General features: G+C 69.0%; 212 protein-coding genes, 5 tRNA genes, 5 pseudogenes and 2 riboswitches (2 of these 224 cut by a window edge). Of the genes and pseudogenes, 111 read left to right on the forward strand and 111 right to left on the reverse strand.

All coding sequences use genetic code 11. From position 1 onward, the window contains the following. From ABEU20_RS12210 to ABEU20_RS12220, 3 genes are all read left to right on the forward strand, one after another. A protein-coding gene (locus ABEU20_RS12210; protein ID WP_420164692.1) for a DNA alkylation repair protein crosses the window boundary here: on the forward strand, positions 1-696 show its 3' portion. 66 nt of this gene lie to the left of the window's left edge; 696 of the gene's 762 nt are visible here — the last part of the coding sequence; its start codon lies beyond the left edge, outside the window; its stop codon occupies positions 694-696. 166 nt (positions 697-862) lie between these two features. Next, a complete protein-coding gene (locus ABEU20_RS12215) occupies positions 863-2,776 on the forward strand; it encodes a propionyl-CoA synthetase (protein WP_420164693.1) in 1,914 nt (637 codons plus the stop codon). A gap of 237 nt (positions 2,777-3,013) precedes the next feature. Further along, positions 3,014-3,853 (forward strand): hypothetical protein, encoded by an 840-nt coding sequence (locus ABEU20_RS12220; RefSeq protein ID WP_420164694.1) that lies wholly within the window; start codon positions 3,014-3,016, stop codon positions 3,851-3,853. 36 nt (positions 3,854-3,889) lie between these two features. Here the strand turns inward: ABEU20_RS12220 and ABEU20_RS12225 are convergent, their stop codons facing one another. The 3 genes from ABEU20_RS12225 to ABEU20_RS12235 all read right to left on the reverse strand — a co-directional run bounded on the left by ABEU20_RS12225 (position 3,890) and on the right by ABEU20_RS12235 (position 6,016). After that, a complete protein-coding gene (locus tag ABEU20_RS12225) occupies positions 3,890-5,089 on the reverse strand; it encodes an NADH:flavin oxidoreductase (RefSeq protein WP_292039858.1) in 1,200 nt (399 codons plus the stop codon). Positions 5,090-5,203: 114 nt separating this feature from the next. After that, positions 5,204-5,620 carry a hypothetical protein gene (locus ABEU20_RS12230; protein WP_420164695.1) on the reverse strand — a complete coding sequence of 139 codons (417 nt, stop codon included), beginning with the start codon at positions 5,618-5,620 and terminating at the stop codon, positions 5,204-5,206. A gap of 39 nt (positions 5,621-5,659) precedes the next feature. Further along, positions 5,660-6,016, reverse strand: a complete 357-nt coding sequence (locus tag ABEU20_RS12235) for a hypothetical protein (protein WP_420164696.1) — start codon at positions 6,014-6,016, stop codon at positions 5,660-5,662. A 150-nt stretch (positions 6,017-6,166) separates the two neighbouring features. Here ABEU20_RS12235 and ABEU20_RS12240 point away from each other — a divergent pair, with 150 nt between their 5' ends. Continuing rightward, a complete protein-coding gene (locus ABEU20_RS12240) occupies positions 6,167-7,564 on the forward strand; it encodes a DUF1254 domain-containing protein (protein ID WP_292039853.1) in 1,398 nt (465 codons plus the stop codon). Here the strand turns inward: ABEU20_RS12240 and ABEU20_RS12245 are convergent. Together ABEU20_RS12245 and ABEU20_RS12250 are read right to left on the reverse strand one after the other, a co-directional pair. After that, positions 7,557-8,888, reverse strand: coding sequence for a cryptochrome/photolyase family protein (locus ABEU20_RS12245; protein WP_420164697.1), 1,332 nt, complete (start codon positions 8,886-8,888; stop codon positions 7,557-7,559). The two genes, ABEU20_RS12240 and ABEU20_RS12245, sit on opposite strands and share 8 nt — an antisense overlap. Continuing rightward, positions 8,881-9,555, reverse strand: a complete 675-nt coding sequence (locus ABEU20_RS12250) for a GntR family transcriptional regulator (protein ID WP_420164698.1) — start codon at positions 9,553-9,555, stop codon at positions 8,881-8,883. The genes ABEU20_RS12245 and ABEU20_RS12250 overlap by 8 nt, the downstream gene beginning before the upstream one ends. A 141-nt stretch (positions 9,556-9,696) precedes the next feature. Here ABEU20_RS12250 and ABEU20_RS12255 point away from each other — a divergent pair, with 141 nt between their 5' ends. From ABEU20_RS12255 to ABEU20_RS12285, 7 genes are all read left to right on the forward strand, one after another. Then, positions 9,697-10,545, forward strand: coding sequence for a fumarylacetoacetate hydrolase family protein (locus ABEU20_RS12255; protein ID WP_420164699.1), 849 nt, complete (start codon positions 9,697-9,699; stop codon positions 10,543-10,545). An 82-nt stretch (positions 10,546-10,627) separates the two neighbouring features. Beyond that, on the forward strand, positions 10,628-11,092 hold the full coding sequence (locus ABEU20_RS12260) for a MarR family winged helix-turn-helix transcriptional regulator (RefSeq protein WP_420164700.1): 465 nt from the start codon (positions 10,628-10,630) through the stop codon (positions 11,090-11,092). Positions 11,093-11,097: 5 nt separating this feature from the next. After that, positions 11,098-11,838, forward strand: a complete 741-nt coding sequence (locus ABEU20_RS12265; RefSeq protein WP_420164701.1) for a response regulator transcription factor — start codon at positions 11,098-11,100, stop codon at positions 11,836-11,838. Further along, entirely contained in the window at positions 11,835-13,139 is a 1,305-nt protein-coding gene (locus ABEU20_RS12270) for a sensor histidine kinase (protein WP_420164702.1), read from the forward strand. The genes ABEU20_RS12265 and ABEU20_RS12270 overlap by 4 nt, the downstream gene beginning before the upstream one ends. Further along, complete coding sequence (locus ABEU20_RS12275) at positions 13,129-15,519, forward strand: flippase-like domain-containing protein (RefSeq protein WP_420164703.1); 2,391 nt, start codon at positions 13,129-13,131, stop codon at positions 15,517-15,519. Before ABEU20_RS12270 ends, ABEU20_RS12275 begins: the two co-directional genes overlap by 11 nt. 152 nt (positions 15,520-15,671) lie before the next feature. Further along, on the forward strand, positions 15,672-16,751 hold the full coding sequence (locus ABEU20_RS12280; RefSeq protein WP_420164704.1) for an alpha/beta hydrolase: 1,080 nt from the start codon (positions 15,672-15,674) through the stop codon (positions 16,749-16,751). A 141-nt stretch (positions 16,752-16,892) separates the two neighbouring features. Further along, the gene (locus tag ABEU20_RS12285; RefSeq protein ID WP_420164705.1) at positions 16,893-17,348 is read left to right on the forward strand and encodes a nitroreductase/quinone reductase family protein; all 456 of its coding nucleotides are present in this window, start codon (positions 16,893-16,895) and stop codon (positions 17,346-17,348) included. 88 nt (positions 17,349-17,436) lie between these two features. Here the strand turns inward: ABEU20_RS12285 and ABEU20_RS12290 are convergent, their stop codons facing one another. The 6 genes and pseudogenes from ABEU20_RS12290 to pdxH form a co-directional block, all read right to left on the reverse strand. Continuing rightward, positions 17,437-17,802: an FKBP-type peptidyl-prolyl cis-trans isomerase gene (locus ABEU20_RS12290; protein ID WP_420165121.1), complete on the reverse strand. Its 366-nt coding sequence runs from the start codon at positions 17,800-17,802 to the stop codon at positions 17,437-17,439. Positions 17,803-17,811: 9 nt separating this feature from the next. Continuing rightward, positions 17,812-18,162: pseudogene (locus tag ABEU20_RS12295) on the reverse strand (FKBP-type peptidyl-prolyl cis-trans isomerase); the annotation flags it as partial. A 36-nt stretch (positions 18,163-18,198) separates the two neighbouring features. Next, entirely contained in the window at positions 18,199-19,497 is a 1,299-nt protein-coding gene (locus tag ABEU20_RS12300; protein ID WP_420164706.1) for a citrate synthase, read from the reverse strand. A 57-nt stretch (positions 19,498-19,554) separates the two neighbouring features. Continuing rightward, the gene (locus ABEU20_RS12305) at positions 19,555-20,475 is read right to left on the reverse strand and encodes a PfkB family carbohydrate kinase (RefSeq protein ID WP_420164707.1); all 921 of its coding nucleotides are present in this window, start codon (positions 20,473-20,475) and stop codon (positions 19,555-19,557) included. Beyond that, positions 20,468-21,748: an MFS transporter gene (locus tag ABEU20_RS12310; RefSeq protein ID WP_420164708.1), complete on the reverse strand. Its 1,281-nt coding sequence runs from the start codon at positions 21,746-21,748 to the stop codon at positions 20,468-20,470. The genes ABEU20_RS12305 and ABEU20_RS12310 overlap by 8 nt, the downstream gene beginning before the upstream one ends. Next, positions 21,745-22,395, reverse strand: a complete 651-nt coding sequence (pdxH, locus tag ABEU20_RS12315; RefSeq protein ID WP_420164709.1) for a pyridoxamine 5'-phosphate oxidase — start codon at positions 22,393-22,395, stop codon at positions 21,745-21,747. The genes ABEU20_RS12310 and pdxH overlap by 4 nt, the downstream gene beginning before the upstream one ends. A gap of 226 nt (positions 22,396-22,621) precedes the next feature. Here pdxH and ABEU20_RS12320 point away from each other — a divergent pair, with 226 nt between their 5' ends. The 4 genes from ABEU20_RS12320 (at position 22,622) to ABEU20_RS12335 (ending at position 26,825) form a co-directional block, all read left to right on the forward strand. Continuing rightward, positions 22,622-23,749 (forward strand): citrate synthase 2, encoded by a 1,128-nt coding sequence (locus ABEU20_RS12320; protein ID WP_420164710.1) that lies wholly within the window; start codon positions 22,622-22,624, stop codon positions 23,747-23,749. 44 nt (positions 23,750-23,793) lie between these two features. After that, positions 23,794-24,912: a phosphoserine transaminase gene (gene serC / locus ABEU20_RS12325; RefSeq protein ID WP_420164711.1), complete on the forward strand. Its 1,119-nt coding sequence runs from the start codon at positions 23,794-23,796 to the stop codon at positions 24,910-24,912. 291 nt (positions 24,913-25,203) lie between these two features. Further along, positions 25,204-26,064 (forward strand): septation protein SepH, encoded by an 861-nt coding sequence (sepH, locus tag ABEU20_RS12330; protein ID WP_420165122.1) that lies wholly within the window; start codon positions 25,204-25,206, stop codon positions 26,062-26,064. Continuing rightward, a complete protein-coding gene (locus ABEU20_RS12335) occupies positions 26,019-26,825 on the forward strand; it encodes a DUF6928 family protein (protein WP_420164712.1) in 807 nt (268 codons plus the stop codon). Before sepH ends, ABEU20_RS12335 begins: the two co-directional genes overlap by 46 nt. 6 nt (positions 26,826-26,831) lie before the next feature. Here the strand turns inward: ABEU20_RS12335 and ABEU20_RS12340 are convergent, their stop codons facing one another. From ABEU20_RS12340 to ABEU20_RS12350, 3 genes are read right to left on the reverse strand one after another with little or no spacing between them, the layout of a single operon-like run. Next, positions 26,832-27,104: a DUF2537 domain-containing protein gene (locus ABEU20_RS12340; RefSeq protein ID WP_420164713.1), complete on the reverse strand. Its 273-nt coding sequence runs from the start codon at positions 27,102-27,104 to the stop codon at positions 26,832-26,834. Further along, positions 27,101-27,907, reverse strand: coding sequence for a TrmH family RNA methyltransferase (locus ABEU20_RS12345; RefSeq protein WP_420164714.1), 807 nt, complete (start codon positions 27,905-27,907; stop codon positions 27,101-27,103). The genes ABEU20_RS12340 and ABEU20_RS12345 overlap by 4 nt, the downstream gene beginning before the upstream one ends. A gap of 34 nt (positions 27,908-27,941) precedes the next feature. Continuing rightward, positions 27,942-28,547, reverse strand: a complete 606-nt coding sequence (locus tag ABEU20_RS12350; RefSeq protein WP_420164715.1) for a TetR/AcrR family transcriptional regulator — start codon at positions 28,545-28,547, stop codon at positions 27,942-27,944. Between the two features lie 70 nt (positions 28,548-28,617). Here ABEU20_RS12350 and ABEU20_RS12355 point away from each other — a divergent pair, with 70 nt between their 5' ends. Then, the gene (locus tag ABEU20_RS12355) at positions 28,618-29,169 is read left to right on the forward strand and encodes a hypothetical protein (protein WP_420164716.1); all 552 of its coding nucleotides are present in this window, start codon (positions 28,618-28,620) and stop codon (positions 29,167-29,169) included. Here ABEU20_RS12355 and ABEU20_RS12360 read toward each other — a convergent pair. The 3 genes from ABEU20_RS12360 to ABEU20_RS12370 form a co-directional block, all read right to left on the reverse strand. Then, a complete protein-coding gene (locus ABEU20_RS12360) occupies positions 29,121-30,338 on the reverse strand; it encodes an MFS transporter (protein ID WP_420165123.1) in 1,218 nt (405 codons plus the stop codon). The genes ABEU20_RS12355 and ABEU20_RS12360 overlap by 49 nt on opposite strands. Before the next feature lie 95 nt (positions 30,339-30,433). Beyond that, complete coding sequence (locus ABEU20_RS12365) at positions 30,434-30,865, reverse strand: Rv0880 family HTH-type transcriptional regulator (protein WP_420164717.1); 432 nt, start codon at positions 30,863-30,865, stop codon at positions 30,434-30,436. 35 nt (positions 30,866-30,900) lie between these two features. Then, a complete protein-coding gene (locus ABEU20_RS12370; RefSeq protein ID WP_420164718.1) occupies positions 30,901-32,391 on the reverse strand; it encodes an NCS2 family permease in 1,491 nt (496 codons plus the stop codon). An 81-nt stretch (positions 32,392-32,472) separates the two neighbouring features. On the opposite strand from ABEU20_RS12370, the gene ABEU20_RS12375 reads away from it, so the two are divergent. Beyond that, entirely contained in the window at positions 32,473-32,721 is a 249-nt protein-coding gene (locus tag ABEU20_RS12375; RefSeq protein WP_420164719.1) for a DUF2530 domain-containing protein, read from the forward strand. Positions 32,722-32,767: 46 nt separating this feature from the next. On the opposite strand, the gene ABEU20_RS12380 is transcribed toward ABEU20_RS12375, so the two are convergent. Genes ABEU20_RS12380 through ABEU20_RS12390 form a run of 3 tightly spaced genes read right to left on the reverse strand, consistent with a single transcriptional unit; the run spans position 32,768 to position 36,902 of the window. Then, entirely contained in the window at positions 32,768-33,325 is a 558-nt protein-coding gene (locus tag ABEU20_RS12380; protein ID WP_420164720.1) for a phosphatase PAP2 family protein, read from the reverse strand. Then, a complete protein-coding gene (locus ABEU20_RS12385) occupies positions 33,322-36,075 on the reverse strand; it encodes a sacsin N-terminal ATP-binding-like domain-containing protein (RefSeq protein ID WP_420164721.1) in 2,754 nt (917 codons plus the stop codon). Before ABEU20_RS12385 ends, ABEU20_RS12380 begins: the two co-directional genes overlap by 4 nt. After that, on the reverse strand, positions 36,072-36,902 hold the full coding sequence (locus ABEU20_RS12390; RefSeq protein WP_420165124.1) for a DUF3027 domain-containing protein: 831 nt from the start codon (positions 36,900-36,902) through the stop codon (positions 36,072-36,074). The genes ABEU20_RS12385 and ABEU20_RS12390 overlap by 4 nt, the downstream gene beginning before the upstream one ends. Before the next feature lie 51 nt (positions 36,903-36,953). Between ABEU20_RS12390 and ABEU20_RS12395 the strand changes: the two genes are divergently transcribed. The 3 genes from ABEU20_RS12395 (at position 36,954) to ABEU20_RS12405 (ending at position 40,115) form a co-directional block, all read left to right on the forward strand. Further along, positions 36,954-37,763, forward strand: coding sequence for a glutaminyl-peptide cyclotransferase (locus ABEU20_RS12395; protein WP_420164722.1), 810 nt, complete (start codon positions 36,954-36,956; stop codon positions 37,761-37,763). A gap of 90 nt (positions 37,764-37,853) precedes the next feature. After that, positions 37,854-39,590, forward strand: a complete 1,737-nt coding sequence (locus ABEU20_RS12400) for an MFS transporter (protein WP_420164723.1) — start codon at positions 37,854-37,856, stop codon at positions 39,588-39,590. A gap of 15 nt (positions 39,591-39,605) precedes the next feature. Continuing rightward, the gene (locus ABEU20_RS12405) at positions 39,606-40,115 is read left to right on the forward strand and encodes a DUF2771 family protein (protein WP_420164724.1); all 510 of its coding nucleotides are present in this window, start codon (positions 39,606-39,608) and stop codon (positions 40,113-40,115) included. Positions 40,116-40,189: 74 nt separating this feature from the next. Here the strand turns inward: ABEU20_RS12405 and ABEU20_RS12410 are convergent, their stop codons facing one another. Beyond that, positions 40,190-40,603, reverse strand: coding sequence for a cold-shock protein (locus ABEU20_RS12410; RefSeq protein WP_420164725.1), 414 nt, complete (start codon positions 40,601-40,603; stop codon positions 40,190-40,192). Positions 40,604-40,869: 266 nt separating this feature from the next. Between ABEU20_RS12410 and metA the strand changes: the two genes are divergently transcribed. The 3 genes from metA to ABEU20_RS12425 all read left to right on the forward strand — a co-directional run bounded on the left by metA (position 40,870) and on the right by ABEU20_RS12425 (position 44,124). Next, positions 40,870-41,784 (forward strand): homoserine O-acetyltransferase MetA, encoded by a 915-nt coding sequence (gene metA / locus ABEU20_RS12415; RefSeq protein WP_420164726.1) that lies wholly within the window; start codon positions 40,870-40,872, stop codon positions 41,782-41,784. 127 nt (positions 41,785-41,911) lie between these two features. Beyond that, complete coding sequence (locus ABEU20_RS12420) at positions 41,912-42,688, forward strand: cyclase family protein (RefSeq protein ID WP_420164727.1); 777 nt, start codon at positions 41,912-41,914, stop codon at positions 42,686-42,688. Beyond that, positions 42,685-44,124 (forward strand): thiamine pyrophosphate-binding protein, encoded by a 1,440-nt coding sequence (locus ABEU20_RS12425; RefSeq protein ID WP_420164728.1) that lies wholly within the window; start codon positions 42,685-42,687, stop codon positions 44,122-44,124. The genes ABEU20_RS12420 and ABEU20_RS12425 overlap by 4 nt, the downstream gene beginning before the upstream one ends. Before the next feature lie 146 nt (positions 44,125-44,270). Here ABEU20_RS12425 and ABEU20_RS12430 read toward each other — a convergent pair whose 3' ends face one another. The 6 genes from ABEU20_RS12430 to ABEU20_RS12455 form a co-directional block, all read right to left on the reverse strand. Further along, positions 44,271-44,750 (reverse strand): hypothetical protein, encoded by a 480-nt coding sequence (locus tag ABEU20_RS12430; RefSeq protein WP_420164729.1) that lies wholly within the window; start codon positions 44,748-44,750, stop codon positions 44,271-44,273. A gap of 619 nt (positions 44,751-45,369) precedes the next feature. Beyond that, entirely contained in the window at positions 45,370-45,969 is a 600-nt protein-coding gene (locus tag ABEU20_RS12435; RefSeq protein WP_420164730.1) for a signal peptidase I, read from the reverse strand. A gap of 8 nt (positions 45,970-45,977) precedes the next feature. Further along, positions 45,978-46,535, reverse strand: coding sequence for a SipW-dependent-type signal peptide-containing protein (locus tag ABEU20_RS12440; protein WP_420164731.1), 558 nt, complete (start codon positions 46,533-46,535; stop codon positions 45,978-45,980). Positions 46,536-46,580: 45 nt separating this feature from the next. Further along, positions 46,581-47,273 (reverse strand): signal peptidase I, encoded by a 693-nt coding sequence (locus ABEU20_RS12445; protein ID WP_420164732.1) that lies wholly within the window; start codon positions 47,271-47,273, stop codon positions 46,581-46,583. Continuing rightward, positions 47,270-47,818, reverse strand: coding sequence for a hypothetical protein (locus tag ABEU20_RS12450; RefSeq protein WP_420164733.1), 549 nt, complete (start codon positions 47,816-47,818; stop codon positions 47,270-47,272). The genes ABEU20_RS12445 and ABEU20_RS12450 overlap by 4 nt, the downstream gene beginning before the upstream one ends. A 9-nt stretch (positions 47,819-47,827) precedes the next feature. Then, positions 47,828-48,355: an alternate-type signal peptide domain-containing protein gene (locus tag ABEU20_RS12455; RefSeq protein ID WP_420164734.1), complete on the reverse strand. Its 528-nt coding sequence runs from the start codon at positions 48,353-48,355 to the stop codon at positions 47,828-47,830. 846 nt (positions 48,356-49,201) lie between these two features. Between ABEU20_RS12455 and ABEU20_RS12460 the strand changes: the two genes are divergently transcribed. Beyond that, on the forward strand, positions 49,202-49,795 hold the full coding sequence (locus tag ABEU20_RS12460) for an alternate-type signal peptide domain-containing protein (RefSeq protein WP_420164735.1): 594 nt from the start codon (positions 49,202-49,204) through the stop codon (positions 49,793-49,795). Between the two features lie 323 nt (positions 49,796-50,118). On the opposite strand, the gene ABEU20_RS12465 is transcribed toward ABEU20_RS12460, so the two are convergent. After that, positions 50,119-50,748 carry a hypothetical protein gene (locus tag ABEU20_RS12465; RefSeq protein ID WP_420164736.1) on the reverse strand — a complete coding sequence of 210 codons (630 nt, stop codon included), beginning with the start codon at positions 50,746-50,748 and terminating at the stop codon, positions 50,119-50,121. Between the two features lie 115 nt (positions 50,749-50,863). On the opposite strand from ABEU20_RS12465, the gene ABEU20_RS12470 reads away from it, so the two are divergent. From ABEU20_RS12470 to ABEU20_RS12480, 3 genes are all read left to right on the forward strand, one after another. After that, positions 50,864-51,103, forward strand: a complete 240-nt coding sequence (locus tag ABEU20_RS12470) for a hypothetical protein (protein WP_420164737.1) — start codon at positions 50,864-50,866, stop codon at positions 51,101-51,103. A gap of 11 nt (positions 51,104-51,114) precedes the next feature. Beyond that, positions 51,115-51,519: a YccF domain-containing protein gene (locus ABEU20_RS12475; protein ID WP_420164738.1), complete on the forward strand. Its 405-nt coding sequence runs from the start codon at positions 51,115-51,117 to the stop codon at positions 51,517-51,519. Between the two features lie 509 nt (positions 51,520-52,028). Next, complete coding sequence (locus ABEU20_RS12480; RefSeq protein ID WP_420164739.1) at positions 52,029-52,661, forward strand: resuscitation-promoting factor Rpf1 domain-containing protein; 633 nt, start codon at positions 52,029-52,031, stop codon at positions 52,659-52,661. 67 nt (positions 52,662-52,728) lie between these two features. Here the strand turns inward: ABEU20_RS12480 and ABEU20_RS12485 are convergent, their stop codons facing one another. Further along, positions 52,729-52,917, reverse strand: coding sequence for a hypothetical protein (locus ABEU20_RS12485; RefSeq protein WP_031937314.1), 189 nt, complete (start codon positions 52,915-52,917; stop codon positions 52,729-52,731). A 60-nt stretch (positions 52,918-52,977) separates the two neighbouring features. Between ABEU20_RS12485 and ABEU20_RS12490 the strand changes: the two genes are divergently transcribed. From ABEU20_RS12490 to ABEU20_RS12515, 6 genes are all read left to right on the forward strand, one after another. Next, a complete protein-coding gene (locus ABEU20_RS12490) occupies positions 52,978-55,278 on the forward strand; it encodes a helicase-associated domain-containing protein (RefSeq protein ID WP_420164740.1) in 2,301 nt (766 codons plus the stop codon). A 102-nt stretch (positions 55,279-55,380) separates the two neighbouring features. Continuing rightward, positions 55,381-55,506: a hypothetical protein gene (locus tag ABEU20_RS12495; protein ID WP_261340521.1), complete on the forward strand. Its 126-nt coding sequence runs from the start codon at positions 55,381-55,383 to the stop codon at positions 55,504-55,506. A gap of 11 nt (positions 55,507-55,517) precedes the next feature. After that, positions 55,518-55,730: a hypothetical protein gene (locus ABEU20_RS12500; RefSeq protein ID WP_420164741.1), complete on the forward strand. Its 213-nt coding sequence runs from the start codon at positions 55,518-55,520 to the stop codon at positions 55,728-55,730. Between the two features lies 1 nt (position 55,731). Next, complete coding sequence (locus ABEU20_RS12505; RefSeq protein ID WP_420164742.1) at positions 55,732-55,896, forward strand: hypothetical protein; 165 nt, start codon at positions 55,732-55,734, stop codon at positions 55,894-55,896. 136 nt (positions 55,897-56,032) lie between these two features. After that, on the forward strand, positions 56,033-57,691 hold the full coding sequence (locus ABEU20_RS12510) for a DNA repair helicase XPB (RefSeq protein WP_420164743.1): 1,659 nt from the start codon (positions 56,033-56,035) through the stop codon (positions 57,689-57,691). 12 nt (positions 57,692-57,703) lie between these two features. Next, positions 57,704-58,372: a DUF3239 domain-containing protein gene (locus ABEU20_RS12515; protein WP_420164744.1), complete on the forward strand. Its 669-nt coding sequence runs from the start codon at positions 57,704-57,706 to the stop codon at positions 58,370-58,372. Between the two features lie 62 nt (positions 58,373-58,434). On the opposite strand, the gene ABEU20_RS12520 is transcribed toward ABEU20_RS12515, so the two are convergent. Continuing rightward, positions 58,435-58,611: a hypothetical protein gene (locus tag ABEU20_RS12520; protein ID WP_420164745.1), complete on the reverse strand. Its 177-nt coding sequence runs from the start codon at positions 58,609-58,611 to the stop codon at positions 58,435-58,437. Between the two features lie 500 nt (positions 58,612-59,111). Here ABEU20_RS12520 and ABEU20_RS12525 point away from each other — a divergent pair, with 500 nt between their 5' ends. Beyond that, complete coding sequence (locus ABEU20_RS12525) at positions 59,112-60,668, forward strand: alpha,alpha-trehalose-phosphate synthase (UDP-forming) (protein WP_420164746.1); 1,557 nt, start codon at positions 59,112-59,114, stop codon at positions 60,666-60,668. Position 60,669: 1 nt separating this feature from the next. Here the strand turns inward: ABEU20_RS12525 and ABEU20_RS12530 are convergent, their stop codons facing one another. After that, the gene (locus ABEU20_RS12530) at positions 60,670-61,926 is read right to left on the reverse strand and encodes an MCE family protein (RefSeq protein WP_420164747.1); all 1,257 of its coding nucleotides are present in this window, start codon (positions 61,924-61,926) and stop codon (positions 60,670-60,672) included. A 250-nt stretch (positions 61,927-62,176) separates the two neighbouring features. Here ABEU20_RS12530 and ABEU20_RS12535 point away from each other — a divergent pair, with 250 nt between their 5' ends. The 3 genes from ABEU20_RS12535 to ABEU20_RS12545 all read left to right on the forward strand — a co-directional run bounded on the left by ABEU20_RS12535 (position 62,177) and on the right by ABEU20_RS12545 (position 64,713). After that, the gene (locus ABEU20_RS12535; protein ID WP_420164748.1) at positions 62,177-62,797 is read left to right on the forward strand and encodes a TetR/AcrR family transcriptional regulator; all 621 of its coding nucleotides are present in this window, start codon (positions 62,177-62,179) and stop codon (positions 62,795-62,797) included. Positions 62,798-62,948: 151 nt separating this feature from the next. Beyond that, positions 62,949-63,716, forward strand: a complete 768-nt coding sequence (locus tag ABEU20_RS12540; RefSeq protein ID WP_420164749.1) for a thioesterase family protein — start codon at positions 62,949-62,951, stop codon at positions 63,714-63,716. 25 nt (positions 63,717-63,741) lie between these two features. Then, entirely contained in the window at positions 63,742-64,713 is a 972-nt protein-coding gene (locus ABEU20_RS12545; protein WP_420164750.1) for a sigma-70 family RNA polymerase sigma factor, read from the forward strand. Here ABEU20_RS12545 and ABEU20_RS12550 read toward each other — a convergent pair. Continuing rightward, on the reverse strand, positions 64,640-65,242 hold the full coding sequence (locus ABEU20_RS12550) for a carboxymuconolactone decarboxylase family protein (protein WP_420164751.1): 603 nt from the start codon (positions 65,240-65,242) through the stop codon (positions 64,640-64,642). The two genes, ABEU20_RS12545 and ABEU20_RS12550, sit on opposite strands and share 74 nt — an antisense overlap. Before the next feature lie 129 nt (positions 65,243-65,371). On the opposite strand from ABEU20_RS12550, the gene ABEU20_RS12555 reads away from it, so the two are divergent. Both ABEU20_RS12555 and ABEU20_RS12560 read left to right on the forward strand, forming a co-directional pair. Continuing rightward, complete coding sequence (locus ABEU20_RS12555) at positions 65,372-66,556, forward strand: pyridoxal phosphate-dependent aminotransferase (RefSeq protein ID WP_420164752.1); 1,185 nt, start codon at positions 65,372-65,374, stop codon at positions 66,554-66,556. After that, entirely contained in the window at positions 66,553-67,569 is a 1,017-nt protein-coding gene (locus tag ABEU20_RS12560; protein ID WP_420164753.1) for an AraC family transcriptional regulator, read from the forward strand. Before ABEU20_RS12555 ends, ABEU20_RS12560 begins: the two co-directional genes overlap by 4 nt. Positions 67,570-67,699: 130 nt before the next feature. Here the strand turns inward: ABEU20_RS12560 and ABEU20_RS12565 are convergent, their stop codons facing one another. Continuing rightward, on the reverse strand, positions 67,700-67,981 hold the full coding sequence (locus ABEU20_RS12565; protein WP_420164754.1) for a WhiB family transcriptional regulator: 282 nt from the start codon (positions 67,979-67,981) through the stop codon (positions 67,700-67,702). An 83-nt stretch (positions 67,982-68,064) separates the two neighbouring features. After that, the gene (locus ABEU20_RS12570) at positions 68,065-68,370 is read right to left on the reverse strand and encodes a hypothetical protein (protein WP_420164755.1); all 306 of its coding nucleotides are present in this window, start codon (positions 68,368-68,370) and stop codon (positions 68,065-68,067) included. Between the two features lie 237 nt (positions 68,371-68,607). Between ABEU20_RS12570 and ABEU20_RS12575 the strand changes: the two genes are divergently transcribed. Genes ABEU20_RS12575 through ABEU20_RS12595 form a run of 5 tightly spaced genes read left to right on the forward strand, consistent with a single transcriptional unit; the run spans position 68,608 to position 70,883 of the window. After that, positions 68,608-68,757 carry a hypothetical protein gene (locus ABEU20_RS12575; RefSeq protein WP_420164756.1) on the forward strand — a complete coding sequence of 50 codons (150 nt, stop codon included), beginning with the start codon at positions 68,608-68,610 and terminating at the stop codon, positions 68,755-68,757. 9 nt (positions 68,758-68,766) lie between these two features. Next, positions 68,767-69,159, forward strand: coding sequence for an anti-sigma factor antagonist (locus ABEU20_RS12580; RefSeq protein WP_420164757.1), 393 nt, complete (start codon positions 68,767-68,769; stop codon positions 69,157-69,159). 5 nt (positions 69,160-69,164) lie between these two features. Then, positions 69,165-69,656, forward strand: a complete 492-nt coding sequence (locus tag ABEU20_RS12585) for an ATP-binding protein (RefSeq protein ID WP_420164758.1) — start codon at positions 69,165-69,167, stop codon at positions 69,654-69,656. 6 nt (positions 69,657-69,662) lie between these two features. After that, entirely contained in the window at positions 69,663-70,094 is a 432-nt protein-coding gene (locus ABEU20_RS12590) for an ATP-binding protein (RefSeq protein ID WP_420164759.1), read from the forward strand. Positions 70,095-70,097: 3 nt separating this feature from the next. After that, complete coding sequence (locus ABEU20_RS12595; RefSeq protein WP_420164760.1) at positions 70,098-70,883, forward strand: SigB/SigF/SigG family RNA polymerase sigma factor; 786 nt, start codon at positions 70,098-70,100, stop codon at positions 70,881-70,883. A gap of 61 nt (positions 70,884-70,944) precedes the next feature. On the opposite strand, the gene ABEU20_RS12600 is transcribed toward ABEU20_RS12595, so the two are convergent. The 4 genes from ABEU20_RS12600 to ABEU20_RS12615 form a co-directional block, all read right to left on the reverse strand. Next, on the reverse strand, positions 70,945-71,388 hold the full coding sequence (locus ABEU20_RS12600) for a response regulator (protein ID WP_420164761.1): 444 nt from the start codon (positions 71,386-71,388) through the stop codon (positions 70,945-70,947). After that, a complete protein-coding gene (locus ABEU20_RS12605) occupies positions 71,385-73,004 on the reverse strand; it encodes a sensor histidine kinase (protein WP_420164762.1) in 1,620 nt (539 codons plus the stop codon). Before ABEU20_RS12605 ends, ABEU20_RS12600 begins: the two co-directional genes overlap by 4 nt. Further along, on the reverse strand, positions 73,001-74,212 hold the full coding sequence (locus ABEU20_RS12610) for a PP2C family protein-serine/threonine phosphatase (RefSeq protein WP_420164763.1): 1,212 nt from the start codon (positions 74,210-74,212) through the stop codon (positions 73,001-73,003). Before ABEU20_RS12610 ends, ABEU20_RS12605 begins: the two co-directional genes overlap by 4 nt. 139 nt (positions 74,213-74,351) lie before the next feature. Continuing rightward, the gene (locus tag ABEU20_RS12615) at positions 74,352-74,963 is read right to left on the reverse strand and encodes a TetR/AcrR family transcriptional regulator (protein WP_420164764.1); all 612 of its coding nucleotides are present in this window, start codon (positions 74,961-74,963) and stop codon (positions 74,352-74,354) included. A 199-nt stretch (positions 74,964-75,162) separates the two neighbouring features. Here ABEU20_RS12615 and ABEU20_RS12620 point away from each other — a divergent pair, with 199 nt between their 5' ends. Beyond that, the gene (locus ABEU20_RS12620) at positions 75,163-76,266 is read left to right on the forward strand and encodes an alpha/beta hydrolase (protein WP_420164765.1); all 1,104 of its coding nucleotides are present in this window, start codon (positions 75,163-75,165) and stop codon (positions 76,264-76,266) included. A gap of 4 nt (positions 76,267-76,270) precedes the next feature. Here the strand turns inward: ABEU20_RS12620 and ABEU20_RS12625 are convergent, their stop codons facing one another. Next, positions 76,271-76,696: a VOC family protein gene (locus ABEU20_RS12625; RefSeq protein ID WP_420164766.1), complete on the reverse strand. Its 426-nt coding sequence runs from the start codon at positions 76,694-76,696 to the stop codon at positions 76,271-76,273. Between the two features lie 252 nt (positions 76,697-76,948). Then, complete coding sequence (locus tag ABEU20_RS12630; RefSeq protein ID WP_420164767.1) at positions 76,949-78,025, reverse strand: 3-deoxy-7-phosphoheptulonate synthase; 1,077 nt, start codon at positions 78,023-78,025, stop codon at positions 76,949-76,951. A gap of 301 nt (positions 78,026-78,326) precedes the next feature. Between ABEU20_RS12630 and ABEU20_RS12635 the strand changes: the two genes are divergently transcribed. The 4 genes and pseudogenes from ABEU20_RS12635 to ABEU20_RS12650 form a co-directional block, all read left to right on the forward strand. Next, on the forward strand, positions 78,327-78,668 hold the full coding sequence (locus ABEU20_RS12635) for an ArsR/SmtB family transcription factor (protein ID WP_420164768.1): 342 nt from the start codon (positions 78,327-78,329) through the stop codon (positions 78,666-78,668). Positions 78,669-78,671: 3 nt separating this feature from the next. Further along, entirely contained in the window at positions 78,672-79,157 is a 486-nt protein-coding gene (locus ABEU20_RS12640) for an SRPBCC family protein (protein ID WP_420164769.1), read from the forward strand. Between the two features lie 128 nt (positions 79,158-79,285). Further along, positions 79,286-79,969: a nitroreductase gene (locus tag ABEU20_RS12645; RefSeq protein WP_420164770.1), complete on the forward strand. Its 684-nt coding sequence runs from the start codon at positions 79,286-79,288 to the stop codon at positions 79,967-79,969. A gap of 10 nt (positions 79,970-79,979) precedes the next feature. Next, positions 79,980-80,072: pseudogene (locus ABEU20_RS12650) on the forward strand (DNA-binding response regulator); the annotation flags it as partial. A 105-nt stretch (positions 80,073-80,177) separates the two neighbouring features. Here ABEU20_RS12650 and ABEU20_RS12660 read toward each other — a convergent pair. Continuing rightward, positions 80,178-80,816, reverse strand: a complete 639-nt coding sequence (locus ABEU20_RS12660) for a TetR/AcrR family transcriptional regulator (RefSeq protein ID WP_420164771.1) — start codon at positions 80,814-80,816, stop codon at positions 80,178-80,180. 165 nt (positions 80,817-80,981) lie between these two features. Between ABEU20_RS12660 and ABEU20_RS12665 the strand changes: the two genes are divergently transcribed. From ABEU20_RS12665 to ABEU20_RS12700, 8 genes are all read left to right on the forward strand, one after another. Next, positions 80,982-82,217, forward strand: a complete 1,236-nt coding sequence (locus ABEU20_RS12665; RefSeq protein WP_420164772.1) for a cytochrome P450 — start codon at positions 80,982-80,984, stop codon at positions 82,215-82,217. A 68-nt stretch (positions 82,218-82,285) separates the two neighbouring features. Next, on the forward strand, positions 82,286-83,431 hold the full coding sequence (locus ABEU20_RS12670) for a phosphotransferase family protein (protein WP_420164773.1): 1,146 nt from the start codon (positions 82,286-82,288) through the stop codon (positions 83,429-83,431). After that, complete coding sequence (locus tag ABEU20_RS12675; protein ID WP_420164774.1) at positions 83,416-84,528, forward strand: DUF7064 domain-containing protein; 1,113 nt, start codon at positions 83,416-83,418, stop codon at positions 84,526-84,528. The genes ABEU20_RS12670 and ABEU20_RS12675 overlap by 16 nt, the downstream gene beginning before the upstream one ends. 45 nt (positions 84,529-84,573) lie before the next feature. Beyond that, on the forward strand, positions 84,574-86,187 hold the full coding sequence (locus tag ABEU20_RS12680) for an ABC transporter substrate-binding protein (RefSeq protein ID WP_420164775.1): 1,614 nt from the start codon (positions 84,574-84,576) through the stop codon (positions 86,185-86,187). A 160-nt stretch (positions 86,188-86,347) separates the two neighbouring features. After that, positions 86,348-86,525: riboswitch (cobalamin riboswitch) on the forward strand. Positions 86,526-86,689: 164 nt separating this feature from the next. Then, positions 86,690-88,951, forward strand: coding sequence for a 5-methyltetrahydropteroyltriglutamate--homocysteine S-methyltransferase (metE, locus tag ABEU20_RS12685; RefSeq protein WP_420164776.1), 2,262 nt, complete (start codon positions 86,690-86,692; stop codon positions 88,949-88,951). 198 nt (positions 88,952-89,149) lie between these two features. Continuing rightward, a complete protein-coding gene (locus tag ABEU20_RS12690; RefSeq protein WP_420164777.1) occupies positions 89,150-90,583 on the forward strand; it encodes an Ig-like domain repeat protein in 1,434 nt (477 codons plus the stop codon). A gap of 162 nt (positions 90,584-90,745) precedes the next feature. Further along, complete coding sequence (locus ABEU20_RS12695; protein WP_420164778.1) at positions 90,746-91,597, forward strand: siderophore-interacting protein; 852 nt, start codon at positions 90,746-90,748, stop codon at positions 91,595-91,597. 49 nt (positions 91,598-91,646) lie between these two features. Then, the gene (locus ABEU20_RS12700; RefSeq protein ID WP_420164779.1) at positions 91,647-92,021 is read left to right on the forward strand and encodes a hypothetical protein; all 375 of its coding nucleotides are present in this window, start codon (positions 91,647-91,649) and stop codon (positions 92,019-92,021) included. Here ABEU20_RS12700 and ABEU20_RS12705 read toward each other — a convergent pair. From ABEU20_RS12705 to ABEU20_RS12720, 4 genes are all read right to left on the reverse strand, one after another. Then, entirely contained in the window at positions 92,018-92,884 is an 867-nt protein-coding gene (locus ABEU20_RS12705; RefSeq protein WP_420164780.1) for an NAD(P)-dependent oxidoreductase, read from the reverse strand. The two genes, ABEU20_RS12700 and ABEU20_RS12705, sit on opposite strands and share 4 nt — an antisense overlap. 28 nt (positions 92,885-92,912) lie before the next feature. Next, a complete protein-coding gene (locus ABEU20_RS12710) occupies positions 92,913-94,367 on the reverse strand; it encodes an MFS transporter (protein ID WP_420164781.1) in 1,455 nt (484 codons plus the stop codon). A 120-nt stretch (positions 94,368-94,487) separates the two neighbouring features. Then, positions 94,488-95,210, reverse strand: a complete 723-nt coding sequence (locus ABEU20_RS12715) for a hypothetical protein (RefSeq protein WP_420164782.1) — start codon at positions 95,208-95,210, stop codon at positions 94,488-94,490. A gap of 41 nt (positions 95,211-95,251) precedes the next feature. Beyond that, entirely contained in the window at positions 95,252-96,676 is a 1,425-nt protein-coding gene (locus ABEU20_RS12720; RefSeq protein WP_420164783.1) for a short-chain fatty acyl-CoA regulator family protein, read from the reverse strand. A 169-nt stretch (positions 96,677-96,845) separates the two neighbouring features. Here ABEU20_RS12720 and prpD point away from each other — a divergent pair, with 169 nt between their 5' ends. From prpD to ABEU20_RS12735, 3 genes are read left to right on the forward strand one after another with little or no spacing between them, the layout of a single operon-like run. After that, the gene (gene prpD, locus ABEU20_RS12725) at positions 96,846-98,348 is read left to right on the forward strand and encodes a 2-methylcitrate dehydratase PrpD (RefSeq protein WP_420164784.1); all 1,503 of its coding nucleotides are present in this window, start codon (positions 96,846-96,848) and stop codon (positions 98,346-98,348) included. Position 98,349: 1 nt separating this feature from the next. Then, complete coding sequence (gene prpB, locus ABEU20_RS12730) at positions 98,350-99,264, forward strand: methylisocitrate lyase (protein WP_420164785.1); 915 nt, start codon at positions 98,350-98,352, stop codon at positions 99,262-99,264. Continuing rightward, complete coding sequence (locus ABEU20_RS12735; RefSeq protein ID WP_169619770.1) at positions 99,261-100,382, forward strand: bifunctional 2-methylcitrate synthase/citrate synthase; 1,122 nt, start codon at positions 99,261-99,263, stop codon at positions 100,380-100,382. The genes prpB and ABEU20_RS12735 overlap by 4 nt, the downstream gene beginning before the upstream one ends. 73 nt (positions 100,383-100,455) lie before the next feature. On the opposite strand, the gene ABEU20_RS12740 is transcribed toward ABEU20_RS12735, so the two are convergent. Further along, entirely contained in the window at positions 100,456-101,901 is a 1,446-nt protein-coding gene (locus ABEU20_RS12740) for an MFS transporter (protein WP_420164786.1), read from the reverse strand. Between the two features lie 484 nt (positions 101,902-102,385). On the opposite strand from ABEU20_RS12740, the gene ABEU20_RS12745 reads away from it, so the two are divergent. Beyond that, entirely contained in the window at positions 102,386-103,156 is a 771-nt protein-coding gene (locus ABEU20_RS12745; protein ID WP_420164787.1) for an IclR family transcriptional regulator, read from the forward strand. 66 nt (positions 103,157-103,222) lie between these two features. On the opposite strand, the gene ABEU20_RS12750 is transcribed toward ABEU20_RS12745, so the two are convergent. The 3 genes from ABEU20_RS12750 to ABEU20_RS12760 all read right to left on the reverse strand — a co-directional run bounded on the left by ABEU20_RS12750 (position 103,223) and on the right by ABEU20_RS12760 (position 105,602). After that, entirely contained in the window at positions 103,223-104,383 is a 1,161-nt protein-coding gene (locus tag ABEU20_RS12750) for a Rieske 2Fe-2S domain-containing protein (RefSeq protein ID WP_420164788.1), read from the reverse strand. Between the two features lie 91 nt (positions 104,384-104,474). Next, on the reverse strand, positions 104,475-104,744 hold the full coding sequence (locus ABEU20_RS12755; RefSeq protein ID WP_420164789.1) for a hypothetical protein: 270 nt from the start codon (positions 104,742-104,744) through the stop codon (positions 104,475-104,477). 102 nt (positions 104,745-104,846) lie between these two features. Next, positions 104,847-105,602 carry an SDR family NAD(P)-dependent oxidoreductase gene (locus tag ABEU20_RS12760; RefSeq protein ID WP_420164790.1) on the reverse strand — a complete coding sequence of 252 codons (756 nt, stop codon included), beginning with the start codon at positions 105,600-105,602 and terminating at the stop codon, positions 104,847-104,849. 171 nt (positions 105,603-105,773) lie between these two features. Between ABEU20_RS12760 and ABEU20_RS12765 the strand changes: the two genes are divergently transcribed. Then, complete coding sequence (locus ABEU20_RS12765) at positions 105,774-106,355, forward strand: TetR/AcrR family transcriptional regulator (RefSeq protein WP_420164791.1); 582 nt, start codon at positions 105,774-105,776, stop codon at positions 106,353-106,355. A gap of 63 nt (positions 106,356-106,418) precedes the next feature. Here the strand turns inward: ABEU20_RS12765 and ABEU20_RS12770 are convergent, their stop codons facing one another. After that, a complete protein-coding gene (locus ABEU20_RS12770; RefSeq protein ID WP_420164792.1) occupies positions 106,419-108,851 on the reverse strand; it encodes an ATP-dependent Clp protease ATP-binding subunit in 2,433 nt (810 codons plus the stop codon). Between the two features lie 253 nt (positions 108,852-109,104). On the opposite strand from ABEU20_RS12770, the gene ABEU20_RS12775 reads away from it, so the two are divergent. Then, a complete protein-coding gene (locus ABEU20_RS12775) occupies positions 109,105-110,541 on the forward strand; it encodes an MFS transporter (RefSeq protein WP_420164793.1) in 1,437 nt (478 codons plus the stop codon). Position 110,542: 1 nt separating this feature from the next. Here the strand turns inward: ABEU20_RS12775 and ABEU20_RS12780 are convergent, their stop codons facing one another. Genes ABEU20_RS12780 through ABEU20_RS12790 form a run of 3 tightly spaced genes read right to left on the reverse strand, consistent with a single transcriptional unit; the run spans position 110,543 to position 113,012 of the window. Then, entirely contained in the window at positions 110,543-111,082 is a 540-nt protein-coding gene (locus tag ABEU20_RS12780; RefSeq protein ID WP_420164794.1) for a VOC family protein, read from the reverse strand. 5 nt (positions 111,083-111,087) lie between these two features. Next, positions 111,088-111,969 (reverse strand): oxidoreductase, encoded by an 882-nt coding sequence (locus ABEU20_RS12785; protein ID WP_420164795.1) that lies wholly within the window; start codon positions 111,967-111,969, stop codon positions 111,088-111,090. Between the two features lie 53 nt (positions 111,970-112,022). Continuing rightward, the gene (locus ABEU20_RS12790) at positions 112,023-113,012 is read right to left on the reverse strand and encodes an alpha/beta hydrolase (protein WP_420164796.1); all 990 of its coding nucleotides are present in this window, start codon (positions 113,010-113,012) and stop codon (positions 112,023-112,025) included. 501 nt (positions 113,013-113,513) lie between these two features. Here ABEU20_RS12790 and ABEU20_RS12795 point away from each other — a divergent pair. Then, a complete protein-coding gene (locus ABEU20_RS12795) occupies positions 113,514-114,407 on the forward strand; it encodes a pseudouridine synthase (RefSeq protein WP_420164797.1) in 894 nt (297 codons plus the stop codon). A gap of 111 nt (positions 114,408-114,518) precedes the next feature. Further along, positions 114,519-115,295, forward strand: a complete 777-nt coding sequence (locus ABEU20_RS12800) for an SDR family NAD(P)-dependent oxidoreductase (protein ID WP_420164798.1) — start codon at positions 114,519-114,521, stop codon at positions 115,293-115,295. A gap of 22 nt (positions 115,296-115,317) precedes the next feature. On the opposite strand, the gene ABEU20_RS12805 is transcribed toward ABEU20_RS12800, so the two are convergent. The 4 genes from ABEU20_RS12805 to ABEU20_RS12820 form a co-directional block, all read right to left on the reverse strand. Next, entirely contained in the window at positions 115,318-115,884 is a 567-nt protein-coding gene (locus ABEU20_RS12805) for a TetR/AcrR family transcriptional regulator (protein ID WP_420164799.1), read from the reverse strand. Between the two features lie 11 nt (positions 115,885-115,895). Beyond that, positions 115,896-117,518, reverse strand: a complete 1,623-nt coding sequence (locus tag ABEU20_RS12810; RefSeq protein ID WP_420164800.1) for an FAD-binding protein — start codon at positions 117,516-117,518, stop codon at positions 115,896-115,898. 35 nt (positions 117,519-117,553) lie between these two features. Next, the gene (hsaA, locus tag ABEU20_RS12815) at positions 117,554-118,729 is read right to left on the reverse strand and encodes a 3-hydroxy-9,10-secoandrosta-1,3,5(10)-triene-9,17-dione monooxygenase oxygenase subunit (RefSeq protein WP_420164801.1); all 1,176 of its coding nucleotides are present in this window, start codon (positions 118,727-118,729) and stop codon (positions 117,554-117,556) included. 200 nt (positions 118,730-118,929) lie between these two features. After that, positions 118,930-119,532, reverse strand: coding sequence for a TetR family transcriptional regulator (locus ABEU20_RS12820; protein WP_420164802.1), 603 nt, complete (start codon positions 119,530-119,532; stop codon positions 118,930-118,932). A 235-nt stretch (positions 119,533-119,767) separates the two neighbouring features. Here ABEU20_RS12820 and ABEU20_RS12825 point away from each other — a divergent pair, with 235 nt between their 5' ends. After that, entirely contained in the window at positions 119,768-120,526 is a 759-nt protein-coding gene (locus ABEU20_RS12825) for an IclR family transcriptional regulator (RefSeq protein WP_420164803.1), read from the forward strand. 112 nt (positions 120,527-120,638) lie between these two features. Here ABEU20_RS12825 and ABEU20_RS12830 read toward each other — a convergent pair. The 12 genes and pseudogenes from ABEU20_RS12830 to ABEU20_RS12885 form a co-directional block, all read right to left on the reverse strand. Next, positions 120,639-120,712, reverse strand: a tRNA-Asp gene (locus tag ABEU20_RS12830). Between the two features lie 57 nt (positions 120,713-120,769). Continuing rightward, positions 120,770-120,846 (reverse strand) — tRNA-Phe (locus ABEU20_RS12835). Positions 120,847-120,900: 54 nt separating this feature from the next. Continuing rightward, positions 120,901-120,974: transfer RNA gene (locus tag ABEU20_RS12840), tRNA-Asp, on the reverse strand. Between the two features lie 49 nt (positions 120,975-121,023). Beyond that, positions 121,024-121,096, reverse strand: a tRNA-Glu gene (locus ABEU20_RS12845). Between the two features lie 117 nt (positions 121,097-121,213). Beyond that, complete coding sequence (locus tag ABEU20_RS12850; protein ID WP_420164804.1) at positions 121,214-121,870, reverse strand: TetR family transcriptional regulator; 657 nt, start codon at positions 121,868-121,870, stop codon at positions 121,214-121,216. A gap of 206 nt (positions 121,871-122,076) precedes the next feature. After that, positions 122,077-123,129, reverse strand: coding sequence for a magnesium transporter CorA family protein (locus tag ABEU20_RS12855; RefSeq protein WP_420164805.1), 1,053 nt, complete (start codon positions 123,127-123,129; stop codon positions 122,077-122,079). A gap of 415 nt (positions 123,130-123,544) precedes the next feature. Then, a complete protein-coding gene (locus tag ABEU20_RS12860; RefSeq protein WP_420164806.1) occupies positions 123,545-123,685 on the reverse strand; it encodes a hypothetical protein in 141 nt (46 codons plus the stop codon). A gap of 333 nt (positions 123,686-124,018) precedes the next feature. Further along, positions 124,019-124,091 (reverse strand) — tRNA-Lys (locus ABEU20_RS12865). Between the two features lie 383 nt (positions 124,092-124,474). Next, entirely contained in the window at positions 124,475-125,203 is a 729-nt protein-coding gene (locus tag ABEU20_RS12870) for an oxygen-binding di-iron domain-containing protein (RefSeq protein ID WP_420164807.1), read from the reverse strand. Between the two features lie 89 nt (positions 125,204-125,292). Then, on the reverse strand, positions 125,293-125,874 hold the full coding sequence (locus tag ABEU20_RS12875; protein ID WP_420164808.1) for a hypothetical protein: 582 nt from the start codon (positions 125,872-125,874) through the stop codon (positions 125,293-125,295). Continuing rightward, positions 125,871-126,263, reverse strand: a complete 393-nt coding sequence (locus tag ABEU20_RS12880) for an MmcQ/YjbR family DNA-binding protein (protein WP_420164809.1) — start codon at positions 126,261-126,263, stop codon at positions 125,871-125,873. The genes ABEU20_RS12875 and ABEU20_RS12880 overlap by 4 nt, the downstream gene beginning before the upstream one ends. A gap of 638 nt (positions 126,264-126,901) precedes the next feature. Continuing rightward, positions 126,902-128,137 (reverse strand): annotated as a pseudogene (locus tag ABEU20_RS12885) (MFS transporter); the annotation flags it as partial. A 96-nt stretch (positions 128,138-128,233) separates the two neighbouring features. On the opposite strand from ABEU20_RS12885, the gene ABEU20_RS12890 reads away from it, so the two are divergent. The 8 genes from ABEU20_RS12890 (at position 128,234) to ABEU20_RS12925 (ending at position 137,914) form a co-directional block, all read left to right on the forward strand. Then, complete coding sequence (locus ABEU20_RS12890) at positions 128,234-129,151, forward strand: LysR family transcriptional regulator (RefSeq protein WP_420164810.1); 918 nt, start codon at positions 128,234-128,236, stop codon at positions 129,149-129,151. 205 nt (positions 129,152-129,356) lie between these two features. Further along, the gene (locus ABEU20_RS12895; RefSeq protein WP_420164811.1) at positions 129,357-130,310 is read left to right on the forward strand and encodes an acyl-ACP desaturase; all 954 of its coding nucleotides are present in this window, start codon (positions 129,357-129,359) and stop codon (positions 130,308-130,310) included. Positions 130,311-130,407: 97 nt separating this feature from the next. Then, positions 130,408-131,550, forward strand: a complete 1,143-nt coding sequence (gene dusB, locus ABEU20_RS12900; protein WP_420164812.1) for a tRNA dihydrouridine synthase DusB — start codon at positions 130,408-130,410, stop codon at positions 131,548-131,550. Positions 131,551-131,708: 158 nt separating this feature from the next. Next, complete coding sequence (locus tag ABEU20_RS12905; protein WP_420165125.1) at positions 131,709-132,569, forward strand: DUF5996 family protein; 861 nt, start codon at positions 131,709-131,711, stop codon at positions 132,567-132,569. A 128-nt stretch (positions 132,570-132,697) separates the two neighbouring features. Continuing rightward, complete coding sequence (locus ABEU20_RS12910) at positions 132,698-134,671, forward strand: LCP family protein (protein WP_420164813.1); 1,974 nt, start codon at positions 132,698-132,700, stop codon at positions 134,669-134,671. An 82-nt stretch (positions 134,672-134,753) separates the two neighbouring features. Beyond that, a complete protein-coding gene (gene phoU / locus ABEU20_RS12915) occupies positions 134,754-135,443 on the forward strand; it encodes a phosphate signaling complex protein PhoU (protein ID WP_420164814.1) in 690 nt (229 codons plus the stop codon). A gap of 73 nt (positions 135,444-135,516) precedes the next feature. Further along, positions 135,517-136,503: an endonuclease/exonuclease/phosphatase family protein gene (locus ABEU20_RS12920; protein WP_420164815.1), complete on the forward strand. Its 987-nt coding sequence runs from the start codon at positions 135,517-135,519 to the stop codon at positions 136,501-136,503. A gap of 280 nt (positions 136,504-136,783) precedes the next feature. Next, entirely contained in the window at positions 136,784-137,914 is a 1,131-nt protein-coding gene (locus ABEU20_RS12925) for an NDMA-dependent alcohol dehydrogenase (protein ID WP_420164816.1), read from the forward strand. Between the two features lie 85 nt (positions 137,915-137,999). Here ABEU20_RS12925 and pstB read toward each other — a convergent pair whose 3' ends face one another. From pstB to ABEU20_RS12955, 6 genes are all read right to left on the reverse strand, one after another. Next, a complete protein-coding gene (gene pstB / locus ABEU20_RS12930) occupies positions 138,000-138,776 on the reverse strand; it encodes a phosphate ABC transporter ATP-binding protein PstB (RefSeq protein ID WP_225016779.1) in 777 nt (258 codons plus the stop codon). 94 nt (positions 138,777-138,870) lie between these two features. Further along, positions 138,871-139,776 (reverse strand): phosphate ABC transporter permease PstA, encoded by a 906-nt coding sequence (gene pstA, locus ABEU20_RS12935; RefSeq protein ID WP_420164817.1) that lies wholly within the window; start codon positions 139,774-139,776, stop codon positions 138,871-138,873. Positions 139,777-139,779: 3 nt separating this feature from the next. Then, entirely contained in the window at positions 139,780-140,832 is a 1,053-nt protein-coding gene (gene pstC / locus ABEU20_RS12940) for a phosphate ABC transporter permease subunit PstC (protein ID WP_420164818.1), read from the reverse strand. 58 nt (positions 140,833-140,890) lie between these two features. After that, the gene (gene pstS, locus ABEU20_RS12945; protein ID WP_420164819.1) at positions 140,891-142,018 is read right to left on the reverse strand and encodes a phosphate ABC transporter substrate-binding protein PstS; all 1,128 of its coding nucleotides are present in this window, start codon (positions 142,016-142,018) and stop codon (positions 140,891-140,893) included. A 208-nt stretch (positions 142,019-142,226) separates the two neighbouring features. Next, a complete protein-coding gene (gene mshD / locus ABEU20_RS12950; protein ID WP_420164820.1) occupies positions 142,227-143,135 on the reverse strand; it encodes a mycothiol synthase in 909 nt (302 codons plus the stop codon). Then, positions 143,136-143,897, reverse strand: a complete 762-nt coding sequence (locus tag ABEU20_RS12955; protein WP_420164821.1) for a winged helix-turn-helix transcriptional regulator — start codon at positions 143,895-143,897, stop codon at positions 143,136-143,138. It lies immediately after the preceding gene. A gap of 141 nt (positions 143,898-144,038) precedes the next feature. Between ABEU20_RS12955 and ABEU20_RS12960 the strand changes: the two genes are divergently transcribed. From ABEU20_RS12960 to ABEU20_RS12985, 6 genes are all read left to right on the forward strand, one after another. Continuing rightward, complete coding sequence (locus ABEU20_RS12960; protein ID WP_420165126.1) at positions 144,039-144,824, forward strand: LmeA family phospholipid-binding protein; 786 nt, start codon at positions 144,039-144,041, stop codon at positions 144,822-144,824. Further along, positions 144,821-145,294, forward strand: a complete 474-nt coding sequence (locus tag ABEU20_RS12965) for a TlpA family protein disulfide reductase (protein WP_420164822.1) — start codon at positions 144,821-144,823, stop codon at positions 145,292-145,294. The genes ABEU20_RS12960 and ABEU20_RS12965 overlap by 4 nt, the downstream gene beginning before the upstream one ends. A gap of 22 nt (positions 145,295-145,316) precedes the next feature. Beyond that, on the forward strand, positions 145,317-145,403 hold the full coding sequence (locus ABEU20_RS12970; RefSeq protein ID WP_350317252.1) for a putative leader peptide: 87 nt from the start codon (positions 145,317-145,319) through the stop codon (positions 145,401-145,403). Between the two features lie 145 nt (positions 145,404-145,548). Next, entirely contained in the window at positions 145,549-146,025 is a 477-nt protein-coding gene (locus tag ABEU20_RS12975) for a DUF4395 domain-containing protein (protein ID WP_420164823.1), read from the forward strand. A gap of 103 nt (positions 146,026-146,128) precedes the next feature. Further along, the gene (locus ABEU20_RS12980; RefSeq protein ID WP_420164824.1) at positions 146,129-146,962 is read left to right on the forward strand and encodes a sulfurtransferase; all 834 of its coding nucleotides are present in this window, start codon (positions 146,129-146,131) and stop codon (positions 146,960-146,962) included. Between the two features lie 4 nt (positions 146,963-146,966). Continuing rightward, complete coding sequence (locus tag ABEU20_RS12985; RefSeq protein WP_127918071.1) at positions 146,967-147,272, forward strand: DUF1416 domain-containing protein; 306 nt, start codon at positions 146,967-146,969, stop codon at positions 147,270-147,272. Between the two features lie 58 nt (positions 147,273-147,330). Here the strand turns inward: ABEU20_RS12985 and ABEU20_RS12990 are convergent, their stop codons facing one another. After that, a complete protein-coding gene (locus ABEU20_RS12990) occupies positions 147,331-148,557 on the reverse strand; it encodes a cutinase family protein (RefSeq protein ID WP_420165127.1) in 1,227 nt (408 codons plus the stop codon). 265 nt (positions 148,558-148,822) lie between these two features. On the opposite strand from ABEU20_RS12990, the gene ABEU20_RS12995 reads away from it, so the two are divergent. Then, on the forward strand, positions 148,823-149,518 hold the full coding sequence (locus ABEU20_RS12995) for an FABP family protein (RefSeq protein ID WP_420164825.1): 696 nt from the start codon (positions 148,823-148,825) through the stop codon (positions 149,516-149,518). Positions 149,519-149,930: 412 nt separating this feature from the next. On the opposite strand, the gene ABEU20_RS13000 is transcribed toward ABEU20_RS12995, so the two are convergent. From ABEU20_RS13000 to ABEU20_RS13025, 6 genes are all read right to left on the reverse strand, one after another. Then, positions 149,931-150,665 carry a hypothetical protein gene (locus tag ABEU20_RS13000; RefSeq protein WP_420164826.1) on the reverse strand — a complete coding sequence of 245 codons (735 nt, stop codon included), beginning with the start codon at positions 150,663-150,665 and terminating at the stop codon, positions 149,931-149,933. A gap of 282 nt (positions 150,666-150,947) precedes the next feature. Continuing rightward, positions 150,948-152,675: a thiol reductant ABC exporter subunit CydC gene (gene cydC / locus ABEU20_RS13005; RefSeq protein WP_420164827.1), complete on the reverse strand. Its 1,728-nt coding sequence runs from the start codon at positions 152,673-152,675 to the stop codon at positions 150,948-150,950. Further along, entirely contained in the window at positions 152,665-154,404 is a 1,740-nt protein-coding gene (cydD, locus tag ABEU20_RS13010) for a thiol reductant ABC exporter subunit CydD (protein ID WP_420164828.1), read from the reverse strand. The genes cydC and cydD overlap by 11 nt, the downstream gene beginning before the upstream one ends. Next, a complete protein-coding gene (gene cydB / locus ABEU20_RS13015; protein WP_420164829.1) occupies positions 154,401-155,423 on the reverse strand; it encodes a cytochrome d ubiquinol oxidase subunit II in 1,023 nt (340 codons plus the stop codon). Before cydB ends, cydD begins: the two co-directional genes overlap by 4 nt. 9 nt (positions 155,424-155,432) lie before the next feature. Then, positions 155,433-156,941 carry a cytochrome ubiquinol oxidase subunit I gene (locus ABEU20_RS13020; protein ID WP_420164830.1) on the reverse strand — a complete coding sequence of 503 codons (1,509 nt, stop codon included), beginning with the start codon at positions 156,939-156,941 and terminating at the stop codon, positions 155,433-155,435. Positions 156,942-157,097: 156 nt separating this feature from the next. After that, positions 157,098-157,958 carry an aminodeoxychorismate lyase gene (locus ABEU20_RS13025; RefSeq protein WP_420164831.1) on the reverse strand — a complete coding sequence of 287 codons (861 nt, stop codon included), beginning with the start codon at positions 157,956-157,958 and terminating at the stop codon, positions 157,098-157,100. An 88-nt stretch (positions 157,959-158,046) separates the two neighbouring features. Here ABEU20_RS13025 and ygfZ point away from each other — a divergent pair, with 88 nt between their 5' ends. The 4 genes from ygfZ (at position 158,047) to ABEU20_RS13045 (ending at position 161,175) form a co-directional block, all read left to right on the forward strand. Beyond that, on the forward strand, positions 158,047-159,177 hold the full coding sequence (gene ygfZ, locus ABEU20_RS13030) for a CAF17-like 4Fe-4S cluster assembly/insertion protein YgfZ (RefSeq protein WP_420164832.1): 1,131 nt from the start codon (positions 158,047-158,049) through the stop codon (positions 159,175-159,177). After that, the gene (locus tag ABEU20_RS13035; protein WP_420164833.1) at positions 159,174-159,824 is read left to right on the forward strand and encodes an MOSC domain-containing protein; all 651 of its coding nucleotides are present in this window, start codon (positions 159,174-159,176) and stop codon (positions 159,822-159,824) included. Before ygfZ ends, ABEU20_RS13035 begins: the two co-directional genes overlap by 4 nt. Continuing rightward, the gene (locus ABEU20_RS13040) at positions 159,821-160,774 is read left to right on the forward strand and encodes an asparaginase (protein ID WP_420164834.1); all 954 of its coding nucleotides are present in this window, start codon (positions 159,821-159,823) and stop codon (positions 160,772-160,774) included. The genes ABEU20_RS13035 and ABEU20_RS13040 overlap by 4 nt, the downstream gene beginning before the upstream one ends. A 185-nt stretch (positions 160,775-160,959) precedes the next feature. Continuing rightward, positions 160,960-161,175 (forward strand): DUF3073 domain-containing protein, encoded by a 216-nt coding sequence (locus ABEU20_RS13045; protein ID WP_420164835.1) that lies wholly within the window; start codon positions 160,960-160,962, stop codon positions 161,173-161,175. Positions 161,176-161,345: 170 nt separating this feature from the next. On the opposite strand, the gene purM is transcribed toward ABEU20_RS13045, so the two are convergent. From purM to ABEU20_RS13060, 3 genes are all read right to left on the reverse strand, one after another. Next, the gene (gene purM / locus ABEU20_RS13050) at positions 161,346-162,425 is read right to left on the reverse strand and encodes a phosphoribosylformylglycinamidine cyclo-ligase (protein WP_022594223.1); all 1,080 of its coding nucleotides are present in this window, start codon (positions 162,423-162,425) and stop codon (positions 161,346-161,348) included. Between the two features lie 142 nt (positions 162,426-162,567). Further along, entirely contained in the window at positions 162,568-164,148 is a 1,581-nt protein-coding gene (gene purF, locus ABEU20_RS13055; protein ID WP_420164836.1) for an amidophosphoribosyltransferase, read from the reverse strand. Between the two features lie 108 nt (positions 164,149-164,256). Beyond that, complete coding sequence (locus ABEU20_RS13060) at positions 164,257-164,643, reverse strand: sterol carrier family protein (protein WP_420164837.1); 387 nt, start codon at positions 164,641-164,643, stop codon at positions 164,257-164,259. Positions 164,644-164,702: 59 nt separating this feature from the next. On the opposite strand from ABEU20_RS13060, the gene ABEU20_RS13065 reads away from it, so the two are divergent. Next, positions 164,703-165,155, forward strand: a complete 453-nt coding sequence (locus tag ABEU20_RS13065) for a PPOX class F420-dependent oxidoreductase (protein WP_420164838.1) — start codon at positions 164,703-164,705, stop codon at positions 165,153-165,155. A 7-nt stretch (positions 165,156-165,162) separates the two neighbouring features. On the opposite strand, the gene ABEU20_RS13070 is transcribed toward ABEU20_RS13065, so the two are convergent. The 9 genes from ABEU20_RS13070 to ABEU20_RS13110 all read right to left on the reverse strand — a co-directional run bounded on the left by ABEU20_RS13070 (position 165,163) and on the right by ABEU20_RS13110 (position 175,808). Continuing rightward, positions 165,163-165,828 (reverse strand): CPBP family intramembrane glutamic endopeptidase, encoded by a 666-nt coding sequence (locus ABEU20_RS13070; RefSeq protein WP_420164839.1) that lies wholly within the window; start codon positions 165,826-165,828, stop codon positions 165,163-165,165. After that, positions 165,825-167,606, reverse strand: coding sequence for an alpha/beta hydrolase (locus ABEU20_RS13075; RefSeq protein ID WP_420164840.1), 1,782 nt, complete (start codon positions 167,604-167,606; stop codon positions 165,825-165,827). Before ABEU20_RS13075 ends, ABEU20_RS13070 begins: the two co-directional genes overlap by 4 nt. A gap of 3 nt (positions 167,607-167,609) precedes the next feature. Further along, positions 167,610-169,889: a phosphoribosylformylglycinamidine synthase subunit PurL gene (purL, locus tag ABEU20_RS13080; protein ID WP_420164841.1), complete on the reverse strand. Its 2,280-nt coding sequence runs from the start codon at positions 169,887-169,889 to the stop codon at positions 167,610-167,612. Positions 169,890-170,109: 220 nt separating this feature from the next. Further along, positions 170,110-170,844 (reverse strand): hypothetical protein, encoded by a 735-nt coding sequence (locus ABEU20_RS13085; protein ID WP_420164842.1) that lies wholly within the window; start codon positions 170,842-170,844, stop codon positions 170,110-170,112. A 163-nt stretch (positions 170,845-171,007) separates the two neighbouring features. Then, the gene (locus tag ABEU20_RS13090) at positions 171,008-172,300 is read right to left on the reverse strand and encodes a M18 family aminopeptidase (RefSeq protein ID WP_420164843.1); all 1,293 of its coding nucleotides are present in this window, start codon (positions 172,298-172,300) and stop codon (positions 171,008-171,010) included. Positions 172,301-172,341: 41 nt separating this feature from the next. Beyond that, positions 172,342-172,692: a VOC family protein gene (locus ABEU20_RS13095; protein ID WP_420164844.1), complete on the reverse strand. Its 351-nt coding sequence runs from the start codon at positions 172,690-172,692 to the stop codon at positions 172,342-172,344. A 32-nt stretch (positions 172,693-172,724) separates the two neighbouring features. Beyond that, positions 172,725-173,204, reverse strand: coding sequence for a carboxymuconolactone decarboxylase family protein (locus ABEU20_RS13100; protein ID WP_420164845.1), 480 nt, complete (start codon positions 173,202-173,204; stop codon positions 172,725-172,727). Next, positions 173,201-174,328: an NAD(P)H-dependent amine dehydrogenase family protein gene (locus ABEU20_RS13105; protein WP_420164846.1), complete on the reverse strand. Its 1,128-nt coding sequence runs from the start codon at positions 174,326-174,328 to the stop codon at positions 173,201-173,203. The genes ABEU20_RS13100 and ABEU20_RS13105 overlap by 4 nt, the downstream gene beginning before the upstream one ends. 52 nt (positions 174,329-174,380) lie before the next feature. Continuing rightward, the gene (locus tag ABEU20_RS13110; RefSeq protein WP_420164847.1) at positions 174,381-175,808 is read right to left on the reverse strand and encodes a cation:dicarboxylate symporter family transporter; all 1,428 of its coding nucleotides are present in this window, start codon (positions 175,806-175,808) and stop codon (positions 174,381-174,383) included. A gap of 174 nt (positions 175,809-175,982) precedes the next feature. Between ABEU20_RS13110 and ABEU20_RS13115 the strand changes: the two genes are divergently transcribed. Together ABEU20_RS13115 and ABEU20_RS13120 are read left to right on the forward strand one after the other, a co-directional pair. After that, positions 175,983-177,602, forward strand: a complete 1,620-nt coding sequence (locus tag ABEU20_RS13115) for a sensor histidine kinase (protein ID WP_420165128.1) — start codon at positions 175,983-175,985, stop codon at positions 177,600-177,602. Continuing rightward, positions 177,599-178,309: a response regulator gene (locus ABEU20_RS13120; RefSeq protein ID WP_420164848.1), complete on the forward strand. Its 711-nt coding sequence runs from the start codon at positions 177,599-177,601 to the stop codon at positions 178,307-178,309. Before ABEU20_RS13115 ends, ABEU20_RS13120 begins: the two co-directional genes overlap by 4 nt. Before the next feature lie 114 nt (positions 178,310-178,423). Here the strand turns inward: ABEU20_RS13120 and purQ are convergent, their stop codons facing one another. Together purQ and purS are read right to left on the reverse strand one after the other, a co-directional pair. Then, positions 178,424-179,125: a phosphoribosylformylglycinamidine synthase subunit PurQ gene (gene purQ, locus ABEU20_RS13125; protein ID WP_420164849.1), complete on the reverse strand. Its 702-nt coding sequence runs from the start codon at positions 179,123-179,125 to the stop codon at positions 178,424-178,426. 2 nt (positions 179,126-179,127) lie between these two features. Continuing rightward, positions 179,128-179,364: a phosphoribosylformylglycinamidine synthase subunit PurS gene (purS, locus tag ABEU20_RS13130; RefSeq protein ID WP_013414946.1), complete on the reverse strand. Its 237-nt coding sequence runs from the start codon at positions 179,362-179,364 to the stop codon at positions 179,128-179,130. Positions 179,365-179,505: 141 nt separating this feature from the next. On the opposite strand from purS, the gene ABEU20_RS13135 reads away from it, so the two are divergent. Continuing rightward, a complete protein-coding gene (locus ABEU20_RS13135; protein ID WP_225016861.1) occupies positions 179,506-180,153 on the forward strand; it encodes an MBL fold metallo-hydrolase in 648 nt (215 codons plus the stop codon). Between the two features lie 13 nt (positions 180,154-180,166). Here the strand turns inward: ABEU20_RS13135 and ABEU20_RS13140 are convergent, their stop codons facing one another. Then, a complete protein-coding gene (locus tag ABEU20_RS13140) occupies positions 180,167-180,544 on the reverse strand; it encodes a VOC family protein (protein WP_420165129.1) in 378 nt (125 codons plus the stop codon). A gap of 86 nt (positions 180,545-180,630) precedes the next feature. Between ABEU20_RS13140 and ABEU20_RS13145 the strand changes: the two genes are divergently transcribed. Beyond that, positions 180,631-181,377, forward strand: a complete 747-nt coding sequence (locus ABEU20_RS13145; protein WP_420164850.1) for a TetR/AcrR family transcriptional regulator — start codon at positions 180,631-180,633, stop codon at positions 181,375-181,377. Between the two features lie 10 nt (positions 181,378-181,387). Here the strand turns inward: ABEU20_RS13145 and ABEU20_RS13150 are convergent, their stop codons facing one another. Together ABEU20_RS13150 and ABEU20_RS13155 are read right to left on the reverse strand one after the other, a co-directional pair. Then, entirely contained in the window at positions 181,388-182,092 is a 705-nt protein-coding gene (locus tag ABEU20_RS13150; RefSeq protein ID WP_420164851.1) for a DUF2334 domain-containing protein, read from the reverse strand. 100 nt (positions 182,093-182,192) lie between these two features. Then, positions 182,193-182,687, reverse strand: coding sequence for a glutathione peroxidase (locus ABEU20_RS13155; RefSeq protein WP_420164852.1), 495 nt, complete (start codon positions 182,685-182,687; stop codon positions 182,193-182,195). 191 nt (positions 182,688-182,878) lie between these two features. On the opposite strand from ABEU20_RS13155, the gene ABEU20_RS13160 reads away from it, so the two are divergent. Next, a complete protein-coding gene (locus ABEU20_RS13160) occupies positions 182,879-184,231 on the forward strand; it encodes an MFS transporter (protein ID WP_420164853.1) in 1,353 nt (450 codons plus the stop codon). Positions 184,232-184,314: 83 nt separating this feature from the next. Here ABEU20_RS13160 and ABEU20_RS13165 read toward each other — a convergent pair whose 3' ends face one another. The 6 genes from ABEU20_RS13165 to ABEU20_RS13190 all read right to left on the reverse strand — a co-directional run bounded on the left by ABEU20_RS13165 (position 184,315) and on the right by ABEU20_RS13190 (position 205,834). Next, positions 184,315-186,138 (reverse strand): SIP domain-containing protein, encoded by a 1,824-nt coding sequence (locus ABEU20_RS13165; RefSeq protein ID WP_420164854.1) that lies wholly within the window; start codon positions 186,136-186,138, stop codon positions 184,315-184,317. Further along, positions 186,119-187,429, reverse strand: coding sequence for an enterobactin transporter EntS (entS, locus tag ABEU20_RS13170; protein ID WP_420164855.1), 1,311 nt, complete (start codon positions 187,427-187,429; stop codon positions 186,119-186,121). The genes ABEU20_RS13165 and entS overlap by 20 nt, the downstream gene beginning before the upstream one ends. Positions 187,430-187,436: 7 nt before the next feature. After that, complete coding sequence (locus ABEU20_RS13175) at positions 187,437-187,661, reverse strand: phosphopantetheine-binding protein (RefSeq protein ID WP_420164856.1); 225 nt, start codon at positions 187,659-187,661, stop codon at positions 187,437-187,439. 41 nt (positions 187,662-187,702) lie between these two features. Then, positions 187,703-196,864 (reverse strand): amino acid adenylation domain-containing protein, encoded by a 9,162-nt coding sequence (locus tag ABEU20_RS13180; protein WP_420164857.1) that lies wholly within the window; start codon positions 196,862-196,864, stop codon positions 187,703-187,705. A gap of 92 nt (positions 196,865-196,956) precedes the next feature. After that, the gene (locus ABEU20_RS13185; protein WP_420164858.1) at positions 196,957-197,976 is read right to left on the reverse strand and encodes an ABC transporter substrate-binding protein; all 1,020 of its coding nucleotides are present in this window, start codon (positions 197,974-197,976) and stop codon (positions 196,957-196,959) included. Between the two features lie 109 nt (positions 197,977-198,085). Beyond that, positions 198,086-205,834 (reverse strand): amino acid adenylation domain-containing protein, encoded by a 7,749-nt coding sequence (locus tag ABEU20_RS13190; RefSeq protein WP_420164859.1) that lies wholly within the window; start codon positions 205,832-205,834, stop codon positions 198,086-198,088. A 177-nt stretch (positions 205,835-206,011) separates the two neighbouring features. Between ABEU20_RS13190 and ABEU20_RS13195 the strand changes: the two genes are divergently transcribed. The 4 genes from ABEU20_RS13195 to ABEU20_RS13210 all read left to right on the forward strand — a co-directional run bounded on the left by ABEU20_RS13195 (position 206,012) and on the right by ABEU20_RS13210 (position 210,343). Next, positions 206,012-207,157, forward strand: a complete 1,146-nt coding sequence (locus ABEU20_RS13195) for an isochorismate synthase (protein WP_420164860.1) — start codon at positions 206,012-206,014, stop codon at positions 207,155-207,157. Further along, the gene (locus ABEU20_RS13200; protein WP_420164861.1) at positions 207,154-207,927 is read left to right on the forward strand and encodes an SDR family oxidoreductase; all 774 of its coding nucleotides are present in this window, start codon (positions 207,154-207,156) and stop codon (positions 207,925-207,927) included. The genes ABEU20_RS13195 and ABEU20_RS13200 overlap by 4 nt, the downstream gene beginning before the upstream one ends. Before the next feature lie 75 nt (positions 207,928-208,002). Then, positions 208,003-209,685: a (2,3-dihydroxybenzoyl)adenylate synthase gene (locus ABEU20_RS13205; protein WP_420164862.1), complete on the forward strand. Its 1,683-nt coding sequence runs from the start codon at positions 208,003-208,005 to the stop codon at positions 209,683-209,685. A gap of 7 nt (positions 209,686-209,692) precedes the next feature. Next, positions 209,693-210,343: an isochorismatase family protein gene (locus ABEU20_RS13210; protein ID WP_420164863.1), complete on the forward strand. Its 651-nt coding sequence runs from the start codon at positions 209,693-209,695 to the stop codon at positions 210,341-210,343. Positions 210,344-210,356: 13 nt separating this feature from the next. Here the strand turns inward: ABEU20_RS13210 and ABEU20_RS13215 are convergent. After that, positions 210,357-211,472, reverse strand: a pseudogene (locus ABEU20_RS13215) (MFS transporter); the annotation flags it as partial. 89 nt (positions 211,473-211,561) lie between these two features. Between ABEU20_RS13215 and ABEU20_RS13220 the strand changes: the two are divergent. Then, positions 211,562-212,014, forward strand: coding sequence for a winged helix-turn-helix transcriptional regulator (locus ABEU20_RS13220; protein WP_420164864.1), 453 nt, complete (start codon positions 211,562-211,564; stop codon positions 212,012-212,014). Between the two features lie 37 nt (positions 212,015-212,051). On the opposite strand, the gene ABEU20_RS13225 is transcribed toward ABEU20_RS13220, so the two are convergent. Continuing rightward, the gene (locus ABEU20_RS13225) at positions 212,052-214,181 is read right to left on the reverse strand and encodes a S9 family peptidase (protein ID WP_420164865.1); all 2,130 of its coding nucleotides are present in this window, start codon (positions 214,179-214,181) and stop codon (positions 212,052-212,054) included. Between the two features lies 1 nt (position 214,182). Beyond that, positions 214,183-215,067, reverse strand: coding sequence for a phosphoribosylaminoimidazolesuccinocarboxamide synthase (locus ABEU20_RS13230; RefSeq protein WP_420164866.1), 885 nt, complete (start codon positions 215,065-215,067; stop codon positions 214,183-214,185). A 273-nt stretch (positions 215,068-215,340) separates the two neighbouring features. On the opposite strand from ABEU20_RS13230, the gene ABEU20_RS13235 reads away from it, so the two are divergent. The 8 genes and pseudogenes from ABEU20_RS13235 to ABEU20_RS13270 all read left to right on the forward strand — a co-directional run bounded on the left by ABEU20_RS13235 (position 215,341) and on the right by ABEU20_RS13270 (position 222,162). Further along, positions 215,341-216,759 (forward strand): MDR family MFS transporter, encoded by a 1,419-nt coding sequence (locus ABEU20_RS13235; protein ID WP_420164867.1) that lies wholly within the window; start codon positions 215,341-215,343, stop codon positions 216,757-216,759. 146 nt (positions 216,760-216,905) lie between these two features. After that, positions 216,906-217,067 (forward strand): annotated as a pseudogene (locus tag ABEU20_RS13240) (ABC transporter substrate-binding protein); the annotation flags it as partial. Between the two features lie 26 nt (positions 217,068-217,093). Further along, positions 217,094-217,963, forward strand: coding sequence for an ABC transporter substrate-binding protein (locus tag ABEU20_RS13245; protein ID WP_420164868.1), 870 nt, complete (start codon positions 217,094-217,096; stop codon positions 217,961-217,963). Positions 217,964-218,031: 68 nt separating this feature from the next. Next, positions 218,032-218,244, forward strand: a riboswitch (cobalamin riboswitch). A 31-nt stretch (positions 218,245-218,275) separates the two neighbouring features. Then, on the forward strand, positions 218,276-219,262 hold the full coding sequence (locus tag ABEU20_RS13250) for an ABC transporter substrate-binding protein (protein WP_456300335.1): 987 nt from the start codon (positions 218,276-218,278) through the stop codon (positions 219,260-219,262). Continuing rightward, positions 219,259-220,317 carry a FecCD family ABC transporter permease gene (locus tag ABEU20_RS13255; protein WP_420164869.1) on the forward strand — a complete coding sequence of 353 codons (1,059 nt, stop codon included), beginning with the start codon at positions 219,259-219,261 and terminating at the stop codon, positions 220,315-220,317. Before ABEU20_RS13250 ends, ABEU20_RS13255 begins: the two co-directional genes overlap by 4 nt. Then, complete coding sequence (locus ABEU20_RS13260; protein WP_420164870.1) at positions 220,314-221,126, forward strand: ABC transporter ATP-binding protein; 813 nt, start codon at positions 220,314-220,316, stop codon at positions 221,124-221,126. Before ABEU20_RS13255 ends, ABEU20_RS13260 begins: the two co-directional genes overlap by 4 nt. After that, the gene (locus ABEU20_RS13265; protein ID WP_420164871.1) at positions 221,123-221,875 is read left to right on the forward strand and encodes a (2Fe-2S) ferredoxin domain-containing protein; all 753 of its coding nucleotides are present in this window, start codon (positions 221,123-221,125) and stop codon (positions 221,873-221,875) included. The genes ABEU20_RS13260 and ABEU20_RS13265 overlap by 4 nt, the downstream gene beginning before the upstream one ends. After that, on the forward strand, positions 221,872-222,162 hold the full coding sequence (locus tag ABEU20_RS13270; protein WP_420164872.1) for a SelT/SelW/SelH family protein: 291 nt from the start codon (positions 221,872-221,874) through the stop codon (positions 222,160-222,162). Before ABEU20_RS13265 ends, ABEU20_RS13270 begins: the two co-directional genes overlap by 4 nt. Before the next feature lie 76 nt (positions 222,163-222,238). Here ABEU20_RS13270 and ABEU20_RS13275 read toward each other — a convergent pair whose 3' ends face one another. The 3 genes from ABEU20_RS13275 to ABEU20_RS13285 form a co-directional block, all read right to left on the reverse strand. Then, positions 222,239-223,030 (reverse strand): phosphatidylethanolamine N-methyltransferase family domain-containing protein, encoded by a 792-nt coding sequence (locus ABEU20_RS13275; RefSeq protein ID WP_420164873.1) that lies wholly within the window; start codon positions 223,028-223,030, stop codon positions 222,239-222,241. Between the two features lie 159 nt (positions 223,031-223,189). Further along, positions 223,190-223,519: a DMT family transporter gene (locus ABEU20_RS13280; protein WP_420164874.1), complete on the reverse strand. Its 330-nt coding sequence runs from the start codon at positions 223,517-223,519 to the stop codon at positions 223,190-223,192. Next, positions 223,516-223,881 carry a DMT family transporter gene (locus tag ABEU20_RS13285; RefSeq protein WP_420164875.1) on the reverse strand — a complete coding sequence of 122 codons (366 nt, stop codon included), beginning with the start codon at positions 223,879-223,881 and terminating at the stop codon, positions 223,516-223,518. The genes ABEU20_RS13280 and ABEU20_RS13285 overlap by 4 nt, the downstream gene beginning before the upstream one ends. 203 nt (positions 223,882-224,084) lie before the next feature. On the opposite strand from ABEU20_RS13285, the gene ABEU20_RS13290 reads away from it, so the two are divergent. From ABEU20_RS13290 to ABEU20_RS13320, 7 genes are all read left to right on the forward strand, one after another. Beyond that, complete coding sequence (locus tag ABEU20_RS13290; protein WP_420164876.1) at positions 224,085-225,185, forward strand: aromatic ring-hydroxylating oxygenase subunit alpha; 1,101 nt, start codon at positions 224,085-224,087, stop codon at positions 225,183-225,185. 22 nt (positions 225,186-225,207) lie between these two features. Beyond that, a complete protein-coding gene (locus ABEU20_RS13295; protein WP_420164877.1) occupies positions 225,208-225,402 on the forward strand; it encodes a ferredoxin in 195 nt (64 codons plus the stop codon). 5 nt (positions 225,403-225,407) lie between these two features. Continuing rightward, the gene (locus ABEU20_RS13300) at positions 225,408-226,592 is read left to right on the forward strand and encodes an NAD(P)/FAD-dependent oxidoreductase (protein ID WP_420164878.1); all 1,185 of its coding nucleotides are present in this window, start codon (positions 225,408-225,410) and stop codon (positions 226,590-226,592) included. 143 nt (positions 226,593-226,735) lie between these two features. Next, a complete protein-coding gene (locus ABEU20_RS13305; protein WP_420164879.1) occupies positions 226,736-228,223 on the forward strand; it encodes an APC family permease in 1,488 nt (495 codons plus the stop codon). A gap of 1 nt (position 228,224) precedes the next feature. Further along, a complete protein-coding gene (locus ABEU20_RS13310; RefSeq protein ID WP_420164880.1) occupies positions 228,225-229,274 on the forward strand; it encodes an NAD(P)-dependent alcohol dehydrogenase in 1,050 nt (349 codons plus the stop codon). Between the two features lie 74 nt (positions 229,275-229,348). Then, complete coding sequence (locus ABEU20_RS13315) at positions 229,349-229,849, forward strand: Lrp/AsnC family transcriptional regulator (protein ID WP_420165131.1); 501 nt, start codon at positions 229,349-229,351, stop codon at positions 229,847-229,849. A 152-nt stretch (positions 229,850-230,001) separates the two neighbouring features. Continuing rightward, on the forward strand, positions 230,002-230,101 hold the beginning of the coding sequence (locus ABEU20_RS13320; RefSeq protein ID WP_420164881.1) for a putative quinol monooxygenase. 227 nt of this gene lie beyond the right edge of the window; the window shows 100 of its 327 coding nt (coding positions 1-100); the start codon lies at positions 230,002-230,004; its stop codon lies off the right edge, out of view.

A 230,101-nucleotide genomic window follows, 5' to 3' on the forward strand; every position in this document is an offset into this window, starting at 1 on the left:
GCCCGGCAGCTGCAGCGGTTCTTCAAGACCGGCCCGGGCGAGTACGGCGAGGGCGACGTGTTCGTCGGCGTGCGGGTGCCCGCGACCCGCACGATCGCCAAGCGGTTCGCATCGTTGCCGGCCGACGAGGTCGACACGTTGCTCGACAGCCCGGTGCACGAACACCGGCTCGCCGGCCTGCTGATCCTCGTCGCGCAGTTCGCCGCGGCCGGCCGGCCCCGCGGACGCGACGACGCCGCCCGCGAGCGCATCGCCGACCACTATCTCGCAGCCGTCCTCCGGGGGCGGGTAAACAACTGGGACCTCGTGGACCTGTCCGCTCTGTACATCCTCGGCGACTGGTTGTACGACCGGCCCCGCGATCTCGTGTTCGAACTCGGCGCCGACGACGATCTGTGGCGGCGGCGCGTCGCACTGCTCACGACGTTCGGCTTCATCCGGCGCGGGGACGCGTCCACGACGCTGGATCTGGCGGCCCGCGTCCTCGGTGACCGGCGGGATCTGACGCAGAAGGCGACCGGCTGGATGCTGCGCGAGGTCGGCAAGCGGGTGGACCGCGCCCTGTTGCTCGGCTTTCTCGACCGCCACACCGCCGAGATGGGCGCGACCGCGCTGAGCTATGCCACCGAACACCTCGACGCGGACACCCGCGCGCACTATCGGCTACTCCGCGGTAACCGGGCCGCGAGCCGCTGACCGCCGCTCATCGACCGTCCGACGCCGTCCGTCGCACGGACGCGCGGCGACCGGTCGGCTGCCGCGGCGATCGTCCGGCCGTCCAATAGGGTGTTGTGTGCATCACAGATGCACAGTCACGCGTGCGTCTCCGACGCAGTGTCAGGACCCGAGAGGACACGAATCGATGAGCACCGCCGAGCACGCAACCGGCGCATACGCCGACGCCTTCCGCACGAGCGTGGAGGACCCGGACGGCTTCTGGCTCGCGGCCGCCGAGGCCGTCGAGTGGGACACCGCGCCGACACGCGCGCTGGACGACTCGAACGCCCCGATGTACCGCTGGTTCCCCGACGCCACCCTCAACACGTGTTTCAACGCGCTCGACCGGCACGTGCGCGACGGCCGAGGCGACCAGGCCGCCCTCGTCTGGGACTCGGCGATGGTGCCCGCACAGCGGACGTACACGTACACCGAGCTGCTCGCCGAGGTCGCCCGCTTCGCGGGTGTGCTGTCCGATCAGGGCGTGGTCGCCGGAGACCGCGTGATCATCTACATGCCGATGATCCCGGAGGCCGCGATCGCGATGCTCGCGTGCGCCCGCATCGGCGCCGTGCACTCGGTGGTGTTCGGCGGCTTCGCCGCGAAGGAACTGGCCACCCGCATCGACGACGCCCAGCCGGTGGTCCTGGTCACCGCGTCCGGCGGTCTCGAGCCCGGCCGCACCATCGAGTACCTGCCGATGGTCGACCAGGCGCTCGACATGTCGGCGCACCCGCCGCACACCGTGATCGTCAAGGACCGCAAGACCGTCCCGGGGTCCGCGGCCGATTACCGCGACCGCGGCGCCGCATGGTTCGACTGGGACGAACTGGCGGCCGACGCGAAGGACGCCGCCCCGGTATCGGTGGCCGCGACCGATCCGCTGTACATCCTCTACACGTCGGGCACCACCGGGAAGCCGAAGGGCGTGGTGCGTGACAACGGCGGTCACGCCGTTGCACTGACGTGGTCGATGCGCAACATCTACGACGTGGGCCCCGGGCAGGTCATGTGGACCGCATCGGACGTCGGCTGGGTCGTGGGCCACTCCTACATCGTGTACGCACCGCTGCTCGCGGGCGCGACCACCGTGATGTACGAGGGCAAGCCGGTGGGCACGCCCGATGCGGGCGCGTTCTGGCGAGTGATCCAGGAGCACAACGTCTCCGCGCTGTTCACCGCGCCGACCGCGATTCGCGCGATCCGCAAGGCCGACCCGGAGGCCGCCGAACTCGCCAGGTACGACATCTCGTCGATGACGACGCTGTTCGCCGCGGGCGAGCGCCTCGATCCCGACACCTACGTGTGGGCCACCGAGAAGCTCGGTGTCCCGGTGATCGATCACTGGTGGCAGACCGAGACCGGCTGGGCCATCTGCGCGAATCTTCGTGGGCTGGAACCGATGCCGATCAAGGCGGGCTCCCCCACCGTCCCCGTGCCCGGCTACCGGGTCGGCATCGTCGACGGCGAGGGCGCGCCCGTCGGGGCGGGCACCGAGGGCAACATCGTGATCGCGCTGCCGTTGCCGCCCGGCACGCTGACGGGGCTGTGGCGCGACGAGGATCGCTACACCAGGTCGTACCTGTCGACGTTCGACGGCTACTACCTCACCGGGGACTCCGGCTACATCGACGAGGACGGCTACGTGTTCGTCCTGGGCCGCAGCGACGACGTCATCAACGTTGCCGGTCATCGCCTTTCGACCGGGAGCATGGAGGCGGTCGTGGCGTCGCACCCCGCGGTGGCCGAGTGCGCGGTGATCGGCATCCACGACGAACTCAAGGGTCAGCGCCCGAGCGGCTACGTGGTACTCAAGGCCGGCGTCGAGATCGAGGACGAGATCCTGCGCACCGAACTGATCGCGATGGTGCGCGAGCAGATCGGCGCGGTCGCCACCTTCCGTGACGTCACCGTGGTGCAGGCCCTCCCGAAGACGCGCTCGGGCAAGATCCTGCGCAAGACGATGCGTCAGATCGCCGACAACGACGAGTACACCGTGCCGTCGACCATCGAGGATCCGTCCGTCATCGACGCGCTCGAGAAACTGCTGCGCGGATAGCGCGGCAGCCCGCCGGAAAGGCCTCGCCCCACGCAGGGGCGGGGCCTTTCTTTTCGGATAAATCGGATATTCGGCACCAATTAGTACCAAACGACAATTTAGCTTAAACATCAAAACTGGCAGGTCAGAACCCCATAAGGCTTGACCATCACGGTTCGATCACGGTATGTTCACGAACAGGATCCAAGCGATCATCGGATTCGACATCATCAATTCGCCATCGCCCGAGGGGGAGAATTGTCCGTAGTCGCCACGCCCTCAGTCCACGCTCTGCTGCGCGATCTCGTCGCGAACTGCACGCGACGCCATTTCCTGCACGACCCCGAGGGCATCGAACTCTCGAATCAGGCCGCCCTCATGCGCGAGGTCGTCGTCACCGTGCAGGCCTGCCTGTCGCCCGACCTGGACGCGACCCGGGACGCCGAGCGCCGCGATGCCGCGGCGGACCCGTTCTGGTCCGACAGCCCCGGGCTGCGCCTGATCGCCGCCATCGCGCAGTACGAGGAGATCCTGTCGACGCTGCTCGACGCGGCGTCCCTGATCGAATCGGGGCGGATGAGCACCGCCTGGACCCTGCTCGGCTCGGCGGCGGACCGCCTCCGGATCCTGGGAGCCCTCGAATCACCGGCCGGCGACGACGTCGCCCGGCAGTTGGCCGCCACGTCGGCACACGCCCGCGCGCGGTTCACCGCCGCGGCCGAAGCCGACGGCGTCCACCTCGGCCTGCCCGCGCCGTTCGAATCGGCGACCACCGTGGTGACCGCGCCCGCTCCGCTCGCGCTGCCCGAGCCCACGCGGGCGATCGCCCGGGTGGTCGAACTCGCCACCTCGGGCGCCGCGACCAGCCGCGACGGCGGCCCGCTGGGAGTCGCGTCGCTGCAGGGTTCGCCGCAACAGACCGACTACGGCCACCTCGCGACGGTCGGCGGCTACCAGTTCCATCTCGTACTCGACATCGTCCGCGCCGCAACGGATTCCCTGTGCGGCGTCGCCGGTCTCCTCACCGCCGAGCAGGTCTGGGCGGAGTGGGCCGACGACGTCCGCGAGGCTGTCGAGTTCGCGTGGGACTGTATCTAGGACGCGAACGCGTCAGCCGTCGAGAACGCGTGCGCGTCAGCCGCCGATGCGCACCGGCCCCGGGTCGACCAGTACACAGCGGGCGCCCGAGAAGATCGTCGGCATGCACTTGTTGCAGTGGATGCACAGCGACCTGGTGCGGGACTCGGCCTCGATCCGGTTGACCAGATCGGGTTCCCGCAGCAGCGCCCGCGCCATCGCGACGAACTCGAACCCCTCCTCCATCGCGGTGTCCATGCCGGCCCTGTCGGTCACGCCGCCGAGCAGCACCAGCGGCATCTTCACGGCCGCACGGATCTGCCGGGCCTCCTCGAGCATGAACAGCGGCTCGTACGGGTAGGCCTTGATGAACGCCTTGCCCACCAGTTGCACGCCGAGCTTGACCGGCTGCGGCATCGCGTTGGCGAAGTCGCGGACGGGGGCGTCGCCCTTGAAGAGGTACATCGGATTGAGCAGCGAGCTGCCCATCGTCAGCTCCAGCGCGTCGAGGCTTCCGTCGGCCTCGAGCCACTGCGCCACCTGGATCGCCTCGTCCACCCAGAAACCGCCGGGCACACCGTCGTCCATGTTCAGCTTGGCGAGGATCGCGATCCGGTCGCCCACCGCCTCGCGGACGGCGCGGGCCGTCTCCCGCACGATCCGCGCGCGATTCTCGAGCGATCCGCCGTAGTCGTCCTTGCGCTTGTTCAGCTTGGGACTCAGGAAGGAGCTCGCGAAGTAGTTGTGGCCGAAGTGGATCTCGACGGCGTCGAAGCCGCCCTCGATCGCGAATCCGGCGGCGTCGGCGTGCGCCTGGGTGATCCGCGCGATGTCCGACGCGCTGGCCGCGTGAATCCTCTTCATGCTGAGCGGGCTGAACGACGTCGACGGAGCCAGGGCCGGCAGTCCGTTCGACTTCTCGTTCGCGACGGGGCCGGCGTGACCGATCTGCGCGGACGCCGCCGCACCCTCCGCATGGATCGCGTCGGTGAGCTTGCGGAGCCCGGGCACCACCTCGGGACGCATCCACAGCTGGCCGCGCTCGGTGCGCCCCTCGGGCTGCACGGCGCAGTACGCAACGGTGGTCATACCGACGCCGCCGGCCGCGGGCTGACGGTGGAACTCGATCAACTCGTCCGTGACCAGCGCCTGGGGGGTTCGCCCCTCGAACGTCGCGGATTTGATGATCCGATTGCGCAACGTGATCGGGCCGAGCTTGGCCGGCGCGAACACATCGGGGGCAGTGATCTGGGACACCGCGAGTCCTTCCGTCGGGAGCGGCCCGAGGCTATACCGATGCCAGCGGTCTCGAAAGTGGGGGTGTCCACTGGGTGGGACACGCGCGCGGGTGGGCCACGCGCAGGTCCGCGATCAAGGGCAGACGGTCGCCACGAGTCCGTAGATCTCGCGGGACTGTTCAGCCGTCGGCGTCCGGCCGGCGTGCCCGGCACGGGCGACGATCCGCGAACTCACCGCGTCCGCGTCGACGTGGTTCCCGAGATCCTCGCACGATTCGGTGGCGATCTCTGCGATATCCCCGTCGTCGCGGTCGACGGTCAGTTGGGGGTACTGGGCTCGGAACGACGCGACGAAAGCGGCCACCCGAGCCGGGTCGTACGCGCGGATCGTGGGCTGAACGTGATGGTGGTCCGAGTGCGAGGGCATCACGTCGGTGGTGGCGGCAGGCCCTTCCGGGCCTTTGTGTTCGACGTGCTCGCCATCGTCGCCGCAGGAGGCGGTGAGCAGCACGACCCCGACCGCGATTCCGGCGATCACTGCTCTGGTCATGCTCAGGAGGTTCCCCGGCCACCACGTTTCGAAACGCGCTCAGCCAGTCAGGCTGCGCACCGCAATGCCCAGGTACATGAGCATCAGGACGAACAGAAACCAGCCCGCCGCCTGCCAGATCGGCCACGTCCCGTTGCGACGCCACACGCGGTACGTCTGGACGAAAGCGGCGATACCGCCGAGCAGCAGCAGAGCCGACGGCACCACCACCACGACGATGCGTGCGGTGTCGGTGCACAGTCGCCCCTCGTCGGGAGCGCAGTCCCCGGCCCCGGACCCCACCGAGATCGTGACGGCCATCGCGATCAGGGCGAGGACGATCGTGGCCGCGTCGAAGAGCGCCGCCCGCCGAAAGGTCTGCGGGTCCGACCACCGCTTCTCCACGTCGCGTGTCATGGGCCTCCTTCCACGTGACTTCCTCCGGTCACCTACCCGAACCCGAGAGGAACGAAACCGACGCTCACCCCCCACGGATGAGGCCGACGGCGCGACGGTGCGGTTCATTCGTGGGACAGGACCGAACGGCCCGCCGACGGAGGACATGCGATGACGACACCGGACCCGAACGATGCCCCGTACGAGCTGCCCGGTGGGTACCCGACGGCGGCGTCCGCGTCCCGTGCGCGCGACGACGCCGACTACCAGCGAGCGGTGACGGCCTACCGGTTCTGGTACCCGACCGTCTCGGTCGAGGGAATCTTCAACGGCAACCGGGAGATCGGCATCGCGGACAACGTGGCCGTGGGGATCGCGTCGACCGGGCCGCTCCAGGTCGGATTCACGCTCAACTCCGACACCCCGTACGGCGCGGCCGCCCTCGACCTGACGGACGGGCCGATGGTGATCGAACTTCCCGCGGGCCCCTACATCGGTCTGGTCGACGATCACCACCAACGGTGGATCATGGACATGGGCATTCCCGGCCCCGACGAGGGCAAGGGCGGACGGCACGTCGTGCTGCCACCGGGATACGACGGCGACGTCCCGTCGGGCCATCACATCGGCCGGTCGAATTCGTTCACGGTGTTGATGGCGCTGCGCGCGCTACCCGTCGGCGGGGACATCGTCGGCGCACTGAAGGCGTTGCGCGAGGTCAAGATCCACCGCCTGGGCGCCGACACCGAGTGCCTCGACTTCGTCGACTTCACCGACAAGGCCCTCGACAGCACGTGCCTGCGCTGGGAGGACGACATCGAGTTCTGGAAGGTGCTGCACGGCATCCTCGACCGCGAACCGGTGGTGGACGAGTTCCGGCCCATGTACGGACTGCTGGCCGGACTCGGGATCCGCAAGGGCGAACCGTTCGCACCCGACGCGCGCACCACCCGAATCCTCGAACGCGCCGCCCGGGCAGGGCGGGATCAGATGCTGGTGTCCGCCTTCGCCGGAACCCGCCCCGACCGGATCGCGTGGCCGGATCGCGCATGGGAATGGGTGGGGTTGGTGCCGGACAACGCCGACTTCGAGACCCCCGCCGGGCTCGATCTCGAGGCTCGCGACCGCTGGTTCGCGCAGGCGATCGTCGCGTCCCCGGCGATGTTCCGGAGGCAGGTCGGTGGCGGTTCCCTGTACTGGCTCGGGACACGGGACGCGCAAGGCGACTACCTCGACGGCAGCATCGACTACACGCTGACGGTGCCCACACCCGTTCCGGCCGGCCTGTTCTGGTCACTCACCGTCTACGACGCCCAGACCCGGTCGCAGGTCCAGACTCCGCTGGGCAGGGCAGCCGTACGCTCGCTCTTCGAACTGCCACAGGACGACGCGGACTCGATCGACCTGTACTTCGGCCCGAACGCACCGGTCGGCGTGGAGAACCTGTGGGTCGAGACGCTCCCCGGCCGGTCCTGGTTCGCGTACCTGCGGATCTACGGTCCGCAGGAGAGCGCGTTCGACGGCACGTGGCGGCCGGGAGATTTCGTCCGGGTGCCCCCGCTCAGCTGAGCTCGCCGTACCGCGCCAGCGCCTCGCGACGTTCCTCGGCGTGGTCGACGATCTGCTCCGGATAATTCTCCGGCCGAGCATCCTTCAGCGTGTGCACCGCCTTGCCGCCGATGCCCCGCAGTTCCGGCACCCAGCGCCGCACGTAGTCGCCGGTGGGATCGAACTTCTCGCCCTGCCCGGTGGGGTTGAACACCCGGAAGTACGGTGAGGCGTCGGTGCCGGACCCGGCCGTCCACTGCCAGCCGTGCTGGTTCGACGCCAGATCGCCGTCGACCAGGTGCTGCATGAAGAAACGCGCCCCACGCCACCAGGGCAGGTGCAGGTCCTTCACCAGGAACGACGCGACGATCATCCGCACCCGGTTGTGCATCCAGCCCTCGGCGACCAGTTGCCGCATGCCGGCGTCGACGATCGGGTAACCGGTGCGACCCTCGCACCACGCCGCGAACAGCGCGTCGGCGTCGCGTCCGGCGTCGTGGCGGATCGCGTCGAACTTGGTGTCGTAGTTGCGACGTGCACTGTCCGGACGCTGGAACAGGATGTCGGCATAGAAGTCTCGCCACGCCACCTGACGCCGGTACTGCTCGGCGCCGCGACTGCGCCGACGGGCCAGATCGGCGAGCATCGTGCGCGGGTGGATGTTCCCGAACTTGAGGTACACCGACATCCGGCTGGTGGTGTCGAGGTCGGGGCGGTCGCGTTCGTCGTCGTAGCGGAGCAGGTCGTCGTCGCAGAACTCGCGCCAACGCTCGTGCGCCGCAACCTCACCCGCTTCCGGACCGGGTGCGTCGGGCGCCGGGATCCGCACCCGTCGGCCCCGGCCCCCCACGTCGTCGGGGTCGATCCAGTCGAGCGTGTCCGCGCCGGTGCCCGCCGGTCCGCGCCAGCCGTGGTCGAGCCAGCGCTTGAACCACGGCGTGAACACCTTGTACGGGCTGCCGTCGTCTTTCGTCACCCGGCCGGGCGCGACGGCGTACGGCGACCCGGTGGCCACCAGGTCCACGTGCTCGGCGACGGCCGCGTCCCGCTCCCGCCCGTACGGGCCGTAGTCGGCACTGACGTGCACCTCCTGCGCGCCAACCGCTTTCGCGATCATCGGCACCACCTCGACCGGGTCCCCGCGCACCACCAGCAGGCGTCCACCGAGTTGCTGGTCGAGCGCGGACAGGCTGCGATAGAGGAAATCGCGTCGCGGGCCGCCGGACGGGCCGAGCAGCCGGTCGTCGAGCACGAACAGCCCCAGCGCGCGTTCCCCTGCCGCGCTCAGCGTGGGCAGATCCCCCACCCGCAGGTCGCGGCGGAACCAGACCAGTGACTCAGACATCGTGTGCCGCCCGCTGCCCGGCGACCAGGAGGTCGGTCGTGAGTTCTATGTGGCGCCGCAGCTCGTCCACCGCACGGTCGGCATCCCGGTCGACGGCGGCCGCCGCGATGCGGTCGTGCTCGGCGTCGACGTCGCGGGCCGCGGACTCGGGGCTTCGCACGCTCCAGCAGCGGTACACCTCCGAGACGTCGCGCAGCGATCGGACGATGTGCACGAGCCGGGTGTTGGGACACGCCTGCATGAGGGCGCCGTGGAAGGCGCTGTGCGCCGCGAGCCACGCCTCGGAGACCCGGCCGCCGGCGTCCACCGGCGCGGTCCGTGACAGCCGGTGGCGCGCGGCGAGGACGGCCGACTCCCATTCGACGTCACCGTGCGCGATCGACCGACGCAGCGCCTCCGATTCGACGAACACGCGAGCGTCGGTCAACTCCACCAGATCCGGCACCGATACCGGGACCACGCGGAAGCCCAGCTGCGCCTCCGACACCGCGAGCCCCTGCTCGACCAGCCGGGGCAACACCTCGCGCAGCACGCCGGTGCTGACGTCGTAGCGGGTCTGCAGTTGCCCGAAGGCGAGCTTCTCTCCCGGTGCGAGGACGCCGCCGAGGATGTCGGCGCGCAGCCGCGCATGGATCTCGTCCGCGCGGGTACCGGTCGCTCTGGCCATCCCGCCAGTACAGGACGTTCCGAATCACGAGTCAAGTTTCGAAATTATATTGCTTTTCCGATATTTCTCGGGTCTACTGGGCGCCACACTCCCCGGCGTCCGCGCCGGAAGCGCTCACCGACACAGACAGGAACGATCGCCATGCGCGTGGCCAACCTCTCCGGACGCACCGTTCTGGTCGACGGCGACCGCGCCGTCGACGTCCACACGGCCAGCGCCGGCCGCTTCGGCCCCGACCCCGCCGCGGTCTACGCCGAGTGGCCGGCCTTCGCCGACTGGGCGCGCACCGTCTCCGGCACCGCCGCCGGCGAGGCGTTCGACAGCCGCGACCTCGGTGCACCGTCCCCGGCACCCAGCCAGGTGTTCGCGATCGGTCTCAACTACCGCGACCACGCCGCCGAGACCGGGCTGGACGCGCCCGACGCTCCGCCGACCTTCACGAAGTTCGCGAGCTGCCTCACCGGCCCCGACACCGATCTGGCGCTGCCGACCGACACCGTCGACTGGGAGGTGGAACTGGTCGCCGTCATCGGCCGCGAGGCGACCGGCGTGGCGGCCGACGATGCGTGGGCGTACGTCGCGGGACTGACCGTGGGGCAGGACTTCTCGGAGCGGACCTCGCAGATGGCCGGGCCGGCCCCGCAGTTCTCGCTCGCCAAGTCGTTCCCCGGCTTCGGCGCGACCGGGCCCTGGCTGGTGACCCCCGACGAGTTCACCGACCGGGACGACCTCGCGATCGCGTGCGAGATCGACGGCGAGACGGTCCAGTCCGGCCGCACCGCCCAGATGATGTTCCCCGTCGCGGAGCTGGTCGCCCACCTGTCGGCGGTGTGCACACTGCGCCCGGGCGACCTGATCTTCACCGGCACCCCGGCCGGGGTCGGCGTCGGCCGCACTCCGCAGCGATTCCTCGTTCCCGGCAACGTCGTCACCAGCCGCATCGAGGGCATCGGATCGCTCGTCCAGCGCTGCGTGCCCGGGCCGAGGTAGGCGGTTCGCGCGCCTCTCCCCCACCCGCACCGGCGCCGTCCGATTCAGTGAACAGCATTCACAATGAACTAACATCACCGCCGTGCCCGAGGATCCCGACCACCACCACGACGCCGACGCCGCACTCGGTCGCGCCTACGTGCTCACCGAGCACCTGTCGATGTCGCTGCAGTCGGGCACCCGCGATTTCGGCCTGACGACCGCACGGACCCGGGCACTGCAGTGCGTCCTCGAGAATCCGCCGATGACGCAGCGCGATCTCGCGGGCGCGCTGCGCTGCAGCACCCGCCAGGTGACCGCACTGGTCGACGCTCTCGAGAAGTCCGGGCACGTGCGCCGGGACCCGCACCCGACCGATCGGCGCGCCCACATCGTCGCGCTCACCGAGCGCGGTCACCGCGACGCCGACCGGGTCCGGCACCTGCGCGCGAGCACCGCGCAACGTCTGTTCGACGGCGTCGATCCGCACGACCTCGACGCGTTCGTCCGGGTCGCCGACACGCTCATCGCACGATCCGACCGAGTGCGTCCGCGGCCGGAGGAGTGACGAAGATGAGGGGAAACGTCGCGGTCGCCGGGCACAATGCTCAGGTGACCGCCACCGCAACCGTCCTGGTCGTGGACGACGACCCGGACGTGCTCGCCTCGCTCGAGCGCGGGCTCCGTCTGTCCGGCTTCACGGTCCTCACCGCGTCGGACGGGGCGCTCGCCCTGCAGGTCGTCGCAGATGCGGCACCCGACGCCGTCGTGCTCGACATGAACATGCCCGTGCTCGACGGCACCGGGGTGGTGACCGCCCTGCGCAAGGAGGGCAACGAGGTCCCGATCTGTGTTCTCAGCGCCCGCAGCTCGGTCGACGACCGCATCGCCGGCCTCGAGTCCGGCGCCGACGACTACCTGGTCAAGCCCTTCGTGCTCGCCGAACTCGTCGCCCGGATCCGCGCGATGCTGCGCCGTCGCTCGGTGTCCGTCGCCGCGGCCGACACCGATCCCCCGATCACCGTCGGCCCGTTGGCGGTGGACGTCGCCGGCCGACGCGTCTGGCTGAACGACGCCGAGATCACCCTCACCAAAAGAGAATTCGAGCTGATCGAGGTCCTGGCCCGCAACGCCGGGGTGGTGCTGAGCCGCGAGCGACTGCTGGATCTGGTGTGGGGCTACGACTTCGTCGCCGACACCAACGTGGTCGACGTGTTCGTCGGCTACCTGCGGCGCAAGTTCGAGGTCGACGGCATTCCGCGGCTGGTACACACGGTGCGCGGCGTAGGTTTCGTGCTGCGGGAACCGACGTGAGGCCGCAGTCGCTGCGAGCGCGCGTCGCCGCGGCCACCGCGCTGGGGGCGACGATCGTCGTCGCCGCCGTCGGCGTGTACCTGGCCCTCGCGATCGCGCGCAACAATCTGCAGCAACTCGACCGACGGCTCGAGACCGCGTCGCGGGTTCTCGTCGTCAACGCCGGTGCCGCGGCGCCGTTCCTGAACGTCCTCGGTGACGGCGGTGCGTTCGCGGTGACGATCCGGTCGAGCGACAAGGTGGTCTCGAGCACGTCCAGCCGCCTGCCCGAACTCGAGCCCGGGTCACACACCGTGGACGTCGCCGGCACCCCGTTCCGCACGTTCACCGCCCCGCTGGGCCCCGACTCCACGGCGCTGCTGTCGGTGGCCGTCCCGCTCGCCGAGGCGAAGGACCCCACCACCGACCAACAGCAGCAGGTCGCGCTCGTCGGCATCGGCGCGATCGTCGCCGCCACCGGACTCGGCTGGATCTTCGGCGGCCGCGCGGTCCGCCCTCTCGTCGAACTCACCCAGCGCGTCGGCCGCCGCGATCGCGACCTCGCCACCGCGGCGTCCGGTGTCCGTGAGGCCGACGAACTCGCCGCAGCGGCCGGCGCGATGCTGCAGGACGTCTCCGACGCGCAGCAGCGCACCGCGGCCGCCCTCGACACGGCCCGCGACTTCGCGGCGGCGTCCGCGCACGAGCTGCGCACCCCGCTCACCGCGATGCGCACCGACCTCGAGGTCCTCACGACGCTCGACCTGTCCGACGAGCAGCGCGCCGAGATCCTCGCCGACCTCGCCCGCACCCAGGGCCGGCTCGAGGCCACCCTCACCGCGCTCGAACGACTCGCGTCGGGTGAACTGTCCAGCGAGAGGGACCATGTCGACCTCGACCTGACGGAACTGTGCGACCTCGCCGCCGAGGACGCGCAGCGCCTGCACCCGGGGCTCACGGTCACCGTCGACGCCCCGCCCGGGCTCGTCGTGCGCGGGCTGCCGGTGGGCCTGCGACTGGCGATCGACAACGCGATCACCAACGCCGTCCGGCACGGCGGCGCCCGGCACGTGTCGATCGGTGCGCACCGCGCCCACGACGGCGCCGTCACGGTCACCGTCGACGACGACGGAGCCGGCATCCCACACGAGGAGAGGGTCGAGGTGTTCGAGCGCTTCCGGCGTGGCAGCAGTGCCGCCAAGGGCGGCTCCGGGCTGGGGCTGGCGCTCGTGGCGCAGCAGGCCGGACTGCACGGGGGCACGGCGCACCTCGCGGACAGCCCCCTCGGCGGCGCGCGACTGGTGGTGACCCTTGAAAGTTGACGGACGGGAGATACCGGTCAGCGGCAGCCTGCTGCCGCCGCTGATCCGACGCACCAGCGACATTTTGCGGGTCGTGTTCGCGCTGGTCCTCCTCGGCGCGGTCATCGCCGGCTCGGTGATCACCCGCAGCGAGTGGGACGCCCTCGAGACGTCGGTGTCCGACATCGTCGGCATCCTGTCGCCGGGGGTGTCGGACACGGTCTACCTGCTGTACGGCGTCGCGATCCTCGCGCTGCCGTTCGCGATCCTGATCCAGCTGATCGTGGGCCGCCGCTGGAAGCTGCTCGCCGGGTACGCGGCCGCGGGCCTCATCGCGGGCGTCGCGCTGTCGTTCACCGGTTCCGGGCTCGCGGCCCCGCGCTGGCACCTCGACGTCTCGGACCGCCTCAACACGTTCCTGTCGCAGTTCCTCGACGACCCCCGCTGGATTGCGATGCTCGCCGCCGTCCTGACCGTGTCGGGGCCGTGGCTGCCCAAGCGCTGGCGACGCCTGTGGTGGGCGCTGCTGCTGCTGTTCGCACCGATCCACCTGATCGTCAGCTCGATCGTCCCGGCCCGTTCGATGCTCGGCCTGGCCGTCGGCTACCTCGTCGGTGCGGTCATCGTGCTCGTCGTGGGCACCCCGGCGCTGGAGGTGCCGCTCGAGTCGGCGGTCGAGGCGCTGCAGCGGCTGGGTCACCGCATCACCGCGTTCCGCGTCATCACCACCGCGGGCAGCGGGCCGCTGGTCCTCGGCGCGTCCCGCGACGGCGAACCCGAGATGGTCGTCGAACTGTACGGACAGAATCAGCGAAGCAGCGGCGCGATCCGGCAGGTGTCGAAGTGGCTCACGCTGCGCAGCAGCGAGAGCGCCCCCGCACACGCCTCGCTGGCGCGGGCCGTCGAGCACCGGGCGCTCATGGGCATCGCCGTCGCCGACCTGGGTCTCGCGGCGTCCAAGCCGATGGCGGTCACCGCCCTCGACCGCGGGTGGCAGCTCTACGCCCGGCCGCTCTCGCACGGCGCGCCCGTCGCGACGCTGCGGACCGACAACCCGCATCCCCGCGACACGCTGCTCGAGATGTTGTGGGCCTCGCTCGGCGAACTGCACGCCCGGCAGATCACCCACGGCGATCTCCGCGCGTCCGAGATCCGGATCGACGACGGCCAAGCGATGTTCGATGGCTTCACCTACGCCGAACTCGGATCGTCCGAGGCGCAGATCCAGTCCGACACCGCGCAGCTCCTACTGACGACCGCGACGCTGTTCGGCGTGGAACCCGCCGTCCGCGCGGCGCTCGCCGCGCGCGGCCGCGACCGGATCCTCGCCGCGTCGGGCCGGCTCACCAAGTCGGCCATGCCGTCACGGCTGCGCAAACAGGCGCCCGACTCGTCCGCGCTGCTCGGCGCGATCCGCGACGAGGTGAGCAATCAGACCGACATCGAGAAGATCGCGCCCGAACAGGTCACCCGGTTCACCCGGAACCAGATCATCCAGCTGGTGCTGCTGATCGGCCTGGTCTACGTGGCCTACCCGTTCATCAGCCAGGTCCCCACGTTCCTCACCGAGCTGAAGACCGCGAACTGGTGGTGGGCGCTGGCCGGCCTGACCGTCTCCGCGCTCACCTATGTCGGGGCCGCGGCCTCGCTGTGGGCGTGCGCCTCCGAGCTGGTGCGCTACCGGCACCTGCTGATCATGCAGATCGCCAACACGTTCGCCGCCACCACGACACCGGCCGGCGTCGGCGGTCTCGCGCTGAGCGTGCGGTTCCTCCAGAAGGGCGGACTCGGCACCGTCCGCGCGACGGCCGCGGTGGCCCTGCAGCAGAGCGTCCAGGTGGTGACCCACGTGGCGCTGCTCATCTTCTTCAGCGTCGCGGCCGGACGCGACGCCGACCTGTCGCACTTCGTCCCGAAGGGCACGACGCTCTATCTCATCGCGGGCATCGCGTTGGGTGCGATCGGCACCTTCACGTTCATTCCCAAGGCGCGGCGCTGGCTGCGCAACGAGGTCCGGCCGCAGCTGACCGAGGTCCTCGGGTCCCTCACCCAGCTGGCCCGCAACCCGGGCCGCTTCATGTTGATCGTCCTCGGCAGCGCCGGCACCACCCTCGGCGCCGCTCTGGCCCTGTGGGCGAGCATCGAGGCGTTCGGTGGTGGCACCACGTTCGTCACGGTCACGATCGTGACGATGATCGGCGGCACCCTCGCCTCGGCCGCCCCCACCCCCGGTGGTGTCGGCGCCGTGGAGGCTGCCCTCATCGGTGGGCTGACCGCGTTCGGGCTGCCGGTGGGCATCGCGGTACCGTCAGTGCTGCTGTACCGCGTCCTGACCTGCTGGCTGCCGGTGTTCTGCGGCTGGCCGACATTGCGCTGGTTGCAGAAAAACGACATGGTCTGATGGTTTGTGACCGATAATTCTGGAACGCCGGAAGAATTTTCCGGCAACCAGTAGCAAATCGAGACGTAGTCCCGATAGCGAAAGTGATATACACCTGTTCAGAACCGCGGAGCCGATCCTCGCTCCCGGCCGACCACCGAAGCGGAGAAAGCATGCGCGTAACCCAGAAGTCCCGCCGGCTCAAAGCACTGATCGGCGCCACGACTGCGGCAGTCGCCGCACTGCCCGTCTTCGTCGGAGCCGGAGTAGCCACGGCCGCAGCACCCAACACGGACGCTGCCAAGGTGCAGGCTGCCGCGGTGCCGAACGGTGGCACCAAGCTCGTGTCGGCGACGCAGGGCGTCGGGAACAAGATGTCGCTTCGCGTCTACTCCGCGTCGATGGGCCGCGAGATTCCGCTCGAGGTCATCCGCCCGTCTGATACCTCGAGGCCCGCTCCCACCCTGTACCTGCTCAACGGTGCAGGCGGCGGCGAAGATTCGGCGTCGTGGCAGAAGCAGGCCGACATCGGCACCTTCTTCCAGGGCAAGCACGTCAACGTCGTCACCCCGATGCAGGGCGCGTTCACCTACTACACCGACTGGCAGAAGGCCGACGACGCCCTGCACGGCGTCAACAAGTGGGAGACGTTCCTCACGCAGGAGCTGCCGCCGGTCATCGACTCCGCGCTCGGCACCACCAAGGTCAACAGCCTGGCCGGCATCTCGACGTCCGGCACCTCGGTGTTCAACCTCGCGCTCAAGGATCCGCAGCTGTACAAGGCGGTCGGCGCCTACAGCGGTTGCGCGGACACCGTGACCCCGATGGGCCAGACCTACATCCAGATCGTCATCGCGGCCCGTGGTTCGGCCGACGTCGAGAACATGTGGGGCCCGGTCGGCAGCCCCGACTGGCAGGCACATGACCCGATCTACAACATCGGGAAGCTCAAGGGCGGCCCGAAGCTGTACGTCGCCAACGCGTCCGGTCTGCCGGGCCCGCACGACACGCTCGACAGCCAGGGCATCAACGGTAACGTCTCGACGCTGGCCAACCAGATCATCGTCGGCGGCATCATCGAGGCAGCCACCAACGAGTGCACCCACCGTCTGTTCGACGCCGTCAACTTCAACGGCATGGGCGACCAGGCGCGCTTCGACTTCAAGCCGGCGGGCACGCACTCGTGGGGCTACTGGCGCGACGACCTCGAGAACTCGTGGCCGATGCTGGCCGAGTCCATGGGCACCGCGTAACAGCCCTCAGCCACAAGCAGCAACACACTGACGAGAAGGCGTCCTGGCTTCGGCCGGGGCGCCTTTTCTCGTACCGGAAACCCCCGCCGTCGGCTCATACTGGTGTCGTCGGAAGCTCGCCCGGAACGAGGAGGCGCGACAGTGACGTTCAGCCATCCCCGCGGTACCCGCGGCGCGAGACCCCCGCACGGACGCTTGGTGCGCTGGGCCAACAAGTTCGCGATGAGCCGAGTGCGCCATGGCCGCAAGTTCATGGGCATGGACACCCTCGTACTCACCACCGTCGGCCGCAAGAGTGGAGAGCCCCGCTCGACCCCGGTCGGCTGGTTCGCGGGGCGGGACGGCTCGTGGTTCATCGTGGCGTCGGCGGCCGGCGCCCGCTCCAACCCTGCCTGGTACCTGAACCTGGCCGCGCACCCCGACGAGGTGACGATCGAGGTGGGCGGCGAGTCGATTCCGGTGACGGCACGCGAACTCCACGATGCCGAGCGCGCCGAGGCCTGGGCGGCGATCACGGCGGCGGCGCCGCAGTTCGCCAAGTACGAACAGAAGACCGACCGGGAGCTGCCAGTGATCGAACTGACGCGGCGGTCCTGATCCGCCCACCGACACCACCGCGCCCGAGAGACGACTCAGGCCCCGCACCGTCGAACGGTACGGGGCCTGAATCCGTTGTTCTACAGGACTACTGGGTGCCCAGCAGGTCGATGATGAACACCAGCGTCTTGCCCGACAGCTGGTGACCGCCACCGGCCGGACCGTACGCGAGCTCCGGCGGAACCGTGAGCTTGCGGCGGCCGCCGACCTTCATGCCGGGGATGCCTTCCTGCCAGCCCGGGATCAACCGGTTGAGAGGGAAGGCGACCGACTCGCCACGCAGGAACGAGGAGTCGAACACCTCGTTGGAGTCGTACTCGACACCGTGGTAGTGCACGTCCACGACACCGCCCGGCTGGGCCTCCGCGCCGTCACCGACCGTGATGTCCTCGATCACGAGCTCGGCCGGGGCCGGACCCTCGGCGGGCTCGATGACCGGCGGCTTCGGCGGCACGACGACGTCGAGCAGGTCGATCACGAACACGAGGGTCTTGCCGGACAGCTGATGACCGCTACCGGCCGGACCGTACGCGAGCTCCGGCGGGATGGTCAGCTGACGCCGGCCGCCCACCTTCATACCCGGGATCCCCTCCTGCCAACCGGCGATGAGGCCGGCGAGCGGGAAGGTGATGGACTCGCCGCGGCCCCACGAGGAGTCGAACTCCTCGCCGGAGTCGAACTCGACACCCACGTAGTGGACCTCGACCTTCGCGCCGGGGGTGGCCTCGGGGCCGTCACCGACGACGATGTCCTTGATGACGAGTTCGGTGGGCGCGGGGCCTTCCTGGAACTCGATCTCGGGCTTGGTGCTCATGATGTGTCCGATCAGTAGAAGTCGGGCAGAAACAGATCAGCGTGCGGACAGGTCCACGTAGCCGCGCTGCGTGTAGCCGGTGTAGATCTGACGCGGGCGGCCGATCTTGGTGGCCGGATCCTCGTGCATCTCACGCCAGTGCGCGATCCAGCCGGGCAGGCGGCCGAGCGCGAACAGGACCGTGAACATGCGCGTCGGGAAGCCCATGGCGCGGTAGATCAGGCCCGTGTAGAAGTCCACGTTCGGGTACAGCTTGCGCTCGATGAAGTACTCGTCGGTGAGCGCCGTCTCCTCGAGCGCCATGGCGATCTCGAGCATCTTGTCGTCGCCGCCGAGCTTGCCGAGCACCGTGTGCGCGGTCTGCTTGACGAGGGCGGCACGCGGGTCGTAGTTGCGGTAGACGCGGTGACCGAAGCCCATGAGCTTCACGCCGTCTTCCTTGTTCTTGACCTTGCGGACGAACTCCTTGACGTCGCCACCGTTCGCGGTGATCTCGTCGAGCATCTCGAGCACGGCCTGGTTGGCGCCACCGTGCAGCGGGCCCCACAGCGCGTTGATGCCGGCGGAGACCGACGTGAACAGGTTCGCGTCCGACGAGCCGACCATGCGGACGGTCGACGTCGAGCAGTTCTGCTCGTGATCGGCGTGCAGGATCAGCAGCATGTCGAGGGCCTTGGCGACCTCGGGGTCGACCTCGTACGGCTCGGCCGGGAAGCCGAACGTCATGCGCAGGAAGTTCTCGACCAGGCTCAACGAGTTGTCCGGGTAGAGGAACGGCTGGCCGACCGACTTCTTGTACGCGTACGCGGCGATCGTCGGCAGCTTCGCGAGCAGACGGATCGTCGACAGCTCGACCTGCTCCGGGTCGTCCGGATCCAGGGCGTCCTGGTAGTACGCGGACAGCGCGTTGACGGCGCTCGACAGCACCGGCATCGGGTGCGCGTTGCGCGGGAAGCCGTCGAAGAACCGCTTGAGGTCCTCGTGCAGCAGGGTGTGGCGACGGATCTTGTCGGTGAACACCTCGAGCTGGGTTTCGGTGGGCAGCTCGCCGTAGATCAGCAGGTAGCTGACCTCGATGAACGTGGAGCGCTGTGCGAGCTCCTCGATCGGGTACCCGCGGTAGCGCAGGATGCCCTTGTCGCCGTCGATGTAAGTAATAGCGGAACTGGTGGACGCGGTGTTCACGAAGCCCGGGTCGAGCGTCGTGTAACCCGTATCGGCAAGGAGCTTGCCCAGCTCGATGCCGTCGTTGCCTTCAGTCGCCTTGGCGATGGACATCGTGTGCTCGCCACCGGGGTAGCTGAGTGTGGGTTTGTTGTCATTCTCAGCGGGCACGGAAGGATCCCTCTCAAACTCAGACCAGTGAGTAACTTCGTAACATTCAAGTAGAAACTAGCCGCCCGTGAGGTCCACTGCCCACGGAGGGTCCGCCCCGGGCCGCGAAATGGTGATTGCCGCCGCGCGTGCTGCGAATTCCAGGGCGTCCTGCCATTGTCCCCCGTCGAGCCCCGATACCGAACTCCGACGGAGGAGTTCGCGACGCTCGAGCCGGTGCAGAAGCGCCGCCTGAACCGTGTCACCTGCCCCGATGGTGTCGGCGACGAGCACCGAGACGCCCGGGACGTGCACCTCCAGCGACCGCGTCCGCACGCTCAGCCCGTCCGCCCCGTGGGTGGTGACGACGGCGGCCACACCGCACTCGAGCCACTGCTCCGGCGTCGTACCGTCCACTCCGTGTCCCAGCCACTGGACGTCGTCGTCGGAGACCTTGACCACATCGACCCACGGCAGCAGGTCCGCGAAGCGCCGGCGGTAGGCGTCGGGGAACAGGGCCGGGCGGACGTTGGGATCGAGGACGGTCACCCGGCCCTCGTCGTGACACCGGCGGAGCAGGCCGGCGTAGACGCCGGCGCCGGGCTCGAGGACCAGCGACAGCGTCCCGAACGACACCGCGGCCACCGAGCCGGGAAGCGGTCCGGGGTCGGTGACGAGCCGGTCGGCGGTGCCGTCGGCGTAGAAGGTGTAGCGGGCGCCGCCGTCGGACCCGATGCCCGCGACCGCGAGGGTGGTGGGCTCGGCCCCGCGCTGGACGGTCCGGGTGCCGACGCCCGACGCGGACAGCTCGGCGAGCAGCCGTTCACCGAACCCGTCGGAGGAGATCCGCGAACAGAACGCCACCGGACTGCCGAGCCGCCCGAGCGCGACGGCGACATTGAACGGCCCGCCGCCCAGGCGCGCGTCGAACGACTCGCCACCGGAGGGGACGAGATCGACGAGGGCCTCGCCGCACACCACGATTCGCGGGTCAGACACGTTCGGGCTCCCCGGTCCGGCTGACTCGGTAGTGCATGAATGCCGGGAAGGCCAGGATCGAGACGACGACCCCGACCACCACCAGGACGCCTCCGCCGGCCGACGCGACGGCCGTGCCGAACGCGAACGCCGCGGCGCCGTGCAGGACGTCGCCGATCCGTGGGCCGCCCGCGACGACGACGGTGAACACGCCCTGGAGGCGTCCGCGCATGTCGTCGGTGGCCACCTGCTGCAGCATCGTGCTGCGCAGCGCCGCCGAGACCATGTCGACGGCGCCGCCGAACGCGAGGAACGCGAGCGCGAGCCACAACAGGAACGCCGGACTGTCCGGGCCCGCGATCCCGATCACCACGCCGAACCCGACCATCGCCAGACCCCACAGGACGATGCAGATCACGACGGCCCGGCCCTGGAAGCGGATCCGGGGCAGCCACCCGGAGAAGACGCCGCCGAGCACGGCGCCCGCCGACATCGCGGCGAACAGCAACCCGAGGGCGACACCGCCGTCGAGAGGATCGCCGAACGACTCGTGGGCGATCTCGGGGAACAGCGCCCTCGGCATGCCGAACACCATCGCGACGATGTCGACGACGAACGACGCCAGCAGCACTTTCTGGGTGGCGAGGTAGGCGAAGCCCTCCCCCACGATGCGCAGGCCGGCGCGGCGGGCCGGGCCGGTCGGCGGCAGCGCCGGCAGTTTGATCACCGCCCACAGCGTCGCGAGCAGCGCGATCGAGTCGAGCAGGTACACCGTGGACAGCCCTGCCACGGGGATCAGGACACCGGCGAGCAGCGGACCGGCGATGGCACCGAACTGCATCACCGTCATGTTCAGCGAGTTCGCGGCCGGCAGGTCCTCGAGCGGCAGCAGTCGCGGGATGATCGCGCTGCGGGTGGGCGAGTTCACCGCGAAGAACACCTGCTGCAGCGAGAACAGGCACAGCAGCAGCCACACGTTGTTCGTGTTCGCGGCGGCCTGCAGCCACAGCAGGATCGACGTGCCGATCAGGCCGAGCGTCGTGATCACGATCAGTTTGCGGCGGTCCATGACGTCGGCGAGCGCCCCGCCCCACAGCCCGAACACGACCAGCGGCACGAGCCCGAAGATCCCGGCCAGTCCGACGTAGGCCGAGTTCTGGGTGATCGCGAAGATCTGCAGCGGCACCGCGACGACGGTGAGCTGTCCCCCGATGACGGTGACGATGCCGCTCGTCCACAGCCTGCGGTAGTCGGGGTTGCGGAGCGGGGTGACGTCGGCGAGCAGTCCTCTCACGGCTGCAACCGCTCGACGATCCAGACGCCGTCGACCAGCCGGGTGCGGACGCGGTTGTGCATGCGGTTGGGTCGGCCCTGCCAGAACTCGACCCACTCGGGCCGGATCCGGAAGCCACCCCAGTGCGTCGGAACCGGGATGTCGCCGTCCACGCCGAAACGCCTGCCGGCGTCGACGAGTCGGTCCTCGAGGTCCGCGCGCGTGGCGATCGGGCGGGACTGGTCCGACGCCCACGCCCCGAGCCGGGAGCCGCGCGGGCGGCTGTTCCAGTATTCGGATGTCGTGTTTTCGCTTGTTCTTTCCACGGGACCGCGGACGGTGAGCTGGTGCGCCAGCTGAATCCACGTGAACGTCACCGACGCGTACGGCGTGGCGGTGAGCTGGCGGCCCTTGTCGGAGTCGTAGTTGGTGAAGAACTGCACGCCGTCGGCGTCGAATCCCTTGCACAGCACCGTCCGGGTGCACGGGTGCCCGTCCGCGTCGACGGTGCCGAGCACCATCGCGTTCGGTTCGGGCAGCCCGGCCTCGACGGCCTCCTCGACCCATCGGCGCGCCAGGGCGACCCATCCGTCGTCGAGCCAGGACGGCTCCAGATCGGGTTCGACGACGGGCCGCTGCGGCCCGATTTCGCCGTAGCTCACCCTCATCGTGGAGAGATCGGAATTCCGGGAACCCCGGCGGCGGGAATCTGACGACACAGCCCCTGACGCTACCCCTGGGTAGGCGCCGCCCAGCTGAGCGGTGACACCGGCTAGAGTTTGGATAGCACCAGGCCCGACGGAGTATCTCGACCCCCGTAACGCAGTCGTCGAAGGCTGAGGCAGGCAGTGCAGCTCGCACGGGCGGCACTCGGATGAGGAGAGTCCAGGAGCAATGGCACCCAGCGCTGTAGTACCCGAGGATTTCGTCAGCGGCCTCGAAGGCGTCGTCGCCTTCACCACCGACATCGCCGAGCCCGACAAGGACGGCGGCGCCCTGCGCTACCGCGGTGTCGACATCGAGGACCTGGTGGGCCGCCGCGTCACGTTCGGCAACGTGTGGGCCCTGCTGGTCGACGGCGAGTTCGGCCGCGGTCTGCCCCCGGCGGAGCCGTTCCCGCTGCCCATCCACACCGGCGACGTCCGCGTCGACGTGCAGGCCGGCCTCGCGATGCTCGCCCCGATCTGGGGTTACCAGCCGCTGCTCGACATCGACGACGAGACCGCCCGCGAGAACCTCGCGCGTGCCTCGGTGATGGCGCTGTCGTACGTCGCGCAGTCCGCGCGCGGCATCTACCAGCCGGCCGTGCCGCAGAAGCTGATCGACGAATGTCCCACCGTCACCGCCCGTTTCATGACGCGCTGGAAGGGTGACCCGGATCCGGCGCACGTCGAGGCCATCGACGCGTACTGGGTGTCGGCCGCCGAGCACGGCATGAACGCCTCCACCTTCACCGCCCGCGTCATCGCCTCCACCGGCGCCGACGTCGCGGCGTCGCTGTCGGGCGCGATCGGCGCGATGTCCGGCCCGCTGCACGGCGGCGCCCCCGCGCGCGTGCTGCCGATGATCGAGGAGACCGAGCGCACCGGCGACGCCCGCGCACTGGTCAAGGGCATCCTCGACCGCAAGGAGAAGCTCATGGGCTTCGGCCACCGGGTGTACCGGGCCGAGGATCCCCGGGCCCGGGTGCTGCGGGATACCGCCAAGCGCCTGAACGCGCCCCGCTACGAGGTGGCCGCGGCGCTCGAGCAGGCCGCGCTCGCCGAGCTCCGCGAGCGTCGCCCCGATCGTGCGATCGAGACGAACGTCGAGTTCTGGGCGGCGGTGATCCTCGACTTCGCCGAGGTACCCGCGCACATGATGCCCGCAATGTTCACGTGCGGCCGTACCGCCGGCTGGTGCGCGCACATCATGGAGCAGAAGCGTCTGGGCAAGCTGGTCCGCCCCGCCGCCATCTACACCGGCCCCGAGCCCCGCACCCCCGACTCGGTCGAGGGCTGGGACCAGATTTCGCACAGCTAGTAAAAGCTGGACATCACCACAACCGAGAAGGACAACTCGCACCGATGAGCACACCGATCATCCCCGCCGACCTCAAGCCCGTCGACGGCCGCTTCGGTTGCGGACCCTCGAAGGTTCGCCCCGAGCAGCTGCAGTCCCTGGTCGACGTCGGCGCCTCGGTGTTCGGCACCAGCCACCGGCAGAAGCCCGTCAAGGACGTCGTCGGCCGGGTGCGCTCGGGTCTGCGCGACCTGTTCTCGCTGCCCGAGGGCTACGAGGTCGTCCTCGGCAACGGCGGTTCCACCGCGTTCTGGGATGCGGCCGCGTTCGGTCTGATCCGTGAGCGCTCGCAGCACTTCACGTACGGCGAGTTCTCCTCGAAGTTCGCGTCGGTCGCCAAGGGCAACCCGTTCATCGGCGACCCGATCGTCGTGTCGAGCGACCCGGGCACCGCGCCGGAGATCGTCGCCGACAGCTCCGTCGACCTCATCGGCTGGGCACACAACGAGACCTCGACGGGTGTCGCCGTGCCGGTGAGCCGTCCGGCGGGTTCGGAGAACGCGCTCATCGCGATCGACGCCACCTCGGGTGCGGGCGGCCTGCCGGTCGACGTCGCCGACGCCGACGTCTACTACTTCGCGCCGCAGAAGTGCTTCGCCGCAGACGGTGGCCTGTGGATCGCGCTGATGAGCCCGGCCGCGCTCGAGCGCGTCGCCGAGATCAAGGCGTCGGGCCGCTGGACCCCGGAGTTCCTGTCGCTGCCCATCGCGGTCGACAACTCCACCAAGGACCAGACGTACAACACCCCGGCGCTCGCGACGCTGCTGATGTTCGAGAACCAGATCGCGTGGATGAACTCGGGCGGCGGCCTGGACTGGACCACCGCGCGCACCAAGGATTCGTCGGATCGCCTGTACTCGTGGGCCGAGGCCTCGGAGTACGCGACGCCGTTCGTCGCCGACCCGGCCTACCGCTCGCAGGTCGTCGGCACCATCGACTTCGCCGACACGGTCGACGCGGCCGCGGTTGCGAAGATCCTGCGCGCCAACGGCATCGTCGACACCGAGCCGTACCGCAAGCTGGGCCGCAACCAGCTGCGCATCGGCATGTTCCCGGCGATCGATCCCGAGGACATCTCGCAGCTCACCAAGAGCATCGACTGGGTCGTCTCGCAGCTCGGCTGATTTCCGCCGAGTCGTAACGGTTTCCGCTGAGAGGGCGGGCGCGCGCACGCGTGCCCGCCCTCTTCGCATCTTCCCGCTCCCCGCGTTTTGCGCACTTGTCGCGCCCGGTCCACCCCCCTTCCCGCGTTCTGCGCACTTGTCGCGCTCATCACACCGGTGAGGCGACGATAAGTGCGCAAAACGCCCGGGGGGAGTGATATATGGCGCGCGTGTCTTTCCTGCGCGCGGGTCACGGATGAATTACAGTCGACCTCGACGTGATCGCGAGTCGGCGCGATGAGGAGGACGAACGTGCGGGAGCTGCGAGTAATCGGTCTCGAGCCTGGCGGCGCGCACGTGGTGTGTTCTGATCCAGACACCGGCGAAAAGTTCCGGCTTCCAGCCGATGACAAGCTCCGCGCGGCCTCCCGCGGGGACATCGCTCGACTCGGCCAGATTGAGATCGAAATGGACAGTCAGCTCCGCCCCCGGGAAATCCAGGCCCGCATCCGCGCCGGCGCTTCCGTCGAACAGGTCGCCGAGCAGGCGGGCATCCCGCACGCCAAGGTCGAACGATTCGCGTACCCCGTGCTGCTCGAGCGCGCGCGGGCGGCGGAGATGGCGCAGGCCGGACACCCGGTGCGCCCGGACGGGCCCGACGTGCACACCCTCTCGGAGATCGTGACGCTCGCGTTCAAGGCCCGCGGCCACGACGGTGACACCGTCACGTGGGATGCGTGGAAGGACGAGGACGGCTACTGGGTGGCCCAGCTGCAGTGGCAGGCCGGCCGCACCACCAACGCCGCGCACTGGCGGTACCAGCCGGACGCGCACGGCGGCACCATCACCGCACTCGACGACACGGCCACACAGCTCGTCGACCCCGATTTCGGGCGCCGCGGTCTCGCGCCGGTGCCCACCAACCCCATCTACGGGCCGGCGGACTTCGAGCAGGATCACGAACACGAGCCCACCGAGCAGTCCCCCGAGCCTCCGATCGTATTGGCGGACAACGAGCCCGAGGATGCTCCGGCGAACGCCACGGACGCGGCCGACGACGATCACCCCAAGGTTGCGCCGCAGCAGACGCCGGGTAAGGACAAGCGCGGCAAGCCCGCCCTGCCGTCGTGGGACGACGTGCTGCTGGGCGTGCGGAGCAACGGGCGCGGCTGACGCCGGTGCTGGGGGTCACCTCATCGACGATCTGGTACGTCGACGCCACCGAACCCCTCACGGTTCTGCAGGGGACGCCACCCGATCGGGAGGCCGCCCGAGAGCTCGCCGCGGCGCTCCATCCCGGCCTCGATGTCGCGTATCTCGGTGACGAGCAACTGTCCGATGCCGTGAAGCCCGAGCCCGGCGAGGTGGTCGTCGGCTGCTATCCGGGTGTCGCCGTGGTTCGCACGGGTGAGGGCCTGCCGCCGACGCCGTCGACGCTCGTCGAGCACTGGATCCGACCGACGGGAGCCGCGGACACGTACCTGAGTTCGTCGACCACGCACACGGCCGCCGGTTCGTGGGGCGCGTTCGCGCACTGGGAGAACGACGAACTGAAGCGCTCCTTCAGTGCGACACCCGTGCACATCATCGAGGATCTCGGTCTGCCTCAGGTGTGGGAGCGACCGTACTGGGCGGGCGAGCATCCGGCCCCACCGGTGATGGACGTACTGCCGGACCCGCAGACGCTGCCGTTCGATCCGGGCGCCTTCGCCGAGGCAGCACCCGCCGCATGGCTGGGCGACTCCCTCGATCCGTCGTCGATCACGGTGTGCCGCTTCGCCGTTCACGCTCCCGGTCAGGTACCGGAGTCGGTGCGGCGGGCGCAGGAGAAGCTGCGCGCCGAGCAGGCACGGGCAGAGCAGGTGCAGACCGCGCCGGCCGCCCGGCCGCCGCGGCGATCGCTGTTCGCGCGACTGTTCCGGCGCGAGAGCTGACGCGACCTACAGGGCGCCGAACAGCAATGTGATCCAACCGGATACGACGCCTGCCGCCACTCCGTACACCACCCAGCGCCACACCGGCAGGTTCCGCCACCGCCACACGGTGGGTGCGGCTCCGCCGACGGCGACGAGGTTGAAGCCCACCGTGAGCAGCGGATGAATGTGCGCGAGGGTCACGCCGAACGCCACCACCGCGACCAGTGTCACGACGGCAGCGAAGGTGCTGACCAGCAGGCCCGTCGCCCACGGGGTGGGGTCCGCGGACGCCGTCACGATGCGGTCCGGATTCGCTCGTAGAACGCCATCGCCGCCGCGGTCGCCACGTTGAGCGAGTCGGTGCCCGGCGCCATCGGGATCCGGGCGCGAACGTCGCTGGCGCGCATGGCGTGTTCGGTGAGACCGGGTCCTTCGGAGCCGAGCAGCACCGCGACCTTCTCGCCGGTCATCGCCTCCGCGAGCGGCACTGCGGACGGATGCGGGGTCAACGAGATCAACTGGAAGCCCCTGTCGCGCAAAAGGTTCAGCCCGCGCGGCCATTCCGGGATCTGCGCGAACGGCACCCGCAGCACGTACCCCATCGACACCCGCACCGCGCGCCGGTACAGCGGGTCCGCGACGGATGCCCCGAAGACGATCGCGTCCACGCCGAGGCCGGCGGCGTTGCGGAACATCGAGCCGATGTTCTCGTGGTCGTTGACGCCCTCGAGCACCGCGACGGTGCGCGCGCCGCGCAGGACGTCCTCGACGTCCAGCTCGGGCGGGCGGTGGGCGGCCGCGAGCACGCCCCGGTTGAGGTGGAAGCCCACGACCTGCGCCATGACGTCGGCGGTGGTCCGGTAGAACGGGACGTCCACGCCCTCGAGGTCCGCGGACAGTTCGACGAGGCGGCGGTCGACGCCCAGCAGACTGTTCGGCGCGAAGCGGGAGCCGAGCATGCGCTGGACCACCAGCACGCCCTCCGCGATGACGAGCCCCTTGCCTCCGGGGAGGTCGGGGCGGCGATCCGACGAGTTCAGATCGCGGTACTCGTCCAGCCGGGGGTCGGCGGGGTCTGCAATGTCGATGACGTGAACCACGGATCCATCGTGCCGTACCGGACTCGACGTTCGGCTACACGGTGCCCTCGCCCGCGAACAGCGTCCCGAAATGGGCGTCGAGTACGGCGTGGATGCGTGCCGCGTTCATCCGGCGGGGGTGGTTGACGCCGTGGGCGGCGAGCCCGTCGACCAGCGCGTGCAACCGCATCGCCTCCACTTCTGCCGACGCGCCTGGCACGAGCAGTCCCGCGTCCGTCAACGGCTCGACCATCCGCAGGAACCCCTCGTACATCTCCCGGTCGGTGCGATCGCGCACCTCGGCGAGCGCCGGATCCGTCCGCGCGGCGACCACGAACGCCTGCCAGACGTCCATCTCGCCACGCCGGTCGTCGTCGAGCGGGACGAACTGTTCGGCCAGCAGGCGGGCGTCGGCGCGCAGGTCACCGGTGAACCCGATCGCCGCGATGCGTTCGTACACCCGTTTGGTGACCAGTTCCATCGCGAACAGCAGCAGCTCGGACTGGGTTCCGAAGAAGTGCCGCAGCGAACCGGTGGACAGACCTGCCTCGTCGGCGATCGAGCGCACGCTCGCGGCGCCGATGCCGTCGCGCCGGATCACCCGCAGGACCGCGTCGGCGATCTCTTCGCGCCGGGCCTCGGTACTGGTTCGCTTCACCACGTCGCCAAACTAACACAGTCGTGCTAGTTTCGATCGCGACTAACACAGTCGTACTAGAAATGGGGCGGACATGATCGTGCAGCTGATCGTCGCGTGCGAGATCCTCTTCTGGGTGTTCCTCGGCGCCGGGCTGGCGGCCCGGTATCTCCTGCGCCGCCCCACTCTCGGCGCGGCCCTACTCGTGGGCGCTCCCCTCGTGGACGTGGTGCTACTGGTGGCCACCACGATCGATCTGCGCGGCGGCGCGGAGGCGACGGCGAGTCACGGCCTGGCCGCCGCGTACATCGGATTCTCGGTTGCGTTCGGGCACAGCATCATCCGCTGGGCCGACGCACGCTTCGCCCATCGCTTCGCGGGCGGACCGGCGCCGGTGAGGCCGCCCCGCCACGGGTCGGCGCGGGCGATTCGTGAGTGGCGCGAGTTCGGCAAGGCCGCGGTTGCATGGGGCATCGCGTGCGGTCTGCTGCTCGCCGCGATCGCAATGGTGGGCGATCCGGCCCGCACCGCGGCGCTGTCCGACTGGATCCGCACGCTCACCGTCGTGCTCGGCATCTGGGGTGTGATCGCCCTGAGCTACACACTGTTCCCCGCGCGCCCGAAGGCGGCGGAGCGGCGCACGTAAGCCGCCGCGGCCAGTCCGGCGACCAGGGAGACGGCCCCGCCGATCACCAGCGGGGCCCGGGGGTCGACGGCGTCGGCGAGCCAGCCCAGCAGCGGGCTGCCCAGCGGGGTGCCGCCCAGGAACGCGAGCATGTACATGCCCATCACCCGTCCGCGCATCTCGGCCGGCACCGACATCTGCAGGATGCTCATCGCGGCCGTCGAGAACGTGAGAACGAGGGCGCCGGTGGGCACGAGCAGCACGATGACCGCAAGGTACGACGGCACGAGCCCGATGGCGGTCTCGAGGACGCCGAATCCGACGGCGGCACCGAGACACCAGCCGACGGTGGGGGTCGACGCCCGCCGCGCGGCCAGGGTGGCGCCGAACAGCATGCCGACCGCCAGCATGGTCGAGAGCAGGCCGAAGGCGTCGGCGCCCTTGTCGAAGGTGTTGCGGGCCAGGACGGCCAGGGTGAGCGAGAAGTTCAAACCGAAGGTGGAGACCACGAACACGGTGAGCAGGATGACGGTGAGGTCGGCTCTGCCGCGCACGTACCGGAAGCCCTCACGCACCTGCCCTTTCGCTCGCGGCGCGGGGGTGGACCGGGTGAGTTCGTCCACCCGCATCCACAGCAGCGACGCGAACACGGCAACGAAGGACACCGAGTTCACGAGGAACACCGGGCCGGTGCCGATCAGCGTGATGAGCACGCCTGCCACCGCGGGTCCGACGATGCGGGCGGCGTTGAACATCATGGAGTTCAGGGCGATTGCGTTGGCCAGCCGGTCGGGTCCGACCATCTCGATGGTGAACGACTGGCGCACCGGGGTCTCGAGCGCTGTGACGCAACCGAGAGCGAAGGCGAGGACGTACACGTGCCACAACTGCACCACGCCGCCGACGTCGAGGAGTCCGAGGATCATTCCGAACGACGCCATCGCGACGAGCGAGATCATCAGGATCCGCCGCTTGTCGTACCGATCGGCCAGCACTCCGCCGTACATCGACAGGAAGAGCGTCGGCCCGAACTGCAGCGCCATCACGACACCCACCGCGAAACCGTCTCCGCCGGAGAGAGTCAGGACCAGCCAGTCCTGCGCGATCCGCTGCATCCACGTCCCGACGAGGGACACGATCTGACCGGCTGTCCAGTACCGGTAGTTGCGGGAGCGCAGCGCGGCGAACATCGACGGCGCGAGATCGGTTGACACCTCGTGATCTTGCACACGCGGAACCGGTCAGCGGGCATCACATCCCGCTGACCGGTTTCGGGTGGAAAGGTTCAGTCGTTCTCGGAGACCAGGGAACTGATGATCGTGACGGCCTCGCGCAGGGTGGAGAGCTGGGTGGCGTCGAGGCCGGCGAGCTTCTCCGTCATCCACGCCTCACGCGCCTGGGTCTCCCCCTCGATGAGGGCGTGGCCGGCCTCGGAGAGCGACACGATGATCTGACGGCCGTCGGTGGGATGCGGTGCGCGGTCGACGAGTCCGACGTCCGCGAGGGAGGCGATGACCCGAGTCATCGACGGCGGCTGGACCCGCTCCCGTGCCGCGAGCGCACCCGGGGTCATGGGGCCCTCGGCGGCGAGGGTGACGAGCGCGGACAGCTGCGTCAGCGTCACCTGTGAATCCGCCCGCCGTCCCCGCAGGTGGCGCGTAAGGCGCACCACCGCGAGGGAAAGGTCGCTGGCAAGGGCGCGAGTATCCGTTGTCACAACTTCGAACAATACGGGAACTCGCGCCCCGCCCATCACGTAACGGCGTCAGTGATCGGGCCGACCGCGAAGTATGCGACGAACAGTGCGGCGACGATCCACAGCAGCGGATGGATCTTCTTGGCGTTGCCACCCGCGGCCGCGAGGACGACGTAGGAGATGAAGCCGATGCCGATGCCGTTGGCGATCGAGTAGGTGAACGGCATCGTGACCACGGTCAGGAACGCCGGCAGCGCGATCGAGAACTTGCCGAAGTCGATCTCGCGCAGCTGACCGATCATCAACGCGCCCACCACGACCAGGGCCGGTGCGGCCGCCTCGATCGGGACCACCGAGTACAGCGGCGTCAGGAACATCGCAGCCAGGAACAGCGTGCCGGTGACGACGTTGGCGAGGCCGGTGCGGGCGCCCTCGGCGATGCCGGACGCGGACTCGACGAACACGGTGTTGGACGACGCGGACGCGCCACCGCCGACGACGGCGCCGGCACCCTCGACGATCAGGGCCTTGCCGATGCCGGGCAGGTTGCCGTCCTTGTCGGCGAGCTCGGCCTCCTTGCCGAGGCCGGTCATGGTGCCCATGGCGTCGAAGAAGTTGGCGAGCACCAGCGTGAAGACGAGCAGGCTGGCGGCGATGACGCCGATGCGGGTGAACGCGCCGAAGATGCTGACGTCGCCGACCAGGCTCAGATCGGGCAGCTGTGCGAACACGTCGGGCATCGTGGGGACGCTGAGGTTCCAGCCCTTGGGGTCGACACCCTTCGAGGCACCGATATCGAAGACGGCCTCGAGGATCGCGGCGAGGACGGTGGTGACGACGATGCCGATCAGCAGACCGCCGCGGACCTTGCGCACGACGAGGATGCCCATCAGCAGGACACCGAAGATGAACACGACCGTCGGCCATGCCGAGATGGAACCGTTGATGCCGAGGCCGACCGGGACCGTGGTGCCGGCGGCGTCGGGGATGCGGCGGACGAAACCGGCGTCGACGAGGCCGATGAAGGCGATGAACATGCCGATACCGGCGGCGATCGCGGCCTTCAGTTCGCGCGGGATGGCGTTGAACACGGCGGTGCGGAAGCCGGTCGCGGCGAGCGCGACGATGATGATGCCGTCGATGACGACCAGACCCATCGCCTCGGGCCACGTCACCTGCGGGGCGATGGTGACGGCGAGCAGGCTGTTGATGCCCAGGCCCGCGGCGATACCGAACGGATAGTTCGCGATGATGCCGAACGCGATGCTCATCAGGCCCGCGACGAGCGCGGTGACGGCGGCGACCTGGCTGACCGGGAGGATGTTGCCGAGCACGTCGGTCTTGGCGACGGCGTCGTCGGCGGAGAAGCTACCGAGGATCAGCGGGTTGAGGACCACGATGTACGCCATGGCCACGAACGTGACCAGGCCGCCGCGGACCTCGGTGCTGATGGTCGAGCCCCGCTCGGAGATCTTGAAATAGGTGTCGAGCATCCGTGAGGGTGCCGACGGCCGCGTGGGCTCGGTGGTCTTGTCGGTAACCGCCATGTCGTGTTTCGGTCCAATCGCCGGGAAGTGGGGTTTCGCACCTGGCAGATTAGGGCACCGACGCGCGGGTAACTTAATCGTGTGACCGAAATCCATAGCACGCCGACGCTCGTGGAGCGCCTGTCCGACCCACGCCCGGTACTGGCGGTGGGAACCCTCGCATGGATGGTGGCGACCGCCGTGGTGCTCCTCGCCGGGGACCGTTGGAGCACAGCGCTTCCGGTCTGTTACGCCGGAATCGCCCTGGGCCTCCTCGGATTCGGTTTGTTCCTCGTTCAGCGCGGCGCAGCGCGGCGCGGCCGTCGCGGCGCGCAGCAGGGACTGGTCTGACCGACCGGGACCGCGCGGCCGCAACCCATCCGCCCGGTGACTGATCTCACAGGGTTTTCGCGCGTGTCCGTCCGCGGCTCCGGCGGCTGATCGCCCAGATCCACAACGCTGCCCACGCGATGCCGAACGCCCACCCGGCGAGGACGTCGGTGAGCCAGTGCGCGGCCAGATACACCCGGGAGAGTCCGACCGCGAGCGTGTAGCAACCGAGCAGCACGAGCAGCGCGATCCGCCGGATCCCGGGAGCGACCAGACGCACGACGACGGCCCCGAGCACGCACGCGAGGATCGCCGACATCATCGCGTGCCCCGACGGGAACGAGTAGCTGTCGAGCACGACCAGACGCTCGGGCACCGGCGGCCGCTGGCGCCCGAACAAAAGTTTGAGCAGGCTCATCGCGGCCCAGCCGGACAGCATCGCGCCCGCGACGGTCACCGCCTCCGCGGTGTGCCGGCGGACCAGCAACGCCACCGTGACGACCGTCGAGATCACGAACGCGGCGACCGTGCCGCCGCTGTGCGTGATCACGGTGACCACGTCGGTGAGGACGGGGGTGCGGATGTCGAGCATCCAGTTCAAGACCGACTGGTCCATGTCCGTCATCGCTGCTCCCCCACCGGCCGGCGTCGGCAGTGCGCGCGGCCGTCCTCGTCGATCCAGAACGGCACCGCGACGTCGCCGTCGAGCGCGCCACCCAGTCGCACCACGAGATCGTCGTGCACCACGACCCCGCCGACGGGCAGCGGCAAGCCCAGCACCGTGCACGCGAGCACCGCGCCCGGCTCCCGGTCCCACGTGCTCGCCTCGCCGTCGCCGACCACCCGGGCGTCGATCGCGGCCGACGCGAGCGGCAGGTCCAGCAGATCGGCGAGGGCGGCGGCGGTGTCGAGCGTGCCGAGCACCAGACGGTCCGGCGGGACGGCCGCCGCGAGGTGGACGCGGTCGAGCACCAGCGCGACGTCGGGGTCGACGACGGCGCCGGTGAGGCTGCGCACCTTCGCGGGCAGGTCGAGATCGCCGAGGTCGAGCACGCCGCGCCGGGCGGCGTCGGCGAGCAGGCGGTGGGCGCGGGTCACGACGTCGGGGGTCGGAGTGCGCGCGGGGTCGGCGAGCCGGTCGAGCAGGACCGCGGCCAGCGTGTTGGCGTCGACGGTCCGCGGGGCCAGCGCCGCCGCGAGCGCCGGGGCATCAGGATGGTCGAGGACGTCGAGCAGGCCGGCGAAGGTGTCGTCGTCGGCGGCGCGGAGCAGCCCCAGCGGGCGGCCGTCGATCTCGGCGTGGGTGCGCAGCCACCACGCGGTGTAGCCGCTGCGATCGGTGAGCGCGGCCGCGGTGTCCGGCTCCTCGGCGAGGAGCGTCAGCGCCTCGGGCCAGCGGTCGGGGTCGACCAGGTCGAGGTCGCGGACCGCGACGAGGGTCTCCGGGTCGTCGCCGAGGGTGTCCCACCACGCGTCCTCGTCGTCGAGGTCGTGTTCGGGTCCGGTGGGCAGCTCGGCACGCAGCACCGTGAATCCCCAGCCGACGCCGACGGCGCGCAGCGCCTCCTCGCCCGCCCGGTCGACCAGCGCGGCGTCGACCGTCCCGAACGGCGAGTCGTCGTCCAACACGTCGGCCAACGGTGCACCGGGCAGCAGCAACTGGTCGGCGGGCACCAGTTCGCCGTCGGCGTCCGGCAGCGGCAGTTCCCCCAGCCACGGTGGCCGGACGTCGGGCGCAGAGAGCGTGACGAGCGCGAGAACGGCCGACGCGAGTTCGGTTGCCGCACTGGGGTCGTCGTAATCGAGGTCCTCGATCCGCGCCCGCAGCGCGGGGTCCGACAGCAGGTCGCCGGCGGTGGCGCGCTGGGCGCCCAGCCGGTTCAGCAGCGGGTGCGCGGCGTCCGGATGGACCAGGCGCACCCAGTCCAGGGCGGAGGTGGCGTCCCCCAGCGCGTGTCCCAGATCGGCGCCGGTGACGACGGTGCGCGGGCCGGTGACGGTGCGCCCGTCCGCGAGCGGAACCGGAACGGCGGCAAGTTCTTCCACCGCCAGCGCGTCCACCACCAGCGGTTCGAGCGCGGCGTATACGGACTGCCACCACGACGGCTCGCGGCTCTGCCCGCCGAGCAGTTCCGCGATGCGCGCCAACCCGAAGCGGTGCACGTCCACCGCGGCCAGCGCCGCGGCGTGCCGCGGGCCGGACAGGTCCGGATCCACCAGGCCGGGCACGACGTCGGCGAGCGCGTCGGCCAGATCCCGGGTGAGCCCGGACAGCACGCTCGCCCGGGTGGGCACGAGGTCCTGTGCATCGGAACCAGTTTCGGCGGGCGGAATCCACGGATGGGTCCGCAGGTCGGCCAGCACCGCCTCCCGCAGGAGCGCGTCGGCCTCGCTGCGGGCGAACCCGGGCAGCGGCACCAGGTCGAGGCGCTGGTCGCGGGGCAGCGCGGCGACGAATTGCGCGTAGCCGTGCGCGACACCGGTGAGCGGCGCACCGGGCAGCAGCCGGCGGCGGTCCGGCTGCATCGGGACGTCGGCGATCAGCAACGCGGGCAGCGACAGCTCCTCGTCGGACCGGGTGGGGGCGCGCAGCACGTCCTCGGCGACGGGGCGGACGCGGCCGTCGACCACCGGGACCAGCCAGCGCGCGGTGTCGGTGGTGTACTGCCACCACGTGCTCTCGCCGACGGTGATCTCGGTGAGACCGCCGTCGAGATCGCGGGTGGTGCGGTGCAGCGTGCGCTCACCGACCGTGATCGTCTCCAGCGCAGGCAGTTCCAGGAGCAGGTCGACGGCCTCGTCGGCGAATCCGGACAGCAGCGCGGCGCCGTCGACGTCGGGCCGCAGGTGCAGCACCACCTCGGAGTCGAACCCGGCCGCCGGGGGCTCGTCGGTGGCCCACACCAGGCGCAGCACCGGAATGCCCGACGTCGGCGCCTCCAGGCCGGACTCGGCGATCTGCGCGCGGGTGCGGGCGGCGGAGAACTGCAGTGATCCGCTGGTGGACCGGAGTTCGATCTCGTCACTCACCGAGCGGACGGCGGTGAACCCGACGCCGAATCGCCCCACCCCGGTGGACTTCCCGGAGGCCCGCAGCGCGGCGAGCGCCTGCACGCCCGCGACGTCGAGGGGGGCGCCGGTGTTCGCGATCCGCAGCACGTCGCCGTTGAGCTCGACGCGCAACGTCCCGGGCACACCGCCCCGGGCAGCGGCGTCGGCGGCGTTCTGCGCGAGTTCGGTCAGCAGCCGGTCGCGGTACCCGGCGCGGACGAGGTCGGCTTCCGCCGCGGCGTCCTCACGCAGTCGCGTCGGGGAGTTGCGCCACGCGAGGAGCGTGCCCTCGCGCAGCGCGTCGGTGCCGAAGGGGTCGGTCAATCGGCCGATGTCGTGTCCGGCTCGGAAGCCTCGACGACCACCACGTTCACGGCGGCCGGTTCGGCGCGCTCGATCTGCACCGCCTCGATGGCGCCGTCGTCGTAGGCGTCGTAGCGCGCGCTGCCGGCGCCGGTGGGCAGCGTGGTATCGGAGTGCGCGCCGCAGCCGTGCGCGGCGTGCACGACGTGCCCGTCGGCGGCCATCTCGTTGCCGCACACGCCGAACGCGGCGTGCAGCGAACCGGACAGCGGCAGGTAGAAGCCGCACAGGTCGCACGTCGACGGCGCAGCCTTGGCCATCTCGGAGTCGGGGCCGAAGTCGCCGTCGTGCCAGCGGGCGGCGCAGTCGAGGCGACCCTCGCGGCTCATGACCTGCTTGCGTCCCAGACCGACCTCGAAGGCGACGTCGTCGATCTCGGGGTCGCCGGTGGCGACGTAGCCGGGCACCAGACGCGGATCGTTCTCCCGCGGCGCCAGCAGGTCGCCGGGCGAGAGGTCGCCGGGGCGCACCCGCTGGTCCCACGGCAGCCAGTCGGGGGCGACGAGCGCGTCCGGGCCGGGCAGCAGCGCGAGTTCGCTGACGGTGACATGCTCGGAGCCCGGCACGGCGGCCACCACGACCGCCCACTGCCAGCCGCGATAACCGGGAAGCTCGGTGTCGAAGCGGTGAGTGGCGGCGCAGTCGTCCTCGGCGGTCACGCCGAGATATCTGCCCACTCCTCCCTCTCCGAGGTCGACCAGTGCCGTTCGAGCAAGCTCGACGGCATCGGCGAGGACGGGGCGCACGACGGCGCTCTCGGGAGACGACGTAACACTCACGGTGTCCATCTTGCCGCACTCGGTCCCGTCTGCGCTCGTGCGGGCTGCCATGCTGGGCGGGTGAATCTGCGCAGCACCCCCGTCCGGGCCGCGATCGCGGTGTCCGCGGCGGCCGCCGCTCTGCTCACCGGATGCTCGGGCAGCACCCCGCCGGCGGGCGCGACGATCGCCGAACGGATGCACCCGGAGATCGTCCGCGAGCTCCCGCACGACCCGTCCGCGTTCACGCAGGGCCTGGAGATCTCCGACGGCACGCTGTTCGAGAGCACCGGCCGGGTGGGGCAGTCGTGGGTGCGGGCGACCGCGCTCGACTCGGGCACCGAGCTGGCCCGCGCCGACCTCGCGCGGCCGATGTTCGGCGAGGGCATCACCGTCGTCGACGACACCGTGTGGCAGATCACATGGAAGGACGGGGTAGCGATCGAGCGCGACCGGGACACCCTCGCGCAGCGCCGCACCGTCGACTACGACGGCGAGGGCTGGGGGTTGTGCACGCAGCCCGACCGCCTGGTGATGAGCAACGGCTCCGACACACTCACGTTCCGGGACCGCGAGACGTTCGCGGAGACCGGGACGGTCGACGTCACGCTCGACGGCCGCCCGATCGACAAGCTCAACGAACTCGAGTGTGCGAGCGACGGTTCGGTGTACGCGAACGTGTGGACCACCGACACCATCGTGCGGATCGACCCGGCCACCGGCATCGTGACGGGCCGGATCGACGCCGCGGCGCTGAAGGACGCGCTGCCGTCCGGCGAGCGGGGCGGCATCGACGTCCTCAACGGCATCGCCCAGATCCCGGGCACCGACCGGTTCCTGGTGACGGGGAAGCTGTGGCCCCGCATGTTCGAGGTCCGGTTCGTCGCCTGAGCGCGACTCGTCGGGTCCCGACACGTCCGAGCGAGCAGGAACGGACCGCCCGTGTCGTGCATTGTCCGGGGACTAGGACAGAATTGAGGAGTGACCGGACCTCGCGACCCCCACAACGCCTCTCGGCGTGGGCCCCACCCGCAGGATCCTGCGCCGCGACGCCATCCCGGTTTCCAGAACTATCCGCCGTCACAGCGGGTCAACGGGCGTAAGGCGCCGTTGCCGCCGCTGCACCCGGTGGACCGGGCGGCGCGCACCGAACGGATCGAGCAGCCCACCGAACGGATCGCGCCGCAGCCGGCGAGGGCGGACGAGACCCCCCGGGCGGACGACACCCTCCGGATGGACGCCCGGACGGAGGGTCCGGCCCCCGAGGCTCCGGAGTCGGACGCCCCCAAGCCGCGCCCGATGCCCCGCAAGCTGACGGTGACCCGCGTCGCCGCGATGCGCGGACGCGAACTCACCAACAAGGGCATCGCCACGTTCCGGCGGGCCGCGACGGCCGACGGCGCCGACAAGTCGGGGCTGACCGCGCTCACCTACGCGGTGATGGCGAACTTCGCGACCGATGCGACGGTCGCGGTGGCGCTCGCGAACACCCTCTTCTTCTCCGCCGCGACCGGCGAGGACAAGACCAAGGTCGCGCTGTACCTGCTGATCACGATCGCGCCGTTCGCCGTGATCGCGCCGCTCATCGGCCCTGCGCTCGACCGTCTGCAGCGGGGTCGCCGGATCGCGCTGGCGTCGTCGTTCGCGTTGCGGACCCTGCTGGCGATCGTGCTGGTCTTCAACTTCGACAGCTGGGCGCTGTACCCGTGTGCGCTGGGCATGATGGTGCTCAGCAAGTCGTTCGCGGTGCTCAAGAGCGCCGTGACACCACGCGTTCTGCCACCGGAGATAGACCTGGTGCGGGTCAATTCACGGCTGACGGTGTTCGGTCTGATCGGCGGCACCATCGGCGCGGGCGCGCTGGCGGGCGCCCTCGCGTTCCTCACCGGGTCGACGGGCGCACTGTGGCTGACCGTTTTGATCACCGCGTTCGGCGCCTATCTGAGCATGCGGATCCCGGCGTGGGTGGAGGTCACCGAGGGCGAGGTCCCGGCCAAGCTCGCGTTCCACGGCGACGACTCCCCCACCGAACGGATCGACACCACCGCGGTCGCGGGCGTCGCGCCCGACAAGCGCCGCCAACCGCTCGGCCGCACGGTCGTCACCGGGCTGTGGGGCAACGGCACCATCCGGGTGCTCACCGGCTTCCTCACCCTCTACATCGCGTTCGTCGCGAAGGCCAACACCGAACACGCGGCGATCATGCAGGCCGCGATGCTCGGCCTGGTCGGCGCCGCCGCCGGCATCGGCAACTTCGCCGGGAACGCCACCGGCGCCCGCCTCGAACTCGGCCGTCCGGCGGTCATGGTGTTGCGATGCACCATCGCCGTCACCGTCGTCGCGATCCTCGCCGCGATCACCGGCAACCTGCTCACCGCGGCCCTGGCCGCGCTGGTGGCGTCCGCGGCCAGCGCGCTCGCGAAGGTGTCGCTCGACGCGTCGCTGCAGCAGGACCTCCCCGAGGAGTCCATCGCCTCCGGCTTCGGCCGGTCCGAGACCGTCCTGCAGCTCAGCTGGGTCATCGGCGGCGCGATGGGCGTCATGCTCCCCACCGAACTGTGGATCGGTTTCACCGTCGTCTCGGTGGTGCTTACGATCGGGCTGGTACAGACGGTGCTCACGTATCGCGGCGGCTCGCTGCTGCCCGGTCTCGGCGGCAAGCGTCCCGAGCACGTCAACCAGGAGACCACCGTCGGCCACAGCCCTCGTGCCGACTGATCCACCGAACGAGAAATGGACTCAATGATGCAGGACCGGACGAAGAAGATTCTTGCGCTGATCGCCGCGGTGGTGATCGTGGCGGCTGCCGGTCTGGCCGGAGTTGTGGCATATCTCGTCGGGCAGTCGGAGGAGAAGCTGCCGACCATCACGGCGTACTCCAAGCAGGAGACGGCCACCGTCGTCCCCGGTTTCTGCGACCCGTCGCTGCAGTGCGAGGGACTCGAGATCGTCGAGCTGCACGTGCCGGAGGGCTACCCGCTGCAGCTGTCGCTGCCCAAGGAGATCGCCGACTCGGATTGGCGTCTGAACGTGCAGATCGGCAACCCGAAGACCGGGGAGATCTACGAGGGCTACCGCGACTACAAGCCGGGCGACGCCTGGGCCGTGACCGTTCCCGGCGCCCCCGGCGAGCAGCTGATCAGCGCAATCATCCAGCTTCCCGCGCAGGGCGGACTGGCGCCGGTGTGGGCGCTGCAGACGATGCCGCTGCCCGGCGGCGGTGTGGTCGCTCCCGCCTCCTGATTCGACGCCGCAACCGAAACGGGCGCCCTCCGGTGATCTTCACCGGAGGGCGCCCGTCTCTCGTCGTGGCCGAATCAGCTGTCGAGCTCGCGCGCGACGGCGCGCACCACCTCGGAGATCCGCTGCGCGGTCTTGCGGTCCGGGTACTTGCCCTTGCGCAGATCCGGCTGGATCTTGGCCTCGAGCAGCGTGATCATGTCCTCGACCATGCCGTGCAGCTCGTCGGGCGAATGCTTGCGGGCCACGGCCTCCTTGCGCGCGCCACCGTTCTGGCGCAGCGTCGGGGCCGGCTCGAGCAGCTGCACCTTGAGCGCCTGCGGGCCGCGGCGACCGGCGGCCATGTCGAACTCGACGCGCTGGCCGGCCTTGAGGCCCTCGACGTCTCCGGGCAGCGCGGATGCGCGGACGTAGACGTCCTCCCCCTCCTCCTGGGACAGGAAGCCGAAGCCCTTCTCGACGTCGTACCACTTCACCTTGCCGGTAGGCACCGTGTTCACCTGCTCATCTGCCTGCCGCACTCCTCGTTGAGCGCGCGCGTGTTTCTATGCAAAACAACGCGCCCCACTCGGAATGCGGGACGCGTGAATGCCCGAGTGTACCCGTCGGCCCAGGTGACCGGCATCCACGTTTCCCGCTGGATGACGCGTGGGCGATGTGGGTTTCGGAAGTCGCCTGCACCTTCCCCTGCCCGGCAGGTGGGTGTTCGAAGCTCCGGTCCCTGCCACCGACTGGAGGCGGGCTAAGCTGCTGGACGATGCCTGTCACCGTGCCGCGCGATCTTCCCGCCAGGGCCATCCTGGAGGCGGAGCGAGTCTTCGTCATGTCCGACGACCGTGCCGGACATCAGGATATTCGCCCCATGCGGATCGCCATCCTGAATCTGATGCCGTTGAAGGTCAGCACCGAGACGCAGCTGCTGCGATTGCTCAGCAACAATCCACTGCAGATCGAGATCACCCTGCTGCACATGGCCAGCCATGTCTCGCGTACCACCTCTGCAGAGCATCTCGAATCGTTCTACTCGACGTTCGACGACGTGGCCCACATGCACTTCGACGGCCTCATCATCACCGGGGCACCGATCGAGAAACTCGACTTCGAGGACGTCGACTACTGGCCGGAGATGACGAAGATCCTCGACTGGGCCCGCAGCGCAGTGCAGTCGACTCTGCACATCTGCTGGGGTGCGCAGGCGGCCCTCTACCACCACTACGGTGTCCGCAAACACGAAGTGCCACAGAAAATTTCCGGCGTGTTCTCCCATCGGGTCACCGGCGCGGGGTCGCCGATCGTCACCGGATTCGACGACGAGTTCCTGGCGCCGCACTCCCGGCACACCGACGTCCACGCCGCCGACATCGAGGCCACCGGTGAGGTCGACGTGCTGGCGGTGAGCGACGAGGCCGGGGTCTACCTGGCGGCCACCGCGGACGGCCGCCAGGTCTTCGTGACCGGACACCCGGAATACGATGCCGACACCCTGGCAGGTGAATACCGCCGCGACAGCGAGCAGGGACTGTCGATCCCCGCTCCCGCGCACTACTTCCCCGGCGACGATCCCACCGCCGTCCCGCTCAACCGATGGCGCGGCCACGGGCACCTGCTGTACTCCAACTGGTTGAACTACTGCGTCTACCAGGAGACACCGTTCACTCCAGGCGAGGCCTGACCGGCTGAGCCGGTCCCCTGGACAAGGACGCGGTCGCAGCCGTGGTTCCGGTGACCAGGCGGTCGGTCCGCGTGCGCTGTGCCCGATACTGTCCGCACGGACTTTCGACGACAGTGAGGACCACGCCGTGACGACGCTCGACGACCTGCTCACCAAGATCGGCTCCAAGAGCATCGAGGTCCTCGACCTCACCGCGCCACTGAGCTCGGAGACGCCCGTCCTGCATCTGCCGGAGCCGTTCGCGAACACCATCCCGGCACGGCTGGAGACGGTCAGCAACTTCGACGACGACGGCCCGGCGTGGGCGTGGAACAACCTGCACACCGGCGAGCACACCGGCACCCACCTGGACGCGCCGACGCACTGGATCACCGGACGCGACGGCGCCAGCGTGGACCAGATTCCGCCGCAGCGGCTCATCGGCCCGGTCGCAGTCGTCGACGGCGCCGCCGAGGTGGAGCAGAACCCGGACTTCGTGCTCGAGGTGGAGCACCTCGAGGCGTGGCAGGCGGAGAACGGCCCGCTGCCCGACGGCGCGTGGCTGATCCTGCGCACCGGGTGGGCCGAGCGCGCCAGCGACCCGGCGCGATTCGCGAATGCCGACGCCGACGGCCCGCACACGCCCGGCATCTCGGTGGCCGCCGCGAAGTGGCTGGCCGAGCAGAGCCCCATCACCGGTCTGGGGGTGGAGACGGTGGGCATCGACGCGGGCATCGCGGCCGGCTTCGAGCCGATGTTCCCGGCGCACTACTACCTGCTCGGCAACGACAAGTACGGGCTGACGCAGCTGCGCAATGTCGACAAGCTGCCGACGCTCGGCGCGCTGCTGGTGGCGTCGCCGCTGCCGATCGTCGGCGGCACCGGCAGCCCGGCTCGCGTGTTCGCGCTGGTCGAACAGGCATGAGTTCCACCGTCGCGCAGTTGGTCGGCGCCACCCTCGCCGAGCTCGGTGTGGGGCACGCGTTCGGGGTGGTGGGCAGCGGCAACTTCGCGGTCACCAACGCGCTGATCGCGGCGGGCGTGCCGTTCGTCGCGGCCCGGCACGAGGGCGGGGCGGCGACCATGGCCGACGCCTACTCGCGGCTGTCGGCGTTGCCGGCGGTGGCCGACACCGTCCGCGCCTACCGCACCGCGGTCCGCGAGCGGCGCACGGTGGTTCTGAGTCTGCCGTTGGACGTCCAGGAGCAGGCCGCGCCGGACTGGTGGGTGGTGCCACTGTTACCGCCGATCCAGCGGGTGCGCCCGGACGCGGGTGCGCTCACCTCGCTGGTGGAACTGCTCGAGCGGGCCGAGCGGCCGGTGTTCGTGGCCGGGCGCGGCGCCCGGGACGCGGGGCCGCAGATCGCGACGCTGGCCGAGCGCACCGGCGCGTTGGTGGCGACGTCGGCGGTGGCCAACGGTTTGTTCGAGGGAAACCCGTTCTCGCTGGGCATCTCCGGCGGATTCTCGTGCCCGCTGACGGCGGAGCTGATCGCCGGCGCCGACCTCATCGTCGGCTGGGGCTGCGCGCTGAACATGTGGACGATGCGGCACGGCTCGCTGATCGGCGCCGACGCGACGGTCGTGCAGGTGGACGTCGAGGACGAGGCGCTGGGCGCGAACCGGCCGATCGATCTGGGGGTACTGGGCGACTGCCGCGAGACCGCGGCCGCGGCGCTGGGCGCCGTCGGCCCGGCCCGGGTCGGCTACCGCAGCGACACGGTGCGGGAGCGTATTGCGGCGCAGGGCCGTTGGACCGACGTGGAGTTCGACGACCTGTCGACCGCGACGACGATCGACCCGCGGCTGCTCTCGCGCGAGCTGGACGCCATCCTGCCGCGGGAGCGCACGGTGTCGGTGGACTCCGGCAACTTCATGGGCTACCCCAGCGCGTACCTGGCCGTGCCCGACGAGTTCGGTTTCAACTTCACGCAGGCGTTCCAGTCGATCGGGCTAGGCCTGGCGACGGCGATCGGAACGGCGCTGGCGCAACCGGATCGGCTGCCGGTCGCGGCGCTGGGCGACGGCGGCTTCCTCATGGGAATCTCGGAGCTGGAGACCGTGGTGCGGCTGGGACTGCCGATGGTGCTGGTGGTCTACAACGACAGTGCCTACGGCGCCGAGGTGCACCACTTCGACGCGCCCGGCACCGACCATTCGGCAGTCACGTTCCCGGACACCGACATTGCGACGATCGCCCGGGGGTATGGAGCGGAGGCCGTCACGGTACGGTCGGTCGCCGATCTCGACGCCGTGCGCGAGTGGGTCGCGGGTCCGCGGAATCGGCCGCTGCTCATCGATGCAAAGGTCAGCTCCGACGGCGGTGCGTGGTGGCTGGCCGAGGCGTTCAAGGGGCACTGACTTCCTTCTTGTTCTCGGCTGAAAGAATGCGCAACGGCGAGACAAGCAGCATTGGCTGACCTGCTCGACTTCCACCCCAGCCGAAACAGATTCGGGCGGATTCCAGTGACCGTGAGGTGCACCGGAATCCGCCCGAAAACGTTTGGTCAGCTGATCGCGCAGTTGGCGGAGTCGACGTAGTGGACCTTGCCGTCGCTGTCGGTGACCGCAAGTTTCCCGTCGCCGCGGTCCGCGATGTTCGCGGCACCGGCAACGCTCGCGCTACATTGCTCCGCCCCGTCGTCGAAGACTACGACTTTGTCGTCGACGAGCTTCGCCGACAGCCCGTCGCCCAAATCGATCTGGCCGGCCGCCTTATGGGAGGCCGTGGTCGTGGTCGTCGGAATGGACCCCGTCGTCGTCTGCGCCGTTGTCGGCGCCGTTGTCGGCGCCGTTGTGGACTCGGTCGTGGTCGGAATTGTCTCCGGCGTAGTCGTAGCCGGCGGGGTGAGCGTGGTCGACGTCGGCGAAGTGCTGGAGGGAACCTCGGTCGCGGTCGTCGGAGCCTCCGTGGTCGAGGTCGGGGCCTCGGACGTCGTGGTCTCGTTGGCCTTGGCCTCGTCGGTCACGTCCATTTGTGGTGCCATCCGCTGGGCCTGGAATTCACCGCCCCCACTTGCCTGGGAATTACCGACAGGAGCTGGCGTGGACGGGTCCCAAGTGCTGGTGTTCTCCCACGCTTGGTTTGCTAGTTCCGGACCAGTTCCCCCTTGGCACTCTGTTCTGTTCGACGTTAGGTCCTTGTGCGTGATTTCCACAGATGTTTTGTATCCCGATGAGACCGCGGCTCCATTTACGGTGTGAACCCGGGCATACATCACGTTTCGGCTGCCGTGCGTGATACCGGAGATCGAAGTCTGATTCGCGGGGAGATCATCTACTCGGACAACGAAATTGGGGTCAGACTTCCTGACGAATACAACCTTGTATCCGGTGGCACCGGAGACTGCCGGCCACGAAATAGAGACACGGCGCCCCGTAACAGAGTCGTACCAAGGCGCCTCGTACCAACATTCGACCGGACCAGCCGTCACCGGCGTCGGATAGAAGTTGCCCGTCGCCACCTGGGACCCTGTCGTAGTGACGGCATCACTCGGGTTGGCCATCGTGCCCGTGGCTTGAGCCAGGCCGAAGGTCGCCGCAGCGACGCCGGCGACGGCGATCATCGACCGCATCGATAGCTTGCGGGTGCGAGAACGTCGCAGATCAATCATTGTGAGCCTCCTGAAGGTCCCCGCGTGTGTCGTGAGGGTCGACGGGGGCGTCGTTCGTAGTGCCGGCACCGGAGGGGGCCAAGCGTCGGTCTTGGGACTTTCCGAATGCGATGACGACCACTGCGCCTACTAAGCCGCCGCCGAGGAAGATGGCGAGCGGGCTGGACAGCCAGGCCACGACGTAGCCGAGGCCGCCGACGTGAAAGAACACACGGTCGGCTTCGGTGATCATGTAAGGCAGACGGTCGGGCGCGTTGTTGTCGTCGCCCTTGAGGGTGGCGACAACCGATTCCCCGCCAGTCGGCTCGAGGGCGTACACCCGGTGCGTGATCCGCACGCCCTGGTCGTTGTCCACGCTGATCACATCGCCGACGGCCACTTCGGTCGCGGGGACAGTCTTGGCCAGCGCAAGCGCGCCGGTGGAGATCTGCGGCGACATCGAACCCGAGCGGAATACCAGGGGCTTGATGCCGAACAGCACCGAGGCAAGCGTGGCGATGATGCAGATCAGACCAGCGGTCGCGGCAACATTGAGCCCGATCTCCTTGCCTCTGCTGCGTACCGGCGTTGCCGACTCATCAGTGACTGTCATCGGACTCGTCACTGACCTACGGCGGTGAAGCTGAAGCTAAGGTCAGCGATCTTGAATCGCTCATTCATGCCGGCGCTCGAATCAACCGTGACCTGGATGCACACGATGTCTTCCGCTCCGGCGGCCAGCGCGCGACCCGAAACCAGCGTCGGATTTGCTGAAACGGTCTGCACAGAGCCGATCATCGGACCGGAGCAGGTGCTCCCGTTGTTGGCTACCGTCTGATGCAGGCTCACCTTGAGCTTGCCGAGCAGCGCCGCCGATCCAGTCCCAGACGCAGACACGGCCCACTTGTAGCCGACCGTGCCGGTGTTCTGAACCTTGATGTCACCCGCCACACTGTTGCCCAGCATCATGCTGCTCTTCTTGAGCTTGGCGAACGTCGCCATAGGCCGCTGGCCGTCGACCTTCATCTGAATCGAGGTCGTGCTGAACACACCTGTAGTCGTCGTCGCGCTGTCCGACCATGCCGCCAGCGTCCCAACTGCTCCGAGACCGAAAACCATGCCGAGGGACAGCACAGCGCGCGTGCGAGTCCACGCGGGCTTCCCCATCCGCAGACTCATCCGCACTCCCCTCCGGTTGTCCTGTTGTCGAGACATCGTGTTGCCCTATTTCGTTTCTGTGGCTGGTATCTGACGGGAGTCTTCGGGAGCGTCGGCCCCCGGGCTGTCGTCACCGCCGCTGGTGTCATCGCCGTCCGTCGCGCGGCCCTTCCGCTCCCGGAATGCGCTGGCGAACATCCAAATCGCGTAGCCGGCCAGTGCCACCCCGCCCACCGTGATCAGCACCGAGCGGGACTCCCCGCTCAGGAGCGAGTTCACTCGGCCGAGTTGCGGGACCGAATACCAGACTCGGCCACGAACCTGCTCGGGCACGAGCGCCCAATCGTCGGCGACATTGTTGGCATCGCCCTTGGTATAGATCCGCATCTGGTTTTGTGAGTCGTAGAAGATTCCGTCGATGCGGTGGGTGACCACTTCCGGGTTGCCGGAGTACGGCTGGAAGGTAATGACATCGCCGGCTCTCAAATCCGTTGCCGACGTCGGCTTGACTACGATCAGCGTGCCCGGCGGCAGGTCAGGCTCCATCGAGCCGGTGAGCACCGTGTACGGGGTTGCCCCCGTCAGTCGCGGCACGACCACTATCGCCAGCAGCACGCCCACCACCGCCAGCAGCAGCATCCATGAGACGACGTTGCGTACCCACCACCACACCGAGGTCGGGTCCGAATCTCCGGACACGGTCTTTTCGGGGCGATGGCGGGCACCGTCCGAGGTGGCAGCTGCGTCAGGGGACATCATCGGTCTACGACTGCTCCGAACGTGAACTTGGCGGTGGCGCTCTGGCCGGGGGAGGCTGTCGTGCCCAGAGTGGCTCGCAGACAAAGCACTTCGGACGCACCCGACGCCACCTGCCGCTGCGGTGTTGTGGCAGCGCCCATCGCCCCGGTCTCGTAGAGCGTGGTACCGGTGAGTGCTCCCGCACCGCAGTCAGCTGTCGATACGACCTTGACGATCTTCAGATCGATCGGAGGCGCGGTCTTCCCTGGTGACGGCGTGACGACCACCGACAGCAACCGGTAGCCCATAGGCACGTTGCCGGTGTTAAACACCTGGAGCGGCTTCGTAGCGAAGTCGCCAGGCTGCTTCTCCTCGAGCTTCAAGTCGGAAAGATCGAACGCCTTGTCGTTGATCTGACCGGCCGAGATGTCGAGCCTGCCGGTGTGGATCGTGGTGGGCGCAGTTGTCTTGGAATCACTCCAGGCGGCGGCGGTCACTTGCACCGAGGCGAACCCCAGAGCAAGGACCGACGCCGCCGCGAGCGCCCACTTGTAGTGAGACTTCACAGGGTTCCTTTACGGAGTAGCAGCCGCCGGAGCCGTCTGCTTCAGGGTGACCGCAACGTCGCTGATATCGACGGTCTGGTCCATCGAGCCGGTCGCGGTCCCAGCGAACGTCAGCGTTCCGGTGACGGTGACCTCATTGCCGTTGTTGGACTCGTTGAGGTCGGTCAGGCTCGAGGAGGAGCCAGAAGTGCTGAAGGAAAGACCAGCGGGCAGGGCGCCGCCGTCCAGGGTTCCGACCGTGAGATCCGCCTTCAGGTTCGTACCCTTGATACCGAGGACGTACGTACCCGTGTAGGTCACGGAATCACCGGGGACCAGGGTCTCCGATGCGGGGTTGAAGGTGCCGCTCTTACCGGGTGTGCTCCACGACCATCCAGCGGTCGTTCCGGACTTCTGGGTGACGGTCAGGTGACCGGACTTGATGTCGCCACCCGTCACAGACTGCGACGAGGTCCACGCCGCCATCGTTCCCGCACCACCGGCAAGGAGCACGGCGGCAGCACCGGCGGCGATTGCGCCCTTGGTCTTCTTGTTCATGTCGTACGTTCTTTCTGTCGAGACACCGCCCCGCCGCGTGTCAGGTTGTCGCACCGCCACAAAGTGGCTGTTCGTAGCCGGCTGTTGTTTTTGCACAGCCGAATTGGCACGCAGAGGCACACCCCCTGCCGTAACCGAGTGTCGAACTTCGGCACCCACCCCCACACTCATCCGACCAAGCCAGGTCAGAGAGAACACTGCGAGCAGAACTGGTGGACCCCGCATTTCCACGGCACCCCGACACCAACCGACGAGTCGGACGTCCGTTCAGGAAGGAAGATATGGCACCGACTGCACCCCTGTCCAAGGATTGGCCAAATCACCGTTAATTCTTCAACCGGACGGTCGTCGCTTCGCCACATGACCTCCATCCACCCGCCGCCCACCCAGTTGCCGAACCGAGCAACGCCCGCCCCGTAGTTCGAGGCCGATCACGCCGGCGAAGCTGAACAGCCACGCGCCGAAGTAGATTCGCCACTCCGGGCCCAACCACCCTCTACCAGCCTGAGGGTTCATCCGAATATGGACGATTGACCAGTTCTCGTTACAGATGGGCCGCTCGGATGCTAGAAATAGCTCCGCGAGAACCGGAGGGTTCAGACAGCGGTCGGCTTGGCGCACCAACCGAAGCGACCACAGCATGCGCCACGGACGACACACCGTGTCGTACATCATCGACAGCAATTGGCCACGATCGCCCTGTGGCGTGAGCCGCAATGTTGATCGATGCCAAGGGGGAGCGACAGGCGACGCGAGCGCCAGTGAGCAGGCCAAGCTCTCAGCGAGAACCACCCGATCCAATCGAATCAACACCGAGCGCCTGAACCGAGACAACTGAGAGAACCGATGCAGACATACAAGAAGGCCCTCGTTGCCGGTGTTGCGATCAGCGCCGCACTGTTGACCGCCGCGTGCGATCCGACCGGCAGCCTCGGCAGTGGAAGTGCCGGCGGCGCAACCACCACCACGCCGGCGGCACCGACAACGACGGCACCGCCCACCACCATCGGCGGCGGCGGCAACGGATCGGGCTCGCTGTCGATCACTCAGGTCACCGCACCCACATGGAACGACCAGAACGGCCCGATCAATATCTCGACGTTCCGCATCGTCCCCGGTGACGTCCTCACCTACAGGGGTAGCTACCGGATCAACCTCGCCGGGACCGATCTGAAGGCTCGCCTCACCGCGGACAACATCACCTTCACCGGCAACGGACAGCTCACGGGCAAGCTGCAGCCTCAGGTGACCGCAACCATCGGCGGCACCGTCGTCCCGGGTGGACCCACGGGCATAGTCGTCACTCCCACCCAGAACAATGCGATCGTCGACGTGGCAGCCAAGTTCACGTTCGATCCGCAGACGTCCGGCCTTGTCGGACAGTCGGACTCGGCGAACTTCGCGGACTTCCGCGTACGCCTCGAGCAGGTCATCTCCTAGTTCCCGAACAGACTCGAGGCCACCGGCGGACCCCCTCCCAGCCGGTGGCCTCAATTCTCATTGCCGCGCCCTCCCGATCCGACACCGGAGTCGGGTGAACGACGCCGCGCGGGAATGGGCCGCGTGCGCGCCCCTGCCGCACGCCACGCAGCGCCGGTTCACCACCCCCCGATGAACCGGCGCTGCGTCATATCAGCCCTACCGAGATGCCGAACAGGCCTCGCCGTTCATGCGCCCCAAACGAAACGACGAACGGGCGGCTGTCCGACTATCGGCCGAGGGCCGTGCCGAACAACCGCCCGTTCAGGGTCGGTAGAGCGAAATCAGGACGCGAGACTCCCCGAGCTACCCGCGCCGGCGAGGAGGCAGGACAGCGAGCCGAGGGATCCGCTCGGGACGCAGCCCGGGTCGGGGAGCTCGCCCGGGGTGAAGCCGACCGCCCAGGCCGGGTTGACGTGACCGTTCTGGGTGCCGTTGTTGGCATCGGCCGGCATACCGCTCACCAGATCGATGGCCACGACCGCACCGGGTTCGAGGTGAACCGAACGGACCTCCGTGCCCGGCGCCACGGCGCCACCGTCGGTCAGCGTCACCGGCGTTCCGGTCTGGCCGTCGACGTCCACGCGCACGCTGGCGATCATGTCGGGCGACACCTCGTACTGGCCCACCGCGAAGCCGACCCAGCCCGGTGCACCGGAGGCGTTGCGCACCTTGAAGCTGGTCTTCAGCTCCTGGTCGGGCACCAGCAGGCCGTTGTTCCACGCGATCTTCTCGGTGCCACCCCACGTGCCGCCGCCGTCGGACGAGTACTCGACCGTCGCGGGCTCGTCGGCGCGCGCGACGGACGGCACGACAATCACGGCGAGGGCCGAAAGGAACAGGGCGAGGAGCACGGCGCCCAGGATCTTGCCCGGCACCGACAGGCCTCCGGACACACGGGTGATAGCGGTCATTTCGCGGAGCCTAGGGCAGCGAACCTGGCCAAGCGTCCAATTCGGCGATATTGGATGGATCACCCGAGTGGAACTGCCGTGCACCGCGGCGCCGCCGGTGGCCTACCGTTGTGATGTGACGAAAGAATCGAACCGCAACGAGACCGGCGCCCCCACCGAGTCCGGCAAGGGACTGTTCTACGCGGCAGTCGTCAGCTTCCTGATCGGCATCGCGGCCATCGTCGCCATCTTCTTCGTCCACTCTCTCTCCGAGGGCGATCCCGGTCTGGTTCTCTACTTCCTGACACTGGCGTGCCCGCTCGGCTTCGTGCTCGCCATCGCCTCCGCCCTCCGCTCCGGCCGCCGGAGCCGCTGAAAGGAACGATCATGAGGATCCTGCTGAACATCATCTGGCTGATCTTCGGCGGGCTGTGGCTCGCGCTGGGCTACTTCCTGGCGGGCGTCGTCATGTGCATCCTCATCATCACGATCCCGTTCGGCATCGCATCGTTCCGGATCGGCGTCTACGCGCTGTGGCCGTTCGGCAAGACGGTCGTCGACAAGCCCACCGCCGGCGTGGGCTCGCTCATCGGCAACGTCATCTGGCTCATCCTCGCGGGCGTCTGGCTCGCGATCGGCCACATCGCGACCGCGATCGCGATGGCCATCACGATCATCGGCATCCCGCTGGCGATCGCGAATCTCAAGATGATTCCCATCTCGCTGATGCCGCTCGGCAAGGAGATCGTCGACGTCGGCTCCCGCGATCAGGCGCAGTGGGCGCCCGCCTGATCGGTCCACTCCCCTTCCGCTCCGTTCCGGATTCTGAGACGGAGCGCTCGGTATACCTGTGATCTCGCTCACATTACGCATCGATAACGGAGCGGTGTCGGGCCGTGACCATCCGCCTCTCGGCGCGACTACCTGGGGCTGAGCCGCCTTAGTCGAATACCGCACGCGAACAACACAAGACGCGCCGCGTTATCAACCGGTGACGTTCGGCGGCGGATTCTCGTACCGTCGTTTTCGGCCGCAACCTCGGCCACACCGGGCCCGCCGCGCCAAACCCCGTCCAGTGGGCCCGGAAGCACCCACGAACCATCCATGGACGGGGACGGGGGACCCAAGGTCCTCCGGGGAAGCAAGTCCCGAACGAGGGACGACCCCGCAGGCATCGGGAGAGCAATCTCCCTGGGGGTGAAGCCAGACCCGCTCCATCCAAGAGCGGCGAGGCCGGGCGACCTCTCAGTCCGAACCCGACAGCTGACCTCGCAGGCGCGTGCGGAGAGGAAACGACCGACATGAGCGGACGCCATCGCAAGCCGACCACCACCGGCCGCACCGTCGCCAAGGTCGCCGTCACCGGCGCCATCATGGGCGTGGGCGGCGTCGCCTTCGCCGGCACCGCCAACGCGGCGCCCGATTCCGACTGGGATCGCCTGGCGCAGTGCGAGGCCAGCGGCAACTGGGGCATCAACACCGGCAACGGCTACCAGGGCGGGCTGCAGTTCTCGCCCAGCACGTGGACCGGCCACGGCGGCGGCCAGTTCGCCGCCACCGCGGACAAGGCCACCCGTGAGCAGCAGATCGTCGTCGCCGAGCGTGTGCTCGCGTCGCAGGGCTGGGGCGCCTGGCCGTCCTGCTCCTCCAAGCTCGGGCTGAGCAGCGCGCCGTCGCAGCGCACCGTCCCGGCCACCCCCGCGCCGGCCCCGGTCACCCCGGCTCCCGTCGCCACCACCCCCGCGGCCCCGGCCGCGCCCTCGGCCGTGCAGGCCGCCTTCGCCGGCATCGATGCGCTCATCGACGCCGCAGCGAACAACGGCATCGTCATCCACCAGGACGTGCTCAACGCCTACGACGCCGCCAAGTCGTTCGACTTCAACCAGGTGGCCATGCAGAACATCGCCGGCGTCGCGAACCAGTCGCAGAGCTGATCGCTTCACCCGGAACAGCAAACGGGCCCCTCGCCGATGGCGAGGGGCCCGTTTCTTTGTGTGTGCGTCAGCGGTTGATCACGGTGTGCGGGTGCACGTAAGGCAGAGAATCCACCGGAAGGGGGAACTCCGTCTCCTCGCCGAACGGCGAGAGATTGCCTGCACGGCTGGAAGACAACTCGGTCACCGCGTGATCTCCATCCGCAGTTTCCGGCCACCCTGGATCGACATAGCGCTTCTTCGAATTGTTAGCCACGCGCCCATTTTGACAGGAGTGCGAAGCGCGGTACAGCCCAGGTCACTAATCTCATACTTGATGACCCCCACGCCAGGCACCGAGGGCGCCGCCCAGACCGCGTCGACCGCACCGACACCGACCCTGACCAGCTGGTTGGCCGACCGTAAGGACGCCGCGCTCACCGAGCTGCTGCGGCTGCGTCCCGACCTCGCCGTGCCCCCGCCCGCCACTTCCGCCGTCCTCGCCGCCCGCGCCGAGCAGCGCGCGTCGGTGGTGCGGGCCGCCGACCTGCTCGATTCCCTCGAGTTCACGGTCCTCGAGATCCTGGCGCTGGAACAGGCCGACCAGATGCCGGTGTCCCGCCGACATGTCGACGAGGCCCTGGCGGGCCGGGTGCCGCAGCGCACGCTGGACAGGGCGCTGACCCGGCTGCGCGCGCTGGCGCTGGTGTGGGGCGACGACGAGCACCTGCGGATCGTCCGCACCGCGGTGGAGGCCATCCCGTGGCGGGTGGGCCGGATCAACGCCGAACCCGACGACCTCACCGAGGACGAGATCCGCGCCGCGCTCGATGCGAGCGAGCCGAACGAGCGCGAGCTGCTGACCACCCTGGCCCGGTCGTCGCCGATCGGGCGCACCCGCGACGCCGCCCCCGGCACCTCCCCGGACCGGCCGGTGCAGCGGTTGCTGGCCCGGGGGCTGCTGCGCTGGATCGACGACGAGACCGTGGAACTACCGGCCCGGGTGGGTCAGGTGCTGCGCGGCGAGGCGGTGTTCGACCCGTCCTCCCCCACCCCACCGCCGCTGTCCGGCCGCAAACAGAAGCCCGCCGACGTCAATGCCGCCGCGGCCGGCGAAGCCCTCGAGCTCGTCCGGCACTGCGAGGACCTGATCGGCGCGCTCGGCGCCGCGCCCGCACCCGCGCTCAAGGCGGGCGGCGTGGGCGTACGCGAGGTGCGCCGGCTGGCCAAGGCCACCGGTGTGGACGAGGCGCGTGTCGGGCTGCTGCTGGAACTGCTCGCCGCGGCCGGCCTGATCGCGCGCGGCATCCCCGATCCGGCTCCGCTGACCGATGTCGACGACTACTGGGCGCCCACCGTCGCGGTCGACGGCTGGCTCACCTCCGGCACCGCCCGCCGCTGGGCCACCGTCGCCGGAGCGTGGCTGGCGCTGCCGCGGCGGCCGTGGATCATCGGCAGCCGGGATGCCACCGACAAGCCGATCTCGGCGCTGTCGGACGAGGTGCGCGCCCCCGGCGCCGCGTACGAGCGCCGTCTGCTGCTCGAGTTGCTCGCCGAGACCGGCGGCAAGGAGGTCTCCGCGACCGAGGCCGCGCGGCTGCTCGCGTGGCGGCGCCCCCGCTGGGCGGGACGGCTGGGCCCGCACGTCGTCGAGCGCACGCTCGGCGAGGCGCAGACACTGGGACTGGTCGCGCACGGCGCCCTCAGCTCGCCCGGCAAGGCGCTGCTGCACGGCGGCGACCCGGAGGCCGAGATGGACGCGGCCCTGCCCGCGCCCATCGACTACGTGCTGGTGCAGGCCGACCTCACCGTCGTCGCCCCCGGCCCGCTCATCCCGGAACTGCTCGACCAGATCACGCTCGTCGCCGACATCGAATCGGCCGGGGCCGCGTCGATGTACCGGATCAGCGAGACCACCATCCGCCGGGCGCTCGACGCCGGGCTCACCGCGTCGGAGTTGCAGACGCTGTTCGCGACCCGGTCCAAGACCCCGGTGCCGCAGTCGCTGACCTACCTGATCGACGACGTCGCCCGGCGGCACGGCCGTCTCCGCGCCGGGGTCGCGGCGTCGTTCATCCGCTGCGAGGACCCGGCGCTGCTCGCGGAGGTGTTGTCGTCCCCGGTGGCCGAGCACCTGGCACTGCGCGCGCTCGCGCCCACCGTCGTGATCTCGCAGGCACCGCTCAAGGAGGTGCTCACCGAACTGCGCGGGGCCGGGTTCGCCCCGGCCGGCGAGGATTCCAGCGGGGCGATCGTCGACCTGCGCCCGCGCGGGTCCCGTGTCTCCGCCGCGCGGGCACCGCGCACGCGCGTCCCGGCGGTACCCACCGACGAGCAGCTCGGGGCGCTGGTGCGGTCGCTGCGGTCCGGGGACAAGGCGGCCGCGTCGTCCGGCGCGGGTCTGCGCAGCGACGGCAGCCGCGCGTCCACCGCCGCGACGATGACGCTGCTGCAGACCGCCGCGCAGGTGCGGCGGTCGGTCACCATCGGCTACGTCGACGCGCAGGGCGTCGCGTCGCACCGCATCGTGCAGCCCGTCAGCGTCGGCGGCGGCCAACTGGACGCGCTCGATCAGGCGTCCGGCGAGGTGCGCCGGTTCACGCTGCACCGGATCACGTCCGTCGCGTTCGCCGACTAGAAATTCCGACCGGAGAACGCCGCAAGCTGCACGACTGGCTTTTTTCCGGAAATGGGCTATGGTCTCGGTCAAGTGATTGCCACTTCGAATTCAGGAGCGACAATGGCCGACCGGAAACCCGGCAAGAGTCTGAAAAAGTCCGCACAGTCCATCAAGGAAAAGCGCGCGGAAAAGCGGGAACGTGCCGCTGATGCCGGTGAGTTGATCAAAAAGCGGAAGCGCCACTGACGGACCTCGCCATGACTCGCGAGGCCCCGGCGCCCGACGCGCCGAACGTCCTTGACCACCTGCACCGCAAACTCGACCTGCTGCTGGGCGACGCCGCGCCCGGGCAGCCACGCCCGGCCGGCTTCCGGTCCGCGATCGTGTCGGCGAAATTGTTCGTCCTCGACGAACGCGCCCAGAACTCCGGTTTTCACAAATTTGCCGACGCCGAAAAAAGGAAATCCTGACGTGAAGCGGACCCTGCTCGCCCTGGACAGAATTCAAGCGCGACTGGAAAACGAGCTCGACACCGCCGAAGTTCGCTCCGAACGGGACGTCGGATACCGCGCCGGAATTTCCGAGGCGCTGGTGCAGGTGATGGAGACGAGAAAAACGCTCACGGCCGAACGCTGACCCGTTCGTGCGGGATTTCCGGCGGCAGCCGACGGGAATCCCGCACGATCACCGCAGCATGGGCACCACCACGTGGCGGGACGACGCTCTCGTCTGGACAATGGTCTGGTTACCGTTCCGCTGCTAGGAGGCGCACGTGACCGACGGCCCGCTGATCGTCCAGTCCGACAAGACCCTGTTGCTCGAGGTCGATCACGAGCGCGCCAACGATGCACGGCAGGCGATCGCGCCGTTCGCCGAGCTGGAGCGCGCCCCCGAACACGTCCACACGTATCGGATCACCCCGCTCGCGCTGTGGAACGCGCGCGCCGCCGGGCACGACGCCGAGCAGGTCGTCGACGCGCTCGTGAACTTCTCCCGGTTCGCGGTGCCGCAGCCGCTGCTGGTCGACATCGTCGACACCATGGCCCGCTACGGCCGGCTGCAGCTGGTGAAGAGCCCGGTGCACGGCCTCACGCTGGTGAGCCTCGATCGTGCGGTGCTCACCGAGGTGATGCGACACAAGAAGATCGCCCCCATGCTGGGCGCGAAGATCGACGACGACACCGTGATCGTGCACCCCAGCGAGCGTGGACACCTCAAGCAGATGCTGCTCAAGATCGGCTGGCCTGCCGAGGACCTCGCCGGGTACGTCGACGGCGAGGCCCATCCCATCGACCTCGCGTTCGAGGAGGGCCACTGGCACCTGCGCGACTACCAGGAGATGGCGGCCGACTCGTTCTGGGCCGGCGGCTCCGGCGTCGTCGTGCTCCCGTGTGGCGCCGGCAAGACGATGGTGGGCGCCGCCGCGATGGCCAAGGCCAAGGCGACGACGCTGATCCTGGTCACCAACACGGTCGCCGGACGACAGTGGAAGCGGGAGTTGATCGCGCGCACGTCGCTCACCGAGGAGGAGATCGGCGAGTACTCGGGCGAGAAGAAGGAGATCCGCCCGGTCACCATCGCCACCTACCAGGTGATCACCCGCAAGTCGAAGGGCGAGTACAAGCATCTCGAGCTGTTCGACTCCCGCGACTGGGGCCTGGTGATCTACGACGAGGTGCACCTGCTGCCCGCGCCCGTGTTCCGGATGACCGCGGACCTGCAGTCCCGGCGCCGGCTCGGACTCACCGCGACGCTGGTCCGCGAGGACGGCCGCGAGGGCGACGTGTTCTCGCTGATCGGCCCCAAGCGCTACGACGCGCCGTGGAAGGACATCGAGGCCCAGGGCTGGATCGCCCCGGCCGACTGCGTCGAGGTGCGGGTGACGCTCACCGACGCCGAACGGATGGCGTACGCGACGGCCGAACCGGAGGAGCGCTACAAGCTGTGCTCGACCGCCCGGACCAAGCACGCCGTCGTGAAGTCGATCCTGGACCGGCACCCCGGCGCGCCGACGCTGGTGATCGGCGCGTACCTGGACCAGCTCGAGGAACTCGGTGAGGAACTCGGCGCCCCCGTCATCCAGGGTTCCACGCGAAACAAGGAACGCGAGGCCCTGTTCGACCGGTTCCGGGCCGGCGAGATCCAGACCCTCGTGGTCAGTAAGGTCGCGAACTTCTCGATCGACCTGCCGGAGGCGTCGGTGGCGGTGCAGGTGTCGGGCACCTTCGGCTCCCGGCAGGAGGAGGCGCAGCGGCTGGGCCGACTCCTGCGTCCCAAGCACGACGGCGGTCAGGCACACTTCTACTCGGTGGTCGCTCGGGACACGCTCGACGCCGAGTACGCCGCCCACCGTCAACGCTTCCTCGCGGAGCAGGGCTACGCGTACCGGATCACGGACGCCGACGACCTGCTCGGCCCGGCCATCGGATAGGACCCCTCACCCGTGCGACGCTTCGAGTTCCCGGTCGACAGACTTCACGCCAAGGCCGTCAACGAGACCCTGGGCGACCTGCGCCGGCTGCAGTGGTCGGCCGCGCTGATGGCGGTTCTCCTCGGGGGCGGCGCGGCCTGGATGTTCGTGCTGGGGCACCCGTGGTCGTACATCCTCGGCGTGGTGCTCGCGATCTGTGCGTTGACGTCGCTGTTCATGGTCGTGTGGACGCCCCGGAAGGTCGGCAGCATCGAGGATCTGTACGCGAAGGGCGACCTGGTGCCGGCGGTGGTGTCCGAGGTGCATCCGCGCGGCTACACACTGTTGTCGCTGGTCGACGTCGCCAAGCCTGAAGCGACGAAGCCGCACTACGCGCTGGCCGCCCGCACCGTGCGCGCCCTTCCCGGCAAGAGCTACGCGGTGGGCGCCAAGCTACCGTCGGTCTCGGTGCTGGGCGACCGCGGATCGCGCTCGGGCGGCGAGACGTGGCAGATGGTCAGCTTCATGCCGGTCTCGTGGGGCACCCGCGACAGCAAGGTGCTCACCAAGGCGTCGGCCGCCATTGACGACGTCGAGTGGAAGCTGCTGAGCAAGAGCATCGCGAGGTCGGAGAAGGTGCGCGGGTCGGACGGGCAGTTCGTGCTGCTCGACCCGACGGAACTGCCCGACGAGCTGCGCTGACCTGCTGCGCCGCAACGAATTACAGCGATGTGATTCGCCCGGCCCCGGTCGGGCACCGGCGGTCAGATCATCAGGGCCGCGAGGCCGACGCCGCCGACCGCGACGAGCGCGATCGTGAGCGCCAGGGTCACCGACCCCATCAGCACGACCGTCGCCAGAGCCGGCACGGCCGCGACCATGATCAGCAGGGCGACCCACCACAGCGCCGTCCCGACAGAGTTGGACCTACCAAGTTCCAAGTCTTGCAACATGTTCGGCCGGACAGTGTCGGTCATCGGCCGGGGAAAGGACCCGTTGGTTCGGAGTTCCATAGAGGTGACCTCCTTCAGGGGGTCAGCTCAGTCTCTCGCACTTCGACCGTTTTCGCAGCCGTGTCGCCGGACCCGATCGACATTGACCGCCGTGTCCGTTCATTCGGACTCCGAATCCCATCGAACGCTGAACGTTTCCCACATGAACGTCAATTGAACTGGGGTACAGCAGTTTCGATCGAGAGGACGACGCGGGCATGAACAACAGGGAAGGCGCGCACCGGCTTTGCCGCCGACGCGCCTCGGGCCCGGCCGGTGAGGTGTGGGTCGGACGCCCGATCGGTTGCCGTGCACGCGCAACACTGATACAACAAAATCTATTCCGACTGCTATAGATTTTGTCGTCTCGTCGGAGGGCGTGGTTCCGCGAGTCCGTGTACCGCGCGGCCCTCGCCGCCTGCGGGACGCGTACCCACGGGAGCCGCTCGATGCCATTGGACATTTCCGACGAGACAACCACCCACGACCGGTCCGACTTCGTCGTGGTCGCCAATCGCCTTCCGGTCGACCTCGACGAGCGCCCCGACGGGTCCACCGCGTGGCGGCGCTCCCCGGGCGGACTGGTGACCGCGCTGGAGCCGGTCCTGCGCAGCCGGAACGGATGCTGGGTGGGCTGGCCCGGGGTCGCGGACCGGGAGATCGCCCCCTTCACCCACGACGGACTGCGAATCCACCCGGTGCGCCTCGGTGAGACCGACATCGAAGGGTTCTACGAGGGGTTCTCCAACAGCACGCTGTGGCCGCTCTACCACGACGTCGTCGTCAAGCCCACGTTCGACCGCGAGTGGTGGACGGCCTACCGGGACGTCAATCGCCGCTACGCGCAGGCGGCGGCCGCCGCGGCCGCGCCCGGCGCGACCGTGTGGGTGCACGACTACCAACTGCAGCTCGTCCCCCGCATGCTCCGGGAACTGCGTCCGGACGTGACGATCGGGTTCTTCCTGCACATCCCCTTCCCGCCCGTGGAACTGTTCGCCCAACTGCCGTGGCGGCGCAGCGTCATGGAGGGGATGCTGGGCGCCGACCTCGTCGGCTTCCACCTGCCCGGTGGGGCGGAGAACTTCGTGGTGCTCGCCCGCCGGCTGCTCGAACTCGAAACCCGGCCGGTGACCGGCGGTGGCGGCGAGATCCGATTCGACGGGCGGATCGTTCGCGTGGGCGCGTTCCCGATCTCCATCGACTCGGCGGACATGGCCACCCGCGCCCGCAGCGAATCGGTGCGGCGCCGGGCCCGCGAGATTCGCGAAGACCTCGGCAACCCCGAACAAATCCTGCTCGGCGTCGATCGGCTGGACTACACCAAGGGCATCGACCTGCGGCTCGACGCGCTGGGTGAGCTCTACGACGAGGGCCGACTGGACCCGAGCCGGACCGTGATGGTGCAACTCGCGACACCGAGCCGCGAGCAGGTGGAGCAGTACGCGCTCATGCGCACGTCGATCGAGACGCAGGTGGGCCGGATCAACGGCGACCACGGTCAGCTCGGGCGGCCTCCGGTGCACTACCTGTACCAGCCGGTGGCCCGCGACGAACTGATCGCGCTCTACGTGGCCGCCGACGTCATGCTCGTGACGCCGCTGCGCGACGGGATGAATCTCGTCGCCAAGGAGTACGTGGCGTGCCGTTCGGAGCATTCGGGAGCCCTCGTCCTGAGCGAGTTCACCGGGGCCGCTTCCGAGCTGGAGCAGGCATACCTCGTGAACCCGCACGATCTCGACTTCGTGAAGGACACGATCGTCGCGGCCCTCGAGCAGTCGCCCGAGCAGCGGCGCGCCCGGATGGCCGCGCTCCACGCCCAGGTCATGGCCAACGACGTCCACCATTGGGCCCGAACGTTTCTCGACACCCTGGCCGTGTCGGGGCACGCCACGGACGAACCCCCGCACGAGATCGCGATGGACTGGCGGTTGCCCTCGACGGGCCCGTTCTCCCCCACCGTGTCGCCCGTCCTCGACCCGGCCGGGGCACCGTCCGTGACGCCCTGAGTCAGCGCGCCGGCAGCAGCCCCATCACCGCCGCCAGCTGCGTCGCGATCGGGTTGAGATCCAACGCATCCGGGGCCACCTTCGGCTTGCCGTCCCACGGCTGCGGGACGCTCGGGTCGGCCAGGGCGGCACGCTCGGCGCTGCGCACGCCGGTGACGCTGCCCTGCGGCGTGAGGCACCGGACGTCGGAGGCGAACGGGAAGTCGTCGCGGGTGTCGTCGAAGTCGGGGTCGCGCCGCTTCATCTCCGCCAGGGTCTCGTGCGTGCTCTCGTAGCCGACGGTGCACGCGGGCGGGTTGTTGGTCTCGAGGATGATGCCGAAGTGGATGGTCCCGTCGCCCGGCGCGACGGCCCGCGCCGCCACCGGTAGCGCCGGCAGCAACTGCAACGCCGTGCGCAGATAAGGCTCGCGGCCGGGCGCCAGCGAGGTGATCTGCTGCGTGTTCGAGAGCACCTCGGTGAGATCGGCACCGCTCTCCCGGACCAGCGCCCCCACCTGGTCGCTGGTGGCGGTGCCCGTGCCGATCAGCTTCCGCACATCCGGGTCGCTGGACCGCAACTGGGCGGCGAGCGCGTCGAGGTCGGCGCTGAACGAGCGGATCGACGACGCCTGGTCGGCCTGGCTGTCGAGCACCGTGCGGCCGTCTCCGATCAGGTCGAGCGTCTGCGGCAGCGCGGCGGAGGCCTCCCGGGTGAAAGCGCCCAGCGAGTCGACGACCGCCTGCAGGTTGTCGCCCTGGCCGTCGAAGGCCTTGCCCAGCTCGGTCGCGACGGTGTGCAGGCCGTCGGCGGGCACGGACCGGGCGAACGCGTCGACCGAGGCCACGAGATCCTCGACCGGGGTCGGGACGGTCGTGTCGCGGCGGTCGATGACGGAGCCCTCCGCGAGGTACGGCCCGTCGTTGCCGCTGGGCTGCAGGTCGACGTATTGCTCGCCGATCGCCGACCGGTTGGCCACGACGGCGGCCGCGGACTCCGGCACCTGCGGGCCACCGTCGTCGAGGCGCAGCTCCACGCGGACGCCGTCGGCGGTGAGCTTCAGGTCCCCCACCCGGCCCACCGGGACACCGCGGTAGGTGACCTCGGCGTTGGTGAAGATGCCGCCGGAGGTCGGGAGGTCGACGAACACGGAGTACTGACCGAAGCCGAGCAGGTTGTCGAGACGGGCGTACTTGCCGCCGACGAAGACGATGCTCAGCACCGCCAGGATCAGGAATGCCGCGATCTGGCCCTTCGCCAGCTTGGACACCATGTTCATAGCCGCCGGCCCTCCATGCTCGCCCCGAAGAGGATGTCGGCGAGATCACTCGAACCGCCCCACTGTTACGCCGACAACACGCTACCGCTATCCGTTACTCGGGGTCACATTCATGTGACTGGCGTTACAAAGTGGACAAATGTCCGGCGCGGCGCGTGCCCCGTCCGCCGCCGGCCCGCTGACTATGCTGACTCGGCGACAGAGACCGATCGACGACGGCCGGCAACCATCCGGCGTGCACGGAGGATGGATGAACGCCACGCGGCAGGGTCAGACCGCCGGATCCGGTCGGGTCGCGCGGCGCCGGGACCGTCGCAAGAGCGAGATCGTCGCGACCGCGATCGGCATCCTGTCCACCAACGGTTACCAGGGGATGAACCTCGAGGACGTCGCGGAACGGACGGACATCGCCAAAGCGACTCTGTACCACTACTTCCGATCCAAGGACGAGCTCGTCGGCGCGGCCCTCGACGTCCTGACCGAGGACGTCCTGACGCGTCTCGCGGCGCGTGCGGCGGAGACCGGCGACGCATCACCCACCGCACTCCTCGGCGCGCTAGTCGACGAACAGGTGCGCATCCTGACCGAGAGTGCACCCGAGGTCGCGACGGTCTTCTCGTGGCCGCGCCCGTGGCCGCCGGCCATCCAGGACGCGATGAAGGAGATGCGCCGCCGGCACGACACCGTCTTCCGGCAGGTGGTCGAGCGCGGCGTCGCCGACCGCGAGTTCACGTGCCCCGACATCGACGTGGCGATGCAGTGCCTGCACGGCATCCTCAACCAGTCGGCGGTGTGGATACGGCCCGAGGGCGAGGACCGGGCCGCCGCGCGCGCCGCCGTCGTCGCCTGCGCGCTGCGCCTGTTCGTCTGACCCCGACCGCCGCGAGACTCCTCCACCACCGCGGATCGGCCGCGAGCCAAAGTTCGACCCATCGGTCGAACAATCGTTTCGGTGGTCGATTTTCCGTGTTAACGTCCGACCGGGACGCGCACACCGTCCCGGGAACCGAGCAGGAGGCGCCGTGGCCTACTTCAAGCGGGAGAGCGATCACGCCTTCCACCCGACGCAGCACGTGAGCGGCGCCTGGAACGCCGACGAACAGCACATCGCCCCGGCCATCGGCCTGCTCACGCACGTCGTCGAAGTCGACCGCGACCGACGGCGCGACGACGGCCTGGTCATCGCGCGGCTGTCCTACGACATCCTCGGCACCCTCCCGATGGACCGGGTCGAGACCTCGGTGACCGTCCTGCGGCCGGGCCGCACGATCGAACTCGTCGAGGCCACACTCACGCACGACGGCCGACCGGCGGTGCGGATGCGCGCGTGGCTGATGCGCGAGGGCGACACCGCGAACCTCGCGGGCTCGGCCTTCCCGAAGATTCCGGGGCCCGACCAGATGCCGAGCTGGGATCCGACCACCGTCTGGGGCGGTGGGTTCATCGCCACCGCCGACGTCCGCCGGGTCCACACCGACACGGGACGGGCCTCGTACTGGGTGCGCACGCCACACGATCTGGTCGAGGGCGAGGCGGTGAGCTCGCTCGCCCGGGCGGCCAACCTGTTCGACATCGCCAACGGAATGGCGGCGCGAGCGCGGCCCGAGGACGTCGCCTTCCCCAACGTCGACCTGACCGCGCACCTGTTCACGCTCCCCCGAGGCGAATGGGTCGGCTTCGACACGACCGTCTCGTTCGGGCCGACCGGCCTCGGACTGACCAGCAGCGTGATCCACGACCTGCACGGACCGGTGGGCACCCTCAATCAGATCCTCACCGTCCGCCCCTGAGCCCACGCCGCCGTAGGATCGCGGCATGAGCGCTCCGACCCTCGCGGACTCGTTCGAATCCCATCGCGGCCATCTGCTGTCGGCGGCGTACCGCCTCACCGGCAGCGTCAGCGACGCCGAGGACGCCGTGCAGGAGGCGTGGCTGCGCCTGGACGGCACGGATGCCACCCGGATCGACGACCTGCGGGCCTGGCTCACGACCGTCGTCGGACGCATCTGCCTCGACCGCCTGCGCTCGGCGACGGCCCGACGCGAGCGCTACGTCGGCCAGTGGCTGCCCGAGCCGATCGTCACGGACCTGACGCCGTCGGCCATGCCCGATCCGCTGGACTCCGTGGTCCGGCAGGAGGACAACCGCCTGGCCGCGCTCGTCGTGCTGGACACACTCACCCCCGACCAGCGGGTGGCGTTCGTGCTGCACGACGGCTTCGGGGTGCCGTTCGGTGAGATCGCCGACGTACTGTCGGTGAGCGTCGCGTCCGCCCGACAACTCGCCTCCCGTGCCCGACGCGCCGTCGCCGACGCCCCACCGCCGGTGCCCGACGCCGAGCACGCCGAGGCAGTCACCCGTCTGATGACCGCGATGGCCCGCGGCGACCTCGATGCCGTGCTCGACGCGCTGCACCCGGACGCGATCACGATCGGCGACGCCAACGGCACCACCCGCACCGCCGTCAACGTCATCACCGGCGCCGATCGCACCGCGCGCTTCTTCCTCGGGCTCGCACACAAGTACGGTCTCGAGGCGTTCCTGGCCGCCGCGACGCCCGCGCTGGTCAACGGTCAGCTCGGTTTCGTCAGCCGCGGTTCCTCGGGCGACGACACCCACCCGGGCTTCCCGGGGCGGGTCACCGGCTTCACGGTGCGCGACGGCCGGGTGTGGGCCGCCTACGACATCGCGAACCCCGAGAAGCACGGTGGGATCAGGCTTTCCGCTCCTCCTGTGTCGCCGAGGCCTCCGTCGCCCACGGCACCCGGCACGCGTCGCCCGAGTTGAAACCCTGGTCGTGGATGCCCAGCGCCGAGTTCATCCGCGACCGCATGTTCTCGAGGCCGATCTGGTAGGTGAGTTCGACGACGCCGTCGCGGCCGAACCGCCGCTCGAGATCGGCCACCTGCTCGTCGGTCGCGGTCGTCGGCGTCTCGGTCATCGCGTCCGCATACGCGATCGCGGCCCGCTCGTCGTCGCTGTAGAGCGGTGAGGTGTCGTACTCGCCGATGTGCTGCAGGCGGTCGATGTCGAGGCCCTCGAGCCGCTGGAGCATCGTGCCGAAGTCGACGCACCACGAGCACCCGACGGTCCACGCGACCCGGTAGACGGCGATGTCGCGGACGTTCGGCGGCAGCACCGTCGACGCCTTCTGCACACCCATCTCGTGCCGCGCCGAGACCGTGAAGAGCTTGCGGTGGTTGGCCAGCACCGCGAACGGTTCGGGGACCTCACCGAAGCGCCGACCGGCGTACCAGTAGGCGACCTTCACCATCGGACCGGCCTCCTGCGGTGTCACTGCGTGAATGCGAGCCATGACGTCCTCCTGCTTCCGAGATCTGCGCCGGGCGCCGGTTGCGCCCGTTCGTCCTGTGGACGAGGCAGCACCCGAAAACGTGACACGGCCGGGTTCGGCCGGCGGTGTCCCCGCCGCTACGCTGGACAAATGCCCGCAGCGCCCCGCTCCCGCACCGTCTCGCGACTGCAACCGTTCGCGTCCACGATCTTCGCCGAGATGACGGCGCTCGCCACCGAGCACGACGCGATCAACCTGGGCCAGGGCTTCCCCGACACCGACGGCCCCGTGTCGATGCTCGAGGTCGCGCGACAGGCGATCGCCGACGGCCTCAACCAGTACCCGCCGGGACCGGGCATGCCCGTGCTCCGGCAGGCGATCGTGGCCGATCGCGCCGCCCGCTACGGGATCTCGCACGATCCCAACTCGGAGGTGCTGGTCACCGTCGGGGCGACCGAGGCGATCAGCGCAGCCGTCCTCGGCCTCGTCGAGCCCGGCGAGGAGGTGGTGCTGATCGAGCCGTACTACGACTCCTACGCCGCCGCCGTCGCGCTGGCCGGCGCCGTCCGGCGGGCGGTTCCACTGGTGCGCGACGGCGAACGGTACGCCCTGGACGTCGACGGGCTGCGGGCCGCGATCACCCCGAACACGAAGATGCTCGTGGTCAACTCGCCGCACAACCCCACCGGCACGGTGTTCACCGAGGCCGAACTACTGGCGGTCGCCGAGTTGGCGTGCGAGCACGATCTGCTGGTGCTCAGCGACGAGGTGTACGAGCATCTGGTGTTCGACGGCCTCACCCACACCCCGCTCGCGGCGCTGCCCGGCATGTACGAGCGCACGGTCACGGTGTCGAGCGCGGCCAAGACGTTCAACGTCACCGGGTGGAAGACCGGATGGGCGTGCGGGCCGGCGGAACTGATCGACGGCGTCCGTTCCGCGAAGCAGTTCATGTCGTTCGTGGCCGGTGGCCCGTTCCAGCCCGCCGTCGCGCACGCGCTCGAACACGAGCAGCGATGGGTGCAGCAGATGCGGAACGAGTTGCAGGGCAAGCGGGATCTACTGGCGTCGGCGCTGCGGGGCGCCGGATTCGGCGTCTACTCGGGCGGCGGCACCTACTTCCTCCTGGCCGACATCAGCGCGCTCGGCACCCGGGACGGCATCGAGTTCTGCCGTCGCCTGCCCCGGGAGGTCGGGGTCGCGGGCGTACCGGTGAGTGTCTTCACCGACCACCCCCAGCAGTGGAATCACCTGGTGCGCTTCGCCTTCTGCAAGCGTGACGAGGTTCTCGCCGAGGCGGTGTCCCGACTGGGCCGGCTGGGGGTACCCGGGTGAGCCTGGCGACCGTCCCCGCCGACTTCCTCAAGCGGGCGCTGAGTCTCGCCGGGACCGCCGGGGCCGACCTGGCGTCGACGCTCGAGGCGTCGGGGATCGACGTGGAGTCGCTCGACGACCCGCGCGCCCGGCTCACCCCCGAGCAGGTCACCGCGTTCACGCAGGCCACGTGGCAGCTCACCGACGACGAACTGTTCGGCATCGGCGCGTCTCCGGTTCCGCGCGGGACGTTCCGGCTGATCTGCCTGTCGCTGATCCACCGCCCGGATCTCGGCAGCGCGCTCGAGCGGATGGCCGACGTGACTCGCGCACTGCCGGTTCCACCGATCACGCTGATCCCGGATGAGCAGTCGACGCGACTCGAGGTCCGGGTCGACGTCCGCGACGACGCGTTCTCCCCCGAGTTCGTCGACGAGGCGTTCCGGCTCGTCACCGATTTCGAGTTGATCCTGTTGCACCGCTTCGCGGCCTGGCTCGTCGGCCGCCGGGTGAGGTTGCAGGCGGTACTCATCCCCTACCCGGAGCCCGAGGCCCGGTTCGCCAAGCACTACGACGCCATCTTCGGGGTCCCGGTCACGTTCGGGTCGAGCGTCGCGACGCTCGAGTTCGACAACGCGATCCTGCGGGCACCGATCATCCAGGACGAGGACACCCTCGCCGAGTACCTGCGTGAGTCACCGAATCTGCTTCTCTCCGAACGCGACTACGACAGCACCGCCTCGGCCCAGGTGCGCCGGGTGCTCGAGATGGGGGCGCGCGGACGCACCTGCACCGCCGACGAGATCGCCGAGATGCTCTCGATCAGCGTGCCGCACCTGCGCCGGTTGCTGCGGCAGGAGGGCACCTCGCTCAACGCGCTGCGTGAGGAGGTGCTGCGCGACGCGGCGGTCGCTGCCCTCCGCCGCGGCGAACCGGTGGACGAACTGTCCTCCCGGCTGGGCTTCTCCGAGGCGAGCGCCTTCCGCCGCGCGTTCAAACGGTGGACCGGCGCGACACCCGGGGCGTATCGCTAGACGTCGTGGGCCGCTCGGATGATGGATCTCGATCACGAACCCGGGTGCGAACACCCGTGCGACAGCCGTCGAGCTTCTCCGGGACGCGCACGAGGCGGCGCGGCGGAAACGATGACGGCCCGTCGCCGGGTCAGGCGACAACCGTCCTGCAGGTTCCCGTCGTCGATCGGGGGCGCCCACGTGAACGCTTGCGCGCGACGACCACGCCGCGGTGCAGGATCTCGCCGCCCCACACACCCCACGGCTCGCCCCGCTCGAGTGCACCGGACAGGCAGCCCGACCGGATCGGGCATCCCCCACACCGCCGTTTGGCGCGTTCGAGGTCGGCCGGGACCGGGGAGAACCACAGATCAGGATCGCCCGCGCGGCACGGCGTCGTCTGTTCCTCGATGAGCCTCACGCTGCCCGACATCCCGATGGTCCCCTCGTCTCCCCACGGCCGGGCGATTCCCGCGCCATGGATACAGACCGGCCGCGGACCGAAAACTCATCGCGTCAGGAGAGAGCGGCGTCGAACACGAGGTCGAAAGCATCGACCAGCCATTCGTCGGTGGCTTCGGCGAGCACGCCCGCCGACGGGTCACGCTCGTCGTGGACGGTCACCGTCCAGTCACCGCTGGCGTCGGGATCGGAGGTGGCACCGGCGTCGTTCTTCGCGAGGAGGTACCGCCCGAGCTCGAAGTCGACGCGGACGACCCGGCGGCCCTGGTGCAGCACGACACGGACGGGGCGGTGGGTCGCCGTGGCCAGCACCGTGATGGCATCGGAGTAGCGAAGATCCGGCGTGTCCAGCCATCCCATGCTGAGGTCCTTTCCCGACAACTTCTCCGCCGGCGGCAGCTGCCGGCAACGCACTATCCGCTCTTACCCGGCGCCGAGACCGGCTATACCTCCGATGTCACTTTTTTCTCTCCGAGTTTTCCGAGCGGATCCGGATGACACCGATCCCAGGTTTTTCGAGACCGGAGGTATAGGGCGACTGTGTGGTGGGTACAGACGTGGAGATCGCATCGAAATCTCTCACCGGGAGTTGCCCTCATGTCGTTGTTCTCGAGGACCGCCGTACGCGTCGCCTGCGTCAAGAGCGTCTACTCGTGGTGCGGCGTGCCGTACTTCGGTACCCGCAGTGACCGCACGGCGAGCATGTCCGCGACCCCGTTGTCCGTGCTGTCCGCGGCGCGGGCGTAGGCCGGCCGAGTGAGCACCGAACGTATATTTACGCGTATGGAGATGCCCGGATCTGCCGCCGAATCCCCCCTGTCACTCGACGTCGACGTGATCGAGGGAGTTGTCGTCCTCCGCGCCCGCGGCGAGATCGACGTCCTCACCGCGCAGATGTTCGAGGAGGCGCTCGACCGCGCCGCATCCCGCCTGCCCGGCTCGGTGTTGATCGCCGATCTGTCCGAGGTCGCCTTCCTCGCGTCGGCCGGCCTGGCAGTGCTGGTCCGGTGCAGCGACGACATTCCCGACGGCAACAGGTTCATCGTCGTCGCTCACGGCCCCACCACCGTCCGCCCACTCGAGCTGACCGGACTGACCGAGGTGCTCGAGGTGCACCCGTCCGTCGAAGCGGCTCTATCGACGGTGTGATCCTCATGGCTGACAGAACGGTGATGCCGACGTCCGCGGCAACGGAACCGATCGGAGACATGACGCGGGAGGGCGGCCGACTGTCGCTGATCGAGCTCCGCGCCGAGCCTGCGGTTCTGGCCCCGGCTCGCCGCGCGCTCGCGGAGTTCGTGCGGCAGGCCGGCGTCTCCGACGACCGGGCGCAGGATGTGCTGCTGGCGTGCTACGAGGCGATGGCGAACATCGTCGAACACGCGTACCCGGCCGAAAGCGACGGCACCTTCGACCTGTCGGCGAACTACGACCGTTCCGGGACCCTCACGGTGACGCTCACCGATCGGGGCATGTGGAAGAGCGACGGTCCGGATCCCGCATCGCGGCGGGGCCGCGGACTGCAGCTGGTGCGCGCGTGCGCCGACCGGTCCGACGTCGTCTCGGGCGAGACCGGGACCCGGGTACACCTCCAGTGGCACGGCGCGTCGACCAGCGCCGCGCCGTACGACGAACAGGGTGGTTAGAAAACGATGCAGGCCGACCCCACTTCCGAGGTCTCTCACCGACAGACCGCCGCCGCCCCGGCCGTGACGGTGTCCGTGGGCGCGCGGCACGACCAGCTACCCATCCTACGGATGCTGACCGAGGTCGTGGCGATGCGCAACAACTGCACGCTCGACCAGTCTGCCGACCTCAAGCTGGCGGTCGACCAGATCTGCACCCTGCTGATCTCCTCCGCCGCACCGGACACCGAGGTGACCTGCCGCTACGGAACGGTGGACGACACGTTCCGAATCGAGCTGACCGCCCGGACGGTGGCCGAGTGGTACCCCGAGCCCGGCAGTCTCGAGTGGCGCATCCTCAGCGCACTGGCGGATTCGATCGCGATCGACCAAGAGCCGGACACCTCCGGGCACGCCACCACGTCGACCGTGACGATCTGCACCCGAAAGCTGGTGTGACGGGTGGTTGCTCAGGCCGACTCCCCGTCGGCGCAGTCCTCGGGCGACCTCGACGAGGTGTCCGAACTGTTCGCCGAACTGGCGAGCCTCGACCCCGGCGACCACCGGAGCAACGCGCTGCGCGACCGGATCGTCGCGAAATCTCTTCCCTTGGCCCGCAACATCGCTCGACGGTTCGCCAGCCGCGGAGAGGAGATGGACGACCTCTACCAGGTGGCGTGTGTCGGACTCATCAAGGCGGTCGACCGCTTCGATCCTGCGCAGGGCAGTTTCACCGCCTTCGCCGTTCCGACGATCATGGGCGAGGTGCGACGCTACTTCCGCGATCACGCGTGGGCGGCGCGAGTGCCCCGTCGCGTCAAGGATCTGACGCTCGACGTCGGCAAGGCCACCGAGGAACTGTCGCAGCGCCTCGGACGCTCCCCCACCGCGACCGAACTGGCCGTGGAACTCGGAACGGACGCGGACTCCATCATCGAGGCGATCGCCGCCGCCGGTGCGTACCAGACGCATTCGCTCGACACCCCGCTGAGCCGCGACGGCGAGAGCGCCACGCTCGCGGACACCCTCGCGACCGACGACGTGGAGCTCGAGCAGACCGAACTGCACCTGGCGCTACAGCCCCTGATCGACCGACTCGAGCCGCGCGAGAAGCGCATCGTCGTCATGCGTTTCTTCGAGGAGAAGACGCAGACCGAGATCGCACGCGAGATCGGCGTCTCGCAGGTCCAGATCTCCCGGTTGCTCTCGAAGATCCTCACCCGGATCCGCACGAACCTGGACGAGTGATCCCGCAGCCGGTGATGCCGCGGCCTGGAGCCTGCGGCTCTGCGACTACCAGGCCTGCGGCTCAGTGCCGACCGGGAAGACGAACGACCTGCACGAAGAAGTCGTCGATCTGGCGAACGGCAGCAATGAACTGGTCCAGATCCACCGGCTTGGTGACGTACGCATTCGCGTGCAACTTGTAACTGCGCACGATGTCCTCCTCGGCGCCCGAGGTCGTCAGTATCACCACGGGGATGTCGGCCAGATCGTGATCCGACTTGATGTGCTCCAGCACCTGGCGGCCGTCGTACTTGGGCAGGTTGAGATCGAGCAGGATCAGGTCGGGCCGGATCGCGTCCGTGTACTCCCCGCGCCGGTACAGGAAGTCCAGCGCCTGCTCGCCGTCCCGGACGACGTGCAGATTGTTGCCGACCTTGTTGAACTCGAACGCTTCCCGCGTCATCAGTTCGTCGCCGGGATCGTCCTCGACGAGGAGAACGTCGATCGCCTTGCCTGTAGCGGTCATGCGAGGGCTCCTTCTCTGCTGTCGGCGCCGGCACCGGCGCCCCTGTTCGTTTCACCGATCACGGGCACGGTGAAGCTGAAGCGTGCCCCGCCGGCGTAGGTCGTGTCGAGCCAGATCTGCCCGCCGTGGTACTCGACGATCTTCTTGCACAGCGCGAGCCCGATCCCAGTACCGGTGTACTCGTCGCGGGCGTGGAGCCGCTGGAAGATCACGAAGATCTTCTCCGCAAACTCCTCCCCGATGCCGATCCCGTTGTCCTGGACACACACGTGCCACATACCGTCGGGACGGTGCTGCACGGAGATCGACACCTCGGGAACGGTGTCGGCTCGGGCGAACTTGATGGCGTTGCCGATCAGGTTCTGCCACAACATCGTCAGCAGGGTCGCATCGCCCTCGACCTCCGGCAGCCGGTCCGGACGGTCGATCCGCACACCTGATTCGTCGATCGACGCCGCCAGATTCGACAGGGCCTTGTCGAACGCGTCGTCCAGCGACACCGGACCGAAGCCGCTCATCCGACCGACACGGGAGAACGTGAGCAGGTCGTTGATCAGCACCTGCATCCGCTTCGCGCCGTCGACGGCGAAATCGATGTACTGGTGCCCACGCTCGTCGAGGACGTCGCCGTACCGCTTCTCGAGGAGCTGGCAGAACGAGGCGACCTTGCGCAGGGGCTCCTGCAGATCGTGCGAGGTGACATAGGCGAACTGTTCGAGTTCGGCATTGGAGCGCCGCAACTCGACCGTCTGGGCGTCGAGCTTGGCGGTCTGCACCTCGAGGCGCGACTGCCGGTCCTGGACGATCTCCAGTTCCGCGACGATCCGACGCCGCATCCCCTCGATGTCCTCCGCGAGGGCCCGGATGTCCGCGGGCCCGTTACCGGCGTCGACCCGATGTCCGAAGTTGCCCAGTGCCACGCGCCGCGACGACTCCGACAGCCGCCGCAGCGGACTGGTGATCGCCTTGCGGATCAGCACCGCGATGACGACACACGCCGCCAGCAACACCACGAACAGCGAGGCGAAGACGATCGAACGCGTCATCCGCGCCTGCGCGAGGGTGTCGCGCGCGTCGGCACCGGCCTGGGCGAGGTGCAGGTCCAGCTCGCCGAGGCCGGCACGCAGCTCGTCGAAGGTGTTCTTGCCGCGATCGAAGACGACCGGGTCCAGGGGGCGGCCTCCGGTGTCGGGTGTGACGGCGAGAATCGGCTCGACGAAGGCACTGCGCCAGGCGGCGGCGCCCTGCTCGATGCCGTCGAGGTCCGCGATCAGCTCGGATCGCGGGCTGATCAGCCCGCGCAGCTCCGCCGTGGCCTCCTCCTGCAGTCGCAGGCCCGCGGTGTACGGCTCGAGGGCCGCGTCGTCGCCGCTGAGTGCGTAACCGCGAACGCCGGTCTCCTGGTTCAGGAATGCGGCCCGGAGCTGGGACGCCGCCGCGTCGGCCGGGGAGAGCCGGTTGATCAGTTCGTCGGTGGCGGTCTGGGTCCGGTGCAACGACACGGCAGCGGTCACCGCACCGGCACAGATCAGGACCACCAGGACGGCCAGGATCACGTTGAACCAGGCCTGGACCGTCAGGCCCTTCCCAACAATTCGTCGGGACTGCGAACTCATCGACCGAAACCTTCCTTCGTCATCTGTACGTGCACGACGGCGATGTCGTCGGTCAGTCCGCCGTAGTCGAGCGCGAGGCTTTCCGCATGGGCGATCAGCGCGTCGACGAAGTCGTCCGCCGACGCGTCGCCGCGCGTGCGCGCGTAGTCCAGCAGTCGGTCCTCGCCCAACCGTTCCGTCGGGCCGATACGACTCTCGAACAGGCCGTCGGTGAACAGGACGATCGACGTGTGGTCGTCGACGGACAGTTCCTGGACGGGCCACTGCCCCGGTTCGCGGCGCAGACCCAGTGCGGGGCCGCCCGGCACCTCGAGCCACTGCACCCCCGTACCGGTGCGGAGCATCATGCCGGGATGTCCGGCACGGATCACCCGCATCGTGGAGCGGTCCGGCGAGAGCACGACGCACGTCATCGTCGCGAAGATGTGGCGCCTGGGCCGTTCGGCGATCAGGATCTCCTCGAGGATCCGCATCGCCGACTCGGTGGGTACACCGCCGACCACCAAGGTGCGCCACGCGATTCTCAGGCTCACTCCGAGGGCGGCCTCGTCCGGGCCGTGACCGCAGATGTCGCCGATGAGAATGTGCACCGTGCCGTCGGAAGCCTCCACGACGTCGTAGAAGTCGCCTCCGAGCAAGCCGTGTTCTCGTCCGGCGCGGTAGCGCGACACGACCTCGACGCGGTCACTGCGCAGCAGCGGAACCGGCAGCAGTCCGCGTTCGAGCCGGGCGTTCTCGCGTGAACGCTGCTCACTGGCCTGCAGCGCCGCGGCATTGTTCTCCGCCCGCTTGCGTTCGATCGCGTACCGCACAGAGCGGGCGAGCAGGTCTGCGTCGACGCGCCCCTTGACCAGATAGTCCTGAGCACCCGCCGCCACCGCGGCCAGGCCGGTCCGATCCTCGGCGAGTCCGGTCATCACCACGACAGGCGCGCCGTTCGCAGAGCGCTGCACGGATGCGAGCGCATCGAGGCCCTGGGCATCGGGCAGGTGCAGATCCAGCAGAATGCAATCCGGCCTGTCGGTTTCGAGCAGCGCCTGCGCCTGACTGAGCGACTTGGTCCAGACGAGTTCGAAGTCGGACGTCGAGTCGAAGGCCATCTCCTCCACGAGGAGGGCGTCGCCGGGGTCGTCTTCGATCAGAAGGATGGACACCCTGGCGCCGCCCGCAACACCCGCACCACCGGGACCGGGTTCGATGCCACTCACGCTGAGGAAACCGGTGGCTCTGTCGACAGGATCATGGCGCGCTCCCATCAGGTCAGGCCGGAAAATCTGCGAACACCACCCTAACGGACGCTTGGACGACACCTCGCCCCGCTGTGATCACACCCACGTGGGACTTCTCTTACGCCGCGACCACCGGAACGACGACAGCCAGACCCGCGAACACCTTTGCGAACGACCCGAGGGACGCCTCCACCTCGTCGGCCCGCCCGTCGGCGAGCCAACCGAGAATCAGGCCGTCGATGGCCGTCGTGACCATGCGGCTGAGCACGGGTATCGGCACGGTCCATTCGATTCCGGCCGTTTCGGCCAGCCGGGTCAGGAACTGGCCGGTGGAGGCGTAGTACTCGCGGTACTGCCACTCGGCGATGTCGCCGCGCCCGGGGGCACGCAATGCGCCGACCGTCAGCTCGTAGAAGACCAACTGCTTGTCGGGCTGGACGCGGACGGTCTCCCAGAGGCTCATGAGCCCCTTGAAGATCGACTGCTCGACATCGACGCCCGGGTCCAGACTCGCCACCGCGGTCTCGACCATCCCCGCGACCACCTCGCGGGTGAGTTCGCGCAACAGTTCTTCCTTGGAACTGAAGCAGTAGTGGAACACGCTCTGCTGCACACCGGCCTCGGCGCAGATCGCGCGGGTACTCGCGGCCGCGAGTCCCACCTCCGCGCTCACGCGGATCGCCGCGTCGATCAGGTCCCTGCGTCGTTGTTCCACCGAAACGTAAGGCATCGCAACCTTTCCCCGAACATCGCACCCAGTGTTGTCGGCAGCGTAGTGGTCGGACGGTCCGGTGGCCAGGATTGAACGCAATGAATGTACCGAGGCACGCGATGTCCGAATTCACCCTTGTTTCCAAGCTGGTCGGTTGACAGACTTCGGGGACCCGGCGGTGCGATGCGCGGGTCCCGCGGCGAGAGGACGAGAACCCATGAGCACACTGGAATCGATGCTCGAGCCGGTGGTACGGACCGCCGCCACGATTGCCGGGTCGCTGCCGACCCCGATCCAGCGCGCCCTCGCCGGCAGACCGATCCGCGTCGACGGGCAGGAGCTGAACACCGAGATCCAGTTGATGCTGCGCATGCTGGCACTGCTGCCGGATTCCGACTTCGAGCAACTCCCGATCGAGAAGTCGCGCGCACAGATCGACATGGAGTCGCGCCTGGTCAGTGGACGGCCGATTCCGATGGCATCGATGGAGTCCCTGTCGATTCCGGGATCCGCCGGCCCGATCCCGGCGCGACTGTTCCGCCCCGAGGGCCTGCCGGCGGCCGCGCCGTTGCTCGTCTACTTCCACGGCGGCGGTTTCGTGCTCGGCAGCCTCGCGAGCCACGACTCGCTGTGCCGGTTCCTCGCTCGGCATGCCGAGGTGGCGGTACTGGCCGTGGACTACCGACTGGCGCCCGAGCACGCGTTCCCCGCCGCGGCGGACGACGCCGTGGCCGCGTTCCGCTACGCCGTCGCGAACGCGGCGTCGCTCGGCGTCGACCCCGACCGGGTGGCCGTTGCCGGGGACAGCGCCGGCGGCAACCTCGCCGCGGTCGTCTCCCAGCTCACCCGGGACTGCGGCCCGCGTCCGGCATTCCAGATGCTGTTCTTCCCGTGGCTCGACATGACGGCGAAACGCCGCTCGTACCAACTGTTCAGCGACGGCTTCTTCCTCACCGAGGCCCAGATGGACTGGTACACGAACCATTACGTGCCGACTGCCGGCGATCGCAGCGACCCGCGGGCGTCGCCGATCCTCACGGAGGATCTCACCGGGCTGCCGCCGGCCTACGTCGCGATCTCCGGATTCGACGTGCTGCGCGACGAGGGCATCGAGTACGCCGAACGTCTGCGGGCCGCGGGCGTCCCGACCACACTCCGCGTCCACGACGACCTGGTGCACGCGTTCGTGAACCTCACCGGCTACGGTCGGGCCGGTGTCGATGCGCTCCTCGAGGCCGCAGGAGCACTGCGCGTGGGGCTTTCGTTCGCGCCCCACCGCGAGTCCGAGCTCGATGCCGGGGCCGTCGAACTGGCGGAGTGACCGCTCAGCCCACGCAGAACTCGTTGCCCTCGGGGTCGGTCATCGTGATCCAGATGCTCGGGCCCACCTGCCCTCGATGCATCACCGTCGCCCCGGTCGCGACGAGTTCTGCGGCCACCTCCTCGCGCCGATCCCCCACCCGAATGTCCAAGTGCAGACGGTTCTTCACCGACTTCCCCTCGGGCACCGACTGGAAGAGCATGCGCGGTCGTTGCGGGTGCTCCGGGTCGCTGATCGCGGCGCCTTCCCTCCAGACGAGCACGCCCTCGAAAACGGTCGTGTCCGACTCCTGCGCATGACCTGCCGCGACCATACGCCGGATGAACTCCTCGTCACTGGGCTCGACGCGCCAGCCCAGCGTCTGCGCCCACCATTTGGCCTGGCGGTGAGGGTCCTTGGAGTCGACGGTGATCTGAATTTCGTATCCCATGTCGCGACGCTACTGCGGGCCACCGACAGGTTGGGGTAGGACGGAGACGAATGCGCCCCGACGACTACGCGGTGAGCGTGAAGTCCACATCGGGAACGTCGCCGTTGCTTCAGATCGACCGTCCGGGTCACCGGATCGCCGGTACAGCCAGCCGGTGGCACCACCTTCGACGACGTACCGACGTGCATGTGCGGCGCCGACGGGGCGCGCCCCCCGGGAGGTGGCGGCGCGCCCCGTCTGCCGACGACGGCCTCAGCCGCGGCGAGCGGCGACCGCGGCGGCGAGACGATCGAGCGTTGCGGCGGTGGTGCTCCAGTCGATGCACGCGTCGGTGATGGACTGGCCGTAGGTCAGCTCGTCCGCGTGGCCCAGCGTCAGGTCCTGGCGTCCGGCCTCGATGAAGCTCTCGAGCATGATGCCGACGACGCCCTTCTCGCCGGCCTCGATGCGCTCGGCGATGTCGGTGACCACGTCGACCTGCTTGTTGTGGTCCTTGCGGCTGTTGCCGTGACTCGCATCGACGACGACCCGCTCCGGCAGGCCCGACTTCGCAAGCCGCGCAAGGGTGTCGGCGACGGTCTCGGCGTCGTAGTTCGGCCCGTCGGTGCCGCCGCGCAGGATCACGTGGCAGTCCGGGTTGCCGACGGTGTGGATCAGCGCCGCCTGGCCCTCGAGGTCGGTTCCGGGGAACACGTGACTGGCCGCGGCAGCGCGCGTGCCGTCGACGGCCACCTGGACGTCGCCCTCGGTGGAGTTCTTGATGCCGACCGGCATGGACAGCGCACTGCACAGCTGACGGTGGACCTGGCTGGCGGCGGTGCGGGCGCCGATTGCGCCGTACGTGACGAGGTCGGCGATGTACTGCGGGATGATCGGATCGAGGAACTCGCAACCGACCGGCAGACCGAGACGGGAGATGTCGAGCAGCAGCTTGCGACCCATCCGCAGTCCGGTGTTGATGTCGTAGGTGCCGTCCAGGTGCGGATCGTTGAGCAGCCCCTTCCAACCCAACGTCGTGCGCGGCTTCTCGAAGTAGACACGCATGACGATCTGCAGGTCGTCGCGCAGTTCCTCGGCCTTGGCGGCCAAACGGCGCGCGTAGTCCATCGCGGCCTCGGGGTCGTGCACCGAGCACGGTCCGACCACGACGACCAGACGGTCGTCGTCGCCATTGAGAATGTTGACGGTGTCGGCACGCCCCGAACGCACGGTGGCAGCGGCCACGTCGTCGGGTGTGTGTTCCGCACGCACGACGGACGGCGCCACCAACGGGCTGATGCTGACGGTGCGCTGATCGTCGAGGCGCTGATCGTTCGCGATAACAGTCATGGGGTTCGGTTTCCTGTTCTCAGGCCGACCCTCGAAGACTGAAGAATCCCAGTGAGCCGGTCTGTCATCCGGCTCTGGGGTGGATTGTCAGCGCGTGGTTACGCCGACCGACCCACCCGGGGCCGGCCTGCTAAACCAGAAATAGGTCGCTGACACGCCGACCAGAGTAGCGCGGGCTGCACGCTCACGCAGCAGCGCCCCTCCGAACGAGACCACCGTCACACCGATCGGAAGACCGGGCCGCCGCCGAACCGACGCCTCCGACACTTGACATACAACCATTTGGTTGTACGTTGGAACCGTGAACGGAGACGACGAGGACCGGGCGGACGCCCTGTTCCACGCGCTCGCCGACCGCACCAGGCGCGACATCATGCGCCGCGTGTTGGCCGGGGAGCACTCGGTCTCCGCACTCGCGGAGAAGTACGACATGAGCTTCGCCGCCGTTCAGAAGCACGTCGCGGTGCTGGAGAACGCCGGCCTGCTCACCAAGCGGCGCAGCGGCCGGGAACAGCTGGCCAGCGGCGACGTGGCCGCGGTGCGCTCGGTGTCATCCCTGCTCACCGAGCTGGAGCAGGTGTGGCGCGGGCGCATCGCACGTATCGACGAGCTCATCGCACTCGACTCGACCAAGGAGGACTGAGCAATGCCTGTCACCGATGTCACGCACGATCTCGAGACCCGCACCCTGACGATCACCGCCGACTTCGCGGCGCCGGTGGCGCGGATCTGGCAGGTCTACGCCGACCCGCGCCAGCTAGAGAAGGTGTGGGGCCCACCGACCTACCCCGCAACGGTCGTGGACCACGCGCTCGAACCCGGTGGACGGGTCACCTATTACATGACCGGCCCGGACGGCGAGAAGTTCGCCGGCTACTGGGAGATCTCGACGGTCGACGAACCGCGGAGCTTCGCGTTCGCCGACGGCTTCGCCGACGAGGACTTCACTCCCAATCCCGAACTGCCGGTGTCGCAGAACGTCTACACCTTCACCGAGCACGACGGCGGCACGCGGGCCACGTACACGAGCACCTACGAGACCGCGGAGGGCCTGCAGCAGGTGCTGGACATGGGAGTGATCGAGGGGGCGACGTCGGCGATCAACCAGATCGACGTGCTTCTCGCGCCCTGACCGCACGGCTCGACGAGGAGGTCGCGCGTCTCACCTCTAGTGGAACTGAAATCAATTCTATAACGTGTGACGCGCGACACCCGCGCGACGGGCGCCGCCCCAGCCCGCCCGCCGTCAGGAGTGCCGACATGCCCCAATCGCCCAACCCCAGTGCCGATCTCCGCTCCCTCCTCGATACCCGGAACAGTTGCCGTGCCTTCCTGCCGGATCCCGTTCCGCGCTCGACCATCGAGCAGATCCTCGAGACGGCGCAGCGCACGCCGTCCTGGTGCAACACCCAGCCCTGGCAGGTCGCGATCACCGAGGGCGAGGGCACCGAGCGCTTCCGGAAGGGACTCGGCGAGGCCGTGCGCACCTCCCCACACGAGCCCGACTTCCCGTTCCCCACCGAGTACCGGGGCGCCTACCAGGAGCGTCGCAAGGAATGCGCGATGCAGTTGTACGCGAGCGTCGGCATCGCGCCCGGCGACCGACAGGCGTCGGCCCAGCAGACGATGAAGAACTTCGACCTGTTCGGCGCTCCCCACGTCGCGATCATCACCACCGATGCCGCGCTCGGCGTATACGGCGCGGTGGACTGCGGCCTCTACGTCAACACCTTCCTGCTCGCCGCCCAGAGCCTCGGCGTCGCGGCCATCCCGCAGGCGGCACTGGCCGGCAGCGCCGCGTACCTGCGCAGCTTCTTCGACCTGCCCGAGGACCGGAAGGTGGTGTGCGCCATATCGTTCGGCTACGCCGACGAATCCCATCCCGCGAACGGGTTCCGCACCACGCGCGCCGACATCGGCACCGTCGCCACCTGGGTGTCCTGAGCCACCGCCCCTGACCGATGTTCGCGGCGCACTCGCCGCGCCGCTCGATCTCGAAACCGACCTCGAGGTGGTGGCGGAGGTCGGCCGCGGCGACGAGGTGGTGGTGGTGGTGGGGCACGGCGCGCAACCACCTGTCGTCGGCGATCGGCAAGACCGGGGCGACGAACCGCGCCGAGGCCGTACGGATCGCGGAGTCGAACGGCTGGCTCTAGAACGAACTCAGCGGCCGGTCCGGCAGTTCGGCCAGCGAACCGAGGGTGCCCATCTCGATCAGGTTGATGACGAAGGTGTCGTGATCGAGCGGAAGTTCGCCGCCACTGTCGAACGCGCGGGCCCGCGACGCCAGCGCCGAGACGATGAAGTTGGTCGTCAACCGGATCCGTTCCTCCCGCAGCGCCTCGCTCATCCCCGCCATGGACTGCCGGACGACATCCTTCGCCACCGCGCTCGCCGGCGAGTACCGGGCGTCCGCGAGACCGCCGCGCCGGTCGTAGACCTCGTCCATGATCTGCACGAAGTCCCGTCCTCGTTCGTCGAGGAGCTTTTCCGCCAGGGGAATCGTCATCGCGGCGATGGCATCGCGCAGCGCCTCCCGCGAAGGCTCCCGCCCGATGCACAACCGCTCGACGAGTTCGTCCATCCGAGCGCTGACGTCGGTCATGTGCCCGACCACGATCGCCTCGAGCAGTCCCTCGCGGGAGCCGAAGTAGTAGTGGACGGCCGAGTCGTTTCGCACCTCGGCCATCGCGTTGAGGTCGCGGATCCGCGCTCGCGCAATTCCTTCGCGCGCGAACAGGTACTCGCCCGCCCGCAGCAATCGCTCCCTTGCAGGAAGATTCGGAATCATGGCTTGACAGCCTAACAAACATGGTTAATGTGTTCCGCATCACTATTAACGACCCTCGTTAACTGTTTCCTTCTTCACGACTCGAGGCTCCACGGACGCCTCGCGTCGAGCTGGACACTGTCCGATGTCAGGACTCCCGAATCCCAACGCGCGGAGGGAATTCCCATGGCTGTACCCGAAGGAATCGACGTCACCGACGCTTCGACGTTCGAGGACGGAATTCCTCACGACCTCTTCGCAGAACTGCGGCGCACCGCACCGATCTGGTGGAATCCGCAGCGCCGCGGGGTCGCGGGCTACGACGACGAGGGCTTCTGGGTGGTGTCGACGCACGAACTCGTACAGGACGTCTCGCGACGAAACGACGTGTTCTCCTCATGGGAGAACACCGTCATGGTGCGCAACGCGGACGACGCGCCCCGGGCGCAGATCGAAGCCCAACGAGCCACCATGCTCAACAAGGACGAACCCGAGCACTCGGCACTCCGGCGCATCGTCACGCGCGGGTTCACGCCTCGAGCGGTCAACGGACTGCGCGCGGCGCTGGCCGCACGGGCCCAGGACATCGCCCGGACCGCGGCCGGCCTGGGCCGCGGCAACTTCGTCGAGGAGGCGGCGTGTGAGCTGCCGCTGCAGGCGATCGCCGATCTTCTCGGTGTGCCGCAGGAGGACCGCCGCAAACTCTTCGACTGGTCCAACCAAATGACCGGCCGGGACGATCCCGACGCCCATGGCGACCCCCTCGTCGCGGTCGGCGAGATCGCGGGGTACGCGTACGCCCTGGCCACGGAGCGTCGCGAACGTCCGGCCGACGACATCGTCACCAAGCTGGTCCGGGCGCAGGTCGAGGACGGCGCTCTCACCCCGGAGGAGTTCGCGTACTTCGTGATTCTGCTGGTGGTGGCGGGCAGCGAGACCACGCGGAACTCGATCACCCACGGGCTGATGGCATTTCTGGACAACCCCGAACAGTGGGAGCTGTACAAGCGTGAGCGGCCGTCGACCGCCGTCGACGAGATCATCCGCTGGGCCAGCCCCGTGCTGTCGTTCCAGCGGACCGCGACCCGCGACACCGAACTCGGCGGCCGCACCGTGCGGAAGGGCGATCGGGTGGTGATGCTGTACGCGTCCGCGAACTACGACGAAACCGTCTTCGAGGAACCGCGCCGATTCGACATCATGCGATCCCCCAACCCGCATCTGGCCTTCGGTGGTACCGGGGCGCACTACTGCCTCGGGGCCAACCTCGCGCGACTCGAGGTGGAGTTGATGTTCGACGCGATCGCCGATCAACTCCCCGACATCACCATCCTCGGTCCGCCCACCCGCATGCGTTCGGCATGGCTCAACAGCATCAAGGTGCTCCCGGTCGACTACGGAACCTGCCCGGTCGCCCACTGAGTCTTGCCCGTTGAGTCCTGCCCACCGACTGTTGCCCACTGTTGCCCACCACGGCAGAAGGAAGACGAATGACTGCCCGCTCAGTTGTGCCGAGTGGAGTGAACACGGACGTCACGACCACCGCCACCGACATCGCGACACTGCACCGCAGCCTCGAGGGCTGGATTCGGGCCCGGCTCGCGACGTCGACCGCCCGGGTCGCCGATCTGCGCATGCCGACGGAGTCCGGCATGTCGAGCATCTCGGTGCTGTTCACCGTCGAGTGGGACGAACACGGGGCCCGCCACCATGCCGATCTCGTCGCCCGGCTGGCCCCCGAATCCACCGCGCTACCCGTGTTCCCGGGATACGACCTGGAACGTCAAGCCGCCGTCATGCGCGTCGTCGCCGCCCACAGCACGGTACCGGTGCCCCGTGTGCGGTGGATCGAATCGTCGTCCGACATCCTGGGGCAACCGTTCGTCGTGATGGACCGCGTCGAGGGTGTGGTCCCGGTCGACAATCCCCCGTACGTGTTCGGCGGCTGGTTGCACGAGGCCACCCCGACGCAAAGGGATGCCCTGCAACGCGGTTCGGTCGACGTGCTGGCGGGAATCCACTCGATTCCCGACCCGGACTCGCTGCTGCCGGAGCTCGGGCGCGGCGCAGCCGACGACGCTCTGCGCACGCACGTCGACAACGAGCGCGCGTACTACGAGTGGACGCGCCGCGAGGACGGGCTGCGGATCCCACTGCTGGAGCGGGGGTTCGACTGGCTCGAGGAACACTGGCCGGACGCCCCGTCGGAGCCCGTGCTGTGCTGGGGAGACTCTCGCATCGGCAACATCATGTATCGAGACTTCGCGCCCGCCGCCGTCCTCGACTGGGAGCTCGCCGCACTTGCTCCGCGTGAGGTGGACGTCGGTTGGTTCATCTTCTTCCACCGGATGTTCCAGGACATGGCGGAACAGTTCGACCAGCCGGGTCTCCCGCACCTGTTCCGCCGCGCGGACGTCGTCGCTCGATACGAGGAATCGACCGGTGTGGAACTGCACGATCTCGACTTCTACCTCGTCTACGCGGCGGTCCGCCACGGCATCATCATGTCCCGGATCAAACGCCGCTCCATCCATTTCGGCGACAGCGCGGCACCGTCGGACCCCGACGAGTACATCCTGCACCACCACACGCTCCGCCGGATGATCGACGGCGAATATTCATGGGAGGCAAAGTGAACCCGGATCCGCTCGACGAGTTCCCCATTCATCAGTCACCGCTGTCGATGGCGCGCGTCGCCAGCAGCGACCGCAACTTCTACGACCGCTACTACTTCAACGGCCACGACCGCACGGGCGACATCTTCCTCGTCAGCGGGTTCGGCGTGTACCCGAACCTCGGCGTGCGCGACGCATTCGTCACCGTGAGGCGCGGCGAGATCCAGCGGTCGGTGCGGTTCTCGGATGCTCTCGACGCCCGCTCCCTGGACGTCGAAGTGGGCGGGTACCGCCTCGAGGTCGTCAAGCCGCTGCAGACCGTCCGGCTGATCTGCGATCATCCCGATCTGTCGGCGGACCTGGTGTGGGAAGGCGCGTTCCCGTCGGTCCTCGAAGAGCACCACGAGCTCATGGCCGGCCCCCGGCCGTCGCTCGACGCGAGCCGCTTCGCCCAGGTCGGAAGTTGGTCCGGAACCCTGAGCGTCGACGGCACCGACTTCGCCGTCGACCCTGCGGTGTGGACCGGCAGCAGGGACCGGTCGTGGGGGATCCGCCCCGTGGGCGAACGCGAACCGCTGGGCAGGATGGCGGACGAACCGGTCGGTGGATTCTGGTGGGCGTACGTCCCGCTGCGGTTCGACGACTACGCATTGATGCTCATCGCGCAGGAGGGGCCGGACGGGCATCGGACACTGAACCACGCGACCCGGACGTTCACGGACGGCCGCGTCGAGCAGCTCGGCTGGCCGCGTTTCGAGATCGACTACCGCAGCGGTACCCGCACCCCCGAATCGATCCGGATCCACCTCACCACCGCAACCGGCGAGCCTCTCGTGGTCGACATCGATCCGCTCGGATTCGTCGTCTTGCAGATCGGATCGGGATACGGCAGTGACCCGGAGTGGAATCACGGGCAGTGGCGGGGCCGCGGCTGGAGCTCGTCCTCGCTCTACGATCTGACCGATCCCGCACTGGCACCGCGGATTCCGCACGGCACAGTCGAGCACATCGCCCGCGCGACGTGCAACGGCGACGAGGGCTGGGGCATGTTCGAGCACGGCGTCGCCGGCCGTCACGACCCGTCCGGATTCCGCGACGGACGCGCGATGGCGCCGTAGGAATCGTTTCCCAATCACGCAGTCTCGGAACGGAAGAAGGATCGAATGACACGATCGTCACTTGTTCGGTGCGGCAGGGTGTTCACAGCGTTGGCCGCCGCGACGGTCCTGGTGGCCGGATGCGCAGGCGAGGGTTCGACCTCGGCGACCGACGCCTCCGATGTCACGACGGGCCTGGTCGGCGAGCAGTCCGACGGGGGCGACCCGGTCTCCGGCGGCACGCTGTCGTACGCGACGTACAACGCGGTGAGCAGCCTGGATCCGGCCGACCGGCAGGACGGCGGCGCGACCGGCGGCACCGAGATGGCGGCCATCTACGACGTCCTCGTGCGCTACGACACCGCGTCCAAGGAGTACCAGCCGCACCTGGCACAGTCGCTGACGCCCAACGGGGACAACACCGTCTGGACCCTGAAGCTGCGCGACGGGGTGGCGTTCACCGACGGCACCGTGCTCGACGCGGCGGCGGTGCAATGGAGCATCGACCACTACCTCGAGAAGAAGGGCACCCACACGCAGGTGTGGAAGGTGACGGTCGACAAGGTCGAGTCGCCCGACCCGTCGACGGTCGTGTTCACCCTGAAGCAGCCGTGGAACGAGTTCCCGATCATGTTCACGACCGGGCCGGGCATGATCGTGGCGCCCTCGTCGATGGCGAAGGGCACCTTCACCCCGATCGGCGCCGGACCGTTCACGGTCGAGAAGTTCGCCTCCCAGAACGAACTGGTGCTGGCCGCCAATCCGGGCTACTGGGACGGCAAGCCGAACCTGGACAAGTTGCGGTTCCCGGCCATCGTCGGCGAGCAGGCCAAGCTCGACGCGTTGCACAGCGGCGGCATCCAGGCCGCGTACCTGCGTGCTGCGGACACCGTGCACGACGCACTCGAGGCCGGGGACGTCGGCTACGTCTACACCGCCAGCATGGGTGGTGTGCAGGTACTGAACCAGCGCGAGGGACGCGCGGCGTCGGATCCGCGGGTGCGTGAGGCGATCGTCAAGGCACTGAACCCCGAAACGTTCAACGAGCGCGGCGAGGGCGGCTTCGGCATGCCGGGCACCGACATGTTCCAGTCCTGGTCGCAGTGGCACGGAGACGTGTCCGGCTCCACGTTCGACCCGGACACCGCGAAGAAGGTCCTGGCCGAGGCCAAGGCCGACGGCTACGACGGCAAGCTCACCTACGCGGGCCTCAACGAACCGGGCGCGCAACGCCGGGCACTCGCGATCCAGTCGATGCTGCAGGCGGTCGGGTTCACCGTCGACATCGTCTACAACAGCGGCATCAACGACCTGGTCAAGATGATGTACGCCAAGCACGATTTCGATCTGGGCGAGTCGGCGTTCAACGTCCTCGACGAGTCGCCTTTCATGCGGATGTACGGCAACCTGGCGAGCACGTCGGCCTCCAATGTCCTGGGCTACCAGAACCCCGAGATGGACGCCCTCCTCGGCAAGCTGCAGTCCGCGTCGAGCGACGACGCCCGCCGTCAGGTCCTCGAGGACATCCAGACACTCGTGAACGAGACCAACCCGATGATGGTCCTCGGCGCCGGTAAGTACTTCATCCCGTGGAGCAAGAACGCGCACGGCATCACGCCCAGCGCCGACGGCGTGCTGCTGTTCGGAAACGCCTGGCTCACTCCGGATTCGGCGTCGTAGCACCAACCGCACATTCCGCTACTCGATCCTCGATCGGGCGGACTCCACCACGGGGTCCGCCCGATCGTCGTTTCCGAGGGCCTATGCTGGACGGTGCAGCTGGTTCGCCGGGTGCGGTCGTGAGGAGCCCCGAAGACCGCCGCCGGCGTCGAAGCATCCGTGGTCGTCAGACCGGCGGATGTGAGAGGGAACCCGGTGGAAATCCGGGACTGTCCCGCAGCGGTGAGTGGGAACGACCGCCGTCATGAGCACTGGACCGACAGGTCCGGGAAGCGACGGCCAGTAGGTTTCGCCGGGTCGATTCCCGGCCGAGCGCCCGCGAGTCCGAAGACCTGCCGACTGTGTCGGGCACGCCGTGCCCGACGGTCCACCGCCTCGTGGAAAAGGCGAGATGGGCGATGCTCGGCACTTCGTGCTGCCCGCTGGCGGGTGCACCCAGGGCTCGCTTACGTTCTCGTCTGCCGGCGGTGACCATCCACGCTGTGAGCAACTGGAGAACGACGTGACATTCGCTTTCACCGCAACCGTGCTGGGCTCCCCGCGCATCGGGCCCCGCCGCGAGCTGAAGAGGGCCGTCGAGGCCTATTGGGCGGGGAACCTCGACGCCGCCGCACTCGAGGCGGTCGGCAAGGATCTGCGCCGACAGGCCTGGGCCGAACTGACCTCGGCCGGGATCGACTCCGTCCCGGTGGGCACCTTCTCGTACTACGACCAGATGCTCGACACCGCCGTCATGTTGGGCGCGCTGCCCGAGCGGGTCGCGGGGATCGACGACGAACTGGACCGCTACTTCGCGGCCGCGCGCGGCACCGACACCGTGCCGCCGCTCGAGATGACGAAGTGGTTCGACACCAACTACCACTACCTGGTCCCCGAGATCACCGCCGCGACCAGTTTCGTGCTGAACGCGGCCAAGGTGCTCGGGGAGGTCGCCGAGGCCCGCGCCCTCGGTGTTCCGGCCCGCCCGGTGGTCATCGGACCGGTCACCTTCCTACTGCTGTCGAAGTTCGACGACGGCTCCGCGCTAGATCGCCTGGACGAGATCGTGCCGCTGTACGCGGATCTGCTGAGCCGCCTCGCGGACGCGGGCGCCGAGTGGGTGCAGATCGACGAGCCGGCGCTGGTGGCGGACCGGACCGACGCCGAGCTGGCCGCGACGCGGTCGGTGTACGACCGCCTCGCCGCGCTCGACCACCGTCCCGCGATCCTCGTCGCGTCGTACTTCGGTGACCTCGGTGCGGCGCTGCCGGTGCTCACCTCGACCGGCATCGAGGGCATCGCCGTCGACCTCGTCGCCGGCTCCCTCGACGCGGTGATCGCGACGCCGGATATCGAACGCAAGCACCTTGTCGCCGGCGTCGTCGACGGACGCAACGTCTGGCGCAACGGGCTGGACGGGTCACTCGCCACACTCGAAACCCTGCGTGAGCGTGCGGGTTCGGTGGCGGTGTCCACGTCGTGTTCACTGCTGCACGTGCCTTACACGCTCGACGGCGAGGACGCGTTGGACGGCGCCCTGCGGTCGTGGCTGGCATTCGGTTCCGAGAAGATCGGCGAAGTCGCCACTCTCGCGACCGGCCTACGTTCGGGACGCGACGCGATCGCCGCCGAACTGTCCGAGGCGCGTGCGGCGGCCGCCACCCGCGCCGCCGATCCGCGACTGCACGACGACGCGATCCGCGATCGCCTCGCCGCCCTGACGGATGCCGACCGCACCCGTATCGCGGCGGCGGACCGTCGTGCCGTCCAGGCGAGTGAGCTGCCGCTGCCGCAGTTGCCGACCACCACGATCGGCTCGTACCCGCAGACCACCGCGATCCGGGTGGCCCGCGCGGCGCTGCGCACGGGCGAGATCGATCAGGCCGAGTACGTCCGCCGCATGCGGGCCGAGGTGGCCGACGTGATTGCGCTGCAGGAGAAGCTGGGCCTGGACGTCCTGGTCCACGGCGAACCCGAACGCAACGACATGGTGCAGTACTTCGCCGAGCAGCTCGACGGCTTCTTCGCCACCGCGAACGGCTGGGTGCAGTCGTACGGCAGCCGCTGCGTCCGGCCGCCGATCCTGTTCGGCGACGTGCGCCGCCCCGAGCCGATGACCGTCGAATGGTTCACGTACGCACAGTCACTCACCGACAAACCCGTCAAAGGCATGCTCACCGGCCCGGTGACGATCCTGGCGTGGTCGTTCGTGCGCGACGACCAGCCGCTCGCCGAGTCCGCCGACCAGATCGCCCTCGCGATCCGTGACGAGACGATCGATCTGGAGGCGTCCGGCGCGAAGGTCGTCCAGGTGGACGAGCCCGCGCTGCGCGAGTTGCTGCCGTTGCGCGCCGCCGACCAGCCGGCCTACCTGGACTGGGCCGTCGGAGCCTTCCGGCTGTCGACGGCGGGCATCGCCGACACGACCGCGATCCACACGCACCTCTGCTACTCCGAGTTCGGTGAGGTGATCGGGGCCATCGCGGGCCTCGATGCCGACGTGACGTCGATCGAGGCGGCCCGCTCGCACATGGAGGTGCTCGACGATCTCAACGCGGTCGGCTTCGACCTGGGCGTCGGGCCGGGTGTCTACGACATCCACTCACCGCGGGTGCCGTCCGTCGACGAGATCGCCGCGTCGCTGCGCGCCGCGCTGAAGGCCGTTCCGTCCGAGCGCCTCTGGGTCAACCCGGACTGCGGGCTCAAGACGCGCGGCCCGGTCGAGGTCGAGGCGTCGCTGCGCCACCTCGTCGAGGCCGCGCACGCGGTGCGGGCCGAACTCTAGGAGAACGAGTCCGGTGTCCCGGCCGGGACACCGGACTTCGCCCCAGTTCGAGGGCTTCGTCGGGCGAATTTCGAGCGAATTCGGGTCCGTACCCGAGTCCGATGCCGTAGCGTCGGCCGAAATCCCGTCTTGGACATCTGTCCACCTGGCGGCCCGGGGCATCTGAGAAGGAGTTCGACAGTGTCGAGGAAAAACACCTTGCAACGACTCGCAGCGGGCGCCGGCACCGCACTGCTCGGCATCGGCTTCGCCGCCGCGTTCGGAGTCACCACCGCCGAGGCGGCACCGGTCAGCAAGTCGACGAACTCCGGCGACTGGACGTTCAATCGAACGATCAGCAACGGCACTCCGGCCCCGGGTGAGACGATCACCGTCACCAACAACATCCGCTGGAACGGTGGCCTCGCCCCCACCATCAGCGCTCTCAAGGACATCCACCCCGCCTGCCTGGCCTACGTCCCCAACTCCTCACGGGTCAACGGCAACGGAGTCGGAACCACCACCCCCGACGCGACCACGGTGAGCATGAACGGATCCTGGATCCGCAGCGCCGTCGACCGCAACATCAGCTACACCGTCCAGTACACCGTCGGCGCGGACTGTGCCCGCGACACCGCCCTGACCACCGGCGCCGGAGTGAACTCCAACCAGGGCCTCGGCTCGACCAACACCAACACCGGACCCGCCGTGTCGGTGACCAAGAACGCGACCCAGACCACCGTCGCGGTCGCACCCGCGCCGCAGGCGACTCGCGCCTCCACCCTGACGGCGACCGTGTCGAACAACGCGACCGGATCGGTCGAGTTCTACAACAACGGTGCCGTTGTCGGCACCGGCAACGTGGCGAACGGCACCGCCGTCTACTCCTGGGTGCCCGCAACCGGCCAGGGTGGGGAGGCCTACTCGATCACCGCCAAGTACCTCGGCGACGCCACCAACGCCGTGTCGACGTCGACCGCGATGACCGGCACCATCGCCGCCGCGCCCACTGCACCGGCCGCTCCGACGAACGTCTCCGCCACCCCCGGATCGGTCATCGCGGGCAACGAGGTCACCGTCTCGGGTAACGCCGAACCCGGCTCGACCGTGAAGGTCACCGCGGGCGACAAGACCTGCACCGCGACGGCCAACCAGTCCGGGTCGTTCCACTGCAACATCATCACCACCACGGTCGGCACCATGAGCATCACTGCTGTGGCGACCAACGCCGTCGGCCCGTCCCCCGCCTCTGCTCCGGCGACGGTGACGGTCACGGCTCCGCCGGTCGGCAATTCCGTCCTCGTCGTCGACCCCATCTCGCCGACTGCGGGTACCCCCGCGACAATCTCCGTCGTCGGTGCCGACGCCAACTCTCACGTGGTGATCAAGAACGGCGGCGATACCGTCTGCACCGCGACCGCCGATGCGAACGGGACGGCCAGCTGCACCTGGACACCGACCGAGGGCACCCACACCCTGACCGCCCAGACCACCAGCAACGGCGTCTCGGCCACCATCACGAAGACCGTCACCGTCGGCGCGCCGTCCAACCCGGGCGGCCCCGACGACGGCGGCAACGGCCCCGATGACGGAGGGAACGGCCCCTCGAGCGGTTCACTCGGCTCACTGTCCGGCCTCTTCGGATCTCTCTGACCCCAGGATCCACGCGGCGCGAGCCCCCACCGAGACACATCTCGGTGGGGGCTCGCGCCGGTTGACGGGGTCTGCATCTCCGCCCCGTGAGGCCGGGGTGGGATGAAAACCTTTGTTATGGCAGGCTCACCTAATCAGTTCCGTCTGCTCGGGAGGAGTGCCATGACCGCGTTACTGGAGTTCCAACTCGTCGAGGTGAAGTCGACGCGCCTGATCACGCCGCACATGGCCCGCATCACGTTCGTCGGCGCCGACCTCCACCGCTTCGTGTCGGTCTCGCCCGACCAGCAGGTCAAGCTCTTCTTCTCCCGGACCGACGACGCCCCGGAGGTCCCGCCGCGCCCCGCGGACGGCGACATCCTCACGTGGCACCGCGCCTACCTCGCGATGCCCGACGACATCCGACCGTGGCTGCGCGCCTACACGATCCGCGCCCACCGCCCCGACGTCGCCGAGATCGACATCGACTTCGTCCTGCACGGCGACGAGGGCCCGGCATCGGCGTGGGCCGGGTCAGCGCAACCCGGACAGATCCTCGGCATGCTGGGGCCGTCCCCGAGTCACTACGCAACCATCGGCGAATACGACTGGCAGTTGCTGGTCGGCGACGAGACCGCGCTCCCGGCGATCGCATCGAATATCGAGGCGCTGCCGGACGGTGCACGGGCGACGGCCTACATCGAGGTCGCGAACGCGGACGAGGAACAGGACCTTGCCACCTCCGCCGGCATCCGGGTGCGCTGGATCCACCGCGACGACCAGGGACCGGACGCGCTACTCGACGCGCTGCGGGCCTCGGACCTTCCCGACGGCCGCGCCTTCGCGTGGATCGCGGGCGAGGCCGGCATGGTCCGGGAAGTCCGCCGACACCTCGTGAACGAGCGCGGCATCGACAAGAAGGCCATCGCCTTCACCGGGTACTGGCGTCGCGACCTCACCCAGGACGCCGCCCCGACCCCGGACGACGTGGCCGACGTGCAGGAGGCCCAGGCCGCGGCCGTGGGCGTTCAATAGGGTTCGGCGTGCGGGCCGGATCCGCCGAGAGCGACGAAGGGCGAAACGCATGGGAGCGTGGGGAAGTGCGCCGTGGCACAACGATGCGGCGGCCGACTGGTTCGGAGGCGTGTTCGCCGGGATCGACATCGATACACACATCAGCGACGCCCTCGAATACGACGACGATTACGATCGGGTGCGCGCCGCTTGCTACCTACTCGCAGTGCTCGGACACAGCATGGTGTGGCCCGGAGATCTCGAGCGCCTCGACGGTCACCTCGAACGGGGGATCGAGCTGCTCACCGAAATGGTCGAACCGGAATCCGACTTCCGTGAGCTCTGGGAGGACGCCCCCGAGGTCGTCGAGGCCGTCCGCGCAGAGATCGCGGAACTCGAGACCCGCCTCAACGGCGAAAACGAAGACGAGGACGAAGACGACTAAGCCAAACCGGCCCGTCGCCGGGTGGCCTCGGTGATCGCGGACCAGTCCTGGTCGGCCTGCCCGTGGGCGAGTGCATCGAGGAACAGATCCTCGAGCACACTGCCGAACGGCAAGCCGACGTCCGCGGCGTGTGCCTGCGCCAGTGCGAGCCGGACATCCTTGAGCCCCAGCGGAAGCCGGAAGCCGGCGGGCTCGTACCGCCGCTGCGCGATCATCTTGCCGTAGCCCGCGTAGACGCCACCGGGAAACAGGCTGTCGTTCATGATCTCCATCAGCAACTCGGGTGAGCCGCCGACCTTCTCGGCCACCGTCGTGGCCTCCGCCATCGCCTGGATTGCGTTGGCGATCAAGTAGTTTCCCAGGATCTTCACGACGTTGGCCTGCTTGGGATCGTCACCGATCCGCCACGTGCGGCGCCCGATCACGTCGAGCAGCGACGCCACCCCGTCGATCGCGCCCGGGTTCCCCGCCGCGAGGACGGTCAGTTGTCCTGCCTCCGCCACCTCGGCTCGCCCGAACACCGGCGCGGCCACGTAGAAGATGCCACGCGCGCTCAGCGCCGACTCGGCCTCGCCGGACATCGCCGGGCTGACCGTGGCCAGATTGACGTGCACCGAACCGGGTTTCGCGGCCTGCAGCGACGGCGCCGAGTCCGCGAAGGCACGATCGTCGGCCAGCGAACTGAACACGACGGAACGGTGCAGCACGTCGGCGAGATCGGACGCCTCGGACGCCCCGTAGTCGACGACGTCGGCCGCCTTGCCCGGACTGCGATTCCACACCGTCACGTCGTAGCCTGCCCGGGCGAGATTGCGCGCCATCGGCCGGCCCATCGTGCCCATGCCCAGAAATCCGATGTCCACGTCAGGCTCCTCGCGGTCGGGAACGCGGTCACACGGTTCGATCCACTGTAACGCCGTCGGCGGGTTCGGGAACGGCCTCCGACCCCTCCGTCTTCCGGAAGAGCAGGGCAGAGGCCCCGGCCCCGACAAGCGCGACGACCGCGGCCCCCAGGAACGCCGCCGAAAATCCGTCGGTCAGGGCCGCCGGGTCACCGATCCGGTCGGCACCGTAGGCGGCTGCGATGGCGGTCATCGCGGCCAGGCCGATCGCCGAGCCGATCTGGTAGCTGGTGTTGACGATGCCCGACGCGAGCCCACCCTCTTCGGGCCGCGCCGACGAGATCGCGGTGCCCAGCGTCGGAATGAACGCGAGCGACATGCCGAGGGCCGCGACCAACGACGCGGGCAGTACGTCGGTGACGAAGGAACCGTCGGGGCGGACGAACGAGAGCCAGGCCATGCCGGCCGCGAGGAGCAGCAACCCGGCGACGGTCATGTTCTTGGGGCCGAACCGGCCGATGGCCCGGGGTGCGAGCACGACCATGCCGATCATGATGAGCACCGTCATGGGCAGCAGCGCTGCGCCGCTGGGGAATGCGGTGTAGCCGAGGACCTGCTGCAGGTACAGATTGAGGAAGAACCACATCGGGATCCACGCCGCTCCCAGGAGCAGCTGGGCGAGGTTGGCCGCGCCGAGGTTCGGGACCCGGAAGATGCCGAGCCGCACCAGTGGTTCGCGCCGAACGGCCTGCAGCGCGACAAAGCCGGCGAGGAGTACGACCGCACCGGCGAGGACGAGCCACGTCCGGGCCGACCCCCAGCCGACCTCCGGGGCCTGGACGATCGCGTACACCAGCGCCGCCAGGCCGCCGGTGACCGTGACGGCGCCGAGCAGATCGATCCTGCTGCGGGAGGCGAGACCCCCGGTCGGCATCAGCGCCGGCGTGACCGCCAGGATGATCAGGGCGATCGGGATGTTGATGTAGAAAACCCAAGGCCAACTGGCGTATTCGGTGATCAGTCCGCCGAAGAACACGCCCGCCGTGCCGCCCGCGGGTGCGGCTGCGCCGTACAGCGCGAACGCCTTGGTGAGTTCGCGAGGGTTGCCGCCGAACAACATCATCAGCATCGTCAGCGCCGACGGCGCGATCAGCGCGGCGCCCGCGCCCTGCACCGCGCGACCGGCGAGTTCGACGCCGACGTCCGACGCCATCCCCGCGGCCGCCGAACCGGCGATCAGTGTCACCCACCCGATGGTGAAGATCCGCCGAGCGCCGAACAGGTCCGACAGCTTGCCGCCCAGCAGCAGGAGCCCGCCGAACGCGACCACGTACGCGTTGAACACCCACGACAGATTCTCCTGGGAAAAGCCCAGGTCCGCCTGCATCTGCGGCAGCGCGACGCCGATGATCGACGTGTCCATGATGACCATGAATTGAGCGGCGGCGATGACGGCGAGACCCAGCCAGCGACGCGCGGCCGGCGGGGAACTGTGATTGGACATGTTCTCTCCTCCAAACGTATTCGGATCGATCGACGTATCGTTGATACCCTAGGGGGGTACCGTATGTCTACAATTCCATCGAAGAAGGTCGGCCGGGACTGCCCGGCGACGGACGAGCGCTTACATGGCCTCGGGAGGGGAGGCGTACAGGACCAAGGCGCCAGGAGGCGACGCCAGCGCCAGGTCGTGGAGTTCGGCCACGAGTGTGTAGCGGCCCGGAGGGAGATGCTCGACGTCGCGGGTAACCAGGTCTACGCGCAGAGACATTCGATCATCCGGCGCGATGTCGGGCAGTCTCGGCGCATCCGAGAACAAGAACAATCCCGGCACGATCCGTTGGCCGTTCTCGTCGAGAATCCAGCCGTGGACGGTCATGTGGTCCCCCGCCTCGTCGACCCACGTCGTGTCCGCGGTGTTCACCAACTCGATCGTCACGCCGGGCAGCGCCCCTGCACGAGCGCGCTGCTCGCAGGGCCAGCGCAACTCCAATCCGACCCGGCGCGCGGCGCGGCAGCGGTGCACTCGGATCGGGTCGGGGTGTGCGCTCACGCGCCGGACCGGATCTGTGTCGACGAACACCAGCGCCCAGGCGCCGGGCACTTCCCCGTGTGGAGCCGCGAAGACCTCGTGGACTTCCGTGGCGTCGGCGCCACTCGGGACGAGCCGCCGCCAGCCGTGACGCGGAAGATCGAGCAAATCGTCCGGGGATCGCATCTCGATGCGACGATCCCCGAGGAGATCCCACAGCGACGCTCCCGGCCCCTCCAGGACAGACGGGTCCACCTCGACCGGTCCTAACTGGACCAGATCGAGGTCGCGACCGGACCCGGGATCCGTGCTCACCTCTGGACCGTGGCATACGGCGGGTCCTGGTGCCGCCGGATTCAGGACACGGGCGGATACGGCAGCCGACTGCTGAAGTCGACGTCCACGCGAACCGGACGGCCGATCTGTGGAAACGCCCGCTGCGCGCAGTCCGTCCGCTCGCAGATCTTGCACCCGGCCCCGATCGGCACCGGGGACATCTGCTCGTCCAGTCGGAGACCTCGCGAGTAGACGAGACGATCGGCGTGGGTGATGTCGCAGCCGAGACCGACGGCGAAGCTGCGTTCCGGCACCCCGTAGGGGCGGGCGCCATCGTCGGTGGTGCGGGCGATCCACAGATAGGTGCGGCCGTCCGGCATCTGCGCCACCTGGGTGACGATGCGCCCCGGGGTACCGAACGCGTCGTGCACCACCCACAGCGGACAGCTCCCGCCGACCCGCGAGAAGTGAAATGCGGTGGCGGACTGACGCTTCGAGATGTTTCCCGCCCGGTCGGTGCGGACGAGGAAGAACGGCACCCCACGCCGGTTGCGCCGCTGCATCGTCGAGAGCCGGTGACAGACCGTCTCGAAGCCGACCTCGAACTGCAGCGCGAGCATCTCGATGTCGTAGTGCAGGCCCTCGGCGGCGTCCAGGAACTGGGTGTACGGCAGCAGCAGCGCGCCCGCGAAGTAGTTTGCCAGGCCGATCTTCGCCAGTTCCCGCGCATTCTCACTCAGCCCCGTAGCGGCCTCGAGCTGCCGTTCGATCACCGGAGCCTGCGTGAGAAATGCAAGCTGCGTGGCGATCTGGAACGCGCGCTGCCCGGGCGACAGGTGCCGCGACAGCGTGAGGACACGGGTGGTGGCGTCGTAGACGCGCTTGGGTCCGGGCCGGTCCGGCGGATCGGTGCGCACACGAACGAGGATGTCGTGCTCCGATTCGAGCAGTGCCGTCAGCTGCACGTCCAACGATCCCACCCGCAGGCCACTGTCCTCGAACAGCCGCTCCGCCGCATCGTCGAGCTCCGCGATGTGATTGTGCCTGTCGTAGAAGAAGTCTCGGACCTCCTCGAACGGCATCGGCGTCACATCGCCCGCCCCGGCCACCGCGGGCGCCGCCAGGTGGGCGCTGAACTGCTCGAGCTGCTCGGTCGCGGCCTGCAGCCGGCGATGGACGCCGACGAGTGCGCGCCCGATCTCCGGCATGCGCGCGACGAACTCCTCGATGGTGGCCGGGGACGGCGGCGGAGGTCCGAGGGTCGCCAACACGTCCTGCAGGTCGGCGGCCAATCGCGCATCGGACTCCGCGGCGAAGAAGTGGGCGTCGAGGTCGAACGTCGCATTGAGCTTGAGCAGGACGGACACCGTCAACGGCCGCTGATCGTTCTCGAGCTGATTCACGTAGCTCGCCGACAGATCCAGGATGCGCGCGAGCGCGAGCTGCGTCAGACCGCGTTCCTCACGCAGCCGGCGCAACCGTGGGCCGCCGTAGATCTTCTGCACCCTTCGTTTCCTTCCCGTCGCCTCCACTCAAGCACAACGGGCGACATTCGCACCATTTGCAAACCCGGTCGATCCACGCCGCAAAAGTACGCATATTCAGGGCCTTTCCCACCGCACCGCTCCTGCATACGCTGCGAAAAGCAGTATCGAACCTCCGGAGGACACAGCCTTGAAGACGCATTCCGTTCGTACCCGCCGCTCCGCTGAGAACTTCCCCAAGCACGAACATCTCGCCTGGAAGATCGCCGAGATCGCGACCGATCCGGTCGAGGTTCCCGCCGACACCTCCGAGATGATCGTCAACCGGATCATCGACAACGCGGCTGTCGCGGCGGCGTCGGTGACCCGCCGTCCGGTGGCGAACGCACGCGCCCAGGCCCTGGCTCACCCGTACGGCCCGGGCTCGACGGTCTTCGGCGTCGGCGGCACGTACTCGCCCGAGTGGGCTGCATGGGCCAACGGCGTCGCGGTGCGTGAACTCGACTTCCACGACACGTTCCTGGCCGCGGAGTACTCGCATCCGGGCGACAACATCCCGTCGATCCTCGCGGTCGCCCAGCACACCGGACGCGACGGCGCCGATCTGATTCGCGGTCTGGCCACCGGCTACGAGGTTCAGGTGGACCTGGTGCGCTCGATCTGCCTGCACGAGCACAAGATCGACCATGTCGCGCACCTCGGCCCGTCCGCCGCGGCCGGCATCGGCACGCTGCTGGGGCTCGACACCGAGACGGTCTACCAGGCGATCGGGCAGGCCCTACACACCACCACCGCGACGCGTCAGTCCCGCAAGGGCGAGATCTCGAGCTGGAAGGCCTACGCTCCGGCGCTCGCCGGCAAGCTGGCCGTCGAGGCCGTCGACCGCGCGATGCGCGGCGAGGGCGCTCCGTCTCCGATCTGGGAGGGCGAGGACGGTGTCATCGCGTGGCTGCTCGGCGGCCCGGATGCGGAATACGCTGTGCCGCTGCCCGGCCCGGGTGAGACCAAGCGCGCGATCCTCGACACCTACACCAAGGAGCACTCGGCCGAGTACCAGAGCCAGGCCCCGATCGACCTCGCCCGCCGGATGCGAGAGCGCATCGGCGACCTGGATCAGATCGCGTCGATCGTGCTGCACACCAGCCACCACACCCACGTCGTCATCGGCACGGGCTCGAACGATCCGCAGAAGTTCGATCCGCGCGCCAGCCGCGAGACCCTCGACCACTCGGTGATGTACATCTTCGCCGTCGCCCTGCAGGACGGCACGTGGCACCACGAGCGGTCCTACGCCCCCGAGCGGGCACAGCGTCCGGACACGATCGAGCTGTGGAAGAAGATTTCCACCGCCGAGGATCCGGAGTGGACGCGCCGCTACCACTCGACCGACCCGGCCGAGAAGGCCTTCGGCGCGCGCGCCGAGGTCACGTTGAAGAACGGCGAGGTCATCGTCGACGAGCTCGCGATCGCCGACGCGCACCCGCTCGGCGCCCGCCCCTTTGCGCGGGGCCAGTACATCGCGAAGTTCCGCACCCTCGCCGAGGGCGTCGTCGACCCCGCCGAGCAGGATCGCTTCCTCGACGCCGCGCAGCGCACCCCCGAACTGAAGGCCGGCGAGCTGAACCAGCTCACGTTCACCGTCTCGGACGACGTCCTCGCCCGTGCCCCGAAGTCACCGAAGGGACTGTTCTGACATGTCGGGTCTCATCGCCGCCACCACCTCGGCCGTCGACAAGCGCAAGGCGCTGCGCGCGGGCCTGTCGTCGGGCACGATCCAGCGCCTGCCCGGCGCGATCAACCCGTTGACTGCCAAACTGATCCAAGAGATCGGGTTCGAGGGCGTCTACGTCTCGGGCGGAGCGTTCTCCGCCGGGCTCGGGCTGCCCGACATCGGGCTGACCACGCTCACCGAAGTCATCGAGCACAGCAGGCAGATCGCCGGGGTCACCGACCTGCCCGTGCTCATCGATGCCGACACCGGCTTCGGCGAGCCCATGTCGGCGGCCCGCACCGTCCTCGCCGCCGAGGACGCCGGCGTCGCCGGTCTGCACCTCGAGGACCAGGTCAACCCCAAGCGCTGCGGGCACCTCGACGGCAAGGCCATCGTCCCCACCGCCGAGATGGTCCGACGACTACGTGCCGCCGTCACGGCCCGTCGCGATCCGAACTTCGTGATCTGTGCTCGCACCGACGCCGCGGGCATCGACGGCATCGATGCCGCGATCGAGCGGGCCAAGGCCTACGCGGACGCCGGCGCCGACCTGATCTTCACCGAGGCGCTACACACCGAGGCGGAATTCGCGAAGTTCCGTGCTGCCGTGGATATCCCGCTGCTCGCGAACATGACCGAGTTCGGTAAGTCGAAGCTCATCCCCGCACGGGTGCTCGAGGAGATCGGCTACAACGCGGTGATCTACCCGGTCACCACCCTGCGACTGGCGATGGGCGCCATCGAACGGGGCCTGCGTGAGATCCACGAGACGGGCACGCAAGAAGGCCAACTCGACCGGATGCAGACCCGCTCCCGGCTGTACGAACTGCTCGAGTACGAGCGCTACAACGAATTCGATTCCGGCATCTTCAACTTCACGCTCGGAGGGAACCAATGACCAATGCAGTCCCGACGATCTACAAGGGCCTGGCCGGTGTCGTCGTCGACACCACCGCGATCTCCAAGGTGGTGCCCGAGACCAATTCGCTGACCTACCGCGGGTACGCGGTGCAGGACCTCGCGGCGAACACCAGCTTCGAGCAGGTCGCGTACCTGCTGTGGAACGGCGAGCTGCCCTCGGACGCCCAGCTCGAGCTGTTCTGCCAGCGTGAGCGGGCCAGCCGCCGCGCGGACCGGTCGCTTCTCTCGCTGGTGGCGAAGATGCCCGACAACTGCCACCCGATGGACGTGGTGCGTACCGCGATCAGCTTCCTCGGTGCCGAGGATCCGGAGGAGGCGGACAACTCCCCGAAGGCCAACCGCGAGAAGGCACTGCGGATGATGGCGGTGCTCCCCACCATCGTCGCCGCCGACCATCGCCGTCGCCACGGGCTCGACCCGATCGCCCCGCACAGCCACCTCGGATTCGCCGAGAACTTCCTCAACATGTGCTTCGGCGAGATCCCCGCACCGGAGATCGTCAAGGCGTTCGAGGTCTCGCTGATCCTGTACGCGGAGCACAGCTTCAACGCCTCCACCTTCGCCGCCCGCGTGGTGACCTCCACACTGTCGGACATCTACAGCGCCGTCACCGCCGCGATCGGCACCCTCAAGGGCCCGCTGCACGGCGGCGCCAACGAGGCGGTCATGCACGACATGATCGAGATCGGCGATCCCGAGCGCGCCGAGGCGTGGATGAAGGACAAGCTGGCCCGCAAGGAAAAGGTCATGGGCTTCGGACACCGCGTCTACAAGAACGGTGACTCGCGCGTCCCGACCATGCGTCAGGCGTTCTTCGATGTCGCCGCGAAGACCGGCGGCGACAAGTGGGTCCAGATGTACGAGATCCTCGAGCGCACCATGAACGAGGCGACCGGCATCAAGCCCAACCTCGACTTCCCCACCGGGCCCGCGTACTACCTGATGGGCTTCGACATCGAGGTCTTCACCCCCATCTTCGTGATGAGCCGCATCACCGGATGGACCGCACACATCATCGAGCAGGGCGAATCCAACGCCCTGATCCGCCCGCTCAGCGAATACACCGGCGTTCCGCAGCGCTCGGTGGTGGCCTGACGGGCAGCCGGACGCCTCGGGGCCTGTACCGGATCACGGTGCAGGCCCCGGGGCGTCGAAATCTGTTGCCGGACTATCCCTCGCCGCGGCGTCCGACGGTGATACCGAAGGCCAGGACCGCGCCGAGCAGCGCGGCGCCGGCCGCCACCATGAAGGCCACGAAGAAGCCGTCCGAACTGTAGACCGGGCCGGCCGGGCCGACCGTCATGACGTGCTGTGCCAACAGCGCGAAGCCCACCGAGGACAGCATGCCGCCGAACATCGACTGCGACAGACCTGTGAAGTTGGCCCCGATCGCCCGCTGGTCCTCGGGCAGCGCCATCATCACCAGGTTCGGGATCGCGGCGTAGATCATCGAGCCGAAGCCGATGAGGCCGTACGCGCACACGACCTGCCAGGCCTGGTCCGGCGTCGTCGCCAGCCAGGTGGCACCCAGCGCGATGAGGACGGCCCCGAGAACGAGGTGCTGGCGGAAGCCGATGCGCTTCGCCGTCGCTCCGACGAACACACCACCGAGGACGATCAGGCAGCCGCCGGGCAGCATCCACAGCGCCATGTCGGTGACCGTGAGCCCGAAACCGTAGTCGGCCGCCTCGTTCGGCGTCTGCAGCAGCATCGGGATCAGTGTCGCGGTGAGCGTCGTCGCGCCGTAGGCGATGCCGCCGGCGAGCAAGGTGATGCCGACCTTGCGGCTGGCGAGCACGTCGATACTGATGAGCGGTTCGGGAGCCCGCCGCTCCCAGACGACCCAGGCGACCGCGAAGATCACGGTGACGGCCAGCGTGCCGAGCGTCTTACCGCTCAGCCAGCCCCAGCCGGCGCCCAGCGACAGCGCGAGCATGACGGTGAACAATGCGACGGTCAGCAGGAACGCGCCCAGCCAGTCGACGGACACCTTGGCACGGACCGGGGTCTCCGGCACGAAGAACAGCGTCAGCAGACCGCCGACTGCGCACAACCCGAACGAGAACCAGAACACCGACGAGACGCCGGTGTGGTCGAGCATGTAGCCGGAGATCAGCGGGGCGACGACGGTGACGACGCCGACACCGGTGTTGGCGATCGAGATCGACATGGGTTGCAGGCGGGCCGGGAACACGTCGCGGATGAGCGAGTAGCCGAGCGCGGTGAAAGCGAAGCCGACGCCGGACAGGAAGCGGCCGACCAACAGGATCTGGAAGGTCGGCGCGATCGCGGAGATCAGGGCGCCGAGGCTCGCGATCGCGGCGGTCACCACCAGGATGCGCTTCTTGCCGTAGACGTCCGCGAGCTTGCCGAGGATCGGCGACGCGATAGCGGCGGCCAACACGAGCGCCGTCATCACCCAGACCACCTGCGTGGTCTTGTACTCGGCGGCGATCTTGGGGAGCGCGGGGGTGAAGAGTGCAAAGGCGAGCGCCGCCTGCTCGGTGAGCAGAACGAGGATCAACAGGACGCGGATCCAGTACCCGGTCGAGCCACCGGCGTCGCCGGCACCCCGAACGGGGGCTGCATCACCCTGAGAGACGGAGACTGCCATTTGTACCTACACATTCCAGCTCGGGTCGAACAGTGACCGGACGCACATTAGGAGGTGAGACGCGGCTCACCTTCATCGCTTCCCGATGAACGGGAAGGTGGCCTGGATCGACGGACGGACCCCGGCCAACAGACGATCGTCGGTCAATCCGTTTGCCGCGTTACTGCTTTCGCGTAGCCCGGTTCCGGGAACAGGTGCGCCGGTATCGGCGTCGAGATGGCTGGAACTCGGCTCCCCATGGACACCGACGCGATGTCCCGGTCGTCGACGCCGACGCACACGAGGAAGTCGGTCGCGTTCCCCGGAAGGGTGAAGTCCACCGAGCATTCCGTGGCCCCGACATCATCACATCGACCGCTCGGTGCCCGAAACGAATTCACGCGGGTGGCTGGAGCGACGCGGCTCACGCTGATACAGTTCGCACACTTGATTGAACGCTTGCTCAATCAGCCGGAATGCGAGCACCCTGGAGGTTCAGAACGTCATGACGACGACAGACGCAAGCTCCCCCATCGCAGTCATCGACCGCGTCGCGGTCCTGCTGGACGCATTCCGGGAAGCCGACCGACTGACGCTGTCGGAGCTGGCCCGGCGAACCGGGTTCCCCCGATCGTCCACACACCGCATGCTGCTGCAGCTCGTGCGGATCGGCTGGATCCGGCGACAGGGGCATGCCTACGAACTCGGTATGAAGATGCTCGAGCTCGGGTCCCTTGCGCAGCACCACGACCGCGTGCACCAGGCGGCGCTGCCGGTGATGCACGAACTGCACAACGCCACCGGCCTCGTCGTGCACCTCGCGGTGCTCGACGGTCCCGACGCCCTGTATCTCGAGAAGATCGGCGGCCGTTTCACGCTGTCGGTCCCGTCCCGGGTCGGCGGTCGCCAGCCGGCCTACCGCACCGCGATCGGCAAGGCACTGCTCGCCGGCGCGCGAATCGACGCCGAGACAGTCATGCCGCAGCCGGTCGTGGGCCCCACCCCGAACTCGATCGGCGACCCGACGCGACTGCGCGTCGAACTCGCCCGCATCCGGGACCAGAGCATCGCGCACGACCGGGACGAGACCACTGTCGGAGTCTCCTGCGTCGCGGCCGCGATCGGCGACGGCAAGCACACCGTCGGCGCGATCTCGGTGTGTGGTCCGACCAAGAGCATGAACAGTTCGGCGCTGGTCGCGCCGGTCCGGATGGCCGCACTCGCCACGTGGCGGCACATGGCGGGCAGCCGCGCGCTGCGCCCCATTCCGGCCTGATACTCGTGAAAACAGCTGTGCCCCTGCCGAATGTCGGCAGGGGCACAGCTGTCACGGCCGACGGACTCAGACGTCCGCAACCAGCTCGACGGGCTTGACACCGTTCGCCACATTGTCCGCGACGATGCCACGCCAGTTCTGCTGAGCGCGGGTGGTGTCGACCTCGAACTCGAAGCGCTTGGTCATGTCCTCCGTGACGTCCGCGACGTCGACGTAGAACTGCTGGTACCAACGACGCAGCTGGTAGACCGGGCCGTCCTCCTCGGTGAGCAGCGGGTTCTCGATCCGGCTCTTGTGATTCCAGATCGCGATGTCCTGCTTGAACTGGTGCTCGACCCCCTCGGTGAACTGGTCCGCCATCGCCTTGGCGTCCTCGTCCGACAGACCCTCGGTCCGCTTGACGATGGTGCCCCACTGCAGGATGAACGAGTTGTTCGTGATCGGGTAGTGGCAGTTGGCCAGCTTGGTCTCGACCTTGATGTCCCCCGCAACCGTGTAGACGGTGTCGAGCATGAAGGACGGACCGAAGTACGAAGCGTCCGAGATCGTCTCGGCCTCCGCCATGCCCAGCTGGACGCCGGTCTGGATGTCGTCACGACCACCCGAGCGCATCACCTGGGTCGCGACGTGACCCTCGAAGATGTTCTTGAAGTAGGTCGGGATCTGGAAGTGCACGTAGAAGAAGTGCGCCATGTCCACCACGTTGTCGACGATCTCGCGGCAGTGCGAGCCCTCGACGACGTAGGTGTTCCAGCTCCAGTCGCTCCAACCGCCCTCGTCGTAACCCTCGATCTGCGGGATCGTGACGTCGGCCGGCGGCGGGTTGCCCTCCGGATCGTTGTAGACGAAGAACAGGCCGTTGCGCTCGAGCTTGACCCACGACTTGGTCTTGGCGACCGGGGGAACACGGCGGGCGTAGGGAATGTCGGTGCACTTGCCCTTGCCGTTCCAGCGCCAGTCGTGGAACGGGCAGGCGATGGTGTCGCCCTTGATCTCGCCCATCGCGAGATTGCCACCCATGTGACGGCAGAACGCGTCGAGGACCTGCAGTTCGCCCTTGCTGTCCTCGAACACGACCAGGTCGGTGCCGAAGATCTTGACCTGGTGCGGCTTTCCGTCACGGAAGTCCTGTGCCCGGCCGATGCAGTGCCAGCCACGAGCGAAGCGGTCGGGATTGCTGCCCGCCACGATCTCCCGGATCTCGACGTCGTCGGAAATCTCGGTCATCTTGCCTCCTTCGAAGAAGTGAACGCTTCCCGCCCTTACGCGAGCAGCGTCGAAAAGTTCGGAACAGCAGAAAATCTGGTTCCGGTGCCTATCAGTAGGGGCGCACTTCCGCCGTCGATCCCGAGACCGGCACGGTCCGGTGCGACTCGCCCAGACGTCCCTCGGCGACGGCTTCGTCGATGCTCTCGTTCAGTGCGCCGCACGTCCGCACGTACATGCTGTGCGTTCCGTTCTCGGCGGCCGCACGGAATTCGGCACATGCCGTCTCCGCATCCTCGAGCCACTGCGTGCTGGTGTGCGTCGAGCTGTACTTCTCGACGAGTACGCGGTTACCGCACGCTCCGCATTCGACCGGCTGCATTGCGCGATCCTTCCGTTGGAACTGTATTCGCCCAGCCTACGAGCAGTGAGCACGGTCTCCCTGGTCGATTTCCGTTGAGCGGTAAAGAATTTCGGAGGACATTCACCTCAGGAAAGCCTGCCCTCCGTCGACCGGCAGCGAATGCCCGGTTATGTAGCGCGCGGCGGAACTGCATAGGAAGACCACGGCGGGTCCGATGTCGGACTCGGCGTCACCGAGACGTCCGAGCGGCACGCTTCGCAGGTACTCGTCGTACGCCTCCGGGTTCAGTTCGGCCCACTCGTCCATCAACGGCGAGGATGCGAGCGGCAGGACCGCGTTGACGCGGATTCCGTCCGCACCCCATTCGCAGGCCGCCGTCCGAGTGAGTACCCGCACAGCCTCCTTGGCGGCCGCGTAGGCGCCCGTGCCGGTCGGATCCCACTTCAACCCGGCCGCGGAGCCGAGGTTCACGATCGACCCCCTCCCCTTCAGGTGCGGATGGCACGCGCGCATCAGACGGAGCGTCGCCAGCGGGCCCGAGTCCATGCTCCCCTGGTAGTCGTCCTCGCTGACGTCGAGAAGCATCCCGTGGGCGGGCGTCTGCGCGTTGTTCACCAGGATCGACAGACCGCCGTACTGCGCGGCCACGGCGGCGACCGCGCCGTCGATCTGCACGGGGTCGGTCACGTCGCACTGCAGGGCGACAGCGTCCCCGCCGCGACGAACGATTTCGTCGGCGGTATCGACGACCTTCGACAACGTGCGCCCCACGACCGCCACACGCGCCCCCGCGTCTGCCAGCGCCAGGGCGATGCCCCGCCCGATCCCCTGGCCGGCACCCGTCACCAGCGCGACATCACCCTCGAGTACACCCATTCACCGCTCCCGCTCTGTCCGTCACACGTTGCCGATCATTGTGATCCAAGACACGCGATTGAGCAAGCGATCAATCAATATAGGATGGCTGTGCCGGGCCGCCGAGGGGCTCGACGCGCACCGGTACCATGGGGCGCCACCGAATCGACCCAGGCACAGGGGGAAATCCGTATGGATCCGCAGGAACGACGGCGCCAGATCCTCGATCGTTCCGGCGAGATATTCGCGACCAAGGGCATCTCCGCCACGACGGTGCGGGAGATTGCCGACGCCTGTGGCGTCTACTCGGGAACGCTCTACCACTACTTCCCGTCCAAGGAAGCGATCGTCACCGAGATCATCCGGGTCTACGTCGAGGAACTCTACGAACTCTGTTCCGCGGTGATCGCCGAGCACCTCCCGCCGATCGAACGGCTCGAGGCCCTCGTGCTGGTGGCGATCGACGCCGCCGAGCGCCACCGCCACGCGACGGCGATCTGGCAGGTCGAGACGGAGTACATGCGAGACAAGATGCTCGAGGCCAGCCTGGACGACAAGGGCGACTTCGCGGCAGGGTTATGGATGCAGTGCATCACGGAGGCCCAGGCGGACGGCGAACTCCGCTCGGATGTCGATGCCGCGACCTTCTATCAGCTGATGCGGGACTCGGTGTGGCTCACCAGTCGGTGGTTCCGCGCATCGCCGCAGAAGTCCAACGCCGACTTCGCACGCGAGATCACCTCGATCTACATCGACGGACTCCGCGTGCGCTGACCGTCACATACGACGAAGGGCGGGACAGGTTTTCACCTGTCCCGCCCTTGTCGTTCCCTCGGGTCAGCTGACCACGAGATCCAGTTCGTCGTCGGTGACCTTCACCGTGATCCGCCCACCGGCGTCGAGGACGTCGTCGAGCAGCAGATCGGCGATCCGGTCGTCGACCTCACGGGCGATGGTTCGGCGCAGCGGCCGTGCCCCGAACTCGGGCTGGTGCCCGTGCTCGGCGATCCAGTCCACCGCATCGGGCGTGAACTCGATGTCGATGTCCTGCGCCCGCAGCCGATCCCGGCTCTCACCCAGCAGCAGATCGGTGATCCGGTGCAACTGGTCGGCCTCGAGCTTGCGGAAGATCACGATCTCGTCGATCCGGTTGAGGAACTCCGGCCGGAACGACTCCCGCAGGCGGCCCATCACCCGATCGCGCAACGGCTTCTCGGCCGCGGCGGCGTCACCGGTGGTAAAGCCCAGCGCCCCGCCCTTGCTCGAGATGATGTCCGAACCGAGGTTGCTGGTCATGATCAGGACTGTGTTCTTGAAGTCCACCGTCCGGCCCTGACCGTCGGTCAGCCGTCCGTCGTCGAGCACCTGCAGCAGGACGTTGAACACGTCCGGGTGCGCCTTCTCGATCTCGTCGAGCAGGATCACCGAATACGGGTGACGTCGCACCTGTTCGGTGAGCTGACCGGCCTCGCCGTAGCCGACGTAGCCCGGAGGCGCCCCGACCAGCCGGCTCGCGGTGTGCCGCTCGCCGAACTCGCTCATGTCGAGCCGCAGCATCTTGCTCTCGTCACCGAACAGCGACTGCGCCAACGCCTTCGCCAGTTCGGTCTTGCCGACACCGGTCGGACCGAGGAACAGGAAGCTGCCGACCGGACGACGGGGATCACCCATTCCGGTCCGGCTGCGTCGCACCGCTCGTGCGATCGCCTTCACCGCATCCTCCTGGCCGACGACCCGCTGGTGCAGTTCGTCCTCCAGGCGGCGCAGACGCTCCTTGTCCTTCTGCGTCATCTGACTGGCCGGGATACCCGTGGACCGCGCGACGATCTCCGCGATGTCCTCGGCGGTCACCGCCGGCGTCTCCACCGCGGCCGGCTCACCCGCGCGAGTCTCGGCGAGTCGCTTCTCGGCTCCCGCGATCTCGTCGCGCAGCTGCGACGCGCGCTCGTAGTCTTCGGCCGCCACTGCGTCGTCCTTCGACTTCTCGAGCCGCGCGATCCGCTGCTGCAGCGCCTTGGCGTCCGGATTGGAGGCCCCGAGCTGCAAGCGCTTTCGCGCGCCCGCCTGATCGATGAGGTCGATCGCCTTGTCCGGCAGGTACCGGTCGGCGATGTACCGCGACGACAGTTCGACGGCAGCCGCGATCGCCTCGTCGGTGTAGCTGACGCGGTGGTGATCCTCGTACCGCTCGCGCAGGCCGCTCAGGATCGCCTTGGCGTCCTCCTGACTCGGCTCGTTCACGGTCACCGGCTGGAACCGCCGCTCCAGCGCCGGGTCCTTCTCGATGTGCTTGCGGTACTCGTCGAGCGTGGTCGCACCCACGATGCGCAGGTCGCCGCGAGCCAGCTTGGGCTTGAGGATGTTTCCGGCATCCATCGCACCCTCGCCGCCGGCGCCCGCACCGACGATGGTGTGCAGCTCGTCGATGAACACGATGAGTCGGCCGTCCTGCGCGACGATCTCGTCGACCGCCTTGGTGAGGCGCTCCTCGAAGTCACCGCGGTAGCGGGTTCCGGACAGCATGCCCGCGAGGTCCAGCTGAACGATCTTCTTGTCCGCCAGCACCTCCGGGACGTCACCGTCCACGATGCGCTGTGCCAGGCCTTCGACGACGGCGGTCTTGCCGACGCCGGCCTCACCGACCAGAACCGGGTTGTTCTTGGTGCGGCGGGCCAGGATCTCGATGGCCTGCTCGATTTCGTCGCTCCGTCCGATGACCGGGTCGACGCCGCCGGAGCGGGCCCGTTCGGTCAGGTCCGTGCCGTACTTGTCGAGCGTCGGCGTGGCCGATTCCTGCTGTGGCTCCGCCGAACTCGCGTTCACCGCAGACTGCATCGACTCCGGGGTCACGCCGGCGGACGCGAGAATGCGTCCGGTCGTCGAGTCCCCGTTCGAGACGAGCGACAAGAAGATGTGCTCGGGATCGATGTAGGTCGAACCGAGTGCACGCGCGATCTGGTGTGCGTCGAGCAGCGCCCGACGTCCGGCGGCCGTGACCGTCGGAGAGATCGAGACGGCCTCCCGACCGCGGGGCAGGTGAGCCTCCGCGTCCTTCGAGATCGCCTCCGGGTCCCCGCCCACTCGCTTGACCATGTCGCGCACCGGGTCCTTGACCGCGGCCACGTGCAGGATGTGCAGTGCGTCCAGGCCCGTGTCACCCCGGCCGGCCGCGAACTGCGCGGCCTCCGCCATGAGCAACTGCGTGTCGCTGCTCATGAGACGGGTGATATCGATGCGCCCGGGCCCCTCGGGCCCGAAGAATGCCGGCATTCGCAGCCTCCTCCAAAGTTGAGTCTTACTGACTCATGGAACATGCCTGGGGAAGATTCAATTCCCGACCGTCCAGGATCCTCGGCGCGCGGGTCGCACCCGGCCGCCGCGAGAGTCGCTAACAGGTCCGTGACCTGGATGTTCTGCCCGCGAGACATCTTCCCGACGTCCTTCTGTGACAACCGACACACCGCTCTGCGCCGGGTCGTCCGCCCTTGACCTCGAGCGCACTCGAGCTTCTACCTTCGGGTCCATGACAACCCGAACCGACGGCTCCGGCACCTGGGGTCAACTGCTGAGCGGGCGACATCTCGGGGTCGCCACCGTGTTGGCCGGCGGAGTGGCGCTGTACGCGACCAACGTCTATCTCACGAGCAGCCTGCTACCCACTGCGATCGACGACATCGGTGGGCTGCGCTACTACGCCTGGACGTCGACCGTGTTCCTCATCGCGTCGGTGCTCTCGTCGATGATCGTCAGCCGGACGCTCGCCGCCCGCGGCCCCCGCGGCGCCTATCTGATCGGCCTTGCCCTCTTCGCCTTCGGAACCGTGGTGTGCGCGCTGAGCCCGACGATGGAGCTGCTGCTGGCCGGACGCGCCGTGCAGGGTTTCGGCGGCGGCCTGCTCGCCGGTCTCGGATACGCGGTGATCAACTCCGCACTGCCCCGGCATCTCTGGACCCGCGCCAGCGCGCTGGTCTCCACCATGTGGGGTGTCGGCACCCTGGTGGGTCCCGCCGTCGGCGGGGCGTTCGCACAGTTCGGCGCGTGGCGCTGGGCTTTCGGTGCCCTGATCGTATGCACCGTCGCGGTCGCCGTCCTCGTTCCGGTGGTCCTGCCACAGCACAGAGCGGAACGTGAGCGCGTTGTCGCGCCCGTGCCGGTCGTCCCGCTGGCGCTGCTCACCGCCGCGACCCTGCTGGTGAGTGTCGCCGGGCTCCTGTCGTCCGCCGCGATCGCCGGTGTCGCGGTCGCGGGCGCGGTGGCGCTGGTCGTGTGGTTCGTCGCGGCCGATCGGCGCAGCCCGCACGGGGTGCTGCCGCCGTCGACGTTCACGGCGTCGTCCCTGAAATGGGTGTACCTGACCATCGCGGTTCTCGCGATGGCGTCGACGGTCGAGACGTTCGTCCCGCTGTCCGGGCAGCAACTCGCCGGGTTGGCACCCGTGGTGGCCGGCTTCCTCGGTGCTGCCCTGGCTCTCGGGTGGACGGTGGGTGAGATCCCCAGCGCGTCGGCCGTCGCTCCGCACGTGGTCCGCCGGATCGTCCGGTCGGGACCGATCCTCGTCGCGGCCGGGCTCGCGATCATGGCGGTCGTCCTGGCCGAACAGGCCGGGAGCGGACGCGTCGTGCTCTGGGCGACCGGGCTGATCATCGCCGGTGCGGGCATCGGCATCGCGTGGCCGCATCTGGCGGTCGGTGCCATGAACGCCGTGGCCGAACCGGCCGAGGGCGCCCGCGCCGCCGCCGCGATCAACACCGTGCAGCTGATCGCCAACGCGTTCGGCACCGCATTGGCGGGCGTGCTGGTGAACCTCGGCGGACAGTCCGAGATGCGCTCGGCGCAACTGCTGCTGTTCGGCTTCGCTGCACTTGCACTCGCCGGCGGCTGGACCGCGTGGCGGGCCACCCCACAGGGCGGCCGCCCGAACCCAGCGGACCGGCGCGACGCCGACGCGATCGCCGGCTAGATCAACCGCGTGCCCGGGCCGCGAACACGCGCTCCCACAGATGCCGATCGGTACGCGGACCGCCGTGGGTGTCGGCACCGTAGCGGGCGATCTCCGCAGCGATGTCGAGGGGACGCGTCGGCGGCTGCGCGGGAACCAGTTCGTCGATCGCAAGCTCGTCGGGGACCAGCCAGCACACCTCGAACTCGATGCCGTCCGGGTCGGCGGCGTACAACGCCTTGGTGGAGCAGTGGTTGCTGGCGCCGGTCAACGCGCCCGCCGCGAGCAGGCGGTCACGCATCTCGGCGAGGGCGGCGAGTGTGTCGACCTCCCAGGCCAGGTGGTAGAGCCCGACGTTGCCCGGCGTCACCCGGCTCCCCGGGTCGGGACTCTGGAACAGGCCCAGGTCGTGGTCGTTCGCCGAGTCCGGCGCCTGCAGGAACGCCGCACCGGGAAATCCGCCCGGCAGTGCCGTGAACCCCAGCACGTCCTGATAGAACGCCAGACTGCGCTGCAGGTCCGACACGAACAGGACGGCGTGGTTGAGTCGCTCGATCGCCAACGCGGTCAGCCTCCGAAGTCGTAGGTGACGCCGGTGAGTTGCTCCGACGCCGACCACAATTGTCGCGCAAGGCTCCGGTCGTGCGACTTCCGGTTCGAGGAAACCACTTTGGGGTGACCCCGCGTCTCGAACAGCGACGACGGGCCGAGGTAGCTGCCGCCGATCGCGTCGGGCACGGTGGCGGCGTACAGCATCGGCAGCGCGCCCATCGCGGCCGACTGCGCGATGAACGGGTTCGCCAGCGCCATGACCCGACTCGAGATCGACTCGGTGTGCGACTGCAGATTCGTCGCCGCGTACCCGGGATGCGACGCCAGTGCCCGCACCTTCGATCCGGCCGCGGACAGCCTGCGCTGCAACTCGTACGTGAACAGCAGGTTCGCGAGCTTGGACTGCCCGTACGCGGGCCAGCGCCGGTACGTGCGGCGCTCCCAGTTCAGATCGTCGAGGTCGATACTGCCGATCTTGTGCATCGTGCTGGACATCGTCACGACGCGGTCGGCGACCTTGCCCAGCAGCAGGCCGGTGAGCGCGAAATGGCCCAGATGATTGGTGCCGATCTGCATCTCGAAGCCGTCGGCCGTGCGACCGAGCGGCACTGCCATCACGCCCGCATTGTTGACGAGCACGTCGACCTCGCCCACGGAATCCGCGAACTCCCGCACCGACGCCAGATCCGCCAGGTCCAGGCGTCGCACCTCCGCGCGCTCTCCCAGTGGCGCCGCGACGGCCTCTCCCTTGTCGACGTTGCGGCACGCGAGGATCACGTGCGCCCCGGACCGCACGAGCGCCTTGGCCGCCTCGGCCCCCAGCCCACTGTTCGCCCCCGTCACGACGAACGTGCGGCCGCTCTGATCGACGATGTCCCCTGCGTCCCATGTGGTCATGGCCACACCCTACGGAAATCGCGGCGGCGGGAGTACGGATGCGCGAGAGGTCCTCACCACGCGTTCAGGGCGTTCAGGATCTGCGGCCGCGCCTGCCAGAGCTCACCCGACCAGTACGGCCAGGCGTGGGTACCTGTACCGCGGAACTGGAAGTTCGCCGGGATTCCCAGGGTGAGCAGGCGAACTTGGAAGGCCCGCGTGGTGACCATCGACAGGAACTCGAGGCCCATCGCCATCGTGGTGTTCCAGTAGCCGACCAGGTCGGTGGGGCGGTCGTACACGCCCGGTATCCCGTTGCCTGCGGACACGTACATCGACAAGCCCTGCAGTTGCGGCGCCGAGACGAACGGATCGTTGCGCATCCAGGCCGGGTCCCACGGGAAGCCCCACATCGAATCGGCGTTGTACCGACCGGCGTCGTACATCGCGATCCGGATCGCCTCCCGCATGCCCGGCGCCGTCGTGTTGAGGTAGCCGGACAGCGAACCCGCGAATCGGAACTGGTCCCGATGGTAGGCGGCGAGCGTCATCGCGGCCGTTCCGCCCATCGACAAACCGACGACCCCGGTATTCGTCCGGTCCACACCGAATTTGGCAAGATAATCGGGCAGTTCGCGCGTAAGGAAAGTCTCCCACTTGTACGTGATCGGCTGCGCGTTGAAATTACTGGGGTTGTACCAGTCCGAATAGAAGCTGGCCTCACCGCCCACGGGCATCACCACGGTGACGTTGTCCAGGGCGAACTGCTCCATCGCGTTTGTCTCGAAGCTCCAGGCGTTGCGATCGTTGCGTGCCCGCATGCCGTCGAGCAGGTACAGCGATGCGCTGCCGCCCCGGGATGCCCACTGGACCTGAACCTTGATGTCCCCCATCGAGGAAGGAACCCACAACTCCTGGTAGCCACCCCTCGGGACCTGGCGCGCGGGACCCGCGGCGGCATCCGGCGCCGCAACGAGCACACAGCCCGCGCAGGTGATCAACGCGACGAGAACAGCTACCAGTCGACGCTGCCAGGCCCTCTCCCAATTTCCGGAGTAATACATCGAAACCGCTTCCTGACACCTGCCGCCGACCTCGACGAACAACGAACACAATCATCAGTTGATCACCGATCGGAGCCCGTCCGTTAGCGCACCGAAATGTGGTAAAACTCTCGCAACAACCATTCTTGAGAGTTCCCTGAGAGTTTCCCGGATTTCACCGAATACGTGGTAGCCCAATTCCGGAACCCCGCCATGCGGCGCGAACAGCAGAAACGGCGGCGCTCGGGAGGGGCAACGCGCGCGCCTCGCGCGCCTCCGGGGGCCGGGCCCCTCGCAGACGCACCGCGGGCGGGCGCTCAGCCACGAAACGGACCGCGCGCGTTGTTGACGAATTGCCTCGATCGTGCCGTCCTGACGGACGTGCGAGAGAAGAAGGCAGCGCCACCACCCACCCCTCGAGAGTGGCGGACGCCGCAACTTACCGAAGGGTAAGGTAAGAATGTGTGCACGTCAACGCCCTGCGCACGACCAGTCGCGAGTTCGGGCCGGTACCGTCGACACGTGCCCGCCGCTCCCCTACCCGTCCGCGACGGACTGAACCCCACCCGGCTGCGCCTGCCCGACGACGGCCCGTGGCCCACGGCGCTCGCCTACCTCTCGGCGCGCTTCCCGTCCGACGCGGCGAGACTGCGCGAGAAGGTGCGCGCCGGTGAAGTGGTCGACGAGCACGGCGTCGCGATCGACGAGGCCACCGAGTACGCGCCGCGCGCGTTCCTCTATCTCTACCGCGATCCGCCGGCCGAGAAGCGTGTGCCGTTCGAGATCGACATCCTGCACCGGGACGAAAACCTCCTCGTGGTCGACAAACCCCACTTCCTCGCGAGCACGCCGCGCGGCGCGTATGTCGTCGAATCCGCCCTGGTCCGCCTGCGCCGCGATCTCGATCTGCCCGAACTGACGCCGGCGCATCGCCTGGACCGGATCACCGCAGGTGTCCTGCTGTTCACGGTGCGCCGAGAGGCCCGCCGGGCCTACCAGTCGCTGTTCGACGAGCGACGCGCGACCAAGGTGTACGAGGCACTGGCCCGGCACGACGAGACGGTGCGACTTCCCGTCACGGTGCGAAGTCGAATCATTAAGGAACGCGGGGTGTTACAGGCGCGTGAGGTGGCCGGTGAACCGAACGCGGAAAGCCGCATCGAACTGATCGACGCGCACGCCGGCGTCGGCCGGTACCGACTGCTGCCCCGCACCGGCAAGACGCACCAATTGCGTCTGCACATGAGCTCGCTGGGCATCCCGATCATCGGCGACAACTTCTACCCGCGGTTCTACGACGTCGCGGGTGACGACTACAGCGAACCGCTTCGGCTACTGGCCCGCAGGCTCGAGTTCGACGATCCCTACACCGGAGCACGTCGCCGCTTCGAGAGCCGCCGGACGCTCGCGGTCTGAGCCCGCAGCAGGTTTTTCCCGCTGCGTGGGTTCAATCGACCCGTCGAGAACCAAGCAAGTGCTAGGTTGCCTGACATCTCGCACGGAACGACGCAAGCAGGGAGCACACCAGTGAGCACAACATCCTCGAGTTCGACCACCGCCACCGCCCTCGTCACCGGCGGCACCGGCGGGATCGGTGCCGCGATCGTCCGGCAACTGGCCGCCGAGGGACGCAACGTCGTCCTCACCTACCGGTCCAACGCCGACGCCGCAGCGAAGTTGGTGGCCGAGGCCGAGGAACTCGGCGTACGTGCCGCGGCGCACTCGGTCGACCTGACCGACGCCGGGAAGCTCGCCGACCTGGTCGGCACGATCACCGCGGACTTCGGTGACCTGTCGATCCTCGTCCACGCGGCCGGCCCCCACGTGCCGATGGTGCACCTGTCGAAGGTCGAGCCGTCCACGTACGCGGCGCATCTCACCGACGAGGCCACCGCGTTCTTCACCGTCGTGCAGTCCTGTCTGCCGGCGCTCCGCGAGGCGTCGGGCTCGGTGGTCGCGGTGACCACGGCGGCCACCGACCGCTACCCCGTCCGGGACGGCCTGTCGTCGGGCACCAAGGGCGCCGTCGAAGCCCTCGTGCGCGGATTCGCCGCCGAGGAGGGGCGCTTCGGGGTCCGTTTCAACGCGGTCGGCCCGGGCATGCTCACCGACGGCATGGCCGAACGCCTGATCAGTTCCCATAACCTCGACCAGCGGGCTCTCGACGTCGCGATGAGCCGGATCCCGCTGCAGAAGTTCGGCACGGCGATCGACATCGCCGAAGCCGTCTGCTTCCTCGCGAGCGACAAGGCCGGTTTCGTGACCGGCCAGAAGCTCAACGTCGACGGCGGCTACACCGTCTGAGCCGCGCCACGTCGGCTCGGGATCACGGCAGCAGCATCCGCGCCGAGATCTCGAGCCGATCGGCGATGTGCCCGTACGAGTCGTAGCCCATCCCCGCCCGCAGCAACGCGCCCGCGTACAGCATCTCGAGTGCCTCGAGGAGATCGTCGTCGGGTTCGTCGCCCATCGCGTCGAGCAGACGCTTGCGGATCTCGAGTCCGATACGCGCCCGCAGGTGCACGACGTCGGGGTCGCGGCCGAGCAGTGCGGTCGTGACAGCCGCCGCCAGTTCGGGCTCGTCCGAGACCAGCAGCGCGACGCTACGCAGAACGTCGACCACGCGGGTACTCCGGTCGCCGGAGACCACGTCGTCGGTCGGCATGGCCGACAGTCGGCGCCAGAACACCTCCGCGACCAGGTGTTCCTTCGACGAGAAGTAGGTGTAGGCGGTCGCGGGCGCGACCCCCGCCCGCGCCGCGACCAAACGAACGGTCAATCCGGCGAACCCGTTCTCGCGTAACACCTCCACGGCGCAGCGAGTCAGCCGAGACACCGTCTCGGCCTGCTTGGTCGTCAGCCGACGACGGGTCGATTCGAAATCGCCAGACACATGTCCGGAGGCTACGCGAGCGACGAACCCCGTGCCACGACGGCCCCCGCCCTACGGCCCGAGTACACGCAGTCGGCGATCGACAGACCGCTGACGTAGGACTCCGAGCACACTCCGACCGCGGTGCGCCCGGCCGCGTACAGACCCGGGATCGGGGTGCCGTCCGCCCCGGTCACCGCCCCGCTCCGCTCGTCCACCGTCAGACCGCCGAGTGTGAGCACCGGACACGGGAATCCGGCCTGTACCCGGATCGAGCAGTCGAACGCGTAGAAGGGTCCGTCGACGAGTGGCGTGACGTGGGCGGGATCCTTGCCCATCGCGTCGGGCGCCCCGGCCCGGCGGTCCGCGTTGTACCGCTCGAGCGTCCGCGCCAGGCCGGCCGGATCGATGCCGGTACGGCGCGCGAGCTCCTCCGCCGTCGCGCCCTTCTTGTGTCCGACGGTGTAGAGGTACGTCGTCTGCAGGCGCTGGAACCACAGTGTCTGTTCGGGCACCTGGCGCTTGGCGTCGGCCAGGACGCGGGAATCGACGACCAGGTAGGCGGAGACGTCCGTCTGATCGGCGATGTGCTCGCCGATCTTCGCGCCGTAGAACAGTTCGTTGCAGATGCGCTCGCCCTCCTTGTTGACGAGCACCCCCTCGGTCATCGCGATCGGCGGATTGAAGAAGCGCCACGCCGAGACGCGCTCCATGCGGTCGGTGGCGCCGCCGGCCGACTGCCCCAGCCGGATGCCGCTGCCGTCGTCGCCGATCGTGCCCAGACCGGTCCCGCCGAGGTAGCGCGGAGCGTGCTCGCCGAGCATCTCCCGGTTGAAAACGAAGCCACCGGCCGCGAGGATCACGCCGTTGCGCGCGCGGTACCGGCGCACCACCGAATGCCTGTCCTCGATCCGACGGATCGGCGCGTCCATGAGGCGGCCGACCGGACGGTAGTAGAGGTTCCACTTGCGGTTCAGCGACCCGAGCACGCGGTGCAGGACGCGGCGCCCGCGGGCCCGCGGATCCACCTCACGGCACTCGACACCGATCACGGTCCCCGCGTCGTCGGTGATCAACGACGTCACGGTGGTCTGACAGCGCACATCGATGCTGCGGCGCTTGCGGGCCGACTTCGCCATCGCCGAGAAGAACACCTTGCCCGAGGTTCCCTTGCCCTTGGTCCGGTGCCCACGCGGAGCGGGTGTCGCCGCGTCCTTGTAGGGCGGCGCCAGTTCGTTGCCCGAGTAGTACAGGTAGTACTCGTTGGTGGGGTACGACGTCTTCCGCGGCGCCATGCTGCCCTCGAACGGCACCCCCAGCCGCTCGAGCCACTGCAGGTTCTCGACACTGCGCTCACAGAAGTCCTCGAGCAGTTCGTCGGAGACCACGCCCGCCGTCTCGAGTTTCAGGTAGTCGAACATCGCCGACGGGGTGTCGTCGAAGCCGGCCTCCTTCTGCTGCGCGGTACCACCACCCGCGTAATAGATTCCGCCGCTGATCGCGGTCGCGCCGCCCCCCTGGAACCGCTCGACGACCAGCACGTCGGCACCGAGGTCGGCCGCCTCGATCGCGGCGCTGGCGCCGGCCGCGCCGAAGCCGACCACCACGACGTCCGCCTCGCCGTCCCACTGCTCGGGTCCACCGTACGACTGCATGTTTCGCCTCCTACCTGATTCGTGCCGCCCGGAGTTCACACCCACGCGTCGTGGATGTCCCGGCCGAGTTCGTTGCGCCCGAACAGCACCAGTGGCTGGTACGGGTCGTTGATCACGTGCGCCCGGCCCGCATGGGCGTCCCGCCAGAAACGCTGGATCGGGGTGTCGGTGCGCAGGCCACCCCCACCGGAATGGTCGAACAATCGGTCGATCGCCCCGACCGCCATGGCCGACGCACTCACCTGGTCGCGACGGGTCTTGACGCGCAACGACACCGGAATGCGGACGTCCGCGTGCGCGAAGTCCAGCATCTCGGAGAAGTTGCGCTCCAACTGCATCCAGGCCAGTTCGATGTCCCGCGCCGACTCGGCGAGCGCCGCCTGCATGAACTGGTCGTCGGCGAACCGCAACGGACTGACAGCGGCGGTTCGACCGGTCTGGTGCGCGGTGAACGCGGAGTACGCCCCGTCTGCCATGCCGATGATCGGCGCGGTGATCGTCGTCGAGAAGACCGCGGAGAACGGCAAGCGGTAGAGCGGCGCCGTGTTGACCGCCTGACCGGGTCCGGCGCACCGGACCGTGGACGTGAAGCTCAGCGTCCGGTAGTCGGGCACGAAGACGTCCTCGACCACGATGTCGTTGCTTCCGGTGCCCCGCAGTCCGACGGTGTGCCACACGTCGTCGATGCGATAGTCACGAGCCGGGATCAGGAAGGTACGGAAGTCGATGGGGTCGTCCGCGTCGTCGACGACGAGGCCGCCGACCAGCACCCAGTCGGCGTGCGCCGACCCGGAGGAGTAGCTCCACCGTCCCGAGAAGAAGAACCCGCCGTCGGACGGGACAGCCCGCCCCATCGGGGCATATGCCGACGACATCAGCGTGTCCCGGTTCTCCCCCCAGACGTCCTGCTGCGCCTGCAGGTCGAACAGTGCCAGCTGCCACGCGTGCACTCCGACGACCGACGCGACCCACCCGGTGGATCCGCACGCGCCGGCGAGCGAGCGCACCGCCGCGTAGTAGTCGCGGGGATCGGCCTCGAACCCACCGAAGGCGCGGGGTTGAAGCAGCCGGAAGAAGCCGATCCCGGTGAGCCTGGCGATGACGTCGGTGGAGATTTCTCGGTCCCTCTCGACCTGGCCCGCGCGGTCGCGCAACATCGGCAACAGGTCCCTGATGTCGTCGAATACGTCGACGACGTGCCGGTCACCCATCGAACCCCTATCCGAGCCGAGGGCACCCTCCACGGCCGCTTGCGAACCGACCGAATCCTCGGGCGATCACCTCCATCGCGCTGAGATTAGAACAGGGTCCAGAATTTGTCGACGATTCTCCGCAGATGTCGAGGCCAGAATCGGAAAACGCCGCGGATCGAAAACTGGAATCTGTTCCAGTTTGCGGGGGCGGCGCCCCGTCACGAGTAGTCGGCGAGCACGAGGCGAACCACGTCCTCGACGTTCCGGACCGCCTGCGCATGACTGATGCGGCCCGCCGTCCAGAACGACAACGCCGCGAGCATCGTTCCGTCGATCGCCAGGATCGCCACCCGCGAGACCTCGTCCGGAACGCCGTCCATCAGCGCGAGGGTCGCCGCGTGATTACCCTCGGCGCGGCGCTGCATCGACTGCCGGACGTAGGCATCCGACGACGCCGCCAATTCGAGGTCGAGGCGGGCGAAGTTCGGTCCCCTCTGGAATGCCCTCATCTGACGGCGGTACAGCGCCAGTACCCGCTCGCACACGCTGCGATCGTCGGACTCGCCGGCAGCCTCCGCCCGACGCCGTTCCGCCTCGAGCTTGCACGACAGCCTGTCGTTCCAGGTCTCCACGGAGGCCGCCATCAGGTGCTCCTTCGTGGGGAAATAGCGGTACAGCGTCCCCAGTGCCACGCCGGACCGCTCGGACACCTCACGCATCTGGATCCGATCGGGCTCCATCTCCTGCAGGAGTTCGATCACCGCCTCGGTGAGGGCCGCCCGGCGCCCACGCTGGCGCACCGTCATGTCCTCCGTCGACATCGGAGCGTCACAGTCACCTCGCACCGCGCCACGATAACGCAGGCATCGAACCATATTGAAACATCGTTCTCACTTATCGTGAAAGATGTACCATCGAAATATCTTTCGGAGACCCCACGTACTCACGGGTAGCACACCGCCGAGGTGGAAATCGGCCCGTTCGGCTTGTTGCGCGGCGCGGTGGTGGGTATAACGAATGGACCGGTAGGCGATCGCACCGGGGAGTGGAGGAGCCGTGACCGTCATCGACGACGAAGTGAGGACCGCGGTCGCGGACGTCCCCCCGACGATGGCCGAGCGAATCACCCTGATCCTCGACCAGTTCGACGGCGCCGGCACCCGACTCACCGCGGAGGACCTCGTCCAGCTCACGAGCATTCCCCGATCCACCACGCACCGCATCCTGGATCAGTTGACGCAGCTCAACTGGCTGCGACACAACCGCACCGGCTACCGCCTCGGATGGCGGGCGATCGCCCTGGGACGCAGCAACGAGCGCGACGAACTCCGCGCCGCCGCCGCCCCGCACCTGCACCGGTTGCACCTGCACACCCGCATGATCACGCACCTGTCGGTGCTCGACGGTCGCGACGTCGTCTGGCTGGACAAGATCGGTGGGCGTTGCGCCGACACCATCGCGACGCGGGTCGGCGGGCGCAATCGGGCCGACCTCACCAGCGAGGGCCGGGCGATGCTGTCCCTGCTCCCCCCGGAGCACGTCGACGTCCTGTACGGCGACGTCCTGTCCGCGGAGGCGCTCCGGGAGCTGCACGGACGAATCGGTGTCATCCGGACCCGCTACGGTCGCACGTGGGAAACCGACGCACAGGGCGTCTCGTCCGTGAGCGCAGCGCTGCTCACCGGCGAATCCGATCACGTTCAGCCCAGCTGCATCTCGCTGCGCGGGCGGGTGCACCACAATCGACTGCAGGGCACGATTCCGTTGCTCGCGGCAACAGTGCGCCGAGTGTCCGAGCGGATCGCGGAGGACTGACGGGAGGGGCGGCACCACCAAGCGCCCCGACGTTCCCCGGAAAGCACGACGGCCCTGGCACCGTAAGGTGACCAGGGCCTGGATCGCACTGCATCGCTGTGAATACAGAAAGCGACCCTGACGGGACTCGAACCCGCGACCTCCGCCGTGACAGGGCGGCGCGCTAACCAACTGCGCCACAGGGCCTTGCTGTGCTCCTTGCGGAGCGGTACTACATTTTCACCGAAATCCGAAGACTTCATGTGGTGGCCAGAGCCGGGATCGAACCGGCGACCTTCCGCTTTTCAGGCGGACGCTCGTACCAACTGAGCTACCTGGCCGTACGGCACCCGAACCGAATGCCTATCGCGCTCCATCGTTTCCGATGGAACAAGCGACCCTGACGGGACTCGAACCCGCGACCTCCGCCGTGACAGGGCGGCGCGCTAACCAACTGCGCCACAGGGCCTTGCTGTTACTGCTATTCAACTGTACTTCCCCACCAGGTGGGTGAAGCGTACCCCCTACGGGATTCGAACCCGCGCTACCGCCTTGAAAGGGCGGCGTCCTAGGCCGCTAGACGAAGGGGGCCCGCCGGATTGCTCCGACCAGTACCTCCAACGGCGTTCCGTTGGGAGCTTGGATAGCTTAGGGCACCGATTTCGCAATCCACAAATCGCCTGATCAAACCGCGCAAACGCCAGTTCGTCACGCCTCCGTCGACACCGGGGTCTCGGCCGGCCAGCCCTCGGCTCGCCACCTCGCCAACCACTCGTCCGACGCCATTCCCGCGAGGATCACCTCGAGCGACTCCTCGAACCGGGCACGCAGATCCACCTCGGTCGCCGTCAGATCCGACATGTAGCGCTGCCCGGCGAGGCTGGCCGCGAGAACGCGGGTGAACTTCTCGGTGTCGGCGCCCTCCCGAACCAGACCCTCACGCTGTGCGCGTGCGATCAGATCGCGGGCCGACGACCCCCATACCCGCGCGCCGCCGTTCTGCACGTCCGAGTAGAACTCCGGCTCGATGATCAACCGGAACTCGGCCCGCACGATGGGATCGGACAGGAACATCTGCGCCACCTGGTCGATGAGCCCGTGCAGGATCTCGAACGGATCGAGATCGGTGCGGGACATCCACTGCTCGGTGGTCTCCTTGAACTTGTCGAGCGCAGCGGCGAGAACCGCGCGCCCGAGTTCCTCCTTCGATTCGAAGTGGAAGTACATCGCGCCCTTGGTCGCGTTCGACCCTTCGAGGATCGCATTGACCGACGCTGCCGCGTATCCGCGCTTCCCGAACTCGACTGCAGCCGCTTCCACGATTGCAGCACGGGTTCGCCGCGCACGTTCCTGTTGACGTGCCATGCGCCACTCGCCTCCGAAAGCCGTAACGCTCGCCGGTCTGCCGACAAGCTGCCACCCGCCCGAAAACCAGACTAGTCCGCTTGTCGGTAGCCCCGAAACCGTCAACCCTGAACAGGAGGTTTGCGCCCTACGCCCGTAAACACACCAAGTGGTATCCTTTTTCCGGCTCGGGTGTGCCGCAGGGGGTGCGCACCCGAGCCGTCCCACTACAGCCATCCCCGCCGTTCGAAGCTCACCCACAGCCCGGTGGCCAAACCCACCAACAGCACCGCACTGAGCCAGAAACCCAGCGGCTCGGAGTAGCCGGGAAACGGGATGTTCTGGCCGAAGTATCCGGTCACCCCGGTAGGGATCGCGATGATCGCCGCCCACGCCGTGAGCTTCTTCATGATCTCGTTCAGCGCATTGCCCTGCATCGCCAGACTCGTCGACAGAATCGACTCGATCGTGTCGCGCAGCCCGTCGATCCGCTCCGTCGCCCGCAACGCGTGGTCGTAGACGTCCTGGTAGTACGGCACGATCTCGGCGGACGTCGCATGCACGCCGGCACGCAGCAATGCGCTCAACGCTTGGTTCATCGGCAACACGACCCGCGACATCGTCACCACGTCCTTGCGCAGAGTGAAGCTCTGCAACTGGATCGACCGGACGGGTTCGGAGCCCTCCAACAACTCGTCCTCGACTGCTTGGATCCGTTCGTCGACGTCGTCCAACGCGTCGAAGTAGCCGTCGACCAATTGATCGAGCAGCGTGTGGAGGAGGAATCCGACTCCGTGCTCACTGAGCGCCCCCAGGTCGTCCCACGCGTCGAGCAGGGGGTCCACCGGAAACCCGTCGTCGGAGCGGATCGTGATCAGCGCACGGGCGAGGATGAACGCGGCGACCCGCGTCGACCCCAGCGCGCCGGTCTCCGGATCGACATGGAGCGCGCGGGCATGCAACAGGCTGTGATCGCGATAGCGCACCAGCCGGGGCCGCTGACTCCCCGACGCGGCGTTCTCGAGCGCCAGCGGGTGCAGTTCCACCTCGCCACCGACCAGCGGCGCCAGCGCAACAAGATCCGTCAGTGTCGGCGCCGACAGGTCCACCCAGATCACCGTGTCCGGGTCGGCGCGGTGGACTGCAACCTCCGCCAGTGGGATGTCGGACGCGATCAGTACGCCGTCCCGATACACCCGGCTCCGGTGCTTGCAGTTCACCTGCGCATCTCGTGCCACTCCCGCGATCTCGCGGGCCACCCGGTCCGTCGTCTCGTCCACGCCCTCGATTTTCACCCACGTCCGGACCCGGCGCCGCGGCACGCCTGTCAAACGTTCTCCGAAATACCACTCACACGTTTGTTCAGCGACCCCTCGCTCCATTTCCACCGAGGAAACCTTCGCAACAATCGTCGAATAGTAAACGTTTACTCAACCCCCTTACTCGCGCCGGTGAACGGTTCCGGTTTCGAGAACGTGATCGGACACTCCTACCGCCCCCGCGGTCCACGCGCGCGCTTCCGTCCGCGCCCGTATTCTCTTTGCGCCGCAGAACGGTGAACAGGTGGGCACCACACACAAACGATCCGCGCGGACCCATTCGAGCAGGTTCGCACGGATCGTTTCCGCCACGGGCGGTTCAGCACGCCCCGATCCGGCCAGACTCCGGAATCGCGTTGTGCCGGAAGAGGGCCCCCTACACCGGCGGAGTCGCGGAGCTGCCACCGAAGGTGCTGCCGCTGATGTTGCTGCCACTGTTCGCAGATCCGAACGTCACGTCGGAGCTGAAGGCATTCCCGTTGAACAGGTTGAAGATCAGATCGAAGACGCTGCCCATTCGAGCCTCCTGAATTGGAATTCCGTGAATGATGACGACGTCACAGTAACAGCGGAACAGACCCCCCGTTGTGTTCTTCTATAACAGATCGATAAATGCACCATCCGCCCCGAAAGATGACAGGAATATACTGCTCTCACAATACCTACAAAATGGACCTTCTCACCATTGTGGATATAGGGCCGATTTCCCTGCGGCGCGCCGAGCCCGGAGCCCACAGCGACGAGCCGTACGCGGGGAGTCAGGGAGCAGGCCACGGGCAGAAATGCGTCAGCGGCCCGCTCCGACGATGGAGCGGGCCGCTGAACCGCGGCGGAATCAACCGCCTGCACGTGCCCCCAGTAGGGCTCGAACCTACGACCTGCGGATTAAAAGTCCGTAGCTCTACCAACTGAGCTATAGGGGCGTGCGGGCAGAGTCTAGTGGGATCGACCGGCCGGAGGAAACTGCGCCCCGACACGGCATCTCGCCCGTGGCATTCGAGCAGCCCAGCGACACTCGGTCGCCGGCGCGCGGTGAAGGAGAGTGCGCTCCACCGGCGCCGACGACCACCCTCCCCCGAGGATTCGACGAAGGCCCCTCGAGAGGGAAGAAATATGTGAACGCCCCGCCTCCAGACAGACGGGGCGTTCAGCGGACTGTCGACAGCACCCGTAGCCGACGGCCGGCCCCCGCACGAGGAGGCACCAACAGATCACCACACCGGACCGACCGGCGGAAGCCCTGACGGCGACAACGGGCGCAACGACCTACCGATCAGGGACCAAGGGCCCACTCCAGAGCCCGGTTTCAGCCGCGCAGGCGCTCGAGTTCGGCATCCAACCGCTCGTCGTAGGCGGTGGCGAGGTCACGCAGCGCCGTGGCGCAGGCGCCGCGGTACGCCGGACCGTGCATCAGTCCGAGCACGGCCGGTTCCAGATCCGCGAGCCCACGCAGCGTCGCCCCCAGAGCCGGGGTCAGCGCCGTCGCATGTCCGAGGTCCTCGGCCGCCAGTGCCGGCTCGACGACGTCGTGGTCGGTCTCGGCCACCGGCCTGCCGAACGCGGTGAAGAAGTCGCCGCACAGGAGCGTCGAGGTCGTCTCCTCGAACATCAGTCCGGCATCCCAGCCGTGCGGAACGTGGGGGGTCTCGATGCGGCGCACCCGCCGGCCGCCGACGTCGATGACCTCACCGTCGTCCAGCGGTCTCGGGGGACGGTCGGCGAGGTATCCGATCTGCACGAAACAGCCCATCGCCCCGTGCGCCACCTGCGCGCGCGGGGCGGCCGCGAGCCACCTGTTCATGGATCCGCTCTCGTCGGCCTCGACGTGCCCGAACGTGATCCAGCGCAACGACTCCAACGGCAACAGCTTCGAGGCGGCGACCGAGACGGACGGGAAGAGCATCGGCATCCCGGTGTGGAACAGCAGCGGCTCCTCGCCGAGGATCAGGAACTGGTTCATCGGCAGGTCCGCCTCGTCGACGAAGGTCGACAGGCGGAAGATGTCGGCGGCTATCTCGGTGACCTCGGTGTCCATGTCCGGCCTCGCAGGAGTTCGTCCCCCGGCTGACGCTCCTGTCCAGCCTTCGCCGACGACGCCCCCGACGCAAGGCCGGTACGGGCGGCTCACATCTCGGGGGCGGGCGATTCTCCCGGCGACTGCGGTTCACGCTGGTGGAGATCGCCGCGCAACTTCTCGAGCTCGTTCCCGCGCTTGCGATACCGGACGTCGAGAAACACTGCGACCGCGAACAGCAGGGCGCCGATGATCGCTCCCCACAGCGACGCGCCCCGGAAACCGGGGGCATCGACGTCGAAAGTCCGCTCCCCCGCATGGGCGGCGCTGCTGTTGCCGAGGACGACGGAGAGCGTCAACAGGTTCGGGATCGCGACGACGAAGCCGAGCACGAGCAGGGAGATCACCCAGACCCGCGCCCGTTTACGGTGACGCGACCGCCACGCGGAATAGAACAGCAGCAACGGAACGGCCGTGCAGACCACCCCGTACAGCAGGCCCCACATGATGCCGCGGGAGAAGCTGCCCGACGACAGCGATCCCACGCTCTGCGACCACCATCGGGGCAGGAACGCGGCGAGGATGAAGTAGAGGACGATGAGTGCCACCACGATCACGGCGGCCCAGATCGCCTTGCGCGCCCAGGGCGGGAGCCCGGACTTCGCGGGCGCTGTCGTGGAAGTGTCGCTCACGCTCGTCCTCCCGTCGTCGGCACGGCGTCCTCCGCGAGAACGACGCGCGCGAGGGTCTTCGGTGCGATCAGGGTGTAGGACGTGCGGACCCACTCCCGCAGTTGGTCCCACCGGTCGTCGCGGTCGGATTCCGGCACGGTGAGCGAAATCCAGCCGTGCCGGCCGAGCCCGTACCCGGCAGGCTGCGCACCCGGCTCGGTGGCGACCACGGCCGCGGCCTCCTCGTGGGGCAGTTTGAGGGACAGACTCGACGCGTCCGGATCACTGAACACGAAATTCTTGCCGCGCACGCGGAACGTGGGATGCCCACCCCACTCCTCGATGTCGACACGCACAGCCTCCGGCAGTTCATCGACGATCCGCTGCAGCCGAGTCATGTTCGCGACCATGGCGCGATTCTGTGCCTCCGCGCCTCGTGCCGCAAGGTTTTCGGCGAGACGATGTCGGCGAAGGGTGTTTCAATCTGCGGGTGACTCAGGTTGTAGCAGGCACGAACAACCGCACCCGCGGAATCACGGCCGTCATCGAGGGATTCTTCGCGATCCTGTGGTTCGGCTGGGGATCTGCGGACGCTCCGGGCTGGTTGAACGGCCCGCTGGTCGTCGGGCAAGCGGTCGCCGTACTGGTGGTGATCGCCGGCGTCGCCACCGCAATCCGGAGCACCGGGGAACCCACCCCCATGGCCGACCCACTCGTGCGGCGGCGCTACAACATCGTGGTGGCAGCCGAATTCGGGGTTCTGTTCGCCGGGTCGGCGCTGATGGGCGCCGCCGGGCTCGCGACGTGGATCCCGGTATGGGTGTGCGCCGGCGTCGGTGTGCACTTCCTACCGCTGGCCCGCCTGTTCGACGACCTGTGGCTCGTCCCGCTCGGCGTCGCGGTGACGGCGATCGCGGTCGTGGCGCTCGGTGTGGGGCTGGCAACCGACGTCGCGCCGAGCACCGTCACCGGAGTCGGCGCCGGGCTTCTCCTGGTCGCCGGCGCGATCGCGGCGCTCGCCGGGACCCGGACCGGTGGTAGGCGAAGGGACGCGCCGGCGCGACTGCCGGAACATCGCTGACGCCCCGATCAGCGCGATCGCGAGCAGGACCCCCACGAACCCGACGGTCGCCGTCCAACCACCGTGCGCGTAGGCGATCCCCGCGGCGGCGCCGGCGACGCTCGATCCCAGGTAGTAGGCGAAGAGATACATCGACGACGCCTCGGCCCGGTGCTCGGTCGCGAGCAGTCCCACCCAACCGCTGGCCACCGAGTGGGCGGCGAAGAAACCACCGGTGAAGAGCAGCATCCCGACCAGGACGAGCGGGAGCACGGCCCACAGCGTTATCGCCAGACCGACGGTCATCGCGAGCACCGCGGCGAGCAGCACCACCGCAGGACCGAAACGGTCTGCGGCCGCACCTGCCGCAGCCGACGTGTACGTCCCGGAGAGATACAGCAGGAATACCAGTCCGACGAGCGCCTCGGGCAGCGAGAACGGGGCGTCGAGCAGACGGAACCCGAGGAAGTTGTAGACGGAGACGAAGCCACCCATCAGCAGGAAGCCCAACGCGAACAACAGCACGAGGGCCGGATTGCGTAGGTGTCCGGCCAGATTCGACACCACGATTCTCGGGCTCACGGGTTGCGGGCGGAAGTGCCGGGACGGCGGGAGTCGGCGGGTCATCACGACGGCCAGCGCGAGCGCGAGGAGCGAGGCCGCTTCCATCGCCCAGCGCCACGACGCGACGTCGAGCACCCCGGACGGAACCAGCCGTCCGATCAGACCGCCGATCGTGGTGCCCGCGACGTAGCGGCCCATCGCCGCCCCGAGGTCGCGGGTGTGGATCTCCTCGGCGAGATAGGCCATCGCGACCGCGGGGATTCCGGCCAATGCGACGCCCTGCAGGGCGCGTCCGATCAGCAGTACCTCGACCGTCGGGCTGAACGGCAGCAGCACGCCGAGCACGCTCGACACGGCTGCCGACGTCACCATCACCCGGGTGCGTCCGAACCGTTCGGACAGCGCGCTCGCCGGGATGATCGCGAGAGCGACCATGCCGGTGGTGACCGACACCGCGAGTGCGGCGACGGCGGGCGGCACCGCGAACTCGTCGGTCAGCGCCGGCAGCAACGCCTGCGCCGAGTACATCGAGACGAAGGTGGTCAGCCCGGCCGCGAACAGCGCGACCGTGACGGCCCGGTACTCGGGGGTGCCCCGGGTCGGCCGCGCGTCGAGTCGGGTCCACTGCGGCGGCGTCTCGCTGCCGCGGGTGTTCTCCATGCGTTTTCCTCCGTGAACCATCCTGACGCCGTCGCTGAAACAAAGGAAATGCATCTATCAACAGTTGTTGATGCATCCTGTGCATAAGCTTGGGGGGTGGAATTGATCGAGGGCCTGCGCTGGTTCGTCGCGCTCGCCGAAACCGAGCAGGTGACGGCCGCGTCGGACATGCTGCGCATCTCCCAGCCGACGCTCTCGCGCCGCCTGGCCCGACTGGAGCGGGACATCGGCGCCGAACTGTTCGACCGGCACGGCCGCCGCCTCGAACTCAACGACCGGGGTCGGGTGCTGCTCGAGCACGCCCGCCGCGCAGCCACCGAACTGGCCGCGGCCCAGCGCGAGATCGCCGCGTTCGACAGCCCCGATCGGGGCACCGTCCGGCTGAGCTTTCTGCACTCGTTCGGCACCTGGCTCGTCCCGGACGTGCTGCGCGCCTACCGCGAAGCCCACCCTCGGGTGTCATTCACGCTGTACCAGGACGCCGCCCAGACGCTGGTGGATCGGGTCGTCGAGGGCCGCGACGATCTCGCCTTCGTCTCACCCCGGCCGCGCACGTCGCTGGTGCACTGGACGCCGGTGACGTACCAGCGGCTCGCGCTCGCGGTGCCGTCGGCGCACCCGCTGAACACCCGCACCGAGCTCGACCTGGCGGCCGCCGCGGACGAACAGTTCATCGGGATGCACGAGGACTACGGCATGCGCCGAATCTTCGACGAGCTGTGCGCCGAGGCCGGCATCGTGCCCGACGTGGTGTTCGAGTCGAGCGAACTCGCGACGATCGGCGGCCTGGTGTCGGCGTCGCTCGGCGTCGCCGTGATGCCGTGGCAGGAACCCCGCTCGTGGCCCGAGGGCGTGGTCCTGATCCCCCTGCGGGGCGCCGGTCGCGAGATCGGCATGATCCGGGCGCAGGGCCGTCGACTGCCGCCCGTCGCCGAGCGGTTCCTACGTTTCACAGCGGATTCACAGCGGGAGGAACCGCCGAAAACGGATCGCGGCCAGGTCACCGACGTGTAACGTTCGCCACACGGGGGGCGGTGCATTTCACAGCGGACGGCAAACGTGCGCGGAAACCGGCGTGGGGGCGCCCGGCAGACACCGATCGGTTTGTTCCGAGACCCCTCCCGCCGCCGAACCTACGGTACCGTAGGTTGTCAGCACGATCCTGAAGTACAGCGCCACAGGCATTCAGCGTCAACAACTTTCACGGAGGCAGATACCGATGTCGAGGGACCTCACTCAGCTCGAGCTGCTGCAGGAGCTGCAGCCGGTCGCCGAAGAGAACGTCGATCGGCATCTCTCCATGGCCAAGGATTGGCATCCGCACGATTACGTTCCGTGGGACGAGGGCCGCAACTTCGCCGCGATGGGCGGTGAGGACTGGGATCCCGAGCAGTCCCGCCTGGACGAGGTCGCGAAGGCCGCGATGATCACCAACCTGCTGACCGAGGACAACCTGCCCTCGTACCACCGGGAGATCGCGGAGAACTTCTCGCAGGACGGTGCGTGGGGTACGTGGGTCGGTCGCTGGACCGCCGAGGAGAACCGGCACGGCATCGTGATGCGGGACTACCTCGTGGTCACCCGCGGCGTCGACCCGGTGGAACTCGAGAACGCCCGCATGATCCACATGACCAACGGCTACGCGGCCCCCGGCGGCCCGCACTCGGGCCTCCTCACATCGGTCGCGTACGTCACCTTCCAGGAACTCGCGACCCGCGTCTCGCACCGCAACACCGGCAAGGCCTGCCAGGACCCGATCGCCGACAAGATGCTCCAGCGGATCGCCGCGGACGAGAACCTGCACATGATCTTCTACCGCAACATCTGCGGTGCCGGGATGGACCTGGCGCCGGACCAGACGCTGCGTGCCGTGACCGATGTGATCAAGAACTTCCAGATGCCCGGCGCGGGCATGCCGAACTTCCGGCGCAACGGTGTGCTGATGGCCAAGCACGGCATCTACGACCTGCGTCAGCACCTCGAAGAGGTCGTGATGCCGGTGCTGCGGAAGTGGAACGTCTTCGACCGCACCGACTTCAGTGCCCGCGGCGAGGACACCCGTGAGGAGCTCGCGGACTTCCTCGAGGGCCTCGAAAAGCAGGCCACCAAGTTCGAGGAGATGCGCGACCGCTCGCTCGCGCGGGACGCCGCGCGCGCCGAGAAGGCCTCCTGACAGGTCGCCACCTGCCCCGTTGCAGCTATCCTGTGCCCGGTACCCGATTCGGTGCCGGGCACAGTCTTTTCTCCCGAAGAATTATTCCGAGGTCTTCATGTCACCCCTTCGCATCGGTTCGCTCGAGCTGGGCAGCCCCGTCGTTCTCGCCCCCATGGCGGGCATCACGAACGTCGCCTTCCGCACGCTGTGCCGCGAACTCGAGCTCGAGCGTGCGGGCAGCACGTCGGGCCTGTACGTGTGCGAGATGGTGACGGCCCGCGCGCTCGTCGAACGCCACCCCGTGACGATGCACATGACCACGTTCGGCCCCACCGAGACGCCGCGGTCGCTGCAGCTGTACACGGTGGACCCGGAGATCACGTACGAGGCGGCGAAGATGATCGTCGACGAGAACCTCGCCGACCACATCGACATGAACTTCGGCTGCCCGGTCCCCAAGGTCACCCGCAAGGGCGGCGGATCGGCCCTGCCCTACAAGCGCCGGCTGTTCGGGCAGATCGTCGCGGCCGCGGTGAAGGCGACCGAGGGCACCGACATCCCCGTGACGGTGAAGATGCGTGTGGGCATCGACGCCGAACACCACACCCACCTCGATGCCGGACGGATCGCCGCCGCGGAGGGCGCCGCCGCCGTCGCACTGCACGGCCGGACCGCCGCCCAGCGCTACTCCGGCCAGGCCGACTGGTCCGAGATCGCACGCCTCAAGGAGCACGTCACCGACGTCCCGGTCCTCGGCAACGGCGACATCTTCGCCGCCGAGGATGCCGAGAAGATGATGTCCGAGACCGGCTGCGACGGCGTCGTCGTCGGACGCGGGTGCCTGGGCCGGCCGTGGCTGTTCGCAGAGCTCAGCGCCGCTCTCAACGGCACCGAGATGCCGGTCGCGCCGAACCTCGGCGAGGTCGCCGCGATCATGATGCGGCACGGGCGCCTGCTCGCCGATCACCACGGCGAGGACAAGGGCATGCGGGAGATGCGCAAGCACATCGCCTGGTACATGCGCGGCTTCCCGGCCGGTTCCGAACTGCGCAACGGCATGGCCCGGGTGTCGTCGCTGGCCGAGCTCGAGGGCTTCCTCGACCAGCTGGACCCGACGGTGCCGTTCCCCAAGGACGCCGAGGGCCCGCGCGGCCGTCAGGGTTCACCCGGCACCGTCGCCCTGCCCGACGGCTGGCTCGACGACCCGGAGGACACCCTCGTCCCGGCCGGCGCCGACGTCATGCATTCCGGCGGATAGCCCCGGCCCCTCGCACCCCGCGCCTACACTCCGAAGAAGCCTGCAGTTCCTCGAGGATTCTTCCGGAGGTAGACGTCGTGGCCGCTTCACCAGCAGATTCGGACCCCTGGCCCGCGCTGCGGGTCGACGACTGGCAACCCACCCGCGACACCCTGCACATGTGGACGCAGATCGTCGGCAAGGTGCGCCTGGCGCACACCCCGATGGTCAACCACTGGTGGCAGGTTCCGCTGTACGTGAGCGCGCGGGGGCTGACGACGTCGGCGATCCCGTACCGCACCCGCGTGTTCGAGATCGAGTTCGACCTGTCGGGCCATCAGTTGGCGATCCGCGACAGCAACGGCGCACATCGCGAACTCCCGCTCGAGCCGATGCCGGTCGCCGACTTCCACGCCCGCGTCCTGCGGATTCTCGACGAGCTCGGCATCGAGACACACATCCAGCCGACGCCCAACGAGGTGCCCGACGCCATCCCGTTCGCGGACGACACAGTCCACGACTCGTACGACCCCGCCGCCGCGAGCCTGTTCTGGAAGCAGCTCATCCAAGCCGATCGCGGGCTGCACACGTTCCGGTCGTACTTCATGGGCAAGGTCAGCCCGGTGCACTTCTTCTGGGGCTCGTTCGACATGGCGTGCACCCGGTTCTCCGGGCGGACCGCTCCCCCGCATCCGGGCGGCGCCCCCAACTGCGGCGACTGGGTGATGGTCGAGGGCTACTCGCGGGAGCTGTCGAGCTGCGGCTTCTGGCCGGGCGGCGGTGAGGAAGGCGCGTTCTACGCGTACGCGTATCCCGAGCCGGACGGCTTCGCGGAGTACTCCGTCGAGCCCGAGCAAGCGTTCTACAGCCCCGAGTTCCGACAGTTCCTGCTGCCGTACGAGAGCGTCCGCACCGCCGCGGACCCCGACGCCACGCTGCAGCGATTCCTGCAGACCACGTACGCCGCGGCCGCCGATCGGGGCGGGTGGGACCGCGCCGCACTCGAGTGCGATCCGCACCGCTGGGACAGCCACCACTGATCTTCCCGGCACCAGCGACTCCGAATATTCCCACCGCGCACTGATGCCCCGGAGGGCGACGATCAGTATCATTGCGACGTCGTCGAGCGACGGTATCTTTTTGGAGGCGGAGAGGTCAGGGCGAACAGGTGGGTGACGAGCACAATCCCGGTCACGCCGCGCCGGAAGGCCGGGCCCCCTGGGAACGCCCGATCGCCGACCCCGACTACCGCGAAGCGCACGGCCACCGCCGTCGCCACGACGGCGAGACCGGTCGCCGGGCACTGGACGACGAGCCCAGCGAGCAGCTGTCCGTCGCCGACCTGATGCAGAAGATGGGCCGCTCGGCGCCCGCCGGCTCGGGTGGCCGCCGGGCGCGGCCGGACGAGCCCGACGAGTCCCCAGAGATCGACGAGCCGGATGACGACACCCGTCTCGGGTTCGACGCCGAGCCCACCGAGGTCATCCCCGTCGTCACCGACGCCCCGAGCGCCGATGCCTGGCCCGAGCCGGACCCGGAGCCGCAGCCCGAGTCGGTCGCACCCAGCTGGGTCGAGGAGGCGGTGGCCACCGCGTCCCCGCAGGCGGTCGGCACACCCAACCGCAGCCGTCTCGCCGCGAACAAGAACCGCAAGCGGCGCAAGATGCTGGTGGTCGGACGGTCGATGGTCGCCTTCGTCGCCGTTATGGCGCTGCTCGCCACCGGAACCGTGTGGGGTTATCTCCGCTCCGCCGAGGGCCGCTTCTCACAGATCGCCGCACTCGACACCGATTCCGCGGACATCGTCGATCCCGGCGGTCAGATGGGCGACGAGAACTACCTGATCGTCGGCACCGACACGCGCGCCGGGGCGGCCGGTGCGGTCGGCGCCGGCACCGTCGAGGACGCCGAGGGCGCCCGCTCCGACACCGTGATGCTGGTCCACGTGCCCGCCGACCGCAGCCGCGTCGTCGCGGTGTCGTTCCCCCGCGACCTCGATGTCGAGCGACCGGTGTGCCAGGGCTGGGACAACGACACCGGTACCTACTCCGACGAGACGTACCCGGCCGCGGACGGCGACAAGCTCAACGCGACCTACGCGCTCGGCGGACCGAAGTGCCTCGTGAAGGTCATCCAGAAGATGTCCGGTCTGCAGATCAAACACTTCGTCGGCATGGACTTCGCGGGCTTCGAGAGCATGGTCGACACGGTCGGCGGCGTGAACGTCTGCGTCCCGCAGCCGCTGATCGACGGCGAGCTCGGCACGGTCCTGCCCACCGCCGGCAATCAGACCCTCGACGGCCGCAAGGCCCTCGACTACGTCCGTGCGCGCTACGTCGAGGCCGAGGGCACAGGCGACTACGGCCGGATCAAGCGTCAGCAGCTGTTCCTGTCGGCGCTGCTGCGCGAGGCGATGTCGAGCAAGGTGCTGTTCGATCCGGGCAAGCTCAACGGCTTCATCAACGCCTTCACCCGGGCGACGTTCGTCGAGGGTGTCGACACCCGGTCGCTGCTGACGCTCGGCCAGTCGCTGCGCAACGTCGATGCCGGAGCGGTCACCTTCATCACCGTCCCCACTGCCGGCACCAACGACTGGGGCAACGAGGTCCCGCGCCTCGACGACATCAAGGCGATCTTCCAGGCCATCATCGACGACCAGCCGCTGCCCGGTGAGGAGCGCACGACCGGCGACAAGAAGGACACCACGCCGGCGCCCGCGCCGGACGTCACCGAGCTCGCGACGACCCCCGAGGAACTGTCGCTGCAGATCTCGAACGGCTCCGGCGTCTCGGGCCTGGCCGCCGGCACGGCCGACCGGCTCGCCGCCTACGGGTTCGGCATCTACAGCGTCGGCAACTACAGCTCGACCAGCACGCAGACGATCGTGCGCTTCGCCCCCGGCCGCGAGGCGGAGGCCGCCACCGTCGCGTCGGCGATCCCGGGCGCCGTGCTCGAGTCCACCTCCGGCCTCGGCAGCATCGTCGAGGTGGTTCTCGGCACCGAGTTCGACGGCACCCTCACCGCACCCGCCGCGCCGGGCTCGCCCGTCGACTCCGGCCCCACACGCATCTACGTCGACGAGGACGCGGAACTCCCCGCCGACCTCGCCGTCACGAACGCCACCGACAACCCGTGCGCCTGAGCCCGGAACTGCTCCGGTCATTCACCCGCCGTTCACCCGACCGTGGTGACTTGGTTTCCGGCACGCCGTAGGCTGTGACCTCATGCGCGTCGCTTACAACGAACAGATGACCGAGCTCGCCGATACCCTCGGTGAGATGGCGGGCTTGGCCGGGGCGGCCATGGAGAAGGCAACCCAGGCACTCCTTCACGCCGACCTGGGGCTCGCCGAGCAGGTCATCGGCGAGCACGAGAAGATCACCGAGCTGAGCGTCATCGCCGAGGAGCGCGCGTTCGCTCTCCTCGCGCTGCAGGCCCCGGTGGCCGGCGATCTCCGGTCGGTGGTCAGCGGCATCCAGATCGTCTCCGACATCGACCGCATGGGCGCGCTCGCGCTGCACGTCGCCAAGATCACCCGCCGCCGGCACCCCAACCACGTCCTCCCCGAGGAGGTCAACGGATACTTCGCGGAGATGGGCAGGATCGCCGTAGCCCTCGGCGCGGGCGCCAAGGAGGTCCTCGAGACCCGCGATCCCGAGCGCGCTGCCAAGATGCACGAGGAGGACGACGCGATGGACGACCTCCATCGCCACCTGTTCAGCGTGCTCATGGACCGCGAGTGGAAGCACGGTGTCGCCGCCGCCGTCGACGTCACGCTCCTGGGCCGCTTCTACGAGCGCTTCGCCGACCACACTGTCGAGGTCGCGCGCCGCGTGATCTTCCTCGTCACCGGCAAGATGCCCGTCGAGCCCAGCAACGAGTCCGACGACCTCACCACCTACCCGGAGCTGTAGCGACCCGCTTCCGAAGCGCCCGTCGGGATTCCCGGCGGGCGCTTCGCGTCGAACGACAGGGCATGATCGACACGTGAGCCTGCCCCGACACCTCGAGAAAGCGACCGCAGTCGTCGGGGTGCTGTGCGCCGTGTACGGGGCGATCGGCCTGCTCGCGTCGACCATCCCGGTGGAGAACCGGTTCGTCGTCCTACTGGCCGGACGGACGCCGTCGCTGCTCCTGCTGACCCTGTTCGGCGCCGTCGTCGCCACCATAGGCCGACGTCGGCTCGCGTCCGCCGCGTGCCTCGTGGTCTGCGCGTTGGGCACCTGGCTGCTCGCTCCGCTGTACATCCCCGGGGCGGACGGCGTCTCCCCCGCCGCGGCCACCGGCCCCACCGTTCGCGTCATGCAGGCCAACGTCAAAGTGGGGCAGGCCGATCCGGAGGCACTGGTGCGGACGGTCCGCGACCGGGCCGTCGACATCCTGACCGTCCAGGAACTGACCGACGAGTCGATCGAGGCGCTGGAACGAGCGGGACTCGACGACGCGCTCCCCCACCGGTTCGTGGTGTCGTACGGGCCGGGCGGGCAGGGCGGCGGCGTCTACAGCCGCTTCCCGCTGTCGAACACCCACAACCTTCCGGACTTCTTCTCCGTGAATCTGACCGCCGACATCGATGTGGGACTGCCGGAACCTCTGGCGCTGTTGATGGTTCACCCCGCGCCCGCATACCTGTTCCCGGCGCAGCTGTGGGCGGCGGAACTGCGCGGCATCCACGACGAGATGCTCGCCTTCGCCGGTCGTGACAACGTGGTGGTCAGCGGAGACTTCAACGCCAGCTACACCCAGCCGCAGTACCGGGCGCTGCTCACCGATGGTTACGCCGACGCGGCGGACCAGGTCGGTGCAGGGCTGGTACCGACCATGCCGGCGGCGCGGTGGTACCCCGCGGTCACCGGCATCGACCGGGTGATCACGAAGGGCGCCGCAGCGACGGATCTCGAGCGTCTCGACATCGTCGGATCGGACCACCACGGACTGCTCGTCGACGTGCGACTGCGCACCGACGGTTCGTGACGCTGGGCTTCATCGTTCCCCAGATCCCCTCTGCACCAGAGAAATCAGAAGACCGAGCCGACGTGAAGCGGACGCCGTACGCACCCGAGCGCACGACGATTGCGTCCAGACATGTCTACCTCCGCGGGCGGCGCAGATTTCGTTGACACGCCGTCCAGCGAGTGCCATTGTGTGAGCATTCCGAGCCGAGCGCGTTCCACGACTCGACCACAGATCCATGTGCAGCACTCACTTCGAAGTCCGTCATCGCAACGTCGTCTCGTAGAGGGGAATCCGCAACATGAAGACCAAGGGCGCAATCCTGTGGGGTATCGACGAGCCGTGGTCGGTCGAGGAGATCGAACTCGGCGACCCACGCGAAGGCGAGGTCCAGGTGGAACTGGCCGCGTCGGGGCTGTGCCACTCGGACCATCACCTCGTCACCGGCGACATCGCACTGCCCAGCTTCCCGGCGCTCGGCGGACACGAGGGCGCCGGCGTGATCAGCAAGGTCGGCCCGGGCGTGAAGGGACTGGCCGAGGGCGATCACGTCGTGCTGTCGTTCATCCCCGCCTGCGGACAGTGCGCCCAGTGTTCCACCGGACACCAGAATCTCTGCGACCTCGGCATGTATCTGCTCACCGGCCAGGCGATCTCCGACGGCACCCACCGCGTGCAGGCACGCGGGAAGGACGTCATCCCCATGTGCCTGCTGGGCACCTTCGCGCCGTACGTGACGGTGAACCAGTACTCGGTGGTCAAGATCGAGCCGTACATCTCTCTGGAGGCGGCGGCCCTCGTCGGCTGCGGCGTCACGACCGGATGGGGCTCGGCCACCAACATCGCCGAGGTCCGCCCGGGGGAAACCGTGATCGTCGCCGGCGTCGGCGGCATCGGCATCAACGCGGTTCAGGCCGCCGCGGCGTCGGGTGCCGAGCGGATCATCGCGATCGATCCGGTCGAGTTCCACCGGGACCAGGCCAAGCGCTTCGGCGCCACCCACACGTTCGCCTCCATGGAGGAGGCCATCGAGCCGGTCATGGAGATCACGTGGGGCCGCATGGCCGACAAGGTCATGCTGGCAATGGGCGTGGTCCACGGCGAGGACATCGAACCCGCGATGATCCTCACCGCCAAGGGCGGCAGGTGCGTCGTCATCGGCCTCGCCTCGGTGACCGACATGGACACCCGGCTCAGCCTCTTCCAGCTGTCGATGCTGCAGAAGCAGCTGTGCGGCACGATCTTCGGCGGCTCCAACCCTCGCAAGGACATCCCGTCACTGCTGTCGATGTACCACTCCGGCAAGCTGAACCTCGACGATCTCATCACGAAGACCTACAACCTCGAGGAGATCAACGACGGCTACCAGGACATGCTGGAAGGCAGGAACATTCGTGGCGTGATCCGCTACACCGACGCCGACAGGAACTGACCCGACGGCAGTTTCCGGAGCGGCCTGACACGGACGAGGCCCGGTGCGCAGTTGTCGCACCGGGCCTCGTCGCGTCGGGAGCGGATCAGCCGAAGCGGCCCGAGATGTAGTCCTCGGTGGCCTTCTGGGTGGGGTTGGAGAAGATCTTCTCGGTGTCGTCGATCTCGATCAGCTTGCCAGGCTTGCCGGTTGCTTCGAGGTTGAAGAACGCCGTCTGGTCGCTCACGCGCGCAGCCTGCTGCATGTTGTGGGTGACGATGACGATGGTGAAGTCCTTCTTCAGCTCCGTGATGAGGTCCTCGATCGCGAGCGTCGAGATCGGATCCAGCGCCGAACACGGCTCGTCCATCAGCAGCACGTCGGGCGAGACCGCGATCGCGCGGGCGATGCACAGGCGCTGCTGCTGACCACCGGAGAGACCGCCACCCGGCTTGTCGAGGCGGTCCTTGACCTCGTTCCACAGGTTCGCGCCGCGCAGCGACTGCTCGGCGATCTCGTCGAGCTTCTTCTTGTCGCGCATGCCCTGCAGCTTGAGCCCGGCAACCACGTTGTCGCGGATCGACATCGTAGGGAACGGGTTGGGCCGCTGGAACACCATGCCGATGGTCTTGCGGACGCCGACCGGGTCGACCGACGAGCCGTAGATGTCCTCGCCGTCGAGCAGCACGGAGCCCTCGACGCGGGCGCCCGGGGTGACCTCGTGCATGCGGTTGAGTGAGCGCAGCACCGTCGACTTGCCGCAGCCCGACGGCCCGATGAACGCGGTGACGCTTCGCGGGGGCACCGACAGCCCGACATCGGCGACGGCGTGGAACTTGCCGTAGTAGATGTTGACGTCCTTGAGATCCAGACGCTTGGCCATTATCGGCTCCCTACTGGTGCGAGCGTCAGCTCGAGTATGTGCTTACGAGGTTCGGGGGTTGCGACGGTTGCGACGATCGCCGCTTGTTCGGTGCTCACTTGTTGCGCACCGAGGCGAAGTGACCGATCACCTTCGCGATGATGTTGAGGATCGCGATGAGGAGGATCAGGGTCAGCGCCGCGCCCCAGATCCGGTTGGAGCCGGCGTCGGTGGGGTTGTTCATCTCCGCCACCATCACGCCGGGCAGCGTGCCCATCTCTCCGCCGAACAGGTTGAAGTTGATGAACGGTGCGTAGCCCACCAGGATCAGCAGCGGCGCCGTCTCGCCCAGCACGCGGGCCAGGGCCAGCATGACACCGGTGATGATGCCGGGCAGCGCGGTGGGAACGACGATGCGGGCGATGGTCTTCCACTTGGGCACGCCCAGTGCGTACGACGCCTCGCGCAGATCGTTCGGCACGATCCGCAGCATCTCCTCGGTGCTGCGGACCACGACCGGGACCATCAGCAGCACCAGCGCCAGCGACACCGCGAACGCCGACTTGGGGAAGCCGAACGTCGCGATCCACAGCGCGTAGATGAACAGGGCCGCGACGATCGACGGGACACCGGAGAGGATGTCGACCATGAACGTGGTGAGCTTGCCGAGCTTCGAATTTCCCGCGTACTCCACGAGATAGACGGCGACGAACAGGCCGATCGGCACTGCCAGGGCCGCACACACCAGTCCCTGCAGGAGGGTACCGATGAGGGCGTGGTAGACGCCGCCGCCCTCGGCCGACGCCGACAGCCCGCTCAGCGAGTGGGTGAACCACGTCTGCGACATGAGTGCCGGCAGACCCCTCGCGATCACGGTCCACAGCACCCACACCAGCGGCACGAGCGCGACGAGGACCGAGAGCGTCACCAGCACGGTCGCGGTCAGGTCGGTGAAGCGGCGACGGAGTCCGACACCTTGGAAGGCGGGCGCCTTGATGGGCTTGTCGAGAACGCTGGTCATCGGTCAGTCCCGCTTTCCGGCGATCGCGGCCCGGGCGGCCGCGTTGACTACGAAGGTGAGCACGAACAGGACCAGGCCGGCGGCGATGTAGGCGCCCGCCTGGATGTTGTTGTTGAACTCGGCGTATCCGAGCGCGATCTTCGAGGCGATCGTCGCTCCGGAATCGTTCAGCGAGAACCACGAGGCCGACGCCGACGTGGTGCGCAGGATCATGTACAGCGCCATCGTCTCGCCCAGCGCACGGCCGAGGCCGAGCATCGAACCGCTGATGTAGCCGGACTTGCCGAACGGAATGACCGTGGTGCGCACCACTTCCCAGCGCGTGGCACCGAGAGCCAGCGCGGCCTCGACGTGCGCCTTCGGTGTCTGCGCGAAGACCTCACGGGTCACCGCGGTGATGACCGGCAGGATCATCACCGCGAGCACGATGCCGGCGGTGAAGACGGTGCCACCACCGCGGATGGAACCGGTGCCGTCCGCGAAGAACGGGATCCAGCCGAGGTGTTCGTTGAGCCACATCGCGACCGGCGCAGCGGCGGGCGCGAACACCAGCAGGCCCCACAGGCCGTAGACGATCGACGGCACCGCGGCCAGCAGATCGATCACGTACGCCAACGGCTTCGCCAGCTTCTTCGGCGCGTACTCGGTGAGGAAGATCGCGATGCCCAACGCGATCGGCATCGCGAGGATCAGCGCGAACACCGAGACCTTCACCGTCGTGATGAAGAGGTCCAGCACACCGAACGCCATCGCGTTGATGTCCTCGGTGTCCCACACCCGGCTGGTGAGGAAGTTGACCTCGTTGCGCTGCAGCGCGGGGACCGCGCGCCAGATCAGGAAGATGCCGACGGCGGCGACCAGCAGCGTGATGAAGACCGCCGATCCCGACGCCAGGGATCCGAAGATCCGGTCGCCGGGACGAGTGACCGTCTTGTTCTTCGTGGCCTGTGGGGTAGTGATCGGGGCCTCCGGGGTACCGTGCGGACCGCCCACCCCGGCCCCGCCGTCCGCGGGGCCGGAGGCGCGTGGTGTCGACCTTGTGCTCGCGTCAGTCATCTGCGCTCACATTCTCCGTCTGAATATAGATGGGCGGTCCGTCGGACGATCGTTCCGATCAGGCGATCGCGGAGATCGACTCGTTGATCTTGGCGCGGAACGACTCCGGCAGCGGCACGTAGCCCTGGTCGGCCAGCGTCTGCTGTCCTTCGTTCGCGGCGCTGGTGAGGAACGACTTCACGGCGCTGGCGGTGGCGGCGTCGTAGCCCTTGGAGCAGACGATCTCGTAGGTCGCGAGGACCAGCGGGTAGGCACCGGCCTCCTTGGTGCCGTAGATCGACTTCAGGTCGAGCGTCAGATCACCGGTGCCCGAGCCCTTGAACGACGCGTTCGCGATGGCCTTCGACGCGGTCTCCTGCGTCAGCTTCACGGGGCCCGAGCCGGTGTCGATCTGCGCGGACGGCAGCTTCTGCTGATCGGCGAACGACTTCTCGACGTACGTGATCGAGCCGGGAGCCGACGCGACGGCCTGCGCGACGCCGGCCGAGCCCTTGGCGCCCTCGCCGACGCCGCCCTTGAAGTCCGACCCGGTGCCCTGAGTCCAGGCGCCGTTCGAGGAGGCCTCGAGGTACTGCTGGAAGTTGTCGCTCGTGCCGGACGAATCCGAGCGCACGATCGGGTTGATCTTCTCGTCGGGCAGCTTCACACCGGAGTTGAGCGCGGCGATGGCCGGGTCGTTCCAGTTGGTGATGCCGCCGTTGAAGATCTTGGCGATGGTCTCGCCGTCGAGAACGAGGTCGTCGACGCCGTCGAGGTTGAACGCGACCGCAACCGGACCGAACACCAGCGGAAGGTTCCACGCGTCGTTGCCCTGGCAGCGCTGCTTCGCCTGCTCGGCCTGCTCACTCTTGATGGCGGAATCGGAGCCGGCGAAGTCGATCTGGCCGGCGATGAACTGCGTGCGGCCGTCGCCCGAGCCGCTGGGGTTGTAGGCGACGTTGACCGACTTGCCCTTCTGCTGGCACGCCGCGATGTAGGTCGAGGTGAACTCGTCCATCGCGTTCTTCTGCGCCGACGACCCGGCACCCGAGAGCTTGTCCTTGCCGTCGCACAGGGCCGTGGACGCCGACGTGTCGACGGTGGACGACGCTGCGTTGTTGTCGCTGCCGCACGCGGTCAGCGACATCGCCGTCACGGCACCGACAGCTACCACTCCGAGCAGTGCGCCCTTGCGGTCGAGATTCACCCTGGTCCTCCGCTGGTCTAGCGTCACGCCCACGGTCGGGCGGCACGGTGAGCGCGGGACGCAGGCGACCCGCACTGGGCGACGTTCTGCCACCCAGGCCAGAAAGGTAGGGGCACGCGGTAGCCAACGGGACCCGGTTCGGTGAACGGGAGATGAACACCCACGGGAATTCCACCGAGACGTGAGTCACACCCGGCAGAAGGCCCGGTCAGGACCCTGCGGCGTATGCGACGTCGATGTGGAACCGATCGAATCCGAGGCGCTCGTACGTGTGCAGCGCGGCCGTGTTGTCGCCCTCGACGTACAGCAGGACGGTGCCCAGTCCGCGGTCCCGCAGATGGTGCAGCCCCGCCAGCGTGAGCACCCGCCCCAGGCCGCGGCCCTGGGCATCGGGGTCGATGCCGACCACGTAGACCTCACCGAGCGCGGGGTTGCCGTTCTCGGGGGCGTGCACCTTGGTCCAGTGGAAGCCGAGGAGGCGGTCGGTGTCGCCTTCCGACGGGAACGCCAGGAACAGTCCCTCCGGGTCGAACCACGCCTCGGCGCGGCGCTCGTCGATCTCGCGCTGCGTCCACGTCCCCTGCTCCGGGTGCCACGCGAACGCGGCCGCGTTCACCCGCAGCAGTTCCGCGTCGTCCTCGGGGCCGCGGTACGTCCGCAGCGTGACGCCGTCCGGCACCACGACGCCGGGAAGATCCGGCGTGGTGAGCGAGCGACGCAACTGCAGCAGTTCACGCGCGCCCGTCAGGCCCAGCCGCCGCGCGACCGCGACGGCCGCGGGCAGATTGCCGTGCGCCCACACCCGGGTGTCGGGTCCGCCCGCTTCGAGCACCGCGGACACCAGCCGTCCGCCGACGCCGGCGCCACGCTCGGCCGGATCCACCACGACCTCCGCCATCGCGGGATGGTCGCCGTGCCCGGGTTCGAGGTGCGCGTAGCCCACGACCCGGTCGTCGACCGTGCAGACCAGGTGTCGCGCCGGCCCCTCGGCGGCCAACGCGTGCACCGCCTGTTCCGAGATCGGCGCGGTGCCGTCGGCCACCGTGGCCCGGGCGATCATCGCGCGAACCGCCTCGACCGGCGGTGAATCGATCCAGTCGAGCTGCTGCACGGTCATCTAGTACGCCGATCCGTTGGTAGGTGTGAGATCTGTGTCGTCGGTGTCCTCGGGTTCGTCCGGCTCACCGACGGGCCCGCCCCGGCCCGCGTTCCGCGCCGGGCGGACGGCCTTGTAGCCGACGTTGCGGACGGTGCCGATCAGCGACTCGTACTCGGACCCCAGCTTGGCGCGCAGCCGTCGCACGTGGACGTCGACGGTGCGGGTGCCACCGAAGAAGTCGTAGCCCCATACCTCCTGCAGCAACTGGGCGCGGGTGAAGACCCGGCCCGCGTGCTGCGCGAGGTACTTGAGGAGCTCGAACTCCTTGTAAGTCAAATCGAGGGGACGTCCCCGCAGTCGTGCGGTGTACGTCCCCTCGTCGATCACCAGCTCGCCGAGCGTGATCTTCCCGGCCGCTTCGGGACTCGCCACCCCGCCGTTGCGGCCGACCAGCAACCGCAGCCGCGCGTCGAGTTCCGCGGGGCCGGTCGACGGCAACAGGATGTCGTCGAGCCCCCAGTCGGAGTTCACCGCGACCAGGCCGCCTTCGGTGAGTACGGCCACGACCGGAATCGCCGATCCGGTGCTGCCGAGCAGCCGGCACAGGCCGCGAGCCGCGGCGAGGTCGGTGCGGGCGTCGACGAGTGCCACATCCGCGGCGCCGGCCTCGAGCAGCGACGAAACCTCCGTCGGAGCGGGGCGCACGGAATGGGACAGCAATGCCAACGAGGGCAGCACGGTATCGGGATTGGGGTCGGAGGTCAGAAGCAACAGCTCCACTCAACCTCCCTCTCTGCGTCGCGAGTGCCGACGCAGGGGCCGACACCGAGTGGACCGACGTTCATGTTTCGGGGACAGATTAGCGCGAGTTCGGGCAGGACCATCGCACCGGTGCCCGACGGACTCGGTAAGAATGGTGAGGTGCGCAAACTCATCATCGGCCTGGTGTGCCTCGTCGGACTCGCCGTCGTCGTCGATTTCGGCGCCGCCGCATACTCCGAGTTCCGGGTCTCGCGCGCGCTGCGAGAAGGCGGCTCGCTCAACGCGGACCCCGAGGTCACCATCCACGGATTCCCGTTCCTCACGCAGGCGTGGAACGGGAAATACGACAACGTCGAGATCCGGGCCCAGCAGGTCGAGGCCGACATGATCGGCGAGGTCACCATCGAGGCGTCGCTGAAGGGGGTCTCCGTCCCGGCGTCCGCGCTCCTCGACGGCTCGGTGCACACGGTCCCGGTCGACTACCTCGACGGCCGTATGAAGATCGACGCCACCGACCTCGGCAAGTTCCTCGGCATCCCCGACCTGCAGGTTTCCGCGCCTCCGGCGAGCAAGTCCGACGGCACCGGCGGTTCGGGCGGATCGGGTTCCACCACCGACGACGGCGGCATCGTGCTCACCGGCACGGTTCCGGTCGGGCCGCTGCAGACCACGGTGAGTGTGCAGGCGGACCTGGTCCTGCGCGGCGAACAGCTGATGATCGTGGCAACCGACTTCAACTTCGGCCCCGAGGGTGAGGCCGAGTTCACGGTGCCCGCCCCGCTGCGCCAGCAGGTTCTCGACCGCTTCACCAAGACGATCGACCCGCAGTCGCTGCCGTTCGGCATCATGCCCACCGAGGTGTACGCGCAGGGTTCGCAGATCGTCATCGAGGGCACCGGCGAGGACCTCACCATTAACCTCGACGAACTGCAGGCTCAGCTGTGACCGCGCTGATCATCCTCGGCGTGGCGATCGTCGCGACCGTGGCCGTGGGGCTGGTGTTGCAGTCCCGGGCCGGCAAGGTGCGCGCCACCGCCCCGTCCGCCACCGCAGCCCTCGACGACGAGCGTGCGACGCAACTCGCGGCCGCCGGCGTCACCGCCACCGGACACCCGATCGTGCTGCACTTCTCGGCCGACTGGTGCGGGCCGTGCGCCGCGGTCCGCCGCGTGATCGGGCAGGTCCTCTCCCGGCTCGCCGCGGACGCCGACGGCACCCCCGCGGCCACCGAGACGGAACTCGACATCGACGAACACCCCGCTCTGGCAAAGACACTCGGCGTGCTGTCGCTGCCCACCACGTTCATCCTCGACGGGACACTGACCGAGCGCTTCCGGATCTCGGGCGTTCCGTCCGCCACGGACCTCGAGACCGCGCTCGCGCCTCTTCTGGAAACCGGGCACCCTAATTCCTGAAAAACCGGGTACGCTGCACCACGTGTACGCCAACCATGAGCTGATGCTCACCCGTCGCCGCGCAGTCGATCTGTGCCGCCTCGGTGGTTGTTGCTGTCCCTGCTGCTGATCACCCAGACGGCTGTCTTCTCCTCTCCTCGCCGAGCGTCTCGCGCTGAGAACTCCGTCCGTGATCGGTGAATCCCCCGAGTCCGGTCCCTGCCGCATCTCCACTTCGGCACGCAACAATCGGTAGCCCGCAGGAGCACTCCACAATGGCAACTCCCACGTCCACACACTCGCCTCAGCAGGTCGACGTCCGCGGTCCGCGCTTCGCCGCGTGGGTCACGACCGCGGTCCTCGTCGTCGTGTTGCTGCTGTCGACCCTCTCCACCCTCGCCGCCGGTCTGCTGCTCACCGCACAGGCGGTGGTGTTCGCGATCGGCGCCGTCGCCGGCCCTCGCCGCAGCCCGTACGGACAGCTGTTCGCAGCCTTCGTCGCGCCGCGACTGGGCCCGACCGTCGAACGTGAGCCTGTCGCCCCACTGCGGTTCGCGCAGGGTGTCGGCCTGACCTTCGCCGTGGTCGGCGCGGTCGCGTTCCTATTCGGCGCGGGCCTCGTCGGCGGCATCGCCACCGGGTTCGCCCTGTTCGCCGCGCTGCTCAATGCTGCCTTCGGCATCTGCCTCGGCTGCCAGATCTACCCGCTCGTCGCCCGCCTGCGCGGCGGCGGGACGCCCAGCGCGGCCTGACCGGGCGGCCTCGTCTCCACCCGTGCGGGCCCGCCCCGCACAGCTCCCACACGCTTCGCTCCACCGCTTCCACACCAACGCTCCATCATCGAAAGGACACTTCATGGCTCGCTCCGACGTCCTGGTCTCCGCAGACTGGGCCGAGCAGAACCTCGACGCCCCCAAGACCGTCTTCATCGAGGTCGACGAGGACACCGCCGCGTACGACGGCGGCCACATCGAGGGCGCGATCAAGCTCGACTGGCGCAAGGATCTGCAGGACGGCGTCCGTCGCGACTTCCTGAACCAGGAGCAGTTCTCCGCGCTGCTGTCCGCGAAGGGCGTCGCGAACGACGACACCGTGGTCCTCTACGGCGGCAACAACAACTGGTTCGCGGCCTACGCGTACTGGTACTTCAAGCTGTACGGCCACCAGGACATCAAGCTGATCGACGGCGGCCGCAAGAAGTGGGAACTCGACGGCCGTCCGCTGTCGAAGGAGACCGTCACCCGCCCGGCCACCGAGTACAAGGCCGCCGCGGCCGACACCTCGATCCGCGCGTTCCGCGACGACGTGATCGCCGCGATCGGCTCCGCGAACCTGGTCGACGTCCGCTCCCCCGACGAGTACTCGGGCAAGATCCTCGCCCCGGCGCACCTGCCGCAGGAGCAGGCGCAGCAGCGCGGCCACGTCCCCGGCGCCATCAACATCCCGTGGAGCACCACCGCCAACGAGGACGGCACCTTCAAGTCGGACGAAGCTCTCGCGAAGCTCTACGCGGACAAGGGCTTCGACGAGACCAAGGACACCATCGCCTACTGCCGCATCGGCGAGCGCTCGAGCCACACCTGGTTCGTGCTGCAGGAGATCCTCGGCAAGCAGAACGTGAAGAACTACGACGGCAGCTGGGTCGAGTACGGCTCGCTGGTCGGCGCACCGATCGAGTTGGGAGCATAAGGAAATGTGCGGAGCACCTGTTCAGACCCAGACCCTGCCCGCGGGCGTGAACGTCGAGAAGGAGACCGTCATCACCGGCCGCGTGCTGGCCGCTGACGGTCAGCCGGTGGGTGGCGCGTTCGTCCGCCTGCTCGACGGCACCGACGAGTTCACGGCCGAGGTCGTCGCCTCCGCGACCGGCGACTTCCGCTTCTTCGCCGCCCCCGGAACCTGGAAGGTCCGCGCCCTGTCGAGCACCGGCAACGGCGACGTGACGATCAGCCCGGACAGCGCCGGCGTGTACGCCGTCGACGTGACGGTCGCGAAGTAAGTTCGAGACCAGACCGGAAGGGGCGCCACTCCTGTTGGAGTGGCGCCTTTTTCGTCGCCTATGCCCCGGGCCGCGCGAGGCCGCTGATCCAGTCGACGACTTTGTCACTGTCCCCCAGAAACGGTGCGGGGCCGGGAAGCCAGTACAGGACGTGCTGGATCGGGCCGAGGAAGAGGTACGGCTTGACGATGAGGTCGACGATGCCGCGGTTGTCCTCGAGGAAACCCACCGATTCGGCCTGCGCCTTCGCACGCACCACATCCGCGCCCGGCCCGCGCGCCCAGGCATCCAGCGCCGCAATGCGTTCCGGTGTCGCAGCCGCCGTCGCCGCGTCATCGCGGTAGGTCTGGTCGGCGACCGTCCGCAGCACGTCGAGCAGCGACTCGTCGGAGGTGAACCAGTCCTCGCGGGTGACGATGTGGGCGATCGCGCGGGCCGACATGTCGGACGCGACCCGGCCGAAGTCGGCGAACGTCTGCACCGGGTTGAGGATCGTGAACCGCATCTGCCCGAGCACGCCGAGCGCGAGTTCGAGCAGCGCGATGTCCGGCGGGGCGTCGCACGCGATGTCCATCGGACGGCAGTCGTAGAGGATCCGGCCGTCGAGCGCGCCGTAGTCGGCGGGTTCGGATGCCATGAATCCGCCGCCGGCCGGGCCCGGTGCGCCGAGCGACGGTGTCCCGGCGGGCCGGTAGGGATCACCGACGAGCGCGACGCCCGCGACGTCGTCGGCGGTCACGGCGGCCGACGCGTCCCGATGGCCGATGTCGCGCGCAACGCGCTCGGTGATCTCTCCGCCGACGCTGTAGCCGAGCAGGACGAACCGGGTCGCGGCGCCGCACTGCGCCTTCTTCTCGTCGAGTATCCGGTTCATGGAGGCCACACCGGCGGCCACCGAGTCCTGATAGGTCGGCACATCCGCCAGCAGTCCGAGGCCGTAGGTCGACGGGTAAGGCACATACATCCACCCGACGGTGCCCGGCTGGTCCCGATTCGCCTCCCCCAGTGGCACCGTCACCCGATTGAGCCAGTTCGACGCCAGCAACTGGTCCTGGTCGACGAACGGGTCGCGGTCCACGGCCGAATCACCGGCGCCGGACGCGGCGACCACCAGGAGATCCGGGCATCCGGCGCCGCTGTTGTTCGGGTCCGCGCTTCGCGAACCGGCCGAACCCTGCACCGCGGATCCCTCCGCCGCCGCGAGACCTCCGGACACGCACAGCATCACCGCCGTGACCAGCCCACCGAGAGCGACCCCGGCCGCCCGCTGCCCCTTGCGCCCCATCGACCCCTCCGACCGTTCGCACACCGCTCTGATCTTGTTCCGTCGGTGATCCGGGAGCACCGTAACTCCCGCATAACGGGCGCGGAGCGGGATTCGACCGGATCGATTCACCCGACCGGCCGGGCCCGTCCGATTTCGAACGCTGCAGTGGCGCGGTCTAAGATGAGCGCGTGGTCATCTTCTTCGAGGTTCTCCTGGTACTTGCCGCCATCCTGATCACCTGGTTCTCGCTGTACGTCGTGTACCGGCTGGTCACCGACAAGCCGTGAATCAGGATCCGGACGCAGGCGGTTCGCAGCCTGACGACACCGAGTCGCACGTAGTTCGTGGTAGCGGCGACCGGGCGGTCGCGGCTGCCGAAGAGCGTGCGAAGGATACGGCGGGACGCAACATCCCGACGCTGCCCGATCTCCCGTTGCCCGACGACACCGCGAATCTGCGGCTCGGGCCGGACCTGCATCCCGGTCTGCTCGCGCTCCTGCCGCTCGTCGGCGTGTGGCGCGGCGAGGGCGAAGGGCACGATCCGGAGACCGGCGACTACCCGTTCGGCCAGCAGATCGTCGTGTCGCACGACGGCGAGAACTACCTGGCCTGGGAGTCCCGCACGTGGCGGCTGGACGCCGACGGCGGATACGTCGGTCCCGATCAGCGCGAGAGCGGCTACTGGCGCATGGCCGGCGACGGCATCCCCGGCAGCACCAACGAGGAAGTCGTCGAGCTCCTCCTCACGCACGCGTCCGGTGTCGTCGAACTGTTCTACGGGCAGGCGCTGACGCAGTCGTCGTGGGAATTGGCGACGGACGTCGTGATCCGCAGCCAGTCCGGAGAGCTCATCGGCGGGGCCAAGCGCCTGTACGGCATCGTCGAGGGCGGCGATCTGGCGTACGTCGAGGAGCGCGTCGTCGCCGACGGCCCTCTCGAGCCGCGGTACTCCGCGCGTCTCCAGCGCTACATCGGCTGACACGCCCCCGAAACAAGCAGCGACCCCCGGGCCCGTCCACGTGACGAGACCCGGGGGTTTCGTCGTTCGTGGGTTCCGGTCTGGACGCGACCGGAGGGCTCGGGGGTCGGGTAGCTGCCTGGGATTCGCCAGCCGCGCTGCGGTCAGTGAACCCGGAAAGCATCGTGGCTAGCGGACAGCCACCTCACGTGTCCGTTTGTCATTCAACTTCAGACCACCTCCTTCCTCGTGTACGCCCGAAGTTACGCCCGACTCGGGCACTCGGCAACGGATTATTCGGTGAGGTGCTTCACGCAACGTCCGAGCCCCGCCCCGGACAGTGCCGGGACGGGGCTCGTGGTCGTACGCGTGGAACGGGAAGCGCGGTAGGGATTCACGCCGGAAGCGTGCCGCGCTGCCTCGTACGGGAGAACTAGCTCATGTTGCCGAGCACGTTGCCCAGGATTCCGCCGATCACATTGGTCATCGATCCCTGCGGGTCGGTCAACGATCCGAAGACCTGGCCCGACCCGGAGTTCACCGAACCGAAGCCGAGATCCTCGAGGCTGCCCGCGCCGGCCTCGACGGCGTTCGGCGGGCGGACGGTGACGCACACGCCCATCGGGTTGTAATTGAAGTCGCCGCCCACGAGCGCGATCTTGGTACCGGCGCCGCTGTCGTGTACCGAACCGACCTCAGCGTTGTCCGGAACCTTGTAGGTCGTTTCCAGAGCGATGACGCCGCCACCAGCCGTGGTCCACCCGCTGCCCGAAGCGCGAACGGAGTTATTCGCGATGACGGCGGTTTTGGTGATGTCCTCCCACTGCTGGCCCCCTACAACCCAACTGACATTCAGGCGAGCCTTCACCAGTTGGAACCCGTCCGGGTGGAAGTCACGAATCTGGCTGACGAGCGCTCCCGATCCGGAGACCTTCGTGAGATAGGTGACGGTGCCTCCCGGCGCGACCTTGCCGTCGCCGACGACCTCCTTGCTGACCGTGTACGGCGTCCCGAAGGAGCCGGGCCACTCTTCAGTGACCGACTGGTTGAGCGCGCATGCGGGCGCGGCCTGCGCCACGGAGGCGCCGAGTCCGACAGTGATCCCGCCGGCGATGACGGCCATCGAGGCGGTTGCGGCTACGACGCGACGTAACGAGCGGCGTGACATGTAGTGCTCCGTTCAGTGGTGATGAGGATCGTTAATGCCTGAGGGGGAGGTAGAACGCGTTCCAGTATCGGCGCAAAATCCGGCCAAGATGCCCAATTCGCAGTGAAGTCGCTCACATACTAACTACGAAATCGGACGTACGTCCAGAAATTTGGCTCCGAGGTAGCGGGCACTTCTCGACGATTCGCCGACCGTAACGCGACGGGCCTGGCGAACGATCGCCGCAAAATTGGAACCTGTTGCAACCTGGCCGTCAATCGGCCACTCTCACGTCACCCGTGGTCAGGGACGCTGCGACGCGCCGAGCGGCTCACCGGGACTGACACCGTTCCCCGTTCCGACCGGTCCCTCGCCGACGGTGACGACCCGATCCGGCCGCGCGTCGACGGGCAACTGATGCGTGACGAGCACCACGGTCCGCCCGGGATCGACGAGGGTGCCGCGGCGGTCGAGCAGCTCGCGCGAGATGTGCGCGCCGTCGACGGCATCGAGGTGCTCGGTGGGCTCGTCGAGAAGCAGCACGCGAGCCGGCGAGACCAGGGCGCGGGCGAGCAGCAGGCGCCGCCGCTGGCCACCCGAGATCGCGCGCGCCCCACCGCCCAACGACGTGTGGACGCCACGGGGCAACTGCGCCACCCACTCCCCCAGGCCCACGGTCCGCAGCGCCGCCAGGGCGGCGTCCTCGTCCAGGTCACCGCGGGCCACCCGCAGGTTCTCGAGCACCGACGTGTCGAAGAGGTGCGCGTCCTCGGCGAAGAACCCGATCTCCCGGCGCAGGTCGTCCGGCCGGAAGTCGGAAAGCGGATCGCCGTCGGCGGTGACGCTGCCCTCCACCGGTGGAAGCAGCCCGGCCACGGTCATCAACAGTGTGGTCTTGCCGGCACCGCTGCCGCCGACGACCGCGACCCGCGCACCCGGGGGCAGATCGAGATCGAGTGGGGCGGTCACCTTGTCGCTGTCGGGCCAACCGCAACGCACGCCCTGGGCGCGCACGTGGACCGGGTCGGGCGGCGTGCGGGTGCCACCGGGCTGCGCCTCGCCCGCACGGTCGAGCAGCGCGACGATCCGGGTGGACGCGAGCCGGGCCCGGGTCAGGGCGACGGCCGCAGCCGGCAGCGCGCCGGCCGCCTCGAACGCGGCGAGCGGCACCAGCACCAGGATCGCCAACGACATCGGCGTCATGGCGCCCGGCGCGCCGCCGTCCGGCCCGTACAGCGTGATCCCGATCAGCAGCGAACCGATGACGCTCGCGCCGATCGCGAGCGGGGTGGCTGCCGCCGCGAAGGCGGCGGGCATCGCGGCCCGGTCGGCGGCCCGGACCGCCGCATCGTCGGCGGCCTCGGCGCGGGAGACGACGTCGTCGAGTCGTCCGGCGACCCGCAGTTCGGCCGCGTGATCCAACGCGGTGACGGCGGTTTCGCTGAACAGGGCCGTCGCCGCGGCACTCTCGGACTCCGCGAGACGGGCGGCGCGGGCCGACAACCACGGCGCCACGACCCCGGACACCGCGAGCGCGACGGCGAGCACGAGCGCCGCGGCCGGTGAGATCAGCCCCAGCACGACCACCGCGGACAGCGCCATGACGACGGCGACCGCGATCGGTACGAGCGCCCGGACGACGACGTCCCCCAGCGCATCGACGTCGGCGCCGGTGCGGGCCAGGAGATCACCGCGGCGCAGTCCCGCGGCGGCCGCGGGATCGCCGCCGGCGAGACGGCGGTAGATCATGGTGCGTGCCGACGTCGTGCCGCGCAGCGCGGCGTCGTGCGTCGCCAGCCGTTCGAGGTAGCGGAAGAGGCCCCGCGAGATGCCCAGCGCGCGCACCGCGACCACCGCGACCGTCAGGTCCAGCACCGGGGGCATCTGCCACGCCTTGGTGATCAACCACGCCGACAGCGCGGCCAGCGCGAGGGCGCTCCCGAGCGTCGCGACACCGGCCGCGATTGCCGCCAGTACTCGTCGCGGTTCGAGGTCGAGCAGGCGGATCGCCCGCACCAGATCACGATTCATGTTGCTGTGCCCCGACTTCCTGCTGTGCCTCCACCTGAACCACCCGATCGCCCGCCGCGAGCACGGTGGGACGGTGGCCCACCAGCACGACGGTCCGGCCCTCCCCCGCGAGGTCGCGCAGAGAGTTCAGCACGGTTCGTTCGGTGTCGTCGTCGAGGTGCGCGGTGGGCTCGTCGAGCAGCAACACCGGGCGCGGCGACACCAGCAGGCGCGTCAGCGCGAGACGCTGCCGCTGGCCCAGCGACAGGCCGGTACCGCCGACGCCGACGACGGTGTCCCACCCGCGTGGGAGTTCGGCGAGTACGGTGTCGAATCCGGTTGCCCGACAAGCCCGACGCAGCTCGTCAGATTCCGGATCGACCGGGCCGACGAGCGCGAGGTTCTCGGCGAGGGTGCCGGGCACCAGCACGGGATGCTGCGGCAGCCACGCGATCCGGTCCCACCACCGCGCCCGGTCGAGGGCGGCGACGTCGAGGCCGCCGACGCGCACCGTGCCCTCGACGGGTTCGGCGAGGCCCAGGATCACCTGCAGTGCCGTCGATTTCCCGGAACCGTTGGGCCCAGTCAGCACCGTCACCTCACCGGGCCTGCATGTGACGTCCAGCCGGTGCGGCGCGAGGCCGGACCGGGAGTGCACGCTGACGCCCGACAGGTCGACGGAATTGTCGTCGGGTACCGCGGAACCGGTTCCCGCCTCTCGACGGTCGGGCGCCTCGTCGATCACCGCGAACGCCTTGTCCGCGGCCGCGAGCCCGTCCTCGGCCGCGTGGAACTGCGTGCCCACCATGCGCAGCGGCAGATACACCTCGGGAGCGAGGATGAGCGCGACGATGCCGGGTTCGAGCTCCATGTTGCCGAACACCAGGCGCAGGCCGATGCTCACCGCGATCAGGGCGACGGACAGCGTCGCGAGCATCTCGAGCACCATCGACGACAGGAACGCGACCCGCAACGACGACATCGTCGTCTTGCGGTGCGCGTCGCCCAGTTCCCGGACCCGCGCGGCCGGACCGTGCTCGCGGCCCAGAGCGCGCAGTGTCGGCAGGCCGGCGAGCAGATCCATCAGTTGACCCGAGAGCCGGGTCATCGCACCGAGGTTCGCCTCCGATTTACCCTTGGTCAGCAGCCCGATGAGGATCATGAACACCGGAATCAGGGGCAGCGTGATCACGACGATCATCGCCGCGGTCAGATCCTGGAGTGCGATCACCACGAACGTTGCGGGTGTGAGCGTCGCGGCGAGGATCAACGCCGGCAGGTACCCGGTGAGATACGGTGCCAGGCCCCGGATTCCGCGGGTGAGGACCGTGGCGATCTCGTCGCGTCGCGGATCGAGGTCCCGCGGCGACATCCGGGTCGCGGCCCCCAGCACCTCGACCTCGAGCTCGGCGACCACCCGGTTCGCCGAGCGGTGCGCGTAGCGGGCGTGCAGCCACGCCGCGAACACCCGCACCGCGACCGCCGCGGCCAGCCACATCAGGTCGGTGCGCCAGTCGCCGACGCTGCGCCGGTCCGACGTGATGATCCCGGCGAGGATCGTGCCGATCAGCACCGCCGACACGATCACCATCGCGACGTTCACCGCGGACAGCACGACCGTGAGGATCAGGTAGCCGCGGGCCGACGCCGAGTACTTCCACAGCCGGGGATCGACGGGGCCACTGCGCCGACCTTCCCGGCGCCCCGCCCGGCGTGACGCTCGGACGGGGCGGTCGGATTCGATACTCATCCGATCTTCGTGGGCAGACCGATCGACGGCGGAATGTGCTTCGTCGAGATCCGCTTACTGAACACCCAGTACGTCCAACCCTGGTACACGAGCACGATCGGCACCAGAATCACTGCGGCCCAACTCATCACCTTCAGCGTGTACGGACTCGACGACGCGTTCTCGATCGTGAGGTTGTAGGCATCGCTGATCGTGGACGGCATGACGTTCGGGTACAGCGAGGCGAACAGGAGGACCACCGTTCCGATGATCGCGAGCGTGGTGAACACGAACGCCCAACCCTCACGTTCCAGGCGGGTGAAGAAGACCACCGCGATCACCGCGACGGCAGCGAGCGCGACCAGGAGCCACGTCCACCCCTTGCCGTAGGCCAGCTGGGTCCACAGCACGAATCCGCCCGCGACCGGGACCGCCGGTATGGCCAGCTTCTTCGCCAGTTCCGCAGCGTCGAGTCGCACATCGTCGGCCGTCTTGAGCGCGATGAACACCGCGCCGTGCAGCGCGAAGACCAAGCCGGTCGTGATACCGCCGAGCAGCGCATACGGATTGAGCAGATCGAAGAAGCCCGAGGTCACCTTCTTGTCGGCGTTGATCGCCACACCGCGGACGATGTTCGCGAACGCCACACCCCACAGCACGGCGGGCACCCACGAACCGATCATGATGCCGAGATCCGCGCGCCAACGCCACTTGTCGTCGTCGATCTTGCCGCGCCATTCGATGGCGCAGATCCGCAGGATCAGAGCGACCAGAATCAACAACAGTGGTAGATAGAAGCCCGAGAACAATGTGGCGTACCAGTCCGGGAACGCCGCGAACAGGGCACCACCACCGACGATCAACCACACCTCGTTGCCGTCCCACACCGGTCCGATGGTGTTGATGACGACCCGTCTGCGAATCTCGGTCCTACCCAGCACCGGCAGCAGCATGCCGACGCCGTAGTCGAATCCTTCGAGTACGAAGTATCCGACGAAGAGCACCGCGATGAGAATGAACCAGAACTCCTGCAATCCCATGACGGTCTCCTAGTAGGCGAACGAAAGTTGTTCGTCGGCTTCCGGTTCGCCCGGGCCACCGGTCTTCGGTCTCGGGCCATCACCCGGCGGATGCATGTCGTGGGGCGACGGTCCCGCGATCGCGTATCGGCGGATGAGGTAGAACCACACCACTCCGAGCGCACCGTAGAGAACGGTGAAGACCGCGAGCGAGGTCACGACCAGGGCCGTCGGGTGGTCGGAGACACCCTGGTCCACGGTGAGTCTGATCAGATCGACGCCGGTCGGGTTGGGGTGCACCACCCACGGCTGACGACCCATCTCGGTGAAGATCCAGCCCGCACTGTTCGCGAGGAACGGCGTCGGTATCGCGATGAGCGACAACCACTTGAACCAGTTCTGGTCCGGGACCTTGCCCTTGCGCGTCACCCAGAGCCCGGCCAGAGCCAGCGCGGCCGATCCGGCGGCGAGGCCGATCATCGCGCGGAACGACCAGTACGTGACGAACAGATTGGGCCGGTAGTTGCCGGGACCGAACTGCTCCTCGTACTGCGCCTGGAGGTCTTCCACGCCCTGCAGCGTGACGCCGCTGATCTTGCCCTCCGCGAGCCACGGGAGCACCCACGGCACCTTGATGACGTGCGTGACGCTGTCGCAGTTGTTGTGCGTGCCCACGGTCAGAATCGAGAAGTCCGGATCGGTCTCGGTGTGGCACAACGACTCCGCGGACGCCATCTTCATCGGCTGCTGCTGGAACATCAGTTTGCCCTGGACGTCACCGGTGTAGATGACACCGATACCGGCGATGATCATCACGAGCATGCCCAGACGGGCAGCCGGGCGGAACATCCCACGCGCGTCCTGCACGAGGGCCTCCGCATCCTCGGGCGCCGCCGTCTTGGCCTTGCGCATGTTGCGCACCATCCACCAACCGGCGATGCCGGCGACGAAGGTGGCCGCGGTCAGGAACGCACCGGCGACCGCGTGCGGGAAGGCCGCCCACGCAGTGTTGTTGCCCAGCAACGTCCAGATGCTCTCGAGTTCGGCCCGCCCGGTGTCCGGATTGAACCGCGCTCCGACCGGATGCTGCATGAACGAGTTGGCAACGATGATGAAGAAGGCGGAGGCGTTGACGCCGATCGCTGCCAGCCAGATCGTCGCGAGGTGCACCAACTTGGGCAGCCGGCCCCAGCCGAAGATCCACAGCCCCAGGAACGTCGACTCCAGGAAGAAGGCGACGAGCCCCTCGAGGGCCAGCGGAGCGCCGAAGACGTCACCGACGAAGCGCGAGTACTCGCTCCAGTTCATGCCGAACTGGAATTCCTGGACGATGCCGGTCGCGACACCCAACGCAAAGTTGATGAGGAAGAACTTGCCGAAGAACTTGGTGAGGCGGTACCAGTGATCCTTCTTCGTGATCACCCACATGGTCTGCATGATCGCGACCAGTGGGGCCAGCCCGATCGTGAGCGGAACGAAGATGAAGTGGTAGACGGTGGTGATTCCGAACTGCCACCGGGAGACATCCAAGACATCCATGGCTACTCCGAAAACTCGGCCCGTAGGACAGGCTTCGGGGTCGAGACGTGGGCGTCCGCTCGATCCCTGTTCACAAAGTTACTGCGCCCCGAAGCTCGGCGCAGCTATTTGCTACTACGAAATGTAGTAGACCCGTCGGTACAAACCTAGCCGGGGTCAGTCGGAACCGATCGTCTCGACGGCCAACTCGACGAGAGAGGCGACGTCCTCGGCCGCCGGAGGCGGCGGCAGCACGAGCCCGTCGAGGGTGTGGATCCGGGCCGCGAGCGTCACACTCGAAACCAGCCAGACACCTTCTGCCGCAATGAGATCGGACGGGAACAGGGGTGCGTACTCGCACGCGTACCCCTTGTCCGGAGCGACCTCGAAGAGCGCCTTCTGCGTGGTGCCCGGGAGGATGCCCTGTTCCGGAGGCGGAGTGATCAACGTCTTACCCCGGGCGATCACGACGGTCGACCGCGGACCCTCGAGAATTCTGCCCTCGCTGCTCGTGAAGACGACGTCGTCGGCGCCCTGCGCCTGCGCGTGCCGCAGCGCCGCCATGTTGGTCGCATAGGACAACGTCTTCGCCCCCAACAGCTGCCACGGCGCCGCCGCGGACAGATCGACCGAGTAGCCCCGCGGCAGCGTCAGCGCCGACACTCCGTCCCGCCGCGCTCGCAGCACTCTGTCGGCCACCGCGCCGACCGTCGCGAACGCCGTCGGCGGGCCGCCCCCCTCCCGGCCCCGGCTGAGCACCAGACGCATCCAGCCTTCCCGGTCACCGCCCCACTCCCGGGCTGCGGCCTCGATCGCGCGGGTCCACAGCCCGCGCCCGGGCCACGGCAGATCCAGGGCGCGCGCCGACGCCTCCAACCGATCGAGGTGCAGGGCCGGCTTGCAGGCCCGCCCGTCGCGCACGAGCAGCGTCTCGAACACGCCGTCGCCGCGGACGACCGCGAGGTCGTCCACGTGCAGCAGGGGCGTGCCGGCATCCCGGACCTGCCCGTCGAGCGTCACCAGAACCTGCTCAGCCATACGCCCACCATAACCAGCACCGGCCACGACCAGCAGTTCCACACCCGCCCACCCCTGCACCGCGGGCCCGCGCTTCTAGAATGGGCCCGTGTCCGACACTCCGCTCGTTGCACCCAGTCCACTCCTCTCCTCCCCCGGCGCCGTACCGCCTCTCGACGGGTCACCCGACGCCGGTGTCGCCTGGCATCACGGCGACCCGTTCGCCGAACAGCGCGCCGCGATCCGGTCGGCGGCCGTGATCGACCGCTCCCACCGGTTCGTCATCGCGATCTCCGGCGAGGAACGGCTCACCTGGTTGCACACCATTTCCAGCCAGCACGTCGCCGCGCTGCCGGACCGGACGAGCACCGAGAACCTGAGCCTCGATCTCAACGGCCGCGTCGAACACCACTTCGTGATGACCGATATCGACGGCGTCACGTGGATCGACACGGAGGCCGACCGCGGCCCCGATCTGCTCGGGTTCCTGCAGAAGATGGTGTTCTGGTCCAAGGCCGAACCGCGGGACGGCAACGAGATGGCCCTGCTGAGTCTGCTCGGCCCCGATGTCGCGTCGTCCGCGATCGTCCAGGCGCTCGGTGTGGCCGCGCTGCCGGGCATGTACGAGGCCGTCCCCCTCGACGGTGGCGGTTTCGTCCGGCGCATGCCGTGGCCCACCGCCGATTCGTTCGACCTGCTCGTCCCCCGCACCGACCTACCCGCGTGGTGGTCACGTCTCGTGGACGCCGGCGCCCGCCCGGCCGGCACGTGGGCGTTCGAGGCGCTGCGCGTCGCGGCCCACCGGCCCCGGATCGGACTCGACACCGACGACCGCACCATCCCGCACGAGGCCGGCTGGATCGGCGGCCCCGCCGAGCACGGCGCCGTGCACCTCGACAAGGGCTGCTACCGCGGCCAGGAGACCGTCGCGCGCGTCCACAATCTCGGGAAGCCGCCGCGGCACCTGGTGATGCTGCACCTCGACGGCTCGGCCGAGGGCCGGCCGGAGGTGGGCGAGGCGCTGACCGCCGGCGGGCGCGCAGTGGGCCGGGTCGGCACCGTCGTCGACCACTTCGAGGAGGGGCCGATCGCACTCGCGCTCGTCAAACGGTCCGTTCCCGCCGACACCGAGCTCGCGGCCGGGCCGTGTGCCGCCGCCATCGACGCGGACTCGATTCCGCGGCACGACGACTTCCAGGCGGGCCGGGCGGCGGTCGACAAGTTGCGCGGGCGCGAGTGACCGGGCGGGTCGAGTCGGTGTGCGTCGTGTTCGCCGAACTCGACGTGCCCAGCCGCCGCTCACCACGCACGGCCATCGACAAGCGTCCGGTGACCGGCCCCGTACGCGTCGAGACCGGCGGTGTGGCCGGCGATCACGTGTGCGATACGAAGTTCCACGGCGGCCGCGACAAGGCCGTCTACGCGTACTCCGCCGAGGAGGCCGAGCGGTGGGGCGCCGACCTGGGACGGGAACTGGCTCCCGGCTGGTTCGGGGAGAACCTCCGGGTGGCCGGGGTCGCGACGACGGACGCGGTGGTCGGCACCCGCTGGCGGATCGGATCCACCGAACTCGAGGTCACCGAACCGCGGGTGCCGTGCGGCACCTTCGCGCACTGGACCGGCGAGCCCCGGTGGGTCAAGCGTTTCACCGAGAGAGGCGACGTCGGCGCGTATCTGCGAGTGCTGACACCGGGCCTGCTGCGGGCCGGCGACCCGGTCGAGATCGTGTCCGTCCCGGCGCACGGCGTGACCGTCCGCGACGTGTTCACGGGTGACGCACCGGACCGACTGCGCGCCCTCCTGACCGCCCAAGCCGATCTCGCGGACGGGGCCGCCACCCGAGTCCGGAAATTCTTGAACCGTCTCGAGGAACAGGTGCCGTCGTGAGTGTCGAACTGGTGGAAGTCGTCCGATCCGGGTTCCGCGAGTGCGTGCACCGCGGTTCGCTCGTCGTGGTGGCACCCGACGGCACGCCCTCGATCGAAGTCGGCGAGGTGCACACCCCGATCTACCCGCGCTCGTCGAACAAGCCGATGCAGGCCGTCGCGTTGCTCCGCGCCGGTTTCGCGCCGCGTTCGACCGAGGAACTGGCGATCGCGTCGGCGTCCCACGAGGGCGAGACCGCGCACGTCGACCTGGTCGAACGACTTCTCGGGCACACCGGGCTCGAGGAGCGCCGACTGCTGTGCCCGCCGGACCTGCCGGGCAACGAGCAGGCCCGCGCCGAGGTCCTCGCCGCCGGCGCACCGCGCCGGCCGGTCTACATGAACTGCTCCGGTAAACACGCCGCGATGCTCGCGGCGTGCGTTGCGAACGACTGGCCGCTCGACTCGTACCTCGACCCGGGGCACCCGCTGCAGCAGGTCGTGATCGAGACGATCGCGGACCTCACCGGCGAACCGGAGACCGAACTCGGCATCGACGGCTGCGGGCTGCCCATCGTCCCGGTATCGCTCACCAATCTCGCGCGCGCCTTCGGCCGTCTCGTCACCGCGGACCCCGGAACCCCCGAGCGATCGGTCGCCGACGCGATCCGCGCGCACCCGTACCTGATTTCCGGCACCGGACGCGACGACGCGCGACTGATGCCCGCCGTACCCGGGTTGCTGTGCAAGGCCGGAGCCGACGGCGTCCACGCCGGCGCGCTGCCCGACGGCACCGCGTTCGCCTTCAAGATCGACGACGGCCACGAGCGGGCCCGGTTGCCGCTCACCGCGGCACTGCTGCACCGCCTCGGGGTGAGCTGGTCCGAGGACCACGCCGCGCTGGCCTCGCAACCGGTACTCGGTGGGGGTACCCGGGTCGGCACCGTACGCGCCGTGCCCGGTGTGTTCTAGCCTGCACAAATCGGGCATACGAGCAGCTCACAGGCCCTGTGAGACTAATCAGACACCACGGGGCGCCATACGTGGAGGCGGAAGCGAGATTTGCACGCTAGAGTGTGGGTCAGGAAAACATCAACACTCAACGCGGGGCCGCCAAATTCCCCAGGCCGCCCCGCGAAAGCGCGAGGGGGTCAGCCATGGGCCGCGGCCGGGCTAAGGCAAAGCAGACCAAGGTTGCACGGGAGCTCAAATACAGCTCGCCGTCCACGGATTTCGACAGCTTGCAACGAGAGCTCTCGAACGGCGGAGCACCGAGCTCGCCCCGCAATGGCGGAGTGATCGCGGACAAGCGCGCCGACGAGGATTCTCGCTCGCGCTGGGACGAGGACGACTACGACGACTGGCGTCGTTGACTGTCGTACTGACGTCACCTGACACACCTCGAGATGAGGGGGAGCCGGCCGGCTCCCCCTCATTTCGTGGTATCCGGCGATCGCTGTAGCGCCCGGGAACCTGTGCCGCAGACACGTCGTCCCCGGTACCTCGTGCGAGGTACCGGGGACGTGCGCGGTGTACGGGAGCGTCAGAAGCGCGGGTGGTCGCCCAGGAGCAGCGCACGCGCGGCGTCGCCGTCCGATGCCTTCTTGACGGTGCCGAGCGTCCAGCAGTCGATGTGGCGTGCGGTGAGCACCGCCATCGCGCGGTCGACGTCCTCGGGCGCGACGATCGCGACCATGCCGACGCCCATGTTGAACGTCTGCTCCATCTCGGCGCGCTCGACGCGGCCGCGCTGCGCGATCATCGTGAAGATCGGGGCCGGGCTCCAGGTGCCGCGGTCCAGCTCGGCGACGAGACCCTTCGGCATGACGCGCGCGAGGTTGTTCGCGAGTCCGCCGCCGGTGACATGGCAGAAGGTGCGCACATCCGTCTCGGCCGCAAGGGCCAGGCAGTCCTTGGCGTAGATCTTGGTGGGCTCGAGCAGTTCCTCGCCCAGCGTGCGGCCGAACTCGTCGACGTGGCCGGTCAGCGACATCCGGTCGATCTCGAGCAGCACCTTGCGGGCCAGCGAGTAGCCGTTGGAGTGCAGACCCGACGCGCCCATACCGATCACGACGTCGCCCGGACGGACCCGGTCGGGACCGAGGACCTGATCGGCCTCGACGACGCCGACGCCGGTCGCGGAGATGTCGTAGTCACCGTCGGCCATCACACCGGGGTGCTCGGCCGTCTCGCCACCGAGCAGCGCGCAGCCGGCCTGGATGCAGCCCTCGGCGATGCCGCCGACGATCTCCGCGACCCGCTCCGGCACGACGCGGCCGACGGCGATGTAGTCCTGCAGGAACAGCGGCTCGGCACCGCACACGACGAGGTCGTCGACAACCATCGCGACGAGGTCGAGGCCGACCGTGTCGTGCTTGTCCATCGCCTGCGCGACCGCCAGCTTGGTTCCGACACCGTCGGTGGACGCTGCGAGCAGCGGCTCCTTGTAGTCGCCCTTGAGCGAGAACAGGCCGGCGAACCCGCCGAGGCCACCCATCACCTCGGGGCGGCTGGCCTTCTTCGCCAGGGGGGCGAACAGCTCGACTGCCCGGTCGCCCGCCTCGATGTCCACTCCTGCGGCGGCGTACGAAGCGCCCTGCGTGCGGGTACTGTCCTCGGTCATCGGTTTCTGGCTCCAGCCTTGATCTCGGTGAATGTCGACTCCGGCGCCAGCCGTCGTCGGGCATACGTGTACAGGCGCAATCACCTCGATTGCGCCCTAACGCTACCGGAGTGCGATGGGCACTCCGGCAGCGTCCTGCGAACTAGGGGCGGGACAGCGCGTCCGCGTTGTCGTTGTCATGACTGACCGAGGCGCCGGCGGCCGACTCCAACATCCCCTCGAGGACGTTCTTGCCGATGCCGCCTTCCGGCAGCGCGATCGGGTAGTTGCCGTCGAAGCACGCAGAGCACAGACGCGAGCGGGGCTGCTCGGTGGCCGCGACCATGCCGTCGATCGAGATGTAGCCGAGCGAGTCGGCACCGATCGACCGGCGGACGCCGTCGAGCATCTCGTCGAAGGTGGCGTTCACGCCACTGCCCTCGGCACCGTTCGCGATGAGCTCGGCGGGCGACGCGAAGTCGATGCCGTAGAAGCACGGCCACTTGACCGGCGGCGACGCGATGCGGACGTGGATCTCGAGCGCACCGGCCTCCCGGAGCATGCGGATCAGGGCACGCTGGGTGTTGCCGCGCACGATCGAGTCGTCGACGACGACGAGGCGCTTGCCGCGGATGACTTCCTTGAGCGGATTCAGCTTGAGCCGGATGCCGAGCTGACGGATGGTCTGCGACGGCTGGATGAAGGTGCGGCCCACGTAGGCGTTCTTCATCAGACCCTGGCCGTAGGGGATGCCCGAGCCCTGCGCGTACCCGACCGCGGCAGGGGTGCCGGACTCGGGGACCGGGATGACCAGGTCACCCTCGGCGGGGTGCTCCTTGGCGAGGCGGCGGCCGATCTCGACGCGCGTCGAGTGCACCGAACGGCCGGAGATCACGCTGTCGGGGCGGGCCAGGTAGACGTACTCGAACACGCAACCCTTGGGCTCGGGGTTCGCGAACCGCGAGGACCGGACGCCGTCGGCGTCGATCGCGAGCAGCTCACCGGGCTCGATCTCGCGCACGAACGACGCGCCGACGATGTCGAGGGCGGCGGTCTCGCTCGCGACCACCCAGCCGCGGTCGAGGCGACCGAGGCACAGCGGACGGATGCCGTGCGGATCGCGCGCCGCGTACAGCGTGTGCTCGTCCATGAACGTCAGGCAGAACGCACCGCGCAACGTCGGCAGCAGCTTCATCGCGGCCTGCTCGATCGTGCTGTCGGCCGCGGCGTGCGCCAGCAGCGCACCCACGATGTCCGAGTCCGACGTCGCGGCGCCCGGACGCTTCTCGTCGACCAGACCGGCCTGCCGCGCGCGCTGCGCGAGTTCGGCCGTGTTGACGAGGTTGCCGTTGTGGCCCAGCGCGACGCCGGTGCCGGCGGCGGTGGTGCGGAAGATCGGCTGCGCGTTCTCCCACGTGGTGGAGCCGGTGGTCGAGTAGCGGCAGTGGCCGATGGCGACGTGCCCCGGCATGGCGCCGAGTGTCTGCTCGTCGAACACCTGACTGACCAGACCGAGGTCCTTGAAGACCAGCACCTGCGAGCCGTCCGCGACAGCGATGCCGGCGGCCTCCTGGCCTCGATGCTGGAGGGCGTAGAGCCCGTAGTACGTCAGCTTGGCAACGTCCTCGCCCGGCGCCCAGACACCGAAGACGCCGCACTCTTCGCGAGGTTCGTTCTCGTCCTCGTCTGGTGCGGTCGTAGCGAGAAGATTCCGACTGTTGACCGACAGTTCGGCACAAGTCACGGCAAGCGCTCCCTAAGGGGATTCGGTGCGGGGGGCGTGCCCCATTCTAACTACCGCTCGGCGCGAGTTCGACGATCGGTGCACGAGATCACGCCGATGAGACTCGAGTCACAGGCGGAGCAGCGGCAACCAGTGCGCGATCTCCCCCGCCCGGCCGCCCGACGAACTCAGTGAACCGCCCGCGACCGCGTCGTCGAATGCGAGCAGTCCGGTGGCGAGTCCCAGCCACGTCCGGGGGTCCGTCTCGACGACGTTCGGCGGCGTTCCGCGGGTGTGCCGGGGCCCCTCGATGCACTGCACCGCCACGAACGGCGGCACCCGCACCTCGACGCTCGAACCCGGCGCGATCTGCTCGAGCGTCCGGGCACTGAGCCGGACCGCGGCCGCGAGCTCGGCGCGGGCGGGCTTGTCCTCGACCTCACCGCGGAGCCACGGGCCGACCGCGAGCAACGCGCTGCGGAGTTCGGCGGGATCGACGGCACGACGGGCTGGCATGGGCACCGAATCTACCGACCCGGCGGAACAAGCCCGTCGGCGCTGCGGTTGCACGAGCCATGAGCACCGACGTCGACGCGCAACGCCCACTTCTCGATCTCGTTGCGTCGCAGAACAAGGCGATCCTCGCGACCGTGAAGCGCGACGGCCGTCCGCAGTTGTCCAACGTCCTCTACGCGTGGGACCCGGACACCCACACCGCCCGGGTGTCGGTCACCGCCGATCGCGCGAAGACCCGCAACGCCGCGCGCGACCCGCGGGTCTCGCTGCACGTGAGCTCCCCGGACTTCTGGAGCTACGCCGTCGTCGAGGGCGACGCGGAACTGTCCGCGGTCGCCGCCGATCCGCACGACGCCGCGTCGGACGAACTCGTCGACGTCTACCGCGCGGCGACGGGGCGTGAGCACGAGGACTGGGAGGAGTTCCGGCGCGCGATGGTCCAGGAGCGCCGCCAGGTGCTGCGCGTCCGCACCGACCGCGTGTACGGCATGGCGCAATTGCCCGTGCCCTGACGTCGCCTCACACCGGTGGCAGCGGCACCTCGACGGCGCCCGCGGTCAGCTGGATGCGACGCAGCATCAGTGCGCCGCCGACGTTGACGGCCAGGTGCAGCAGCGCGGGCGCGAGCACGCTGCCGCTGCGGGCGCGCAGCCAGTCGAACACGAGCGACGCCGACGCCGTGAACACGACGGTGCCGGGTACCGAGTCGTTCGCGACGTGTGCGGGGTGCACGTGCCACAGCCCGAACGCGGCCGCGCGGATCGCCGCCGCCCCCGGCGGCGGGAACGCCCGATCGGTGAGCGCGGTCAGCAGTCCCCGGAACAGCAGCTCCTCCGTCACGACGGTGCCGAACGGGATGTGCGCGGCCACCCATTCGACGAAGTCGCGGCGGACCTCGTCGGGCACGACGAACCGGTTGTGCAGCGACGGCACCGCCAGCGCGACCGCGTAGCCGGCGACGGGAGCCGCCGCGGCGGCACTCCCCCACCGCAGCCCGGCACGAATGTTGCCGAGCCCCACCTCGTTCCGGCGCAGACCGCCGGCCATCCCGGCGGCGGTCGCTGCCGCTGCCACCACCGCGCCGGCGGTCGCCCGATGCCGCGACGACAGCCGCAGCGCGGGCAGCACCCCGTTGTTCCAGGCGACGAGCGCCGACGCGAAGCCCAGCGCGGTCGCCCGTTTCACTTCTCGGGCCCGTCGTGCCCGCGCAGGTCCTCGAGCACGCCTCGCACCCGCTCGGTGTCGGCGGGGGTCCAGCCCTCCGGGGAGGTCACGGTGACCCAGCCGTCGAGGATGACGGTGCCGTAGTTGTGGCCGTGGCCGTCCGGTACGCCGGCCGCGTTCGCGAGGTCCGCGCTCACCTGCCAGAAAGTGACGAACGGGAACCACTTCATCGACGGCAGCCGATCGAAACCCGGTGGCTCCGACAGCCAGTCGGGCCGTGCGAACGCCAGGTCCGGCGACCACCACACGACCGGGTCCGACGGATGCTGGATGTAGAGCACCCGGGGCTCGAGCCACGGCCCGGGGCCACCCGGGATCGCGTCCGCGTCGTCGGCGAACCGCACCACCAGGCCGTCCGCGTACACCGGCTGCACCTCGGGAGTGCCGGGGTCGCGCCGTTCGGTGAGCGCACTCCACAACGGGTTCGAGTTGGGCGGCCCCACCCACAGCACACCGTCGACGGTCTCCCGGATGTCGGCGAGTCCGTCGAAGGCGCCCTCGCCGGCCTGCGTGCCGAGGCTCTCGCCGTACACGTACAGCTTGGGCCGGGTGGCCTCCGGCTTGGTGAGCCAGCGGTCGTGGACGGCGTTGATCAGCGCGTTGCCGGCGACCGCGGCCCGGCCGCGGTCGGCGACGAACGAGATCCAGCTCGGCAGGTACGAGTACTGGGCCGCGACGAGCGCGCTGTCACCGTTCTCGACGAGCTCGATCGCCTGCGCGGCGGTGGGATTGACCCAGCCGGTGCCGGTGGTCGGGATGATCACGAGCGTCTTGCGTTCGAAGGCCTTGGTCCGCTCGAGCTCGTCCAGCACGACGTTCATCCGGGCGGCGGTGTCGTCGGCGGTCTCGAGGCCCGCGTACACCCGGATCGGCTCCATGGCGGGCTTGCCGTTCGCGGCGGTCAGATCCTCGGCGTGGATGCCGCCGGAGACGAAGTTCCTGCCCTCGAAGCCGAGGGTGTCCCACGCCGCCGCCGACGCCGGGCTGCCCGACTTCTCGGGCAGGATCGGCTGCACCGCCCCGGGACGGGTCTCGTTGTTCTGGAGGCTGAAGATCGAGTTCACGGCCCCGTAGCCGACCCGCAGCAGGATGCCGTCGACGAGCATGAACACGAGCACCAGCACGACGGCGAACCCGGCCGCCGACGCGGCTGGCCGGGGAATCTTGAGCCACTTGTTGAGCTGTCGGGCGACCCAGCGGACGAGATCGCGCAGCACCCGCCACAGGGATATGAGGGCGGCCGCCACCAGCAGGCTCAGCCCGCCGGTACGGATGTACCCGGTGGTGGTGGTGCCCTCGGCGTTCATCAGCGCCGACAGTTCCCGCTGCCAGCCGGCGGAGTAGACGAGCATGGTGACCGCGGCGAGCGCCGACACCACGGGTACCAGCACCTTGACGGCGCGCATGTACGGCTCCGGCAGCGGCCACCACGACCGGCGCGCGAGGCCGAATTCGTACACGACCCAACCGAGCGCCGTACCCACCGCATACCCGATGGCGGCGTTGATGCCGCCGATCAGTCCCTGGTAGAGCCAGTCACGCGGCAGCAGCGACGGCGTCAGCGACCAGCAGAAGAAGAGCGACGCGAAGGCGATGCCGGTGAAGTCGAGCTTCAGCAGGCCCCACGCCCAGACGACGAACGGATGCCGCTGATCGAACCCGGGGACGGCAGGGGCCACCGGCTGCGAGTCCTCCCGCAGCTCAGTGACCGCCTCCCGTTCGATCCCCGAGTCCGTCACCCATCACCCAAACAGTGCCGGGAGGGTCGACTCGTGCGCCTCGCGCAGCTCGGCCATCGTGACCGAGAACTGGCCCTGCACCTCGACCGAGTCGGAGCCCTCGTCGACGACACCGATCCGGGTCCACGGAAGACCGCGGGCCGAGCACATCCCGGTGAAGCGGGTCTCCTCGGTGCGCGGCACCGCGACCAGCACGCGGCCGGTCGACTCGGAGAACAGCGTCACGAACGGGTCCTCGCCCTCCGGCAGCAGGATCCGGCAGCCGGTCTCGCCCGCCAGCGCGGCCTCGACGACGGCCTGCGCGAGGCCACCCTCCGAGAGATCGTGCGCGGCCGAGATCAGGCCGTCGCGCGAACCCGCGAGCAGGATGTCGGCGAGCAGGCGCTCACGCTCGAGGTCGACCTTCGGCGGGACGCCACCGAGGTGGCCGTGCTCGACCTGGGCCCAGATGGAGCCGTCGAACTCGTCACGGGTCTCGCCCAGCAGGATCAGCGTCTCGCCGGGCTCGAGGCCCAGGCCGGTGGGGATGCGACGGTGCACGTCGTCGATCACGCCGAGTACGGCGACGACCGGCGTCGGCAGGATCGCGGTGGAGCCGGTCTGGTTGTAGAAGCTGACGTTGCCGCCGGTGACCGGGATGCCGAGCTGCGCGCAGCCGTCGGCCAGGCCGCGCACCGCCTGCTGGAACTGCCACATCACGCCCGGATCCTCCGGCGAACCGAAGTTGAGGCAGTTGGAGACGGCCTTGGGGGTGGCACCGGTGACCGCGACGTTGCGGTACGCCTCGGCCAGCGCGAGCTGCGCGCCGGCATACGGATCGAGCATCGTGTAGCGGCCCGACGCGTCGGTGGCCAGCGCGATGCCGCGTCCGGTCTCCTCGTCGATACGGACGACGCCGCCGTCGGCATTCTCGGCGAGCACGGTGTTGCCGCGCACGTAGCGGTCGTACTGCTCGGTGATCCACTTGCGGCTGCACAGCGCCGGCGACGAGATCATCTTCAGCAGCGTGGCCTCGAGCTCGTCCGCGGTCTCGGGACGCTTCAGGTTCGTGGTGGTGTCCGCGATCAGCGCGTCCTGCGTGTCGGGGCGCGCGACCGGACGCTCGTACACCGGGCCCTCGTGGGCAATGGTGTTGGCCGGTGCGTCGACGACGGTCTCGCCGTGCCAGTCGATGACGAGGTGTTCGCCGTCGGTGACCTCACCGATCACGGTGGCCAGGACGTCCCACCTCTTGCAGACCTCCATGAACGCGTCGACGTTCTCGGGGGTGACGACCGCGCACATGCGCTCCTGCGACTCGCTGGAGAGCACCTCGGCCGCGGTCATGCCGGTGGCACGCGTCGGAACCTTGTCGAGGTCGATGTGCATACCGCCGTCACCGGCCGCCGCCAGCTCCGAGGTGGCGCAGGACAGACCGGCGCCGCCGAGGTCCTGGATGCCGACGACGAGCTTCTCGCGGTACAGGTCGAGGCAGCACTCGATGAGCACCTTCTCGGTGAACGGATCGCCGACCTGGACGGCGGGCAGCTTCTTGGGGCGGCCGCCGGAGCTGTCGTCGAACGTCTCCGACGCGAGGACGGACACGCCGCCGATGCCGTCGAGGCCGGTGCGCGCACCGAACAGGATGATCTTGTTGCCGGCGCCGGACGCGAACGCCAGGTGCAGGTCCTCGACGCGCATCGCGCCCGCGCACAGCGCGTTCACGAGCGGGTTGCCCTGGTAGGAGGCGTCGAAGACGGTCTCGCCGCCGATGTTGGGCAGGCCGAGGGAGTTGCCGTAGCCGCCGACACCTCGGACGACACCGTCGACGACGCGACGGGTGTCGGCGTGGTCCGCCGCACCGAAACGCAACTGGTCCATGACCGCGATCGGACGCGCACCCATCGCCATGATGTCGCGGACGATGCCGCCGACGCCGGTGGCTGCACCCTGGTAGGGCTCGATGTACGACGGATGGTTGTGCGACTCGACCTTGAAGGTGACCGCCCAGCCGTCTCCGATGTCGACGACGCCCGCGTTCTCGCCGATGCCGGCGAGCATCGAGGCGCGCATCTCGTCGGTGGTGGTCTCACCGAAGTACTTGAGGTGGACCTTCGAGGACTTGTAGGAGCAGTGCTCGCTCCACATCACCGAGTACATCGCGAGCTCGGCGTCGGTGGGACGGCGGCCGAGAATCTCCTTGATGCGGGCGTACTCGTCGTCCTTGAGGCCCAGCTCCTTGTACGGCTGAGCGACGTCGGGAGTCGCGGAAGCGTTGGTGACGGTATCTACCTGCGGAGACACGGGGCGTGTGGTCCCTTCCCTCTGGGAGCGAATCGGCAGGCCGGGCGGCGGGCTGCCACGCCAAAGTCTAGCCGGGGGCACCGACGCGCTGCGCACCCGCTGCGCACGAGAGCGCACCGAACGCCGACGGCCCCCGGAGCCGAGGCTCCGGGGCCGTTCCCGTCGTCACTTCCGGCCGCCCGCGTCGTTGCCGCGCGGGCCGAGTCGACTCGTAGTGCCGTCAGCTCATGTTGCCGAGCACGTTGCCCAGGACTCCGCTGATGACATTGGTCATCGAACCCTGCGGGTCGGTGACGGATCCGAAGACCTGGCCCGATCCGGAGTTCGCGGAGCCGAAGCCCAGATCCTCGAGGCTGCCGGCCCCGGCCTCGACGGGGTTCGGCTGACGAATGGTGACGCACACGCCCATGGGGTTGATGTTCCAGTCGCCGCCCACGAGCACGATGTTGGTGCCGGCGCCGCTGTCGAGTTGGGTGCCGACCACGGCGGTCTCGGGAACCTTGTACGTGGTCTCGAGGGCGATGACGCCGCCACCGGCGGTGGTCCAGCCGCCGCCCGTGGCGATGACGGCATTGTTTCCGACGACAGCGGTGCTCGTGACGTCCGTCCACTGCTGATCGCCGATCAGCCACTTCACGTTCAGCCGAGCCTTCACCAACTGGAAGCCGGCCGGGTGGAAGTCGCGAATCTGGTTGACGAGGGCTCCGGAACCGGAGACCTTGGTGAGGTAGGTGACGGTGCCGCCCGGCGCGACCTTGCCGTCACCGACGACCTCCTTGCTGACGGTGTACGGCGTCCAGACGGAGCCGGGCCAGTCGTCGGTGACCGACTGCTTGAGCGCACACGCGGGCGCGGCCTGCGCCACGGAGGCTCCGAGTCCGACGGTGACACCACCGGCGAGAACTGCCAGGGAGGCGGTTGCGGCCGCGAGGCGGCGCATCGAGCTGCGGGACATCCAGATCTCCATTCGGTAGACGAGGGGCCACCGCCGTGCCGAACATCCCCGCAGTCAGCGCAGAAGCAACCCGTGTCGACCCGCTTCGGGCCGACACGATTACAGCCGTGCCTCTTTCTACTGGACTGTCGTCCAGCTCCGCAGGAGAACGGGAAAACGCCCCCTACCGCCCCGGCGTCAGGAAAGCCGCGAGCGCGTCGGCGTACATGCCGACGTCGCGGGCACCCATCAGCTCGCGGGCCGAGTGCATCGCCAGCTGCGGCGCGCCGACGTCCACGGTCGACAGCCCGGTCCGCGACGCGGTGATGGGGCCGATCGTGGTGCCGCACGGCAGGTCGGCGCGGTGCACGTACCGCTGCATCGGGACGCCCGCGCGATCGCAGGCCAGCGCGAACTCGGCGGCCCCGGCCGCGTCGGACGCGTACCGCAGGTTCTGGTTGACCTTGAGCACGGGGCCGCCGTTGATCTCGATGCGGTGGGCGGGCTCGTGCTGGTCCGGGTAGTTGGGGTGGGTCGCGTGCGCCATGTCGCCCGACGCGCACACCGACCCGGACATCGCCCGCATGAAGTCCTCGCGACCCCCGCCGCGCAGCAGGACGATCCGTTCGAGCACCGAGTTGAGCAGGTCCGAGAAGGCGCCGCGGTCGGACATGCTGCCGACCTCCTCGTGGTCGAACAGCGCCAGCACCGGAGTGCTCTCGCCGGGCTCGGCGACGGCGGCGAGCAGCGCCTGCAGCCCGGCGTAGCACGTACCCTGGTTGTCGAGGCGCGGCGCGCTCACCAGCGACGCATCCTGTCCCACCACCGTCGACGAGGCGAGGTCGTGGGTCATCAGTTCCCAGCCGAGGACCGCGTCCGCGGCGACACCGGCCTCGCCGGCGAGATATCCGATGAACGAGCGCGGTTCGGTGCCCGTCCCCCACACCGCATTGACGTGCCGCTGCGGGTCCAGCTGTACGCCCTTACGTTCCTCGGACAGGTGGATCGCCAGCTGCGGCACCCGCAGGATCGGCCGGTCGACGCGGACCAGCACCTCCTCGACCGCGTCCCCGGCGCGGACGCTCAGGCGCCCGGAGATGCCGAGATCGCGATCGAGCCACGAGTTGAGCCACGCGCCGCCGTACGGCTCGAGGCCGACCAGCTGCCAGCCCGCCGAGACGAGGTCGGGATGCTGCTTGACCCGCAGGTTGGGGCTGTCGGTGTGCCCACCGACGATGCGGAACGGCGACGCGGGACCGCCGTCCGCGACCCCCTCGGTGCTCCACGCGATGAGCGAGCCGCCGCGGATCAGGTAGTAGCGGCCGGGCGCCGACGGCCACGCGTCCGTCTCCCGCAGCTCGGTGAATCCGCTCTCGGTCAACTCGGCCGCGACCGTCGCACACACGTGGAACGGCGACGGCGAGGCGTCGACGAACGAACACAATCCCTGGGCGTCGGCCTGCGTCATCGATGGCATACCGACAATCATGCAGTACCGCAGGGGCCGCGGAGGTTCGGCTAGTGCGCTCCCGAGACGCAGAACTGGTTGCCCTGAGGGTCGGCGAACGTGACCCACCGGAAGCCGTCCATGTTCTCGCGGTGCACCTCGGTGGCGCCGGCCGCGAGGACACGTTCGACCTCGGCATCGAGATCGGCCGATCCCAGGTCCATGTGCTGGCGGTTCTTGCCGGGCGTCGGGTCGCTCACCTTCTGGAAACCCAGTTTCTGGCCCCAGCCGGGGACCCCGACCATGTAGAACCAGCCGTCGTTCTCCTGCTCGACCGTCCCGCCGGTCAGCTCCGCCCACCACTTCGCGAGCGGTCCCGGATCGGTCGAGTCGATCGTGATCATGCCGAGTGTGAGTGCCATGGTCGGACGCTAGCCCAGGGGTCCGACAACCGTCAGAGTTCCGGCAGCGCACACACGGAGTCGAGGCCGAGAACGTGGTTGAGGCGGCCGGAGGCGATCCAGGACCCGATGCACATGCTCAGCTCGACGATCTCGCGCTGGCTGTAGTGCTCGCCGATTCGCGCCCAGAACTCGTCGTCGAGATTGTGGTGGTCGATCGCGTAGCGCTCGGCGTATTCGGCCGCGAGGCGCGTCCGGTCATCGAAAGCCTCTGTGGTGCGCCAGTTCTCGACGGACTCGAAGAATCCGTCCTCGACCTTCTCGCCGTCGCGGTCCGTGCGCCAGTCCATGCAGACGATGCAACCGTTGATCTGGGCGATGCGCAGCCGTGCGGCTTCGAACTCGCGCAGCCCCAGCGTGGACTTCGCGTACACCGCCAGCGACAGCTTGGACGCGGGGATACCGATCTCGGGTACCAGTTCGCCCCACACGTAGCCGACGGGGTCCTTGCCCTCGGGGATGTCGATTCTCATTGCTGGATCCTTCCGGTCTCCCCCAGTGTGCCCGCCGCGACCGGGCCTGTCGTCGAAAATCCCAGTGCCGGTGTGGGTCGTAGCGGCACATCGAGGGCGTCGTACAGTCCCGGTTCGGCCTCGATCAGCCAGTCGATCGCGTTCACGAGGCGCCCGACGGCGGTCGCGTTGCCGCCGGCGGCCCGGCTGCCGCCCTCGTCGGTGGCCTCCACCGAGACCTCGATACGCGGGCGGCCCTCGACGACCACCCGGTGTGCCCCGGCGCCGCCGTCGGGCGGCATCGGCCAGTCCGGCGCGCACGACGGATGGATACGGGTGACGTGCTCGACGACGATCCGCGACACACCCCCGACGATGCCCTGCACCTCGAAGCGCAGCGCGCCCTGGGTGCCGGCGGCGAAGTCGCCCATCGTCGCGGTGGTCACGTCGGTCTCGAGCGCTCGCCGCTGCACGGTCTCGCGGATCTCGTCGAGCTCGACGCCGAGGGCCCGCGCCATCAGTCGTATCTGTCCGCCCCACACCATCGTCGGTACGGTCGGCGCGATCATCGGCGGCTCGTAGTCCATCGGCTGTCCCATCCCGACGAGGTAGCGCACCGAGTCGGGCTGGTCGTAGGTCGAGTAGTCGAAGATCTCCTGGCACCGGAGGACGTCCACGACCGATCCCAGCCCGCTGAGCAGCAGCGGCAGCACGTCGTTGCCCCAGCCGGGGTCGACGCCCGACACGAACAGCGAGCCGCCCGCGGCGGTGATCGCGTCCAGCACCGGTTCCCGGATCTCCCGCGGCGCGCTGCGATGGTCGTAGAGCGCGTACACCGACGGCGTCACGACCACCGCCCCCGTGCGAAGGATCCGCACGATGTCGGCGACGGCCTCGTCGGGGCGGATCTCGCCGGAGGCCGCGTACACGACCGCGTCGGGTCGGGACGCGAGAACGGCGTCGACGTCGTCGGTGGCCGGCACACCCACATCGGCGCCGACGTCCCCGAGGTCGCCGGCATCGCGGCCCACCTTGGCGGGGTCGTGCACGACGACCGCGGACAGTTCCAGGCGGGGATTCGCGTGCACCGCGCGGATCGCCGCGCGTCCGACGTTGCCGGTTCCCCAGACGACAGTGGTGATCATGCGCGGGACGCTAGCGAAAACCGCTGCTCCGCGTGGGCGGTTCGGGCTTTCGTCAGGCGCTGGCGAGCTCCCGATCTGTGGACGTGGTGGGCACGCCCGTCGGCCGGGCCGGAGCCTCGTCCCTCGGCGTCCCGGTCTGATGGTCGTCCACCATCGTCGACTCGTCGAACGGAATCTCGCCGTCGAGGACGGCCTTGACCCGTTCGGTGTCCACCGACTTGGTCCAGGTCCCGACCAGCAGGGTCGCGACGGCGTTGCCGGAGAAGTTGGTGACCGCCCGTGCCTCCGACATGAACCGGTCGATGCCGACGATCAGACCGACGCCGTCGAGAAGTTCGGGGCGGTGGCTCTGCAGCCCACCGGCGAGGGTGGCCAGTCCGGCGCCGCTGACGCCGGCCGCACCCTTCGACGCGATGATCATGAACACCAGCAGCGACAGCTGCTCCGGCAGCGCCAGCGGCTGTCCCATCGCGTCGGCGATGAAGATCGACGCCATCGTCAGGTAGATCGCGGTGCCGTCGAGATTGAACGAGTAGCCGGTCGGCACGACGACGCCGACCGTGGTCCGCTCGACACCGACGTGCTCCATCTTCGCGATGAGGCGGGGCAGCGCCGACTCGGACGACGACGTCGCGAAGATCAGCAGGTACTCCCGGGCGAGGTAGCGGACGAGCTTGAAGATCGAGACCCCGGCGAACGCCCGGAGGATGCTGCCGAGCACGCCGAACACGAAGATCAGGCACGTGAGGTAGAACCCGAGCATGAGAGCGCCGAGCTGGACGACGGCGCCGAGTCCGGTCTGCCCGACGACGCTGGCGATCGCGCCGAACGCACCGATCGGTGCCAGCCACAGGATCATCGACAGCACCTTGAACACGAGCTTCTGCACGTAGCCGCCGCCGCGCAGCACGGGCTCGCCCTGCTTGCCCATCGCCTGCAACCCGAAGCCGACCAGCAGCGCCACGAACAGGGTCTGCAGGACGCTGCCCGCGGTGAGCGACGACAGCAGCGACGTCGGGATGATCGACGCGATGAAGTCCATCGTGCCGCCCGCTGCGTGCGCCTTCTCGGCGAGCGCCGCGCCGGTGCTCGCGGTGTCGGGCGTGATGTCGAGGCCGCTGCCGGGGTTGAGCAGGTTGCCGACGACCAGGCCGATACCGAGCGCGACGGTCGACATTCCGATGAAGTACGCGAGCGCGAGACCACCGACCTTGCCGACGCTCGCGGCCGCACGCACCGAGCCGATGCCGAGCACGATGGTGCAGAAGATCACGGGGCTGATCATCATCTTGATCAGGTCCACGAACATCGTGCCGAGCACGCCGAGCGACTTGCCGGTGTCGGGCGCGAGCCAGCCGACGAGCACACCGGCGACGACGGCGATCACGACGCCGACGTAGAGCCAGTGCGTGCGGTCGCGCGTCTTCTTGCTCTCGACGGGTTGCGCCGGCCCCGGCGTCCCTGCTGCACTCGTGCTCATGCGGTGTCCTCTTGATCGGATGGGTACGCGACGAGCCGGCCCGGGTGATCTTCGAGTGATCGGGGTCACGCCGACTCGCCTGTGAATGCTGGTACCCGTCGAGGCGCCGGTGAAGTTTGTGTTCATTAGTTTCACGAGAGGATCGACGTGCCCCTCGGCACCTCCCGCCGACCGATGAGCGTCGCCCGTCAGCTGCTGATCCTGCAGCTGGTGGTGTTGGCCCTGGTCATCGCCGCCGTGTCGGCGTTCGCGATCGTCGACGAACGGCGCGACTCCGACGATGCGACGCGGCGCGAGGTGACACACCTCGCACAGGCGATCGCCGAGTCCGACTCGACGATCGCCGCCCTTCGCGGCCCCGACCCCACGGCCGCCCTCCAGCCCGAGGTCGAACGCATCCGGCAGGCCACCGGCACGGATTTCGTCGTCGTCATGGCGCCCGATCGCACCCGCTACACCCACCCGGATCCGACGCTGATCGGGCAGCGCTTCGAGGGCCATATCGAGCGGGCGCTGGCGGGAGAGACGTTCGCCGAGACGTATTCGGGTTCACTCGGTCCGTCGATTCGCGCCGTCGCCCCGGTCGAGTCGGACGGGCAGTTGGTGGGCCTGGTGTCGGTGGGCGTGACGCGAGAGCGGGTGAGCGAACAGTTCGCGCAGGGGCTGCCCTCGCTGCTCGGCATCGCCGCGATCGCGGTCGTGATCGCGACGGTCGGCGCGACGCTGGTGAGCCGACGACTGCGCCGTCAGACGCTCGGACTCGACCCGGACCGGTTGCGCCAGCTGTACGAACACCACGACGCGGTGCTCCGCTCGATCGGCGAGGGCCTGATCGTGTTCGGCCGCGACCGCGACGGGCGGGTGCGTGTCGACGTCGTGAACGACGAGGCACGACGGCTGCTGTGGCTGCCCGACGGCCCGATCACACCCGACCAGTTGCCCGAGACCCTGCGCCGCATCGGCCCCGACGCGGACGGCGAACAGGACGAGGTGCACGTGACGGCCGACCGGATCCTGGTGGTGGGCCGGGCCCCCGTCCTGTGGGAGGGACGACGGATCGGAACCGTCGTGACCCTCCGCGATCACACCGAATTGCAAAGCGTCCTGGGTGAACTCGATTCCGCCCGCAGTGTCGCCGAGTCGCTGCGCGCGCAGGCCCACGAGTACGCCAACCGTCTGCACACGATCGTGACGATGGTCGAACTGGGCCGCAACGACGACGCCGTCGCGTTCACGACCGCCGAACTCGCGACATCGCAGCATCTGATCGACCGGCTGACGGCGGCCGTCCACGAGCCCGCCCTCGCGGCGCTGCTGCTGGGCAAGGTGACCGAGGCGGCGCAGCACGGCGTCGAGCTGACGGTCACCGAGGACACCGCGCTGGGACCGGCGACGGCGCTCAGTCCGCTCGAACTCGTGACGGTGGTCGGGAATCTGGTCGACAACGCGATCGACGCCGCACGATCCGAGGACGACGCCCAACCCTGGGTGGAGGTGACGGTGACGGAGGAGGGCTCGACGCTCGTGATTCGGGTGGCCGACAGCGGTCCGGGCATGGATCCGGACGCTCTGGTGCGGGCGACCACCCGCGGGTACTCGACCAAACCCGTGAACGGGCGGCCCGCGCGTCAACGCGGCCTGGGACTGGCCCTCGTCGCCCAGATCGTCGCGCGCCGCGGAGGGCGTCTGCGCACCGAACCGTCGCTCGCAGGCATGCTCGTGGTCGAGATTCCGCTGCCCGCTCCGTCGCGGCGCGGCGACGCCGGGGAGGTCGGGGAGGTCGGGGATCGATGATCCGTGTGCTGATCGTCGAGGACGAGCCGTTGATCGCCGAGGCGCACCGTGCGTACGTCGGACGTGTCGAAGGTTTCGAGGTTCACACGGTGGCGCACACCGCGGCCGCCGCGATGCGGGCGGTCGCCGAGGCCGCATCCACCGACGAGCCGATCGACCTGGTCCTGCTCGACATCGGTCTCCCCGACGCGAGCGGTCTCGATCTGGCCGCCGCGCTCGGCGGTCTGCGTCCCGGCCCCGGCATCATCGCCGTCACCTCTGCCCGCGACCTCGACGTCGTGCGGACCGCGGTGGCCCGGGGCGTGGTGCTGTATCTGCTCAAACCGTTCACGTTCGCGGCGCTCCGCGACAAGCTCGAGCACTATCGCGAGTTCCGCGACGCCCTCCCCGCGGGCGGAACCGCAGTGAGCCAGCACGACATCGATCGGGCCATGGCCGTCCTGCGCACCACGGACTCTCGCGCGACCGCGCCGAAGGGCGTGGCCCCGCACACCGCTGATCTCATCAGCGCGTGCGTGCGCGACGCGGGACGGCCGCTGACCGCCGCGGAAGTCGCCGCCGCCGTCGGGGTCTCACGTGTCACCGCGTGGCGGTATCTCGAGCGCTTCGCCGACGACGGCCTGCTCGCACGGGAGACCGAGTACGGCCGCGCCGGCCGCCCCCAGGTGCGGTACGTGTGGGGAGCGGAGGCCCGCCCAGGTCGGTAGCGCGGAACCGGAGGCGCTCCCCGAGAAACGACACGGTCGCCGTAGCGGCTCCCGAATCGGGAGTGCTGCGGCGACCGTGTGGAACCGTGGGGTTCCCGTCGAACGTCGTGCCTGTCAGGCCGTCAGGACGCTCTCCAGGGCGGAGTAGAACATGCCGAGTCCGTCGTCGCTGGGGCCGGTGAGGGCCTCGGTCGCGTGCTCGGGGTGCGGCATGAGACCGACGACTCGGCCGTTGGCCGACGCGATGCCGGCGATGCCCCGCTGCGAACCGTTCGGGTTCTCGCCGGCGTAGCGGAACACCACGCGGCCTTCGCCCTCGAGTTCGTCGAGCACCTGCTCGGGCGCCTGGTAGCGGCCCTCGCCCGACTTGAGCGGGACGAGGATTTCGGCACCGGCCTCGTAGCGCGACGACCATGCCGTCGAGTTGGACTCGACCTTCAGCCACTGGTCCCGGCACACGAAGTGCAGTCCGGCGTTGCGGGTGAGCGCGCCCGGCAGCAGACCGGCCTCGCACAGCACCTGGAAGCCGTTGCAGATTCCGAGGACCGGCATGCCGCCCTCGGCGGCCTTGACGACCTCACCCATCACGGGCGCGAAGCGGGCGATGGCACCGCAGCGCAGGTAGTCGCCGTAGGAGAAGCCGCCGGGAACGATGACCGCGTCCACGCCCTTGAGGTCGGCGTCGCCGTGCCACAGGCTGACGGCCTCGCCGCCGGCGAGACGAACCGCGCGGGACGCGTCGACGTCGTCGAGCGTGCCCGGGAACGTGATGACTCCGATGCGTGCGCCAGTCTTACCGGTCGTCGCTGCGCTCATGTTCACTGGACTCGCGTGACCTTCCAGTCCTCGATCACCGTGTTCGCCAGCAGCGACTCGGCGATGGTGGCGAGCTCGTCGTCGCTGACGGTGTCGTCGACCTCGAGTTCGAATCGCTTACCCTGGCGAACGTCCGACACACCGGCATGACCGAGTCGGGACAGCGCCCCGACAATGGCCTGCCCCTGCGGGTCGAGAATTTCGGCCTTGGGCATGACATCGACAACGACACGGGCCACGTGCTGCTCCTCGCTATGGCTGGTTTCCGCCCGGGATCGCACCGGGCATCCAGGAGTTTACCGGGCAGCCCGCCCCGCTCCCGCACCGAGTGACGTCGGACGCCGCCCCCACCGCCGGGTGTGATCCCGCATACTCGTCTCATGCGACTGACGCACTTCGGCCATTCCTGTGTCCTGGTGGAACTCGACGGCGCAAAGATCCTGTTCGACCCGGGGAACTTCTCCCACGGGTTCGAGGGCATCACGGGTCTCGACGCCATCCTGATCACGCACCAGCATCCCGATCACGCCGACCCGGCGCGGCTGCCCGCGCTGGTCGACGCCAACCCCGGTGCCGGGCTGTACGCGGACCCGCAGACGACGGCGCTGCTCGGCGACGCGTGGACGGCGGTGTACCCGGGCGACGTGTTCAACGTCGGCGAGGTGCAGGTGACCGGCACCGGCGGCACGCACGCGGTGATCCACCCGGAGATCCCGCTGATCGACAACACCGCGTACCTGCTGGGCGACGCCGAGAACCCGGCCAAGCTGATGCACCCGGGCGACTCGCTGTTCGTGCCGGAACAGAAGGTCGACGTGCTCGCGGTCCCCGCGGCGGCGCCGTGGCTCAAGATCTCCGAGTCCGTCGACTATCTGCGCGCCGTGCACCCGCGGGTCGCCGTCCCGATCCACCAGGGTGTGGTCGCGAAGGAGGCCCGCGGCATCTACTACGGCCGGCTCACCGAGATGGGCCCGGGCGGAACGGAGTTCCGGGTGCTGCCCGAGGAGTCCAGCGTCGAGGTGTCCTGAACGGATCCGGGGCTCACACCCACTGCACCAGCTGCCACACGATGCCGTTGGGGTCGACGAACTGGCAGTAGCGCTCGCCCCACGGTTCGGTTTCCGGCTCGGTGACCACGGCGGCCCCGCCGGCCGCGATGCGCGCGAACTCGCTGTCGAGGTCCTCGACGACGAAGACGACGAGAAGCCCCTGGCCGGCAGGGCCGGCGATGGCGGTCGGCTTGAACGTGCCCAGCCCGGTCCGCAGGAAGATCACGTTGACCCCCGCATCCGGGTGACCGAGGGACACGAAGCCGTCGTCCGACATGGCCTCGGTGAAGCCGAAGTGAGTCTTGGCGAACTCCGCCGAGGCGTTGGGGTCGGCGACGTTCAAGGACAGAGCTGTACCGGTGATCTTCATGCGCACCTCCACGACGAGAGAAACCTTATGCACTGTATAAAGTACAGCAACCGTTCGTTTGTTCCCACCCGTCTCGGAGGCAACCGGTGGCCCGCGAGCTGATCGATCTGCTGTGGCGTGACCATCCCGACGCGCCTCGGGGCGGCGCTCGCGGGCCGCGCGCGAAGGTCACCACCACCCAGGCCGTCGGCGCCGCTGTCGCGATCGCCGACGCCGAGGGGCTCGACGCCGTGACCGTGCGGCGTCTGGCCGCCGACCTGGGCACCTCCGCGATGGCGCTGTACACACATGTCGGCTCCCGCGACGAACTGCTGGTCCTCATGGCCGACGCCGTCCACGGCAGTCGCACCCACGCGGCATACGACGGTGACGGCTGGCGGGACCGCGTCCGGCAGATGGCCGAGGCGGAAATGACGCTCTGTGCGGAGCATTGGTGGCTGCTGGACGTCTCCGACCAGCGCACGGCGCTCGGCCCCGGGACGATCGCGAAGTACGACCACGACCTGCACGCGTTCGACGGGACGGGCATCGACGACGTGGAGCGCGATGCCGCGCTGACGTTCGTCACCGACTTCGCCCGCGCCTCGGCACGGGCGCGCCGACCCGACCCGCACGCCGCCGACATGGCCGAGCTCTGGGCGACCGCGAGCGGACGGCTGGCCGGCTATCTCGGCGACCGTTTCCCGCTCGCGCAGCGCGTCGGCGCCGCCGCCGGTCAGGCGATGAACACCACGTACAGCCCCGAAATCGCTTGGGAGTTCGGCCTGCAGCGCGTGCTGGACGCCCTCGAACCCCTCGTCCGTTCGACGACAGGCGGAGCGGTGGACGAGTAGAGACGACGCCTCACGCGGCCCCGCGCACCCCTTCGACCAGCGGCCACCGATAGACGGTGGCCGCGGCGCCGTGGTGCAGCGCCAGGTCGACGGCGTCGAGCACCGCCTGGCGCGGGCCGGTCTTGCCGAGTTGCTTCGCCGAGACGGCCAGGCGCACGAGCCTTCCCCGCCGGGCGCCGCGGGAGGCGCTCAGCACCATCGCCCGGCACCGCCACGGCTCGGCGCGGAAGCCGTCCCCCACACCGATGACGTGGCTGCGCACGCCGGTGTCGTGCGCGAGGTCGCGGACGGTGGTCATGCCGGCCAGCAGCCGGAATCCGACGTTCGGCAGCACCGTGACGGCGCCGGGCGAGGCGATCCACCGCGGCGGGGCGAACAGCCTGGTGCGCAGACCGACCTCCTCGAGGACCCGGTCGGCGGCGAGCAGGCGCAGGCGCGCCTCGTGTTCGGGCAGGACCGCGAACTCGGCGCGGCGACGTTTGGTGGCGGCCTGGTCATAGCCGTGCAGGACGATCGCGTCGCCGCGCTCACGCCGCTCGCGCAGCCAGTCCTGCGTGACGGTGTCCGAGACCAGCCGGTACTTGTCCTTCAGTCGCGGCGCCACGAGCAGCGACAGCGGAACCGACCTGCGGTCCATCTCGGCCGCGAAATCCGCGACGGTCTGCACCGTCTCGTCCCTGATCCCCGACACCGACACGATCACCTGTCCGGTCATACCTTCGAGGGTGGCAGCCGCAGGTGAACGGGCGCTTACGCGCCCGTGCGCCTTTCTGGTAGTTCTGGCTACCGAAAAGGCGCACGGGCGGCGCAGCCGCCTATCGCGGCAGCACGGCCTCGATCGCCGCGATCACCTCGGGGGCGTCGGGTTCGGTGCGAGGACGGAAGCGGTTCGCGACCGTGCCGTCGGGGGCGATCAGGAACTTCTCGAAGTTCCACTGGATGTCGCCGGCCTCGCCGTCGGCGTCCGCCGTCTTCGTCAGCTCGGCGTAGATCGGGTGCCGGTCGTCGCCGTTGACATCGACCTTCTCCGTCAGGGGGAACGTGACGCCGTACGTGGTGGAGCAGAAGGTCTGGATCTCCTCGGGGGTCCCCGGCTCCTGGCCCATGAACTGATTGCACGGGACGCCGATGACGGTGAGGCCGCGCTCGGCGTACTCCGACGCCAGCTTCTCGAGTGCCGTGTACTGCGGGGTGAGGCCGCACTTGGAGGCCACGTTCACCACGAGAACGGCGCGCCCGCCGTATTCACCGAGGCTGGTCGGCACGCCGCCGAGGGTGTTGATCTCGAGATTCTGCAACGGAGTCGTCATGGCCCCAACCTAGCGAAAACCAGCCGCCGGAGACGGCGGCCGTACGCGGGCGCGCCGAATGTCGGAAGTGCCCGTTCCGGCTGTTGGCAAACCCGGCCGTGCCATTCTCCGGAACGCGTGATTGATGTGACGCACGCCGCAATCGACGCTTTCAGCCGTCGACCGACGTGGTCGCCTGTTGAAGGAGCGCAATGCAACCCCAAGACACGACGTATACCGAGCCCGCTCCGAAGGCCTCGCGCCGTGCCCTGATCTCGAGCTTCCTGGGATCGACGGTCGAGTACTACGACTTCCTTCTCTACGGAGCGGCAGCGGGCCTGGTGTTCCCGAAACTGTTCTTCCCGGACTCGATGGACCCGGTGCTGGGATCGACGCTCTCGTTCGTCATCCTGCTGGCCGGCTACATCTCGCGGCCCATCGGTGGCGTGCTGTTCGGGCACTTCGGCGACAAGTTCGGACGCAAGAACATCCTCGTCGTCACGCTTCTGATGATGGGGCTGGTGTCCGTCGCGATCGGACTGATGCCGACCTACGAGACGATCGGCATCGCGGCGCCGTTGATCCTCGTCGCGCTGCGCGTCATCCAGGGCCTCGCGGTGGGCGGTGAGTGGGCCGGCGCGACGTTGATGGCGGCCGAGCACGTCGGTGAGGGCAGGCGCGGTCTCGCCGCCTCGATCGCGGTCGCGGGCGGCCCCACCGGCTCCGTCCTCGCGACCCTGGTGCTCGCACTCTTCTCGGGTCTGCCCGACGACGCCTTCTTCAGCTGGGGGTGGCGCGTTCCGTTCCTGCTGTCGGCGACGCTCGTGATCGTCGGGTTGTTCATGCGTTACCGCGTCACGGAGTCCCCCGACTTCGCGAAGGCCCGCGCCGCGGGCGAGGTCCACACCGGCACGCCGATCCTGCGCGTGCTGAAGAAGTACCCGGCGTCCACCGTGTACGGCATTCTCGCGTCGGCCGGCCCGCTGTTCATGCAGGCGATGCTGGCGGTGTGGATGGTCCCGCACATCGCCGCGCAGGGCACGATGCCGCGCCAGGACGCGCTGTACATGCTCACGTTCTCGAGCGTCGTGCACATCTTCGCGATCCCGTTCTTCGCGTGGCTCTCCGACCGCCACGGCCGGCGCAAGGTGATGCTTGCCGGCGCAGTCGTCTCGATCGTCCTGGTGTTCCCGATGTTCGCGCTGTTCAACTCGGGCAGCTACTGGCTCGTCGCGGTCGGTTTCCTGGTGGGCAACCCGATCATCCAGGCGTCGATGTACGGCCCGATCGGCGCGTTCCTCGCCGAGAAGTTCGACACCGCCGACCGCTACACGGGTGTCTCGCTGACCTTCCAGATGGGCTCGGTCCTGGGCGCCGGCACCGCCCCGCTGATGTGCAACTGGCTGTTCGGTCTCGGCAACGACGGCGGCACGAGCAACATCGCGTGGTACTTCGTGGCGCTCACGGCACTGTCCGCGACGGCGGTCTACCTGTCGAAGGAGACACTCGCGAAGAAGCGGGCGGCGGCGGCCGATGCCGACGGCGCTCTCGTCACGAGGGCCTGATCCACGGCAGAGGGGCGGTTCCACCAGATCGGTGGAACCGCCCCTCTGCGGCTTCCGCGGTCGTCACCGACGCGGCACGACGGTCATTCGCGGCCGGCGAACTCGACGATCGTGGATCCCCAGCCGATCGATCCGAACCTCGGTGTGCCGCAACCGGCATCCGATGCCAGAGCGCGGATCTCCGCCTCGGTACGCCGGCCGGACCCGTACAGGCACAGGCGGAGCAGATCACTCTCGGTCTCGTGGTCGTCGGTCGTCTGCGGATCCAGCAGGTCGGTCACGAGCACCACCCGACGGCCCGACCCTCCGAGGACGCCGATCAGCATCCGCGCGTCGGGATCGGGGTGATCGTCGACGATATCGACCGCGACGACGAGATCGACGACGCTGTCCAGTGGCGTGAACTCGCTCTGATCGACGCGCCGAATCCGATCGCGCCGGGACTGCGCCACGTCCGCCGCGTTCCGGCTGTTCAGCGCGGGCAGGCCGACGAGTGCGATGTCGAGTTCCGGTCGCACGCGGGCGAGCGTGTCCGCGTACACACCGGCGCCCTCTCCGTAGATCGCGACCGTCCGGACCCCGTCGAGGTCGACCGCCTCGGGCAGCGCCGGTGCCCGGTAGACCGCCCCGGACGCCGCCTCCTCGTGGAAGTCGTCGACGAAGCCGGCTTCCTGCGCCTTGTCGGCAAAGCCGTGGCCCGGCGCCGGGGCACCGGTCCGCACGGTCTCGAGCAGTCCGAGGAACGCCATGTCGAGCCTGGTCTGAATCTTCCCGAAGTGCAGCGCCTGGCTGGCGAAGGTGTCCGGGTCGGCGAGGATCTCACCCATCTCGGTGAGCCCGAAGCGGTCTCCGTCGACGGTCAGGAGATCCATCGCCGCGAGGTGGCGCAGCAGTTTCGCGGTGGCACCCGGATGGGTATCGCACGCGGCCGCGATGCGCGCCGAGGTCGTCGCTCCGCCCTCGATCGCGGAGAACACCCCGGCGGTCACCGCGGTTCTGATCGCGAACGGCGGCAACAGTTCCGACATCTCGTGGAGCTGACCGTAGGCGTCCGGGGCCACGTCGCCCGCGCCGGACGCTGCCTCGGTGGACGCGATCTCGCGCTGCCGCCAGTAACCGGTGATCTCGACGAACTGTTTGGGAATCGCCCGGTCCTGCTTCGCCCACCGCCGCAACGGCTTGATGGTCAGCGCCTCGCCCGCCACCCACAGGTACGGCTGCCCCGGACGCCACTGCGCCGCCTGGACTGTCTCGACCAGTCTCGACTCGCCGTCGCTCTCGGATCGGTACAGCCAGGTGATGTCCACCGGGGCTGCCGACTTCAGTTCCTGACGGTGCGAGGGCTCCGCGACCTCGATCACCACCGTTGCCGGCAGATCGGCGGGAAGCAGTTCGAGGCACCGCGCGATAGCGGGCAGTGCGGTCTGGTCGCCGGCAACGAGCATCCATTCGGCCTCACGGGGCAGGCTCGCCGAGTGCTTGGGCCCGGCCATGAGAATCGTCTCCCCCGGTCGGGCGCGATACGCCCAGTCCGAGGCCAATCCCCCTTCGTGCTCGGCGAAGTCGATCGCCATCTCGCGCGTGTCGGGGTCGTAGCTGCGCACCGTGTAGGTCCGGCTGTACTGGAACGATCCGGCCGGCCAGTCGACTGCGCCGGTGTCGGTGTTCCGCGGGACGTCGAACGGCAGTGCGCCGGTCTGCGGATCGACCGGTAGCAGCTTGATGTCGTCGTCGAATCCGTTGGTGCACACTGCGGGCAGCCGGACACCGTCACGTACATGGCTGTCCATCGCGGGGCCGCCCACGACGACGCGACGCATCCCCGGCGTCACGTCCTCGACGCGGAGAACCTCCACCTCGCGGATGCAGATCGGAAAGACTTCGACCTCACGGACGGTCGCTGCCATCGTGGAACCCCTTTTCTCCTGACATCACTACTTGCGCGTGCGCGGCATCCGCAACGGATCCGGCATGTTCGTCGAAGCCGCGCAGACGCTTCAGCACGACGAAGAGCAGGACGGTGGCCACGAGCCCGGTGCCACCGTAGACGGCGAGCGCGGACTCGATCGGAACGAGTGCCGCGACGACAGCGGCGACGACGGCGCCGACCGACGCGCCCGCGGTGACCTGGGCCGACCATACGCCCGCGATCCGCGCGCCGTACTCCTCGGCGGTGTGCTTCTGGACGATGGCATATCGCAGGATGTCGGCGACCGCCTCACCGAAACCGTGTGCCGCCAGACCGATCACGGTGACGGCGACGGCCGCGGTCGCACCGGCACCGACGAGTCCGGCGGCCGAGAGCAGCATGCCCACGAACACTGCCCGCCCGGACCAACGCACCGTCCCGGTCCACCCGCTGGTGAGGGAACCGAGCACGGCACCGACCGCGGGCGCGGCGTACAGCAGGCCCGTCACCGATGCCCCGACGCCGAGCACATCGGCCGCGTACTCGGGGATCAGCACCGTCCACCCGGCGAGCAGCATGGTGACGAAACCGCAGACCAGCACGCCGCCGATGACGCGCTGACCGGCCGCGTACCGGAACCCGCCGGCAACGGCGCGCAGCGGTGACTCGTCGGCGGCTCGCGGCGGCGGCAGCGGCGGGAGGCGGGTGATGCAGAACGTGGTGACCGCCGTCGTGACCGCGGCGAGCGCGAATGCCAGCCCCACTCCGCCGGAGGCGATCACGACGCCGCCGAGTGCCGGACCGATCATCGCGCCCAGGTCACCGGTGAGGGCCATGAGCGCGCCGGCGGCCGCCATCTTGTTGCGCGGCAGCAGGGTCGGGGTGACGGACATCAGTACCGTCGCCGAGATGCCGCCGCAGATCCCGTCGATGATCGCGGCGAGGTACACCACCCACAGCCTCGGGTCGGGCAGGAAGGCGTTGACCGCGAGTACCGCGAACGCGACGCCCGCGCACCCGCGGGCGAGGGCGATCACACGGCGACGGTCGTACCGGTCGGCCAGGATGCCTCCCGCGAACGTCGCGCCGAACGTCGTGAGTCCCAGCACTGTCGACACGGCCGCGACATGTGCGGTGGACGCGGTGATCTCGTACACCTGCAACGGCACCGCGACGATGAGGAACCCGAGCCCGAACAGCGACACGACGCGCGCAGTGAAGATGTAGCGGAACTCCCGGCTGCTGCGCAGCGGATCGAGATCGAGAGTCAGCTTGCCGAGGAGCGCCACGGGCGGGTCACCGCGGCTCGAGCAGCGTGATCCACTGCTCGAGGTCGGGTTCGGATGCGAGCGAGACGAAGTCGACGTCGGCTCCGCTGTCGCGCCAGCGCTCGACGAGCGCCATCAGCCGGACCGAGTCGAGGCCCTGGTCCACCAGGCTCACCGAGGTGTCGATCTCGGCGACGTCCACCTCGAGGATCTGCGCCGTATCGGCGAGGATCGTGTCGCGGTCGAGTGGCATTCTCTATCTCCCTTGTTCACTGAGGTCTCGGGGTTCGGGAATCAGGACAGGGCCGCCGCCGTGGCGCCCAGCAGGACTGCCATCGCCCGCTCCCATGCGGACGCGATCGCGACGAGGGTGGCGTCGTCCAGGACATCGGATGCCGCGAACTCGCAGTCCAGGACGGGCCCGTCGGCGGTGTTCTCGACGACGGCGTCCACCTGCAGGACGTGGTCGAGGGGTGTCGTCGGGTCGACCGAGCCACCCAGCGCGACGCCCTCGGGTGCACCGGTCCACGCGCCGCCGCCGCTCTCCCCCAGCGTCATCCGGCCGAGGTAGTTGAAGACGATCTGCGGGCGCGTGTACCCGCCGAACACATCCTCGGCTGCGAGGCGCCGCAGGACGCCGAAACCGATCCCGTTGTCCGGCACCGCACGTAGCGCCGCTCGCACTCGGTCGGCGACGTCGTCCGCGGGGACGGCGCCCGCCAGCACCGCATCGGCAGCGATGCCTTCCAGGTCGAACGCGACCGGGTACATCGACGTGAACCAGCCGACGGCGCGGTCGACATTCGCCCCCGGAACCACCTGCTCCTCACGGCCGTGACCCTCGAGTTCCACCCGGATGGTGTCGCCGCCGCGGACGGAGGTCACCGCGAGTGCCAGTGCCGCGAGCAGGGTCTCGTCGACGGCGCCGCCGAGGGCGCGTTCGGTGACCGGTACCGGCAGGATCCGCTTGACCGACCGCATCGCGGACACCGTGTCGAGCGACGGATCGAGAGTCCGGGTGCCGAGCGCCGGTTCCCGGGCGCCGGCGACGCGCTGCCAGCCGGGTGCCGTCGCGGCGATCCGCTCACTGCGGGCCGCGTCGGCGAGGCCCCGCGTCCACGCCCGGAACGACGTCCCTGCGTCGGGCAGCGCCACCGCCTCCCCGCGCTGCGCCTGCGCGACGGCGGTCGCGAGGTCCGGGACGAGGATCCGCCACGAGACGCCGTCGACCACCAGGTGGTTGACGGCGACGAAGACCCGGTCCTGCCGGTCGTCGCCGAAGTCGAACCACACCACCTGGGCCATCACCCCGTCCGCGGGACGCAGCGCCGCGTAGGTGTTCTCGCGTTCGGCCGCGAACACGGCGCCCCACTCGTCGGCGGGGCACGCGGAGACGTCGACCCGGCGCACCACCCGGGAGGGATCCGGTACCTGTTCGGGCACCGACCATTCCGGTGTGCCGTCGACCACCGCGAACCGCGAGCGCAGCATGGGGTGGGTGGCGAGCAAGCCGCTGACCGCCGCCTCGAGCACGGGGACGGTCAGACCGTCGGACGCCACCAGGAGGCGCGCCTGCGAGAAGCGGCCGAGGTCGGTGCCCCAGTTCACCGCTTCCCACACGATCGGTGTCGGCAGCACGTCGCCGGTCGCGGGCACCGCGGCGAGTGCGGCTGCCGCCGCGTCGAGTCCGGGGTCCGACGCCCGTTCGCTCACCTCGGCCAGTGCGGCGACGGTGCGCAATTCGAACACCTGACGCGCGGACACGGTCAGGCCCGCGGCGCGGCACCGGGACACCAGCTGGATCGACACGATCGAGTCGCCGCCGAGCGCGAAGAAGTCGTCGTCGATGCCGACCCGGTCGAGACCCAGCACGTCGGCGACCACCGCCGCCAACATCGCCTCGGTGTCCGTCCGTGGTTCACCGGAGCCCACCAGTGCCGCGAAATCGGGCTCCGGCAACGACTTCCGGTCCGTCTTGCCGTTCGCGGTGACCGGGAACTCCGCCAGCACGAGCACCACGGCGGGAACCATGTAGTCGGGCAGCCGCTCGGCGACCACCGCGCGCGCCGCCGCGGGGTCGACGTGCCCGTCCGGCGTGACGTATCCGACGAGTCGGGTCACGCGCCGGGTGTCGGTATGCGCGACGACGACCGCATCCCGGACTCCTCGTACCGCGGCCAGTGCTGCCTCGACCTCGCCGAGTTCGACACGGAAGCCGCGGATCTTCACCTGGTCGTCGCCGCGGCCGAGGAACTCGAGGGTCCCGGTGACGCCGCGCCGTACCGTGTCGCCGGTTCGGTACATCCGCTCGCCGGGGACACCGAACGGGTCCGGGACGAACCGCGCGCCGGTCAGGTCGGGCCGGCCCAGGTAGCCACGCGCGACGCCGGCCCCGGCGATGTACAGCTCACCGGTACTGCCGGCCGGGACGGGGCGCAGCATCCGGTCCAGGACGTAGGCGCGGCCACCGTGGACGGCGCGGCCCAGGCACGGCTCGTCGGCGTCGGTGACCTGACCGACGAGTGCATCGACCGTGCACTCGGTGGGGCCGTAGAGGTTGAACGCCCGCCCATCGGTGAGCTCCCGCAGTCGGCGCCACGACGCCGGGTTGACCGCCTCACCTCCGAATCCAACTGTGGCGGGACGGTGTTCGCGGTCGAACAGCCCGGCCGCGAGCATCCGGTCCAGGAACGACGGTGTCACCTCGAGGAAGTCGAGTGCGTGGTCGACGACGTAGTCGGTCATCGCCTCCGGGTCGCGCATCGTGTCCTCGTCGAACACGTGGACGGTGTGCCCGTCGAGCAGCCACAGCGTGGGCTGCCACGACGCGTCGAAGCTGAACGACCACGCGTGGCCGACACCGATCGACTCGCGCCCGGTGGCTGCGACCGTGGGACGGTACAGGTCCGCGCGGTGGCTCTCGAAGAGGTTGAGCAGGTTCGCGTGGGTGACGGCGACGCCCTTCGGCAGGCCCGTCGAGCCCGACGTGTAGATGACGTACACGGTGTTGTCGGGACGCAGCGGCGCGAGCCTCTCGGCGTCGAGGACGGGATCCTCGGGTAGATCCCGCAGTGCCGCTCCGACGTTCGAGTCGTCGAGCACCGTCACGGCCGTCCCCCGCAGCACCGGTTCCAGTGCGGCGCGCACGGTGCTGTCGGTGACGACGACGGTCGGGGTCGCGTCGGCCACCATGTGCGCCAACCGGTCCGCCGGATACGCCGGATCCATCGGGACGTACGTACCGCCCGCGGCGATCACCGCGGCGATCGCCACCAACATCCGCTCCGAGCGCGGCAGCGCGAGACCGACCACGGTGTCCGGTCCCACCCCGGACGCGATGAGCAAGCGCGCCAGCCGCGCCGACGCCGACCCCAGTTCCCCGAACGTCAACCGGGTGCCGCCGCACACGATCGCGTCGGTTTCCGGCGATGCCGCGATCCGGGCGGCCAGCAGATCGGCCACGGTGCCACAGCCGGTCGCGGGTGCCGGCGCCGTGGCGGCCCAGTCTGCCACCAGCAGAGCCCGTTCCGTGGCCGCGAGAGGATCGATCTCGGCGACGGTGGAGGCGTCCGGTGCGGCGAGCTGTTCGAGCACCCGGACCAGTCGCTGTCCGAGCACCTCGACGTCGGTGCCGGTGAACAGCGACTGCTGGTACTCGAGAGTGAGGGACAGTCGATCGCCGAGCGCGGCGACCAGGACGAGCGGGAAGTTGGTGGCGTCGTGACCGCGGACGTCGCCGACCTCGAGCCCACCGGACCGCTGCGCCCGGGCCAGGGCATCGGTGTCGATCGGGTAGCTCTCGAACACCAGCAACGTGTCGAACAGTTCCCCGAGACCGACACGACGCTGGACGTCGGCGAGGCCCACGTACTGATCGTCGAGGGTGCCGTTCTGGAGTTGCTGTGCGCGCCGTAGGAATTCGTCGGTGCGCTCGCCCGGCCGCAGCGTCACCCGCACCGGGACGGTGTTGATGAACAGGCCGATCATCGTCTCGATGCCCGGCACGTGCGGTACCCGTCCGGACACGACGGCACCGAAGACGACGTCGTCGCGGTCCAACCGATGGCCGAGCAGCAGTCCCCAGGCGGCCTGCACCACGGTGTTGACGGTGACCCCGAGGTCGCGGCTGCGGCGCTGCAGTGCCGCCGCCAGCCCGTCCGGTACCGCGACCGAGTGCTCACCGGGCAGGTCGGCCCGCAATGACGATCCGGCGGGTGCGACCAGCGTCGGCTCGGTGACACCGTCCAGCACGGCGCCCCACCGCTGCAGGGCCGCGTCGGCATCCTGCTCGGACAGCCACGCCAGGTAGTCGGTGAACGGGTGGACGGGAGGCAGCGCGGCGAGGTCGGCGTCGGCGCCGTAGAGCGTGAACAGTTCGCGCATCACGAGCGGCGACGACCAGCCGTCGAGCAGCAGGTGGTGCGCGGCGAACACGAGCCGGTGCAGTCCGGGAGCAAGACGGATCAGGGTGAACCGCAGCAGTGGGGCCGCCGCGACGTCGAAGCGAGTGACCCGGTCTCGGGCGACGATGTCGGCGCTGCGGTCCCGCGCCGCGTCGTCCGGCAGATCCGAGAGGTCGATCTCGGTCCAGGGCAGTTCCGGGCCGCCGAGTACCACGCCGACGGGCTCACCGGCCGCGGTCGTCCGGAATCCGGTGCGCAGCGTCGCGTGTCGGGCGAGCAGCGCGGCCGCACTGCGGCGCATCGCGTCGCGGTCGAGATGGCCGCGCAGGTCGAGCACGGTCTGCATCGCGTAGACGTCGCTGTCGGTGTCCAGTTCGGCGAGGAAGAACAATCCCCGCTGCAGGGGCGTCAGCGGGACGATGTCCTCGACGGGGCCGAGTTCGGCTGCGAAGGAACGCAGCTCCGGGTAGGACAGGTCGCGGAAGGTGAGGTCGGCGACGGTCCGTACGGCGGTCGCGAGCGGCGCCGCGTGGGCGGCGAGCGCGCCGAGTGCCTCGACCCAGCGCGCGGCGATCCGCGCTACCGCGTCGTGGTCCAGAATCCCGGCGGCCGCGGTGAACTCGCAGACCAGTTCCGGACCGTCCGCGCTCTCCTCGGTGACGGCATTGACGTCGAGGACGTGCTCGAGTGGCGTCGACAGGTCCACGGCACCCCCGAGGGCACCGGCTTCGGGTGCCGCGGACCAGGCGCCGCCCGACTCCTCCCCCAGGGTGAGGCGTCCGAGGTAGTTGAACATGACGTCGGGTGATCGGTAGTCACCGAAGGGAGAGGTAGTGTCGCCGAGACGGCGCAGGACTCCGAAACCGATGCCGCTGTCGGGAATCCGTCGCAGGCCGTCCTTGACCTGTGCCAGCGCGACGCCCGCAGCATCGGTCCCGGCGAGCGCTCCGGCGACGTCGACTCCGGACAGGTCGAGTACCGCCGGATACAGCGACGTGAACCAACCGACAGTGCGCGTGAGGTCGGCCCCCGGCACCATGTGTTCCTCGCGACCGTGGCCCTCGAGGTGCACCCGGACCCGGTCACCGCCGCGTTCCGCGGCGATCGCCAGACCGAGCGCGGTGAGCAGTACGTCGGCGACGCCGGCGCGGTAGGCGGCGGGAACGGTCGTGAGCACGCGTTCGGTGAGGCGCGTCGACACCCGCACCTCGACGGAGCGGGCGGAGGCGACCGTGTCGAGCGACGGGTCGAGGGCGCGCGACCCTAGGGACGGTTCTTCTGCAGCCGAGATCGTCTGCCACAGCGGGAGCCCGCCCAGGACCCGATCCGACCCGGCGGCCTCCTCGAGCCCGACGGCCCAGTCCCGGAACGATGTCCCCGCGCCGTCGAGGGTGACGGGTTCCCCGCGCAACGCCTGCTCGACCGCACCGGCGAGGTCCGGCACCAGGATCCGCCACGACACGCCGTCGACGACCAGGTGGTGCACCGCGACGAACACCCGGCCGGGACGGTCGGCGCCGAAGTCGAACCACACTGCCTGCAGCAGCACGCCCGCGTCGGGGCGCAGTGCCCCGTACGCCTTCTCCCGTTCGGCCGCGAGCGTCTCCGGCCACGACTCGTCGGTGACCTCCACCCGGCGTACCAGCCCGGCCGTGTCCGGAACGTGCTCCGGCACCGACCATTCCGGGACACCGTCGGCCACGGTGAACACCGAACGCAGCATGGGGTGGGTGGTGAGCAGCGCGGTCACGGCCGCGTGCAGGGCGTGCTCGGTGAGGGTATCGGGTGCGACCAGCAGTCGGGACTGGGCGAAGCGGTCCAGCGGTGCGCCGTGGTCGACGGTGTCCCACACGATCGGGGTCGGCGGGACGGTGCCGGTTGCGGCCACCGCGACCCGCGCGTCGCTCGCCGCGGCTGCCGGGGCGTCGTGCGCTGCGGCGAGTGCCGCGACGGTACGGAGTTCGAAGACCTGGCGCGCGGTGACGCGAAGGTCGGCTGCGCGGGCCCGGGTGACGAGCTGGATCGAGACGATCGAGTCGCCGCCGAGGGTGAAGAAGTCGTCGTCGACGCCCACGCGGTCGAGTCCGAGGACTTCTGCGACGACCGCGGCGAGTGTCGCCTCGGTGTCGGTGCGGGGCTCGCCCGAGCCGACAAGTGCACCGAAGTCGGGTTCCGGCAGCGCCTTCCGGTCCACCTTGCCGTTCACGGTCAGCGGGAGCCGAGGCAGCGGGACGATCACCGCAGGGACCATGTAGTCGGGCAGCCGCTCCGAGGCGGCGGTGCGCACCGCGCTCGGATCGACGTCACCGCTGATGTAGCCGACCAGCCGCGTCACGCCGCGCGCATCGGTGTGCGCCACGACGACGCCCTCCCCCACGCCCGGTGCCGCAGCCAGCACGGATTCGATCTCGCCGAGTTCGACGCGGTAGCCACGGATCTTCACCTGGTCGTCGGCCCGTCCCGCGAACGCGAGTACGCCGTCGTCGGTCCACCGGACCACGTCGCCGGTGCGGTACATCCGCTCCCCGGCCGCCCCGAACGGGTCCGCGACGAACCGCGATCCGGTGAGGGCTGGCCGGTCGTGGTAGCCGCGCACGACACCGCCGCCGGCCACGTACAGCTCGCCGGTGACACCGGGCGGTGTAGGCCGCAGCCAGCGGTCCAGGACGTACACGCGCGTGCCCGGGGTGGGGCCACCGATAACGACGTCGTCGCCACCGATCCGGGCGGCGGTGGCGTCGACCGTGCACTCGGTGGGGCCGTAGCAGTTGAACGCCGTGACACCGCGTTCGGACGCGGCTCCGAGCCTGCGCCACAACGCCGGCGAGACGGCCTCTCCGCCGACTGTGAGCTGGGCGGGGACGTGCGCGGCGTCGAGCAGTCCGGCGTCGAGGAGCTGGTTCATCAGCACGGGCACGCAGTCGACGTGATCGATGCGGTGGGACCGCACGTACTCGACGATGTGGGCGACGTCGGTGCGCCGGTCGTCGGGGAGCAGGTGCAGGGTGTGGCCACCGAACAGCCACGTGAGCGACGCGACGGCGGAGTCGAAGGCGAAGGGGTAGGTCAGCAGCACGCGGCGCGGCCCCGCCACGACCGACATCATCGTCTCGCGCTGTGCAGCAAGCAGATCCGACAGGTTCGCGTGCGTGACGACAGCGCCCTTGGGCAGGCCGGTCGAGCCGGAGGTGTAGATGACGTACGCGGTGTTGGCCGGCCGCAACGGGGCGATCCGGTCGGCGTCGGTGACGGGTTCGGCAGACAGGCGTGAGAGCTCGCCTCGCACCCGACGATCGTCGAGGACGACGACGCTGGTGTGCGCGAGCACGTCACCGAGCGCCTCGGCGACAGCGGTGGTCGTCAGGAGGACGGCGGGTCGGCAGTCGGTGACCATGTGCGCCAGTCGATCCGCGGGGTAGGAGGGGTCGAGCGGCACGTAGGCGCCGCCCGCCGCGAGCACCGCCGCGACGGCCTCCACCGTCGCCACCGAGCGCGGCAGGGCCAGGCCCACCCGCACGTCGGGGCCGACACCGCGGGCGATCAGCAGGCGCGCCAACCGCGCGGACCCCGAGACCAGTTCGCCGAACGTGCGCTGTTCGTCACCGCAGACGACGGCGGTCGACGCGGGCTCGTGCCCGGGGAGCAGGTCGGTGACCACGCCGGAGGGGCTCGCGGCCGGTGCCGTCGACCACGCGTCCAGCGCCCGCGCCTCGGACTCCCGCAGCGCCGCGACCGACCCGACCCGCGCGTGTGGGTGCGCGGCGAGCGAGTGGAGGATCACGACCAGACGTTCCCCCAGCGCCACGACGTCGCTCTCGCCGAACAGGGAAGGACGGTAGTCGAGTTCGACGATCAGGCGATCGGCGACACCCGCGGTGAGCACCAGCGGATAGCTGGTGGCGTCCACCGCATCGACGCCGGCGATCCCGACGCCGCCGGCACGCTGCGCGCGGTCGAGCGCATCGCGGTCCACGGGGTACGACTCGAAGATCGTCAGGGTGTCGAACAGTTCCCCGAGACCGGTCTCGCGCTGTACCTCCGCGAGGCCGAGGTACTGGTGGTCGAGTGTGCGCGCCTGCTCGGACTGCACGCGTCGGAGCAGGTCGGTGACGGTCGCCGCGGGGTCGAGGCGCACCCGGACCGGAACGGTGTTGATGAACAGGCCCACCATCGATTCCACGCCCGGCAGATCCGCGGGGCGGCCGGACACGGTCGCCCCGAATACGATGTCGTCGCGGCCGACCAGCCCGGCCAGCAGCAGCGCCCACCCGGTCTGCAGGACGGTGTTGAGGGTGACGCCCGCCTCCCGCGCCAGCCCCGTCAACTGTTCGGTGAGGACGGCGGAGGTCTCGACATCGATCGCGGCGGTGCCCTGCGCGTCGCGCGTGGTGCCCGGCGGGGTGACGAGGGTCGGCGCGTCGAGCCCGTCCAGCGATTGCCGCCAGAGGGACCGCGCCGCGTCGTGATCCTGACGCCCCAGCCACGCCAGGTAATCGCGGTACGGCCGGACCGGTGGCAGCGCGGCGGCACTACCGTCCGCCGCGTAGATCTCGAGCAGTTCCCGCACCAGGATCGGCGTGGACCAGCCGTCGACGACCGTGTGGTGCGCCGTGAGCAGCAGACGTACGTCGTCGGCGGCCAGCCGGATCAGGACCCAGCGGACCAGGGGCGGGGCGGTGAGGTCGAACCAGGTTCGCAGGTCCGCGTCGAGCAGGTCGGCGAGGTCCCGCTCCGGCTCCGGTGACGTGCGTAGATCCACACTGCGCCAGGGCACCTCGATGTCTCCGACGACGAGGCCCGCGACCCGCCCGTCCTTGCGCGGGCGGAAGCAGGTTCGCAGCGCGGCGTGCCGTTCCAGCAGCGCCTGCGCGGAAAGGTGCAGGCGCCGCTCGTCGACGTCACCGGTCAGCCGCAACACCGACTGCACGGTGTAGGCGTCCGGCTCCACCCGCGCCGCGCCGCGCTCGTCCTCGGTGGGCGCCGCAACGGTGCTGAGGTAGTGCAGCCCCTGCTGCAGGGGAGACAGCGGGACGACGTCTTCGAGCTTGGACATGCAGGGGATCTACTTCCGGTCGAAACGGGTACGGAGACGACCACGGCCCCCGAGTAGCGCTGTCGGGGGCCGTGATCGAGCCGCAGGTCTGGCTACTGCTTCGCGGCGGGCAGGGCGCCGAGACCCTCGTCGATCGAGTCGAGGGCGAGCAGAGCGGTCTGGTGCGTCGCGGCCTGGGCGTGCTTGACCTGGACGATGTTTCCGGCCTTCACGGCAGGCAGGTTCTGCCACAGCGGCGATGCGATCACTTCCTGCATCTCGGGCGTGACGGATCCGTCGAGCTCGACGCCGTAGACGATGACGTCGGCGTCACCGAGCTTGTCCGAGATCCGTTCGAACGCCACGTACTCGGAGTGCCCGTCCTCGGGGTTGTCGGTCTGGCCCGGGAACTGGAGACCGAGGTCGTCGAACAGGTTCGTCACGTAGGAGGACTTGTACTCGCGGACGAACTCACCGGGGTCGGGGGCGCAGACGCTGCACACGCCCGCGAACTTCAGGCCGCCGAGCTTGTCCTGGTACTTCTTCGAGATCTCCTGGGTCCGAGCGTCGTACTGCTCGATGAACGCGCCGTACGAGTCGGAGACGTTCGCGGCGTCCGCGAACTGCTCGCCGAGCGTGCGCCAGTCCGCCGGCGTCGTGGGACCGAGGAAGACGACCGGCGCCAGGGCCTGCAGCTTGCCCATGTCGACCTGCGACTGCGCGCGGGACGGGACGCCCAGGATGATCAGGTCCGGGTCGGCCGCGGTGACGGCCTCGTAGTTCAGTGCGCTGATCGCGCCGTCGGGCCCCACCTTCGGGAGGGCGTCGTACGCCTTCTTCGTCTCGGCGTCCATGTTGTCGTCCTCGCGACCCCACTCGCAGATGCCGGAGAGGTTGGCGCCCGACTGGATCAGCGGCAGCACAGCGTAACCGCAGGCGACGATGCTCTGGGGATCGCCGGGGATCTCGATCGTCCCGTTCTGGGCCTCGAACAAGCGGGTCGTGGCGGCGGCGGTGGTCTCGGTGTCCGAGCCCTTGTCGTCGTCGCTGCCGCACGCCACCAATCCAGCGCCCAGCAGCGCCGCGGCGCCGATCACGGCGGCCCGGCGGGCCCAGCCCATCTTCACCTGCATCTCGGTATCTCCCCTGATGTCTTCTACACATTCCGAGCGGTCGCTCGAGTCGATTGGTTAGGCTAACCGAACTTCTTCGCGGTTCCAAGAGCGTGCCCGCGCGGCCGATCTACAGGAATTCCATTTCGAACTCGTCGATCTCGGACTGATCGAGGTCTGCGAGCGTCAGATCCGACGGCGTCAGCCCGCCCGCACCGGCACCCGCCGCATGTCCGGACAGCGCTCGCAGCGCGTCACCCCACGCGGCCGCCAGACGCTGCACGGTCGCCGTGTCCACGACCTCCGGGCTGTGGCCCCACGTGGCACGTAGCGCCGGCCCACCAGCGGAATCCTCGGTCACGACGCCGATCTCGATGGCATGACTGACCGGCATGGCACCGTCGGTCGCACCGCCGAGCGTGCCGGACTCCGGCGGGCTCGTCCAGGCCTCCCCCGCTCCCTCGCCGAGCGTGAACCGGCCGAGATAGTTGAAGCCGATCTCGGGCGGCCGCCCGGCCGCCAACGTGTCCGCCGACGCCGGATCGAGATACCGAAGCATGCCGAAACCGATCCCGTTGTCCGGGATTCGGCGCATCTGCTCCTTGACCGCCTTGATGGCGCCGCCGGCGGATTCGCCGCCGCCGAACGCATCCGACAGATCCACCCCGGCCACGTCGAGCAACACGGGATACAGCGTCGTGAACCATCCGACGGTGCGCGACAGGTCCGCGCCCGGCACGGTCTGCTCCTCACGGCCGTGACCCTCGAGGTCGATCGGCAGCGCACCGGGTCCCCGTACCCGCGCGACGGCGAGCGCCAGCGCGGTGAGCAGCACGTCGTCGACGCGGGCATTGAACCGCTCGGGCACCGTCGTCAGCAGCGCCTCGGTCACCTCCGGCGGTACCGTGACCTCGACGGTGGCGGTACCGGACATGGTGTCGCGCAACGGGTCGACGGTACGACCACCGATCTCCGCGCGTTGCGGCGCATCCGCCGCCGCCCGCCACAACGCGAGTTCGCCGCGGCGCTCCGCCGCCGTCTCCACGAGGCCGCGCGACCACGTGCGCAGCGGCGTCCCGGCCGGGGACAGCGATGCCCCGGTGCACGCGTCGGCGAGGTCCGGGACCAGGATCCGCCACGAGACGCCGTCGACCACGAGGTGATGGATCACCAGCAGCACGAGCGACTCCGACTCGCCCGCGTCGAACAGCACCACCCGGATCATCGACCCGGCCGCCGGGTCGAGTTGTCCGTACGCGTCGTCGGTCGCCGACCGGACGGCGTCGGCGCGTTCCGTGCCGCCCAGCCCCCGGATATCGATGCGGGACAAGACGTCCGCGGCACGAACGGTGCCGGACGGCGGGATCTCGAACACGCGGTCACGGTCGTCGAACGATCCCCGCAGGGCGTCGTGGGTGTCGAGCAGTGCCTGCACCCCGGCGTTGAGCGCCTCGATGGTCAGTCCGGCCGGGGCTCGCAGCAGGCGGGACTGCGCGAATCGCGCGTACGGTCCGCCCCGGTCCAGCAGGTCGTGGACGATCGGGGTGGCGGGAACGACACCGAGCGCAGCGGTCGGGTCCGCCGGCGCCGCCTGCGAGTCCGTGTCGGCGACCGCCGCCAGTCCTGCCACCGTGCGGTGTTCGAACACGTCCCGGGCGGTGAACCGGATCCCGGCCGCTCGGGCCCGCGACACCAACTGGATCGACACGATGGAATCCCCACCGAGTGCGAAGAAGTCGTCACCGGGACCCACGTCGTCCTGGCCCAGCACGGCCGCCACCACCGCACACAGCCGGCGCTCGAGGTCGGTCCCGGCGTCCTGAGCGGAGCCCACCGACGTGAAGTCGGGCACCGGCAGCGCCCGGCGATCCACCTTTCCGTTCGGCGTGACCGGCAGGGCATCCAGTACGACGACCGCGGCGGGCACCATGTGTGCGGGCAGCCGCGACGACAGGTGCGCCCGCAGTCCCTCCCCGTCGACGGACGCCGTCACGGCGACGTAGCCGACCAGGCGGCGTCGATCCGGCTCGTCCTCACGCACCACGACGGTCGCGGCCGCCACCGCCGGATGCGACGCGAGCACCGCCTCGACCTCGCCGAGCTCGATGCGGAAGCCGCGGATCTTCACCTGGTCGTCGGTGCGGCCCAGGTATTCCAGCGAGTGCCCGGGCCCACCCGAACCCGTCCAGCGCACCAGGTCGCCCGTACGGTACAGCCGTTCTCCCGGAGCACCGTACGGGTCCGCGACGAATCGTCCGGAGGTGAGGCCGGGACGGTTCAGGTAGCCGCGGGTGACCCCGGGGCCTCCCACGTACAGCTCGCCGGGAACTCCGTCTGGGACCAGTCGCATCCGCGCGTCGAGGACGTAGGCCCGGGCGCCGTCGATCGGCGCGCCGATGTGTACCCGCGTGCCCGTGACGTCGCCGATCGTGGCGTCGACCGTGCACTCGGTGGGCCCGTACATGTTGGTGGCGCGGACGCCGTCGGCGTCGGCGAGGGCCGACCACAGGTCGGCGGACACGGCCTCGCCGCCGACCGCGAGCAGACGTGGGCGGTGCGGCGCCGCAGGATCGAGCAGGCCCTCGCGCAGCAGCTCCGCCATCAGCAGCGGCACGCAGTCGACGGCGTCGATGTGGTGGTCACGCACGTACTCGACGATGCCACTCGCGTCCGCCGCGAGGTCCGCGCCCGGCACGTGCAGTGTGTGTCCGGACAGCATCGACAGCAGCGGGTCGATCGCCGAGTCGAACGCCAGCGCGTACGTGAGCAGCACTCGTAGGTGCTGCTCGGCCGCCGACCCGAACGTCCGACGGCGCTGCGTCGCCAGCAGATTGACGACACCGCGGTGCGGAACGACGACGCCCTTCGGAACGCCGGTCGATCCGGAGGTGTAGATGACGTACGCGGCGGTGTCCGCGGTGGGGGTGCCGTTCCGCTCGTCGGCGGCGAGCGGGCCGGACGGCAGCGTCGGGTCCACCGCGGCGACCGCGTCCTCGTCGAGGACCAGCACGGGCGCGGCGTCGGCGAGCATGTGCGCGATCCGGTCGGCCGGGTAGGCCGGGTCGATCGGCAGGTAGGCGCCGCCCGCCTGCCACACCGCGAGCGCCGCGACCACGATGTCGGTACCGCGGGGCAGTTGCAGCCCCACGACCGTTTCCGGGCCCACGCCGTGTGCGACGAGGTGGCGTGCGAGCCGGTTGACCCGCCCGCGCAGTTCCGTGAAGGTGAGCTCGGCACGGGAATCGGCGAGAGCGACCGCGTGCGGCGTGCGCTCCGCCTGAGCGTCGAACACCGCTGCCGCCGTCGGGAAGTCGACGGGCGCAGCGGGAGTGAACGCACCTCTGCTGAGGTGGGCGCGTTCCTCGGAGGACAGCAGGTCGACCGCCGACAGCCGCGCCCCGGGTGTGCGGGCGAGGGCGTCGAGTGCGCGCACCACCCGATCGGCGAGGGCCTCGGCGGTGGCCGCGTCGAAGAGGTCCTGCGCGTATTCGATCCGCACCCGCAGCCCGGCACCGGGAAGTTCGACGACATCGACGGTGAGGTCGAACATCGCGGCGCCGGTGTCGATCGTGACGACGGTGGGCGAGAACTCCGCGAACTCGCCCACGACGGGCGGCATCCGGTGCTGCACCAGTACCTGGAACAGCGGGTGCCGGGAGGCCGAGCGCTCCGGGCTGAGCGCCTCCACCAAGCGGTCGAACGGAAGGTCCTGATGGGCATAGGCTTCGAGGTCGTCGGAGCGGACGCGGGCTACCAGTTCGGCCAGCGTCGGATCCCCCGACAGGTCGGTACGAAGCACGACGAGGTTGACGAAGAAGCCGACGAGCTGGTCGAGTTCGGCGGCGGGCCGGCCCGACGTGGGTGTGCCGACGACGACGTCGTCGCCGGCCCCGCTGCCCGCGAGCGCGACGGCGATCGCGGTGTGCGAGAGCATGAACATCGATGCGCCGGCCGACCGGGCGAGATTCCTCAACTCGTCCGCGATATCGGTCGCGACGGTGCGTTCGACGAGCCCGCCCGCGAAGGTCGCGACCGCGGGACGTAGGCGGTCGGTGGGCAGCGCGATCTCCTCCGGTGCGCCGGCCATCCGAGCGCGCCAGAACTCCTGTTGCGCGGTCGCCAGTCCGTCGGGATCGCCGTGGGCACCGAGCAGTTCCCGCTGCCACAGCGCGTAGTCCGCATACTGCACGGGCAGCCCGACGGTCGCGGGTTCCTCCCCCGCGAGCGCCGCGCGGTACGCGGAGCCGAGGTCGCGCATCAGCACGGGCGTCGACAGCTCGTCACTCGCGATGTGGTGGGTCAGGACCAGCAGCACCGACTCCGTTCCGGTCACGAACAGGCGCAACCGGATCGGGAACTCGCGGTCGAGGTCGAACGGGTGACGCGCCGCGTGCGCGAGTGCCGCTTCCAGCGTCACGGGGTCGCAATGTTCCACGGCGAACGGCGCGGTCTCGGGGGCCGGGCACACCCGCTGCATGCCGATGCCGTCGACGTCCTCGAGCACCGTGCGCAGCACCTCGTGGCGGCGCAGCACCGCGCCGGCCGCGACGGACAGCGCCGCGGCGTCGGGCACGCCGCGCAGGCGCAACGCCACGGGGATGTTGTACGTGGAACTCGGTCCCTCGAGCCGGAACTGGAACCACAGGCGCTGCTGGGCCGCGGACAGCGGCGACACCGGTCCGCGAGCGACCGGCAGCACGGGCGGGCGCTGTCCGGCTCCGGCGGCGACGGCGCACTGCTCGGCCAGACCCAGGACGGTGGGGTTGTCGAACACGGCCCGGATGGCCAGTTCGACGCCGACCGCGTCGCGCACCCGGGCGATCAACTTCGCCGCCGCCAGGGAGTGCCCGCCGAGCAGGAAGAAGTCGTCGTCCAGGCCCACGGTGTCGAGGCCGAGGACATCGGCCGTGAGTGCGCACAGCACCCGCTCCAGCTCCGTCGACGGCTCGCGGGCCGACACCACCACGCCGAAGTCGGGCTCCGGCAGGCGCTTGCGATCGATCTTGCCGTTCGATGTCAGCGGCAACGCGTCGAGGAACACGAATGCCGACGGCACCATGTAGGCGGGCAGCAGGTTCGCGACGCGATCCCGGGCACCGACCGGGTCGGGGGTGCCGCCGACCAGATACGCGACCAGCCGCGCCGATCCGGTGGCGTCGGGGCGCGTCGTCGCGACGGCCCGCGTGACGCCGGGCAACCGCAGCAGCGCGGACTCCACCTCGCCGAGCTCCACCCGGAAGCCCCGGATCTTGACCTGGTCGTCGGTGCGTCCGTGGTAGACGATCTGCCCGTCCGGCCGCCGTCGCACGATGTCGCCGGTCCGGTACAGGCGCGAGAAGTCACCGGCCGGGTCGGCGCAGAACGGGTTCGCGACGAAACGCGCAGCCGTCGCGCCCGGCGCGCCGAGATAGCCCCGCACCACGCCGGGGCCGGCCACGTAGAGCTCGCCGGGAACACCGTCGGGCACCGGGTTCAGCTCCGAATCGAGCACGTAGGCACACAGGTTCGCGACCGGGACACCGATCACGGGTTCGGCGGCGTCGACGACCTCGGCGACCACGACATCGACCGTGCCCTCGGTGGGGCCGTAGAAGTTGAAGGCGGTGCCGCCCCGCTCCCGCAGGCGTCGCCACAGGTTCTCGCTCACCGCGTCGCCGCCGAACCCCAAGGTGGGGACGGTGTCGGCGGGCAGCAGGTCCGCATCCACGATGTGTTCGAGTTGCGACGGTGAGAGTTCCACGAAGTGCCAGCCCTCGGCGCGCGCCTGGGCCGCGAGCCGCGCGGGATCGCGCTGCGTGTCCTCGTCCACCACCCGGAGTTCGTGACCACCGAGCATCCACAGGTGCGGGCCCCACGACGCGTCGAACGCGAACGACCACGCGTGTCCCACCCGCAGCCGATCGCGCCCCGCGACGGTGCACGCACGGGAGAACACCCGGTCCCGGTGGCTGTGGAAGAGGTTCACGGCGCCGCGATGCGGCACCTCGACGCCCTTGGGCCGCCCCGTCGAACCGGACGTGTGGATCACGTACGCGATGTCGAGATCGTGCAGCGGCCGGCCGCGCTCGGCTACGGACAGTGGTCCGGCCTCGCCGGTCGTGAGGTCGAGGTTCTCGATCTCGACGACACGACTCGAGCCCGTGGCACCGCGGAGCCGTTCCGCCACGTCGGAGCGGGTGACGACGCATCCCGGCTGGGTCTCGGCCAGCACGTGGCCGACCCGGTCCGCCGGGTGGTCCGGGTCGATCGGCACGCACGCACCACCGGCCTCGAGGACCGCGAACAGCGCGACGAGCGTGTCGACGCCGCGCGGGAGCGCCACCGCGACACGGCGATGCGGGCCGAGTCCGGCCGCGACCAGGATCCGGGCGAGCCGCCGGGCCCGCGACGCCAACTCCCCGAACGTCAGCGACGTCGTGCCGTCACTCGCCGCGGGGGCGTCCCGATCGCGTTCCACCTGCGCCTGCAGGAGGTCGGGCAGGGTGAGCCCGCCCGGAACGGGCAGAGTCCTGCCCGTGGCACGCGCGAGCAAGGTCCGCCGCTCGTCGGGCAGCAGGATCGACAGCCGCGCGAGCGGGACGTCCCCGGCATCGGGACGTGCCGCGATCGAATCCAGCAGGTGCGCCAACCGATTGGCGTGCGTGGTCAGCTCGTCGGTGGTGTACCGCTCGGCATCGACGTCCACCCACACCTCGAGTCCCCCGACGTGATCGAGGGGGCGGGCGGTGACCATGAAATCCTGCAGCGGGCCGCGGGCGATCGAGTGCACCGCAGCGTGCAGGTCGTCGAAGCGCAGCCGGTCACCGAACGGTTTCACGTTCACCGACGGGCCCACGACACCGCCGGATCCGGCGGGCAGGCGCAGATCGTTCTGGATGTCCTCGCCGCGGTAACGGTAGTGGTCGCGACACCGGGCGACGGCGTCGCGGACCTGTCCCACGAGATCGACGACGGTCGCTGCCGGGGCCGGTCGCAGACGCAGCGGCACGACGTTGACCGCGGACATCGGCACGGCGAGCGCCGCGCTGCCCAGGCGGTTCATCACCGGGAAACCGACGACGATGTCGCCGCGACCGCTCGCACCGCGCAGATACGTCGCGACGGCCGCGGTGAGGACGTCACCCCAGCTGGCACGGGCGGCCTTGCCGACCGCGGACAGGCCCCGTTGCTGCTCGGCGCCGAGTGTGAGCCTCAGTCCGATTGACGTGCGGGCGATTCCGGCTCCGCCCTCCGACAACGTGACGGCATCCGACGCGTCGTCGAGGTAGTCGGTCCAGAACGCACGATCGGCGTCGAACTGCGGTGAGGCCCGGTAGGTCGCCTCCTCGGCGACGACGGGTGCGAGCGCGGTGAACTTGCAGGCCGGACGCGTCTCGCCCCGGACGTCCGCGGTGTAGAGCTCCGCGATCCTCCGCATGAGCAGACCGAACCCGTACGCGTCGATCACCAGGTGGTGAATACCCAAGTACAGCAGAACTATACGATCGTCCAGTTGGAAGACCGTGGCGCGGACACAGCACTCGGAACGTGGATCGATCACCGTGCGATGATCGGCCGCCATCAGCGCCCGGGCGGCCGCCTCCGGATCGTCGTCGCCACGCAGGTCGCGGACAGCGATCGCTCCGAGGGGATGCGCGCCGGGTCGCAGGTACGCGCCCCCGTCGGGCGCGATCTCCGCTGCGCCAGTGAGTACTTCGGTCTCGCCGACGGCGTCGCGCACCGCGCCGACGAGTGTCGGGATGCTCACGTCGCCGCGAAGTTCGATACATTCGGCGGTGTTGAAGATCGGATTGTCAGGGTCCAACTGCTGCGCGAACCACACGCCGGCCTGGGCTCGGGTCAGTGGAAATACCGAGGTCGACGGGCCGATCGAGGACACTGACCATCTCCTGTTCGTAGGCGAATCCGGTTGTGCTGTAACGCTTCACGCGGCGACTTCGAGAGTCGAACCAAGATCGAAGAGTACCGAAGGTTAGGCTAACCGTATATCGTCTACCCGGTCGGCGCATCTCCGCCGATTCGTTCCCACGTCACCGCTATCGAAAGGTGAGCGCTCATGCCTGCACCGGTCGTCGCAGCGATCACCCCGCACCGTGCCGGACCCGCCGTCGCGAACCCGTTCGTCCTGTCTCGTCCGCAGGGAAGCATCCGCGCCGAGGGTGTCCTTCGTCACTTCGACGACGCCCGGGAGGCCGCCGACGCACTGCGCGCCGGCGACGTCGCCGCGCTGACGGGCGCCCTGCCGTTCGATCCCGACACCCCCGCCGCCCTCGTCGAACCCGGACTGCTGTGGCGCAGCGACAAGCCGTGGCGCAGCGTCCCGGCCGTCGATCTTCCGCACTGCGGCGTCGAGCAGCGACTTCCGGCCGAGGCCGAGCACGTCGCCCGGGTCCGGACGGCACTGCACCGCCTGCGCGACACAGCGGATCCGCTCCGCAAGGTGGTCCTCGCCCGGATGCTGCGCCTGCGCGCGCACGGACCGCTGGATCCGGAAGCCCTGCTGCAGAATCTGATCGCGGGCGATCCCGCCGGAAACGGTTACTGCGTCGATCTCTCGGCTGCGGGTCCGGACAGCGCCGGACAGTGGCTGGTGGGATCCAGCCCCGAGGTGCTGATCCGCAAGGAGGGGCTTGCGATCAGCTGCCACCCGCTGGCGGGATCGGCACGACGACTCGACGACCCGATCGCCGACTGGGAATCCGGGCGCGCACTCGGTGAGTCCGCGAAGAACCTGGACGAGCACCGCTACGTCGTCGACGCCATCCGGGACAGTCTCGCGCCGCTGTGCACCGAACTCGAGATCCCGCAGCGCCCGACCCTCACCCACACCGCGCAGCTGTGGCATCTCGGCACGCCGATCCGGGGCGTGCTGGCCGACACGTCGATGACGGCGCTCGACCTGGCACTCGCGGTGCATCCCACCCCCGCGATCTGTGGCACCCCCACCCGGGCCGCGTTCGAGACGATCAGCGCGCTCGAGGGCGACCGGGGCTTCTACGCCGGCGCCGTCGGCTGGTGCGACGAGCGCGGCGACGGAGAGTGGATGGTCACGATCCGCTGCGCTCGCATCGACGCCGACGGCACGGGACTCACCGCGTATGCCGGCGGCGGCATCGTCGCCGACTCCGTCCCGGAGGACGAGTTGGCCGAGACGGCAACCAAGTTCACCACCATCCTCGACGCTCTCGGAGTGACCGCATGACCGCGCCGCTGTGCCTGGTGACCGGCGCCGGACGGGGGATCGGCCGCACCACCGCCGTCACACTCGCACAGCGGGGGTGGCGGGTCGCGGTGCTGGACCGCGACACCGACGCCCTCGAACGGACCGGAGAACTCGTCGGGGCCGCGTGCATGGCCGCGCACACCGTCGACGTCCGAGACAGCGACGCCGTGGCCGCCGCCGTCGCCACGATCGAATCGCTCCACGGGCCACTGGACGGGCTCGCGCACGTCGCCGGTGTGCTCGAGACCGGTTCCGTGCTCGACAGCGAACCGGACTCGTGGCAGCGTGTGTTCGACGTCAACGTCACGGGCCTGCTCAACGTGGTCCGGGCCGTCGGCACGGCCATGCGGGAACGCGGTCGCGGCGCGATGGTCGTGGTGGGCTCGAACGCGGCGGGTGTCCCGCGGGCCGGGATGGGCGCGTACGGCGCGTCGAAGGCCGCAGCGACGATGATCGCGCGCGTTTCGGGACTCGAGTTGGCGCAGCACGGGATCCGAGTGAACGTCGTGGCGCCGGGATCGACCGACACCGACATGCAGCGCTCCCTGTGGCCCGATCCCGGCGACGACACCGGCGCGCGCGGCGCCATCGAGGGCAGCCTCGCCGAGTTCAAGGTCGGCATCCCGCTGGGCCGCATCGCCGCCGCGGAGGACATCGCCGACTCGGTGGAGTTCCTCCTGTCCGAGCGCGCTCGGCACATCACGATGCAGGCGCTCTACGTCGACGGCGGCGCGACGCTGCGGGCCTGACTCCCGGTGCCCGGTTGCTGTTCGCCCGGCAGCACGTCGTTGTCGTCTTCGCCCATCACTCGAAAGGAGCACGCCGTGACCACCGCTCTACGGCGCAGTCCACTGGTCCCCGCCGAGCCGTATCCCGCCGAACTCGCGCAGCGCTACCGGGACGCCGGATACTGGACCGACGAGACGTTCGCCCGGTTCCTGCCTGCCCGCGCCGAACGATTCGGGGACCGCGTCGCCGTCACCGGCGTGGGTGAGGGCGGCGCCGTGCGTACCCTCACCTACCGACAGCTGAGCGACAACTCCGACGTCCTCGCCGCGGGCCTGCTCCGCGTGGGCGTGCGGCCCGCCGACCGTGTCGTGCTTCAGCTGCCGAACATGCCCGAGTACGTCGAGATGCTGTTCGCGGTCTTCGCGATCGGGGCCCTACCGGTGTTCGCGCTGCCCGCGCATCGCCGCGCCGAGGTGGGCTACTTCTGCGAGTTCACCGACGCGGCCGCGTACGTGATCGCGGACCGGCACGCCGGGTTCGACTACCGGACGCTGGCGCGGGAGATCGTCGCCGGATCCGTGCGTCCGCCCGTGGTGATCGTCGCCGGCGAGGCCGGAGACGACCCCGGGTTCGTCCCACTCGGCGAGCTGCGTTCCGCCGGAACGGCTCCGGGCGATCGCGCGGAACCCGCGCCGGACGCGGTGGCGTTCCTGCAACTGTCGGGCGGGACCACCGGACGCTCCAAGCTCATCCCCCGCACCCACACCGACTACCTTTACTCGGTGCGCGCGTCGGCCGAGATCTGCGGCCTGTCCCCGGACACCCGGATGCTCGTGAGCCTGCCTGCGGCGCACAACTTCCCGATGAGCTCCCCCGGCATCCTCGGCGTGCTGCACGCGGGCGGTCGGGTCGTCATGGCGCCGGACCCGACGCCGTCGACGTCGTTCGAGCTGATCGAACGCGAGCGGATCACGATCGCCTCGCTCGTGCCGCCACTGGCGCTCACCTGGATGTCGTCGCCTGCGCGAGCGAAACACGACCTGTCCAGTCTCGAACTTCTGCAGGTGGGCGGCGCCAAGTTCGGCGCCGAGGCGGCGGGCCGGGTGCGCGACGAACTCGGCTGCCGGCTGCAGCAGGTGTTCGGCATGGCAGAGGGCCTGGTCAACTACACGCGCGACGACGACCCCGACGACGTCGTGGTCACCACACAGGGCCGGCCGATCAGCCCGGACGACGAGATCCTCGTGGTGGACGACGAGGACGAGCCGGTCGCGGTCGGTGTCGTCGGAAACCTGCTCACCCGCGGCCCGTACACCATTCGGGGCTACTACGCTGCGCCGGAACACAATCGGGCGTCGTTCACGCCGGACGGGTTCTACCGGACCGGCGACCGGGTCCGGCTCACCGAGACCGGACACATCGTCGTCGAGGGCCGGGCGAAGGACCAGATCAACCGCGGCGGAGAGAAGGTCGCGGCCGAGGAGGTCGAGAACCATCTCCTCGCGCACCCCGCCGTCCGCGATGTCGCCGTGGTCTCCAAGCCCGACGCCTACCTGGGCGAGCGCACGTTCGCGTTCGTGATCGGCGAGGGCGCCGCCCCGCGCGCCGTCGACCTGCGCGTGTTCCTGCGCGAACGCGGACTGGCCGCGTACAAGATCCCCGACGGGTTCCAGTTCGTCGACGAGTTCCCCGTCACCGGCGTCGGCAAGGTCAGCCGCACCGAGCTGCGCCGCGCCCTCGAATCCACGTTCACCACCGAAGCCGCCACCCACAGTTAGGCATCAGATGTCCCTGCCCCGCTCCGTCTCCTATCCGATGCCCACCGAACTGCCCGAGAACCGGGCGCCGTGGCGCATCGACCCGGACCGCGCAGTGCTGCTGGTCCACGATGCGCAGGAGTACTTCATCCGTGCGTTCGACCGCACCGCCGACCCGATCCGCACCATGATCGCGCACGTCGACGCGATCCGCACCGCGTGCCGGGCCGCGGGTGTCCCGATCATGTACACCGCGCAGCCGGGCGACCAGGACCCCTCGCACCGGGCGCTGCTCACCGATTTCTGGGGACCGGGCCTGTCCTCCGATCCCGCCGAGACCGCGATCATCGCCGACCTCGCGCCGGAGCCGGACGACGTCCTGCTCACCAAGTGGCGCTACAGCGCGTTCGCGAAAACCGATCTGCGGCAGCGCCTGTCGGATCTGGGCCGGGACCAGCTGATCGTGACCGGCGTGTACGCCCACATCGGCTGCCTCACCACCGCGCTCGACGGGTTCATGCAGGACGTCGAGATGTTCCTCGTCTCGGACGGTCTGGCCGACTTCTCGGAGGCCGAGCACCGGCAGGCTCTCGACTACGCCGCGGCGCGCTGCGCGGTGGTGACGCCGACCGCGCACGTGCTGTCCGGGATGGCGATGGCGGGGGTTCTCGCCGGCTGATCGCCCATACCGCAAGGGCACCGATCGCGAAGGCCGCACCGACGAGACTGGACCCGGCCCACCCGGCCACCGAGTAGGCGGTGGTCGTGGCGACCGCGCCGACGGCCGAGCCGACGGAGTAGAAGAGCATGTAGCTGCCGATCACGCTGCTGGTTCGCTCCGGGTGGGCCGCGGTGAGCTGATGCTGATTGCTCACGTGCACGGCCTGCACCGCGAAGTCGAGCGCGATCACACCGGCGACGAGCAGCCACAGCGACCACGAGCCCTGTGCCGTCGCCAGCCACGAGAAGGCCAGGAGCGCGAGTGCCGCCCCCGTGACGGTGCCCGCGAAACCGTCGTCCGCCCAGCGCCCGGCACGGCCCGCACCCAGCGCGCCGGCCAACCCGGCGATGCCGAACAAGCCGATCTCCGCCGGAGCGAGATGCCACGGCGATGCCTGGAGTGGAAGTGCCAGGCCACTCCAGAGTGCACCGAAGGAGGCGAACAGGAAGAAGGCGATCAGTCCGCGCGAGAGGAAGAGCTGCTCACCGAAGAGCCTGCGCGACGCGTTCAGCACCTGCCGATACTCGGCGTGTTCGGTCCGGGAATCGGCAGGCACGATCGTCAGCACCAGGATTGCGAGCCCGACGAGCAGTACCGTCGATGCGACGTACACGCTGCGCCATCCCCACACCGATGCCAGGGCGCCGGCGACGACGCGCGCACCGAGGATCCCGACGACGACGCCGGAGGTGACCATTCCCAAGGTGCGCCCGCGCTCGTGGGGCTCGGACATCGCCGCGGCGTACGCGACCGTCGTCTGCACGACGACGGCGAACAGGCCCGCAACGATTACCCCGGCAAACAAGACCCAGGCACGATCGGCAACGGCCACGATGGCAGTACCCACCGCGGTCGACAGGAGATGCCCGACGATGAGCACCCGCCGATCGACCATGTCCCCCAAGGGAACCAGAAGAACCAGGCCCGCCAGGTAGCCGAGCTGCCCGGCGGTGACGATCCATCCCAGTTCGGCATCCGGGACACCGAGGTCGCGGCCGATCTCCGTCAGGATGGGCTGGGCGGAATAGATGGTCGCGACGGACACTGCGCAGATGGCAGCGAACAGCAGGCGTCGACCGAGAGACATGAGCACCCCGTCCCGAACAGTAGCATTTTGCAACTGATCGAACGGTACGTCACAATGGTTTCAAACTGCAACCGTTGTGGGAGGCCGTGATGACCGAAGCGGTGAGCACCGACGCTGAGTGGACCGACCCCACCTGTCCGGTCGCGCGCACGCTCGACGTGGTCGGCGACCGCTGGAGCCTGCTGATCGTGCGCGATGCCATGGACGGCGCGCGGGCGTTCACGGACTTCCAGCAGGCCACCGGGATCGCCCGCAACATCCTCACGGACCGACTCCGGCGCCTGGTCGAACGGGGGATCATCGAGCGGAACCCGGCGCCGTCGGGCAAGCGGCCCGTCTACACGCTCACCCCCGCCGGCCGCGACCTGTTCACGGTCGTCGTCGCCCTGCGCCAGTGGGGTGAGCGCCACGCCTTCGCGCCGACGGAGGAACACTCGGTCCTCGTCGACGAGCAGGGTCGCCCGATTCCCGAGCTCCGGCCCACCAGCTCGACCGGCACCCGCGTCGGCCCCGAAACGACTGTCGTGCAGAAGAAGCGATAGCGCCGACGAGCCGATGGACGCGCGCGCGGGCGCGGGATCAGACGGCGCCGGCCGTGTCGAGCACCCACGCGTACTCGAACGCGACTTCCTTCCACTTCTCGTACCGTCCGCTGACGCCGCCGTGGCCGGCGCTCATCTCGGTCTTGAGCAGCAGCGGTGCGTCACCCGTCTTCGTCGAGCGCAGGGCCGCAACCCATTTCGCGGGTTCGACGTAGAGCACGCGGGTGTCGTTGATGCTGGTGATCGCGAGGATGGCCGGGTAGTCCTTGGCCTCGACGTTCTCGTACGGGCTGTATGAGCGCATGTACTCGTACACCTGCGGATCCTCGAGCGGGTTGCCCCACTCGTCCCACTCGATCACCGTCAGCGGCAGGTCCGGGTCGAGGATCGAGGTGAGTGGATCCACGAACGGCACGTTGGCGAGGATGCCCGCGAACAGTTCGGGAGCGAGGTTCGCCACCGCACCCATCAGCAGACCGCCTGCGCTACCGCCGTCGGCCACCAGTTGCTCCGGCGTCGTACGTCCCTCGGCGATGAGATGCCGTGCACACGCGACGAAGTCGGTGAAGGTGTTCTTCTTGGTGAGGGTCTTGCCGTTCTCGTACCAGTGCCGGCCCATCTCACCGCCGCCGCGGACGTGCGCGACCACGAACACCATGCCGCGGTCGAGCAGCGACAGCCGTGCCACCGAGAACGCCGGATCCATGCTGGCCTCGTACGACCCGTACCCGTACAGCAGGGTCGGGGCCGGGTCCCCGCCGATCCCCTTGCGCCGCACGATCGAGAGTGGGATGCGGGTGCCGTCGTCGGCCACCGCCCACTCGCGGTGCTGCTCGTAGTCGGCCGGGTCGAAGTCGCCGAGTACGGGCTGCGACTTGCGCAGCAGCAGTTCGCCGGTCGCGAGGCTGTAGTCGTACACGCGCGAAGGCGTGATGAAGGACGTGTAGCCGATCCGCAGCATCGGCTGGTCCCACTCCGGGTTGGAGCCGAGGCCGACCGAGAACAGCTCCTCGTCGAACTCCATCTCGGTGAGTTCGCCGTACCCTTCGGGCGTGAGTGGCCAGATCGCCAGCCGGGTGAGCACATCCCGGCGGTAGCTGAGCACGAGGTGGTCGGCGAACGTGTCGATGTCCTCCAACCGAACGTCGTGCCGGTGCGGGACAAGGATTTCCATCGCTGCCGGATCGGCGACCGGAGCCTGCGCGAGCACGAAGTTCTCGGCCTTTTCTCCGTCGACCACGTCGTTGTGCAGGATCAGGAAGCGGTCCTCACCGGCGATCACGGCATGCTCCGCCGAGTACTCGACACCCTCGCGCCGGGGCAGGATCACCCGGAACTCGCCCTCGGGGTTCGCCGACTCGAGGATCCAGCCCTCGGTGGTGACCTTCGACCCGAGCCAGATCATCAGGTACTTCTCGCTGCGCGTCGAACCGACCGCCACCCAGTAGCGGTCGTCCGGCTCGTGGAAGACCTGGACGTCCTCGTCCCGTCCGGTACCGAGCTTGTGCCGCCACACGGTGTCGGGACGCCACGACTCGTCGACCGTGAGGTAGAAGATGTGGCGGTGGTCGATCGCCCACGTCGCGCCCGGCGCGGTGTTGGGGATCTCGTCCGCCAGCAGTTCACCGGTGACGAGGTTCTTGACCCGCAGGGTGTAGCGCTCGTCGCCGATCACGTCCACCGAGTACGCCAGCAGTGTGCCGTCGTGGCTCACCGAGAACGCGCCGACGGAGAAGAACTCGTGCCCCTCGGCCTCGGCGTTGCCGTCGAGCAGCACCTGCTCGCCCTCGATCGCGGTGTCGGCCGACAGCTCGGGCGGCGTCCAGTCGTCCGGCCCGGCGATGGGGCACCGGCAGTTGACGCCGTACTGCATGCCCTCGATGGTGCGGGCGTAGTACCACCAGTCACCCAGTCGCGTCGGCACCGACATGTCGGTCTCCTGCGTGCGCGACTTGATCTCCTGGAAGACCTTCTGCCGCAAGGGCTCGAGATGCTCGAGCTGCTGCGCGGTGTAGGCGTTCTCCGCCTCGAGGTACTCGATGACCTCCGGGTCCTCCTTGGCCCGCAGCCACTCGTAGTGATCGACGAACGTGTCCCCGTGGTGGGTCCGCTCGAGTGGGACGCGCTTGGCGACCGGAGGTGGAGTTGGCGTCGAGGGCACAGTCATCTCAGCCCACCCAGTCCTCGAAGGACAGACCCGAGATGCGCTCGTAGGCCTCGATGTAGCGGGCGCGGGTCGCGTCGACGATGTCCTGCGGCAGCGGCGGGGGCGGCGTGTCCGATGCGCGGTCCCACCCGGACGCGGGGCTGGTGAGCCAGTTGCGCACGAACTGCTTGTCGAAGCTGGGCTGCACCTTGCCGGGCTCGTAACCGTCGGCCGGCCAGTACCGCGACGAGTCGGGCGTCAGGACCTCGTCGGCGAGCACCAGGTTGCCGTCGGCATCGAGACCGAACTCGAACTTGGTGTCGGCGAGGATGATCCCGCGATCCCGCGCGAAGCTGGCGGCGCGGAAGTAGATGTCGAGGGTGTCGTCGCGCAGCTTGACCGCGAGGTCCTGGCCCACCTTGTCGACGACGGTGGCGAAGTCGATGTTCTCGTCGTGGTCACCCAGATCGGCCTTGCTGGCGGGTGTGAAGATCGGCTCGGGCAGCTGGCTGGCCTCGACCAGACCCTCGGGCAGCGCGACACCGCACACCGCGCCGGTGCTGTTGTAGTCCGCCAGGCCCGAGCCGGTGAGATAGCCGCGGGCCACGCACTCGACCGGGAGCATGGTCAGCTTGCGCACGACCAGCGCGCGGCCGAGGACCTCCTCGGGGATACGCTCGTCGAGCGGATCGCCGGCGAGGTGGTTGGTGCCGCCGAGCTTCTCGAAGAAGAAGACGCTCATCGCGGTGAGCACGCGACCCTTGTCGGGGATGGGCGTGGTCAGCACGTGGTCGTAGGCCGAGATCCGGTCACTGGCGACCAGCAGCAGGTGCTCGTCGTCGATCGTGTAGAGATCGCGGACCTTGCCGCCGGCCAGGTGGGTGTAGGACTCGAGTGAAGGACGCACGTCCCCAACCCTATCGGTCGCCCGAATCGGCGCATCTCGCCACACGCGTCTGCCCCGTTCTGTCCGCCGAACCCCGCTTCTCACGATCAACTTCCCTCCCCCCTCCCGCGTTTTGCGCACTTATCGCGCGAATTCGGTCCCCGAAAGCGCGAAAAGTGCGCAAACGCGAGGGTGCGGGGCGCCGAGATAGGCGGGCGGGAACGGACGGGAATAGGAACGCGCTCGAGATCGTTAGCCTTGTTTCGGACTCGACTTTCGATCTGCAGGAGAGTGATGGCGACCGAGACTGCCACGAGAGCATCTGTGGGACTTCGCTCGGAGCGCGGCCCGATCCTGCTGTCGCTGATGCTCAGCACGTCACTGGTCGCGCTCGACAGCACGATCATCGCGACCGCGGTCCTGACGATCGTCGGCGACCTCGGCGGCTTCTCCCAGTTCCCGTGGCTGTTCTCGGTGTACCTGCTGGCGCAGGCCGTGTCGGTTCCGATCTACGGCAAGCTGGCCGACATGTTCGGCCGCAAGCCGATCATGATGCTCGGCATCGCGGTGTTCGCGATCGGATCGCTCCTGTGTGGCGTCGCGTGGAGCATGCCGGCGCTGATCGTGTTCCGCGCGATCCAGGGCCTCGGCGCCGGTGCGGTGCAGCCGATGAGTCTGACGATCGCCGGTGACATCTATTCCGTTGCGGAGCGCGCCAAGGTCCAGGGCTACATCGCGAGTGTGTGGGGCGTCTCGGCGGTGCTCGGCCCGACGCTCGGCGGCATGTTCTCCGAGTACCTGTCGTGGCGGTGGATCTTCCTGGTCAACCTGCCGCTGTGCGCCGTCGCGGCGTGGATGCTGATGCGGAACTTCGCGGAGGAAAAGGTCACCCGACGCAGTCGCATCGACTACCCGGGCGCGATCCTGTTGACCGGCGGCGCGGCGCTGATGATCCTCGGTCTCCTCGAGGGCGGGCAGGCCTGGGCCTGGATATCGCCCGCCGGCATCGGCGTGTTCGTCGCCGGGGCGCTGCTGCTCGCCGCGTTCGTCCTCGTCGAGCGGCGGGTGGCCGATCCGATCCTGCCGCTGCACATGCTCACCCGGCGGGTACTGGTCGCGAGCAGCCTGGTGTCGCTGTCGGTGGGCGCGATCCTGATGGGCCTGACGTCGTACGTGCCGACATTCGTGCAGGGCGTTCTCGGCACCGGCGCCCTCGTCGCGGGCTTCGCACTCGCGGTCCTGACGATCGGCTGGCCCATCGCCGCGTCTCAGGCGGGACGGCTGTATCTGCGCGTCGGGTTCCGGACGACCGCGCTGATCGGCAGTGCCCTCGTGCTAGCCGGGTCGGCGCTGCTCCTGCTGCTCGCGGACGGCTCCCCGGTGTGGCAGGTGGGCGCGACGTGCTTCGTCATCGGCTCCGGCATGGGCCTGATCGCGACGCCGACGCTCATCGCGGCGCAGTCCAGCGTCGACTGGTCCGAGCGCGGCGTGGTCACCTCCACCAACATGTTCGCCCGCTCGATCGGCAGCGCTGTCGGTGTCGCGGTGTTCGGCGCGCTCGTCAATTCCCGCGTCGGCGACTCCGCCGACCCCGATCCGACGGACCTCTCGGGCGCCATCCACCTGGTGTTCGTCGGCATCCTCGGGATCGCGGTGCTGCTGACGGTGTCGTCGGCTCTGATGCCGCGCGCCGAGAAGGCCCTCGCCGACTGACCGCGTCGCGCGACCGCGAGATCACCGCGCCGACGTGTGGCCGAATCCCGTTATCGGATGGCTTCTTCGGGAGAACCACGCCGCGCAGGCGGTGGATAGGTTGAGGCATTCCCCTTGCCGCGCCTATCAGATGGAGCACCACTTCCATGCCCGTGATCGAATCGACGAACATCGATACCCGCCTCCGAATCGGGAACCGCCACTCGAGCCTCCCTGCCTCCGCACGATCCGCACAGGACGTGGACCGCGAGTTCGGTGATCTCGTCGATGCCCTGACCCGACGCGGTTTCCTCACCGGTGCGGCCGGCCTCGGCGCTCTGGGCGCGCTGTCGGCGTGCTCGAACGGACCGGAGAGCAGCCCGACGTCCGACGCGTCGGTCGAGATCGTCGTGGGCGACGACCGATACCGGCTGCCGCGCGACCCCCAGCGTGTCGTCGTGCTCGAGGCGCGAGCCGCGCTCGACTTCGCCCTGCTCGCCGAGTATCCGATCGTCGCCACCAACTGGGACGACCAGTCGCAGCTCATGCAGAGGGTTCCCGCCGGGACGGAGCGCCTCGGCGGCACCAACAAGAACCGAACGCCGAAGCGATCCTCAGCTACGAACCGGATCTGTTGGTCGTGGGTCAGGGCTGGTGGGACTACTACCGGGAGCGCGGACTCCTGGGGACCGACATCGCGCCTGTTCTCGTCGTCGACCAAGGGACTCCCGGATCGGCGTGGAAGCGATCGATGACCGAGCAGTTGACGGCACTCGATCGACGCGACGTCGCCGACCGTGTGGTTGCTCGCTACAACGCCGAACTGGCGCAGGCGCGTGCCTCGATGGCCGGACTTCTCGACGGGAAGACCATCGCGATCGCGGGTGCGGACAAGGGACAGCTCTGGCTGCAGAACGACACGTTCGCGGTGTCGGTGGCGCGTGACCTCGGATTGAACGTGCTCACCGATCCCGCGCACGCCTCCGCGGACAACAGGGGAATCACCTTCTACGCGCTCGAACAACTCGACATCTTCGAGCAGGCGGATTTCGTCCTGTTGCAGAATCCCGACGCCGCCGAGGCCCAGTCCCCGACGTGGAAAAGGGTGCGCGCGGTCCGGGACGGTCATGTCGGGCAGCTGCGGTACGACCTCAACAGCGGTCTCGCACTGACCGCGATGGCGCTCGCCGCCGACATCGCGGAGCAGGTCCAGGTCATGCGCTGACGGCCCCGGACGGTTACGCACCGTCGTCCGCGCCCTCGACCGCGGAACAGCACGAAACCGACAAGGCCGACCATTGCCCGGGCAACGGTCGTCTATTCTTCACGATGTCGTCACGGTGTTCGGGAAGTCCGGTAGAAGCCGGCGCGGTACTCGCCACTGTGGGCAGGTACGTCGACTACTAGGGGTTCGACCCCAGCCACTGGATGTGAATACATCCGGGAAGGCGTAGTCGGCGGTCATCCCTGCCGAGCCAGGAGACCGGCCGTGACGCATAACTGCACGTTTTCCACGAGTCATGGAAGGCGGGTCGCTTTGCGTACCCCTATCTCTCGCCGAGTCATCTCCGCGGCGGCGGTGTCGATCGCCGCCGCCCTCACCCTCACCGCCTGCGGCGGGTCGTCGAACGACGACGCCGACACCGCGGCGATCTCCCTGCAGAACTGCGGCCGCACCGTCACCCTCGACGGTCCGGCCGAGCGGGCCGTCACTCTCAACCAGGGCGCCACCGAGTCGGCATTGTCGATCGGCGCCGAGGGGCAGATGGTCGGCACCGCATACCTCGACGACGCCGTCGCGCCGCAGTGGCAGGCCGCGTACGCGCAGGTTCCGGCACTGGACGAGAAGGACTACCCGAGCCGCGAGGCGCTGCTCGAGACCCGGCCGGACCTGGTGCTGGCGTCGTACTCGAGCGCGTTCGACGACAAGGCCGTCGGCTCGCACGAGTCGTTCGACGAGGTGGGCATCGCCACCTACGTCTCACCGTTCGGCTGCAAGGACAAGTCGAAGCGCCCGCCGGTCGCGTGGGAGTCGATCGCCACCGAGATCACCGACTACGGCACGCTGTTCGGACGTGAATCCGACGCCGACACCGTGGTCACGCAGATGCGCGAGACCCTGGCTGGCATCGAGTCCGCCGCGCCCGCGAAGGGCAAGACGATCTTCTGGTACGACAGCGGCACCGACACCCCGTACATCGGCGGCAACGCCGGCGGGCCGCAGCTGATCATCGACGCGGTCGGCGGCACCAACGTCTTCGCGAAGTCCGACGGCGCCTGGCTGGACGGGAGCTGGGAGACGGTGCTGGCCGCGAACCCGGACGTGATCGTGCTGGCCGACGCGTCGTGGGACACCGCCGAGGAGAAGAAGAACTATCTCCGGGGCGATCCCGCGCTCAAGGACCTGACGGCGGTGCGTGACGACGCGTTCGTCGTGGTGCCGTTCTCGGCGAGCACCCCCGGCCCGCGCCTGATCGAGGGCGCGTCACTGGTCAGCGAGCAGCTGGGCGGCGGCCGGGCATGAGCGTGCGCACCCGGGTTCCCGCCCGGGTAGCCGCGACGACCGCCACCGGTTGGTCGGCGGCGCTGGCCGCGCTGCTCGTGGTGAGCTGCGCGGCCGGTGTCGCGATCGGTGCCGCCGACCTGTCGATCGGCACCGTCGTCGAATCCATCGCCGGACGCCTCGGCATCGGGCCGGGCACCGACCTGCTGACCACGCACATCGTCGTCGACCTGCGGTTGCCGAGAGTCCTCGCGGCAGCGCTGGTCGGTGCCGGGCTGGCCCTGTGCGGGGCCGTGCTGCAGTCGCTGACCGGCAACGCGCTGGCCGACCCGTACCTGCTGGGCATGTCCGGCGGCGCCTCGCTCGGCGCGGTCCTCGCGCTCACGGCCGGCGTCGGTACCGTCGGCTTCCTGGGGATGGGCGCGGTCTCGGTGGCCGCGTTCGTCGCCGCGCTGGGGAGCCTGCTGCTGGTGTTCCTCATCTCGACGTCCCGGTCCGGTGCACTCCTGCCCGGACGGCTCGTGCTCGCCGGCATCGCGGTGGGGCAGTTCGCGGCGGCCGTGACCTCGGCGCTGGTGCTGCTCGGGGACCGCGACGCCGCGCACCGGGTGCTGCAGTGGACGCTCGGCTCGGTCGCGGGGGTGCGCTGGTCCGGGCTCGTCACCATCACCGTGGTCGTGGCGGTCACCACCGTCGTGATGCTGGCGCACGCGCGGGTGCTGGATTCGTTCGCGTTCGGCGAGCGCGCCGCCGCGAGCCTGGGCACCGACGTCGAACGCTCCCGCTGGGTGCTCTACGGCGTGGCCTCGCTGTGCACCGCCGCGCTGGTCGCGCAGGCCGGCGTGATCGGATTCGTCGGGCTCGTGGTCCCCCATGCCGCCCGAATGCTGGTCGGCCCGTTGCACGCCCGCCTGCTGCCCGTCGTCGCACTCGTCGGCGCGGTGCTGCTGGTGTGGGCCGACATCGTGGCCCGCACCGTGCTGCCGGGACGCGAACTACCGATCAGCATCGTCACTGCGGTCGTCGGGGTGCCGGTGTTCGTCCTGTTGCTGCGACGCCGAGGGGCCCGCTCATGAGCCACCATTCCCCCGAGATCCGCGCCGAGGCCGTCACGTGGTCGGTGGACGGCACCACGATCCTCGACGCCGTGACCTGCCGCGCACCCTCGAGACAGGTCACCGGGCTCATCGGCCCCAACGGTTCCGGCAAGACGTCGCTGCTGTCGGCGATGGCCCGCCTCACCCGACCCGACCGCGGCCGCGTCATGGTCGGCGACGAGCCCGCGACCGAGATGAATCGTCGCGAGTTCGCCCGGACCGTCGCTCTGGTGGAACAGCATTCGGCCACCGAGCTGGAGCTGACCGTGGAGCAGATCGTCGAGCTCGGGGCGATCCCCCACCGCGGCGGCTGGGCCCGGCCCGCCGCCGTCGGCACCGCCGACGTGGTGACCGAGAGCCTGGCGATGGCCGGCATCCCCGAACTGCGACACCGCCTGTGGCAGAGCCTGTCCGGCGGTGAGAAGCAGAAGACGCAGCTGGCGCGGGCATTCGCGCAGCGCCCCTGTGTGGTGCTGCTCGACGAGCCCACCAACCACCTCGACGTCTCCGCGTCGCTCGAACTGCTCGACCTGATCCGCGGACGCGGCCTGACGACCGTCGCGGCGATGCACGATCTGAATCTCGCCGCCATGTACTGCGATCACCTCGTGGTGCTGGACCGCGGCCGCGTCGTGACCGAGGGCGCGCCCGAGAGGGTCCTCACCGAACAACTGCTCGCCGACGTCTACGGGATCGACGCGCTCGTCCACCCGCACCCACGCACGGGACGCCCGATGGTGGTGCTGTGCGGCACGACCGGCGCGTCCATCGAAAGGCTTTCCTCATGAACATGATTCAGTGCAACCGCTGGGTCATCGTCACCTCCCCCACCGATCGCGGTGACGACCCGCGCGACCAGGTCCGCGCGGCACTGCGGATACTCGAGGAGCGGCACCCGGACACCGCCTTCCGCACCGCGGTGCTCGGTGGATCCGGGACGTCGGTCACCGGGGCCCTCGACGAGGCCACCGCGTCGGGCGCCACCGAGATCGTGGTGGTGAGCGCGCAGACCGTGCTGGACCGCAAGATCGACGCGTGGTTCCGACGGGTCATCGGGCACTGGCTCCGCGAACGCGGCACCGACGCCCCGGAAGTCCTTCTGGCACCGCCGTTGTCCGACACCGCGAACTACGCCGACCTGCTCGACGCCGCGATCACCGCCCCGCCGACCCCGGCCCGCACCACCACCGCGCCCCTGACCTCACCGGCGTGGGACGAGGTGCCCGGCTTCGCCCGGCATGTGCTGGTGTGCCGCGGACCGCGCTGCTCGGCGCGGGGAGGGCCCGAAACCGCGGAGGCCTTGGACTACGCGCTCGAGGCCCGCGGTCTGGGTGACGACGACGTCCTCGTCACCCAGACCGGCTGCATGTTCCCGTGCTCGCAGGCGCCGGTTGTCGCGGTGTATCCGGACGACACGTGGTACGCCTCGTTGACCGCCGACCGCGTCGACCGATTCGTCGACGAGCACCTCGTCGACGGCCGGACGGTCACCGAGTGGCACGGCGACCGGCGCCGATCTGCGATCCTGGAGGCATGACCTCCCCCGCTCGCGTCACCATCACGTACTGCACACAGTGCAACTGGCTGCTCCGCGCCGGGTGGATGGCACAGGAACTGCTCAACACGTTCGGGACCGAACTGGGCGAGGTGGCGATGATCCCCGGCACCGGCGGAATCTTCCGGGTCACCGCCGGCGACGCGCTGGTGTGGGATCGCAAGCGCGACGGCGGGTTTCCCGACATCGTGACGCTCAAGAAGCTGGTGCGTGACGCCGTCGTCCCGGACCGGGATCTCGGCCACGCCGACCGTGCGCGGGACGACTGAGGCCCCGCTCCCGAATTGACCTCCCGCTCCCCCGATTGCGGGCGCGGGAGGTCAATTCGGGAGCAGGAAGCGGGAGTCAGACCAGCCCCGGCACCAGCGCCTTGCGATCGCTCGGATACTCGACGAACTTGTCCCGGTACCACTTGTGCGTGGCGATCGCGCGCGGAATCAGGTTGCCGGCGGTGATGAGGAAGATGACGACGCCCGCGAGCGACCAGGTGAGCAGCGCGAACCCTGCCCAGGCAATCAGTTCGCCGAGATAGGCGGGGCTGGAGACGAATCGGAAGCCTCCGCCCATCGGAATGCGGTACTCGGTGGCGCCGGGGTTGTTCTTGTCGCGCAGGTTGCGGACGATCGACTCGGAATTCACCAGCAGCGCGAAGCCGAACAGGTAGACCACCAGACCGATCAGGAAACGGGGATCGGTGAGCCACGCGGTGTCGTACTGGTGCATGTAGTCGTGGCTGAAGAACGCGCCGTTGAGATAGCCGTGCATCGACGTGACGATCACGCCCATCGCGATCACCGAGACGTTGAACGTACTGCGCTTGCCCGGGACCTGACGGATCGACAGCGGGAAGAACCAGCCGCGGTTCGCGTAGTGCAGCAGCCACACCGCGGCCAGTACCAGCGAGGTGGGCTCGAACCGGTTGGGTCCGGTCAGGTAGAACACCGCGAAGACGACGGTTGCGGGGATCTCCATGAGCCACCACCCCAGCTTCGGGTTCAGGTTGAAGCCGAGGTTGGTGGAGGAGAAGCGACCGTACGAACTCTGCGCGAAGAAGCCGCCGACGATCACGAACGCCGCGAAGGCGAAGGCGCAGGTCAAGACGGTGTCGTAGAGGGTGTTTCCGGTGTACCAGTGCATGGAATTCCTTCGGTGAGCGTGGTCGGCACAGCACCCGTCACTCGGCCACACCCGCCACGAATCAGCAGCAAACTGGAACATGTTCTACCACGCGGCCCGACCGTCGGTCGACACCTTTCTGGACAAGAGTCCACTTGACCGAGACAGAAGGCTCGACACCTACGCAGCCGACGCCGCGCCGAGTTCGATCACGAGCACCCCGGCGATGATGAGCGCGATGCCGAGCCCCATTCGGGGTGTGAGCGGGTCCCGGAAGATCAGCCGGCCCAGGATCGCCGTCAGCGCGACACCGCATGCGACCCAGATGCCGTACACAACCCCGACCGCCATGCCGCGATCGAGGACGACGGCGATCAGACCGAACGCGGCAACGTAGGCGACGGCGGTCGGCAACAGCCACCACCGCCGCCGGCCACCGTCGGAAGCCTTGAGACACAACGTTCCAGCGACCTCGACGATGATCGCCGCAACGAGCAGGATCCAGGTCACTGGACCTTCTCCCGCAGCTCCGCGTCACCGGCGGCACGCGCTTCCTCGGCCGCCTGCGCGCCCAGTTCGACGACAAGAACCCCCGCGATGACGAGAACGATCCCGAACCCCATGAGGACGGTCAGCGCATCACCGAAGATCACCGCGGCAGCCACCGCCGTGATCGTGATTCCGCAGGCGCCCCAGATTCCGTACGCGACCCCGACGGCCATACGCCGCAGAACCGCCGACAGGAATCCGAACGACGCGACGTAACCCGTCACCACCAGCGCGTACCACGCGGGATGGTCGGTGGCCGCACGTAGCGACAACGTCGCAACGACCTCGCAGACGATTGCACCCACCAGCAGCCACCACTTCATGGCGACAAAGTACATCGAGCCGCACCCCCGCGGAACGCATCCCGCATGCGATCGTGATCGACGAAACGCATTGCGTAGCGATTCGGCCAGTTGGTGTTGACTTTGCGTAGTCAAGCCCGCATGCTGTTACGCAACGGGCTGTGAGCTGCATTACACGCCCGGCTGAACGACAGCGAAAGGACTTGTGACCAGTGATGGTTCAGATGGAAGACGTTCGGACGAAGTACGGGCTGCCGTCGACCGACGAGATGCTCGCCCGACTCGACGCGGGAGAGACCCTTCCGGCGCCCTTCTACTACGCACCCGAGATCCATCGACTCGAACAGGAGAAGATCTTCGCCAAGTCGTGGCAGTATGCATGCCACGAATCCGCGGTGGCGAAGCCCGGCGACTACGCGGTCACCCGCGCCGGATCGCTGCCGATCATCGTCACGCACGGCAAGGACGGGCAACTGCGCGGATTCGTTAACGTGTGCAGGCATCGACTGCACGCGATCGCGGAGGAGAACGGCAACAAGCCCCTCCTACAATGCCCGTACCACGGTTGGACCTACGGACTCGACGGGCAGCTCAAGACTGCACCGCGCTCGCAGCGTGAGCCGAACTTCGACTGCTCGACCATCTCGCTCGAGCCCGTGTCGGTCGAACGCTGGGATCAGTGGGTGTTCGTGAACCCCGACCCCGCGGCCGCCCCACTGTCGTCGGTGACCGCGGGAATCCAGGAGCGGGCCGCGGAGATCAACACCGATCTGCGCGAGTACGAGTTCCAGGTGCGCTACGAGTACGACATGGAGTGCAACTGGAAGCTCTGGGCGGAAAACGCCGTCGAGTGCTACCACTGCCCCACGCTGCACAACACCAGTTTCGGCAGGACGTACCACACCAACCCCGACGACTACGCGATCGATTCGGACGCGAACACGATCTGGCACCAGGGCCCCATCAAGTGGCTTCCGTCGGGCGTCGACCCAGCCGGGTTGAAGGGCTTCCGGTTCGCGTTCACCTTCCCCTCGTCGTTCTTCGCACTCGACGACTACGTCGGTTTCGTGGGCAGCGTCCAGCCGGTCTCGCCCGAGAAGTGTTGGGCCTTCGTGGACATGTACGCCAAGCCCGGCGCCGACCCGGTGGTCGTGAAGGAATGGCTCGACATGTGGGACCGCACGCTCATCGAGGACAAGCGCGCCACCGACATCCAGCAGATCGGCTACAACTCGGGCCGTGTGCCCGCCGGCCGCCTCCTGCTCGACAGTGAGAGCCCGCTGCAGAGCTTCATGCGCACCGCGGTGACCGCGCTGTCGTCCTGACCAGACATTCGAAGGACTCGAGATGGCCACTATCAAGGTTGACCTGAGCAAGTGCCAGGGCTACGCGAACTGCGTGGTGACGTCCCCCGACGCATTCGATCTCGGAGACGACGGAAAGGTCGTGCTCCTGGCGCGGGAGGTGTCGGGCGACGCACTCGCCGAGGTCGAGGAAGGCGTGCGGTCGTGTCCCGCCGCCGCTCTGCGGTTGGAGATGTGAGCGGAATGGCGAGTATCGTGATCGCCGGCGCGTCCCTCGCCGGTGTACGTACAGCAGAAGGATTGCGCAACAAGGGATTCGAAGGCGCGATCACACTCGTCGGCGACGAAGCGGACCTGCCCTACGACCGTCCCCCGCTGTCGAAGTCGGCACTGACGAAGGAGGAGTCCGCCGAGTCGCTGGCGTTCCACCCCGGGTCCTGGTACTACGACAACGGGATCGAGTTGCGCCTCAGGGAGAGCGCATTGCACGTCGATCCGCAGCGGGGATCGCTACGGACGACGATGAGCGAGATCGAGTTCGACGACCTCGTGATCGCCACCGGCGCCCGGCCCCGGAATCCGTTCCCGCAGGCCCCCGACGGCGTCTTCACCCTGCGCACGCTCACGGACGCCCACCTCCTGCGGGAGCGGCTGCGCTCGTGCAGCCATCTGGTCGTCATCGGTGGCGGGTTCATCGGACTCGAGGTCGCGGCATCGGCGCGCGCATCGGGTGTGGACGTCACGGTCGTCGAGGTCGCCGAGATCCCCCTCTCCCGGAACCTCGGCGCCTCGGTCGCGCCGGTTCTCGGCGATCTCGCCCGCGACCACGGGGTCCGTCTCATCTGCGGACGGTCCGTGGCAGACCTCGAAGGAACCGACCGGATTGAACGAGTTCTTCTCGACGACGGCCAGGCAATCGACGCCGATCTCGTTGTGGTCGGTGTCGGCGCGGTGCCGAACGTCGAGTGGCTGGGCGGGTCCGGCCTGGACATCTCCGCGGCCGGCGTGCACTGCGATCCGACCGGGCGCGCCGGCCACCGGGTGTGGGCCGTCGGCGACGCCGCGTGCTGGGCGGACGCGAACGGCGTCCTGCACCGCCACGAACACTGGACATCCGCAACGGAGCAGGCCAGGATCGTGGCTCACAACCTCATCGACGACGAGAAGCGGACTCTCGACGCCGTCGGCTACGTGTGGTCGGACCAGTTCGGGCGTCGAATCGACATCATCGGCGACACCACGGGTGGCGCCACCGTCCGGTTCCTCTCCCGAACGCCCGACCATCTCGCGGCCCTCTACTCGCGCGACAACAGACTCGTCGGCGCCTGCATCGTCAGTCAGCCCCGCCTGATGATCAAGTGTCGCAGATGGATTGCAGACCGAACCGAAATCGGGAGCATTCCCGAATGGCAGGACGCCACCGCCTGAAGACCCAGACAGCGACCGCCCCCCCCAAACCGACCGACACGGCACCAGCAACTCTGGAGGGAAATCCAGTGAGTTCAGCTGATTTACCACGGCCACCACAGAGCGGCCACGAACCTGCCCATGCGGCAGCCCACAGCGAGTCCATGGTCCGCACGCTCACCTGGCGTGACGGCATGGTCTTCGCCCTGAACATGCCGATCGGCCTGTTCCTCACTCTCGGTTACACCGTCGGCGCCATCGGCGGATGGACCGCCATCGCGATCTGGGGAGTCGCCTGCACCCTGGCGTTCCTCCAGAGCCATCTCTTCGCAGAGATGGCCGCGATGTTTCCCAACAAATCAGGTGGCATCTCCGTCTACGCCTACGAAGGCTGGAAGCGTCACTTCGCACCCCTCGGCGCCATCGCGGCGTTCGGCTACTGGATGGGTTGGTCCCTGTCCCTGTCCGTCGAGGGCGTCGTGCTCGGCACACTCATCGAACAGGCGTTCTTCCCCGACAACGACATCGCAATCAGGCTTCCGATCGGCCACGAACTGGGCCTCCCCTATCTGATCGCGATCGGCGCGATCGTCACCGCTTGGGCGCTCAACTACTTCGGCGTCAAGATCGCCGCGGGCGTCGCGCGGGTCACGGGCGCCTTGCTCGTCATCGGGCTGGTGGTCCTCGTCGTCGGACCGTTCGTGTCCTCCGGAGTCGACTTCGACATGAGTCGAATCACGTGGGGCGGCACCAGCTCTCCACTGGACTGGAAGATCATCGTCGTCTGGTTCTACATCACCGCGTGGACGACGTACGGCACGGAGGTGTGCGCCAGCTTCGCCGCCGAGTACAAGGATCCGGTCAAGGACACCTCCCGTGCGCTACGCGCCTCGGCGGCGATGATCCTGGGCATCTACCTCGTGGTTCCCTACGTCGTGGTCGGTGCACTGGGCGAGGAGACCATCGGGGCCAACCCGGTGAACTACATCGGACTGGCATTCGACAAGATCCTGGGCAGCTACTCGTGGCTCGGCCAGCTGCCGATCATGGCCGCCTTCATCATCGCCATGATGACCGCGACTGCGGACGGCGGGCGCTCGCTCTACGGGATCTCCCGCTCGGGCGGGACGATCAAGCAGCTCGGCGTGCTCAACCGGTACGGGGTGCCCGGTCGGGCCCTCACCACGGACATGATGATCAACGTCGTCGTGCTGATCGTGCTCGGCGAGCCGATCGCGATCCTGCTGGCGAGCAACCTCGGTTACCTCACCGCCGTGACCCTCGCGGTCGGCGCGTTCGTACTGCTGCGCCGGGACCGCCCCGACATCCCCCGACCGATCCGTCTGGCACGGCCGTGGATCCCGATCGCGTGCGGCCTGTTCGCGATCAACGCGTTCGCGATCTGCGTCGGCATCCTCAACCCCGGCCTGACCGGCTATGGCGGATTGAGCGAAACCATCACCGGCATAGGCATTCTCATGATCGCCTGCGTGCTCTGGTACTACCGGCAGCGCGTCCAGGACAAGACCTCCATCGAATGGCGCGTCCGAGACGACGACCACTCCGACCGCACCGATCCGGATTCCGATCCGGCTGCGGACGCAACCGCCCAGACCGGTTGCGCCGACCTACCCACCGAGAGCAGGAGCTGACATGAAGGCAGTCCGCGTACACGAATACGACCAGCAGCCGACGCTCGACGAGGTCCCTACGCCGACCCTGCAGGGTCCGCACGACGTCATCGTGAGGGTCGAGGGCGCCGGCGTGTGCAGGACCGATCTGCACATCATCGAGGGCCAGTGGCAGAACAAGAGCGGAGTCCGGCTCCCGTACACGATCGGCCACGAGAACGCCGGTACCGTCACCGAGATCGGCTCCGCCGTCACGAACGTCGCGGTAGGCGACAAGGTCATCCTGCATCCCTTGGCTACCTGCGGTCTGTGCCACGCCTGCCGTAGCGGCGACGACGTGCACTGCACCGCCTCCGACTTCCCTGGAATCGACACCGAGGGTGGAATGGCGGAGTACCTGAGGACGTCCGCGCGGAGCGTGGTCAAGCTCGATCCGTCACTCGCTCCCGCTGATGTCGCGGCGCTGGCCGACGCGGGGCTGACCGCGTACCACGCCGCCCGAAAGGCCGCCGAGATCCTCCGCCCCGGGCAGACGGTCGCCGTCATCGGCGCCGGCGGGCTCGGCCACATCGGCATCCAGGTTCTGAAGGCGCTCACCGCGGCGCGCATCGTGGTGGTCGACCGGTCACCCGCGGCACTGCAGCTGGCCGAGGAGATCGGCGCCGACGTCACCGTCGTCGCCGACGGCACCGAGGCCGAGCAGGTGCTCGAACTGACGGACGGTGCAGGTGCCGAGGCCGTGCTCGACTTCGTCGGCGAGGGCACCGCGATCGCCGCCGGAGTGGCGATGCTGCGCCGGGCCGGCTCGTACTACGTCATCGGGTACGGCGGCAACCTCGACATCCCCACCATCGACGTGATCAGCACCGAGATCAACTTCGTCGGCAACCTGGTCGGCACCTACAACGACCTGGTCGAGCTCATGGCCCTCGCCGCCGAGGGCCGCGTGCACCTGCACACCGTGAAGTACCCGTTCTCGGACTTCCGGAAGGCACTCGACGACCTGCACCACGGTCGGGTGCGAGGACGCGCGGTCCTGGTTCCGGACACCGATCCCGTGGCAATTACGTAGGGATTGCGGAACGTGTCGATGAGAGTCGACAACCATGATGATTGCGTAACACATAGACTGTTCCGGTGCGCAAGATGACGATCACGGGGAGTGCGGAGTCCATGAACGGATCCGAGATCTCGGTCGAGGGCCTCGACGACATCGATCGCGGCATCCTGCGCCTGTTGCAGGCCGACGGCCGCATGCCGTACCGGCAGATCGCGCGCGAACTCGGTGTCTCGGAAGGCACCGTGCGGATCAGGACCGGCCGGATGCAGGAATCCGGTGTACTCAACATCGTCGCCATCGCCGACCCGTTCCGTCTCGGCTACCGAGTCCTCGCCTTCCTGCTCGTCCGGGTGGAACCCGGCCACCACGATCACGTGGTCGCCGAGTTCACAGCCTGGGAGGAAGCAACCTACGTGTCCACGTGCATCGGACACGCCGATGTGTACGTGCAGCTGGTCTGTCGCGACAACGATCACCTGAACGATCTGCTGCACAAGCGGATTCCGGAGATCGGTGGAGTACGAGAATTCGAGACCTTCATGGAGCTGAAGATGCACAAGGTCTCGTACGAGTACCTGCCGTCCTGACGACCGGCCCCTCTACACGCAACACCATCCCACGGCGGTAGGTCGGGGTCCCATCGACGGACCTCGGCTCCGTTCGCCATACCTCCATCCCGGTCCGCACCGCCGTGCGCGCCCGGCATTCGATCGAACCATCAGAACGAGGTAGTACCCCGATGATCTTCATCGTCGTCAAGTTCAAGGTCCTTCCCGAACACCAGGAGAACTGGCTCTCCATCACGAAGGACTTCACCGAGGCCACCCGCGCGGAGGCCG

Source organism: Rhodococcus parequi (assembly GCF_046042785.1).
GTDB classification, from domain to species: Bacteria; Actinomycetota; Actinomycetes; order Mycobacteriales; family Mycobacteriaceae; genus Prescottella; species Prescottella parequi.

Bases quoted from the DNA above. Each gene is read 5' to 3' on its own strand.
- ABEU20_RS12215 (WP_420164693.1), top strand. From the start codon at position 863: ATGAGCACCGCCGAGCACGCAACCGGCGCATACGCCGACGCCTTCCGC.
- ABEU20_RS12230 (WP_420164695.1), bottom strand. From the start codon at position 5,620: ATGACCAGAGCAGTGATCGCCGGAATCGCGGTCGGGGTCGTGCTGCTC.
- ABEU20_RS12235 (WP_420164696.1), bottom strand. From the start codon at position 6,016: ATGACACGCGACGTGGAGAAGCGGTGGTCGGACCCGCAGACCTTTCGG.
- ABEU20_RS12240 (WP_292039853.1), top strand. From the start codon at position 6,167: ATGACGACACCGGACCCGAACGATGCCCCGTACGAGCTGCCCGGTGGG.
- ABEU20_RS12245 (WP_420164697.1), bottom strand. From the start codon at position 8,888: ATGTCTGAGTCACTGGTCTGGTTCCGCCGCGACCTGCGGGTGGGGGAT.
- ABEU20_RS12250 (WP_420164698.1), bottom strand. From the start codon at position 9,555: ATGGCCAGAGCGACCGGTACCCGCGCGGACGAGATCCATGCGCGGCTG.
- ABEU20_RS12255 (WP_420164699.1), top strand. From the start codon at position 9,697: ATGCGCGTGGCCAACCTCTCCGGACGCACCGTTCTGGTCGACGGCGAC.
- ABEU20_RS12265 (WP_420164701.1), top strand. From the start codon at position 11,098: ATGAGGGGAAACGTCGCGGTCGCCGGGCACAATGCTCAGGTGACCGCC.
- ABEU20_RS12280 (WP_420164704.1), top strand. From the start codon at position 15,672: ATGCGCGTAACCCAGAAGTCCCGCCGGCTCAAAGCACTGATCGGCGCC.
- pdxH (WP_420164709.1), bottom strand. From the start codon at position 22,395: ATGAGGGTGAGCTACGGCGAAATCGGGCCGCAGCGGCCCGTCGTCGAA.
- ABEU20_RS12320 (WP_420164710.1), top strand. From the start codon at position 22,622: ATGGCACCCAGCGCTGTAGTACCCGAGGATTTCGTCAGCGGCCTCGAA.
- serC (WP_420164711.1), top strand. From the start codon at position 23,794: ATGAGCACACCGATCATCCCCGCCGACCTCAAGCCCGTCGACGGCCGC.
- ABEU20_RS12355 (WP_420164716.1), top strand. From the start codon at position 28,618: ATGATCGTGCAGCTGATCGTCGCGTGCGAGATCCTCTTCTGGGTGTTC.
- ABEU20_RS12360 (WP_420165123.1), bottom strand. From the start codon at position 30,338: ATGTTCGCCGCGCTGCGCTCCCGCAACTACCGGTACTGGACAGCCGGT.
- ABEU20_RS12370 (WP_420164718.1), bottom strand. From the start codon at position 32,391: ATGGCGGTTACCGACAAGACCACCGAGCCCACGCGGCCGTCGGCACCC.
- ABEU20_RS12380 (WP_420164720.1), bottom strand. From the start codon at position 33,325: ATGACGGACATGGACCAGTCGGTCTTGAACTGGATGCTCGACATCCGC.
- ABEU20_RS12390 (WP_420165124.1), bottom strand. From the start codon at position 36,902: ATGGACACCGTGAGTGTTACGTCGTCTCCCGAGAGCGCCGTCGTGCGC.
- ABEU20_RS12405 (WP_420164724.1), top strand. From the start codon at position 39,606: ATGGACTCAATGATGCAGGACCGGACGAAGAAGATTCTTGCGCTGATC.
- metA (WP_420164726.1), top strand. From the start codon at position 40,870: ATGCCTGTCACCGTGCCGCGCGATCTTCCCGCCAGGGCCATCCTGGAG.
- ABEU20_RS12425 (WP_420164728.1), top strand. From the start codon at position 42,685: ATGAGTTCCACCGTCGCGCAGTTGGTCGGCGCCACCCTCGCCGAGCTC.
- ABEU20_RS12430 (WP_420164729.1), bottom strand. From the start codon at position 44,750: ATGGCACCACAAATGGACGTGACCGACGAGGCCAAGGCCAACGAGACC.
- ABEU20_RS12435 (WP_420164730.1), bottom strand. From the start codon at position 45,969: ATGACAGTCACTGATGAGTCGGCAACGCCGGTACGCAGCAGAGGCAAG.
- ABEU20_RS12440 (WP_420164731.1), bottom strand. From the start codon at position 46,535: ATGAGTCTGCGGATGGGGAAGCCCGCGTGGACTCGCACGCGCGCTGTG.
- ABEU20_RS12445 (WP_420164732.1), bottom strand. From the start codon at position 47,273: ATGATGTCCCCTGACGCAGCTGCCACCTCGGACGGTGCCCGCCATCGC.
- ABEU20_RS12455 (WP_420164734.1), bottom strand. From the start codon at position 48,355: ATGAACAAGAAGACCAAGGGCGCAATCGCCGCCGGTGCTGCCGCCGTG.
- ABEU20_RS12460 (WP_420164735.1), top strand. From the start codon at position 49,202: ATGCAGACATACAAGAAGGCCCTCGTTGCCGGTGTTGCGATCAGCGCC.
- ABEU20_RS12465 (WP_420164736.1), bottom strand. From the start codon at position 50,748: ATGACCGCTATCACCCGTGTGTCCGGAGGCCTGTCGGTGCCGGGCAAG.
- ABEU20_RS12475 (WP_420164738.1), top strand. From the start codon at position 51,115: ATGAGGATCCTGCTGAACATCATCTGGCTGATCTTCGGCGGGCTGTGG.
- ABEU20_RS12480 (WP_420164739.1), top strand. From the start codon at position 52,029: ATGAGCGGACGCCATCGCAAGCCGACCACCACCGGCCGCACCGTCGCC.
- ABEU20_RS12490 (WP_420164740.1), top strand. From the start codon at position 52,978: ATGACCCCCACGCCAGGCACCGAGGGCGCCGCCCAGACCGCGTCGACC.
- ABEU20_RS12495 (WP_261340521.1), top strand. From the start codon at position 55,381: ATGGCCGACCGGAAACCCGGCAAGAGTCTGAAAAAGTCCGCACAGTCC.
- ABEU20_RS12500 (WP_420164741.1), top strand. From the start codon at position 55,518: ATGACTCGCGAGGCCCCGGCGCCCGACGCGCCGAACGTCCTTGACCAC.
- ABEU20_RS12525 (WP_420164746.1), top strand. From the start codon at position 59,112: ATGCCATTGGACATTTCCGACGAGACAACCACCCACGACCGGTCCGAC.
- ABEU20_RS12530 (WP_420164747.1), bottom strand. From the start codon at position 61,926: ATGAACATGGTGTCCAAGCTGGCGAAGGGCCAGATCGCGGCATTCCTG.
- ABEU20_RS12535 (WP_420164748.1), top strand. From the start codon at position 62,177: ATGAACGCCACGCGGCAGGGTCAGACCGCCGGATCCGGTCGGGTCGCG.
- ABEU20_RS12545 (WP_420164750.1), top strand. From the start codon at position 63,742: ATGAGCGCTCCGACCCTCGCGGACTCGTTCGAATCCCATCGCGGCCAT.
- ABEU20_RS12550 (WP_420164751.1), bottom strand. From the start codon at position 65,242: ATGGCTCGCATTCACGCAGTGACACCGCAGGAGGCCGGTCCGATGGTG.
- ABEU20_RS12555 (WP_420164752.1), top strand. From the start codon at position 65,372: ATGCCCGCAGCGCCCCGCTCCCGCACCGTCTCGCGACTGCAACCGTTC.
- ABEU20_RS12565 (WP_420164754.1), bottom strand. From the start codon at position 67,981: ATGTCGGGCAGCGTGAGGCTCATCGAGGAACAGACGACGCCGTGCCGC.
- ABEU20_RS12570 (WP_420164755.1), bottom strand. From the start codon at position 68,370: ATGGGATGGCTGGACACGCCGGATCTTCGCTACTCCGATGCCATCACG.
- ABEU20_RS12575 (WP_420164756.1), top strand. From the start codon at position 68,608: ATGTCGTTGTTCTCGAGGACCGCCGTACGCGTCGCCTGCGTCAAGAGC.
- ABEU20_RS12585 (WP_420164758.1), top strand. From the start codon at position 69,165: ATGGCTGACAGAACGGTGATGCCGACGTCCGCGGCAACGGAACCGATC.
- ABEU20_RS12590 (WP_420164759.1), top strand. From the start codon at position 69,663: ATGCAGGCCGACCCCACTTCCGAGGTCTCTCACCGACAGACCGCCGCC.
- ABEU20_RS12600 (WP_420164761.1), bottom strand. From the start codon at position 71,388: ATGACCGCTACAGGCAAGGCGATCGACGTTCTCCTCGTCGAGGACGAT.
- ABEU20_RS12605 (WP_420164762.1), bottom strand. From the start codon at position 73,004: ATGAGTTCGCAGTCCCGACGAATTGTTGGGAAGGGCCTGACGGTCCAG.
- ABEU20_RS12615 (WP_420164764.1), bottom strand. From the start codon at position 74,963: ATGCCTTACGTTTCGGTGGAACAACGACGCAGGGACCTGATCGACGCG.
- ABEU20_RS12620 (WP_420164765.1), top strand. From the start codon at position 75,163: ATGAGCACACTGGAATCGATGCTCGAGCCGGTGGTACGGACCGCCGCC.
- ABEU20_RS12625 (WP_420164766.1), bottom strand. From the start codon at position 76,696: ATGGGATACGAAATTCAGATCACCGTCGACTCCAAGGACCCTCACCGC.
- ABEU20_RS12630 (WP_420164767.1), bottom strand. From the start codon at position 78,025: ATGACTGTTATCGCGAACGATCAGCGCCTCGACGATCAGCGCACCGTC.
- ABEU20_RS12640 (WP_420164769.1), top strand. From the start codon at position 78,672: ATGCCTGTCACCGATGTCACGCACGATCTCGAGACCCGCACCCTGACG.
- ABEU20_RS12645 (WP_420164770.1), top strand. From the start codon at position 79,286: ATGCCCCAATCGCCCAACCCCAGTGCCGATCTCCGCTCCCTCCTCGAT.
- ABEU20_RS12660 (WP_420164771.1), bottom strand. From the start codon at position 80,816: ATGATTCCGAATCTTCCTGCAAGGGAGCGATTGCTGCGGGCGGGCGAG.
- ABEU20_RS12665 (WP_420164772.1), top strand. From the start codon at position 80,982: ATGGCTGTACCCGAAGGAATCGACGTCACCGACGCTTCGACGTTCGAG.
- ABEU20_RS12670 (WP_420164773.1), top strand. From the start codon at position 82,286: ATGACTGCCCGCTCAGTTGTGCCGAGTGGAGTGAACACGGACGTCACG.
- ABEU20_RS12675 (WP_420164774.1), top strand. From the start codon at position 83,416: ATGGGAGGCAAAGTGAACCCGGATCCGCTCGACGAGTTCCCCATTCAT.
- ABEU20_RS12680 (WP_420164775.1), top strand. From the start codon at position 84,574: ATGACACGATCGTCACTTGTTCGGTGCGGCAGGGTGTTCACAGCGTTG.
- ABEU20_RS12695 (WP_420164778.1), top strand. From the start codon at position 90,746: ATGACCGCGTTACTGGAGTTCCAACTCGTCGAGGTGAAGTCGACGCGC.
- ABEU20_RS12700 (WP_420164779.1), top strand. From the start codon at position 91,647: ATGGGAGCGTGGGGAAGTGCGCCGTGGCACAACGATGCGGCGGCCGAC.
- ABEU20_RS12710 (WP_420164781.1), bottom strand. From the start codon at position 94,367: ATGTCCAATCACAGTTCCCCGCCGGCCGCGCGTCGCTGGCTGGGTCTC.
- prpB (WP_420164785.1), top strand. From the start codon at position 98,350: ATGTCGGGTCTCATCGCCGCCACCACCTCGGCCGTCGACAAGCGCAAG.
- ABEU20_RS12735 (WP_169619770.1), top strand. From the start codon at position 99,261: ATGACCAATGCAGTCCCGACGATCTACAAGGGCCTGGCCGGTGTCGTC.
- ABEU20_RS12740 (WP_420164786.1), bottom strand. From the start codon at position 101,901: ATGGCAGTCTCCGTCTCTCAGGGTGATGCAGCCCCCGTTCGGGGTGCC.
- ABEU20_RS12745 (WP_420164787.1), top strand. From the start codon at position 102,386: ATGACGACGACAGACGCAAGCTCCCCCATCGCAGTCATCGACCGCGTC.
- ABEU20_RS12750 (WP_420164788.1), bottom strand. From the start codon at position 104,383: ATGACCGAGATTTCCGACGACGTCGAGATCCGGGAGATCGTGGCGGGC.
- ABEU20_RS12755 (WP_420164789.1), bottom strand. From the start codon at position 104,744: ATGCAGCCGGTCGAATGCGGAGCGTGCGGTAACCGCGTACTCGTCGAG.
- ABEU20_RS12760 (WP_420164790.1), bottom strand. From the start codon at position 105,602: ATGGGTGTACTCGAGGGTGATGTCGCGCTGGTGACGGGTGCCGGCCAG.
- ABEU20_RS12765 (WP_420164791.1), top strand. From the start codon at position 105,774: ATGGATCCGCAGGAACGACGGCGCCAGATCCTCGATCGTTCCGGCGAG.
- ABEU20_RS12770 (WP_420164792.1), bottom strand. From the start codon at position 108,851: ATGCCGGCATTCTTCGGGCCCGAGGGGCCCGGGCGCATCGATATCACC.
- ABEU20_RS12775 (WP_420164793.1), top strand. From the start codon at position 109,105: ATGACAACCCGAACCGACGGCTCCGGCACCTGGGGTCAACTGCTGAGC.
- ABEU20_RS12785 (WP_420164795.1), bottom strand. From the start codon at position 111,969: ATGACCACATGGGACGCAGGGGACATCGTCGATCAGAGCGGCCGCACG.
- ABEU20_RS12790 (WP_420164796.1), bottom strand. From the start codon at position 113,012: ATGTATTACTCCGGAAATTGGGAGAGGGCCTGGCAGCGTCGACTGGTA.
- ABEU20_RS12810 (WP_420164800.1), bottom strand. From the start codon at position 117,518: ATGCAGTCGTACGGTGGACCCGAGCAGTGGGACGGCGAGGCGGACGTC.
- hsaA (WP_420164801.1), bottom strand. From the start codon at position 118,729: ATGGGTGACCGGCACGTCGTCGACGTATTCGACGACATCAGGGACCTG.
- ABEU20_RS12820 (WP_420164802.1), bottom strand. From the start codon at position 119,532: ATGTCGACGGAGGACATGACGGTGCGCCAGCGTGGGCGCCGGGCGGCC.
- ABEU20_RS12850 (WP_420164804.1), bottom strand. From the start codon at position 121,870: ATGGCACGTCAACAGGAACGTGCGCGGCGAACCCGTGCTGCAATCGTG.
- ABEU20_RS12860 (WP_420164806.1), bottom strand. From the start codon at position 123,685: ATGGGCAGCGTCTTCGATCTGATCTTCAACCTGTTCAACGGGAATGCC.
- ABEU20_RS12870 (WP_420164807.1), bottom strand. From the start codon at position 125,203: ATGGACACCGAGGTCACCGAGATAGCCGCCGACATCTTCCGCCTGTCG.
- ABEU20_RS12880 (WP_420164809.1), bottom strand. From the start codon at position 126,263: ATGGTCGCGAACATGACTCGGCTGCAGCGGATCGTCGATGAACTGCCG.
- ABEU20_RS12895 (WP_420164811.1), top strand. From the start codon at position 129,357: ATGTCGAGGGACCTCACTCAGCTCGAGCTGCTGCAGGAGCTGCAGCCG.
- dusB (WP_420164812.1), top strand. From the start codon at position 130,408: ATGTCACCCCTTCGCATCGGTTCGCTCGAGCTGGGCAGCCCCGTCGTT.
- ABEU20_RS12905 (WP_420165125.1), top strand. From the start codon at position 131,709: ATGTGGACGCAGATCGTCGGCAAGGTGCGCCTGGCGCACACCCCGATG.
- phoU (WP_420164814.1), top strand. From the start codon at position 134,754: ATGCGCGTCGCTTACAACGAACAGATGACCGAGCTCGCCGATACCCTC.
- ABEU20_RS12925 (WP_420164816.1), top strand. From the start codon at position 136,784: ATGAAGACCAAGGGCGCAATCCTGTGGGGTATCGACGAGCCGTGGTCG.
- pstB (WP_225016779.1), bottom strand. From the start codon at position 138,776: ATGGCCAAGCGTCTGGATCTCAAGGACGTCAACATCTACTACGGCAAG.
- pstA (WP_420164817.1), bottom strand. From the start codon at position 139,776: ATGACCAGCGTTCTCGACAAGCCCATCAAGGCGCCCGCCTTCCAAGGT.
- pstC (WP_420164818.1), bottom strand. From the start codon at position 140,832: ATGACTGACGCGAGCACAAGGTCGACACCACGCGCCTCCGGCCCCGCG.
- mshD (WP_420164820.1), bottom strand. From the start codon at position 143,135: ATGACCGTGCAGCAGCTCGACTGGATCGATTCACCGCCGGTCGAGGCG.
- ABEU20_RS12975 (WP_420164823.1), top strand. From the start codon at position 145,549: ATGGCAACTCCCACGTCCACACACTCGCCTCAGCAGGTCGACGTCCGC.
- ABEU20_RS12980 (WP_420164824.1), top strand. From the start codon at position 146,129: ATGGCTCGCTCCGACGTCCTGGTCTCCGCAGACTGGGCCGAGCAGAAC.
- ABEU20_RS12985 (WP_127918071.1), top strand. From the start codon at position 146,967: ATGTGCGGAGCACCTGTTCAGACCCAGACCCTGCCCGCGGGCGTGAAC.
- ABEU20_RS12990 (WP_420165127.1), bottom strand. From the start codon at position 148,557: ATGGGGCGCAAGGGGCAGCGGGCGGCCGGGGTCGCTCTCGGTGGGCTG.
- ABEU20_RS13000 (WP_420164826.1), bottom strand. From the start codon at position 150,665: ATGTCACGCCGCTCGTTACGTCGCGTCGTAGCCGCAACCGCCTCGATG.
- cydC (WP_420164827.1), bottom strand. From the start codon at position 152,675: ATGAATCGTGATCTGGTGCGGGCGATCCGCCTGCTCGACCTCGAACCG.
- cydD (WP_420164828.1), bottom strand. From the start codon at position 154,404: ATGAGTATCGAATCCGACCGCCCCGTCCGAGCGTCACGCCGGGCGGGG.
- cydB (WP_420164829.1), bottom strand. From the start codon at position 155,423: ATGGGATTGCAGGAGTTCTGGTTCATTCTCATCGCGGTGCTCTTCGTC.
- ABEU20_RS13020 (WP_420164830.1), bottom strand. From the start codon at position 156,941: ATGGATGTCTTGGATGTCTCCCGGTGGCAGTTCGGAATCACCACCGTC.
- ABEU20_RS13025 (WP_420164831.1), bottom strand. From the start codon at position 157,958: ATGGCTGAGCAGGTTCTGGTGACGCTCGACGGGCAGGTCCGGGATGCC.
- ABEU20_RS13045 (WP_420164835.1), top strand. From the start codon at position 160,960: ATGGGCCGCGGCCGGGCTAAGGCAAAGCAGACCAAGGTTGCACGGGAG.
- purM (WP_022594223.1), bottom strand. From the start codon at position 162,425: ATGACCGAGGACAGTACCCGCACGCAGGGCGCTTCGTACGCCGCCGCA.
- ABEU20_RS13060 (WP_420164837.1), bottom strand. From the start codon at position 164,643: ATGCCAGCCCGTCGTGCCGTCGATCCCGCCGAACTCCGCAGCGCGTTG.
- ABEU20_RS13065 (WP_420164838.1), top strand. From the start codon at position 164,703: ATGAGCACCGACGTCGACGCGCAACGCCCACTTCTCGATCTCGTTGCG.
- ABEU20_RS13085 (WP_420164842.1), bottom strand. From the start codon at position 170,844: ATGTCCCGCAGCTCGATGCGCCGCCTCGCGGCCGCAACCGCCTCCCTG.
- ABEU20_RS13090 (WP_420164843.1), bottom strand. From the start codon at position 172,300: ATGCCATCGATGACGCAGGCCGACGCCCAGGGATTGTGTTCGTTCGTC.
- ABEU20_RS13095 (WP_420164844.1), bottom strand. From the start codon at position 172,692: ATGGCACTCACACTCGGCATGATCACGATCGACTCGACCGATCCGGGA.
- ABEU20_RS13100 (WP_420164845.1), bottom strand. From the start codon at position 173,204: ATGAGAATCGACATCCCCGAGGGCAAGGACCCCGTCGGCTACGTGTGG.
- ABEU20_RS13105 (WP_420164846.1), bottom strand. From the start codon at position 174,328: ATGATCACCACTGTCGTCTGGGGAACCGGCAACGTCGGACGCGCGGCG.
- ABEU20_RS13110 (WP_420164847.1), bottom strand. From the start codon at position 175,808: ATGAGCACGAGTGCAGCAGGGACGCCGGGGCCGGCGCAACCCGTCGAG.
- ABEU20_RS13115 (WP_420165128.1), top strand. From the start codon at position 175,983: ATGAGCGTCGCCCGTCAGCTGCTGATCCTGCAGCTGGTGGTGTTGGCC.
- ABEU20_RS13120 (WP_420164848.1), top strand. From the start codon at position 177,599: ATGATCCGTGTGCTGATCGTCGAGGACGAGCCGTTGATCGCCGAGGCG.
- purQ (WP_420164849.1), bottom strand. From the start codon at position 179,125: ATGAGCGCAGCGACGACCGGTAAGACTGGCGCACGCATCGGAGTCATC.
- ABEU20_RS13135 (WP_225016861.1), top strand. From the start codon at position 179,506: ATGCGACTGACGCACTTCGGCCATTCCTGTGTCCTGGTGGAACTCGAC.
- ABEU20_RS13140 (WP_420165129.1), bottom strand. From the start codon at position 180,544: ATGAAGATCACCGGTACAGCTCTGTCCTTGAACGTCGCCGACCCCAAC.
- ABEU20_RS13150 (WP_420164851.1), bottom strand. From the start codon at position 182,092: ATGACCGGACAGGTGATCGTGTCGGTGTCGGGGATCAGGGACGAGACG.
- ABEU20_RS13155 (WP_420164852.1), bottom strand. From the start codon at position 182,687: ATGACGACTCCGTTGCAGAATCTCGAGATCAACACCCTCGGCGGCGTG.
- ABEU20_RS13160 (WP_420164853.1), top strand. From the start codon at position 182,879: ATGCAACCCCAAGACACGACGTATACCGAGCCCGCTCCGAAGGCCTCG.
- ABEU20_RS13165 (WP_420164854.1), bottom strand. From the start codon at position 186,138: ATGGCAGCGACCGTCCGTGAGGTCGAAGTCTTTCCGATCTGCATCCGC.
- ABEU20_RS13175 (WP_420164856.1), bottom strand. From the start codon at position 187,661: ATGCCACTCGACCGCGACACGATCCTCGCCGATACGGCGCAGATCCTC.
- ABEU20_RS13180 (WP_420164857.1), bottom strand. From the start codon at position 196,864: ATGTCCAAGCTCGAAGACGTCGTCCCGCTGTCTCCCCTGCAGCAGGGG.
- ABEU20_RS13185 (WP_420164858.1), bottom strand. From the start codon at position 197,976: ATGCAGGTGAAGATGGGCTGGGCCCGCCGGGCCGCCGTGATCGGCGCC.
- ABEU20_RS13195 (WP_420164860.1), top strand. From the start codon at position 206,012: ATGCCTGCACCGGTCGTCGCAGCGATCACCCCGCACCGTGCCGGACCC.
- ABEU20_RS13200 (WP_420164861.1), top strand. From the start codon at position 207,154: ATGACCGCGCCGCTGTGCCTGGTGACCGGCGCCGGACGGGGGATCGGC.
- ABEU20_RS13210 (WP_420164863.1), top strand. From the start codon at position 209,693: ATGTCCCTGCCCCGCTCCGTCTCCTATCCGATGCCCACCGAACTGCCC.
- ABEU20_RS13220 (WP_420164864.1), top strand. From the start codon at position 211,562: ATGACCGAAGCGGTGAGCACCGACGCTGAGTGGACCGACCCCACCTGT.
- ABEU20_RS13225 (WP_420164865.1), bottom strand. From the start codon at position 214,181: ATGACTGTGCCCTCGACGCCAACTCCACCTCCGGTCGCCAAGCGCGTC.
- ABEU20_RS13235 (WP_420164867.1), top strand. From the start codon at position 215,341: ATGGCGACCGAGACTGCCACGAGAGCATCTGTGGGACTTCGCTCGGAG.
- ABEU20_RS13255 (WP_420164869.1), top strand. From the start codon at position 219,259: ATGAGCGTGCGCACCCGGGTTCCCGCCCGGGTAGCCGCGACGACCGCC.
- ABEU20_RS13260 (WP_420164870.1), top strand. From the start codon at position 220,314: ATGAGCCACCATTCCCCCGAGATCCGCGCCGAGGCCGTCACGTGGTCG.
- ABEU20_RS13265 (WP_420164871.1), top strand. From the start codon at position 221,123: ATGAACATGATTCAGTGCAACCGCTGGGTCATCGTCACCTCCCCCACC.
- ABEU20_RS13270 (WP_420164872.1), top strand. From the start codon at position 221,872: ATGACCTCCCCCGCTCGCGTCACCATCACGTACTGCACACAGTGCAAC.
- ABEU20_RS13275 (WP_420164873.1), bottom strand. From the start codon at position 223,030: ATGCACTGGTACACCGGAAACACCCTCTACGACACCGTCTTGACCTGC.
- ABEU20_RS13285 (WP_420164875.1), bottom strand. From the start codon at position 223,881: ATGAAGTGGTGGCTGCTGGTGGGTGCAATCGTCTGCGAGGTCGTTGCG.
- ABEU20_RS13290 (WP_420164876.1), top strand. From the start codon at position 224,085: ATGGAAGACGTTCGGACGAAGTACGGGCTGCCGTCGACCGACGAGATG.
- ABEU20_RS13295 (WP_420164877.1), top strand. From the start codon at position 225,208: ATGGCCACTATCAAGGTTGACCTGAGCAAGTGCCAGGGCTACGCGAAC.
- ABEU20_RS13300 (WP_420164878.1), top strand. From the start codon at position 225,408: ATGGCGAGTATCGTGATCGCCGGCGCGTCCCTCGCCGGTGTACGTACA.
- ABEU20_RS13305 (WP_420164879.1), top strand. From the start codon at position 226,736: ATGGTCCGCACGCTCACCTGGCGTGACGGCATGGTCTTCGCCCTGAAC.
- ABEU20_RS13310 (WP_420164880.1), top strand. From the start codon at position 228,225: ATGAAGGCAGTCCGCGTACACGAATACGACCAGCAGCCGACGCTCGAC.
- ABEU20_RS13315 (WP_420165131.1), top strand. From the start codon at position 229,349: ATGACGATCACGGGGAGTGCGGAGTCCATGAACGGATCCGAGATCTCG.